The following is a 230,686-nucleotide window of genomic DNA, read 5'->3' on the forward strand; positions in this document are numbered from 1 at the left end:
GCGAAGCATTTCAGCCGACAACTCTGCTGGTTCGGAATCCGAAAACAGAACCGTCATCACGGCACGATCCTTTGAAACACGTAGTTCCTTGGGAGGTTTCATCCGCCACCACCTTTCGGATGTAGACCTATTCGCCTTTGGTCCAACTGAAAAGCCCTGCCCTGCAATTGCCCGGACGATTGCACCAATGCTAGCCTGCAGCGCTTGACCAGCGAACCTTGTGTCACGACATAACAGAGTACCAACCCGATGAAGAATGCCAGCGGAAGCGAGCCCATGACGCAGAGCACCATGATCGATCCTTTCGGGCGCGCGATTGACTATCTGCGTGTTTCGGTGACCGACCGCTGCGATTTTCGTTGTGTTTATTGCATGGCGGAGGACATGACATTTCTCCCCAAACGGGATTTGCTCAGCCTCGAGGAACTGGACCGACTCTGCACCGTCTTCATCGAAAAGGGCGTTCGACGCCTGCGTCTGACCGGCGGAGAACCGCTGGTACGCAAGAACATCATGCATCTGGTGCGCCAGATTTCGCGACATTTGAAGTCCGGTGCGCTCGACGAGCTTACCTTGACAAGCAACGGCTCTCAGCTCGAGCGCTTTGCCGGTGAGCTGGCCGACTGCGGAGTGAAGCGCATCAACGTTTCGATCGACACGCTGGACCCGGACAAATTTCATGCAATCACCCGGTGGGGTAGGCTGGAAAAGGTCATGCGCGGCATTGACGCAGCAGAGGAAGCCGGCCTGAAGATCAAGCTCAACACCGTGGCACTCAAGGGGTTCAACGAAGATGAAATTCCCGCCATGTTGCGCTGGGCGCATGGTCGCGGAATGGATATGACCGTGATCGAAACGATGCCCATGGGCGAGATCGACGGTGACCGCACGGACCAGTATCTTCCGCTGTCCCTCCTTCGGGCTCAACTGGAGCGGCAATTCACACTGAAAGACATTCCCTTCAAAACAGGTGGCCCGGCGCGCTATGTCGAAGTCGCTGAAACCGGCGGAAAGCTCGGCTTCATCACACCGATGACGCACAATTTCTGCGAAAGCTGCAACCGCGTGCGCATCACGTGCACTGGCATGCTTTATATGTGCCTTGGCCAGGACGATTCAGCCGATTTGCGCGCCGCTCTCAGAGCATCGGAAGGCAACGACCTTCTGGCAACAGCCATCGACAGCGCCATCGCCCGCAAGCCCAAAGGGCATGATTTCATCATTGACCGGCGTACCAACCGCCCGTCGGTCTCACGGCATATGAGCGTCACCGGCGGCTAGATCGCAGCCTCCGGTTTTTCAGCCATGAACCGATTGCCAATTCCATAAGGTATACTTAGCATCGGATCCCGTAGTGGAGGTGGGATTCGTTTTTCCCGAAGACCATAGGAACTCATTCCAGGTGGGCACAGTGCGTTGAAAACCGCCGCGTGTTCGCCACTGTGCATCGCGAGGTGGTCGTGTCGTTTTCGCCAAATGCGCGCGGTGCGCTTTTCATGTCCATTGCCATGGCTGGTTTCACCGTCAATGACGGCCTGACAAAGCTCGTGGCCGAAAACATGAACATGGCGCAGGTCATGCTGGTACGCGGGGTCATGGCCACACTGGTGATGCTTCTGCTGGCCTGGCACTGGAAGGCACTGAAGGCGCCGCGTGCGATCTTCCACCCCATGGTGGCATTGCGCGTCGCCGGAGAGACCGGCGCGACCATATGTTTCCTTTCGGCCCTTGCCAATATGCCGATTGCAAACCTTTCAGCCGTCATGCAGGCGCTTCCTCTGGCGGTCACACTCGGCGCAGCCTTCTTTCTGGGCGAGCCCGTCGGCTGGCGCCGCTGGAGCGCGATTCTGGTGGGGTTCATCGGCATCCTGATCATCATCCGCCCTGGCTTTGGTGCCTTCAACGCCTATTCGCTTTACGGCGTCGCAGCGGTCGCCTTTGCCACGATGCGTGATCTCACCACCCGAAAGATCCCACCCGATATTCCCTCGCCCCTGATTTCGGCGGCAACCGCCGCTTCGGTGACGAGCGCCGGCGCGGTTTTACTCGTACCCTACGGGGGCTGGGCCCCGATGAGCGGAACAGATTTCGCTGTTCTCGTGGGCGCCACATTGTGCATCGTTTGCGGCTACCATTTCATCGTGCTGTCGCTGCGTGTTGGCGAGCTCTCCTTCATAGCCCCGTTCCGCTACACAGCACTCCTGTGGGCTATCGGCCTTGGCATCGTATTTTTTGCCGACTGGCCCGATCGCGTAATGATTGGAGGCGCGTTGTTGGTCGTATGTTCGGGTCTCTACACGCTTTACCGCGAACAGATCGTCAACCGGACAAAACCAGCCGCTAAAAGCACCAGTCCTGGAATGGCCACTGAAGGCACATGACGTGCTTCAGCAAATCGCCCAACTTCGCCGGCCAAAGTGAGCATCTCCCGACAAGGCCGGCAACACTCGGCCAAAGTTCTCAGGCCGATGAACATGCAAGGTTCGCAAGACGTTATGGAAAAAATCTTATCCCGCTCCGCAACACCACCTCACATCGTGACACTCGTGATCGCGACCGCAACGGCGGCCGTTTCCATGAACGTTTTTCTGCCATCCCTTCCCGGCATGGCAGAGTATTTCCAGGCGGACTACAGCATCGTTCAACTGGCGGTCTCGCTTTACCTTGCGGCCACAGCCGTCCTCCAGCTGGGGATCGGCCCCGCTTCGGACCATTTCGGTCGCCGTCCGGTCATGCTCACCTGCTTCGCAATATTCATTCTGGCAACCATCGCGGCATTGATGGCGCCCAACATCACCATTTTCCTGATCTGCCGGGTGATGCAGGCCTTCGCGGCCGCCGGCATGGTTCTCTCAAGGGCAATCGTGCGCGACACCGTTGGCGCGGACGAAGCGGCCAGCCGCATTGGTTACATCACCATGGGCATGACGCTCGCCCCCATGCTCGGTCCCCTGATCGGAGGATTTCTGGATGAGCTTTACGGATGGAAAGCAACGTTCTACCTGATCCTCGGCTTCGGGATCATCTCGTTCCTCGTGGTGTATCTCGACCTGGGCGAGACAAACCGTAACCCATCCGCCAGCATGACCGCACAGGTAAGGAATTATCCGGAGCTCTTCCGGGCGAGGCGCTTCTGGGGCTACACGGCAACGGCTGCCATGGCATCCGGCGCTTTTTTTGCCTTTCTTGGGGGTGGACCCTACGTCGCCACCGAAATCCTTGATCTGACGCCATCGCAATACGGGATGTATTTCATCCTGATCTCGGTTGGTTACATGATCGGAAACTTCCTTTCAGGCCGTTTTTCAAGGCGCATCGGCATCAATCCCATGATGCTAGCGGGCAATATTCTTGCCTCTCTCGGCCTCGTTCTTTCACTGGTGCTGTTTGCAGCAGGGCTTTTTCATCCGATGTCGCTTTTCGGCCCATCGTTTTTCGTCGGTATCGGCAACGGCATGACCATGCCAAATGCCAATGCCGGCATTGTCAGCGTCCGGCCGCATCTTGCCGGTTCGGCCTCCGGCCTCGGCGGAGCGCTGCAGATCGGCGGCGGAGCGGCGCTCTCAGTGATAGCCGGAGCTGTTCTTTCTCCGGAAACCGGGCCATTCCCGCTAATATGGGTGATGCTTGCATCTTCCACGCTCGCCATCGTCGCATCGCTCTACGTGATCTATGTGGCCCGCCAGGCAGGAAACATCTGAGGGAGACGATGGGCTTGGGCGTTGCTGGAGTAATCCTTGCCGGCGGAACGGCACAGCGCATGGGTGGCGGCGACAAGGGATTGCTGCGTCTCAACGCGTCAACGATCATTGAGACGGTGATGGAGAGGCTCGCGCCTCAGGTTGACCGCATGGTGCTCAACGCCAATGGCGACCCGCACAGGTTCGCCCCGCTTGGGCTTGAGGTGGTTCCCGATCCCCTCCCCGAACCCATGGGTCCGTTGGGCGGCGTTCTCGCCGGCCTTGAATGGGCAAAAACCAGCACTCCCAGACCATCACATATCGTGACAGCGGCAGCAGACACGCCTTTTCTTCCCGGAAACCTTGTTACGCGCCTTATGGAGGCCACCCGTGTTTCCGGCGGACCGGCAATCGCACGCAGCAACGGCGCACTTCATCCGGTCTTTGCTCTCTGGCCTGTACACCTTGCCGATGACCTCGCCCGCCATCTTGCCAGCGGCGGAACCCGCCGGATCCGCGCCTACGCCTGCGATCAACACAACGCGGCTCTGGTGGACTTTGCTTGCCATCCCGAGGCCGATCCGTTCTTCAACATCAACACGCCCGAAGATCTCCAGACAGCGCGTGAAAGGCACCGAAGGGAAGCGACGTGAAACAGGCGGTTTTTGGCATTGTAGGCTGGAAGAATTCCGGAAAAACCACTCTGACGGCGGCACTTGTGAGGGAGTTGACGAAACGCGGTTTTCGGATCGCCACGCTGAAACACGCACACCATGCGTTCGACATAGATCATGAAGGCACAGATTCTCACCGGCATCGAAGCGCCGGGGCTTCGGAGGTGGCGATCGTCTCCGCAAAACGCTGGGCGATCATTCACGAACTGGAGGGTGCACAAGAGCCGACCCTGACCGAAATGCTCGCGCGCCTTTCACCGTGCGACCTCGTCCTGATCGAAGGTTTCAAACGCGAAAATCATCCCAAGCTGGAATGCAGGCGGCGTGAAGCGCGCGATCAGACCTGCCTGGCAGTGGCAGACCCGACCATCGTCGCTGTTGCCGGAGATTACGAGACTGAGACTGGGGATCTGCCGCGGTTTGATCTCGGAGATGTGGAGCGGATTGCCGACTTTGTCATCAGCCACACCGGCATCGGCGAGCAGGCGCGTTAGGGTCACGATCCGTCCATTCATTGCATGGGACCAGTCACCTTTAAGGTTGCAATTTGAATAGGATCGGTGGGAATATCCGGCTTCATGTTCCGCCCGGCAGGAGGCCGGAAGCGGTAGATAATTAGATGAGAGGAACCAGAATGCATATTTCAAGGCGTATCGCGCTTGCACTGCCTGCGGCAGCTTTGGCTCTGGTAGTGGGCTCGGCTCATGCCCAGGACATGATGAAGCTCAAGATCGGCACCGAAGGCGCCTATCCTCCCTTCAACAACCTGACCGCAGACGGCTCCCTTGAAGGGTTCGACATCGATATCGCCAAAGCGCTTTGCGACGAGATGAAGGCTGAATGCGAGTTCGTCACGCAGGACTGGGACGGTATTATTCCCGCGTTGCAAGCGGGCAAGTTCGACGCAATCGTCGCGTCCATGTCGATCACGGAAGAGCGCAAGAAGCAGGTCGACTTCACCAACAAGTATTACAACACGCCGCCAGCTCTGGTCGTGCCTAAGGAATCAGATATTGCCGGCACCTCACCGGAGGATCTGGCCGGCAAGGTTATCGGCGCGCAGGGTTCGACCACCCACGCGAATTTCGCCGAAACCACCTTCACCGACAGCGATGTGAAGGTCTATCCGACCGCTGAGGAATACAAACTCGACATGGTCAATGGGCGACTTGATGCGGTCATAGATGACATCATCGTTCTCCAGGAATTCCTGGACAGCGACGACGGCGCCTGCTGCAAGGTTCTGGGTACACTCACCCCGCGTGAGGACATCTATGGCCCCGGCATCGGCATCGCTGTGCGGCAGGGTGAGGACGAGCTTCGCGAAAAGCTGAATGCCGCCATTACAGCCATTCGTGAAAATGGAAAATACAAGGAAATCAACGACAAGTATTTCACGTTCGACGCTTACGGCGACTGAGCGTCGTTGCGATGTCCTGATTTAATGTCACAGGCGGCCGCCTCCGGGAGTTCGGCCGCCTGAATTGCATGCGGCTCTGGTGACAGAGCTCGAACAAGAAAAATCGCCAATTCGCATCTAGATGCCGGGTCAGGCGGTTCGGACAGGGGTGTTGGGAGATGGAAAGGGTCTGGACCCTTTTGAGTTTTGGGCCGGAAGGCTGGGGCGATGATATCGCCAAGGGCGTGCTTCTGACGGTTTCTCTGGCACTGGCAACGTTACCGCTTGGACTGGCGATCGGTTTTTTCGTCGCGTTGGGAAAACGTTCCAGCGACAAGACCTTACGTCTCGCGGCCAACATCTATACGACGATCTTTCGCGGTCTGCCGGAGCTTTTGACGCTCTTTCTGGTCTTCTACGGCGCGCAGATTGGCCTGCAGCAAATCGTGCGGCTGTTCAATCCGGACGCTAGTATAGAGATCAACGCTTTTGTAGCAGGCATGGTCGCGCTCGGCGCCGTGTTCTCCTCCTACGCCAGCGAAGTGTTTCTGGCCGCCTTCCGGGCCATCCCACAGGGTCAGTATGAGGGCGGTCAAGCGATCGGGCTTTCTAACCCGCAGACCATGCGCCTCATCATCCTGCCTCAGCTCCTGAGACTGGCGCTGCCTGGCCTTTCCAATCTCTGGCTCATCCTCCTGAAAGATACCGCGCTCGTTTCGGTGATCGGCCTCGCCGATATCCTGCGTCAGACCGGCATCGCCGCACGCGTCACCAAGGAAGCATTCTTGTTCTTCGGGATCGCATGCCTCCTCTATCTCGTATTGGCCATGTTGTCCTCAATCGTCCTGGGCATGATCGAGAGCTGGACCAAACGCCACGGAGTCCAGCGATGAGTGCTGAGACACAAGCCGCAGTCGAGCGCCCGCCCGTCATCAAAGAGGGCTGGACGCGTGCCCGCACAATCGGCGTGGTCCTGCTGACGATCTGGGCCGCGCTCGGCCTTGCTGTTCTGGGCTTCATGATCAACGCCTGGGATCCGGATATTTTCACGCGCTACGCACCGCGCTATCTCTCGGGCCTGTGGATCACCGTCCAGCTTGTCGTTGTTTCGGTTTTTCTCGGCGCAATCCTCTCCGTGCCCATCGCCCTTGGACGCACTTCAAAGAACAAGCTGATAGGCGCCCTCGCCTATGCATACGTCTATTTTTTCCGTGGGACCCCGCTGCTCGCCCAGACCTTCCTGGTCTACTACGGACTTGGCTCTTTCAGACCTGAACTTCAGGCTGTCGGATTGTGGACGTTCTTCCGGGAAGCCTGGTACTGTGCCGTCTTCGCCTTCACGCTCAACACTGCCGCCTATCAGGCGGAAATTCTGCGCGGTGCCATCGAGAGTGTCGGCAAGGGACAATGGGAAGCTGCCGCCGCACTCGGCCTGTCGAGGTTCCAGACCGCGCGCAAGATCATTCTCCCCCAGGCGCTCATTGTCGCGCTCAGGCCCTATGGCAATGAGATCATATTGATGATCAAGGGGTCCGCCATCGTCGCCATCATCACGGTCTATGACCTGATGGGCGAGACACGTCGCGCCTACGCACGCACGTTCGACTTCCAGACTTACATATGGGCTGCCATCATCTATCTTGGTCTCGTCGAGGTCCTCCGCAACGCCGTTGATTGGATCGAGCGTCGAATTACCAAGCATTTGAAGCGCTGACGCGCGCAACACAGCATACAAGGAGAAGTTTTCGAAATGGCGGACGTCGCATTCATCGGGCTCGGGGTCATGGGATATCCGATGGCCGCACATCTTCACAACAAGGGGGGGCATACGGTTACGGTGTACAATCGCACCGCAGCGAAGGCACAGAGCTGGGTCAACGAGCATGGAGGCGCGCACGCGCCGACGCCCCGGGACGCTGCAATCGACAAGGATTTCGTCTTCGCCTGCGTGGGCAATGACGACGATCTTCGCTCGGTGACACTCGGCCAGGATGGGGCTTTCCATGGCATGAAAAAGGGCGCGGTTTTTATCGACAACACCACCGCGTCTGCCGAAGTTGCGCGTGAGCTCGCCGAAGAGGCTGAGAAGCGTGGCTTCGGTTTCATCGACGCACCAGTCTCAGGCGGACAGGCCGGCGCGGAAAACGGTGTTTTAACGGTCATGTGCGGAGGCGAACAAGCAGTCTTCGAAAAAGCAAAACCGGTGATCGAATCCTTCGCCCGTATGGTTGGCTTGATGGGGCCGGCGGGGGCCGGACAGCTAACGAAAATGATCAACCAGATCTGCATCGCAGGGCTGGTGCAAGGGCTGGCTGAAGGCATTCATTTCGGCCAGAAAGCCGGGCTCGATATTGAGAAAGTCGTCGACGTCATCTCCAAGGGAGCAGCCGGTTCCTGGCAGATGGAAAATCGTCACAAGACGATGAACCAAGGCAAGTACGACTTCGGTTTCGCGGTCGACTGGATGCGCAAGGATCTGGGCATTTGCCTGGCCGAGGCCGATCGCAACGGCGCGAGCCTGCCCGTCACCGCTCTCGTGGATCAATTCTACAAGGACGTCCAGAAGATGGGGGGCAATCGCTGGGATACATCCTCCCTGCTTGCCCGACTCGCGAAGTAGGGGCCAACAATGACCAGCCGGTGCGCGGCATATCTTGCAACATTGCTCACAGCTTTGCCCGCATCGGCCTGTATCGCTTCAATGGCTACCGGTTCCGAAATCCCGGAGCAACCGGAAGGTGTTCGGCCCGTCACCTGGGCAGATCTTGCCTCGTCCGCTCCGGATGAGAAAAAGAGGGCTCACCTGACCGATTTCAGCGGGCAGACGGTCAGCCTCTCCGGCTACCTTCTGCCCGCTGACCTGGAAGGCGAGCTTGTCTATTCCTTCATCCTGGTGGCACGCCCCGGTGCCTGCAGCCACATGCAGCAACCATCCCCCAGTCAGGTCATTCGGGTCGTGCCATCGACCCCCTACCGCTTAAGTTCCAACTACGAACCGGTGACCGTAACCGGGGCTCTGCAGCCCGTTCTTGAAAAAACTCAGCTTTTCATTCTGGACGGCGCAGCGATCATAGAGTCGGGCTTCACGATGCGACGCGCCGCGGTTAACCCAAACAGCAGCCCGCCGGCATGGCAAGCGCCCTCGCCCGGCAATCCCTGGCGCAGTGTTGTCAAAGGCGGGAATTAGCCAGCTCAGCCACCATTGCCTCCGCCTGAATCCTTGTCCAGGACAAGATAGTCGAGCGGAAGCTCGGTCGTATATTTGATCTGCTCCATCGCGAATGTGGATGAAACGTCGCGGATCTCGATCTTCGCGATCAGCTTCTTGTAGAATGCGTCATAAGCGGCGATGTCCGGCACCACGACACGAAGCAGATAATCCACCTCGCCGCTCATTCGGTAAAACTCCACTACCTCGGGGAATTGCTGGATCACCTCGGAAAATCGCTTCAGCCATTCGTGGCTGTGCATGTTGGTTCGGATCGACACGAACACATTTACCCGGGCATTGACCTTTTCCGGATCAAGCACCGCCACGCGCCGACGAATAACCCCTTCTTCCTCCAGCTTCTGGATACGCCGCCAGCATGGTGTGGTGGAAAGCCCGACCTTTTTTGCGACATCGGCTACGGCAAGGGTTGAATTTTCCTGCAACAAACGCAGGATCTTGCGATCAAGGCGGTCCATGAGGAACTCCGGAGAAAATGATTTCCTAAAATGGCAAGAGATTATCAAGGTAACAAGAAATTTTTTGCCTTCAAAGCGAGTTTTGCGATCAGATATTCCTCATTTCCGTGGAAGAAGCCGATGAATTTCCTCACGCAGGACGGGCAACAATTCACGTTCAAACCAGGGATTCGTTTTTAACCATCCTGTATTGCGCCATGAAGGATGAGGCAGCGGCAACACGCGGGGGCACAGGTCGAGCGCCAGCAGTCGACGCCAGTCATGCACCGTCTCGGTAAGGGTTCTGGATTTTTCGGCCCCAAGGTGCCAAGCCTGGGCATACTGGCCGATAACAAGAACAAGTTCGATCTGAGGCATTGCCGACATCAACTGCGCCCGCCAGGCCGGTGCGCACTCCCGGCGTGGTGGCAGATCGCCGCCTTTGGCGTCAAGTCCGGGAAAACAAAATCCCATCGGGGCAATGGCAAAGCAGGCGGGATCATAAAATTCAGATCGATCCACCTGAAGCCAGTCACGCAATCGATCACCGGACCGGTCGTCGAACGGCAAACCCGAGGCATGGACCCGCGTCCCCGGTGCCTGCCCGGCAATGAGGATACGAGCCGTGTTCGACCCCACCACAACTGGCCGCGGCTCATGCGGCAGAGGGGCGCCAAGCGGTTGTTCCACGCAAATCCGGCAACTGCGAATTCGCGCCAGCAATGGCTCGAGAGGCGGCGTCTGCACGTTTGAACTCTCAGGCTTTCGCGCTCGGGCGCCCGGCAACCGTGTGATACCAGCGCATCAGATGATCGAGCCCGTCCGGAACTGAAATGCGCGCAAGCTTCATAAAGTCAATGCTGACGAGCCCGGTAATATCGGCAATCGAATACTCATCACCCGCGATGAATGGGCGATCGGCCAGGGCCTCATCGAGATAGGTAAGAAACTGCAGGGCCTTGGGTTTGTTTGCTTCCCCCCATTCCGCAACCTGCGGCACCTCCCAGTCCTTCATGGCCGGATGCAGGTGCCGGAAGGCTTGCGCAATGGGATAAAACAGATGCATCTCAACACGGCGCTGCCACATTTCGACTGTGGCGACGCCCAGCGCACCCGTGCCGAAAAGCGCGGGTTCAGGCTGGAGCCCCTCGAAATAGCGGCATATGGCAACGGTTTCGGTCAAAACCGTCCCGTCATCAAGTTCCAGTACGGGCAAGCGCTGCAGCGGGTTGAGACGCGTCAGCGCTTCAGACTTGTGCTCCATGGCTCCCATGTCCACCGGCTCGATGGGCACGTCGATCGCCTTTTCCGCCAGAAATATCCGCACACGCCTAGGGTTGGGCGCCCGGTTACCATCATAGAGCTTCATGTTTCGATTACTCCTCACCTGAAAACCATCTCACGAGTCGCCCCCAAAGGCGCCTCAACAGATCGCCGTCACCAGGGCGCGGCTCTCCATGATGCTCCTCGCGCCAGTCGCGTGGCGCTTCGAATCCGCCCCCCCATATGCCGCGCTGTGCCCGGCGTGCCTCCGCTTCGACCGCGTCATAATCGCCATAGGCGAGCGCCCATCCCGCCGCAACGAGCGCTTCGCCAATATCCGTCTCATTCACCTTACAGCGCGCCAGAAGGCGATCATAGCGATCACGCTGAAAGCCTTCGCAGACTACCTCCGCCCCGCCGACCAACCGACGCAAAGCCCGAAGCGCCTCACGCCCGCATGCATATTCCTTGCCCCCTAGGGTGCAGCGTTGCTGGAATTCGGGCGCGTCGATGCCTTCAAGGCGAATGCGCTCGCCTGCGACCGTCAGCGTATCGCCGTCATGAACGATCACGACACCTGTCAGTGTCTGGCCCCCAAAGCGCTGCAATCTATCGACCAAGAGCGCTACTCCGCCCAAAAACAGGAGCGTCAGCACCACATCCACGATGCGGATTGACCTGCGGCCGCGGCTCCGTCTGTTTCGGCGGCCTCTCATGTTTTGAAGGGTCTCTTAATCATTCACGAATAAGTTGAGCGGTGAATAGCGGGAATTCAAAAACGGGTCATGGTGGCGGAAGCGTCAAAATCGGCTGACAAGTTCGCCGACAAGTTCATTGTGGACCGCACCAAGCCGCATCGCAACAGCAATGTGGGGCTTGCCGTGCGCCGTACGCGTGACCGGCTGTCTCAAAGCCTCGGCCCCCCCGACTTCAATCGCGACATGCTGAAACTGCACGCGCGCGACATTCTTTCAAACATCATCAAGCCGACTTTGCTCATCCTGGCGATTAGCCTTGGCGGAATTTATCTCGGGCTTGATCCCCAAGCCACGTCTCTGTGGGCCCTAAGCTGTCTTGCCGGTTATGTACCACTCATTTTTCTCGCACGTCGTCTGGAGCGGATGCCGGAGAATGAGATTGAAGTCACACGCATGCGGCAATGGCTTTTCTCCGCCCATTTCACGAGCGGCCTTGGATGGGCGTATTTCGCATTTCTGCCTCTACCCCATGGCCCACTCTCCGAACCACAGATAATGCAGGGTGCGGTTCTGCTTCTCGTGATCGCGGGAGCCGCCATCGTCACGGCGAACCTTAGCGGTGCGCTGGTGGCCGCATTTGCGCTGCCGGTCTGTCTGTTCGCCTTTAAGGTCAGCAGTGATCCGACAACGGGTTCGATGATGATGTGTCTGGTTCTGGCCGCCTCGCTCCCCTTCCTCGCCTATGTTGCGCACCATCGAAACCGTGCGGCGTTGACGCTTCTTTCTTTCCAGAGCGAAAAGAATGCGCTGGTGGGGGAGCTGGAAACGGCCAAATCCATGTCGGACGAAGCCCGCCGCCGCGCAGAAGAAGCCAACCTGGCAAAATCGCGTTTTCTCGCTTCCATGAGCCATGAGCTTCGAACGCCGCTCAATGCCATTCTCGGTTTCTCAGAAGTTATGGCCAACCAGGTTCTGGGACCACTCGAGAACTCGACCTATCGCGATTACGCTAATGACATACACAGTTCCGGGAGGCATTTGCTCAGTCTCATCAACGAGATACTCGATCTTTCGCGCATAGAGGCCGGACGCTACCGGCTCAACGAGGAACCGATCTCCCTCGGCGCTATTGTGGAGGATTGCTGCCGCCTGATGGAAATGAAGGCGCGTGGCAAGGACATTTCCTTCCGGACCGACGTCGAGCCTACGCTACTGAAACTATTCGCCGATGAACGCGCAGTGCGCCAGATCACCCTCAATCTTCTATCCAACGCGATCAAGTTCAGTCCGACGGGCAATTCCGTCCACATCAGGGTCGGCTGGACAGCAGGTGGCGGTCAGTACATCGCCATAAAGGATAATGGTCCCGGCATCCCGGAAGACGAACTGGCGGTGGTACTCTCTGCATTTGGACAGGGGTCCATAGCCATCAAGAGCGCGGAACAGGGTACCGGGCTCGGTTTGCCCATCGTGCAGGGCCTGGCAGCCCTGCACAATGGAGTTTTCGAACTCAACTCAAGACTTCGCTCAGGCACCGACGCTATCGTCGCCTTCCCCCGCTCGCGCGTGATGGAGGAACTCCCGGCTGTTCCAACCGAACGCAGGCGCGCATCAAGCGGGAGCGCTTGAGCCCCCCGGCGGGAGTGTTTCGCTTAGCCCAGACGCCGGGCAACCTCTGCAACCCCACCGGCAAGCGCAGCAGCTGACTTGACAAGACCAGCAGCCACAGCGCCGGCACATCCCGCCTCCCTTGCAATCCGCAGTTCAAGCAGCGGCTGAAGCTCGACTTGCTGGGCCGCCCATTTCTCAAATGGACTGTGGCAATCTGCGAGAATGCAATGACAAATCGCATGCGGCGCCAACTTGTAGAGAACCGCAGCCGCTGCCAGAGCCGGCAAACCGTCAAGAATAACAGGGATGTTTTGTGCCCGGGCTGCGAGGATGGCGCCCGTCAGCGCGGCCATATCCCGTCCCCCCAGCCGCCGGAGCACTTCAAGTGGATCCGTCAGGTGATCGGCGTGAAAGGAGAGCGCCTGGGAAACAACGTCCCGATCAGGCTCGTTTAGTTGTCCCACCTCTCCTTTCAGAAGGGCGAGAAGCATCGCGCTTGCGACAACCGTGGCCTGCGAGCCCAATGCCCCGACACAGAGTAAATCGACCCCTTCGGCCGTGGCTTCCATACCGAACGCGATCGTTGCAGCACATGCCCGTTCGTCCAATGAGGCATCCCTGCGCATGTCGCTGGACGGCAAATCAAGCGCCAGATCAAAAACATTGAGAGAAAGATCATTGGCCACGCACAAATGCGATACCGCAGCAGCCCCGGCTGCGACCGCATCAACCCGCGCCCGCTGCTCGGATTGGTCCTTCTCTGCAAAGCCATGTGTCGCGGCGTAGAGTGCAACACCGGATTTGCCGATCAAGGGCGGCACCGCGCCACGTGTGCGAGAGAGCCAGACGCCGATCTCGTGCAACCGTCCCAGTTCTTCCCCGGTGTAACCTGCCCGGGCGAACGCCCTTGCCATCGCTTCGGCTGTTTTGCTGTCAGGCACGTTCAGTTGGGAAAGCAGAGAGCGGACGTCATCGAAAGGCATTCCGGAAATGGGCATAAATCTGGTTCCCGTTTGGTGTCGGAAACGAGATAGCCACCAACAGCGTCAAGCGCAATGGTAGACAGACCGCGCTGATAGCTTGCGTCAATGGACACGATGCCCCATGTCTTGTTGAAACGATGGAAAGATGATGGTCGACATCAGATCCCCCTGCATCCTTGTCTGCTCGATCGATGTGAAATCCGGGTTTTGTTTTGGTTGCGGGCGCACGCGCGCCGAGATTGCCAGTTGGCTCTCACTGACTTCGCAGGAGCGCGATACAATCATGGCTGAACTTCCGAGACGTTTGGAAACGGTGGAACGCAGACCACGCCGCGAAACCCGACGTGCCCGCATCGCTCGCCAGCGACGGGAGGGCCAATAGCCATGCGCCTGTTCTGGATATCCATGGCGCTGCTTGGAGGCGGTTTGATCCTTCTGATCGCCAACCATGATTCAGGCCGGGTATTGGGCCTGGAAAGCTCGGCATTCGCAGCCACCCTGTATCTCGGTCTCTGGGCAGCCGTCCTTCTCGCAGGTTTTTTGGGGTCGGGTATGCGGATCGGGGAAGTTGCAAGAACCCTCGCCTTCTGGGCCTTTTTGCTTTTAACGCTGGTCGCGGCCTATCAGTACCGCTACGAGCTTCAGGATATTGCAAGCCGCGTAACGGCTGGCCTGATACCCGGCAGCCCTGTGTCCACGGTGGGCAAAGACGGCCAGATAAACGTGATTGTCGAGCGTTCTGCCAGTGGGCACTTCGAGGTTATCGCAAATGTGAATGGTACCGATCTGCGCATGCTGATCGACACGGGCGCGAGCAGTATCGTACTGGCGGATGCGGATGCACGCGCGGCAGGTTTCGAGCCGGAGGGATTGCGTTTCCAGACACCAGTCGCAACTGCCAACGGCACCACTTTGGTAGCCCGCGCCCGTGCTGAAACGATCAGTATAGGAGCCATCTCGCGAAGCGATATGCCGATTTACATCGCACAACCGGGACGCCTCGAGCAGAGCCTGCTCGGCATGAGCTTCATAAACACACTGGATGGTTTCGATCTGCGCGGCGACCGCATCGTCCTTCGCGATTAAAAGTGACATGGGAAGCAGAATGTGAACACCCGGATACTGTTTCCGGGTGTTCACCAGAGTCTATCTATAGACAGCGTTTCTCGCGGGCCTCGAGCCGCGGGGGGCCTCGGTTTGCACACGCGTTTCGATATCCAGTTGATAGCGCCGACCGACATCACGCCATTCGTTTGCAACCAGTCTGCGCAGCGCATTGATACGCCTCTTTGCAAGTCGTCTCCCTTCTCCGCCTTCCGCATAAACAAGACGCAGAACTGAAGGTTCGTGATCCAGAAGATCGATAAGCTGGGAAACATGGCCCCGCCACTCGGTCATCAGGTGGTGGGTCCCTGGCACAAAGGCAGCATCCGACAAATCAAGTCGCACCACGCGCCCGATGGAAGCGCCGAACATAAACTCCGATGCCTTACCTGCGGTGAGGCGAACAACGCGTGGATTTTCCGTCGTAAGACGATAGCCGGACGGAAGCGAGCGCGGATCAAGCTTCATGATGTAGTTCGTGCCTATCCGCTGATCGGGCAGATCCGCGCAAGCCACATGAAAACGCCCGTGATCATCTGCCGTCAACAACAATCCTTTGACCGTCGCGATCCGGACACCGGGCAGACCCGGCTCTCCGGCATCCTGGTATCCATTGCGGTTTCTGTCGTCGAACACCTTTCCGATAATATCACCACAATCAAAAAACGCTTCAACCATCACCTCGACGGTTGCTGCAGCAATCCGGGACAGGGTCGCGCCGGACAGATCCTCGACCCAAGACTGGTTAACATACTCGCCGGGCTTGGCTGCCGACGTCACGCCCAGTTCGAGATCAATCGACACCTCTCCTCCCGCGGGCAGCGTCACATTCTCGAATGTCAGCTTTCGCCCTTCCGCTTTGGGAGTGACAGAACTGCCGTCCAGCATGGCCGATCCGCGCACATAGGTCAGACCGGATGGGGTCATGTCGATGATATTGACAGTGCTTTCCCCTGGAAGCCCCAGGGACTTCACGCGGATAGTGTATGGCACACGGCCGCCGCGGGCTACTTCTGCCATAGGCGTCACCTTGCTGATCGAATAACCTGGCAGGTCAACGACAGCGTCATCCTCGGGCGAGTCTACGTCCTGCCCCGAAGGATCGTTGCCTGTTGCGGTCGCCGTGTTCTTTACTCCACCTTCGATACCCTGAGCGGCGTCGATATCATCTTGTGTCACCGTATACGTCGCCGTGAACGTCTCACTCTCCCCTGCCCCCAGTTCACTGCTGGACGGTGAGAATGATGACAATTCACCACTGCCGGGCTGTCCATTGAACCGGGGCCCGGCATCGGATGGCACGACATCCGTAACCGTTACATTGCCGTCATTGGTAACCTCAAACATGTAGAGGATAGTATCGCCCGGTTCAGCAAACTGTCCGTCCGCCCCCTGGAACCCGCCGGATTTCTCCAGCGCCAGGGAGGCTATTTGCGGCAACGGCGTTGGGGTGGGATCGTCGGGCTCCCCGTCACTTTCGACATCCAGATCAGCGGCTTCGTCCGGGTCGTCAGATATGTCGGAGACGGGTGTGTTGTTGGGTCCGGTCGCCTCTGCGTTGGCCGTTGCAACAATCCCGCCGGCATCTATATCGGCCTGGGTTAGCGTATACGTGGTTGTGAATGTCGTCCTGTCCTCACTACCGGGCAAAAAACCCGACAGGCTACCGCCCGGAACAGGCGCTGAGGATGGAGATGTGGATGTACTCGAACCGATCAGCAATGATGAGAATGCAACGTTGTCGAGTGTTACATTCCCGGTGTTGCGCACCACAAACGTGTAGCTTACCGGCTCACCCGGATCGGGGTACCCGTTTCCGTTTGCGTCGGTCCATTCGTCAATCAGGTCCACTTCGAGGCCGGGATTTGCCTGGAAAGTGATCACCGTCGGGTCACCGGAAACGCCCTCAATCGCCCTGGATAGCCGCTCAATGTCCAAGCCCTGTGGATCCTTGGCATTTGCCGTTCCCAGATTCTCGACGAATCCGTTGTCGATGTCCTGCTGCTCAATCGCATAGACACCGGCCAAATCTGACCGCTTCTCCCCCGGGAGCAGCGAATCGATCGGACTATTGGAGACTGCGACCTTGTTATCCGACACGACGATATCCGTGAGCGTCACGTTACCCGTATTCTCTATGCTGAACGTGTAGTTGATCAGCTCCCCGGCATCCGCCTGACCATTGCCGTTGGAATCTTCCAGTTCCCCTTGCTTCACAAAGTCATAGTCGGGGCCTGGGGGGATCGACACAGTTGTGGGATTCTCGTCAACCCCTGCCGTATCGCTGGAAATATCGTTGAAAAGGTTTCCGCTCTCGTCGGTTCCTTCCGCAGTCGCCTGATTAAACAGTCCGCCGGCGTCGATATCTTCCTGCGTCAACGTGTAGGTTAGCGTGTAAGTGGCTGTTTCCCCCTCAACCAGCGTCCCCTCGGACGAGCCGGATGTAGCGGACACGAATGTCGGACCGCTGTCGGGTGTCAACGGCGTGCCATCAGCCCGCACCAGATTGTCTTCGCTGATCGAAACGCCGGTCAAAGGGCCAATACCCTGGTTCTCCACCGTCATCGTGAACGTCAAAACATCGCCTGGCTTATCGCCTTCCGAAACCGTTTTGATGATCTCGATGACTTCCGCCCCCAACGCGAAGCTGATCAGGCAGTTGGAAGACCCGTCCGCGGCAACTTCGAGCGTCTGGGAACTCGACACCGCAGTAAAAGCAAACACGGCCTGCCCCCAGGCAGTCGTATCTGGAAACAGAATCGTTTCATCCGTGCCGCTCGTTGTTAGCTTGAGCCCTTCACAGGCGTTTGGACGCGAACCGGCGGTCGATCCTCGCCCGATCGCATAGAACGGAATTCGGTATGTCCGACCTGGCACGAGCCCGTTCATGGTGGTGCGAATGGATTCCTGCCAGTCCGGCCCACCAATCATGGAGGTAAAGGTAGTATCCCCTGTCGGTACGACAGGAAGTGGCGCACTATTCCAGGCATATGAGCCGGCCCATTCGGCTCGCGTTGAACAATCTGGGGTACCTTGCCCGTTCGACCACCCAGGCGGTGTTTGACCGAGCCCTGGCGTACAGGGTGACGTGGGAGGGATTTCCTGTGCTTTCGCTGGCCCCTCGCCGAGTGCCAGCAATCCTAAGGCAAAAATGAGCGCGAGCAGCATCGTGCGGATCGCGGCTTGCGCCTTCCCGCTAATCTGCTGCCTGCTGCAGTGTGTAAAGTTGGAACGCCGCTGCAGCTGAGGCAATTTCTTTATCCCTCGCTGGCCTGTCAAAAGACCGCCTACGGCCCCGGCAAAGCTTTGAAAGGATCTGGATGCGCTTGCCGCACCCTGCGGCTCGAGCGACGTCGTCTGGAGCTTCTTGAACATGACAAGCCTCGTCATACTATCGTCCACGGTTCGGTTTCTGATTGGGCCTTCTTGGCCAGACGCGGGAACGAGAGACTGAAACAGCGTTCGCAAATCGAAGTGTCGGAGCACTAGGAGAGATGAACGCGATACGTCAGTTACAGAGAGGTAGTATTACAGTTGGTGGTGCTAGCATGGTGTGCACCACCAACATTGAGGGGCTACCTGCGATCGAATGCCTTTTGCCGGTCACCGCGTTGAGTGGCTTTGGTTCCCAGCCTCGTTTCGATCTCGAGACGGTACCCGCGGCCGGTCTTGCGCCACTCAGAAGCGATCTGCCTGCGAATTTCCCGAAGGCGCCTGAGCCCCGCCCGCTGGCTTCCATGAGAGTCCGAATACACCAACCGCAAAACAGACGGCTCCTGGTCGAGGAGCACAATCATCTGCTTGATGCGCTCACGCCATTCGGGTTTAAGCTCCTGAGAGGTGCCAACAAATGCGGCGTCACTCAGATCAAGTCGCACAACCCTACCGATCGACGCTCCGAACAGAAATTCCGATGCCTTGCCGGCCGTCAGCCTTACAACACGCGGGTTTTCCGTCGTGAGCCGGTATCCGGAAGGCAACGAACGCTGATCGAGCTTCATCATGTAGTTCGTGCCGATCTTTTGGTCCGGTAGATCCGCACAGGCCACATGAAACCGCCCGTGGTCATCCGCCGTAAGCAACAGTCCCTTCAACGTCGCGACACGCACCCCCGGCAGACCGGGCTCGCCCTTGTCCTGGTAACCATTGCGGTTTTTATCGTCAAAAACCTTTCCGATAATGTCGCCGCAGTCAAAGAGGGCCTCCACCACAACTTCCACCGCTACCGTAGCAACACGAGAGACCATGACACCAGCCGAGGTCTCGACCCAGGCTCGGTTTACATATTCCCCGGGTTTGGCAGCACCAGTCACGGAGAGTTGGAGCTCGATGATCATCTCGCCCTCAGCGGGCAACACGACATTCTCAAATACTAGCCTCCGCCCTTCGGTTTTTGGTTCCACCGCAGCGCCATCCAGCTTTGCGGATCCGCGTACAAAGGTCAGCCCGGGTGGGGTCATATCAACGATGTTGACTGCAGCATCGCCCACAGAACCGAGCATCTTCACATTGATTGTGTAAGGGACCCGATCACCCCGCCGAACTTCAGCCAAAGAAGTCATTTTGCTGATTGCGTATCCAGGCAGGTCTACAGCTGCTTCCGCAACAGGCGAAGGTACAGATTGCCCGTTGGGGTCAATACCAGACACCGTCGCCGAATTCTGAATACCGTCTCTGAGCCCTTGGGCCGCACTGATGTCGCTTTGCGTCACGGCATATTTGGCGGTGAAGGCCACGCTCCCACCCGCACCGAGATCGGCACTCGGCGGGGAGAACGATGTCATCGTTCCGGTCCCAGGGACCCCACCAAACAGTGGTCCGGAATCTTGAGGCGAGACATTGTAAACAGTTACGTTGCCTTCATTGGTTGCAGTCAACGTGTAGAGAATGGTGTCGCCTGGTTTCGCGAGCCGGCCAGAAGCTCCCTGAAAAACCCCGGTCTTCTCAAGTCCGAGAGCTGCAACTTGTGGCAGAGGGGTGGGTGTCGGATCATCCGGCTCACCATCATCTTCAATGTCAATATTGCCGATCTCGGCTGGGTCGTCGGATGCATCCACCACTGGGGTTCCATTGAGAGCCTGCCCGCCAATGCTTGCTGTCGCAATAATCCTACCAGCATCAATGTCTGCCTGTGTCAAAGGATAGGAAACTGTAGGTAGGGAAACATCCTCACTACCGGGCGCAAGCCCCATGAGCACACCGGTAGGAGGAGGAACGGATATAGGTGGTGTTGCACCACCCTCAGGCACCACATTAAGTGAAGCAATTGCAAGATCCTTCAGCGTCACATTGCCAGTGTTTCGAACCACGAAAGAATAGGTGACTGGCTCTCCAGGATCAGGAAAACCATTTCCATTTGTGTCGTTCCATGAACTCTGCAAATCCAGTTCAACCGAAGGGTTGGTGGCGAAAGGTATGATGGTCGCTTCGCCAGGCTGACCATCCGGCGGACGTGCCTCTTTCGGCACATCCTCACCTTGCGGGTTCTTACCGACGGCGGTTGCTACATTCTCGAAGGAACCACCATCGATATCGTCCTGTGTGATCACATGTGTACCAGTCACGCTGGTATCGACTACACCCGGTGCAAGCGTGGCAATTGGACTGCCTGTGATTTCCGCCTTGTCGTCTGTGACCACAACGTCCGTTAATGTGACATTGCCGGTATTGATTGTCGTAAACTTATAGTTGATCAACTCACCCGCATCAGCAAACCCGTTACCATTGGCATCGTCCAGCACCGCTTCCTTGACAAAATCGTAGTCAGAAACCGTAGCAATACCTCCAGGCGGCTGGGTTGGACTACCCTCTTCGCCATCAGGCGGACGAGACTGTTTGGGGACTTCGGTGCCGTTCGGGAGCTTTGCATTTGATGAAGCGACATTATCGAGATCACCTGCATCAATATCCGCTTGAACAACGGTGTAGACGCCCGTAACGCTCGTGCTGTCCACTGCTCCCGGTGCCAGTGGTCCTTCAAGCGGACTGCCCGAAATTGTTGCCCGCGAATCCGTTACGACCACATTGGTAAGCGAGACATTGCCGGTGTTTTCAACGGTAAACTTGTAGTTGAGCACTTCGCCGGCATCAATCAGGTTGTTACCGTTGGCATCCACATGCTCCACTTCCTTCACAAAATCATAGTCTCCCTCAGTGGGCGTCTCAATGTTCGTTGTGTCACCTTCCGTGCCATTTGGCGGGCGTGATTGCTTGGGGATGTCATTGCCCTTGGGGTTTTGGGCTATGGCCGATGCAACATTGTCAACACTGCCCGACGCAAGATCTGCCTCGGTGATCGTATAAACGCCGGTTACGGAGTTCGTATCGATCTCGCCCGGTGCAAGCGATGGGATCGGGCTACCGGAGATCGTCGCCTTAGAATCGGTCACAACCACATCGGTCAGTGTTACATTGCCGGTATTCTCCACTTTGAACGTGTAGTTGACCACTTCTCCAACATCCGCCCGCCCATTCCCGTTCGCGTCGTCATGCGCGGCTTCCTTGACAAAATCATAGTCTGAGACCGGGTCATGATCGCCAGGCGGCCTGGTCGGATCGCCCTCACTACCACCAGGCGGACGAGACTGTTTGCCGATTTCGCTTCCATTCGGGAGTTTTGCTGTCGATGAGGCAACATTGTCGAGGTCTCCTGCATCGATATCCGCCTGCGTGACGGTGTAAGTGCCCGTGACGCTTGTGGTGTCGATTGCCCCCGGCGCCAGCGGGCCGCCCAGCGGACTACCTGAAACCGTTGCTCGCGAATCCGTCACGACCACATTGGTCAGTGAGACATTACCCGTGTTTTCGACTGTGAACTTGTAGTTAAGCACCTCCCCCGCATCGATACGCCCGTTGCTGTTTGTATCTGCATGTACCGCTTCCTTGACGAAATCATACTCGCCCTCCAGCGGCGTTTCGATGCTCGTCGAATCTCCCACCTCGCCATCGAGTGGACGCGACGGCTTCGAGAGTTCATCGCCATCCGGATCTTTCGCGGTCAATAAGGCAACATTTTCAATGCTCCCGGAGACTAGGTCAGCTTCCGCAATTGTGTAGGTACCAGTCACTGAGGTGGTATCGATCGCACCGGGAGCCAATGTTGGAATTGGGCTACCGGAAATCGTTGCCTTGGAATCCGTTACAACCACATCGGTCAGGGGCACGTCACCGGTGTTCTCAACCGTAAAATTGTAGTTGATAGTCTCGCCGACGTCGGCCCGCCCGTTTCCATTGGCATCGTCGTGTACCGCATCCTTGATAAGAGACATCGAGGCTTCGCGATCGACATCGGAATCGTTGTTGTCCGGCGGGGTAGTGTCTATGATCGTGTCGGGAAGTCTCAACGTTGCCACGTTGGTGAGGTCACCGGAAAAGTCCGAAGGCACAGGGATCGTAAAGTTGTAGGTAACCGAGCCGCCTACAGGAAGACTGACCGTTTGATTGTCAAGCGCGCCAGTGCCACTCGTGGCATCGCAGACACCGCCACCAGAGCCGGCGCATGTCCAGCTTGCCGACGTGATACCCGCCGGCAAAGGATCGTCTATTCCGATATCTGTAGCACCGAATGGCCCGTTGTTCCTTACTGTTATCTGATATGTCACGTCGTCGCCGGGCGTATAGGCTTCCTGCCCATCGGTCTTTGAGATGCTTATATCCGCCTGAAAGCTGAGTTTTGTGGTAGCGCATTTCAGACCGTCGTTGACTGACGAACCCGGTGCGCTCGAAATGCGGGTCGCCCGTCCGGTTTCGAGATCGAACTCGAAGAAGCCCTCTCCATCGTTGCCCGAGCCATACACGGCGTTCGGCGCGCCGAACATGGCTCCAAAATTACTAGAGGTGGAAAGACCCGTATTGCCGACATTGGTGACAGCCCCCGTGACTGGGTTGATAGAAATGAGCTGAGATGAGTTGCCTTCCTTGGAATAAAGGAGGCCATTCGACCACGCCATATCGGAAAGAAAAACACTCCTACTTAACGTAATCCTGGTAGCTGACCTTGTAGATATATTTACTTTATATATATATCTATCGTGCGTTCTTCCATAAACGTAATAAGAACCATCATCTGATATCTCCCCCGTGTTAACTTTTAATGTGGATGGAACCCCTGATATTGAACCAAGGCTCTGCACGGCACCGTTGGAACCAACTCTATAAAGAATTGGTGAGTTATTATTTACCGCATAGCCATAATTATCTATTGGATTGAAGGCGGTTCCATTGTATGCGAACGTTACCCCTCCTTGATTCACAAAAGTGAACGGGTTGGTGGTTGTATTGATTGCATTAAGGCGGGTCTGATTTCCCTGCGACAGCCACATTCGGGAATCGCATGTTCCGAAATCAGGTGGAGTTTGAGCATCTGCACCGCCGCCTAACAGTCCTAAAATGACTACTAGAAAGAGGCCCTCCTTAAACAAGGCAGGAAAGAGAGCGCCAAAGAATCCAAATCTTGATGAATAAATAAGTTCTTTCATAATATATTTCCCGTCATTCCGGGAAAACGCTATTTGTTAATAAATTGATACAAAAGTAACACCTCATTGCACCGTTCAGTTCTGGACAGCTATCGCCGGGCATCGAAAATCTCTTTCGAAAGTAATGTCGAAAGAGCCATGAGATCGTGGTCAGAAATTTTGATATTTCCCCAACCGCTCAGCTCCTTGTATCGATGACTTAAGGGGGAAGGCAGGTCGGTTGAGCACCGTTCCTGCCCGCCACTCGCACAACCCGGCTTGACTTTCCGCGCGTACCCTTTATGTGTCCGCCAGACTCTTTAAGCGCTGGTGGAGAGATTCTGCTTTTGCGCGACCGACAAACCACCAGAAACGGACGACAGATATGGCGAAGGCCACGACCATCAAGATCAAGCTCCAGTCGACGGCGGACACGGGCTTCTTCTACGTCACGAAGAAGAATAGCCGCACGATGACAGACAAGATGACCAAGCGGAAATACGACCCCATCGCCAAGAAGCATGTGGAGTTTAAGGAAACCAAGATCAAATAGATCCGGTTTCACCGTATTGCATTGAAACGCCACCTTCGGGTGGCGTTTTCTTTTTGAGAAATCAGCATCCCGCGAGACCCGAAGACTGCGCGTTGCAGAAAACCTTCCGAGAACCCCGGAAGCCGAAGATCATGATTTGAAGAAACTGGGGGCCGGTCGGCAAACTGGCAGCGGTACGAGGAGGCCACTATCAACCAGCGCCGGCCGGCCGACCCCACGGACCCAGGAGATGCGGCGGACCTGAGCATCATGGGGTATCCCGAGACGGCTGCCCGGCAACGCCGAGACGTAAACCCGCCCCTTTCGGCCGAGAGATTTGCGCAGGGCGGTCAGAAAATCAATACTTACTTAACCATTCCCGCCAACTCACTGGCGTTAGGGTTAAATATGGGGCGCATGTGGCGTTCCGTCAGCCCCCAAATTGGTGGAATGCATCATCACTCTTTCGTGCTGCAGCGTACCCGCAATGCGCAAGGGAATGACGCTCCCTCCAAAACCTGAAGGCAGGGCTATCAACTACCACCGGACCTGTGGTGGCTTTCTCTGTGGCGGGCTTCAGGCGGCAGAAGCCACCACGCGATTGCGACCTTTGCTCTTCGCATCATAGAGCGCAATGTCCGCGCGCTTTATCAGATCAGCCGGATCATCATTGCCATCTGCGCAACCGACAACCCCCACGCTCGTGGTAACGGCAATCGCATTTTTGCCTCCGTCGACCGTGAAGGGTTCGCTGGCAATGGCAACCCGCAGGCGCTCCGCCACCATCTCTGCCACGTCATGCTCGGTATCCGGCATCACCACAACGAACTCTTCGCCGCCGAACCGGCAAATCAGGTCAATACCGCGGATATTCTGGCGTAACCGGTCGGCGAACTCGCGCAACACATCATCACCACTGGGATGACCCCAGCGATCGTTGATTGCCTTGAACCGATCTATATCGGCCATCATCACCGACAAAGGCCGTCGCCGCGCGACGGCGCGCGCCAGGAGCTTCGGCAAGTGTGTTTCGAGATAACGGCGATTGTGAAGGCCCGTCAGTGGATCGGTGACGGCCATACGAAAACTCTGACTGACGCTCGAGCGCAAACGATCATTGTAGCGCTTGCGCCTCAGCTGTGTCCGCAGACGCGCCTGCAGTTCCTGCTCGTCAACCGGGCGGACAATATAGTCGTTCACTCCCAGTTCCAGCGCCCGCGCAATCATCGCCTCCTCTTCCCTTTCGACCACCAGCATCACCGGAAGAAGCCGGGTGCGATCCAGCGCCCGCAGCTGGGCACAAAGCCGCAGCGGATCATAGGTCGTGTAGTTGGAGGTCACCAGAACGCATTCATAACCGCCTTCGGCAGCACGAAACAATCCGGCCTGCGGATCGTCCTCCACATCCAGAGAGAAACGTCCCTGCAGCATGGCAGAAACCGCGGAAGAAGAGCGGATATCCTCATCGATCAACAGAATGGGAGGCACGCCGCGCCGGTCGTCCTCCATACCCGGTTCAAAACCCACATTGTCGATCGTCTCGGTGCGCAGCCGCAACTCGTCCGTGAGCATTTTCAGACGAACCAGGCTTTTTACTCGCGTCACCAGCTGGAGGTCGTCCACCGGCTTTGAAAGGAAGTCGTCAGCGCCGGCCTCCAGCCCTCGTACCCGATCCGATGTTTCGCCAAGTGTTGTCACCATCACGACCGGGATGTGCTGCGTGGCATCGTCCGATTTGAGCCTGCGGCAGACCTCAAAGCCATCCATTTCCGGCATCATGACGTCCAACAGGACGACATCCACCGTCCCACCGGAGCAGATTTTAAGCGCCTCTGCCCCGCTATGGGCGCAGACAACCTCGAAATACTCGGCCAGGAGCCGGCTTTCGAGCAGCTTCACATTGGACGGGACGTCGTCGACAACCAGAATGCGCGCGGTCATGGCCGGCTCCTCACGAATGTCTTCGGGAAGCCAACCGTAGGCATCAGGCATCCCCCAGATAGGATTTGATCGTTTCGATGAAATTCGGCACGGAAATCGGCTTCGAGATATAGGCTTCGCATCCGCCCTGCCGGATGCGCTCCTCATCGCCTTTCATTGCGAAGGCCGTCACTGCAATAACGGGGATCGCATGGAGGTCATCATCCTGCTTGAGCCATTTCGTGACCTCAAGCCCAGAAACCTCCGGCAACTGGATATCCATCAGAATAAGGTCCGGGCGGTGCTCGCGTGCAAGGTCGAGCGCATGCAGCCCGTCACGGGTCCGCACAGTGTCATAGCCGCTTGCCTCGATAAGATCGCGAAAGAGCTTCATGTTGAGCTCGTTGTCTTCGACGATCATGACTTTCTTCGGCATCTCACCCCGTCCCACTCAACCCCGCGTCGCCGCTTGTCACCAGCCCTCGCCGACACCACTTCAAACCGCGTCAAACCGCGAAATTTCCGGCCCCACCCTTGCACGATTTGATTTATGAATCGGTAATGGGCGCCTGCGAATCGTAGCTTTACAGCATAGCGCCCCAGGATCGGCGCGCAATTCGTCTGATCGACAGGCCACAATGGCTTTTCATGTCCAATGAAGAGGTTCTACCATGCAACGAGAGGACGCCGAGACCATCGCCGTTTCCGCCCTTGCTTTTATTGCGGCAGACGATCAGCTCCTCCCCCGGTTTCTCTCACTTACCGGTATCGAGGCAAACCAGATCCGCGTGGTGGCAGCCGAACCAGGTTTTTTGGCGGGGGTCTTGCAATTCGTCCTCGCGCACGAACCGACTCTGCTGCGTTTTTCCGAGGAAAGCGGCATCGCTCCGGAGATCGTTGCGCGAGCACCATCCTTCCTGCCGCATGGCAACACATTCTACGACATCCAGCCTTAATACCACTTTGGACAAAAACACATGACGATTGATCCTGAAACCGCCAGGCAGATTGACGAACTATCCCTAAGCAACGACCCTCTCCTTGTGCTGGACGTTGACGACGTGATCCTGGAGTTCATCAGACCGTTTCCGGAATACCTGCGCACCCGCGGCTTCGAACTGAAGCTAGAAAGTTTCGGCTTGAACGGAAACGTCGTCGACCTGTCCTCTGGTAAGCGCGCCAACGACGAAACGGTTGCACAGCTCGTCGATTCCTTCTTCGAGGTTCAGCACGACTGGCAGAAACTCGCCGAAGATGCGTCAGAAACCATCGCGCGCCTTTCCACTTCGAGCCAGGTTGTGCTCCTGACCGCCATGCCACACCGGTATAGGCAGACGCGGCGCACCTTGCTCGATCAACTTGAAATGCACTATCCGCTGCTGACGACTGAACGCGCCAAGGGTCCTGCGATCAAGCGCTTGCGTGGAGAGCATCCCCGCCCCGTCGCCTTCGTGGATGACATGTATTACAACCTCGTTTCCGTGCGCGACACGGTCGAGGATGCTCATCTTTTTCATCTCATGGCCGACAATTCCGTCCGCGCGCTCATGCCGCCAATCCCCGAGGGGATCACGGTGGTGGAGCACTGGAAGGAGGCCGGTGAAAAGATCGCCCGCTCGCTCGCGCTGTAGCCAAGAAGCTTTCTCACATGGTCATTCGCGGTCGGAAGCGCTTCGTGCGCCGCCGGAATCTGTTTCGGGCGCGACCTGATGGTACAGCCAGGACGGCTACGGAGATTGCAGTGTCAGCCGCATGAGAGGGCGGCCTGCCTTGCGCTCCACAACCGTCTTGAAACCTGCCTTTTCAAAGACCCGTGTCGCCCCGACGAACAGACCGATGGAGCGCGAATCCTTGGAGTGGGATATCGGACAGGCTTCCAGAATACGGGCTCCTTCAAGTCGGGCATGCTTGATCCCCGCAGCAACGAGCTGATGTGACAGCCCCTTTCGTCGCACAGACGGTCTCAGGAAAAAACAGGATATCGCCCAGACTTCGGGATCTCCGGCATCGCCATCCTCCACCGGTGCTGAAACCCGGCCCCTGTTGTTCCATTCCGGAACGTCACCGCGAGGGCCGATCTGCATCCAGCCATCGGCACGGCCGTTCTCAATCAGTAGCAGTCCGGGTGGCGGACCAGCTTCGATCCGCGCCTTGATGTGATCCTTGTTGCGCTCGCGATTGTTCTCGCGCCGCACCGCCGGCGGCAGCCGGAAATGCGTACACCAGCACCCGTAGCAGGCCCCCTGTTTGCCAAACAGTTCCTCAAATACCGGTCATCTCTCCGGTGACAGAGGCGCGACTTCATAGACCACCCGGCCCTCCTCCACGCCGCAACTTGTGCTGCGCCGGCGTTTCCAGTAATATGCATGTTCACTTTATGTTCACATGGTCCGCCATGCCTGTCAACGCCCTTCCGCACGGCCTTTGTCGTGATTGCCTGAGCCCGGCGCAGACTGCGTCCAGGCGTTGCCGGTCATGCGGCAGTCCGCGCATACTCGACCATGTGGAACTGGAAAATCTTTTCCTGGCCCATATCGATTGCGATGCCTTTTACGCTGCAGTCGAAAAGCGTGACAATCCGGCGCTGCGCGACAGGCCCGTTATCATCGGTGGCGGGAAACGGGGGGTCGTGTCGACAGCCTGCTACATTGCCAGGATCAACGGCGTACGCTCTGCGATGCCCATGTTCAAAGCTCTTGAAGCTTGCCCGGAAGCCATCGTCATCAAGCCCGACATGGAAAAATATGCGCGCGTCGGCCGCCAGGTACGCTCGATGATGGAAGCGCTCACCCCGATGGTCGAGCCCATTTCCATCGACGAAGCCTTTCTTGACCTTTCCGGTACCGAGAAACTGCACGGCGCTCCACCGGCACTGGTGCTCGCCCGCTTTGCTCGCCAGGTGGAAGAAGATGTCGGCATCACTGTTTCGGTCGGGCTTTCCTATTGCAAATTCCTGGCCAAGGTCGCCTCCGATCTGGACAAGCCGAGAGGCTTCTCGGTCATCGGCAAAGCAGAAGCTTTCTCCTTTCTCTCACAAAAGCCTGTAACCCTGATCTGGGGTGTGGGAAAGGCTTTTGCCGCAACGCTGGCGCGGGACGGACTGAACACCATTGGGCAATTGCAGACCATGGAGCGCGGCGACCTCATGCGCCGCTATGGAACCATGGGAGATCGTCTTTATCACCTGTCGCGCGGACTGGACGACCGTAGCGTAAAGCCACGCAGTGAGGCGAAAAGCGTTTCTTCGGAAACCACGTTCAATATCGACCTGTCGACTGCGGAGGATCTGGTTCCGGTGCTGCGTGCGCTTTCGGAGCGGGTTTCAGCGCGCCTCAAGAAAGCGGATATTGCAGGCCGTACGATTGTCCTAAAACTCAAAACCGCCGACTTCCGTATCCGTACGCGCAACCGACAACTGGGAGACCCGACCCGGTTGGCCGACCGGATTTTTCATACCGGGCTCGAACTGCTGAAGCGCGAAATCGACGGCACTCGCTTTCGCCTGCTCGGCATTGGGGTGAGTGATCTTACGGATGCAGCCAAGGCCGATCCGCCCGATCTTGTAGACCGCCTTTCCCACAAACGTGCCCTCGCAGAGGGTGCAATGGACAGTCTGCGCGAGAAATTCGGCAAACAGGCCGTTGAGACCGGCTACACTTTCCGACAGGGAAAGGCTGGCCGGCCGCAGCGTGATGAAGAGGATTGAAAGCCAGGCAGATTGCCGGCTTTTCCTTCTGCGCTCCGCCCGGCTCGGCGGCAATCAGACCTTAAACAAGTTCTACCTCGACGACACCCGGCACAGCCCGCATCGCAGCAGCAATCTGTGGCGATATGCGGTACCGGTTGGGCAGACCGACCTCGATTTCCCCCTGGCCGCCATCCTTGATCACCACCAGGCTCACCTGCGCGTCGCCACGCTGCGTGAGTTGCGAGGAGATCGCCGGAAGGGGCCTGGGATCACGAAGATAGATCCGCAACGCCTTCTGCATCCGGCAGGCTTCCTCTTCGAGAGACTGCACGGCCTGTATACGCAGATTGACACCTTCAGGTCTGTTCTCGGCCCCCACCATGATGACCACGGAAGAGCCCGCCTCCAACAGATCCCGGTACTGCGCCAAAGCTTCGGAAAACAGCACCGCCTCATATTGGCCGGTGGCATCGGAGAGCTGAATGATCCCCATTTTGTTACCGGTACGCGTGCGCCGTTCCTGCTTGGACGTAACGGTGCCGGCAAGCCGGCCGGCCGTCGCGCCGCGTTTTACCGCGGCCTGGAAATCGGCCCAGTTCTGCACCCGCATCTTCTCAAGGATTTCGGCATATTCATCGAGCGGATGTGCCGAGAGATAGCAGCCGACAACCTGGAATTCCCGGTGGAGCTTGTCGGCGGCCGACCATGGCTCGACCGCCGGCAGGTGAATTTTCTGCGGCTCACCGCCCCCTGACATGCCGAAAATATCGCCCTGCCCCATCGCCGCATCTTCGGCAGCGCGCGCCGCCATCCCCATCAAGCGGTCTATCCCACCAAAAAGGGCGGCCCGGTCATGCCCGAAACAGTCGAAGGCCCCAGCCTGAATAAGGCTTTCGAAGACCCGCTTGCCGACGATCTTGGGATCGATGCGGGCACAGAAATCCTCAAGGCTTTCGAACTGCTTTTCATTGCGTTTTTCAACGATGTGCTCGACCGCCGCATCGCCCACGCCCTTGATCGCGGCTAACGCGTAGTAAATCTTGTTCTCGCCCACTTCGAAGGGCCGATGCGACGTCAGCACCGAGGGAGAAACGACCTCAATCCCAAGCCGCATGGCATCGCGCCGGAAATCGTTGAGCTTGTCTGTGTTGGCCATGTCATAGGTCATGGACGCGGCCAGGAACTCGACCGGGTAATGCGCCTTCAGATAGGCCGTCTGATAGGAGACGATGGCGTAGGCGGCGGCGTGCGACTTGTTGAAGCCATAGTCGGCGAATTTGGCCAGAAGATCGAAGATGAAATCGGCCTGCGGTTTGGAAACGCCCCGCTCGGTAGCGCCCTTCACGAAGATGCCGCGCTGCTTTTCCATCTCGGCGCGGATCTTCTTGCCCATGGCTCGGCGCAGAAGGTCAGCCTGTCCGAGCGTGTAGCCGGCCAGCTCCTGCGCGATCTGCATCACCTGCTCCTGGTAGACGATAACGCCCTGCGTCTCCTTCACCAGATGGTCGATCTTGGGGTGGATCGAAGCGATTTCCTCTTCGCCATGCTTGCGCGCATTGTAGGTCGGGATGTTCTCCATCGGACCCGGACGATAGAGCGCCACAAGCGCGATAATGTCCTCGATCCGGTCAGGCTTCATACCGATCAGCGCCTTGCGCATGCCCGCCGATTCCACCTGGAACACACCGACCGTCTCACCGCGTGAGAGCATGGCGTAAGTGTCCGGGTCGTCCAGCGGAATGCGCGACAGATCGATCTCGATCCCGCGCCGGCGGATGAGCTTTACCGCTGTTTCCAGAACCGTCAGTGTCTTGAGCCCGAGAAAGTCGAACTTGACCAGTCCCGCCTGCTCGACCCACTTCATGTTGAACTGGGTGACCGGCATGTCGGAGCGCGGGTCGCGATACATCGGAACCAGTTCCGATAGCGGTCGATCACCGATCACGATGCCGGCAGCGTGCGTGGAGGCGTGGCGGTAGAGCCCTTCCAGCTTCTGCGCATAGTCGAGAAGCGTGCCGACAATCGGCTCCTTCTCCACTTCCTCGGCAAAACGCGGTTCGTCCTCGATGGCCTTTGGCAAGGGCGTCGGGTTGGCCGGATTGGACGGCACCATCTTGCACAGCCGGTCCACCTGCCCATAAGGCATCTGCAGCACGCGCCCCACATCACGCAGTACGGCGCGGGCCTGCAGCGTACCGAAGGTAATGATCTGGCCCACCTGATCACGGCCGTACTTCTCCTGCACGTAGCGGATCACCTCTTCACGACGATCCTGGCAGAAATCGATGTCGAAGTCGGGCATGGACACGCGGTCGGGATTGAGGAAGCGCTCAAACAGAAGCGAGAAGCGCAGGGGATCCACGTCCGTGATCGTAAGCGCATAGGCGACAAGCGAGCCCGCACCCGACCCACGCCCCGGCCCCACCGGAATATCCTGCGCCTTGGCCCATTTGATAAAGTCCGAAACGATCAGGAAGTATCCGGGGAACTTCATGCGTTCGATGATGCCAAGCTCATAGTCGAGCCGCTCGACGTAAGTCTCGCGCGTGTAGCCCTCCGCCAGCCCCTGCGTTTCGATTCGCCGCTCCAGCCCCTCATGGGCCTGCCGACGCAGCTCATCCGCTTCAGCCTGTAGGGCGGCTTCCGCATCGACGGCATCCGCGCCCGTAAAGCGCGGCAGGATCGGCGGATGCGTCTGCGTGAAATAGGAACAGCGCCGGGCGATCTCGATCGTGTTGTCGATGGCCTCGGGCAAATCGGAAAAGAGCCTGGCCATCTCCGCCTGGCTCTTGAGGTAATTGTCAGGCGTGAGTTGCCGGCGGTCATCCATGGCGATAACAGCCCCCTCCGCAATGGCAATCAGCGCATCATGGGCTTCATAATCGTCACGGGCAGGGAAAAACGCCTCATTGGTGGCAACCAGCGGCAATTCATGCCTGTAGGCAAGGTCGACAGTAGCCGCCTCCAGCGCCCGGTCGTAGCCCTCAAACCGCTCCAGTTCCACATAGAGCCGGTTGCCGAAACACTCTTTGAGGAAAAGCAGTCGCTGCTCGGCCACCTCCTGCCGGTCAGCCTTCAGCGCCGCTCCGATGGGTCCGCGCGGTCCTCCGGTCAGGCAGATAATCCCCTCAGCAAGTTCGGACAGCCATTCCGTGGTTATGTGGGTGGCTTCGCCGGGCTCGTTTTCCAGATAGGCCCGGCTCACCAGGCGCACGAGGTTGGAGTACCCCTCCCTGGTAGCCGCGATCAGGACCAGGGGCTCATACTGCGCGCCCCCGCCTTTACGACCATTGCCGCGGCGGGCCTCCGTCAGCGCATCCTCAAACGCGGTATCAAGCTGACAACCGACGATGGGCTGCAACCCTTCCTTTGAGGCCTTTTGTGAGAATTCGAGCGCACCGAAGAGATTGTTCGTGTCGGTAATTGCGATCGCCGGCGCTTCGTCTTTCAGCGCATGGCCGATGATCTTTCCAAGCGGCAGCGCTCCTTCAAGAAGCGAATAGGCCGAATGCACACGCAGATGTATGAATGGCCGTTCGGGCCTGTTTTTCACACGCTCTGCTGCCGCGAAAATCGGATCGCGCAAACGTCGGTCGCTCGCCATGAATCGATGCCGTCTCTTTCCTGAAGACTCAGATCGACATTGTTCCGTATTGAGCATCGAGCGTAAAGGCCGACGCTCGGCCGCCAACGACTTATTCAGGGGTCAGATCGCCGGTGCAGGTACCAGAACCCGATCGATCGCAGAGGTAAGCTGCGAAAGCCGCTCCACAACAGCCACTGCACCAGCCTCTTCGAGTTCAGCCCTGTCACCGAACCCCCACAATACGCCGATGGTCGGAACGCCGTTGGCATTGCCACCGGCGACATCATGAAGCCGGTCTCCGATCATGACGACGTTTGACGGATCGATGGGTTCGGTCGCCAGAATATGCCGGATCAGGTCCGCCTTGTTTGAGTTACTCCCATCGGGCGCGGAACCATGAATGGCATGAAAATATTCCGAGAGGCCGAAATGGGCGATGATGTCTTTGCTGTAACGCTCCAGCTTCGATGTCGCCACCGACAGAAAATACCCCGCCTCAACGCAATGGGCGAGCACATCCTTGATGCCGGGGATCAGTTCGTTTTCGAACTTACCGATCCGCTGATAGCGTTCACGATAGTGCCCGACCGCCTCCCATATGCGCGCGTTGTCATCCGTTTCCAGAAAGTCGGCGAATGTTACCTGCAAGGGCGGTCCGATGTGAGATCGGATCGCATCATCATCCGGAGCCCTGCATCCCATCTTCTCCATCGCATGGCGGATACAGTTCGATATTCCTGCGAACGGGTTGGTCAACGTGCCATCGAGATCGAACAGCACCGCTGCCCGCATGGTTCCTTCCGCCATTCAGAAAAAGCTCCTATTCGAATTCCATGATGACCGCGTCCACGGCGAGACTGTCACCCGGCGCAGCGTTGATCTTCGATACCGTGGCATCACGCTCCGCACGCAGCACGTTTTCCATCTTCATCGCTTCCACAACCGCCAGTGTCTCACCGGCTTTGACCTCCTGCCCCTCGCTCACCGCGATGGATACCACGAGCCCCGGCATCGGGCAGAGCAGCATCTTCGATGTATCCGGCGCTTCACGCACCGGCATCAACCGATCGAGTTCAGCAATTCTTGGCAACATGACGCGAGCGTCGGCAGAGACACCCTGCCACGCGAGCTTCACACCATTCAGAATAGGCCGCACCTGAACGGCAACGGCACGGCCATTGACCTCCCCTTCCCAGACCGGCTCTCCAGGTCGCCAACTGGAGCGCACCGTCAGTGGATCAGCACCGTCGATTTGAATGTCCATTTCCAGCGGGATCGAAATCATGCCTTCGACAACACTGACGGAAAGGTAATCGTCGTCCAGTCGCACCACCCAATCCCGCTTCAACTCGCCCGAGTGAGGCGCCAGCCGGTCAGCCAGTCGGTCCAGCCGGTCACGCCGCAGAAGTTCCACGGCGAGCGCCACTGCGGCGAGGACCACCCGCTCCCCTGCCATGGGACGAGGTGGCGAGAATCCCTCAGAGAACTCCTCGGCGATAAAGCCCGTCGACAGGCGTCCCTCACGCCAGCGTGGATGGCTCATCAGCGCGGCAAGAAAAGGAATGTTGTGTTCGATACCGTCGATGACAAAACGATCCAGCGCTTCACTCATCGCGTTGATCGCGTCCAGGCGTTCGGGTGCCCAGGTGCACAGCTTGGCGATCATCGGGTCGTAGAACATGGAGATTTCCGAGCCCTCGGTGACACCAGTGTCGTTACGCAGCACTGCGTCCCCAAAGCGCCCTTCCCGTGGTGGGCGATACCGTGTCAACCGGCCGATGGAAGGCAGAAAGTTGCGCACCGGATCCTCGGCATAGATACGGCTTTCAATGGCCCAGCCATTGAGCTTTACATCCGCCTGTCCAAAGGACAGCGCCTCTCCCGCCGCCACCCGCAGCATCTGCTCCACCAGATCGATGCCGGTGACAAGCTCTGTCACGGGATGTTCCACCTGAAGGCGTGTGTTCATTTCCAGAAAATAGAAATTCCGGTTCTTGTCGACGATGAACTCGACCGTGCCAGCACTCTGATAATCAACGGCTTTTGCGAGCGCCACCGATTGTGCACCCATGGCAGCGCGGGTCTCCGCATCGAGAAATGGGGACGGCGCTTCCTCCACCACTTTCTGATTGCGGCGCTGAATGGAGCATTCGCGCTCACCGAGGTAAAGGCAGTTGCCATGCGCGTCGGCCAACACCTGAATTTCAATGTGCCGCGGCTCTTCGACAAACTTTTCGATGAAAATGCGGTCATCGCCGAAAGACGATGCTGCCTCTGATTTCGAGCGTTCAAAACCTTCACGCGCTTCCGCATCGTTCCACGCGATCCGCATGCCCTTGCCGCCACCGCCCGCCGATGCCTTGATCATCACCGGATAACCGATTTCACCGGCGATCTTCACCGCATGTTCGGCGTCTTCGATCAGGCCCATGAAACCCGGAACCGTTGACACCCCGGCCTCTGCGGCAATCTTCTTGGACGTGATCTTGTCGCCCATGGCCTGAATGGCCTTCGGTTTGGGTCCGATGAAAACAATCCCCTCCGCCTCAAGCTTCTCGCAGAAGGCGGCATTTTCGGACAGAAACCCGTAACCCGGATGAACGGCTTCAGCGCCGGTTTGCTTGCATGCGGCAATGATCCGTTCACCCAACAGATAGCTCTGATTGGCGGCGGCCGGGCCGATATGCACCGCCTCGTCTGCCATCTCCACATGTACGGCGTCCGCATCGGCATCGGAATAGACTGCAACGGTCGCTATGCCCATGCGCTTTGCTGTCTTCATCACCCGGCAGGCGATTTCACCGCGGTTGGCAACGAGGATCTTCTTGAACATGAACGGTGTTTCCCCCCAGCGAACAGCTTTGTCACTGTTCTATGGCCTTGCATGCTCGTGCTCAAGCGTTTCCCGAGCTTCTCGCACGAGAAGCGGGTTTGTCTCTTTGCGAGAACCTGCTGCCCGATCGGGCTTGCGGTCCAAAACGATTCCTGAAACTTTCGTTGTAGATTCCGGACTTGCAGGAGAAGTGTCCATGAAATCCCGTGCCGCTGTTGCCGTTCAGGCAGGAAAACCACTTGAAGTCATGGAAGTGGACCTCGATGGTCCTCGCCACGGCGAAGTGTTGATCGAGGTGAAGGCAACCGGCATCTGCCATACGGATGAATTCACTCTGTCGGGCGCCGATCCCGAAGGCATTTTCCCGGCGATTCTGGGCCATGAAGGTGCTGGCATTGTCGTCGATGTAGGCCCTGGCGTGACAAGCCTCAAAAAGGGCGATCACGTCATCCCGCTCTACACGCCCGAGTGCCGTGAATGCCCGTCCTGCCTGTCGCAGAAAACCAATCTTTGCACCGCTATCCGCTCCACCCAGGGCCAGGGGCTGATGCCGGATGGCACGAGCCGATTCTCCATCAACGGCGAGAAATTGCATCACTATATGGGCTGCTCGACATTCTCGAACTTCACTGTGCTGCCCGAGATCGCGGTGGCGAAGGTCAATCCCGACGCCCCCTTTGACAAGATCTGCTATATCGGCTGCGGCGTGACCACGGGTGTCGGCGCCGTCATCAACACGGCCAGGGTGGAAATCGGCGCGACCGCCATCGTGTTCGGCCTCGGCGGCATCGGCCTCAATGTCATTCAGGGCCTGCGGCTTGCCGGAGCCGACATGATCATTGGCGTCGACCTCAACAATGACAAGAAGCCGTGGGGCGAAAAATTCGGCATGACGCATTTCGTCAATCCGAAGGAAGTCGGCGAAGACCTCGTTCCATATCTCGTCAACCTGACCAGGCGCGGCGCGGATCAGATCGGCGGCGCGGACTACACGTTCGATTGCACGGGCAATGTCCATGTCATGCGTCAGGCGCTGGAAAGCGCGCATCGCGGCTGGGGCGAGTCCATCATCATCGGCGTGGCCGGCGCGGGTCAGGAAATCTCCACCCGTCCCTTTCAGCTCGTCACCGGTCGCACCTGGAAAGGCACTGCCTTCGGTGGCGCGCGCGGCCGCACCGACGTGCCCAAGATCGTCGACTGGTACATGGAGGGCAAGATCGACATCGACCCGATGATCACGCACACGCTTTCGCTCGACGAGATCAACAAGGGCTTCGATCTCATGCATGCGGGCGAATCCATCCGCTCCGTGGTGGTCTACTGAGGCCATCACCTTGACCACCATCTATGTGGATGCAGATGCCTGTCCGGTGAAGCCGGAAGCAGCCCGTGTCGCCGAGCGGCACGGGCTTGTCATCGTCTATGTCTCGAATGGCGGGCTGCGCCCTTCACGCGATCCCATGGTGCGGCATGTGGTGGTGCCCGGCACCGCCGACGCCGCCGACGACTGGATCGCGGAGAATGCCGTTAAGGGCGACATCGCCATCACGGCCGATGTGCCGCTGGCCGCCCGCCTCGTTCAAAGGGACGTGCATGTGCTTGGCCCCACCGGCCGGCCGTTCACGCCAGAAACCATCGGCATGGCGGTTGCCATGCGCAACCTCAAGCAGGATCTCCGCGAATCCGGAGAGATCAAGGGATACAACCCCGGTTTCACCGCCCGCGACCGCTCCGATTTTCTGCAGGCGCTCGACCGCACCGTGCGGCGCGCCGTGAAAGAACAAAGGGACTGAACCTATGAAAACCGTCTCCACCGCCCGCTCGCACGGCGGGGTTCAGGGCGTTTACAGCCATGCATCTAAGACCTGCCAGTGCGACATGACCTTCGCCGTCTTCATGCCTCCTCAGTCCGCTGATGGTCCCCGCCCCGTTCTGTGGTATCTGTCCGGCCTCACCTGCACGCATGCGAATGTCATGGACAAGGGCGAATACCGGCGCATGGCGGCAGAGCACGGCCTGATCATCGTCTGCCCGGACACGAGCCCGCGCGGCGATCACGTGCCGGACGAGGCGGACAACTGGCAATTCGGCGAAGGTGCCGGGTTCTACGTGGACGCCACACAGGAGCCTTTCGCCCAGAACTACCGCATGTATTCCTACATCACAGAGGAACTGCCGGCGCTGATCGCAAAGAAATTCCCGGCTGATATGAGCCACCAGGGCATTTTCGGCCACTCCATGGGCGGGCACGGCGCGCTGACCATCGCGCTTAAAAACCCCGACCGGTTCAAAAGCTGCTCTGCCTTCGCTCCCATCGTCGAACCCTCGACAGCAGACTGGTCGAAACCGGCTCTTGAAAAATATCTCGGAGAGGACCCGGCGGTTTGGCGCCAATACGACGCCTGCGCACTTGTGGCCGATGGCGCACGCTTTCCCGAACTCCTCATCGATCAGGGTTCGGCAGACGGTTTCCTTGACGAGGGTCTGCGGCCATGGCTGTTCGAAAAGGCATGCGCGAAGGCGGGCATTCCGCTCACGCTCAACATGCGCGAGGGCTATGACCACTCCTATTTGTTTATCTCGACCTTCATGAATGACCACCTCGACTGGCACGCCAGGCGCCTTGCTGGCGATTGAGCTGATTCAACGCATGAAACCCATGAATCATCCTCTTACCTTTTTTACCTAAATCACTGTCACAAAAAGCGTTTTAGCCTCACGACAAGCGGCGCGGCGACACAAACTTGTGCCGGCGCGTCGCTTCCGGCATGCTTCCTCGCGAAATCCCGCCATCAGGCGGGGGCATCCAGCCAACGATGTTCGTTTAAAAATCGGAGGTGCCGACTGGTGCAGGACACCGCACACATCTATGCAGAGTCACCCGACCGGGACACGATGGGGGGGCGTCTTTCCAGGGCTCGCGACGCCATGGGCCTCTCGGTTTCAGAGCTTGCCCGTCGCCTCGGCGTCAAGGCCGCGACGATCCAGGCGTGGGAAAGCGATCGATCTCAGCCCCGTGCCAACCGTCTGGCCATGCTCGCAGGCGTTCTGAATGTAAGCCTTTCCTGGCTCCTGCACGGCGTCGGCGTCTCGCCTGTTGACGAAAGCCGCTCGGAACTCGTGAACGCGGTTTCAGCCAATCTGAAACGCATCCGCAAGCTCCAGGAAGAAACCAATCGTATCATCGCCCGGATCGAGACGGATCTTGCCCGTGCGCAAGGCGCCGGCTGACCCAGGAATGCAGGTCGGTGAGGCATTGTGCACAGAAAGCGTGATGCCAAAACAACAGTCAGCGTTATGGCAGGTGACAAACACCGCGGCCTGCGCTAGTTTCCAGCCGTCGAGGGCAGAAGCCCTGCCTGTCTGCGGGAGAGAGCCAAACCGGCATGTGCCGGAGCGGACGCCGAAGGGGAAATCGCCCGAAATCTCTCAGGCAAAAGAACCGTAGGCGGGCCAAGACACTCTGGAAAGTCGGGGAGCGATCCCCGCGCCGAAGGTGTAAGCGTGGTCGACAGGGTTCCGGCTGCGCGAGTCTCTCAGGCTTCCGACAGAGGGGCACGAACATGTCGCTGATCGCGGCATGCGTGCGATTCTGGAGGAATGATGAGCGACACGAAACCTCAGAAACATCTGCCGCTGGAAGCGTTGCATGAAGAGGCAAACGCCCGGTTCGGCACGTTTGCCGGCTGGCGCATGCCGCTGACCTATCCTGCCGGCGTGATGAAAGAGCATCTTCACACGCGCGAAAGCGCGGGGCTCTTCGACATTTCCCACATGCAGCTTTTCGAGGTTGAAGGCTCAGATGCTGGCGAATTCCTGTCGCGCGCCTGCCCCCTCGACGCAGCCGCCCTGAAGGAAGGCCAGTCGAAATACACCGTTCTTCTCAACGAGAACGCCGGCATCATTGACGATCTGATTGTCACCCGCCTTGGCGAAAACCGCTTTATGGTGGTTGCCAATGCCGGCAATGCGGACAAGGACGAAGCGCATTTCCGCGCCATTGCTACCGAGTTCGAGGTTTCGTTCACCCCGCTTGAACGTGTGCTCCTGGCGCTACAGGGGCCCGAAGCCGAGGCCGTCATGATTGCAGCCGGGCTCGATCTGAGCGACCTCACCTTCATGACCGGCACAGAACCCCGCGAGGGCTGGTTCGCAGCCCGCTCGGGCTATACCGGTGAAGACGGTTTCGAGGTCGCCCTGCCCCTCGATGAAGCCGAGCGCTTCGCCCGCACGCTGCTCGACGATGAACGCGTCCATTGGGTCGGTCTTGCCGCCCGCGACAGCCTGCGCCTGGAAGCAGGCCTGTGCCTGCATGGTCAGGATCTTGACGAAAACACCGATCCGGCAAGTGCAGCCATCCTCTGGGCCGTCCCGAAGGCACTGCGAGAAGAAGGCAAATTCATCGGCGCGCAGGCATTGCAGAAAATCATCGCGGACGGCGCAGTGGAAAAGCGCGTCGGTCTGAAGCCGGAAGGGCGTCAGCCGGTCCGTGCCGGTGCACTGTTGATCAGCGACGCGGGCGAGACGGTCGGTCGCGTCACATCCGGCGGGTTTGGCCCATCGGCTGGGCATCCGGTGGCCATGGGCTATGTGGCCAGATCGCTCTCTGAACCCGGCACCCGTCTTTTTACCGAAGTGCGCGGCAACCGCATCGCACTCGATGTTCATCCCCTTCCCTTCACGCCGCAGCGCTACAAAAAAGGATAACAGCCAGATGAGCCAGACCTACTTCACCGAAGACCACGAGTGGATCAAAGTCGAGAACGGCGTCGCAACCGTCGGCATCACCGACTATGCGCAGGAACAACTCGGCGATCTGGTTTTCGTGGAACTGCCCGAAACCGGCGCGACGCTTTCAAAGGGCGACACAGCCGTTGTGGTGGAATCCGTGAAAGCTGCATCCGACGTGTACGCGCCCGCCGACGGCGAGATTTCCGAGGTGAACGATGCTCTTGCGAGCGACCCCGCGCTTATCAACTCCGCCCCAACCGGCGATGGCTGGCTTTGGAAGATGAAGCTCTCCGACGAAAGCCAGCTTGAAGGCCTGATGGACGAAGCCGCCTACAAGGCGTCGATTGCCTGAGGAAACACCATGCCCGCCAAATCGCTCCCTTTTGCCGCCCGCCATATCGGCCCGCGCGGTGAGGAAACCAAGGCCATGCTGGCCACGCTTGGTGTTCCCTCACTGGAAACGCTGATCACGCAGGCGGTGCCAAATTCCATCCGCTTCGACCGCCCGCTCGACCTGCCGCAGGCAGCCAGCGAAACCGAAGCCCTCAACGAGCTCGGCGCCGCCATGCGCCAGAACAAGGTGCTGAAGAGCTTTATCGGGACCGGCTATCACGGCGTGAAGGTGCCGCCGGTCATACAGCGCAATCTGTTCGAAAATCCGGCCTGGTATACGGCGTACACGCCCTATCAGTCGGAAATCAGCCAGGGCCGCCTGGAGCTTTTGTTCCACTTCCAGACACTGGTGACGGAACTGACTGGCCTGCCTGTCGCCTCGGCGTCACTTCTGGATGAGGGATCGGCAGTGGCTGAGGCCGTGGGCATTGCCTGGCGGCACCATCGCTCCAGACGCAACAGGCTGGCACTCGCCGGTGAACTCCATCCGCAAACGCATGATGTGGTCGTCACCCGCGCCGAACCATTGGGCATCGAGGTCGACGGCAACACGATCGACGAAGACACATTCGCCCTTATCGTGCCTTGGGCGGATACATATGGCGTCTATGGCGACCACGGCGCACTCATCGCCGAAGCCAAAGACAAGGGCGCCATTGTCATCATGGTGGCTGATCCTCTTGGCCTCCTTCTCAGCGAAACGCCGGCATCGCTCGATGCAGACATCGCGGTGGGCTCGATGCAGCGTTTCGGCGTCCCCATGGGTTTCGGCGGACCGCACGCAGCTTACTGCGCCGTTTCCGACAAGCTCACGCGCCTGATGCCGGGTCGCCTTGTCGGCCAATCCGTCGATGCACATGGCCGTCCGGGCTACCGCCTCGCACTGCAGACCCGCGAGCAGCACATTCGCCGCGACAAGGCGACCTCCAACATCTGCACTGCGCAAGCCCTGCTTGCCAATATGGCAGCAGCCTTTGCCATATGGCACGGACCGGAAGGGCTCGTTGCCATTGCCGAAGGCATCCACGCGCGTGCGTCACGTCTTCATGCAGCGCTGAAAGCCGCAGGCATCGGGCTTGCGGGCGACACGATCTTCGATACGGTGACCGCCATCGTTCCGGGCAAGGCCGAGGAAATCGCCCAGAAAGCCGAGGCTGGCGGCCGTCTCCTTCGCGTAATCGACGCGGATCGGATCGGGATCAATATCGACGAGACCACCGACGAAGATGATCTTGCAGCCCTTGCCGCCCTGTTCGGCGCGAAACTGCCGGATGATGCACCGCGGCTCGCGCCGTCAAAAGCGCGCGACGAAGGCTTTCTCACCCAGCCCGACTTCCATGCCCACCGCTCGGAAACGGAAATGATGCGCTTCCTGCGCCGGCTCGCCGACAAGGATCTGGCACTGGACCGCGCCATGATCCCGCTCGGCTCCTGCACCATGAAGCTCAACGCTGCAGCCGAGATGATGCCCGTGAGCTGGCCGGAAGTGGCAGGCCTGCATCCGTTTGCTCCGACCGAGCACACGGCAGGCTATCGCCGGATGATCGATGATCTCGACCGCTGGCTGTCGGAAATCACGGGCTTCGATGCGGTCTCGCTTCAGCCCAATGCCGGCAGCCAGGGCGAATATGCCGGGCTTCTGGCGATCCGCCGCTATCATGCCGAGCGCGGCGAGGCCGATCGCGATATCTGCCTCATCCCCTCCTCCGCCCATGGCACCAATCCTGCGTCTGCCTCCATGGCGGGTATGCGGGTGGTGGTCGTGCGCTGCACCGACGATGGCAATATCGACCAGGACGATCTGAAGGCGAAGGCGGCGGAACATTCAGACAGGCTTGCCGCTCTCATGCTCACCTACCCGTCAACCCACGGCGTGTTCGAGGAGGGCGTGCGCGACATGTGCGCGGTCATCCACGAGCATGGCGGCCAGGTCTATTTCGACGGCGCCAACCTCAACGCCATGGTCGGTCTTGCCCGTCCGGGCGATCTGGGCGCGGATGTCTGCCATCTGAACCTGCACAAAACCTTCTGTATTCCCCACGGCGGCGGAGGGCCGGGTGTCGGACCCATCGGCGTCAAGGCACATCTGAAGCCGTTCGTGCCGGGCCATGTGGCTCTGGGCAGCGGCCAGGCGGTGGCGGCCGCGCCCTATGGCAGCGCGTCGATCCTGCCGATCACGTGGATGTATATCCGCATGATGGGTGGAGACGGACTCAAACGGGCGACGGAAATGGCAATCCTCAACGCCAACTACATCGCTCACAGGCTGAAGGAGCACTACCCCGTGCTCTATAAGGGCCGCAATGACCGGGTCGCGCATGAGTGCATTCTCGACACGCGCGTTTTCAAGGATCGTGCCGGCATCACCGTCGACGACATCGCCAAGCGGCTCATCGACTATGGCTTCCACGCCCCCACCATGAGCTTTCCCGTTGCGGGAACACTGATGGTGGAGCCGACGGAATCGGAGCCGAAGAGCGAGGTTGATCGCTTCTGCCAGGCGATGATCTCCATCGCCAGGGAAGCAACGAAAGTGGAAAAGGGCGAGTGGCCCAGGGACGACAATCCGCTGGTCAACGCTCCGCACACCGCCATGGAGCTGATGGGCGACGAGTGGACACACCCCTACAGCCGCAGTGAAGCCGCCTTCCCCGAAGGTTCGCTCGCTTCCGCTTCCAAATACTGGCCGCCAGTATCACGGGTGGACAATGTCGGTGGCGACCGCAATCTGGTCTGCGCCTGCCCGCCCATCGAAGCGCTGGCAAGCTGACGCTTGCCCCACAGATCATCTCCCCGCGATGGGGAGATGATCGCTCATTTTGCCTACGGCTCTTGGCTGGGCCCCGCGCTTTCTGTTAAAGCGTCGTCTACACACTCCGAACGGAACCGGAACAGGCTTCGCTTTGCCTTGGAAACCATGGCAAACTGCGATGTGATTCGCGGACAGGACACCACACGCTTCATGGACGACAACAACGACCTCTTCGCCGGAATGCCCGCAAATGTGGAACGTGCGAAAGCACCGGAGCCGGCAGCACCGGCGCGCAAGGCCGCATCGCGGCCCGCGCCTTCTGCCTCATCCGTGAGCTCCAGCGAGGGTTATAGCGCCGCAGACATCGAGGTTCTGGAAGGACTTGAGCCCGTTCGCCGACGTCCCGGCATGTATATCGGCGGCACCGACGACAAGGCGTTGCATCACCTCTTCGCCGAAGTCATCGACAACTCGATGGACGAGGCGGTGGCCGGTCATGCCACCTTCATCGAAGTGGAGCTTGACGCGGAAGGCTTTCTCTCCGTCACCGACAACGGCCGCGGCATCCCGGTCGACCCGCACCCGAAGTTCAGGGACAAATCGGCGCTCGAAGTCATCATGACCACGCTGCACGCTGGCGGAAAATTCGATTCCAAGGTCTACGAGACCTCCGGCGGTCTGCATGGCGTCGGCGTTTCTGTCGTGAATGCACTCTCCGAACTCCTCGAAGTCGAAGTGGCGCGCAATCGCCAGCTCTTCCGTCAGACCTTTTCGCGCGGCCTGCCGCAGGGCGGGCTCGAAAAGCTCGGCGACGTTCACAACCGTCGCGGCACGAAGGTGCGCTTCAAGCCGGATGAGCAGATCTTCGGCAAGGGCGCCAGGTTCGAACCTGCGCGCCTCTACCGCATGGCACGGTCCAAGGCGTATCTTTTCGGTGGTGTCGAGATCCGCTGGGTCTGTGCACCCGAACTGATCGGTGAAAAGGACCAGACACCGGACAAGGCCACCTTCCACTTCCCCGGCGGTCTGAAGGACTATCTGATCGCCTCGCTTGACGGGCAGTTTCAGGTCACGAAGGAAGTCTTTTCCGGCCGTAGCGAGAAAACCTCAGGACATGGCGCAGTCGAATGGGCCATCACCTGGTATGGCGGCGACGCCATGCTCAATTCCTATTGTAACACGGTGCCCACGCCCGAAGGCGGAACCCACGAAACCGGCTTCCGCAACGCGCTCCTGCGCGGTCTTCGCGGCTATGCCGAGCTCACCGGCAACAAGCGCGCTTCCATCATCACCTCCGAAGACGTGATGATCTCGGCCGCCGGCATGCTCTCCGTCTTCGTGCGCGAGCCGGAGTTCGTTGGCCAGACCAAGGACAAGCTCGCAACGGCTGCCGCCATGCGCATCGTTGAAAACGCCGTGCGCGATCCGTTCGATCACTGGTTGGCCGAAAACCCGCAGGAAGCCTCGAAGCTTCTCGACTGGGTTGTCGCGCGCGCCGACGAGCGACTTCGCCGCCGTCAGGAGCGGGAGGTCAGCCGCAAGAGTGCGGTGCGCAAGCTGCGCCTTCCCGGAAAGCTCGCCGACTGCACCATGGGAGCTGCAGCGGGCGCTGAAATCTTCATCGTTGAGGGCGACTCGGCCGGCGGCTCCGCCAAGCAGGCTCGCAACCGCGCCAGTCAGGCCGTTCTGCCACTACGCGGCAAGATTTTGAACGTGGCAAGTGCGGGCACGGGAAAGCTCGCCGCCAACCAGCAAATCTCCGACATCGTTCAGGCGCTCGGCTGTGGCACCAGGTCGAAATACCGAGAAGACGATCTGCGCTACGATCGCGTGATCATCATGACGGACGCCGATGTCGACGGCGCGCATATCGCCTCTCTGCTGATCACCTTCTTTTACCAGGAGATGCCGCAGCTTATCGAGAACGGGCATCTCTACATGGCCGTACCCCCGCTCTACCGCATCAGCCAGGGCGGCAAGACCATGTATGCGCGCGATGATGCGCATAAGGACGAGCTTCTGGAAACGGAATTCACGGGACGCGGCAAAGTCGAGATCGGGCGCTTCAAGGGTCTTGGCGAGATGATGGCGAGCCAACTCAAGGAAACGACCATGGATCCGGCCAAACGCACATTGCTGCGCGTGTCGGTTCTCGATGGCGAGGAAGCGACAAAGAGCGCCATCGATTCCCTGATGGGCACCAAACCGGAAGCGCGTTTCCGCTTTATTCAGGAAAACGCAGAGTTCGCCGACGAGCTGGATATCTAATCCGCCCGATTCTTCAGGCCGCTGCTATCGCCTGCGCCTGAATGCGCGCATTTTCGCGCAGGGCATCGAGATGAATGGACCGCAAGAGACCGGCCAGTTCTGCAGCATCTGCTGCAGGGCCGCCCTGTCCCGGCGTTGCACCGATGCTCTCAAGCATCAGCCAGGAAACTTCCTGGGCGCCCGCTACCCTTTTGCCCAGCGCAACCTCACGCCACACGGCCAAGGCTCGAGTGATCGGTGCATGAACAGGCTTTGCGAGACCTGCTTTCTTAAAAAGCGCGGCCAACGGTAAATCCCGTCCGTTCACCAGAAGCCCCCCGATCCGTGCCAGAGACTCCCCTGTCAACGTTGCGAGTACATGACCGAAAAAGTCGATCTTCCCATGGGCAACAAGTCGGACGATGAAGCTGGTTGTCAGCTCCCCCTGAATGCGGAGGTGCTCGACCATTGCCCCATGCTCTTCAGCCTCAATGGTCTCGATCAGCGTAAGCGAAGCACGGATACATGCATCCCGGGTGAGCTTTTCCGCCCGCGCCGCGCCCACCAGCGCTCGCACGAAAGGAGCGTCACGCAAGGTTTCACCCAGCTGTCGCAAGAGCACGTGACGGCAATCCGATGGCAAACGAGGGTCCGCAGCCAGTTTTTCGCGCAGGCGCGCGTCGTGTCCATGGCGTTCGATCATGCGGCGGAAACTCACGGCCGCGATGTCCGCGCTCGAATTTTCCGCCAGTGCCAGACAAGCCTCGAGCGCCCCAACCTCCGCAATGGCGGCCGAAACACTCATACTCAGATGTGCACGGCGCGCTATAAGGCATTGGGTGGCCTCTCTCTCGTCCGCGACCCGATCGATGAGATCGGTGTCGGACAAAACCGGCGAGCGCGCCAGGATCGGCGCGGCAACGTCGGGCTGATCGGAGGCAAGAGCCGCCACGACCTGTACGGGTGCGTGCCGGCTCATGGAAAGCGCCTCTGCGAGCGCGAATCGCACCTTGGAAGATGGATCGTCGAGCAAAGCCGTTAGCGCGGCTTCGGCCGCGTAGCGATCATCGAACGGCAGTTCTCCATCGAGATAAGCTCTGGCGAGGGCCGCCGCCGCGCCCGCTCGTTCGGCCACTTTTGCCGTCTGCGTCCATTTGAGAAAATGCTGAACCACCTGCACGAAGTCACACTCCCGCCCTGACTAAGTCAAACCTAGCGTGAATTCGTATAGGAAACGTTTACCATAAGTGCCGACTTGCGGCCTGCGCCCGCCCCCCCTATCAAGAGACAGATCATGCTTTGGACGGGAGGAGCCCAATGGCGGGCCTTTATCTTGAGGAATTCCAGCCAGGACAGGTGTTTCAACACACACTGCGCAAAAGCGTCACCGAAAGCGACAACGTGCTGTTTTCAACCATGACGCTGAACCCTCAGCCCTTGCACATCGATTTTGATTTTGCACAGAAAACTGAATGGGGCAAACCTCTGGTCAACTCACTCTTCACCCTCGGTCTGATGATCGGAATCTCGGTCCACGACACCACGCTCGGCACAACGATAGCCAACCTTGGAATGACCGACACCAGTTTTCCGAACCCGGTGTTCCACGGCGACACCATCCGCGTCGAGACGGAGGTGAAGTCGGTGCGTGAATCGAAATCAAAACCCGATCGGGGCATCGTGGAGTTTGAGCATCGCGCCTTCAATCAGGACGACAAGCTCGTGGCCCGCTGTCTGCGCCAGGCGATGATCCTCAAGAAGAATGCTTGAACATGCGCTCTCTGCTCTTTGTTCCAGGGGATTCTGATCGCAAGCTTGAAAAGGCTCTGCACACGTCGTGCGACGTTCTGATCGCTGATCTGGAAGATTCTGTAGGTCTAGACAAGAAGGAAGAAGCTCGTCGCGTCACCGCGGTATTTCTGGAACACGCGCGAGCGCACACAAAAGCCCGGCTCTTTGTGCGCGTGAATGACCTGACCTCCGGATTGATCAATGATGATCTCGCAGGCGTCATGAAAGCCAAACCGGATGGCATCATGCTGCCCAAGGCCGAAGGCGGCGGCGACGTGGCGCGTCTTGCAACGGCGCTGCGCGTTCACGAGGCGGAAATCGGGGTTGCAGACGGACAAACACGCATTCTGCCGATTATCACGGAAACGGCGCTGGGTGTTCTGAGTGCAGCCAGCTATCGCAACTCCAGTCCACGCCTTTGCGGGCTCACCTGGGGAGCCGAAGATCTCTCCGCACATATCGGCGCGCTTACCGCTCGCCATGAAGACGGCAGCTATACACCACTATTCCAGCTCGCACGCAGCATAACGCTTCTGGCTGCGGCGGCAGCGGGAGTTCCGGCCATTGACACCGTGTTTCCCAATTTCTCCGACACAGAAGCATTTGAGAGAGAATGCCGCACAGCCGCACGCGATGGTTTCGTCGCCAAGATGGCTATTCATCCAGCCCAGATCGAGCCCATCAACGACATCTTCACCCCCTCCGCTCGAGAGGTAGAGGAAGCGCGCGCGGTGGTGGAGGCATTTTCGGCCGCAGGCAATGCAGGCGTGGTCAACATCGGTGGACGCATGTACGACCGCCCGCACCTCGCCCTTGCCAAACGCGTGCTTGAACGTGCCGCGCAGGTTTCAACGGTTTGATCGAGGAAGTTCAGTCACCCTTCCATTGAGGCCGTGTCATCTCGAAAGTCTCGGTGACAGCCGCATAATCGCGATAGCCCAGACGCGCCAGATTGCTTGCGGCGACGGCATCGAACTGGCCATTCTTCAGCACGGCCTCGCTGATATGCACTCCCACCACCTCACCGGTAACCACAATCACGCCTGCCGGAGATCCGTCGAGACCCAGCGGGCGTCGGATCTCGGTTACCCTGCATTCAAGCGCCGCATGACATTCAGCCACGCGCGGCGGCCTTACAAGCTTTGAAGGAGCTTCTGTGAGCCCCGCATAGGCAAATTCATTGACACCGCGTGGTGCATCGACCGAGCTGGCGTTCAGTTGCTCCGCAAGATGTCGGCTGGCGAGATTGACGACGAACTCACCATTCTCCTCGGCGTGCGTCGCGCTATCTTTCGCTCCTTCGGAGGAAAAAAACACCAGATGCGGATTGGACGAGATCGCGTTGAAGAAGGAATAGGGAGCGAGATTGGCTATCCCCTCCTGCGACAGCGTGGAAATCCAGCCAATGGGGCGCGGCGATACAATAGCCTTGAACGGGTCGTGGGGAAGCCCATGCCCCTTGGACGGTTCGTAAAACATCATGCCTCCCACGGTCCGGTATACTCGGAGACAATATCAACAAGGTCCGGACGCGGGCGCTCCTGAAGTTCCCCCTCATAGGAGCCAATATGCACAAAGCCAACCACGCGCTCCTGCGGCGCAAGCCCCAGTATGCGGCGTCCTTCGGCATCATCCGAATACCAGTTCGTGATGAGATTGGTCCCATAACCCAGCGCGTTGGCGGCAATCATCAGGTTCATTGCAGCCATGCCGCCGGAGAGGAACATCTCCCATTCGGGAATTGTCGGGCTGTCCTTCGGGACACAAATCACGCCAATGACCAGCGGGGCCCGCGAAAAGCGGGTCCGCTCCTGCTCGATTCGTGCCTCTGGCAAGTCCGGTTCCCGCTCCATCGCGCGAGCCGCCAAAGCCTCACCCACCTGATTTCTGACATCGCCCCGGTAAAGGATGAAACGCCAGGGTGTTAACCGACCATGATCGGGCACCCGCGAGGCCACCTTCAATATGGTCTCGATTTCCTTGTCGGACGGAGCCGGTTCCGCAAGATCCTTCACCGGCGTCGAGCGGCGCGCAAGCATGAAATCAAGCACGGATGGGTGCAATTTTCTGTCTCCTGTAGGATATGATGGCCTGAATCAGGCAGAGTGTTCTGCGAGAGCTTTCGTTTCGTGGAATTCAGATCGCACAATCGCCTTGAAATTGCCACCGCCTTGGGCTTCATGTCAGACATGCGCAGTCCTTTAAGATCGATACTTTCCTGTTTTGCCCTGTGTGCTTCTCCGCTGATGGCGTTTTCCGCTCATGCACAGGAAGACGCGGCAGAAAAAGTCGACGGTCTTCTACGCCTGCCCGGCCTCAATAACTATGCACCGGCCTCAGTGGACGACGCCCTCGCCACTGCGGAGACCGGTGAGGTAACACTTGTCGCACATCTGCAAGAAGGTGGTGATGAGATCCCGAATGGTCTCGTGTGGCGCATTTTTGGCACGCAACCAGGAGCCGATGAGAAGCTTCCGCTTGTGGCAACCGCACGTGGCGGCAACACTGTTTTCCAGCTCGCCCCCGGGAGCTATCTGGTTCATGCAGCCTACGGCCGAGCCGGTGTCACAAAGAGGATAACGGTCGGACGTGAGCCGATGCGTGAGGATCTGTTCCTCGATGCGGGTGGCCTAAAGCTGAACGCAATCCTCCCCGGCGGCGTAAGAATTCCCCAGAATCAACTCCGCTTCTCAATCTATGAAGCAGGCGAGGACAATATCGGGGACGGCACCCTGATCCTGCCAGACGTTGAGCCTGGCAGCATCGTGCGTCTCAATGCAGGCACATATCATGTGGTCGCGAAATACGGCGCCATGAACGCCGTCATCCGCTCCGATATTCGTGTCGAAGCCGGAAAACTCACGGAGGCAACGGTCGAGCACCGCGCTGCCGATCTCACGATGAAGCTCGTGCGCGAACGCGGCGGCGAAGCCATTGCCGACACCGCTTGGTCGGTGCTTACCGACACGGGTGAGATCGTCTACGAAACCGTCAGCGCCTATGCGTCCATGGTACTCGCCGAGGGTGATTACACCATTGTCGCCAAGAACCGTGACAGAATCTATCAACGAGATTTTTCTGTCATCCCCGGCCGTAACCAGGACGTGGAACTCCTTCCCACAGACCTGCTGGACACGCGCAACCAGTTTCCGGATTGATCCGGCTTTCACTGCATATGAAAAAAGCCGCGCAGTGTGGCACGGCTTTTCCGGAATGACGCGCTGAATGGCCTCAGGCAGCCGCCACCTTCGCAGCCTTGCGCTTGAGGTCAGGCGGTGTTGCCTCATCCGCCAGCATCGCTGTCACATCAGCCAGCGACATGGATGCCTGGTCGCGGCTGCCAAGACGGCGGATATTGACCGTGCCTTCTTCCGCCTCACGCTTGCCACAGACGAGGATGACCGGGACCTTGGCCAACGAATGTTCGCGGACCTTGTAGTTGATCTTCTCGTTGCGCAGATCCGCTTCCGCAAGCAGCCCTGCTTCCTTCAGCGTCTCCGTCACTTTGAGCGCATACTCATCGGCATCGGAGGTGATCGTTGCCACAACCACCTGCACAGGCGCGAACCACAGCGGGAAATGTCCTGCATAGTTTTCGATCAAAATGCCAAGGAAGCGCTCCATCGACCCGCAGATCGCCCGGTGAACCATCACCGGTTGCTTCTTCTCCGAATCCTGATCGATATAGAACGCGCCAAAGCGCTCCGGCAGGTTGAAGTCGATCTGTGTTGTGCCGCACTGCCACTGGCGGCCAATGGCGTCCTTCAGCACATAATCGAACTTCGGACCATAAAACGCTCCGTCGCCAGGATTGATCGCCGTCTTGATCCGTCCGCCCGACTGCTCGGCGATCTGCACCAAAACCTTGCTCATTATTTCCTCGGCGTGATCCCATAGCGCATCGGAACCGACACGTTTCTCAGGCCGCGTGGAAAAATAGACCGTGATCTCCTCAAAGCCGAAATCGGCATAGGTGGACAGAATCAGATCGTTGATCTTGAGGCACTCGGCGGCGAGCTGCTCTTCCGTGCAGAAGATGTGGGCATCGTCCTGCGTGAAGCCGCGCACGCGCATCAGCCCGTGTAGCGCGCCGGACGGCTCATAGCGATGCACATTGCCGAATTCAGCCAGACGAATGGGCAGGTCGCGATAGGATTTTAGGCCATGCTTGAAGATCTGCACGTGACCGGGGCAGTTCATCGGCTTCAGCGCGAACGTACGGGTGTCTTCCGCCTCGTCGTCCGCGCACTCGACCTTGAACATGTTTTCCTTGTACCAGCCCCAGTGGCCAGACGTCTCCCAGAGGCTCTTGTCGAGCACCTGCGGCGCATTCACCTCGTCATAGCCATCGGTCGCGAGCCTGCGGCGCATATAGCTGACAAGGTTCTGGAACATGCGCCAGCCCTTGGAATGCCAGAAGACAACGCCCGGACCCTCTTCCTGGAAATGGAAAAGGTCCATCTCGCGTCCGAGACGACGGTGATCGCGTTTTTCGGCCTCTTCCAGCATATGAAGATACTGGTCGAGCTCCTCCTGGGTTTGCCAGGCCGTACCATAGATGCGGGTCAGCATCGGATTGTTGGCATCGCCGCGCCAATAGGCGCCGGCCACCTTCATCAGCTTGAATGCCTTGCCGATCTGGCCAGTCGAGACCATGTGCGGACCGCGGCAAAGGTCGAACCAGTCGCCCTGCGCATAGATCTTGACATCCTGATCCTCGGGGATCGCATCAATTAGTTCGACCTTGTAGCTCTCGCCCTTCTCGGAAAACACCTTCTTTGCCTTTTCACGCGACCAGACTTCCTTTGTGAAAGGCTTGTTGCGCGCAATGATCTCCGCCATCTTCTTCTCGATAACCGGCAGGTCCTCGGGCGTGAAAGGCTCATTGCGGGCGAAATCGTAATAAAAACCGTTCTCGATCACCGGGCCGATGGTGACCTGCGTGCCGGGCCACAATTCCTGTACGGCTTCTGCAAGCACATGGGCTGCATCATGCCGGATGAGCTCCAGCGCGCGTGGATCGTCACGAGTGATGATCTCGATGTCGCCGGACTTGCCGACGGGATCGGACAGGTCGCGAACGGTTCCGTTCAGCGCATAGGCGACGGACTTCTTGGCAAGCGATTTGGAAATGCCGCCGGCAATATCGGCACCGGTCGTTGCCGCGTCATAGTCGCGAACGGATCCATCGGGAAATTTCAGGGAAACGGCTTCGGCCATCAGAGACTTCTCCTTATCCAGTCCCGCCAACGAGCGCGGGTGGTCTTGGTGTATGTAAGCAAGGGGCGTTTAGCGCCATCAGCCCGGGGCGTAAACCCCTTTTCGGGTCGTTTAAAGCCGCCAGTAGCGCCACGGTGTCCACCATTTCAGGCGGTTCCCTAGACGATCCGGCACCGGATCGACACCGTGGGTACCGCCCGGCCCGCAGCGCAAGAGGCGAAAAAGCCCCATCCAGCCGCCAGCCCACAGACCATGGCGCGCAATCGCCTCATAAGCATATTCGGAACAGGTGGGGAAATGCCGGCAGGAATTGCCGATGAAACCCGACAGAGTGAGCTGGTAGAACCGCACCAGCGCCGTGCCCACCACACGCCCCGGGGTTTTGGGCCAGGGACCCTGCCAGTTTCGGCTTCGCGCGGCGTCTGACATACTGTCAGGCGGCAGCGCCCGCGCGCGCCTTCTCGATCTGGTCGATCGCATCCACCACCGCATCGAACGTCAGCAGCGTGGACGCATGACGTGCCTTGTAGCCACGCACCGGCTCCAGATATTTCAGGTCTTCAAAACGACCGGATGGCGGTGCACCCTCTTCCTTGAGCATGGCGTACATTTGTTCACGGACCTGCCGCAACTCGCCGAAACTCGCTCCCAGCACATGAGCAGCCATAATTGACGATGAAGCCTGTCCAAGAGCGCAGGCTTTTACTTCATGTGCGAAATCGACCACCGTGTCATCTTCAACCCTGAGGTCGACCACAACAGTCGAACCACAAAGCTTGGAATGCGCCTTCGCAGAAGCATCCGGCGCTTCCAGCCGCCCGATGCGCTGAATATTGCCGGCAAAACCAAGAATCTTCGCGTTGTAGACGTCATCGAGCATGGAATTTCCGTTCTGCCGCAACCGAAACACATCAAAGTCGCTTCGGCACCTTCCCTTCTGCCTCAAGCCACTTATATAATGAACGCTGTGGGCCCACGACAAGGCATGATGCCGTTGTGGGTGCCAGTTTCGCGCACGCCGCTGTCGGGCCGGGCTGAGATTTTTCTCCATTACCCGCTGGATAAGGCCGTGAACCGTTCAACTCGTCCCTGCCGAGACAGGGACTACGGGAGACGCCTTCTATGGACGCTGTTATCAAGAATTTTCCGCCTCATGCCGAGAAGGGTGAGAAAATCGCGGAGACAAAATCTTACATGGACAAGCCGGCTACTGATCGTCCATCTCAAGAAGAGGTGGAAAACGCTGTGCGCACCCTTTTGCGCTGGACCGGTGACGACATCGCCCGTGAGGGCCTTGTCGAAACGCCCAAGCGCGTGGCCAAGGCCTACCGCGAGATGTTCTCCGGTTACGATCAGTGCCCCGCCGAGGAACTGGGGCGAACCTTTGAAGAGGTGCAGGGCTACAACGACATGGTCCTTATCAAGGACATCTCGTTCCACTCGCACTGCGAACATCATATGGTGCCGATCATCGGCAAGGCGCACGTAGCCTATTTGCCGGATGGGAAGGTGGTCGGCCTGTCCAAGATCGCCCGCGTCGTCGACATCTTCGCGCGCCGCCTGCAGACGCAGGAAGCCATGACCGCGCAGATTGCCCATGTGATCCAGGATGTTCTGAAACCACGCGGCGTGGCCGTTCTGGTTGAGGCCGAGCACATGTGCATGGCCATGCGCGGTATCCGCAAGCAGGGCTCCGTCACGCTCACCACCACGTTTACGGGCGCATATCGAGAAGATCTTCAGGAGCAGGCGCGCTTCATGACCATGCTGCGCGACAATCACCGCTGATGACGACATTGAGCTTTCCTCCGGCCCCATCCGACAAGGCCGCGCTTGAAGAAGGCGCGGCTTTTTCGCCGCGCTTTGACGCCAACGGCCTTCTTACGGCGGTGGTAACGGATGCCGAAACCAACGCAATCCTGATGGTTGCACACATGAATGCCGAGGCATTGGCGATGACACTACAGACCGGCATTGCCCATTACTGGTCGCGCTCGCGAGGTCAGCTCTGGAAGAAGGGCGAGACCTCCGGCAACGTCCAGCACATTGTCTCCATCGCCACGGACTGCGATCAGGATGCGGTGCATTTGAGCGTGAAGGTTGCCGGCGATGGCGCAACCTGCCACACCGGCCGGCGTTCCTGTTTCTACAGAAACGTCTCCGTGCGTGATGGCAAGGCGGTTCTGATCGACCTCGGCATGAAGCCTTTGGATCACAAAGACGGACACGCTTGACCAAAAGTCGGTCTCGATTTCTTGATCGCCTGCGGCGTAGACTTTCTTCTCGGGAACGCACATCTAGAGTCTGGCATATCCGCCAGGTTCCCCGGTGAGGCAGCGTTGAACCGTTCGGTTCGCCAAAGCGACGCATATTCACCAATTTGATACAGTTCCCGGGCATGATGCCAAGGGGACGAGGAGATGATCATGCTCGATTGGGCATCTCTACGCAGGAAGCAAGACAGCAGGCAGGGCGACTTGGGTTCGCCTGAACCACCCGTGGCCGAGCGGGTGCCTGCACCAAATCCTCGCAACGGTATCGCCCTTGCCCTCGGCGGCGGCGCTGCACGCGGCTGGGCCCATATCGGTGTACTGCGCGCGCTCGACGAAGCGAACATCCCCATTGGCATGATTGCCGGCACCTCCATCGGCGCGCTGGTGGGTGGCTGTTATCTGGCGGGAAAGCTGGATGAACTGGAAGATTTTGCCCGCTCCCTGACCAAGCGGCGTATCTTCGGATTGCTCGATATCAATTTCGGCGGCAGCGGTCTGTTTGGCGGCATGAAGCTCACGGCGCGCATGGAAGAGCATCTACGGGGCGTGACCTTTGACGATCTCTCAAAGCCGTTTGTCTGCGTCGCAGCGGAAATTCGCACCGGCCACGAGATCTGGCTATCGAGCGGGTCGCTGATCACCGCGATGCGAGCCTCCTACGCCTTGCCTGGCGTTTTCGAACCAGTCACTTGCAACGGTCGAGTGCTTGTTGACGGTGCACTCGTCAACCCGGTCCCTGTTTCTGCCTGCCGAACCTACGAGCAGCCTCTCGTCATGGCCGTCAACCTCCATTACGATCTGTTTGGACGCGCGGCAGTCATCAAGCATGCAGCAGATATGCCCCGGGAAACGGAGCAAGGCGACAAAGCTCCGCTTGTGGTGGAAAAGGGCCCGCATCAGCGCGATCAGCGGCTCGGCATTACCGGTGTGATGGTCGAAGCCTTCAACATCATTCAGGATCGAATTTCGCGCGCCCGTATGGCGGGCGACCCGCCGGACCTGTCGCTCCAGCCCAAGCTCGGCCACATCGGCCTTACGGAGTTCCACCGTGCCGATGAAGCCATTGCGATCGGCTACGAGACCACCCAGGCCCGCCTCTCAGAGCTCGACCGGATCATCACCGTCCTGGGGTGACCCGCGCTTTCATGCGCTGGCCGCATCCTGAAGCCGCATCTGGATGCGCTTCGTTCCATTCCAGTGATTGGCCGCCAGCGTCCCCGCAACGTGGATCGTCGCGCCGCGGTTGGCGAAAAGGAAATTGCCGAGGTCAGTTTCGGCGGCCCGGAAGGCAATGGCCTCCATACGCGCACCTGTCTGGGAGCGCAGATCAACACGCACATGACCGTTGCCCACGATGCGCGCATCGGCCAGGCGGTGGCGCGGCAGCGCCAGAACCGGTGTCGAGTGACCAGAACCAAATGGCCCAGCGGTCTCCAACGCATCGAGCAGCGCAAAATTCGCCCCATCGGCAGAGAGTGCAGCATCGATCTTCAGGCTTTCGGCATCCCTCAGCTTCTTCACCGCGCTAGCGGCTCGCTCCTCGAAATACGCCCGAAGCGGCCCGAGCTTATCGCGCTCGATGGTAATCCCGGCAGCCATGGCATGGCCGCCGCCTTTGACCAGCAGCCCTTCGGAGACGGCTTCACGAACAATTTTGCCCAGATCGAAACCCGGAATCGAGCGCCCGGAGCCTGTGCCCTTGCCGCTCGGATCGAAAGCGATCGCAAAGGTCGGTCGCCTTGCATGGTCCTTGAGACGAGACGCCAGAAGACCGACGATGCCCGGATGCCAGCGATCGCTCGCGGTAACAAGCACGGCGGGCCCCTCACCGGCCATCAACTCCGCGTCCGCCTCGGCCTTCGCCTCCGCGAGCATCACCGTTTCCATGTCCTGACGCTCGGTGTTCAGCCGGTCGAGTGTCTCTGCGATTTTCGCGGCTTCGGCCGGATCGTCGCTGGCGAGCAGATTGCTGCCCAGAGCCGCGTTGCCTATACGGCCACCGGCATTGATGCGCGGCCCGATCATGAAGCCGAGATGGTAAGGGTTGAGTGGTTCGCCGATGCGCGACACGCGTGCCAGCGCTGCCAGTCCCGGCGTTTTCATCTGACGCGCGGCCAAGAGCCCCTTCACCACGAAGGCGCGGTTGACACCCACGAGCGGCACCACATCGCACACCGTTCCAAGCGCCACGAGATCAAGAAGCCCCAGCAGATCCGGCGCTGCCTTGGGCGCCCTCTCCTGGCGAAGACGTTTAACCGTTTGCACCAAAGCCAGGAACACAACCCCGGCGGCACACAAGAAGCCCTGCCCCGATAGATCATCTTCCCGGTTCGGGTTCACCACCGCGACCGCCTCCGGCAACTCGCCGCCTACCTGGTGATGATCGAGAACCACCACGTCGGCGCCCGCCTCAGTCGCCGCTGCGATGGCGGCGGCGCTGTTGACCCCGCAGTCGACGGTGACAATCAGGCTCGCCCTGCCAGCGAGCTCTCTCATCGCCTCGGGATTTGGTCCATAGCCCTCGAAAATCCTGTCCGGAATGTAGATTTCGGATGCAATGCCGTAGTGCGCCAGAAAGCGCTTCATCATGGCCGAGGAAACAGCGCCATCGACATCGTAGTCGCCGAAGATCGCGACCCTCTCGCCGTGCTGAACAGCGCGAGCCAGCCTTTCGGCGGCTTTCTCCATGTCGGTCAGGCTCGCTGGATCGGGCAGGAGATCACGAATTGTGGGGTCGAGAAACCGCTTGGCCTCGTCCATCTCCACCCCGCGGCCAGCCAGAACGCGCGCAACGATTTCGGGAATACCATGGGTCTGCGCCATCGCCAGCGCGACATTCTCGCCGCGCAGGTCCAGCCGATGTTCCCACGCAAGGCCGCGTGCAGAGTGCCGTACATCCAGGAAGTATCGCTTGTCGCCAGTCATCGCCGACTAGGTTTCACAGAGGACGAACAATGGCAAGCGGCCTTGAGGTTCTCAGAACTTGTCCAGGTCCTGATGACGGGCGATGATCTCGCGCACCGTCTGAGAGGAGGAACGCATGACAATGGTGTGCGTGGATATCTGGTCCCGGCCGAACTTGACGCCGGAAAGCAGGTTGCCATCCGTCACACCGGTTGCGGCAAACAACACATCTCCCTTAGCCATCTCATCCATGCGATAGACCTTGTTTGGGTCTGAAATGCCCATCTTCGCCGCGCGCGCGATCTTTTCCTCGGTATTGAGTTGCAGGCGTCCCTGCATCTGCCCCCCGATACAGCGCAATGCGGCTGCCGCCAGAACACCCTCAGGCGCACCGCCGATGCCAAGATAAATATCGATCCCGGTTTCATCCGGATCGGTCGTATGAATCACGCCGGCCACGTCACCGTCGCCGATCAGCCGGATCGCAGCACCCGTTCCGCGCACTTCCTCGATCAGACGCGCATGGCGGGGCCGGTCGAGAATGCAGGCAGTGATCTCGTTGACTGGCACACCCTTGGCCTTTGCCAGCGCCTCGATATTTTCCACGGCGGGAGCATCGAGATCGACGACGCCTTCGGGATAACCGGGACCGACAGCGATTTTTTCCATGTAGACGTCGGGCGCGTAAAGCAGGCTGCCTCGCTCGGCGATGGCGATTACCGCCAGAGAGTTGGGCAGGTTCTTGGCGCAGATCGTGGTGCCCTCAAGCGGATCGAGCGCGATATCGACCTCAGGACCTTCGCCCACACCCACTTCTTCTCCGATATAGAGCATCGGCGCTTCATCGCGCTCGCCTTCGCCAATCACCACAGTGCCCTTGATCGGCAGGCGGTTGAGCTCCGAGCGCATCGCATCTACGGCAACCTGATCGGCCGCTTTTTCGTCGCCACGGCCACGCAGCCTTGCCGCAGCCACAGCCGCGCGCTCCGTCACACGAACGAGTTCCAGTGTGAGTATGCGGTCGAGACCCGCCTGCGTGGCTTTCAACATGTATCCAGATCCTGATGTTCACCGCCTTCCATGGGCGGCGGCTTCTTGTGGCAAAGACGGCGCGGCACGGCAAGACCCCGGTCGCCCCGTCAAAAACATGAATCGATTGAATAAATGTGACAGGCTCGAAATGTGCGTCAGGCTGCCCGCTCGATGCGGATAACTTGCGGCTTGTCCACGAGATGACCGTCCTTCATCACACCGTCAACCGCTTTGCGAACGGCCGCTTCCGTTGTCTCATGAGTGACGAGAATCACGTTCTTCTGCTCGTCCGGCAGGCCGCCATCGGCATGCTGGACGATCGATTCGAGCGAAATCTCGTTATCGGCCATGCGCTTGGCAATGGCCGCGAACACACCGGCGCGGTCATGCACCGTCATACGGATGAAGTACCCTCCCTCGTGCGAGCGCATTCGCGCCCGCTTGTAGGGTTTCAGCTTGGCCGCCGGACGCCCGAAGACCGGACCGTGCTGAAAACCCGGGCGGCTCTTCGCAATGTCGGCCATATCGCCGATGACCGCAGAGGCTGTAGCATTTCCGCCTGCGCCAGGTCCTGAAAGCAGAAGCTCGCCAAGCACATCGGTTTCGATCGCCACGGCATTGGTCACGCCATGCACCTGCGCGATCACCGAGTGCGTGGGAACCATCGTCGGATGGACCCGTTGCTCGATCCCGCTCTCGGTCTTGACGGCGACGCCCAGCAACTTGATGCGATAGCCAAGTTCGCTCGCAGCCCGGATATCTGCCTGGCTGATATTGGAGATGCCCTCCATGTAGATGTCGTCAGCAGAGATCTGACAGCCGAAAGCGAGACTCGTAAGGATCGAGAGTTTATGTGCCGTGTCGTGTCCCTCGATATCGAAGGTGGGATCGGCTTCGGCATATCCAAGGCGCTGCGCTTCTGAGAGACAGTCTTCAAAGGAGAGCCCTTCTTCCTCCATGCGTGTCAGAATGTAGTTCGCCGTGCCGTTCATGATGCCGAACACACGGCTCACTTCATTCCCGGCGAGCGCTTCACGCATGGTCTTGATAACGGGGATGCCGCCGGCCACTGCGGCTTCGTAGTTGAGAAGAACGCCCTTCTCCTCCGCGATCGCCGCCAGCGCGACACCGTGTTTGGACAGCAATGCCTTGTTCGCCGTCACCACGTGACGCCCCGCCTCCAATGCCGTCTTCACGGAATCATAGGCAGCACCGCTGTCGCCACCGATCAGTTCGACGAACACGTCGATCTCGGCGGATCCGGCCAGCTCGACCGGGTCGTCAAACCATTGCGCATTGCCCAGTTCGATGCCGCGGTCGCGATTGCGGTCACGTGCAGAAACTGCAGTCAGGGCCATTGTGCGTCCGCATTGCCTGGTCAGTTCCGCTTCCTTGTCCGTCATGCAACGCACGACGGAAGCGCCTACGGTTCCCAAACCCGCAATTCCAATACGCAACGCTTCGGCCATGATGCGGCGTGCTCCTTCTCGATAGTTCAGTGATTAAGACTCAGCGTCGGGCGCCGAGCGGGATGACGTTGTCAGTGTTTTCCGGTGCGGTTGCAAGGAAGCGCTTGATGCTGCGAGCAGCCTGCCGGATCCGGTGCTCGTTTTCCACCAGCGCGATACGCACATACTGGTCCCCGAACTCACCAAAACCGATGCCAGGTGCAACCGCCACCTCGGCCTTTTCCACCAGAAGCTTGGAAAACTCCAAAGAGCCAAGTTCACTGTAGGCATCCGGGATCGGCACCCACGCAAACATGGTAGCTGGCGGAGGCGGCACGTCCCAGCCGGCGCGGCCAAACGATTCCACTAGCACATCTCGGCGGCGACGATAGACTTCGCGGACCTCTTCAATCTCCGTGCCATCGGAATTCAAAGCAGCCGCAGCCGCCACCTGAATCGGTGTGAACGCCCCATAATCCAGATAGGATTTGACGCGCGACAACGCAGCGATCAGCCGCTCATTGCCGACCGCAAACCCCATGCGCCAGCCCGGCATGGAAAAAGTCTTGGACATGGAGGTGAACTCCACCGTGACGTCCATCGCGCCGGGCACTTCCAGAACGGAAGGCGGCGGATTACCCTCGAAATAGATCTCCGAATAGGCAAGATCAGAAAGGATGATCAGATCGTTTCTGCGCGCAAACGCGACCACATCCTTGTAAAAATCCAGCGACGCCATGCAGGCTGTCGGATTCGACGGGTAATTGAGGATGAGCGCGATAGGCTTCGGCGTCGAATAGCGCACGGCACGTTCGAGCGCCGGAATGAAATTCGTGTCAGGTTCGGCGGGGATGGCACGCACAACGCCACCCGACATAATGAAACCGAAAGCGTGAATTGGGTAAGTCGGATTGGGACACAGGACCACATCGCCCGGCGCAGTGATCGCCTGGGCCATATTCGCAAACCCCTCCTTCGACCCCAGGGTCGCGACCACCTGGGTTTCAGGGTTGAGCTTTACGCCGAACCGACGCTCGTAATAGGCCGCTTGCGCCCGCCGAAGACCGGGAATGCCGCGCGAAGAAGAATAGCGATGTGTACGCGGATCGCGCACGACGTCACACAGTTTGTCAACAATGGCCTGAGGGGTTGGAAGATCGGGATTTCCCATGCCGAGATCGATGATGTCGGCACCGCGCGAACGCGCACTCGCCTTGAGGCGATTCACCTGCTCGAAAACATAGGGCGGGAGCCGACGGATTTTATGAAATTCTTCCATCATCATACCTCGATGCAGGTGACGCGAGACCGGTGACCGGTCCTCATATACCCATTCCCTCGACTGGTCGAGGGGAAGGAGAGCAGAGGTTATTCGCTCTTTTCGATTTCCTCGAGCTGCCGCTCGGCATGCGTTTTGGCAAGTCGGCGCAGACGTGCCGCCTCGGCTTCGGCGTTGTTGCCTGGAGCGCGGACAGCCAGACGTTCCCGCACAGCGGAGAGATCGCGCGTGAGCGCGTCCTTCTCGGTGGCATCAATCGGCGTCGCTGCCGATTCCGGCGGGATGTTGAGATCGGGATAAGCGCCGGTATTGCGCACAGCAGGGGCGGACGTTACCTCTGGCGCGGGCTGCGACCCAGGCCTCGGCAAGGGTGTTGGCGTCCTGATCGCCGCGGATGGCACAGCGTCTTCCAGACTTGCGCTGACACATCCACCGAGCGTCAGCGAGAGGGAAACCGCCAGGCCAAGTACTTCGGTGATGCGAAAAAAACCGCGGTGAGCTCTGATTTTCATATTCTCTTCCGATTCAAGCCACTACCATGCATGATGGTCGCGGGGGAGCCTCCCGTGAGATTACGTTAACACCGCGCCGCTTGAAAGGCGCGTTCAGGTTGCAGGCGCAAATTATGGCTCAGGAAAAGCAGACCAACGGCGCAGGAAACCACGCAGACTCAACGCTCCAGCAGTATTTCGCAAAAGATCCCGAACGTCTGGCGCAAAATTTGGCGCGCGCGCTTGAGGAACTCGGCAAGGCTGCGGCCTCCTGGACGCAAGCGAGAGAAAAGGGCGAGACGAGCGACATAACGGCCGCGCCGATTGCCGACATGATCAGGACATTCTCGCGGGTTAGTGAATATTGGCTGGGCGACCCCACTCGTGCGCTGGAAGCTCAGACACGTCTCTTCGCCGAATTCATGGGCATCTGGGCAAATGCCATCCGCCGGCTGAGCGAAGAGAACGTCGGTGACTACGTTCCGACCCCAGCCACCGACAAGCGTTTCCAGGACCCCGAATGGGCGCGCAACGCCTTTTTCAGTTTTCTCAAGCAGGCCTATCTCGTAACCGCACGTTGGGCCGCCGAGCTGGTGGATGGCGCTGATGAGCTCGATGACATAACGCGCCACAAGGCGCGGTTCTACGTCGAGCAGATGAGTCAGGCCCTGTCACCGTCGAATTTTCTCCTGACGAATCCCGAGCTCTATCGCGAGACAATGGCGAGCGATGGGGAAAACCTCGTGCGCGGCATGCGCATGCTTGCCGAAGACATTGCCGCTGGAAAAGGCGATCTCAAACTCCGCCAGTCCGACAGTTCCAAATTCGAGATCGGCGAGAATCTGGCTACGACGCCGGGCAAAGTCGTTGCCCGCAACGATCTGGTCGAAGTCCTCCAATACGCCCCTGCGACGAAGAATGTATTGAAGCGGCCACTCCTCATCGTCCCCCCCTGGATCAACAAATTCTACATCCTCGACCTCAATCCCAGACGTTCCTTCATTCGCTGGGCGGTTGAGCAGGGACATACGGTTTTTGTCATTTCCTGGATCAATCCTGACGAACGCCACGCACGTTACGACTGGGCAGATTATATCGACCGGGGCATAAAGTTTGCCCTCGACACCATCCAAGCCGCGACAGGAGAAAAACAGGTCAATGCCATGGGGTATTGCGTCGGCGGAACGCTGCTGGCAGCCTGCCTTGCCCTGATGGCCAACGAGGGCGATGACCGCATTGCCAGCGCCACCTTTCTAACCACACAGGTGGATTTCACCTTTGCAGGAGACCTAAAGGTCTTCGTCGACGAAGAGCAGATCCAGGCGCTGGACTCGGCAATGCGCGAACGGGGGTACCTGGACGCGACACGCATGGCTACCGCATTCAACATGCTACGCGCCGGCGATCTGATCTGGCCCTATGTCGTCAACAATTACTTGCGCGGCCAGGCTCCGCTGCCCTTCGACCTCCTTTACTGGAATTCCGATTCCACCCGGCTTGCAGCCGCCAACCACTCCTACTACCTGCGCAACTGCTATCTTGAGAACAACCTTTCGCGCGGCCGCGCTGTCCTGCGCGGCAAAACCCTTCGTCTCGAAGATATAAAAATCCCGATTTTCAACCTTGCCACGCGTGAGGATCATATAGCGCCTGCGAAATCCGTCTTCCTTGGCAGCCGGTTTTTCGGAGGGCCGGTCGAGTTCGTTCTTGCAGGTTCAGGGCACATAGCAGGCGTCATCAATCCGCCCGAAATGAAAAAGTACCAGTTCTGGACCGGCCGGGAGCCCCGTGGCGAATTTGATGAATGGATGGCAGATGCCCGGGAGCATGGCGGCTCCTGGTGGCCCCAATGGCAACGCTGGATGATGTCGCAGGACAGCCGACAGGTGAAAGCCCGTAACCCTGCGAAGAACAAGAAGACGCTTGGCGATGCCCCCGGAGAATACGTGCGCATCCGCGCGTAATCACACAAAATGACAGCATGAAACAATGCTTTTAGGGGCCTTGAATGAACTTTGACGTAGTCTCGTGATGAAACATGTTCTTGCCTCAATTGTTTTCTAACGCCTATATGGTTCTTCATCGGGCTGGGATTCGCAGGCAAGACAAGCACTTGCTACAGATTTGCGATCCGAATTCGGTTCACCGTTGCGTGCTTAATACAACCAATTGAGGGGCATATTTCTGTTGTTGGGGGACGAGAGCGGAAAACGCTGTATGACGGTGTTGGGCCATGGTCGGATCAGTCTGACAGGTGTAATTTGCGCGCTGTTTCTGGCCTCCTGCTCCACCACGTCTGACCCCGTAACCCAACTTGGCCTCGCGCCGACTGCGCTGCAGAGCGGCGACAGCGGGCCTGATCTGTCAACCAGCGATGGCGTCCTGTTTGCAGCCGCCGACGGCGCTGACGGATCGGAAACCTCGGGTTCGGTACCTCTCCCCTCCGAACGTCCTGGCCAAAAAGAAGAGGTGGCGTCCACCGAAGAGGTTTCGGCAGAGACAGCAGCGGCTGCGCAGGAGGAATCTGTCTCGGCAACCGAGACTGCCGCCGCCGGGAGCCCGTCAGAGGAAACCGCCTCTCCGACCGAGAGTGCCCCTACACAGACGGCAACCGCCTCTCCTGTTCCGGAAGACACTTCCGATGAGGTCTCAGCAGCCGATGCAACACCGCCGCCCGAAAGCGAATCAGCGTCCAAGCGACAGAGTTTCCTTTCAGCCTTCTTCTCTGCCAAGGAACCGAAAGCCGCAAAAGCAGCGGAGAAAGCCACTCGCCCCCTGATCGACACGAGCAAAGCCAAGCCCGCGGAGACGTCGAAGGTTATGCTCGCCTCGGCTTCACCCGACACGAAGCCCGTGCAGGCATCGGTCAATATGGGCTCAGCGCTCCCTGGGGTACGGCAGGGCGAAAGCCTGTTCGAGTTCTCAAGCAAGACAGGCAGCGGTGATGCCGACGCAGATATTTACGAGGAGGAGCCAGCTTACCAGGTCGCCTCGGCTGCCGGTATGGCGAGACTTGCTCCCAATGGTCTCCTCAAACAGCGTGAAAGCGTTGATACCGCCTGTCTGAAACCTGCCCTGGTCGGCATGCTCAAGGCGATCGAACGGCATTACGGCAAACGAATCGTCGTCACATCGGGTTATCGCAGCCCCAGTTACAATCGCCGTGTACGCGGCGCCCGTAAGTCTCTCCACATGTATTGCGCCGCCGCCGACATCCAGATTGATGGCGTCAGCAAGTGGGAACTGGCCAAATATGTCCGCTCTATGCCCGGTCGTGGTGGCGTGGGCACCTATTGTCATACAAAATCGGTGCATGTGGACGTCGGCCCGGAGCGCGACTGGAACTGGCGCTGCCGTCGCAGAAAATAAATCACAAAAAAAGCATGGAACCATCACAAGACGGGTTGCCCCCGGCAACGAAGCTCACTATAAGCCGGATCGTCTTGAGCGCGCCCATCGTCTAGCGGTCTAGGACGCCGCCCTTTCACGGCGGAAACACGGGTTCGAGTCCCGTTGGGCGTGCCAGTTTTACCTCCTGACATCGTAGATCGGCCAATGGAATTCCTTGGCGTTTGACCCGACCTGCCAGCCCGCGTACTTCTCGCTCATGGTTTGTTGAGCGATGGTGGCGTAACGGTTTCACCGGCATGAGCAGGAAGGCAGTGAAATGCAGGGCCCGTTGATTGTTGCCGAAAAGGCGCTTGGTTTTGCCGCCTCGCGCGCCCGGTTCTTCCTCATCGCAGGGCTATTGGTCGGCACCGCCTCGCCGGCAGCTGCGCACGCGGCAAAACCCTGGATCGCCGAAATGATTGCAGCTTTGCTCTTTCTGGCAGCCCTGAGGGTGGGACCGAAGGCCCTTGTCGGTGCGCTCGGTGAGCTGCGCCACTCGCTTGCTGCCACCCTCGCCTTTCAATTGTTTTTACCCATCAGCTTCGCGCTGGTGTTCCTGGCGACCGGCTGGGAAGGCGTCCTGCCTACGGCGCTGGTGTTGATGGCAGCTGCTGCTCCGGTTTCCGGGAGCCCGCATCTGGCGATCATGACCGGCAATGATCCTGCCCCAGCCATGCGGGTTATGACGCTTGGAACCGCACTCTTGCCGCTGACGGTTCTGCCCGTCTTCTGGCTCACACCCGCGCTTGGCAGCGCAGACGTGATTTTGGCGGCCGCCGGCCGGCTTCTGGCTGTCATCGTGCTTGCCGTGTCCGCAGCTTTTATTCTTCGCCGTTTCGCATTCGCAAACCCGACGCCGGTTGCGATCCGGTCGATTGACGGTCTTTCTGCCATTCTCATGAGTGTTGTGGTGATCGGTCTCATGTCGGCGGTCGGTGAGACGATTTTTGTTGATCCGGCACGGGTAGGCCTCAATCTCGCGATTGCCTTTGCGGCCAATTTCCTGTTGCAGATCGGCGTAACGGTCCTGCTCGAACGTTTTGGCTGGAAGACAATTGCAGCGCCATTGGGGATTGCTGCTGGTAACCGCAATATTGGCCTCTTCTTGACCGCCCTCCCCGCCGGCGTGACCGATTCGCTTCTGCTGTTCATCGGTTGCTACCAGATACCCATGTATCTGACGCCACTGGTCCTCGGCCCATACTATCGAAAACGCGCTGCCGCGCTGTCCCGGCATCCGGCGCGCAACTGATCAACCTGCAAAGACACCGCAATCCCAAGCAGATACGCATCGAAAGGCCCTCATGGAATTTTCAGCACCGCTGATCGAGGCACGCCTGGTCCGCCGCTACAAGCGCTTCCTGGCAGATGTCATGCTCATGGACGGCACTGAGCTCACGGTCTCGGTACCGAACACCGGTTCCATGCTCGGGCTGACGGCCAGGGGATCGCGCGTCTATCTCTCCCACTCCGATGATCCGAAGCGCAAATATCGCCACCGTCTGGAGATCGTGGAGGCTGACGGCACCCTGGTCGGGATAAACACGGGACTGCCCAATAGACTTGCCGAGGAAGCAATCCATGCAGGCCTGGTCTCCGACCTTGCCACATACGACACTTTAAAGCGCGAACAGCGCTACGGGGAACGCTCCCGCATCGACATGCTTCTGGAAGATCCTCGGCGTCCCCGCGCCTATGTGGAGGTGAAGAATGTGCATTTCATGCGCGAAGAAGGTCTCGCGGAATTCCCCGATACAGTGACGGAGCGCGGAGCACGGCATCTGCACGAACTTGCCGCTATGCGCCAGGCAGGCCATCGGGCGGTCATGATCTATCTGGTACAAAGAGGCGACTGCCAGCGCTTTCGTTTGTGCGGCGATCTCGATCCTGCTTACGCAAAGGCTTTTGCACTCGCTGACAAGGCCGGGGTTGAAGCTTACGCCATCAAGTGCCAAATCACCCCTGAAGCAATCAAGCCCGATCGTCTGATAGACATCGTGCAATAAAAACAGCAAAATCCGGCAACCATATCCAATCGAAGTGCAAGCGATTCAAACCTCATGGTCACCTACCTCGAAGCAGACTCCGCCCCGATGCGAAACACTGGCCAGATTCGCCTGTACGGCGAGGAAGGCTTCGAAGGCATGCGCCGGGCATCGAACCTGACCGCACGCTGCCTGGACGAGCTTGCAGGCCGGGTTGCACCAGGTGTGACCACCAATGAGATTGACAGGTTTGTTTTTGAATTCGGTATGGATCACGGAGCGATCCCCGCGACGTTGAACTATCGCGGTTACACAAAATCCACCTGCACCTCCATCAATCACGTGGTTTGCCATGGGATTCCGGATGATAAACCGCTGCGCGATGGCGATATCGTCAACATCGATGTCACCTATATCCTCGACGGTTGGCATGGAGATTCGAGCCGCATGTATCCCGTCGGCACGATCAAGCGCGCCGCCGAACGGCTCCTCGAGGTCACCCATGAGTGCCTTATGCGCGGCATCGCCGCAGTAAAGCCCGGTGCACGCACGGGCGCGATCGGAGCGGCCATCCAGTCTTATGCGGAGGGAGAACGCTGTTCGGTTGTGCGCGACTTTTGCGGCCACGGGGTCGGTCAGTTGTTCCATGACGCACCCAACATCCTGCATTATGGCAGTGTGAACGAAGGTGTCGAAATGCGTCCCGGCATGATCTTCACCATTGAACCGATGATCAATCTCGGTCGCCCGCACGTGAAGGTTTTGTCTGATGGCTGGACTGCGGTGACCCGCGATCGTTCACTGTCAGCCCAGTACGAGCACTCGATCGGTGTCACAGAGACCGGCTGCGAAATTTTCACGCTTTCGCCCGCGGGGCTCGACCGGCCCGGTCTCCCGGCCTAGACTGCCATCAGGACGTGCGTCATCGGCAAACCGCACGTTCCCATGGAACAGTGGCGGGGACATTTCATGGAAGAGGACGACGACCACGGTTTTCTGGCCGAACGGCCGCTTGTACCCACTCGAAAATCCGGCATGAAGCCGCATTATCATGGACATCGGGACCGCTTGAGGCAGCGCTTCGCAGAAGCTGGCAGCACGGCGCTTTCCGATTATGAGTTACTGGAACTCTTTTTGTTCCGCTCGATACCGCGTGCAGATACGAAAGGTCCGGCAAAAGCCTTGCTGGAACGCTTCGGCTCGCTTCCCGAGATTTTCGGCGCCCCGGAGCGCCTGCTGCAGGAAGTCGACGGTATAGGAGAGGCCGCCGCCCGCGATATCAAGGTGGCCGCTGCCCTGGCTCAGCGGATGCTTAAGGCAGACTTGCGCGACCGCCAGCTCCTGACCTCATGGTCACAGGTGATTGAATATTGCACCGCGGTAATGGCCCATGAGAGCCGAGAGCAATTCCGCGTCCTTTTCCTCGACAAGAAGAACCAGCTTATTGCCGACGAGGTTCAGCAGACCGGCACCGTTGATCATACGCCGGTCTATCCGCGAGAGCTGGTTCGTCGCGCCCTGGAGCTCGCCGCCACGGCGGTCATTCTCGTTCACAACCACCCTTCAGGCGACCCGACGCCCTCCCGCGCCGATATCGACATGACGAAAACCATCGTCGACACCGCCAAACCATTGGGCATCACGGTTCACGATCACATCATCATTGGCAAAAAGGGACATGCGAGTTTCAAGGGGCTTCGTCTTATCTGATCGTGCCGCAAGAGAATATCCCTCAAAGGTAAAAGGCCGCTCATGGAGCGGCCTTTTCTGATCGTCCGATTAAAGAAGAAGGATTACTCGCCTTCTTCCTTCTTCTTGGCCGCAGCCTTCTTCGGAGCGGCTTTCTTCTTCGGAGCAGCCTTCTCCTTTTTTGCCGGCTTTGCCTCGGCCTCGTCTTCGTCGTCCGCCATCAATTCGTCGCGCGAAACCTTTTCGTCAGTGACGGAGATTTCACCGAGCAGATGGTCTATAACCTTCTCCTCGAACAGCGGCGCACGGATGTTGGCCATCGCCTGCGGGTTCTGACGATAGAACTCGTAGATTTCCTGCTGCTGATGCGGCGGGTAGCGGCGGATCGATTCGATGAGTGCACGCTGCATCTCTTCATCGCTGACCTTTACCTCGGCCTTCTCGCCAATCTCCGAAAGTACGAGCCCCAGACGCACGCGACGTTCGGCCAGGCGCTGATACTCTTCGCGCGCCTCGTCCTCGGTCGTGTCCTCGTCTTCGAAGGTCCGGCCGGCGGCCTCGAGATCGCGGGTCACCTGGTTCCAGATGTTCTCGAACTCGGCTTCCACCAGCTTGGACGGTGCTTCGAACTTGTAGGCGTCATCCAGTGCATCGAGAATCTGCCGCTTAGCCTTCTGGCGCGTCACCTGGCCGAACTGGTTCTCGAGCTGCCCGCGAACGATCTCACGAAGCTTGTCGGCAGATTCCAGCCCCAGCTGCTTTGCGGTCTCGTCATTGATCTCCAGCTCGTTCGGTTTGGAGATCTCTTTGACCTTGATATCGAATTCGGCTTCCTTACCGGCCAGATGCGCAGCCGCATATTCTTCCGGGAAGGTTACCTTGATCGTGGTCTCATCGCCGGCCTTGAGCCCAACAAGCTGCTCTTCGAAACCAGCGATGAACTGGTTCATGCCGATAACGACTTCGGAATCCTCGGCGGCGCCGCCATCGAAAGGCTCACCATCGATTTTTCCGAGATAGTCGAGCTTGACCTTGTCGCCTTCGGCCGCCTTGCCCTTCTTCACCTCATAGGTGCGGGCAGAATCGGCAACGCGTCGGACCTGCTCCTCGACTTCTTCGTCCGTCACGTCATAAACCTGACGTGTGATCTTGATATCGGAGAAGCTCTTGAGTTCGATCGGCGGGATAACTTCGTAAGACATCGAGAATTCGAAGTCGGCGTTCCCGGACAGAACCTTTTCGGCTTCCTTCTCGTCCTCGGTCATTGAGATTTCCGGCTGAATGGCCGGCTTCTCGCCGCGGTCCGACAGGATGCTCTGCGTGTCCGCAAGTATCTCGTTCACGACCTCAGCCATGAAGGATTTGCCATAGACGCGGCGCAGGTGCTGTGCGGGCACTTTGCCGGGGCGGAACCCCTTGAGGTTGACCTTGCCCTTAGCGTCATCGAGACGCTGGCTAAGGCGCGCCTCCATGTCCTTTGCAGGAACGACGACCTTAAGTTCGCGCTTGAGCCCTGAGTTGAGAGTTTCGGTTACCTGCATCCATCATACCTTTGTATTCGCTTTTGCCGCCGCTTTCACGGCGCCCACCGCTCTTCCTGTCGGGGAATCTTACCGGGAATGGCCCTTCTGGTGCGGGTGGAGGGACTTGAACCCCCACGGCTTGCGCCACAGGAACCTAAATCCTGCGTGTCTACCAATTCCACCACACCCGCTTCGAAAAACCCAAGGAGCGCCCTAAGCTTCCGAAAGCGCGGGTTCTATATCACCTGCACCTAGTCTATCAAAGCAAAATTGGCAAGATTCAGGGCTTTTTTATGCCTTTCTCCGATCGGCCGGACATGAACAGGGCGCGCGCTTTTCCGCACTCATTTATAAACCGATTATATCCCGGCCGAACATCGGCCACAACGCAGCCGCAAAAGCGCCATGCTGCATTGCACAAATCGCATTGCTGTCATGCAACATTGGCACTTCAAAGCTGAGCGGTAAGGGACTATCTCAGGCTCAACAAACGAACACGGAATTCAAACGAAGCGAGCACTGAGATGAACATCATCCGCAATTACCGCAACTGGCGCCGTTACCGTCAGACCGTCACCGAGCTGAGCCGCCTCTCCAATCGTGAGCTGAACGATCTGGGCATCTCCCGCGGCGACATCCCCTTCGTGGCGCGCAAGTCCCTCTAAGGGCATTCGAGATTTCGAGTTTCGCCAGGGTCACCTCCTCCCGATCCTGACGAATATGACCGACAACCTCCTCCTCCCAATTGTCGGTCACCCAAAACAACACCTGCCGGATCTCCTCCCCCGGCAGGTGTTGAAACGGGCGGCAGAGCCGGAAACGGCTCGCCACACAGAGTTTTAGAGTTTCCTTTGGGGTTATCCTCCTCCCAATCCCGAAGGAACCGACCGGCAACCTCCTCCTCCCAATTGCCGGTCATCCCAAAACGACACCCGCCGAACCTCCTCCCTCGGCGGGTGTTGTTTCCGGGCAGAAGCCTCCTATATGGGGCCTGTCAGGATTTGAGTTTCATAGATTTCGCTTGGGTTACCTCCTCCCAACCCTGGCGAATAGACCGGCAACCTCCTCCTCCCAAAATTGCCGGTCATCCCATAACGACATCCGCCGAACCTCCTCCCTCGGCGGGTGTCGTTTTTTTTTCGTCCCTCAGCGTTCCCCGCGCACACCGCGTTTTTTCCATTCGGTCAGTCTCATGATGTCCGGCGTGCCTCCGGCCGGCTCAAACCAGCTATCCACCGCCCAATCCTCACCGCTCTTCGTTCGAAGCACGGCTGTCGCATGCGGGTAACGCACGTCGAGGAAGAATCCGCGCGCGGAGTTTCGCCGGACTGTGTGATGACGAAGAAGCCCATGCCGCTCCAGATAGCGCAGGAGCGTATGCGTGTTTCGCGACTCGTCGATGCAATCCATCTGGCCATAGACATGAGCACCGCCGGGTGCCGATTTCGGATCGTCCCTCACTCCGATAACCCGCGTTGCCAAAGTTTCGAAATAGCGCACCGCCTTTGCCACGGCTGCCCGTTCAGCTCTCGCAGACGCTTTGCCTGATGCCATGATGGCAATCAGTCTCCGCCTGACCCCGGCGTCGATCGTCATGCTTTTCTTGTAAAAGCAGCCATAACCGCTGCACACATACAGTCGCTCCGCCTTCGCTCCGCCTGCCCAGAGGAGTGCCAACGCAACGCAAACCGATACAACACGTAAAATTTCAAGCCCCATGCACGTAGTTTAAGCTGCGTTTATTCACGAGGGAAGCGCTCCCGACGGCACGCTGCATATTTGGTTAGCGCTCCTCGTCCTATGGCGTTGCATTCCCCGGCATGGCAGCTTATCTCCTCCCCATGAAACCGATACACATCATTGGCGGCGGTCTTGCCGGTTCAGAAGCTGCCTGGCAGATCGCACAGGCGGGAATTCCCGCAATTTTGCATGAGATGCGACCGGTGCGCGGCACCGATGCTCACAAGACCGACAGCTTGGCCGAGCTGGTCTGTTCCAATTCCTTCCGTTCCGATGACGCAGAGACCAATGCGGTCGGCCTGCTCCACGCGGAAATGCGATTGGCGGGTTCGCTCATCATGCGTTCGGGCGACGCCAATCAGGTGCCGGCCGGCGGTGCGCTTGCAGTGGATCGTGACGGCTTCTCACAAGCCGTTACGGCAGAGCTTGAGGCCCACCCGTTGATCACCATCGAACGCGAAGAGATCACCGGCCTACCGCCCGAGGACTGGGACCTGGCAATTATTGCCACGGGTCCCTTGACCGCACCGGCACTTGCAGAAGCGATCTCGCAGGCTACCGGCGCCGAATCTCTCGCATTCTTTGACGCCATCGCCCCCATCGTTCATTTCGATTCCATCGATCTGAACGTGGCATGGTTCCAGTCTCGCTATGACAAGGTCGGCCCCGGCGGTACGGGCAAGGACTACATCAACTGTCCCATGGACAGGGCGCAGTACGAAGCATTCATTCAAGCTTTGCTCGATGGCGGCAAGACCGAATTCAAGGAGTGGGAAGGCACGCCCTATTTCGACGGCTGCCTCCCGATCGAGGTAATGGCGGAGCGAGGCCCCGAAACGCTCCGTCATGGTCCGATGAAACCTATGGGGCTGACCAATGCGCATATGCCCGATCAGAAGCCCTACGCGGTGGTCCAACTGCGGCAGGACAATGCGCTGGGCACGCTCTACAATATGGTCGGATTTCAGACGAAGCTGAAGTATGGTGAGCAAACTCGCATTTTCCGTATGATCCCTGGTCTGGAAAACGCCGAGTTCGCCCGCCTCGGTGGGCTGCATCGCAACACTTATCTGAATTCTCCGACCCTTCTGGACGGCACTTTGCAGCTGAAGAGCCGTCCAGGACTTCGTTTTGCCGGCCAGATCACCGGCTGCGAAGGCTACGTGGAAAGCGCGTCCATGGGATTGATCGCTGGTCGCTTTGCTGCTGCCGAACGCTTGGGCCGCCCTATTCCCGTGCCACCAGCGACCACCGCTTTCGGTGCCCTGCTCAACCACATCACCGGCGGACACATTCTTTCGGATGACGAACCCGGCAAGCGATCATTCCAGCCGATGAACGTCAATTTCGGCCTTTTCCCTCCCGTCGAAGTTCCCAAGCCGGAAGGCAAGCGACTTCGCGGCAAGGAAAAATCAGTAGCAAAGAAGAAGGCACTCACAGCGCGCGCACTGGTGGACTTCAAGGCATGGCTTGATGGGCTTCCCGCAGCTGAGGCAGCCGAATAGTTCGGTCCAGAGAAATCTCTGATGTGCAGGTTATTAGGGGTGCGGTTCGCGCACCCCTTCTTCTTTCCGGGGCATTGCAACAGTCCGCTAAACCCTACTCCCAGTCTCTGCTTCGCAACAGAATCGCGCCTGAGAAATTCTCCAGCACTGTTTCGGGATATGAACGGGCGTAAAGATACGTGGGGATCAGCACGATCTGTCTGCCTTCCGCCTCGAGGCGCAATACAGCCGATTGATCGACTTTCGAGGACAGCTCGACGATTCTCGCTGCATCGATCCTGAAGAGAATGGGAGCGCCGGCTTCCGGCGCCAGCGATACGGCGTTGGGTTTCAGCACCGGCCTGAGACGGGTTCCGCCTGGTAGGGACAATGAGACGCTCGCTGTATCTTCCTTGTAGAGCTGTACGTTCTGAACAAGTACATCGAACCCATCCAGGGCAACGGTGACTGCTGTACCGCTGTTATAGGAAAACCCCTGGCGCCCACGCTGAACGGCATTGTCCGGATCCAGATTCCACGCATGGGCAATCTGCCGATAGAGGCTTTCCTCTCCAGACGGCGCGAACCCTTCGGGAGCCACGCCAAGCTCGGCATTCTCTCCACCGAGATAGCGCAGAACGGCAAGCGCTTCCGCCTTCGTTTGAAGGTCCTCAGGCTCGCCACGGACGATATGAAGAAAGCGCGCCTGTTGCGAACTGATGGACCAGTTTACAGCCCCCTGAGGCCCGAAACTGCCAATGAGAAGCGCGATGACTGGCAGGCCTGCGACCACTCGAATATCGCCGCGCAGAGGTCGGACCGTCTGCAGGATGACCAGAGCGAGCATCACAACGCCGAAAAGCCCCAGGAAATAGCGTTCCACAGTCCATCCGAAAGCGCTCACGCGCAACCACAGAGCGTAAAAAAGAAGGCCAAGCGGGACCAGAAGGATCAACGGCCAGAATCGCACGAAAAATCGGGTCGGCGCGCGTGCCGTATCGAGAAACGGTTTGGTCAAAAGCAGAACCGCAACGGTACAGACACCATAGGTAAGCACCAACCAGCCGATCTGCCCCTGCGGTACCTCTCCGGTTACAACGATCTTTGCCGTGTAGAGATGCAGGATTACCGCATAGATGATGAGAAGCGGAACAGCGGCAAAGTCGCCAAGCGCCCGCATTCCATGTTGCATCATGTCATGTTCGCGCCCGCCGGGCTCCTCATTGAACACAAAGGGGGTCTGACCAAGACCGAACAGCGGAGCAACGAAGAGCCCAATGGACACCCAGATGTGCCCGTAGAGATCGTTGGGTATGTCTATACCGAAGAGGTGTGTGAGGCTCGCCAGTATTGCAGAAACACCACCCCCGAAGAGGACGAATGCTAGGATCGCGAGCGCAGCCGCAAAAGCCAGGCGTGCCGTGAACATCCAGAAGGCGGCGCCTGTCCCTCTGCCAGCAAAGGGCGCGACGGGTACGAATGTCGCCAGAGAGAGAAGAAAAGCCCACTCTACGGTTCGCGCACTTATGGGTGGCCACATCACGGTGAAGGCTGCCAATCCGGCGAGAACGGGCAGGATGTAACAGGGCCACACCGAGAGGCGCCTGGATTGGGCAAACAGCGTTGCGGCAAATGACGCAAGCACCGCCGCAATCAACGCAAAGACCTGATTTTCCTGAGGCACAACGCCGAAGAGCCGGGATGAAAACAGAGTGTTGTCGGCAACGATGGCATTCGCCTGGGCCGCCGTGAGAAGCAGAAAGCCGACAGTAACCGGAAAGCGTGAGACAGCTTCTCCCATCGCGGAAACGGCTTCCTGCAGTGACGCCAGCCAGCCGATGCCCGCATGGGTTCTATTCAGTTTTTCTGACAAGAGATTTCCTCAATCGGGACCGCGGGGCGAACACGAACATGTGAGAACGGCGCAAATGGGGCAGCAGCTTATCGCCAGCCTCTCGCAGCGCGTTTCAATATGAGCCAGTGACGCCGCCATAAAGCAAGAGAGACAATTTCATCAAGAACGGCCTCTCCCCTGGCCTCGAGACGATCAAGGTAAGCGCCTGAAAGCCCTGCAGGCAAAAACGCCGGGCGCAGGCTGGCTGGAAGATCTTTCGCCCCTTGTTCAAACCTGGTCGCATGGTGTCTGCCGAGCGCAATCATCGCGGCAAGCGCGCGCGCCGATCCCGCCTTGTCCTCTCCGTTCAACAGCGCCTCGCGCGTGGTTCCCGCAGCCGCGAGCAAATCCCCTGGAACATAGCACTGCCCGCGCCTGCGGTGGATAGGTAGCATACGCAGGAGCCCGGCGATGGCCTGCGCACAGCCAGCATGCCCGGCAACCGCCGAAAACCGCATTGCAGCAGGCGTGTCAAGCACCAGACCGGCAAGCTGGATCAGCGCAGATGCAGTTTCACCGCAATAGCCTTCCAGGTCGTTCCGGCTCGGCATCGGATCGTCATAAAGATCGAAGGTGCGCGCTTCCAGGAGGTCCAGCAGCGGCTGGACCGGAAGCTGATGAGAACGAACGGCGTTGAGCAGTGCTACCGCAAGCGGCGAGCCTTCCGCACTTTCCGATGCTGTCTGTGCCGTCAGAACATCACGCCAGAACTGCAGCCGCACCTCGCCTGGCAGGGCTTCGCTCACGCGGTCCCGTATTCCTGCCACCTCAGCGTTGAACGCGTAAAGTGCAAAAAGGGCTGAGCGCTTTTCTGCTGGAGCATAAAGGACCGAAAGATAGCGATCCGGGTCAGCCTCCCGCACCAGAGAAACGACGTATTGATGCCCGTCAGCCATCTTAATCGACAGCGATCAGCGCTGCAGCCACAGTCCGGTCCTCGGCCAGAAGCACATTGTAAGTCCGCACCGCCGCGCCGGTGGCCATTGTTTCTACCGCCACACCGGCCTCGCGAAACCGCTTGCGGAGCTCAGCCGGCATCGGAATAAGCTGCTCCCCCGTACCAACAAGCAGGATGTCGAATTCACCGGCTTCATCGAACATGCGGGCAAGATCCGCCTCCTCCAGATCGCGGAAACCTCTGACATCCCACCCGTGTATGCCCGAAGGGAGACACAGGATCGAGCCACGGTGGGACATGTCGGCAAAGCGGAAACCGCCATTGCCATAGGCATCAATCGGAGCACGGCCCGGAAAGTGGGCCGCGCGGATTTCGATACCGCCCGCCATCACTTGGCCGGCAGCTGTCCGGCCGTCTCCGAGCCGGCTGCTTCATCGTCAGCCTGCTCCGCCCCCAGCGCACCAGTGGAGCGCATGCGGAACAGGATCAGCAACGGCCCTGCGATGAAGATCGATGAATAAGTGCCGATCACCACGCCGAAGATCATCGCCGCCGTAAAGGAGCGAATAACCTCGCCGCCGAAGACAAACAGAGCCGCAAGCGCGAGTAGCGTCGTCACCGACGTCATGATGGTACGCGAGAGCGTCTGGTTCATCGACAGGTTCAGAAGCTCCGGCAGCGGCATCTTCTTGAACCGTCTGAGATTCTCGCGAACACGGTCATAGACGACCACGGTATCGTTCAGCGAGTAGCCGACAATTGTCAGAATTGCCGCAATACTCGAAAGGTTGAATTCGATCCCGGTAATCACGAAGAACCCGACCGTCATGATCACATCGTGCAGCGTCGCCAGGATCGCACCCACGGCAAATTGCCACTCGAACCGCAACCAGATGTAGATCAGGATCGCCATCAGCGATACGAGCACCGCTATGGTGCCGGCGCGTGCGAGTTCACCAGAGACTGTCGGCCCGACCACTTCGACACGGCGGAATTCATAAGCGTCTTCAAGCTCACCGCGAATCTTGGTGATCACGGTCTGCTCCGCATTCTCACCGCCATCCTGCGCCTGAACCCGGATCAGCACCTCGCGCGGATCGCCGAATTCCTGAACCTGGATTTCGCCAAGGTTGAGATCGGAAAGACGGGCTCGAATATCGCTTAGATCCGCCGGGCCTTCGCGAGACTGGACCTCGATCGAAGAACCGCCCTTGAAGTCAATGCCGTAGTTCATGTTCACGGTCATGAACAACGCCACCGCCGCGATCGAAGCAATGGCCGAGAGCGTAAAGGTGAGGCGCCGCAACTTCATGAAGCTGACGCTGGTATTGTCCGGTACAAAACGCAGCGGTGTGCGCGGCAGTTCCTTCGGACGGCGACGGCGCACCCAGTCGGCCACGATCCAGCGTGTCAGCGTATAGGCTGTGAACACGGTCGTGGCGATACCGATGGCAAGCGTGACAGCGAAGCCGCGGATCGGTCCGGATCCGAGATAGAAAAGGATGATGGCGGCGATCAGTGTCGTCACATTGGCATCCACAATCGTCGCCAGAGCCTTGGAGAAACCGGTGTCTACTGCCTGGATCAATGAGCGCCCGCCGGACCGCTCCTCGCGTATTCGCTCGAAGATAAGCACACTGGAATCGACCGCCATGCCAATCGTCAGAACGATACCGGCAATGCCGGGAAGCGTAAGGGTTGCCCCGAGCGCCGAAAGGATCGCGATGATCATGGTCACGTTCGCCGCGAGCGCCACGACGGCGAACACACCGAGCAGCCCATAGGCTGCGATCATGAACAGGACGACGAGTGCAGCACCGATGACCGAAGCGATCTTGCCTGCGTCGATCGAGTCCTGCCCAAGGCCCGGACCCACCGTACGCTCTTCAATGATTGTCAGCGTTGCCGGCAGCGCGCCCGCGCGCAGCAGAACTGCCAGGTCATTGGCCGACTGAACGTCGAAACTTCCCGATATCTGCCCTGTGCCGCCCAGAATGGGCTCGCGAATTTGCGGGGCAGAGATGACCTGATCGTCAAGAATGATGGCGAACAACCGCCCGACATTCTCCTGCGTCGCCTGGCCAAAACGGGTCGCGCCCTTGGTGTCGAAGCGAAAGCTCACCACAGGCTCGTTGGTTCGCTGATCGAATGTCGCCTGCGCATCCACGAGGTTTTCACCCGAGACGATGACCCGATCCTCGATCAGATAGGGAACCGGTGGATCATCCACCGAATACTTGATCGTCGTACCAATTGGCGGGCGTCCGTTGATCGCCTCTTGCACCGGCACCGACTGGTCCACCATCTGGAACGTAAGCTTGGCCGTCTGACCGAGAATGTCCTTCAGGCGCTGAGGATCCTGAAGACCCGGCACCTGAACCAGAATACGGTCTTCACCCTGACGTTGAATGATCGGCTCGGTCGTACCGAGTTCGTTGACACGACGCCCCACCACCTCGATGGACTGCGACAGGGCAGAGGAAACCCGGTAGTTGATCCCCTCCTCCGTCAATGAGTAACGCAGAAGCCCCGGCTCCGGCTCCGTCAGTTGGAGTTCGGTGACGGTGCCCCCGCCGAACAGGCCCGAGTTAACCGGCTGGGTCAGATCGCGAAGTGCCTCCCTGGCCTCCGCCACCTGACCGGCATCGCGAATGCGCACCTGCACGGATTGGCCTGATCCCGTCAGCCCGGTATAGCCGATCCGCTTCTCGCGCAGCAGCCTTCGGATATCGTCACGTGTTGTGACAATGCGCTCTTCGATCAGTTCCTGCTTTTCGATCTGCAGAAGAATATGCGAACCGCCCTGAAGGTCGAGACCCAACGTCATCGGCCGTGAAGGCGCCCAGCTTGGCATCGAGGACAAGTATGATGGCGGTATGATGTTCGGCGCCGCATAGGCGACGCCAAGCGCCACGGCCAGCCATATGAGGATCGTTTGCCAGCGCGAGAAATGTAGCATGGGGCCTCGTCGGTTCGGTTTGGAAGGGCCGTTTTGCCGGCCCTTTCCGGCAATCACGTCATATTGCGGTTATTTCTTGGCGGCCTGGCTGTTGTCAGCCACCGGTTCGCCCTTCACGCGCACCTCGGCAAGCATCGAGCGCATGGCCGTCACCTTGTTTCCGCCGCCGAGATCGATTTCAAGCTCGGCATCGTTGATGACCTTCGTCACCTTTCCGACAAGGCCGCCACCCGTAACCACCGTGTCGCCGCGGCGAACAGCGGCCAGCATTTCGGTACGTTTCTTCATTTGCTGCCGCTGTGGGCGGATTATGAGGAAATACATGATCACAAAGATCAGGACGAAAGGCAGGATGCTGACAAAGATGTCAGGCGCTCCACCTGCGCCAGCCTGTGCGTATGCCGGGGTGATGAACATCGAAAACTCCTGATATGCGCCGGACATCCGGCTGGTCATAAATGTGGCCGGAATATAGACTTTCGCCTATCCATTGCAACTGTTCACCGTCTCTGCGCACGGACTTCTGAGGGCTTGTGCACTCCCGCTCCGCACTCAGTACCGCAATGCCCCCTTCCCGGCTTGCAAATACCGCGCCCCTATGAAAGAACCGTACCGTACGGTACGCAATTCATGACAGCATGCTCCTTCGTGAGGGAATCATGTCCGACAAGACCATCGAAGTGTTGAGTGAGAAGCTGGACAGGTTAATCGCTACGATCCAGAATCTCGGTCCCGCACCTGCTGTGCCTCCCCGGTTCGACGCTGCCGACTGTTTCGTCTGGCAGGCAGAGCGAAAAGCCCTGGAACCCGTAGAAAACGTCAATCGGGTAGAGTTGGGTCTCATTCGCGGCGTCGACCGCGTTCGCGATATTCTCGCCGACAACACTGACCGGTTCGCCAAAAGCCTTCCGGCCAACAACGTCCTCTTGTGGGGTGCCCGGGGCATGGGAAAGTCGTCCCTCGTCAAAGCGGTCCATGCGGAGGTCAACCGCACTGCCGCCAGCGGACAGCCACCTTTGAAACTGGTGGAGATCCACCGGGAGGATATCGAAACACTTCCTCAGCTTATGGCGTTTCTGAAGGTCGCCCCTTTCCGCTTCATCCTGTTCTGCGACGATCTGTCCTTCGATCAGAACGACACATCTTACAAATCGCTGAAGGCGGCGCTGGAAGGCGGTGTCGAGGGCCGGCCGGCCAACGTTATTCTCTACGCCACATCCAACCGGCGTCACCTTCTTCCGCGCGACATGATAGAGAACGAGCGCTCCACGGCAATCAATCCGTCGGAAGCCGTGGAGGAGAAGGTCTCACTGTCGGATCGTTTCGGGCTGTGGCTCGGCTTTCACAAATGTTCGCAGGACGATTATCTCGAAATGGTCCGCGGCTATGTTGCTCATTTTGGCTTGGATATAGCTCCGGAAGCGCTCCGCGCTGAAGCGCTTGAATGGGCAACCACGCGCGGCAGCCGGTCTGGTCGCGTGGCCTGGCAGTTCATCCAGGACCTTGCCGGTCGTCTCGGCAAACGTTTGGACACGTGAACAAAAACCCGCCCTTCCGGGCGGGTCAAAGAGGCGGCCTGACCGGAGGTCTGGCAGGCCGCAGCTTTTTTCGTTATCCAGGGAACGCTTATTCCAGATAGCCGCTCGGATTGACGGGTGTCGCATCCTTACGCACTTCAAAGTGCAGTTTGGGACGATCGGCGCTGCCGCTCATGCCCGACAGCGCGATTTCCTGACCGCGCCGCACCTTCTCGCCACGTTTGACCCGAAGCGCACTGGCATGTCCGTAGACCGTCACCATGCCATCGTCGTGCCGCACCAGAACCGTGTTTCCGAACTCCTTGAGGCCGTCGCCGGCATAAATCACAACGCCGTTTTCCGCAGCCTTGACGGGTGTGCCTGCCGGGACGGCGATGTCGATGCCGTCATTGCGGGCCGAACCGGACGTACTGCCGAAATCCGAGATGATCCGTCCACGAACGGGCCAGCGCAGCTTGCCGATTCCCGTGGAATCCGGCGCGACATCATTGCTCTGCGTTGCAACTGCCGCAACCTGGGTCTGTGTGGTAGAGGTTGCCTGCGGCGCGGAGGCTTTCACCGCCGGCGCGGGTTCGCGTGTCGTGGCACTCGTCGTTGTTCTGTCGACATTCTGCTGGGACACACTTGCCACCTGGGTCTGTTGGCCGCCATTGCCGGAAGGAATGGCCAGCGTTTGCCCCACCCGCAGATATCCATCCGACAGACCGTTTGCCGCCTTGATAGCGCCGACACTCGCGCCGGTTTTGCGGGCGATGCCATAAAGCGTATCGCCTGAAACAACCGTATAGGAGCCCCCCTCACCCAAAGTGGCAGGCGAAGCACCCATGTTGCCACCTGTGTTCTGGGTATTGGCTGCCGTATTGTTGGTTTCAGCACCTTGCGGTCGCGGTTTTGGCCGCGGCGTTTCACGCAGCACCGCAAGGCGTTCCTGTGGCTCGCGTTGCGGCGCCGGTTCGTTCGGGATCGGCTGACGTGCAGCCTGCTGCTGCGCGCGCGCATCACTGTCCGGTGCAGAGACCGGCGCTCGGCGCGAATAAACATAAGTGGGGATGACGATCTTGCGCCCGGCCTTCAGATCGGACGCGCTCGAAAGATTGTTGGCACTTAGGATTGCCCCCACGGGAACGCCAAAACGCCGTGACAGATTGTAAGCCGTTTCGCCCTCGCGCACGGTGATGGTGGTCCCTCCCACATCGCTCCAGCCGCTATCGCTGCTGTTGCCACTGCGGGCTGGGGCCTGCGCCGACTGACGCGCTATGGATCCGGTCGGAGTACGGTCAAGCTGCGGCTGCGGAGCAGCAGCCACCACCGGTGCCGACTGCGTCGGTGCCGCGATAGGCTGACGCTGCACACTGCCGCTGGCAATACTGGGTGAAGTCAGGTCGACTGGCCGGGTCGCAGCGCGAGCCGCCGTATTGGCGGGCGCCGGCAAAGGCTGCTGCATCGCGCCTCCCACAGAGGCAGACGGTCGGGGTCCCCCGCTCTGCCTGCTGATCGATCCTGTGTAGGTAGTGTCAAGGCCGCTCGCCATATCGCCGGGATAAGGCTGGCTGGCTGGCGCCATCGCCACACTGCGATTCGTCGATCGCGCATCAGCAAAGTCGCTGGACTTGAAGCGCGAGAGGTCTGAGCTGCATCCTGCCGCCACACCGCCGATCAAGATGACGGCGGCTCCGCGCAAAAGCGCGCGATCGAAATTCCGTGCAATACAACGCATTTGACTACCCGCGTACCCAATACCTGAACACGAGCAATTAAATCGCGTTAATGTTACTCAGCGGTTAAGCCGCGCGCGGAAATTGTCTAATGGGGTAGCTTCTCGCGGTTTCAGATCGCTGACGAAACACCCTTCAGAAGAGGCTGGAGGCGGGTTTCCGCAATATCCGTCCGCTCAAACCTGCTGCCAACTTTCTCCAGTTTGGCAACGCTTTGAACATCGTTTCCAGGGCCGATCGGCGCAATCATGATCCCGCCCGTCGAGAGCTGATCCACGAATCGTCGCGGCAATTCGTCGAAAGCGGCCCAGGAAACGATTCGGTCGAAGGGCCCGTCAGCGGACGCCCCATCCGCTCCATCGGCATGGCGGGCAACCACATTGGTGATGCCCAGATGGTCCCAGCGCAACTGCGCCTCCGCTCCCAGCGTCCGGTAGCGGTCGAGTGTGAGGACCCTCCCTGCCAGACGTCCCATCACGGCTGCCGTGAACCCGGACCCTGTGCCGATCTCGAGCACCCGATGCCCGGAAGACAGCCCCAGCGCATCAATCACCTGAGCCTGAAAGTCGCAACCTTCGATGGCCTCGCCGCAGGCAATCGGCACCATTCGGTCGGTCCAGGCAAGCGCGTACCACTCCGATGGGAGAAAGCTGCCGCGCGGCGTCGCTTCCATCGCGGCGAAGAGCTCTTTGCTGCCGACACCGCTGGCGCGCATGCGCAGCATGAAGGCGGCAAAGCTCTCTCGCTCCTGCCACGGTTCGTTCATGCCAGTGCCTTGGCCAGCTGATCGCGCACCTCATGCGCCGTCAGATCAAGATGCAGCGGCGTGACCGAAACATAACCGTCGCGCACCGCCGCCTGATCACTGCCCTGGCGAATGTCGGCCTGTTTGCGCCCGAAGCGCAGCCAGTAATAGGGATAATTGCGTCCGTCACGACGTTCTTCCACGTTGAGACCATGGACCATCTTGCCTTGCACGGTCACGAGTGTGCCCTTGGCTTCCTCAGGCGTGCAATTGGGGAAGTTGATGTTGACCAGAACGCCTTCAGGCATCGGGCGTTCGATCAGCTTCTTGAGGATCGGCGGCGCAAGCGCCTCTGCCGTCGCAAAGGGAATGTAGCGGCTTTCGTCGGTGAAATCGTAGGCCTGGCTCAATGCAAAGGACGGGATGCCAAGAAGCGTTCCTTCCATCGCACCGGCAACAGTCCCCGAATAGGTCACGTCGTCGGCAATGTTGGTGCCATTGTTGACGCCGGAAAGGATCAGGTCCGGCGGCGTATCCATCACGTGCCGCACACCCATGATCACGCAATCGGTGGGCGTGCCGCGCAGGGCAAAATGCCGGTCGTCGATCTTGCGCATCCTGAGCGGCTCGGACAATGACAGCGAGTGGGCAAAGCCCGACTGGTCGGTCTCGGGCGCCACCACCCACACATCGTCGCTCAGCGTGCGGGCAATCCGCTCCAGCGTCGCCAGCCCTTCCGCGTGAATGCCATCATCATTGGTCAACAGAATGCGCAAAGTCTCAATCCTTCAATGCTTCGATTTTCTCCAGGCCGCCCATATAGGGTTTCAGCGCTGACGGTATCGTGACACTGCCATCCTCGTTCTGGTAATTCTCCAGAACCGCGATCAGCGCCCGGCCAACAGCCGTTCCCGAACCGTTGAGCGTGTGCACGAAGCGCGTCTGCTTCTCGCCTGCAACCCGGTAGCGCGCATTCATGCGCCGCCCCTGAAAATCGCCGCAGACCGAGCAGGACGAAATCTCACGATAGGCGTTCTGCCCCGGAAGCCATACTTCCAGATCATAGGTCTTGCGTGCGCCAAAGCCCATGTCACCGGTGCACAGCACCATGGTGCGGAACGGAAGATCGAGCTTTTTGAGCACGGTTTCGGCACAGGCCGTCATGCGCTCATGCTCGTCAATCGCGCTTTCGGCATCGGTGATCGAGACAAGCTCCACCTTGTAGAACTGATGCTGGCGCAGCATGCCGCGCGTGTCGCGTCCGGCCGACCCGGCTTCCGATCGGAAGCATGGCGTCAGCGCGGTGAAGCGCAGGGGCAGCTTTTCGCCATCGAGAATTTCCTCGCGCACCAGATTGGTGAGCGAGACTTCTGCCGTCGGGATCAGCCACTTTCTATCTCCCCGAACAGCCTCAATCTTTAAAGCATCCCATTCCAAGCCCATAGCGGCGAGCTTGGCTCCCGTGCCTTCAGACTCAGCAAGTAAATTCAATTCCAACAAGTCTCGATTGAAATTTCCTTCACCGAGACCACTCTCTGACTGCCTTGAAACATCAGCTATGTGAGACCAGTTCTCCGCAAGCACTTTCATTGCCTCCTGTCTGATTCTCAATGCGGACGCTTCATTAGCTATCTCAAACAAATCCTCGCTGAACTTCGGCAACTGCCCGGTGCCGAACATCGCATCGTCGCGCACCAGAAGCGGCGGCTGGACTTCCGTATAACCATGCTCCTGCGTGTGCAGGTCGAGCATGAACTGCCCCAACGCACGCTCAAGCCGCGCAAGCTGCCCGGAAAGCACCGTGAAGCGCGAGCCCGAGAGCTTCGCCGCGCGTTCGAAATCCATCTGGCCGAGCGCCTCACCGATTTCGAAATGCTCCCTGGCCCAGTTGGCGCGCTTCGGCTCGCCATGTTTGCGCACCTCCACATTGTCGTTCTCGTCAGCGCCGACAGGCACATCGTCGAGCGGAACATTGGGAATACGCGCCAGCGCGTCGTTCAGCGCGGCGTCATGGCGCCGCTCCTCGGCTTCGCCATCCTGCACAAAACTCTTCAGCTCCGACACCTCGGCCTTCAGCTTCTCGGCAAGCTCCCTGTCGCCGGAGGCCATGGCCTTGCCGATTTCCCTGGAGGCGGCATTGCGGCGCTCCTGCGCTTCCTGCAGCTGTGTAAGGTGCTGGCGGCGCGCTTCGTCGAGCGCGATAAGCTTCGCGCTTTCAGGGTCCGCGCCGCGCTTTTTCAGCGCTTCGTCCAGCGCCTGCGGGTTCTCGCGAATCCATTTGATGTCGAGCATGTCAGATTTCCAATCGCGGAGAGATTGCGGTGAACCGCCTCGAACGCGACAGGAAAGCCTGCAAATCTAGGCGGTCGGCTGGTCCGCATCGTCGGTCTCGTCCTGCGCGGTCTTTTCCTTCTCGCGCTGGCGCTCGACCATACGGGCGGCCCAGATGGCAATTTCGTAGAGAAGGATGGTCGGAAGCGCAAGACCGATCTGGCTCACCGGGTCCGGTGGCGTCAGGATCGCCGCCGCCACAAAGGCCGCCACGATCGCATATTTGCGCTTGTCGGCGAGCCCAGTCGAGGTCAGAAGCCCCACCCGCGCCATCAGCGTCGTCACCACCGGGAGCTGGAACACCAGGCCGAAGGACAGGATCAGCGTCATGATCAGCCCGAGATATTCGGAAACCTTGGGCAGGAGCGAAATCTGCACCGTATTGTCCGGCCCCACCTGCTGCATCGACAGGAAGAACCACATCACCATCGGCGTGAAGAAGAAGTAGACGAGCGCTGCACCGATCAGAAACAGGATCGGCGAAGCAATCAGGAACGGCATGAAGGCCCGCCGCTCATTGCGGTAAAGACCGGGCGCGACAAACTTGTAGACCTGCATGGCGATCACCGGAAAAGCGAGCACCAGTCCGCCGAACATGGCAAGCTTGATCTGGGTGAAGAAAAATTCCTGCGGCGCGGTGTAGATCAGGTCCACCTTGTCCGCGTCCAGCCCCGCCCACTGGGTAGCCCACTGGAACGGGATGACAAGCAAATTGAAAATCTGCTTGGCAAAGAAAAAGCAGACGAGGAACGCCACGAAAAACCCGGCAAGCGCCCACATCAGACGCGATCTGAGCTCGATCAGGTGGTCGATCAGCGGCGCGGAAGACTGATCGATATCGTCGTCACGTTCGGCGTTCACGACTTGGCTCCGCTAGTCTTTTTTGCCGGAGCGCGCTTGGTCGCGCCCGCCGTTTTGGTTTTGCTCGTCGCCTTGGTTTTGCTGCCTGCCTTTGGCCTGGCCGTCGTCGCGGGCTTTGTTGCCGGTGCTTTGGCCGCCCCTGGCTTTGCTGCCGTTTTCCGTGCAGTTCCCGTCTTGCTCGCCGCTGTAGCCTTGGGCTTTGCCTCACCCGGCATGCGGGTCGCGCCCGCCTTTGCCGGCGCCGCCGCTTGCGGCTCCTTGGACGCCGGCGTGCCCGATTTCGCCGCCTGCGGCTTCATCGCCGCATCAAGTCCGGAGCGGATCTCCTGCCCCACCTTCTCGATCGGGTTGAGATGTTTCTTGATCTCGTTGCGCGGATCGAGCTTGCGTGCGTCGTCCACGAGGGATTTGACGTCATCAAGCTCCGCCTCCTGCAGCGCCTCATCGAACTGCTTGCGGAAATCGCCCGCCATAGTCCGCAATTTGGACGTCGTGCGCCCGAAGGTGCGCAGCATACGCGGCAAGTCCTTCGGCCCGACCACGACGATCAGGACGATGGCGATCACCATGATTTCGGGCCAGCCAAGATCAAACATAGGTCACCGGAAACGGATAGCAGGAAGTGGAAACGCTGCGCGGAACGCGGCGAATCAGCCGGACTTCTTCTTGCTCGGCTTGGTCGCTTCCTTCACCGGCTCATCGGCCTGATGTTCGACCGTCTTGGTCGTGTCCTCATCATCGTCGGACATGCCCTTCTTGAAGCTCTTGATGCCCTTGGCCATGTCGCCCATCAGCTCGGGGATCTTGCCGCGTCCGAAAAGAAGCAGCACCACGACGAGCACAATAAGCCAGTGCCAGATTGAAAAGGAACCCATGATCAGTCTCTTTCACCAATTGCCATTGATTTGATTTATGCGCTTTCGCGCGATGTTTCAAACGATTGTCTCGCGAATACGAGAACATCGCTCTCGATCACGTTCAGCCAGATGTCTCGCACGCCCGGCTGCAACTGTCCGCAGCGCACACGCGCCCGCACGTGATGGTCAGCCCCGGGTATCGCAAGTTCGAGGAACTCCACCACGCCGAGGAAGCGGCGCGAAACGATGCGTGCCGGTACGGAGCCCCGTTCCTGATCCACCTGAAAGCCGGAAAGGCGTACAGCCACCGTGGCGTCCGTCCCCTCTTCCAGACCACCTGCCGGAAAACGCCCCAGAGGCGTTTCCACGCCGCCTCCATGTACCTGCCCCTCAAACTCGTTGATCTCCGAAAAGAAGCTGGCGACGAAGACGTCGGCCGGACGTCGATACAGTTCTTCGGCGGTCCCCACCTGGACAAGCTTACCATCCTTGAGCAGCGCAATCCGGTCCCCCATGCGCATCGCTTCCTCTGCGTCATGCGTCACCACAACGGCGGTCGCACGGCTTTGCCGCAGAATGGAGAGCGTTTCCGCGCGCACACTGTCCTTCAAACGGGAATCGAGCCCTGAGAATGGCTCATCCATCAAAAGCACAGCCGGCCGTGGCGCCAGCGCACGTGCAAGGGCAACACGCTGCTGCTCACCGCCCGACAACACGTGCGGATAGGCACCGGCGTAACCTTCAAGCCCGACGCGCTCAAGCGCGATCATTGCCTCTTTCTGGGCTTCCTCACCCGAAAGCGCGGTCAGTCCAAAACGCACATTGTCGAGAATCGTCAGATGCGGAAACAGCGCAAAATCCTGAAACACCAGACCTATCGAGCGCTTTTCAGGCGGCAGGAAAACACTGGGTCCGGCAATTTCCCGCTCGTTCAGAAACACCTGGCCGGAGCGTTGCGCCTCGATGCCGGCGGCAATCCTGAGCAGGGTCGTCTTGCCGGACCCCGATGGGCCGAGAAGACAAAGCACCTCACCCGGCTCTGCGCAGAGAGAGACATCCCTGAGCGTCTGCGCTCCCGAAGCATAGGCATGACTGATATTCTGGAAAGAAAGACGCGCCGCGAAGCTGACGCCGGCCGTTCCACGCGCCGAACTTTGCTTCTTAATGTCCATGCACCGGTATCCCTGGATGGATCGCAGGCGGCCCCTGTCCCGCAGGACTTCCGTCAATCATCCTCAGCGAGCGGTGTCAACAGACCAAGTTCTTCCAGGTCGATATCCGTCAGCGGATCTTCATCTTCTGTGAGTTCGTCCGGATCGCTCATTGGCTGCGGCACCGAGAAATTGGCCGGCATTCTGGCAGAAAGCAGCCCGGCCCCTTTCAGCTCATCGATGCCCGGTAGATCGCGCAGTTCCGTCAGCCCAAAGTGATCCAGAAATTCCGTGCTGGTTCCGTAGGTTACCGGGCGTCCGGGTGTGCGGCGGCGACCGCGCATCTTGACCCAGCCCGTTTCAAGCAGAATGTCGAGCGTGCCCTTGGATGTCTCGACACCGCGAATTTCCTCAATCTCGGCGCGTGTCACCGGCTGGTGATAGGCGATGACCGCGAGCATTTCGAGCGCGGCACGCGACAATTTGCGCTGCTGAACAGCGTTCCTGTTCATTAGAAACGACAGATCGCTTGCCGTTCGAAAGGCCCAGCTGTTTTCAACGCGAACCAGGTTTACCCCGCGCTTTTCATAGTCTTTCTGGAGTTCGGCAAGAGCTTGAGCAACATCGGTTCCATCGGGCAGACGCTCAGCCAGCGCATTTTCGGCCACCGGTTCCGCGCTTGCGAAGATAATGGCCTCCACCATCCGTTTGACCTCGACGAGATGCGGCGAACGCGCCTGAGAGGTGTCGTTTTCCTGCTCGCCCTCGTTGGCGACAAAGGGAACCACATTGCTGTTGTCAGTCATCGGCGTTCTCAAAAAGGCTGGCTGGCGCCTTCTTGCCCGTCCGCATATAGACGGGGGCGAAAGGCTCCTGCTGGCGAATTTCGAGCGCTCCTTCCCGCACCAGTTCAAGAGAGGCGGCGAAAGAGCTTGCAGTTGCTGTCGCCCGGTCCTCCGCATTGGTCATGTAGCGGATGAGAAAATGATCGAGCGCAGTCCAGTCGCCGAATTCGCCGATCATTCGAACAAGGATTTCACGCGCCTGCTTGAGCGACCAGACACCCCGCTTGGCAATGCGCACATTGGTAACCGCACGGCGCTGACGCTGCGAGGCATAAGCGGTGAGAAGGTCGTAGAGCGAGGCCGCAAAAGCGCTTTCCTTCTGAACGATCACCGGTTCCGGCATTCCACGGGCAAACACGTCCCGGCCCAGGCGATTGCGATTAACGAGTCGGGCCGCTGCATCTCGCATCGCTTCCAGGCGTTTCAGCCGAAACTGCAAAAGTGCTGCCATTTCCTCACCGGTCGGCTCTTCGTCCTCCGGTTTTTTGGGGATCAGCAGGCGGGATTTCAGATAGGCGAGCCAGGCCGCCATCACCAGGTAGTCGGCGGCCAGCTCCAGCCGCATCTTGTGGACCTTTTCGACGAAAGCGATGTATTGCTCGGCCAGGGCCAGCACGGAAATCCGCGCCAGATCCACCTTCTGCGTCCGCGCCAGATGGAGAAGCAGGTCGAGCGGACCTTCAAAACCGTCGACGTCAACCGTCAGCGCAGGCTCGGAGACACCACGCTCCTTTGCCTGATCGTCCCACAGCTTGTCCATGGGTGCCGGTTTGACGGCCGTCTTTTCAGCGTTCTGCGCCAAGCGTCATTGACCCTTATCGTCAAGCGACCGCCGCGAAGCACTCCTCGAATTCCGCGCGCGCGGCCAATTCTTCCGTATCGTCCCCCGGATTGAGGCAAGCCAGTGCACGATTGGCCCGCTCCAGGCTCTTGCCCGACAATTCAGGCGCCTTTTCGGCGACAGCCTGCATTTCCGGCATAATGCCGTGACAGTGAAGGACGAGATCGCAGCCCGCCGCAAGGATTGCTTCGGCCCGTTCTGAGAAATCCCCAGAAAGTGCGTGCATGGACACGTCGTCGCTCATGAGGAGTCCGTCGAAGCCGATCTCCCCACGGATGATGTCGCGCACCACCTTCCCGGATGTGGTTGCCGGGCGTTCGGGATCTACCGCATGGAAGACAATATGCGCGGTCATCGCCATCGGCAGGTCAGCCAGCGCCTTGAAAGGCACGAAATCGTGTGTGCGCAGTTCCTCCAGTGACGCCGTCACCTCGGGCAGTGCCTTGTGGCTGTCCGCAAAGGCCCGCCCATGACCCGGTATATGCTTCATCACGGGAAGAACGCCCCCCGCCATCAGCCCGTCACTCGCCGCCTGTCCGAGTGCGATCACCGTCTGCGGGTCATGAGCGTAGGCGCGGTCCCCGATCACGTCATGCGCACCTGAAATGGGGACGTCGAGCACCGGAAGACAGTCCGCAGTGATCCCGTAACGCCTGAGATCCATTGCATGAAGACGCGACATCAGCCAGGCCGCACGCACCCCCAGTGCCGGGTCCCTTGCAAAAACCCGGCCCAGTTCACGCGCTGTGGGGTAATTCGCCGCCAGCGGAGGACGCATGCGCTGCACCCTGCCCCCCTCCTGATCGATGAAAACCGGTGCATCCGGTCTCCCGACACTTTCACGCATGGATGCGACAAGATCGCTTACCTGTGAGGGTTCGCCAATATTTCGCGCGAACAGGATAAACCCCCATGGGCGCTCATCGCGATAGAAGGCGATTTCATCTGCAGTCAGTGTTTTCCCGGTCGCGCCGAGGATCATGGATTTTGATTCGCTCATGACATCAGGATAGCCGGGCAGAGGAATCTGGAAAAGAAAACAAAAAACCGCCGCACAATGGCGGCGGTTCTGGATCGTCGTGGTTCGACGTCACTTCGAAACGAAGCAGCTTCCGCCGGCCGATTTGAGCTGCGAGCAAAGGCGGATTGCGTCGTCCTTCGAGGATGAAGGAATGCGGACGCGGTAGTATGTTCCCCTTCCCGCGATATCAGCCTTGACGATGTTGACCCCTTTTCCTGTCAATAGGCTTCCATAACGCTGCGCCATATCCTGGTAGGATTTTTGCGCCGCTTCCACGGTTGGCTGTGACGAAATTTGTACAGACCAGCCATCCGCACTGGAGGTCACAGGTGCCGGTGCCTGCGCGACGGGTTGCGCTGGCTGGCTGGGCGCCGCCGCCACCTGAGCGGGCTGAGTTGTTTCAACGGACCGCTGCGGCTGCGACGGAGGCGCTGCTGGGCGGGAGGGTGGGACGGGCGCGGTGTCGGGGACGCTAGCCGCCGGAGCATTTGTCTCCACGGCTGGTTCACTTAGCGGATCTGCACTTGCCAGCCGTGCATCCGCGGGTGTCTCCTGACCAGACTGCTGCCGTGCATCCGCAGCCGGAACCGGCTGACCAACAACGGCGTCATTGCCGGTTGCCACGGCAGTTTCGGTGTCCTGCGCCGGCGCCTCCGGCTCACGAGGAACGATAGTCCCGTCCGGGCGAACCACCATGGTGCGCACGCGGCGCGGCGTCATTGCCGTCACCGGCTCGCTTGTCGGAGTGACCGTATCACCGGCGCCCGGCGTCAGCCGCTCCTCCGACTTTGGCGTGGCTTGCGGCACATCAACCGGTTCCTCTGCCGTCGAAACAAGCCGCTCCTGTACCGGGTCTCCGCCTGCCTCGGCGCCAGATACCCTCTGATAGACCTGATTATCCTGATTGGGGACCTGTTCTCCGCCAGGATTTTCCGGCTTTACCTTGATGGGCTCGTCATCGGCCCGGACCACCACCGGCGCGGAATTGTCTTCGCCACCGCCGCTGAAGGCGAAAAAACCGACAAGCGCAAGAATGGCAACGCCACCCGCCACCCCAAGCATTGCAAGGTTGCGACGGCTCGCGAGTAGCCCGGGACGCGCTGCCACGCCGGCTGCGGTCTCTGGAGCAAAAGAACCGTGTCCCCGCTCGAATTCTCCCGAAGCCTCTCCCCAGGAGTTCATATCCGAAACCACGAAGGCGTCCGAGGCGTCCGATTGTGTATTGTCGCTCGCGCCCTCTTCGTCGCGCTTTGCAAAGCTCTCCGGCTCGGAAAAACTGTCTGCAAAGGCAGTTTCAAAGCCGAAATCTTCCTCGTCCCGGGCTTGCTCTCCCGGTTGCAGGGCAGCAGCGGTATATGCGTCGTCGGGCACGGTTGCAAAAGGCTCGTCGCTCACATCCCTGGGTGCTGCGGCGGGGAGACTTTCGCTGTCTCCAAAGGCTCGTGCCAAAGCTAGCTCCAGATCGTCCGATTCCGCCTCGGGCATGCGCTCGGGTTCGCTTACGAACTCAGGAATATGAGCAGCGTCCTCTACCTGCACCCGTTCATTTCCCGGCACATCGACAGTGTCGATATGCGGCACGGATGGTTCGGTTGCCGGGGACCGGGTGCCAGGAGAATGCTCCGGCTGCTGCCAGAAAGGCGCAGACAGAGTGGCATCCACTGGATCATCCTCGACCGGCAGTTCTGAATTCGGCTCAACGGCCTCGAATACATCCCACGCGCTCTCGCCCTGCAGGCTCTCGTCCGCCTGCGGTTGCATGGCCGGCTCCACAGGCAACATTTCATCGGCAGCCCCTGCCGAAAGCTGCTCTTCAAGACTCGCGGTAAAATCGTGGTCTTCGTACGCGACATCTCCGGCGACCGCACTGGTCCGCTCGGTTCCCTGAGCGATCGAGGAGGCGAAAGCCTGTGGCGAAAGAAACGGGTCTGCACTGGCGGTTGAGTCTGCAGCCGGATCGAAACTCACCGGAACTTCAGATTGCCCGGTGTCTTCCATATCATCGAACTCCGCAGGGTAATCAGTTGCAGCACTCTGCGGCTCAAAAAAATCCTCGGGTTCGGGTGTTTCCTGTTTCTCGTCAATCGCCGCATCGTCGGATTGATGCGCAAAAGAAGCCTCGGCATCCGTGGTTTCGAGGGTCTGATCTGCGACCTCGTTCTCTGAACGGAACCAATCCTCATTGGCAAGGGAGGCTTCGAGCTCATTGTCTAGTTGAGCGAAGTCCTGATCGCTGAAGGCCAGGTCATCACCCTCCGCTGCCCCTTCCACCCGCTCTTCACGGGCCAACCCTGTTTCGGCAACAGGGGCACTGGAATCGGTCATATCCAGATCAAAGCCGGAGAAGTGCGGCTCCGCCGCTTCAGATTCAAAGCGCTGCTCATCAAGGCTTTCTGAGGGCTCAGAAGATCTGATATCTTCTTCCTCCAGGGTCGAAGCCGCCGACAGGTCGTCAGCAGGTTCCAGACGCATTTCGCTTTCAAAACTGGCAGCAAAACTCTCGTCGAGTTCGTCGGCCATATCGGCCGCAATATCAACTGCAGGCTCGTCAGGAGCCTGCGCCGCCTCATCAGCATCGAAACGCCAGTCGCTCGATGGCTGAGGCTGCCAGTCGTCGTGGGGAACTGCTTCCTCATGAACCTCGTCGGAAAACTCTGCCAGATCGCCAAGCAATTCGTTCTCGAGCTCAAGCGCGAGGTCATCGCCCTCCTGCTCGGCCTCATTGCCGGACGCCTCGGCGCGCCGTGGATCGTGGCCCATAATGCGGGTCAGTTCCGCAAATGGGTCGTCCTCAGAAAAAACGGCGCTATCCGCGCGTTGGTTCGAGCTATGATCTGCCATGCTTTTTTCCGCACTCACACTCGGTAGACGCCCGCGACGTCGTACAATTGTCGGGTACCAGCGCAATGTGGGCAAAAGGTGACAGACTACCGCACCCCTTTCGGGATGGGGTCAGCGCATCTCAGAAGGCGCCTCGGCCCCGATCAACGCAAGCCCGGATGTCAACACATCGCGAACTGCCTGCACCAGACCCAGTCTGGCATAGGTCAATTCTGGATCGTTAACCTTAACAAAACGTAAGTCGGCTGTCTCGCTGCCCTTGTTCCACTGCGCATGGAACAGGCTTGCCAGATCATAGAGATAGAATGCCAACCTGTGCGGTTCCATCACCTGGGCGGCGCTTTCGACAAGTCGGGGGTACTCCGCCAGCTTGCGTACCAAGGCCATTTCACCTTCATCGGTAAGCTTGCCAAGCTGGGCCTTCATCTCGGAACGGCTGAACTCCTTCACGCCGAGTTGCTCGCTTGCCTGCCTGAATGCCGAGTGGCTTCGCGCGGACGCGTACTGCACATAAAAGACAGGATTGTCCTTGGACTGTTCCGTCACTTTTTCAAAGTCGAAATCGAGCGAGGCGTCGTTCTTGCGATACAGCATCATGAAGCGGATCGGATCACGCCCCACCTCGTCCACCGCCTCCCGAAGCGTGACGAACTCCCCTGCCCTCTTGGACATGCGCACAGGCTCGCCGCCACGAAACAGCTTCACCAGCTGGCAAAGAAGCACCGTCAGGTCCACCTTGTCCCTGGCCAGGGCCCGGGCAACGGCCTGCAACCGTTTCACATAGCCGCTATGGTCGGCGCCAAGCACATAGATCAGGTGCTCAAAGCCCCGGTCCAGCTTGTCCTTCATATAGGCCACGTCAGCCGCGAAATAGGTGAAGCTGCCATCCGATTTCATCAATGGGCGATCAATATCGTCGCCTACTTCAGTTGATCGGAAAAGCGTTTGTTCGCGATCCTCCCACTCATCAGGCTTCTGCCCCTTGGGTGGCGGCAATTTACCCTTGTAGACATGCCCCTTCATGGTCAGGTCATTGATCGCCGACCGGATCATCCCGCCATTACCTGCATGCAGCGAGCGCTCAGAGAAAAACACGTCATGGCGAATGTTCAGTGCGGCGAGATCGTCCCGGATCATTGCCATCATGCTTTCGACAGCCCTGTCCTTGACGATCGTCATCGCTTCGGCGGAGGGCATTTCCAGAAGTTTCGTGCCGAATTCCCCGGCAAGCTCCTGGCCCAGCGGTTTGAGATAATCTCCCGGGTAAAGACCCGCGGGAATTTCGTCGATCTTCTCACCCAGCGCCTCGCGGTAGCGCAACATCACCGACTGTCCAAGCACGTCGATCTGCACGCCCGCATCGTTGATGTAATACTCCCGCGCCACGTCATAGCCTGCGAACGACAGGAGATTGGCAAGCGCATCGCCCACCACCGCGCCACGGCAATGTCCTACATGCATGGGGCCGGTCGGGTTTGCCGAAACATACTCGACATTCACCTTCTCGCCCCGTCCCATCTGCGAGCGGCCATAATCGGTGCCAAGATCCAGAATTTCGCCGAGCCGCGCCTGCCAGAAACCGTCGCTCAGCTTCAGGTTCACAAAACCTGGTCCCGCCACCGTGGCCGCGGCCACGTCGGGATCGGCCTCGAATGCTTTGGCGATCTTCTCACCCAGTGCCCGCGGATTCTCACCGACGGCCTTTGCCAGCACCATGGCCGCATTGGTTGCCACATCGCCATGGCTTGCATCACGCGGTGGTTCGACGGCCACGCGCGAAAGGTCAAGCGCCTCACCGCTGCTTGTACGCAGATTGAGAGCTTCAATGGTCTTGGCGACCCGATCTGTGAAATCGGCGAAAATGTTCATGGACGATGTCCTGAAAAAAAGATCTTTGTCGTCCGCACCGCGGCGGAATTGCGGTTGGCACTAGCTCAATTCAGGAGTCTGGTCAAACAGGCGCTGGTGCTCTTTCACCGCGTAGGTGTCTGTCATGCCGGAGAGAAAATCGGCCACCAGCCGGGCCTTTTCGGCATCCTCTGCCATATCAAGGCCATCTCGCCACCCCTCGGGCATCTCACGCGGATTGTCGAAATAGGCGTCGAACAGGTCCTTTACGATCCGGTCTGCATGCGCACGGACCGCCACAACCGCCTCATGGCGATATAGATTGGCATAGAGAAATCGCTTCAGTTCCTTTTCTTCCGCCGCCATGTGATCCGAGAATGCAACAATCGTGAAACCTGCATCGTGCACAGCGTCCGTATTGGCAGGTTTCAGAACCTCGAGCCGCTGTCGCGAAGCCACGATCACATCCTCCACCATCGCCGTTATCTGCCTGCGCATGAGCTCGTGCCCACGGCGCACCGGATCAAGGCCGGGATATCGGCGTTCGACCTCTCCAAGAATCTGTCCCGGCAGACCGACCGCTTCCAGCATTTCAAGCGTCAGGAGCCCGGAACGCAAACCATCATCGATATCATGCGCGTTGTAGGCAATGTCATCCGCAATCGCCGCGCACTGCGCTTCGATCCCGGCAAAACGGGCCAGTTCCAGGTCGTGGCGGGCGACATAGTCGAGAATGGATTGCGGAACAGGACCATCGAGCCCTTCGCCCTCACCATTCGTGAGCGGGCCATTGTGCTTGACCAGCCCCTCCAGGGTTTCCCACGACAGATTGAGACCATCGAACTCTGCATAGCGGCTTTCAAGTTCGGTCACGATCCGCAAAGACTGCGCGTTATGGTCGAAACCACCCCACCGTGCCATGCGTTCGTCGAGCGCGTCCTCTCCCGTGTGCCCAAAGGGCGTGTGGCCGAAGTCATGCACCAGAGCGATGGCCTCGGCGAGATCCTCATCGCAACAAAGCGCGCGCGCAAGAGCACGCGCGATCTGCGCCACTTCAATGGAGTGGGTCAGGCGCGTGCGGTAGTGGTCGCCCTCGTGAGCGATAAAGACCTGCGTCTTGTGCTTAAGGCGACGAAACGCCGTAGAATGGATGATCCGGTCCCGGTCGCGCTGAAAAGGTGTTCGTGTCGGGCTCTCGGGCTCCATCACAAGCCGGCCGCGCGAGGCCGCCGGGTCTGTCGCGTATGCGGCGCGCGGACGATAGCCGAAACCGATATTTTTCAAACCCTGTTCCGTTCCCATGCTCCGCAACATCCTTTCGGGCAGCCCGCCCCGGCCTGCCTTTGTCCTCGCCTGAAATCCGACCGCGTCGCTCAGGTTGACTTGCCGCCTTCGGCTTCATACCTATTCAATGAATACGAACGCAAGGTGACCGTCAGGACAACCATCATGGGCATGGACGCGGGAACGGAAATGAAGAGCGTTGAACTAACGGAAGCTGCGGCAAAGCGCATCGCAACGATTCTGAAGGACGAGCCGGGCAAGATTGCTCTGCGCGTCTCGGTGGAAGGTGGCGGCTGCTCTGGCTTTTCCTATGCTTTTGATCTCACGGACCAGCGCAATGAAGACGATCACGCCATCGAGCGGGATGGAGCAACCGTCCTCATTGACGATCTGTCGCTCGTTTATATGGGTGGATCGGTGATCGACTTTGTCGATGACTTGATCGGTCAGTCCTTCCAGATCAGGAATCCCAACGCCGTTGCATCCTGTGGGTGCGGAACCAGCTTCTCGATCTGAGCTTTCTTCCCAAACCACCGTTTTTCCGGGATAGCGCCGCGTATTTTTCCGCGGCGCTTTTCGTCTAACGGGTCAGTTGCGGTTCAGCTATTCCGTTCCGCACCGGCGTGCTGTGGCAGGATAAGGTTCAAGACAATTGCCAGGAAGGCAGCCGGCAAGAGGCCGGAAGTCATGAGTATCTGCGCGGTCTTCGGAAGATGCTGCAACGCCCCCGGTTCGAGCTGCAACCCCAGCCCCACAGAGAGTGAAACGGCAAAGATCACCATGTTTCGGCGATTCCAGTGTACGTCCGACAGCATATTGATACCGGCCGCCGCGACCATGCCGAACATCACGATGACGCCTCCGCCGAGCACCATGATCGGCACTGTCGAAATCACCGCTCCAACCTTCGGCATGAGCCCGCACAGGATCAGGAAAATCGCACCATAGGTCACCACATGCCGGCTCATCACACCCGTCATGGAGATAAGACCGACATTCTGGCTGAACGAGGTGTTTGGCAGACCACCAAATACACCGGCTATGGCCGTACCGAGCCCATCCGCGTAGGTAGCGCCGGAGATTTCTTTCTCCGTCGCCTCGCGGCCGGCTCCCCCCTTGGTGATCCCTGACACATCGCCGACCGTCTCTATGGCTGAGATGACGGCCATGAAACACATGCCGATAATGGCCGGCAGAGCCAGCTCGAAGCCCCATTTGAAGGGGACGGGAATCGCCACCCAGGATGCGTTGCCCACATTGGAGAAGCTCACCATGCCCATGGCCAGGGCCACAATATAGCCCGCGACCAGACCGAGGAGCACAGCGGCAATCGACCACATGCCACGCGTGAAGAACTTCAGGAGCAATGTGACCACGACCACAACCAGCGCAACGCTCCAGTTCTGCAGACTGCCATATTCAGGCTTTCCGATCAGAGGTACACCGCCAGCAGAATATTGAATCCCCACTTTAATGAGCGACAGACCGATCATCAGAACGATCAGCCCCGTCACCATCGGCGGCAGCGCAAACCGAAGGCGCCCCACGAAACTGCCGAGGAAGAAATGAAAGATACCGCCCACGACGACCCCTCCCATCAGAGCCCCCATGGCAGCCACGCCCTGCCCCGCGACAATGGGGATCATCACCGGCAGGAACGCGAAGCTTGTGCCTTGAACGATAGGCAGGCGTCCGCCCACCGGCCCCATACCAATGGTCTGGAACAGTGTCGCGATCCCGGCAAAGAGCATCGACATCTGAATCATGTAGATGAGATTGGGAAAATCCGGTGAGTTCGACCCGAAACCGAAACCGGCTGCACCTGCCACGATGATGGCCGGCGTCACGTTGGAGACGAACATTGCCAGCACGTGTTGAATCCCAAGTGGCACCGCCTGAATAAGCGGAGGTGTATACTCGGGATTGCTCAAGTCCGCGCGCGACACTGCATCGCCGTCGCTCATCGTCGTTTGTGTCATGTCGTTCCCCGGTTGCTTCAGATCTTCTGAAATCTTTTTGGCGAAGCATCGGGCACAAACGCGCGCGCATCTATCTATATTTTTTTGAAAGACAGCCAGATTTCAAGCACAAATTGCAACACGAAGCCAGACATCTACCGAAGGGAATTCTTCAACATTTTCTGCTTGGATCGCGCCTGTTTCGGCTTGAGGCAACAAGCCGGAGCTCGATGTTCCTCAGCCGCCCACACTGATCGAAAGACGCCAGACCCCTGATGCCCTCTCTTCAAGCTCTCAAAAGGTCTGCCCGATACGAGCTGATCCGCGCCGGCTTGGAGGGTACGGCCCTGGCTCTGCACCTGGGGTTGCCTCTGGCCAACCCAAAACGTGGTGTCATATTTGCCCTCCACCATGTGGATTCTGAAAGCCCCGCTAGCTGGGTGCCAAATGCCTGGTTGAGCATAACGCCCGCCTTCCTTGAAGAGGCCATCCAGGTCTGCCGGGAAGAGGGCCTGATACCCATTGCACTCGAAGATTTGCCTGAGCGGCTTGCCGACCCCCGGGACACAAGCCGGTATGTCTGCTTCACTCTGGATGACGGCTATCGGGACAATGCACGCTTCGCCGCGCCTGTTTTCCGGAGGCAGGCTGTCCCTTACACGGTCTTCATCACATCCGGCTTCGTCGAGCGAAGTAGGTCTATCTGGTGGAAGACCGCTCAGGAACTCGTCATGAACACGAACGATGTCGATCTTTCAGCGTTCGGAATTGATGCGCGCGTGCGCATTGAACACCGTGCCGAACGGGTCGCGCTGTTCGATCGTTTGGCAAACGCCATAAGTGAAGCGCAAGACGAAGACGCTGCGATTGACCGGCTCGACGCTCTGGCATTCGCTCATGGCATAGACCCGCTGGCAATCACCGAGCGTTTGACGATGGACGCCAGCGAACTTGCCGGGCTCGCCGCAGATTCGCTTGCCCGCTTCGGCGCGCACACACTCACGCACGCCAATCTGACCAAGGTGGATGCCAGGCGCCTGAAAACGGAAATGGATGATTCAGCGTCGAAGGTTTGCGACTATGTGGGCACGCGACCGACAACCTTTGCTTACCCCTACGGCTATCCGTCCGCTGTCGGTCCACGCGAGATCGCAGCCGCACGGCAATCAGGTTTTGCCGCCGCAGTCACCACGAGGCCGGGCCTCCTGTCCCGGACATCCGCCAGCGCTATGACAGCGCTGCCGCGCGTGTCACTCAACGGCTTCTATCAGCGCAAACGCTATGTGCGCGCCCTCCTGTCAGGTCTGCCGTTTCGCTTCCGGAAAGGCTGAAGCCTGATTGGAGCGTCGCTCGGCACAGTCTGTCAGTATCCTGCACAAGGCGGTTGCGGCGCATTCCCGACCCACCTAAGAAAGAGTTGAGTTGTGGAAGGGCCCCATGAAGATCGCTACCTGGAACATCAACGGCGTCAAGGCGCGCATCGACAATCTTCTGCACTGGCTTGAAGAGTCCAGTCCGGACATCGCCTGTCTTCAGGAAATCAAATCCGTCGACGAGCTCTTTCCACGCGAGCCGATCGAAGCGCTCGGCTACCATGTGGAGACCCACGGCCAGAAAGGCTTCAACGGTGTGGCGCTCCTCTCGAAACTGCGCTTCGACGAGGTCAATCGCGGTCTGCCGGGTGACGACAGTGACGAGCAGGCCCGCTTTATCGAGGGCGTGTTTTCCACCGATAGAGGAGTTCTCAGGGTCGTTTCGCTGTACCTGCCGAATGGCAATCCCGTCGACAGCGAGAAGTTTCCCTACAAACTCGGCTGGATGGAGCGTCTTGAAAAGTGGAGTGCCGAGCGCCTCAAGCTGGAAGAACCCCTCGTTCTGGCTGGTGATTACAACGTCATCCCCGAACCAGAAGATGCAAAGAACCCCGAGGCATGGGTGGGCGACGCCCTTTTTCGTCCCGAGAGCCGGCAGGCCTTCCGGCGGCTGGGCGCTCTGGGTTTCACCGACGCATTGCGCGCAGTCAATCAGGATGATGGCGTCTACACGTTCTGGGACTATCAGGCAGGAGCCTGGCAGAAGAACAATGGCATCCGCATCGATCATCTGATGCTTTCACCCGAAGCCGCCGATTACATAGGTGCCGTCACGGTTGAAAAGCACACGCGCGGCTGGGAAAAGCCATCCGACCACGTCCCTGTCGTTCTTGATCTGAAATTGCGCCCAGCCTGAACGCCCCGGGCCGAATTAACCCGGGTCAATGGCCACGTGCCGCGCCCGGTGTTAACATGATCCTGTTATGCCCACGTTGCGGTACCTAGGGATCGCCGCTCTGGCGGTCACGCTTTCCCTGCCAGTCGCAGGCTCCTCTGCGGCCGATTGCCAGTGCCGCGCCAATGGAGCGGCTTTTCGTCAGGGAGAAACAGCCTGCCTCACACTGCCGGACGGACCGCGCCTGGCTCGGTGCGAGATGGTTCTCAACAATTCATCCTGGAAAATTCTCGATCAGGCCTGCTTCCAGACGTCGAAGCTTCTGGAAAACGCCGTCCCAATGACAGTGGCGCGTTATCGCGCACAGTCTGGCGGGCACTAGGCGCCCGCCGTGTTGCCGATCAATCGAAGCCGTTTTCGCGCAGATCATGCGCCAGCGCGATTGCAGTGCGCCGGTCTGATTCTCCAGCCAGAGCAAAAGCCTGTTCCTGCATGGCCCTGATCCAGCCAACATCGTTCGGCGCGGCACGGTCCAGCGCCGCTGTCATCATCGCCAGACCTTTTACCACGCGGCCACTTTCGAACAGGATATGCCCGAGCATGGCCTGTGCGCCCGAGTGCCCCTTCTCGGCAGCGAGCTGGAACCAGCGTGCAGCCTGCTGCACGCTCTGGGCCACGCCCTCACCGTCCAGAAACATTCGGCCAACCTGGTACTGAGCCTCCGGATTCCGGTAGGTCGCAGCCGCCCGCATGAAATGCTCCTGCGCGGCAAGAGGATTGGCGCGGATCGGGCTATCGGGAATGCCCGTTTTCAGATATTTGCCCAACGCCACAAGCGCGTCCGAAACATAGGTCTCGTCCGGACTGCCCGGTCGCACATCCTGTTGAGCCACCGCAGAAAAAAACTTGAACGCTTCCCGATCGTTGCGGGCGACACCGTCACCTTCGGCATACATGCGGGCCAGTTTCCAGCGCGCACCAACCTGACCGTTCTCGGCGGCATAGCGATAGGCTTCAAGGGCCTCTTCCTTGTCGCCCCGCTTGTAAGCAGAGAAAGCGAAGCGGAACACGGCCCAGGGGCTACGCTTTTCCTGCTCCTGAATAACAGTGTTCTCGTCCAGTGCATAAGCGGTGCCCGGCAGCGCCGCAAAGGACGCCACCAGACCGGCAAGAACAGCTGTTTTCCCTGCTTCAAATATCCGCATAACAGTGCGTTTCTTTCTTTGCCCCCGGATGGGTGACAGCTCCATCACGGGCCGGTCCAACCGTCTGGGCATATTTCCAGATCGCGCCGGACTGATAGTCCGTCTCGCGCGGTTTCCATTCCTTTGCGCGCTCTGCGAGTTCTTTATCGCTGAGCGCCACGTCAATCGTGCCGGCCTCGGCATCGATGGTGATGACATCGCCATCCTTCAAGAGGCCGATTGGCCCGCATGCTGCCGCTTCCGGCCCAACATGACCGATGCAGAACCCGCGGGTCGCGCCCGAGAACCGGCCATCGGTGATGAGCGCAACCTTGTCGCCCATTCCCTGACCGTAGAGGGCTGCCGTGGTTGCGAGCATCTCGCGCATCCCCGGTCCGCCCTTCGGGCCTTCGTAGCGAATGACCAGTACTTCGCCTTCCTTGTACTTCCGCTCGGTCACGGCAGCGAAACACTCTTCCTCGGAATCGAAGCAACGCGCCGGACCCGAAAATGTGAGGTTCTTCATGCCTGCGACCTTAACGATCGCGCCTTCAGGCGCCAGATTGCCCTTAAGGCCAACCACACCGCCGGTCTTCGTGATCGGATTGTTCGCCGGACGAACCACATCCTGATCTGCATTCCACGGAACATGCTCCATGTTTTCGGCAATTGTGCGGCCAGTCACGGTCATGCAGTCGCCGTGCAGATATCCGTGTTCCAGCAGCGTCTTCATGAGGAGCGGGATACCGCCGGCTTCAAACATGTCCTTTGCAACATATTTCCCGCCCGGCTTCAGGTCGGCAATATAAGGCGTCTTCTTGAAGATCTCCGCCACATCGAACAGTGTGAATTCGATACCCGCTTCATGCGCAATCGCTGGCAAGTGCAGCGCGGCGTTGGTCGAACCGCCCGAGGCTGCAACAACGGCCGCCGCGTTTTCCAGAGCCTTGCGGGTCACGATATCGCGCGGACGAATCTGCTTGGCGATGAGCTCCATCACCTTTTCACCCGATGCATAATTGAACCGGTCACGCATCTCATAAGGAGCAGGCGCGCCGCAGGAATAGGGCAGAGCCAGGCCAATCGCCTCGGCAACCGTTGCCATCGTGTTGGCCGTGAACTGCGCACCGCAGGAACCGGCCGAAGGGCATGCTGCCTGCTCGATCTCGCTCAGATCCTCGTCGGAGATCGATCCCACGGAGTGCTGGCCGACGGCCTCGAACACATCCTGAACCGTGATCTGCCGGCCGCGGTAGGTGCCGGGCAGGATCGAACCGCCATAAATGAACACGGATGGCACGTTGAGCCGCACCATCGCCATCATCATGCCGGGAAGCGACTTGTCGCAGCCTGCCAGGCCGACCAGAGCATCGTAGCAGTGACCGCGCATGGTGAGCTCGACGGAATCGGCAATGACGTCACGCGACACGAGTGACGACTTCATGCCCTGGTGTCCCATGGCGATGCCGTCCGTCACCGTTATGGTAGTGAATTCGCGCGGTGTGCCGTGAGCAGCCGCCACCCCCTTCTTGACGACCTGCGCCTGACGCATCAGCGAAATGTTGCAGGGCGCAGCCTCGTTCCAGCAGGTTGCAACACCCACCAGCGGCTGGGCGATCTCTTCTTCCGAAAGCCCCATGGCATAGAGATACGAGCGATGCGGTGCCCTTGCCGGCCCAACAGTGACGTATCGGCTTGGAAGTTTGTCTTTCGAAATTGCTTTTGCGTCCATAATTACCCCAGCCGCAGCGCGCGGCACTTCTCCTGAACAGTCGGTTGTGACCCGTGCGCCATCGAGCATTTTCGATGCGCCGGGTTTATGGCGGGAAATTGGCGTTTCGTCCCACCCCATTCTTAACCGAATGCTTATTGAGAAACTGTTGCCAAATGAACACATTGCCCTGTGCACAACAGTCAGGGGCTGTCAGCAGTGGAAACAGGGCGCACAAAGCGCCCTGCCCGTCATGGCAGATTCACGACTGCATTCCCTGTTCCTCACGCTTTCGCGCGATGATCGAGGCGACGATCGAGCCTCCGATCAGAAGCACCGTGACAGAGAGAGCCAGCGGTGAGGGAATCTTGATCCAGTGCGCAACCAGCATTTTGAGGCCAATGAACATCAAAACCAGAGAGAGTCCGGTTTTGAGGTGCTTGAAGGTTCGCATCATGCCGGAGAGAACGAAGAACATCGCGCGCAATCCCATCACCGCGAACACGTTGGACGAAAAGACGATGAAGGGATCGTTGGAGATGGCGAGAACGGCCGGAATGGAATCGACCGCAAAGATCAGATCCGTGAATTCCACTGTCACCAGAACGACGAAAAGCGGCGTCATGAAAAGAACGCCGTTGCGCTTTGTCAGAAAGCGGGAGCCTTCATATTCCTGTGTGACACGCCCGGTTTTCATCAAGAGCTTCACGATCCGGCTTTCCCCCGGGTCGATCATCTCTTCGTCGGACGTCATCATCTTGAAGCCGGAGAAGACGAGAAGCGCCCCCAGCGCCATACCGATGACCATAAACTGATCAACCAGCTTCACGCCCGGAACGATCAGCGAAAGACGCATCACGATCGCGCCCAGGATGCCGTAGAAGAGCACGCGATACTGCGCCTCGGAAGGTACCTTGAAATAAGTGAATATGAGCGCGATGACGAAGATGTTGTCGAGGGAAAGCGCCTGTTCGATCAGATATCCGGTCAGAAACTCCGCGCCCCGGTCCTTGCCACCGAAGTAAAACACGCCCATGGCGAAAATCATGGCAAGTGCGACGTAACCGGCGACTGTCTTCATCGCTTCACGCGTCGTTATGACGTGATCGCGCCGATGGAGAACGAAGAGATCGAAAAAGAGGACTACGGCCACGAAGGCCAGAAAACCGGGCCAAAGCCAGTCATGCATTGTCATGGAGAGATACGAGGTTTGCGCCGCGTTTGCGCGTTGTCGTTCGATCCGACATCACAGGCAACGCCTTGCCTGCCAGAGGGGCCCGGATCGGGTGACTGCTCTTATGTGCGGCAAAACCCGTCACAATACAAGTCTTGTCACCCGCCGCCGCCTGCCCGCTCATCCCGCTGGAAGACCGCTTCTCCTTCCCGAGACCAAAAGACCCGGCCGAAGCCGGGTCTTGGGGGAAATGGGATCAATCCCTCGATATCGATAAATGGGGCCTACCATTTGACCTTGTAGTTGGCCGATATGATGCCGGCCCAACCTGAATCCACGGCATTGCCGATTTCGATCCCCTTCGTGGCCTCGGCGCTGGCCAGATAAGATACAGCACCGCCCAGGCGGAGTTCCCCACCAAGAGAATCCTTCATGCTGACACCGGCGGCCAAAAGCCATTTGTCGGTGCGGAAATCATAGCCGGTCGAGACGCCACGGTCCCACTGAAGGCTGACGAGGCCCGACACATTATCTGTAAACGCGTGGCCAATACCACCGGTGACGGTCCAGCCATCCCGCCAGTAATACTGGTTCTGGCTGGTGCCGACGCCGGTCACATTGAGGTTCAGCGTTTCATTAACAGACCAGTCAGTCCAACGGACAGAACCAAAGGCAAGCCAGCCAGGTGCGATGCCGGATTGAACTTTCAATTCCACACTTTGCGGAAGTTCACCATTTCCCGCAGCCGGTACCGGGACGATTACACCCGGTCCCATCATCAGATTGCCGCTGCCGGTGGCATCATGCGTCGTGCCCGAACGATACATAAGCTCGGTGCGAAACGCGATGTCCGGTATTTCGTAAGCGACACCGGCCCGCCACCCCACGGCACTGCTCGTGAGATCTACGTCAAGAGCACCCGCGCCACCGAGGAAGTCATAGTTGAACTTTTCAAGAAACGCCCCGCCCAGGACGGCAAGTCGCCCCTTCCCCATGTTCATGAACACGGCACAGGTCGCCCCGAATTCGGTAACCGTAAATTTCTCTGACAGCTTGCCCGCCGGACCGAAGGGCGAAGCGTATGTCGAGGCAGCACCATAGACATCCGTATAGGTGCCAGCGCATGAGAGATTGTCTGAAACCTTAAACTTCACAGCACCGGAAGGAATGGCATAGGTGTCCAGATAATCCGTACCCACAAGAGCCGGATTCGTCGACTTGGAAAACTTCTGCGTCGGAACGACGATGATCGCACCTGCACGCATGTTAAAGTTACCATCCTCATAAAGGATGTCGGTGTCAGCAGTACCACGCGAAAAACCGCCCGCCTGAGCTGAACCAATAGCCGCAGCCAGAACGGTCGAAGCCGATAGAATGCGAACCAAACGCATGAGATCCCCTCTCCTCCAATTGCTCATTCAAGAATAGCAGCGCCATCCCGAACCTCAATTGTTACTGTACAGCTTGTCGCACCTCACGCTTACGTGAACGTAATACGCCTATCGGATATTGGCGTGACAACCTGCTCGCCTTGGCTCAGCAAAGCCGCGATGGCCTTAAAATTCCCCTGAAATCGACACATTTTGCTCCAACGAATTCGCAAATTCGACACCAGTTGCACAATAGCAACACCCGCCGGAGATTTCGCGAAACCGTCACAAACCGGTCGCGCGGAACGTCTCCGACACGCGTCTTCGCCACCCGATCACGAATCATACGGCGCAATGAGAAAGCCGCGCTCACCGCACAGGGCGAACGCGGCTTGGGAGCCTATGTCAAACGCAGGAATAGTGGTCGATCAGCCCGCTTCGTTCACGCGGGCAAGCGCCACTTCCAGCCGCGCCTTCGCATCGGCGAATTCAGCCAGTTTCTCGCGCTCGGCCGCAACGATTTCCTGCGGCGCATTCGTAACGAACTTCTCGTTGCCAAGCTTCTTTTCCAGTCGCTGCATTTCCGCCGCGGTCTTGGCGATCTCCTTTTCAAGCCGGGCAGCTTCCGCCGACAGGTCGATCAGGTCACCGAGCGGCAGGCAGAACGTGGTGTCGCCGAGCACGATCTGCGCCGATCCCTTCGGCGCCTCACCGGCAAAACCAAGCTCTCCCACGCGTGCAAGCCGCCGAATTGCCGGATCGTGCCGTGCAATGCGCGCGCGCGTTGCCTCATCGGCATCGACTGCCACTAGCGGTGCAGTGGCGGAAGGCGGCACATTCATCTCGGCGCGCACCGAACGGATGCCGGACACCAGGTCCACAAGCCAGTTGATGTCAGCTGCCGCATCCTCGTCCTCAAAGTCGGGTGCCGGCCAACGGGTCAGCGCCAGAACGCTCTCCCGGCCAGCGTCCCCTCCCGTATGTGCCCAGAGTTCCTCTGTCATGAACGGCATCATCGGATGAAGAAGCTTGTAGGTTTCTTCAAGCACGTAGGCCGCGCAGGCCCGGGCCTCGGCCTTGGCGGCCTCGTCATCCCCTGCGAAAACAGGTTTCAGAAGCTCCAGATACCAGTCACAGAACAGGCTCCAGACAAACCGGTAGGCTGTCCCCGCCGCTTCGTTGAAGCGGTAGGCCTCGATGCTCTCGGTAATTCCCCTGGCGGCCCGCGTCAGCTCGGTCAGGATCCAGCGATTGATGGCAAGCTTCGCATTGCCAGGGCGGAAGTTCTCGTCACGCTTGACACCGTTCATCTCGGCAAAACGCGTCGCATTCCAAAGCTTGGTGCCGAAATTGCGATAACCAGCCACACGCGCAGGGTCCAGCTTCACGTCACGACCTTGCGCTGCCATGATTGCAAGCGTGAAGCGCAACGCATCGGCGCCATACTCGTCAATCAGCTCGAGCGGATCGATGACATTGCCCTTCGACTTCGACATCTTGGCGCCGTTCTTATCCCGCACCAGCGCGTGGACATAGACCGTGTGGAACGGCTCCTCCTCCATGAAGTGCATGCCCATCATCATCATCCGGGCGACCCAGAAGAAGATGATGTCGAAGCCTGTCACCAGAACCGAGGTCGGGTAGTATCGTGCCAGCTCAGGCGTCTTGTCCGGCCAGCCCAGCGTGGAAAAAGGCCACAGAGCAGATGAGAACCAGGTGTCGAGCACATCCTCGTCACGGGTGAGAATTTCGCCGGGCTTGAAATTCTCCAGCTTCTCCTCAACCCAGGCCTTCCAGGGCCCTTCATGCGAGATATAGTGCTGGATTGCAGCTTCAAGCGCGGTTTCTTCGTCCTTCTCGACGAAGACCTGCCCATCCGGTCCATACCACGCGGGAATCTGATGGCCCCACCAGAGCTGGCGGGAAACGCACCATGGCTGGATATTCTCCATCCACTCGAAATAGGTCTTCTCCCAGGTCTTTGGCACGAATTTGGTACGGCCCTCGCGAACGGAAGCAATGGCCGTTTTCGCCAGGGTCTTCGCGTCCACATACCACTGATCGGTGAGGAATGGTTCGATCGGCACTCCGCCGCGGTCGCCGTGTGGCACCGTATGCTTGTGGGGCTCGACCTTCTCCAGAAGCCCCGCCTCCTCCATCATTGCGACAATCTTCTCGCGCGCCTCGAAGCGATCGATACCATCCAGTTCGGCGATCGTGCGCGCGAGCGGCGCGTCCGCACCTTCCAGCCCTTCGAGAAAAGCTTCATTGCCTTTAAGGGTGAGCGTGGCGTCGGTCGCCATGATGTTGATCTGTGCCAGATCATGGCGCTTGCCTACCTCGAAGTCGTTGAAATCGTGCGCAGGCGTCATTTTCACCGCGCCGGTGCCCGCTTCCGGATCCGGATAGTCGTCGGCGACGATCGGGATGCGCCGTCCAACCAGTGGCAACAGCACATTCTTTCCCACCAGTTCCCTGTAGCGTGGATCCTCAGGATGCACCGCAACACCGGAATCGCCCAGCATGGTTTCCGGGCGGGTCGTGGCAACCACCACATAGTCCCGCGTCTCATAGCCATCCGGCTGGCCGTCGGAGGGCCGCCAGGTGACCCGGTTGCCTTCATCGTCCAGCTTGTAGGGATGTTCATAGGTCAGCCCATCAGCCAGCGGATAGCGGAAATGCCAAAGGTTGCCGTTGGTCTCGACCTGCTCGACCTCGAGATCCGAAATCGCCGTCAGGAGTTTCGGGTCCCAGTTTACGAGACGTTTGTCCTTATAGATGAGTTCCTGCTTGTAGAGTGAAACGAAGACCTCGACCACGGCCTTTGAAAGTCCCTCGTCCATGGTGAAGCGTTCACGCGACCAGTCGCAGGAGGCCCCCAGCCGCTTGAGCTGGTTCATGATTGCGCCGCCGGACTCAGCCTTCCATTCCCAGACTTTGTCGACGAATTTTTCCCGCCCCATGTCGCGGCGGTGCTGCTGCTTTTCCATGAGCTGACGCTCAACCACCATCTGCGTGGCGATGCCCGCATGGTCCATGCCTGGCTGCCATAGAACGTCCTTGCCGCGCATGCGTTCGAAACGCACCATGATGTCCTGCAACGTGTTGTTGAGAGCATGGCCCATATGCAGCGAGCCGGTCACATTCGGTGGCGGAATGACAATGGTGAAGGATTCCGCACCCGCTTCCGCGCCGGCTCCGGCCTTGAAGGCATCGGCCTCTTCCCAGCGAGCGGCGATTTTCGGCTCGACGCTTGCCGCGTCGTAAGTCTTCTCAAGCATAAGGGTTTCCGCGCTAGAGCAATCCCGGAAACATGGAAAAGGCCCCTCCGGAACTGCGTGGAATCAACAAACGATCACCTCGCCACCCATCAAAAGACAGCAAAGCGACAGACCAGCAATCTGGTCTCTTCACAGAACGGTGTAAAGCCGAAGGGTCAGGTCAAGTCAACCGGCAGGCGGTGCGGTCTATCCGCCACGCGCAATCCGCTCGATCTCCTCGCGCACGAGACGTTCGACAATGGTCGGCAGATTGTTGTCGAGCCAGTCCTGCAACATCGGTCTCAGCATTTCTTCGGCCATCTGGTCGAAATTGCGCCGGCGGCTGGCTTCAAAGGCTTCGTTCAACTCTCCGAACGCCGCAGCGACCTTGCGGCCGGTATATTCTGAGAGAATGCCTTGCTTCGCTTCATCAGCCCGCTCGGCAGCAGCCGGCAGGCGCGGTTCATTCTCATGCGCTTTATTCTCGACGCGACCAGCGCTCTCAACGGAAGCTGGCGCATTCGGTACAGCGTCAACCTCGGCGATCCGCTGCATCAGCCCGCGATCGACTGTCGAGGCATACGATGAGGATGAACCTGCGACATGCGCTCCCGGGGCCTCGGCATCAGAGGCTGCCTCCGAAACTGACGTCTCCCGCAGCTCCGACTTGAAGGTTTCAACGTCACCCGACGTGTCAGCGCTCGGCGCTTCGTCATGCCTGACCGGCTGGACGGGCGAAGCTTCTTCGCGATCCGGGCTCGGCTGCCGGCTCGGTGCATCGCCCCGGCCATGGGCCTCGTTCCGCTGTGTCAAAGCTTCGCTCGCAGCAACAGGCTCGGGAACCGCTTTTTCGGAAGATTTTGCTGAGGGAGCGTCATTATCCTCGATAATGCGCCGAATCGAGGCGAGTATCTCCTCCATGGAGGGCTCACGTTGACTCCCGTTGGAAGTCAGCGCCTCGACTGCAGCTTCCATCTTCTGCGCCCCAAAACCCTGTGACATCGTAAAACTTGCCGCCTCCAACTGCGTCCGCCTCACCTGCCTGCCCGGAACGAAGATTTCAGATCTATCCGGGCGCCGGAACAGACGGTCGAATCATATGGACCAGCGTAACGCACGGTCAGCCCCATGAGAATCCCCGTCCCCATGCAGTTTCGGGTTGCACACAAGAATGCCGGGCTCAACGGAGACCGGCATTCCATCAAGGCTCAATTTTTGAAAGAGGTGAGCAACACCCGAGGCGTAACAGGCAGCTCTCAGCGACCATCTGGGGTACGCAGGCCGTACCATTTGTCCTTGACTGCCTGGTAGTGCTCTTCGGGGCGATACTCGCTGACCTGAAGCCCGAGCCGGCTGGCGGAAAGCCGGCCGGTCGCCGACAGAATCGCAAAGCTGGCAACCACGATGTCGCGCTCCGCGTTCACTTGATTGATCTTTGCATCAATCACATCCGCCTGCGCGTTCAAGACATCGAGCGTGGTACGCTGCCCCACATTGCGCTCTTCGATCACGCCATTGAGTGCCAATTGTGCGGCCTGCACCAGTTCACGATTGGCCGCGAGCGATTCCCGCGCCGCCTGATACTGGCTCCATGCCGACACGACGGCCGCGCGAACCTGGTCGCGACTGACATCAAGATTGATGCGCGCCTGGCCAAGCGTTTCCTTGTTTTTGCGTACTTGAGCAGAGGCCTGACCGCCCTGGTAAATCGGCACAGTCAGGTTCAGCCCGATGCGTGCACTGTCGCTCGATCCATCGCTCGAGAGGCCTGGCGAGGTATCCCGATAACTGTGTGACAGCCCAACCGAGCCGGAAAGCTGTGGAAGGAAAGCACCTTCGGAAGATTTTACACGGAAAGATGCGGTGTCGATCTGGTGTTGACGCGCCTTGATGACCGGGTGCTCTGCGAGGCCAAGCGCAAGCGCGCTGTCCAAATTCTTCGGCAGCAAATTCGTCAGAGGTCCGGCCGCTTTCAGGTCCTTGGGCGCATCGCCGATAAGCTGGCGATAAACAGCCGAACTGGATGTGACCGCCGCACGTGCCGCACTGAGCTGAGCCAGAGCGGCCTGCCGCCGGGCCTGGGCCTGTGCAACGTCGGTCCGGGTCCCCTCACCCACGTCGAAGCGCGAGCGGGCCGAACGGACCTGCTCTTCCAGAAATTCGAGATTCTGCGCCCTTAACGCCGCGATCTGGCGATCACGAATCACATCCATATAGGCGCTGGCAGCGTTGAAAAGCGTGTCGAGTTCCTGATTTCTCAAGGCCTCATTGGCCGCCCGCACGGACGCCTCGGCAGCTTCCACATTGTTGCGCGTCTGAAAACCATCGAAAATCGGCTGCGTAAGCGAGATACCGAATTCGCCGGTGCGAATGTCGGTGCCGTCATTGTGGGTCAGAGCGAGCGAAGCCGTACCCTGGACACGCGGCCGCATGCCGGATTTCGCGATGGCGACATCTTCATCCGTGATTCGAACGCCTGCACGTTCCGCATTGAGGGTGGAGTTGTTTTCGTAAGCCTTTGCCAGAGCACCCAGAATGGTCTCGGCGGAAACGGTGACTGGCGTCGCAATCAACGCGGATGAGGCCACAAGGGGGATAAGGAAACGACGATAAAAAGGCACGATCTGTCAACCTCGGACTGTTATCGGCAGCCGCGTCTTTCAGGACACCACCACCCCGACTTATGTGTTCCGGTCTTTCGACCGGTGTCCACGCCCGGGAGACACCGATAACAGCAAGTCCCCCACCCCCAAATCAGGCGCTCTTTAAATAGATGTTACATCAATCCCTTGATCAATTCCGTTGCAGGAAAGCAACAAGTCTCACCTCAAAAAATGAATGCCGGCTCCTCCTGGAACCCGGGCAGCGGCCTGATTGCGAGATTGAAGGCCGGACGGCTCGAAACGATGCCGTCGTCCTTCACGAAAAGATGCGCCTGCGCCGCGTTTCCTTCACCGATCACTGCAACGAGACGTCCCCCATCGCGCAATTGATCCAGAAGGCTCTGCGGAACACGGTCAACGGCCCCTCCTATGACGATCACGTCATAGGGTGCATCGTCTGCATATCCACCCTGCAAGGCACCGCCCACGACGGCAACATTGACGCATCCGAGATCGCTGAGCGCCTCGGTCGCCATCCCCGCGAGCGCCTCGTCGCTTTCCAGCGCGACAACAAAGCTCGCGAGGCGCGATAGCACGGCTGCAGAATAGCCCGTGCCCGAGCCGACATCGAGAACCACGTCGCTGGACTGCACGTCAGCAAGCTGAACAAGCTTGCCGAAAGCCGCAGGCTCCATCAGATAACGGGCGCCGTTCCCCTCGGCAGCCGAAGCGATTTCGATATCCTCGTCAATATAGGCGAGTGCTTTCTTGCGTCCCGGCACAAAGGCCTCACGCGGAATCTCACCCATCGCTGTCAAAAGTGCGTTGCTCGTCACATCGGACGTCCGCAACTGCCCTTCCACCATATTGGCGCGCTGCTGGGAGAAATCGATTGTCATGCGTCAGATCCCGAAGCCTGTTCTCGCGCGATGTGCAGGAGAGGTTTCCCGCTTCGGCGAAAACAACGATTTGAAGGGTTTGCTAACGGCTGCCGCCGCCCCTGTCAATCGCTCTGCGGCAGCCAGTCGTGGACCACTGACACCTGCCGAAAGAGCTTCCGGCGCAAGCGGAAAGGTCTGGCCATGTTGCAAGGGACCGCAGGCATGCGACGCTTCACCGCTCAGCCGGGCAGCGCAACGAATTCCTGGTCGTCTCCGTGTGGCAGGTCGAAAAGCCCCGCGCCCCAGTCTGCCCTGCGCCAGTCGTCCTTGGCCGCTTCTATGCGCTCTTGTGAGGAGGCGACGAAATTCCACCAGATGTATCGCGGTCCGCTCATTGTGGCACCACCAAGCACCATCAGACGCGCGCCTTTCGCTCCTGCCCCCACCGTAATGGGATCACCTGGCCGGAAAACCATCATGCGTCCTGCTTCAAAAACCTGCCCCGCCACAGAGATTTCCCCCTCGATGACGTAAACGCCCCGATCCTCATGATCGTCCGGCAGTGGGAAACGCGCGCCGGCGTCCAGTTTTACATCGGCATAGAACGTGTCGGTATAGACCGTCGCGGGTGCCGTCTGGCCATAGGCGCTCCCCAGAATGAGCCTCAGACGCACGCCATCGTCGTCGATTTGGGGAAGCGCCTTCTTCCCGTGGTGTTCGAAAACAGGCTCTGCATCCTCCATTGCCTCCGGCAACGCCACCCAAGTCTGAATGCCAAATAGGCTGTGTGGCCCCTGCCGTGAAGCGGCACTAGTGCGTTCCGAGTGAGAAACGCCCCGCCCGGCCACCATCCAGTTTAACGCGCCGGGATGAATGATCTGATCTGAGCCGATGCTATCGCGATGATGGAAATCGCCACGAAAGAGATAGGTCACGGTTGCCAGCCCGATATGAGGATGGGGCCGGACATCGATCCCCTGACCGGTCAGAAACTCCGCCGGGCCCGCCTGATCGAAGAAGATGAACGGTCCCACCATCTGCCGCTTCGGTGCAGGCAGCGCCCGACGCACCTCGAAGCCGCCAATGTCACGCGCCCGCGGAACGATCAGCGTTTCGATGGAATCGGCCTCGATATCATTCGGACAGCCCGGCGTGAGAGCGGGATTCCAGCTCATGACAACATCCTTCGTGGCAAACATCTGATTTTGAGAAAGTCTATCATCATGGTCCGTGGCCGGGAACGTCAGCCATATTGACAGTCTGTCTCCATCCGCAGGCCTGAGCGTTCCGCAGGTTGGACCGCGCGTTCATCTCCTGCCTGGAGCTTCTTCCTGCTGGCTGATCGCGTTCCGGCCAAAATCTGCATTCTGTCGACAGTCCTGTGCTGGAGCGCTTGCGCCCCGGCGCATCGCGCAGATGAGGAAGCCGCCCATTTATCCGGCAGGGGTATCCCGGTAAGTCGAATTCATGAATTGCGTTCGCAGCGATATCCGGCACCGTTTTCCCTTGCAGAGCAAGGCTTGGGCAGAACGAGATGAAAGCATACCTGTCTTTTGCAATTTTGTTTCAGCTGATGCTGATCGCGCCGGTTACCGCCCTTGACCTTGAGGTTTGCAATTCGGGCGAACAGACGGTTTTCGTCGCTCACGCGGAATCGTCCCTCAATTCGCCTTACAGGGCTGTCGGCGGATGGACGCAGCTGACATCGCGCAAATGCTGGAAGCGCGAAGCTCCGAAAATGGACAGAATGTCGGTTCTGGTGGCCTATATAGACAAGAAGGGGCGCCTTGGTGCCGTTCCGTTCAATCCCGATTTCCGGGCCGGCGGGCAATATCCGCTTTCTCGAGGCCCCTACTCATACTGCGTCCATCCCAGGGATCGTTTTTTCCGTCCCCAGGCTCAACCGGGTGGCAGGCACTGCCCGCGCGCCATGGTTCCCGTCAAGTTCCCTTTCTACATTGCGGGGCGACGGGCGTCAGGCAGCCTCGCCAAACTGCATGTGTCTGTTGAGCCTGGCACGCTCCACGAAGATCACGCCGTCATCCCCTGGGAGCCTGCGAAAGCCCCTCCCGACCCGCAGGAAGAGCGCTACGCGGATGCGGGCAGGATAGATCTGTTGCGCGGCCCGAGCGCACGGCAGATCGAAGCGGCCGAATACCGAAATCTTCAGTTTCGCCTGCAGCTAGCCAATGCCTTGATTCTAAAAGATGCGAAGCTGAAGATCCACGCGCTCGATCTGGACAGATGTCTGTCGACCAAGAACGGACCGTTCTATTGCCGATACAGGCTTGACGCCCGGATCGAAGCCTCGAAGGAGGTGCGTCCGATGGCCCAACTTCTGAACCTCGGCTTTCTCTTCAAGGGATACTACTGGTCGTCCTTCACGGTAAGCCGTGGCCGCTGGGTGATCGAGAAGCAATATGAGGGCTGCAGACTTTCGGATGTGCAGATCAGATGCTGGAGCCGCAAATAGGCCGAGAATGCCTCATCCCCGCGTCACGGAAAAGCGCGGTTCGTCGCCGTCCAACGTGCTGAGAATACTGGATGGAAAGAAGAATTGGAGGCCTCGCCCGGAATCGAACCGGGGTGCAAGGATTTGCAGTCCTCTGCGTAACCACTCCGCCACGAGGCCATGCCGCAAGCGGCACCGGGCTGTTCAATAGGTTGCGTCCAATTCCTCGTCAAGCGGGCAAATGTGATTGCCACGAAAATAACCGGGGAGACAGCTCGTTTCCACTGTCGCAATCCGGTCACCCGCCACGCGAGCGCTGCCTTCCTTCTCTCCGCCTGTTCCACCACACGGTGGCTTTGCGCCTTTGGCGGCGTACCGATGCGATGTCATAGGATAGTATGAGCAGGCCAAGGGGAATCATCCAGAAGCCAAGCACTGGCAGAAATCCGAACAGCCCGAGCACCACCAGCATGCAGCCTCCCCCGATTCGGGCGAGCCGTGACCGGGGGATGGGAATCCGCTTGCCCATGAGAGAGACCGAAGGGCGTCCGTTCTTCCCCGCCGCCGTATCTGTGTTTCGCTGCACCATGCGTCGTACCATCGCCCCTTGGCGGCCCACCAATATCTTCCATGCCAATGCCGGACCTTCCATATGCGTTGCGAAATCCCTCAATGGGAGGGGCGACCTGAAAAAAACCGCGAAAATCACAATTGGCGCTTTGCAAAGCTGAATTTGGTTTGCTATAGGCACGCTCACTCGCACGAGCACAGGCATTCCCCGGTAGCTCAGTGGTAGAGCAACCGGCTGTTAACCGGTTGGTCGCTGGTTCGAATCCGGCCCGGGGAGCCATTCTTTATCAAGAGCCGTCCGATATTGTGCCAGCCGCCTTTCGGCCGGACTGCGTTCGCTGGCGGTTTGCCGCCTTTGCGTGCTAATTGTCACCACCTGATCCTTGCAACTCCTCACGAAACCCGGGCCAGCGCGAATGGTTTGCGCCGCAAGAACGTTTCATCCTGTATGGATCCGGTCTAGTATAAACCGTAGCCGAGCGTGCTCGCACTGCGGAATTTGCGGGGATCTTTCTTGCCAGAAATCGAGTTGAAGCTTTTGCTGGAGAAACAGCAAGTGCCCGACACTCTCGCGCGCATCGAGCGACTACCTACCGCAACACGCAGGATACGCGGCACACGGCATCTGCACAGCCTCTATTTCGACACGTCGGAAGGTGCTCTGCGCGAAAATGGAATTACGCTGCGTCTTCGGTGCACGGGCACGCAATGGCTGCAAACGATCAAGCTCGACGGCTCCATCAAAGGCGGTCTGTCCAGGGTCACCGAAATCGAGCGGATGGTTCCTGCGGGCGTGGTTTCCATCGATGCAATCGAAAACGAGGAAGTCCGGGATCGCATCACACGGCTCGTTAAGAACACCCAACTCCAAACGGTTGCTGAAACCCGCATACGCCGCACGCAGGTCGACCTTCATCTCGACGACGGTACAAAAGCCGAAATCGCTTTAGACAGCGGCGCCGTGAAGGCAGCAGGACGCAGCGCCCCTCTCCATGAGCTCGAGATCGAGTTGATCGAGGGACACCCAACCGGCCTCTACAGAGGCGCACGCATGATACTGCCGGATGGCGCCCTGAGGTTTTCCCGCTTCTCCAAGGCGGCACGCAGTGTTCTCCTGGCCAAACACGGTTACATTGAGCCCCCTGCCGTGCCCCGCAAGGCAGTTCGCGTGCCGATTACCCGAAAGAGCAGCATTGGCGAAGCAGCCGAGGACATGCTGCAGGAATGTCTGGCGCAGATTTCAGCAAACATCGAGGCTGTCCGGAAAACCGAGGATATGGAAGGCCCACATCAATTGCGCATTGGCCTTCGGAGGCTGCGCAGCGCGCTTTCCCTGTTCAACAGGGTGATCGAACCCTCCATTGTTATCCAGTTTGCAAATGAGGCACGCTGGTTGGGCCACGAGGTCGGGCGCTTGCGCGATCTTGACGTCGTCCTCAACGATGTCGCCCGCCCTTTCTATGCCAGAATTCACCGGGAACCCGGCGCAAACCTCGTTTTGAGCACACTTGAGCGGCACGCCCGTAAGGTTCGTGCCGATCTCCGGCATACGCTGTCTACAGAGCGCGTGAACGTCTTTTTGCTTGGTCTCTCCGAATTGATCCAGACAGGTCTTCGCACACCGGCAAAACCCAACCGAAAACTCAAAGATCTGGCAGATGAGAAACTGGAAAAACGGTGGAACCACCTCCTCACCCGGGCTGAAGGGATCGAGAGCTTCGCCACGGATCAGAAACACGCGTTGCGCAAGGCGCTGAAAAAGCTCCGCTATGCGATAGAGTTCCTCGGCCCCCTCTACGCGCCTGCCGATGTGAAGCGATTATCGAGCCGGCTGAAAACGCTGCAAACGATGTTTGGCAGTCTGAACGACGCAGCCGTGACCCAGTTGATTCTCTGCAGGCCGCCACTCTCCTCCATCAACGACCCGTCCGCGCAACGCGCCATCGGCCGCCTGTTGGGAGCCTGTGAAACACGCAGCGTCTATGATTGGCCCGCCACGATCGAAGACTGGAAGCGATTGCAGGCGTTCCGCCCGTTCTGGCAGCATTCCCAGCCGTAGGTCGGCGCTCTTGCTGAATGCTGTCCCTCGAACACGCCCGTCCCTGTGCACGACCCGAACACGGATGCGTGAGCTGCCTGAGATCGACGGAACGTTTTTAAACCGCACCGATTGTATGTGAACACACCAGATTCGGGCGGGAACCATGAAACAGCAACCTGACACACGGCCTCATACCTCGCTGGCCACTTTATCGCGCGCGCTTCCAAACGACATCGTTGCGGCCCTCGACCGCTTCAGCGCCATGGAGGGCGCCGGGATGACCCGTGAGCAGGCGCTCCTCACAGCACTCAGAACATGGGCTCTTTCGAAGGGGCTTCTAAAGACGCAGGAAGGTGGCCGTGAGGGCTTGCGCCCCGAACAACTCAACGCCACAAACGATGATTGATCCTCATGTGCATGGGAGAGTGCATGGTCCCCGATGATGAGCGTCCGGTGCTGCTCCTGTTCCGGCATGATTTGCGCCTCAGCGATAATCTTGCCCTTTGCGCCGCCGCGGGAACAGGGCGTCCGGTTGTCGCCGCCTTTGTTCTCGAGGAGACAAGCAAAGGCGCTCGAACACTCGGCGGCGCGCGCCGCTGGTGGCTTCACCACAGTCTTGCGGCGTTGAGGGAAGAGCTCGGAAAGCTTGGCCTGCACCTGGTTCTGCGTGCCGGCCCCATGGTCGAGATCGCCATTTCGCTGGCCGAGGAAACCCATGCAGGCGCCGTTTACTGGAATCGGCGTTACGACCCCGCAGGCATGGCAACCGACACTCTGTTGAAAGCCACTCTCAAAGAGCGCGGGATCGAAACGGACAGTTTCTCCGGGCACCTGCTTCACGAGCCCTGGCGTTTGAAGACCGGATCTGGAGGCCCCTACCGGGTCTTCACGCCTTTCTGGCGTTCCATGATGGAATCCATACACCCGCGCCCACCGGCCGACGCACCCGAAATGATCACGCCCTACAGGGATGATTTGCCGGGCGACGCACTTGAAGACTGGAACCTTCTTCCAAAGAAGCCCGATTGGTCGAAAGGCCTGCAGGAAAGCTGGACGCCAGGCGAGGCTGGCGCGCGCGAAAGACTGGCGGACTTCATCAACGGCACCGGCGAGAACTACAGATCCCGTCGCGACCTCATGGCCGAAACTGGCACCTCCGGTCTCTCACCGCATCTTGCGCATGGTGAGATCACCCCATTTCAGATCTGGCAGGCATTGGAAGGTGAAAGCGAGATCGGCGAGGAGGATCTGCAGACGTTTCGCAGGGAGATCGGCTGGCGCGAATTCTGCTGGCACCTCCTGTTCCACAACCCGAAATTTGCCACAGAAAACTTCAACCGTAATTTCGACGCCTTTCCCTGGCGAGACGACCAGAATGCGCTGCAAAGCTGGCAGCGCGGCGAAACGGGTTACCCCGTTGTCGATGCGGCCATGCGCCAGCTTTGGCAGACCGGCTGGATGCACAACCGGGCGAGGATGGTTGTCGCTTCATTCCTCGTAAAACATCTGGGCATCCATTGGCGCAAAGGCGAGGAATGGTTCTGGGACACACTTGTTGATGCCGACCCCGCCTCCAACCCGGCCAACTGGCAGTGGGTGGCAGGGTCCGGTGCCGATGCTGCACCGTTCTTCCGCATCTTCAATCCCGTTCTGCAGGGAGAAAAATTCGACCCGGTGGGAAAATTCGCGCGCCGATACGTGCCCGAACTCGCCGCCCTCCCCGACAAACATTTGCATCAGCCATGGAAAGCTCCTCAAAGCGCTCTTGAGAAGGCTGAGATAGAACTCGGCAAAACCTACCCACGCCCGATAGTCGACCACAGGGCAGCCCGCGAACGCGCGCTCCTCGCGTATAAATCAGTCAGGAATGCAGGCTGAGCACCCCTGTCAGCCGGACTTTCTGGAAACGAAATCCGCCGCGACGCGCATCTCCCGAAGAGGCCGCACTTTTGCAGTGCATGCCTGGTAGGTCGGATGAGCCTTGTAAGCGGCGAGCGCTGCTTCGTCGCGGAATTCCGCGTAAACAATGACATCCACCTCGGTGCCGATCTGATCGACCTTGCGGTTGAGACCGACTTCAAAAAAATCCGAATGCGGAATGTCGGCCAGCATACCAAGCCCCTCCGCAATGCGGCCCACATCCGCCTCATCTTTGGCACTGAAGAAAACGATGTGTCGAATCACGGGCCTGCCTCCTGAAATCGTGTCCGCAAATCGCGCTGCAGGGCCCGAATGTCAATGCATCGTCACGCCGCAGGAGTGGATTCAAATTCTCAAAGTCATCGAGCAAAGGGCTGTTCCGGAAAGAAAAAAGGCCGAGCGCAAAGCCCGGCCTTTCAGGAACTCCATTGCCTAGAGCGTAATGCGATAGAGGGCAAAACCCTCCTGCCCTTCGCCGGCGGATTCAATTGCTACACCTTTGATGCTCGAAACGAACTCCGCTCCCTTGGGCCCTGTCTCGAACAGGACTGATGTGTGCGGTAGTTGTTTGAAGGCCCAGTTGGCATCAGCCGTCGGGTTGATCGTCCCCTGCTCCACGATATAGCGCACAATCACATCACGGTTCGTGTCAGGGGCAGCAAAGACCACCTTGTCAGGGCCGATACCGGGGAAGTTGCCGCCACCGCCTGCACGATAATTGTTAGTCGCTACGATGAATTTCTGAGCCGGGTCGATCGCCTCGCCATTGAACTGCAAGTCCACGATACGGCTCGCATCCGCGTTCAGGAGCTCTCCCTTGGATGAGTATTTCGGCGGCTGCGACAGGTCGATCCGATAGGTCATGCCATCGATCACGTCGAAATTGTAGGAAGGGAAAGATGGATCGAGCAGAGGCTGGTCTGCCTTGCCAGGTTCCACCTGGTTGAAAATTCCGGCGGACATCTCCAGCCATTCCTTCACATCCGCACCCGACACCAGAACCGCCTGCACCGTGTTGGGATAAAGATAAAGATCGGCGACGTTCTTGATCGCCACATCGCCAGCCGGCACGTCCGTGTAATAATCCGGGCCGCCGCGACCGCCGGCCTTGAAGGGCGCTGCTGCCGACAACACGGGCAAATCCCTGTATTCACCGTCCTTCAGCATGTCGGTGATGTACCAGATCTGCGCCTGGCTCACGATCTGCACGGATGGGTCGTCGGCCACCAGCGCGAAGTAGGAATGCAGGGGCGCGGATGTCTTGCCGACAGCCGTACGCACATACTTCAGCGTCGCTTCGTGGTCTTCACGCACAGCCACTTCAACTTCCGCTTTGCTTTCGACAAGAGGCTCGGTCTGGCGTTCCACCCGCTTGAAGATCGGGCGCGCTTCGGAAGTCGCATTCACCACCACCCAGCTCTGCCCGTCCCGCTCCAGAAGCAGGTCAATGAGCCCCAGATGCGAACCCCAGAAGCCACCCATCACGGCCGGTTTGCCGCCGATCGTGCCCCTGGCATTGTCCACGCCTTCGATCCCCTCAAACTTCGGACCGGGAAAGTCGAGATGGCTATGGCCGGTCACGATGGCGTCGATACCCTCAACGCCGGCAAGAAGCAGCGAGGCGTTCTCGAGGTTTTCCGCATACTGTGCCGGGCCGACACCGGAATGCGACAGCGCCACCACGATATCGGCGCCCTCCTCGCGCATCTGCGGCACCCAGGCTTCCGCCGCTCGCACAATGTCCCGCGTCATCGCCTTGCCGGTCAGATGTTTGGAATCCCAGCTCATGATCTGCGGAGGCACAAAGCCGATCAGGCCGACACGAATGGGGAGTTCCTTTCCGCTACCATCCTTCACCATCCGGTCAAGGATCACGTAAGGTTTCAGGAACAGGTCATCGTCGCGTCCGTTTGCCGCGAGGTCCCCTTTGGTCAAATTGGCGCAGACGAAGGGAAAATTGGCCCCCGCAAGCACCTTGAACATGAAATCGAGCCCGTAATTGAATTCGTGATTGCCCAGCGTCGAACAATCGTAGCCCAGCGTGTTCATGCCCTTGATCACCGGGTGAACGTCACCTTCACGCATGCCGCGCTCATAGGCGATATAGTCCCCCATGGGATTGCCCTGGAGGAAATCGCCATTGTCGACGAGTATGGAATTCGTGGCCTCCGCCCGGATCGCATCGATGATGGAGGCCGTGCGGGCGAGCCCCATCGTGTCATTGGGCTTGTCGGCATAGTAATCGTAAGGAAGGACGTGGACGTGCAGATCCGTGGTTTCCATGATGCGCAAATGCGCCTGGTTCACCGAAGCCCTGGCCGAAAAAGGGTGCATCAGCACCAGAGAACCTGCGGCAGCAGAGCCTGCCAAGAACGAACGGCGGGACATGGATGCGGATGCGGACATCATGATCGTCTCTCCTGGGCCTTTGAAAAGAACCGGCGAAGGAGCATGATTGCGCCGTCGCGTTGAGAGTTCCAGCAAAATCTGATGACGCCCGCGTGACACACGACCCGTACCGTTCGACGAGGCCCTCCCGTCGTATTCTGAACAGCATCCTGGCAGAAGCTGCTGCAGCTTCATCGCAGCCGCCCCGATAATCACCGAGGAGAAATGCCGATGAGCGATGAAGCGGACAAAAGCAGCAAACCCTATGCGTCTCCACCCTGCTTCATGCACGAACTGGCAGACGGGGCCGATACATCACATGAAGAAGCCTGGCCCGAGGTCCGCCGATGGCGCCGGGCCACGCGCGACCGCCTGATCGCCGAGCGCCTCGCAGTCCCGGTCGCCGAGCGCATCCGCCTTGCGGACATCGTCGCGCGAAAGCTCGACACTCTGATCGGTGATCCATCAGGCCGCGTGGTCGGGCTTTACTGGCCGTTTCGGGGCGAACCGGACCTGCGCCCATGGCTTGCCACTCTCCATGATCGCGGTGCCACGACAGCCCTGCCGGTCGTCATCCAGAAAGCCGCTCCCCTCGTCTTTCGCCCCTATTGTCCGGGAGACCGGCTTGAACGCGGGGTCTGGAACATACCTGTTCCGGTAGTCGACGAGGAGAACATTCCCGACATCATAGTCTCGCCGCTGGTCGGTTTCGATGCAGCCGGTTACCGACTGGGCTATGGCGGCGGATTTTATGATCGGACCATCGCCGCTCTGCCAAAAAGACCGCTTCTCATCGGCATCGGATATGACTTCGCAGAATTGTCCACGATCTACCCGCAGCCGCATGACATCCCGATGGATCATATCGTCACTGCCGGCTGAACCCGCCCCAGCGTCACGCCATCTGCGGTTTCAGCCCGACCCCGGTTCGGTCGACAATTTCGCGCAGCGCAAACGCGGAGTTGATCTTGATCACGTGGGGCATGCCTGTAAGCCACTCCTTGTGAACCCGCTCATAATCCTGCAGGTCACGCGCCGCGATCCGCAGAATATAGTCGTACTCGCCGGACATGAGATGACAGGACACCACATTCGGGCATCGCTGCACCGCCGCCTCGAATTCGCTGAGTGTGCGTTCAAATTGACCGGAAAGCGAAATATGGACGATGACCGTGACACCATGGCCAAGGGCTGCATTTGAAAGCCGGGCATGGTATCCCCTGATGACGCCGCTCTTTTCCAGATTATCGAGGCGGCGCGAACAGGCCGATTGCGAAAGCCCCACCTTCTCCGCGAGCGCGGAATTGGAAATTCGTCCGTCCTTCTGCAGGACCTCAAGAATGGCGATATCAATCCTATCCAAGGCCATTATTCGAATTTCCTCCCGGAACTTTGTAATTTTGCGCAAAAAATAGCGAAAAATCCAGAAAAACGCAAACAACTTCGCAAAGACGTTCCGTGGTTTTTGTGGTCTCATTCAATGAGCCAGGAAAATCGCCACAATGCCCGGAGGAACGCCAATGCGCGTCGGCTGCCCGAAAGAGATCAAGAATCACGAATATCGCGTCGGCCTGACGCCAGGTTCGGTGCGTGAATATGTGGCGCACGGGCACGATGTGCTCGTGGAAACCGGCGCGGGTGCGGGCATCGGCGCTGACGACAATGCCTATCGCGCAGCAGGCGCCACCATCGCCCGGTCGGCGGAGGAGGTCTTTTCCAGATCGGATATGATCGTCAAAGTCAAGGAACCGCAGCCCTCCGAATGGGTGCAGCTGCGTGAAGACCAGATCCTCTACACATATCTCCATCTGGCTCCGGATCCCGATCAGACCCGCGGCCTGATCGATTCCGGCGTCACCGCGATTGCCTACGAAACCGTGACCGATACGCGCGGCGGCCTCCCTCTTCTTGCTCCCATGTCAGAAGTCGCAGGCCGTCTTGCCATACAGGCCGGCGCGACAGCGCTGCAGAAGGCCAATGGTGGACGCGGCGTGCTGCTTGGCGGTGTTCCCGGTGTCCTTCCCGGCAAGGTCGCCATTATCGGTGGCGGCGTTGTCGGCCTCAATGCGGCAAAGATGGCAGTTGGTCTGGGCGCAGATGTCACGATCATCGACCGCTCCATCCCCCGCCTGCGCGAACTGGATGACATCTTCAACGGCCGTGTCCATACGCGATACTCCACTGTTGAGGCCCTTGAGGAGGAGTGCTTCTCTTCCGATGTCATTGTCGGTGCCGTCCTCATTCCGGGCGCTGCAGCGCCCAAGCTTGTCACCCGCGAAATGCTGTCCGGCATGAAGAAGGGCGCCGTGCTGGTCGACGTCGCCATCGATCAGGGCGGCTGCTTTGAAACCTCCCATGCCACCACGCATTCCGATCCGACCTATGAGGTCGACGGCATCATCCACTATTGCGTGGCCAACATGCCGGGTGCCGTTCCCGTCACCTCTGCGCACGCGCTGAACAACGCCACTCTGCATTATGGCCTTCAGCTTGCCGACAAGGGGCTCAAGGCTCTGATCGACGATCAGAACCTGCGCAACGGCCTCAACGTCCATAAGGGCCGCATCACCAACCAGGCGGTTGCCGAAGCGCTCGGCTACGAAATGGCAGAGCCGAAATCCGCCCTTGCCGCCTGAACGCGAGTACCTTGCCTCCAGCGCGGCCCGCCGGAAACGGCGGGCCTTTTTTCTCGGCATCCGAAATACTTGGCGTCAGGCTCGATCGATCCGCACCTGATAGCAGTTGTATTGCGCCGAGCGCATGTGCAGATAGGCAATATCCTCGCGTTTCAGAAGATCGTGCGCTCGCGTGCAGATATCCTGTTTTGGCGTTATCGCGCCCGTTCCGTAGACAATCCGATCATCATGGCCGTAGCCGCGGAGCAGCCACTCAGTGCGGGCGCGGAACAGATCGGGCATCACATCGCTGTCGGGAGCCCGTTCACACTCTTCCGCGCAAAGAAATATCGGCCCTGTCTCGGCAAAGGGCTGGGTCCGCGGAAAGGGTCTGTAAGCAAGGGTGAGGTAGGGCTTTCCCTCGGCCACGGAACGCAGGCAGTGCCGACACGGTATGCCGTTTCCGCCCGAGATCCCCCTTTCCGGCTTCATCCCGTAGGCATCGGGCGCGCCATTGCGAAAAGCCTTGGCCTCATCGCTATCCATGGCCACGAATTTGATCAATCCCATGACTGGTCTCCCTCAAAATGACGGAGACCAGTTTGTTTCAAAGACTGGAGGTTTCCACCCGATTCCAGTCAAGCCGGAGGGACCGACCGACGGAACAGATAGGTCTGTCAGCGCAGGAAATCGTCGACCCGCCGCAGCGTCACGCGCCGGTTGCGCCAGTTCTCGTTGGGCGTTGGAACCAGAAGAAACTCTTCGCCGTATCCGACCGTCTCCAGCATGCGCGCGGGCACACCGAACTCGCGCACCAATACGCGGCGCAGGGAGGCAGCACGGCGCTCGGAGAGTTGCTGGTTGTAACCGAACGACCCGACCGCATCCGTGTGCCCTTCCAAAAGCACAATCGTTCCCGGCCGCCGGCGGCGCAACCGATGCAGGGCGTCGGCAATCTCTTCGACCTTGCGGAACTGCGAATATGGGATATCGGCCGAATCGAAGCCGAAATTGATCGCCTGAATATCAATGGAAGGCGCACGGCGGCGCAGATCGGGCCGGCGCTTCAGTTCGCGCACCGTGACCCGGTCCTGCGGACGTACGCGCTGAGCCGGAGCGGCCTCCAGACTGCGCTGGATGCGGGATGCCGATGGCATGGAGGATTGCGCCATGGCCGCCCCCGGCAACAGGGTTGCCGCAATGACAGTCCCAAGCATCTGACGGCGATTCAACATGGAAAGCTCCTTTCAGGAAACAGGTTCGTCCGTTCTGGCAATCATTGTTCAAGACTGCTGAATTCAGGATGAACGTGTTGTTGCCTGTCTTTCAGCCTTCTTTCCCGGTCACGACGGGAGTGTCTTCACGACTACCCCACTCACTCCAGGAACCGTCATAAAGTCGGTTGTTCGTGTGTCCCAGCGTTTCCAGCGCCAGCGTAATCACCGCAGCCGTCACGCCGGAGCCGCATGATGTCACCACAGGTCGATCGAGATCGATGCCTGCCTGCTCGAACAGCCCCCGCAATTCTTGAGGCGCGAGAAGCCTGCCATCCCGTGAAAGAGCGGAAGCAGGCACGTTGCGTGCCCCTGGCATGTGGCCGGAGCGCATGCCAGGTCGCGGCTCTGGATCTTCGCCCGTAAATCGCCCCGACGGTCGCGCGTCGGCGATCTGCGCCGATCTGCCTTCAACGATCGTCCGCACGGCATCGATATCGGCGACACGCGTTTCATCCAGTGCGGCGTTGAAAACGGACGGAGCGATCTTGGTTGGCTCGTTGGTAAGCACACGCCCCTCGGCGCGCCAGCCGTCCAGCCCTCCATCGAGAACCCGCACGTCCTGTGCGCCCATGACCCGGAACATCCACCACACACGCGGCGCCGAAAAGAGACCCGGCCCGTCGTAGACAACGATGGTGTCCGTTTTGGAGATACCCATGGCGCTCACATGCCGCTGAAAGGTTGCGGCATCCGGCAGCGTATGTGGTAGATCAGAATCGGCAGCCACCACCGCGTCCTGATCGAAGAACACGGCTCCCGGGATGTGCCCGGCCTCATATTCCGCTTTCGCATTTCTCCCCTGTGCCGGCAAATACCAGGAGGCATCGACGATGGAGAGCCCGGGTTCATCAAGACGTTCCTCCAGCCAGGCGGATGAAACGGTAAAACGGCTTGTTTCACTCATGTGATCCTCGCAATCTCAGTTCGCCGGCAGAGAGCCGAAACGAATGCGGAAGCGGCGGTTCTCCCGCCCCTTCTTTTCAATCTTTCCTATATGGATCTCCCCCACTTCGGCGGTGTTCGCAACATGCGTCCCACCGCATGGCTGGCTGTCGATGCTCGCCTCATTGCCGATGCAGACGAGCCTGATGCGGCCGGTCCCCCGCGGCGGCCGAACATTTTTCGATTTCACGAGGTTGGGATTGGCCTCCAGATCCTCCTCGCTGATCCAGCGTGTGAAGACAGGGTGCTCCCCGTTCACCAGATCCATCAACCTGGCGCTGACCTCCTCCTTGGCGACACTCGCATCGGGGAGATCGAAATCCACACGCGAATCCGCTTCGTTCACCGAAGCCCCCGTGATTGGAAAGGGGCAGATCACGCTCAGGAGATGACAGGCCGTATGCATACGCATCAACTTGAAACGTCGTTCCCAGTCGATCGCAAGCTGCAATGTCTCGCCCATCTCGGGTAAAACCTGCTCCGCCGCAGGGACGTGGATGATCTCATCCTTTGTCTCCCCCGTCACCGTTGCAGCGATCTGGATAATCGAGCCATCCTCACGGATAAAGCGTCCGGTATCGCCCGGTTGCCCCCCAGACGTGGCGTAAAACATCGTCCTGTCCAGGAGAATTCCGCCGCGATCGTTGATACCGATGACGCGCGCCGCGCCCTCGCGCATATAGGCATCGTCTCGGAAAAGCGCCTCCGTCTGCGCCATCAGGCAACCTCCTCGAACGGAACGTCGATCTCCGGAGATCGATCCATCCAGTCAGGTACGGGCAGCCCCTTTTCACGCAGGAATGACGGATTGAAGAGCTTGGACTGGTAGCGCGTTCCGTAATCGCAGAGAATAGTCACAATGCGATGCCCCGGCCCCAGTTCGCGCGCAAGCCGGATGGCGCCGGCAATATTGATCCCGGTCGACCCGCCAAGGCACAGCCCCTCCTCCTGTACCAGGTCAAAAACGATCGGCAGCGCCTCGCCGTCCGGGATCTGGAAAGAGAAATCGGGCGCAAATCCATCCAGATTCGCCGTGATTCTCCCTTGGCCTATGCCTTCGGTGATCGAAGTGCCTTCGGATTTCAATTCTCCAGCAGTGTAGTAGCTGAAGAGCGCCGCTCCCATCGGATCGGCCAATGCCACCTTCACAACCCTGCTTTTGCTGCGCAGGCCTTCTGCCACTCCGGCAAGGGTTCCACCGGTTCCGACGGCCGAAACGAAACCGTCGATCTTCCCGCCCGTCTGCTCCCAGATTTCTGCGGCGGTTGTACGCACATGGCCTTCGCGATTGGCCACATTGTCGAACTGATTTGCCCAGATGGCACCGTTCGGCTCCGATTTCGCGATCTGTTCTGCAAGGCGGCCCGAAACCTTCACATAATTGTTCGGGTTCTTGTAAGGGACCGCGGGAACTTCGATCAGCTCCGCCCCCAGCACCCGCAATGCATCTTTCTTCTCCTGGCTCTGGGTTTCAGGGATGACAATCACCGTGCGATAGCCCAACGCCTTGGCCACCACGGTCAGGCCAATGCCGGTGTTGCCCGCAGTACCTTCCACGATGACACCGCCCGGCTTAAGAAGCCCGCGTTTCTCGGCATCGCGGATGATGAAGAGCCCTGCCCGGTCCTTGACCGACTGGCCAGGATTCATGAACTCGGCTTTGCCGAAAATCTCGCAGCCCGTTTCCTCCGAGGCACGCTTAAGGCGGATCAGCGGAGTATTGCCTATGGCATCCACAACCGAGTTTTTCATGGCATCCTCTTTCGATTTTTGCGGAGGTTAGAAAGCCCGCGGCAGCGTTGCAAGGTGGGATTTTGCGCAACGGGCCAAAAGCGCGCAAAGCTGTCGCTTGTTCCATGGTTCCGAAAACGATTTCAGTGTGTACTCTCCACAAGGCGCTTTTCAACATGCGTACCGCCCGATAAACCTGCCCCAGAATTGGAGGGGATTGGGATGGCGCTTTACCGGGCCAATCCAAAGGATGGAGTGGTGTGGATCACCGGTGCGAGCACCGGGATCGGACGCGCGCTCGCAGTGCGCCTTGCAGGCAGGGGGTACACGGTCGCGGCCACTGCGCGCGCCGAAGACGGCCTTTCCTCCATCACTCGTGAAGCAGAACATCTTGAGGGGCGGATATTCGTTTTTCCCTGCGACGTGATGAACGAGGCGGGAATGGAACGCACCGTTGCGCAGATCGAGAAAAACCTCGGCCCAATAACACTGGCAGTCTTCAACGCGGGAACCTATCTGCCCGTGCGGGGAGATCGGCTGGAAACCACCAATTTCGTGCGCAGCTACCAGATCAATGTTTTTGGTACACTGAATGGCTTGATCCCGGTCTCCGACCGTATGCGTGACCGTGGCTTCGGACACATCGCCGTCATGGGATCGGTCACGTCATTCTTCGGCATGCCGTCAGCCGCCGCTTACGGATCGACAAAGGCGGCCCTCAACAATCTCGTCGAAGGTTTGCGCTACGATTTCGAGAAGCTCAACATCCGGACCCAGATCATCAATCCGGGTTTTGTCGCCACGCCGCTCACCAAAAAGACCAATTTTTCGATGCCGGCGCTTTTGACCGCATCGGAGGCCGCCCGCCGCATCGACAGGGGGATACATCAGGGTGGTTACGAAGTCGCCTTCCCAAAGCGGCTGGTCTGGCCGTTGAAACTGCTTCGCCTCTTTCCAGCCTCTTTCATCTTTTTCGTCATGTATCGCCTGACGGGCTGGAACAAGCGCGCCCTCGGCCCGCGCAAGAAGACAGGCAAACGCACCCGAGCCAGAACCTGACCTCAGCCGTTGTGCGCCCTTTCCAGCTCGGGCGGCGCGTCTTTGCAAGCCAGGTAAACCGCCAGGGAAAGCGCGATCAGGGCCGCATAGAAAATGAACAGGGTCTGATACGCTGCAACCGGGTTGCCCGGCACGGTGGATGCCGACACGACGCCACCGGTGAGGAACTGCATCACTCCGGCGCCCCCCACCGAAAAGAAATTCAAAAGTGTCACCCCGCGCCCCGTCAGATGAGCTGGCACAAACGCCCGGCCATGCGCCATCAACAGGCCATAGCTCGCGCCGCAAAGGCCAATGACCACGAAAACGGTCGTCGTCGTGGCAATGGAAGACACCGGTGTGATGGCTAGAAAAGCAATCGCGGCAAGACCAATGAAGTTTCCGCCCACGGCGACCCATTTGCGTGTGCGAAAAAAAACATCCAGCGGTCCGTAAACAAGACCACCAGCCGACATTGCAAGCGCCATGAAAAGCGTTGCCTGCCCGATCATCAGCGCGTCTGCGTTATAGACATCGGAGAGATAAGGCCCAGCCCAAAGCCCACGAATGCCCGCCGCCGGCGCATAGTTCAGAGCGGTAAGGGGCAGGATTGGCCAGAGCACACGAAGACTGAGCAGTTCGCGATACCCCCTGAACCCCAGCCCGGTTGCCCGCTCGACGCCATCTGCCGGCTCAGGATCCCGGACGAGCAAATGAATCGCGATACCGGTTAGAATCGTGAAGAATGCCAGCGCACCCATGACGCTCCGCCAGCCAAAAGCCTCTGCCGCGGCCGCCATGGGCGCGGACCCCACCACATTGCCGAGCGTCCCGAAGGCGACCAGCCAGGAGATAAGTATGGTGAGCCGTCCCGCCGAAAAGGACTTTGCAAAGATGAACACGGAGGCCATCAGAACGGCGGAGCACCCTGCCCCGTTGAGCGCCATGGCAAGAATGATCGTGCCGGGCGTCGGCGCGAGCGCAAACATCAGCGCACCGCCCCCGCCACAAACCGTCAACAGAAAAGCTGCCGTGCGACGCGGACCATAACGATCGAGCGACACACCGACCACGAACTGCATCAGGGCGAAAACGACGAACCAGGCACCTGACGCCATGGATAGCTCGGCCTTGGTCGCGCCAAGCTCGGCTGTCAAAGCCGGCGTCAGGACTGCCAGAAACGACCGGTAGAATTGCGACAGGACATACCCGATCGCCAAAGCCGCAAGACCGATCATCGTTTCGCCATTCCCTCCCGCGCGAGCCAGAAACCCGGACAGTCCTGACCTAGCCGAACAGACCATCGGCGACAATTGGGCCAGACCGGCCTATCGGCCGATCAGCTCGGATCGTGCATATGGAAACGAGAGCTAAGCGGCGCGCGCGCCAGGCCGCCTGTTGCGGTTTCTGCGCCGCCTGCGTACGGGCTTCTCGCCCTCGTTCTGCCCTTGTTCGGCGCGTTGCTGCGGTTTCGCGGCGGCTCGCTGCGGCCTGCGATTTTCGCCACCCTTCGACGGTTTCGGCGCAGTCCGGCGCTCACCGGCGTTGTTGGCGGGAGGCTGGCGCACCGGATCAGGCTCCGACGTGTAATCCGCCTTCAATGGCAGTCGCATCCGGATAATCTTCTCCACGGCCTTCAGCTTGTCAGCCTCGGCGGGATCGCACAGCGTCACCGCCTCGCCGGAAGCGCCATTGCGGCCTGTGCGCCCGATGCGATGCACATAACTTTCCGGCTGGTCGGGCAGATCGAAATTCACCACATGGCTGATGCCCGGAACGTCAATCCCGCGCGCCGCGATATCGGTCGCCACAAGAATGCGCACCGATCCGTCCCGAAACCCGTTCAGCGCGCGCTGACGCGCATTCTGAGATTTGTTGCCGTGAATAACGGCAGCCTCGAAGCCATCGCGCTCCAGATCACGTGTCACGCGGTCGGCCCCATGCTTGGTACGCGCAAAGACGATCACCGAACGCATGGCTTCATCAGCCAGCATGTCGGAGAGAATCTTGCGCTTCTGCTTCGTCCGCGCCATCACGAGATGCTGCTTGATCTCACCGGCCGTAGTCGACTGCTTTGCAATCTCAACGCGCAGGGGATCATTGAGCAGGCTCTTTGCGAGCCCTTCGATTTCATTGGGCATGGTCGCCGAGAACAGAGCTGTCTGGCGGGCCGGATGTGTTGCTCGCGCAATGCGCCGCACATCATTGATGAAGCCCATATCCAGCATGCGATCGGCCTCGTCGAGCACCAGCCACCGCGTTTCGGCCAGCGACAGTTCGCCCGACCGCACGATGTCAGTCAGCCGGCCAGGTGTCGCCACCAGAATGTCGACGCCCTGGGCGAGCCGTTTCACCTGGCTGTTGCGGGAAACCCCGCCCAGCACCAGCGCTGTCGCCAGATGCGCGTGCCTGGAAAGTTCGCGTATCACTTCGTCGATCTGGACTGCCAGTTCCCTTGTCGGACAAAGGATCAGCGCCCGCGCGGTTTTGCGAACGCGTTTGGAGCCAAGTGCGATAATCTGCGAGAGAATGGGCAGCGAGAAGGCTGCTGTCTTGCCGGATCCGGTCTGCGCGATACCCAGCACGTCGCGCTTTGCGAGCATTGCGGGAATGGCCTTCTCCTGGATCGGCTTGGGGGTCACAAACCCCACATCTTCAGCCGCCTTCAACAGTGAGCCTGAAATTCCCAGTTCCGCGAAACCGATCTGTTTCGCATTGTTGTCATTGGTCAATTTACAATCTTTCCCATGCTGACGCCCGGAAGCGTCGCAAATGATATGTGGCAGGGCGCAACCTGCCGAATAAATGTTTGAATGAACGACGAGACGACGGGGATGCCCCGTGCGGCTGCGCTGTCGCGCCGGCAGTGCCGGCTTAAGCTCCCGCCCACGGGCGGTGGCTTCAGACGCAACCAGTCTTTTTAGAAAGCCGACAGCGCCAGCCCATGCGTCTTGGCGTCATATGGGCTATCCGCAGCCAAAGTGCAATCGTTAATTTGTGCTTTGCAACCAGATCGCCCTCACGGAGCCGGGTCCGAGCGGCACGGAATGATCTGCCCCTTTGCCGTCAGTCTCAGATGATCAGACCCGCGATCGTATCGTTGTCGGTAATGTCCTGATAAGCCCAGCCAGCGGCGTCGAAGCGCCCGGTTAGGACATCAAAATTGGCGCGATTCCGGGTCTCGATGCCGATCAGGACTGAACCGAAATTGCGCGCCGATTTTTTGAGATACTCAAACCGCGTGATGTCGTCTTCCGGCCCCAGGAGATCAAGGAAATCGCGCAGTGCGCCGGGTCGCTGCGGGAAGCGAAAGATGAAGTACTTTTTCAGACCGTCGAAGCGGAGCGCCCGTTCCTTCACGTCCGGCAGACGCTCGAAATCAAAATTTCCGCCCGACACCACCGCAATCACGGTACGCCCGGCAAGTTCCTGCGGCGCGAAATCCTTCAGCGTATCGATCGCAAGTGCTCCCGCCGGCTCCAGCACCACACCCTCGATGTTCAGCATTTCAACCATCGTCGCACACAGTCGGTTCTCCGGCACCAGATGCACGGCATCGGCATCAAATACCTTGAGATGCGAAAACGGTGTCATGCCGATTTCGGCGACTGCAGCCCCGTCGACAAAATTGTCCACCTTGTCGAGCCGCACCGGCCGGTCCTGCACCAGCGCCTGCTGCAGGCTCGCCGCGCCTTCCGGTTCAGCGAAAGCAAAAGACCCCGCCTCCCCGCACGCGGTGAGATAACGCGTCACTCCGGAGGCCAGTCCGCCACCACCGACGGGCAGGATCACCAGGCTGTCGCCCATATTCGCCCCGTCGAACGACTGGATCTGCTCGGCGATCTCTCGTCCGACTGTCGCCTGCCCCTCAATGATGTCCGGGTGATCGAATGGCGGCACCATCGCCCCGCCGCTTTCCTGTGCAAACGCGAGCGCAGCGCGGTAACAATCATCGAAAAAATCGCCAATCAGCCGGATTTCAACAAATTCTCCGCCAAAAATGCGCGTTTTGTCGATTTTCTGCTGAGGCGTCGTAACCGGCATGAAAACCACGCCCTTGCAACCGAAATGACGGCACACATAGGCAAATCCCTGAGCATGATTGCCCGCCGAAGCACAGACGAACATTCGCTCCTGGCCCCCGCGGGCCATTGCCTTGCGAAAAAAGTTGAACGCACCGCGTATTTTGTAGGATCGAACCGGCGTCAGATCCTCACGCTTCAGGAAAACCCGGGCGCCGGTTTTCTTGGAGAGATAGTCGTTCTCCTGAAGCGGTGTCTCGGCAAAAAGCGAGCGCAGCGCGTCCGCCGCCTCCGCGACCGCATTCACGAACTCGTCCTCTCTCGCTGCTGCACTCATGCTCTCTTGCCTATCCCGTGCTTGTGTCCTACGGGCTATTGCATATCGGGGCGCGGGACGCCACTCTCGCGCCAGGGAGGGGGATCGCTTCCCGAACAACAGACGCTTTGATGAGCAGCCTGAGGTTCAGTCCTTGCAGTATCTCGCCATACGCGCCGCACTCCACATCGCGGCGGTCTTTGCTATATATCTTTCGGCCGCCATGCTCATCCCGGCCGCCGTCGACCTTTACTATGGCAATGACGACTGGCGGGTTTTTGCGTTTTCCGCACTTTTCACCGGCGGGCTTGCCATTGGTGTGTCGCTTGCCACTCAGGGCCGTGCCCCGGCCATTTCCTCCCGCTTCGGGTTTCTCGTCGTCAATCTTTTGTGGATGACGGCCTGCATCGCCGGAGCCGTGCCGATGCTGGCCTCTTCGGTGGAGTTCAGTGTCGCCGATGCATTCTTCGAATCCGTGTCAGGCGTGACCGCGACAGGTGCCACGGTTATCGTCGGGCTCGACAGCATGCCGCCCGGGCTGTTGATCTGGCGCTCCATCCTGCAATGGATCGGCGGCCTCGGCGTTATCGCACTGGGCCTGTTCGTGCTGCCGTTCCTCAATGTGGGTGGCGTTTCGTATTTCCGCATCGAATCCTCCGATATCGAAGACCGGCCTTTCGACCGGTTTTCGACATTCGGGCTGGGGCTTATCAGCATCTATTCGCTGCTCACACTCGCCTGCGCCATTGCTTATGCGGCGGCAGGCATGCGGGCGTTCGATGCCGTGAACCACGCGCTGACAACCATCGCCACGGCAGGCTTCTCCACCCATGACGCATCCATGGGCTATTACGCCGACAATCCGGCGGTCCTTTGGATCAGCACCCTCTTCATGTTCATTTCGGCGCTGCCCTTCTCGATCCTGATCCTTTTTGCTGTTCGTGGCAGGCTTGATGCGCTGCGCGATCCGCAGATCCGCGTCTTCGCCGGTTACGTGATTGTATTTGTCCTTGCCGTCGCCATCTATCTGCGCCTTGTCCACGACCACACATTCTTCGACGCCCTCACCCATTCGGCGTTCAATTTCGTCTCGATTATCACCACCACGGGCTATGCCAGCGACGACTACTCGCAATGGGGGGCCTTTGCCGTCGCGGCTGCTTTCGTCGCCATGTTCCTCGGCGGCTGCTCCGGTTCGACCACCGGAGGCATCAAGGCCTATCGGTTCCTGATCCTGTTCAAGCTTCTGGCCAACGGTCTGCGCCGCTTCGTCTATCCAAACACGATCGTCACCGTCCGATATGGCGACCGGCCCGTGGATGACGATCTGCAACGCGCGGTCGTGCTGTTCATGTCGGCGTTCCTGGTGATCTGGGCCGTCATCATCCTTCTCCTGGCAGCAACAGGGCTGGACTTCGTTACCGCCATTTCTGCCGCCCTCACAGGGCTTACCAATGTCGGCCCTGGCCTCGGCCAGGTCGTCGGCCCTGCCGGCAGCTTCGCTCCGGTTCCCGATCTGGCCAAATGGATCATTGCCTTTGCCATGCTCATGGGCCGGCTTGAAATTTTGGCGGTTCTGGTCATTTTCACGCCGGTTTTCTGGGAGAGATAGTCTTTCATCCAAAGCCTCTTTCCTCTTAAACAGACCTGGGGCCAGACACCTGTGGTCCCCGAAGCTCGAGCAGGGTTGTTGTTGTATGCTGTTCCGCAAATTCCAGTGCCTGTTCGTTTTTCTGTCGCTCTCCCTGATCGCGGGCTGTGCCAATCCGCACACCTCCCGCCTGATCGCTGAAACGATCGCACCGGCACGCGCTGATCAGATTGCCGGGAACCATGGCATCTTCATCGCCACCAATCGGATGCGAACCGAGAAGTCGGGCGAGATTTTTGCCGGCGGACGCGCACCGGAACCGACCTTTGCAAAAGTTGAGATCACGGTTCCCGCCATTCATGAAACCGGCAAGATGGAACTCGCTCCAAATCCCCGCGTTGCTGATCCAGCTCGATATTTTGCCGCTCAGCGCGCGATACTCTTCGCGGGGGAAAGCGATTTCGAGAAAGCGCTCAGGGACGATATCGCCGCGCATAGCGGTCGCGCGCTAGTGTTCATCCACGGCTACAACACCGGCTTTGACGAAGCCGTCTATCGCGCCGCCCAGATCTTTCACGATTCAGAATATGCCGGCACGCCGATCCTGTTTTCGTGGCCATCAGCCGGCCGGACGATCGATTATGTCTACGACAGCAACAGCGCCACATCGGCCCGCGACGCTCTGGAAGAGACTTTGCGAACCCTGGCGCGCGCCGGCGCCGGGCGCATCGACGTCGTGGCCCACTCCATGGGCAGTTGGGTGACCATGGAGGCGCTGCGCCAGCTAGCCCTTTCCGGGGATCGCGATCTCGGCGGGCGGCTCGCCGACGTTATCCTCGCCTCTCCCGACATTGACATCGATGTATTCAAGGGACAGATGCGGCGCTACGGTGTGCCGAAGCGGCCCTTTGCGGTTCTGACCTCCCAGAACGACCGGGCGCTCACACTGTCCGGCTTCATCGCCGGCAATCAGCCCCGGCTCGGCGATTACCGCAACGCAGAAGACCTGACCTCTCTGGGCGTGACGGTCATCGACGTCACCAATGTTTCGTCCGGCGACTGGCTCAACCACACCAAGTTTGCCGAGAACCCGGTGCTCGTTCGCCTGCTGGGAGAGCGTTTGTCCAGCGAGGGAGAGTTGAACGAAGGGAATGAGGATGTCGTCGTCGGCCAGATGGAAAGACTGGTGCGCGGTCTTGGGCAGACCTTCGGTTCTGCAGCTGACATTGTCATCACCACCCCCCTGTCCGTGATCGAACTCGCCACCGGTCAGGGCCGACGACGCTGACCGGAGAGTTCACAGAAAGAGGTCAACCTTCCGGAAATTCGATACGTCGATAATCCCTGTATCGGAGATCCGGAGTTCCGGGATCACCACCAGCGCCAGAAGCGAATGCTGCATATAGGCGTTGTTGAGCGTGCAGCCCATCTCGCGCATGACCCGTGTAAGTTTCGCGGCTTTCTGCGCCACCACCTCGGCGCGCTCGTCCGACATCAGCCCGGCAATCGGCATCTCGACCAGAGCAAGCTCGCGCCCCTTTGAGAAGAGCACCACACCACCACCGACTTCACCCAGCCTGTTGGCCGCCTTCGCCATGTCTTCCTTGTTGGTGCCCACCACGAGCATGTGGTGCGAATCATGCGCAACTGTCGACGCCATGGCGCAATCTTCCATGTAGCCGAACCCCGAAACGAACCCGTTCGTCACCTGCCCTGTGCCACGATGCCGCTCCACCAGAGCGATCTGGCAGACATCATTGCGCCGATCCATGGCGACAACGCCGTCCTCGACATTGAGTTCGGCTTCGAGCGCCCGCGTCGGCGCCTGGTTCTCGATTACACCGATCACCCGCGCCCGCACATGGTTCGCGCCTTCGGGCGCGGCAATGTTAAAGTCCTGTGCCGCGAGCTTCTTGCCCAGCCGTACCGTGTTTTTCGCCTTTTCGGGATAATCATGGGCCGGGATATCCGCCTCCAGCCGGCCACCCCGCGCCAGCCGCGCTCCACGCGCGAAGACATCGTCGATGACAAGTTCTGCCAGGTCCGAAACGATGAGAAAATCCGCCCGCCGTCCCGGTGCAATGGAACCCAGCTCGCGTTCAAGACGAAAATGCTCGGCCGTGTTGATCGTAGCCATCTGGATCGCCGTAACCGGCTTCAGCCCCTGGGCAATGGCGTGCCGCACCACACGGTCCATATGCCCGTCATTGACCAGGGTGCCGGAGTGACTGTCATCGGTACACAGAATGAAATTGCGTGGATCGAGCCCCTGCTCCGTCACCGCCTTGATCTGGCTTGCCACGTCATACCAGGCAGAACCCAGCCGCAGCATGGCCTTCATCCCCTGCCGCACGCGCGCAATCGCATCCTCGGCACGTGTGCCCTCATGGTCGTCCTCCGGCCCGCCGGCCACATAGCCGTGGAACGGCAGACCCAGGTCCGGCGAGGCATAATGCCCGCCAACCGTCTTGCCGGCCTTCACGGTCGCAGCGATCGCCCCCGTCATCGTCGCATCATTCGCCGCTACGCCGGGAAAGTTCATCACCTCGCCAAGGCCAATGATGTTCGACCATTCCATGGCTTCCGCCACATCATCAGCGGTGAGTTCTGCTCCGGCATTTTCAAGCCCCGGAGCGGAAGGCACGCAGGACGGCATCTGCACAAACACGTTTATCGCCTGCGCCATGGCCTCGTCATGCATCAGACGTACACCGTCGAGGCCAAGAACATTGGCTATTTCATGCGGATCGATAAACATGGAGGTCGTACCATGTGGAATCACGGCGCGGCAAAACTCCGTCACCGTCACCATGCCGCTCTCCACGTGCATATGAGCGTCGCACAGCCCCGGCACGAGATAGCGCCCCATGGCATCTACCACCTTGGTTTTCTTGCCAATCGCGTGGCTTGCATCCGGTCCGCAATAGGCAAAGCGCCCTGCGACAATTGCAATATCCGTGGCCGGAATCACCTCACCCGAGTGCACATTGACCCAGCGACCATTGCGCACCACCAGGTCAGCCGGGCGACGCCCCATGGCCACATCCACCAGAAGCGGCGCTACCGCATGCCATGGTTTGAGTTCAGTGGATGGCACGGGGTTGGTGTCGGGCATGGTATCCTCCTGATGAGGATGCACTTTGACAAACCCGTGTCTTCTGCGCCAGCCCTCAAATCATACCGTTAAAAGGAAGAAGAATGCGCATATGCTAACGCGTGATGGCGTCCCAGGCCGCAATCGCGCTGTCCACCACCCGTTCCAGCGCGGCACAGGAGGCGCCGTCACGCGCCTGGATTGAAAGCCCGTGTAGCACAGTGACGTAGAAGGCCGCGACCCGCGCCGGATCGGCACTTTCAGGTACATCGCCATCGTTGATTCCACGTTCCACGCGGCGGCGGAAACACGCCTCATTCTCTCGTCGACTCTCGGCGAGGAAACGGCACACCGGGCTGTTCTCCGGAGCGCCCGCCAGCGCGGCTGTCACGACCATGCAACCACGGGGATTGTCCGGGGCGCTGTAGCAACGGGCATTGAGGCGCAATGCGCGTTCGATGGCCCCACGCGCTGTATCGCCACCTTCCAGCGCCTCGCTCACCGGTGCGCCCTGCTCGCGTCCATAAAGCTCGATCGCTTCGCGAAACAGCGTCTCCTTACACCCAAACGCCGCATAAAGGCTGGGCTTGTTGATGCCCATGGCCTGCGCCAGCTCATTCATCGACGCGCCTTCATAGCCGCACGACCAGAACACCCGCATCGCCTGATGCAGGGCTTCATTCCTGTCAAATGCTCTGGGCCTGCCGCGTCCTGCCATCTCGAATACCTTTTGTACCAAGCCGTAAATAATTCCCTTGACCCGAATTCTCAAGCCTGACTATTTTTATAACGATCGGTACATAAAAAGGAGAAGACCATGACCAAAACAGAATACGGCCAGGATTTGCTTGGCAAGGCAGCGCTCGTCACAGGAGGAAGCAGAGGCATTGGAGCCGCCATAGCCAGGCGTCTTGCAGCCCGCGGCGCCGACGTCGCAATAACCTACGCGACAAGCGTTGCCAGGGCTGAGGGCGTAGTGGCCGAGATCAATGCCGCCGGTCGTCGCGGCCTCGCCATCCAGGCCGACAGCGCTGATCCCCATGCGATCACCGCTGCGGTGAACAGCGCTGCAGGAACGTTCGGCCGTCTCGATATTCTTGTGAACAACGCCGGAATCTTCCCCTACGGCCCACCTGAAGACGTGACGATGGAAGATATCGACCGCACGATCGGCATTCATGTAAAAGGCGTTTTCGTGGCTTCCCAGGCTGCCCTGTCACATATGGGTGAAGGTGGTCGCATCATTTCGATAGGCTCCTGCTTCGCCCAGCGCGTTCCACACGGCGGTGTCACGCTCTATTCCATGAGCAAATCCGCTCTGATCGGCTTCACCAAGGGGCTCGCCCGCGATGTCGGCACTCGCGGCATCACAGTGAATGTGGTCGATCCGGGGTCAACAGATACCGACATGAATCCGGCTGATGGACCAGGTGCCGACGGACAGCGTGCGTTAAACGCAGTGGGTCGTTACGGCGCACCGGACGATATTGCTGCTATGGTCGCCCATCTTGCCAGCCCCCAGGGGCAATACATCACCGGCGCATCACTCGCTGTGGATGGTGGCAGCAACGCGTAAGCAGGTCTTTGCTGGCCTCAGCCGCGCAAACCGAACGGTGCGGTGATGCCGCACCTCTCACCGCCTCTCCCGTCTGCAGCGCCGGGCGAAACCTGTTATGAGAGGATAATCACCCGATTCTCCCGACAGGCCTGCCGTGACCGCTGACCCCACGCACATCCTCAAGACCGTCTACGGATATGAGGCCTTTCGAGGTCGCCAGGCGGAAATCGTCAGCCATGTTGTCTCCGGCAACAACGCCTTCGTCCTGATGCCCACAGGTGGCGGCAAATCGCTCTGCTATCAGATCCCCGCACTCTGCCGCCCGGGCCTCGGCCTTGTTGTCTCGCCGCTCATCGCGCTCATGGCCGATCAGGTCGCGGCATTGAAACAGGCGGGCGTGCAGGCCGCCGCACTGAACTCCAACCTGCCCCTCGAAGCCCGACAGGCCATTTGGAAAGCAATCGGCAAAGGCGCTCTCGACCTTCTTTATGTTTCGCCCGAAACCCTTTTGCGACCAGCTGTGGTGGATCGGCTCAAGCAGGTTCCCCTGTCGCTCATCGCCATCGATGAAGCGCATTGTCTCTCCCAGTGGGGGCACGATTTTCGCCCCCATTATCGCCAACTCGATGCACTGGTGCAGGAGTTCCCCGACACGCCGCGCATGGCGCTGACGGCGACGGCCGATGCCCCCACCCGCGCGGAGATCATTGCGCATCTGGGCATCGCCGAGCGCGATAGTTTTATCGCCGGTTTCGACCGCCCCAACATACATTATGCCATCGAGGAAAAGGACAATCCGCGCCGTCAACTCCAGCGGTTTCTTGAAAAACACAGGAATGAGAGCGGCATCGTCTATTGCCTCTCCAAGCGCAAGACCGACGAGACCGCCGCCTGGCTCCAGTCGGAAGGCTGGAACGCCCTTGCCTATCATGCGGGTATGGACCGTGGGATGCGCGAAGCCAATCAGACACGTTTCCAGCGCGAAGAAGCAGTCGTCATGGTCGCCACCATCGCGTTCGGCATGGGCATCGACAAACCCGACGTCCGCTTCGTCGCCCATCTCGATCTGCCAGGAAGTATTGAAGCCTATTATCAGGAGACCGGCCGTGCCGGCCGCGATGGCCTGCCATCGGAAGCTTTGATGCTTTACGGTTTCGACGATATCGCTCTGCGACGCCGCTTCATCGAGGAGTCCGACGCGCCGGATCAGCGCAAGCGAATGGAGATGCAGAAGCTCGACACCCTGCTCGGACTTGCCGAAACCGCTCAGTGCCGCCGTCAGGTGCTGCTCAACTATTTCGGTGACCATTGTGAGCCCTGCGGCAATTGCGATACCTGCAGTAGTCCTCCGGAGCGCTTCGATGGCTCCGTCGCCGTGCAAAAGGCGCTCTCCTGCATCTACCGTACGGGCGAACGTTTCGGGCAGGCCTACGTCGTCTCCGTGCTTCTTGGGGCAGAAGACGAGCGCATCGCCCGTTTCGGCCACGATCAGATTTCAACCTTCGGCATCGGCAAGGAACACGATCAACGCACCTGGCGCTCCATCCTTCGCCAGATGGTGGCGCACGGTTTCGTCGATGTGGACTTCAGCGGCCATGGCGGCCTCTCGATTTCCGAGCGCGGCGCGCAATTTCTGCGTGAAAAGCCAACGCTGATGCTGCGCGTTCCCCGCCCTCCGGCCAAAGGCAGGAGCCGCCGCACTACCGGAAGCGATGCCGCCAGCGCGCTGGCTCCGGCAGATGCCGAGCTTTTCAAGGCACTGCGCGAGAAGCGCATCGAAATCGCCCGGGCGCAGAATCTGCCGCCCTATGTCATCTTCCACGATCGCACACTGATCGAAATGGCGGCCGTCCGCCCTGCATCGCGCCAGGCCATGGCCGGTATTTCCGGTATTGGCGAATCCAAACTCGACCGGTATGGCGAAGCCTTTCTCGATGTAATCGCCAGTCACGGCTGATAGATCGTTTCTGGATGAAAACGCAAAGCGAGAGACAATTGTCCAGATGAGTATTTGTATCCCCAATTAGATCTCGTTAATCTTTGTAAATTATCGGTATCTGAGACACGGACATCAAAGGACTGCTCGGCATAACTGCAACAAACCATTACTTCGCACCATAAAGCGGCCTCCGCAGGAGCCTGAAAATTCGGGAGGGATGTCGGGCAGGAACAGGAATGCTGCGTCGTGATGCCGGTGGTTTGAGGGGGGCATATGCATTACCGCACGTTCAACGGCCGGTTGACCGCAGTGTTACTGTCGGGAAGCGCGCTGGGAAGTCTCATGGCATGGCCGGTTTCCACGGCCCACGCCGCCTGCACTCTGGTTCCCACGGCCGGCAACGACGTATTCGTCTGCGATAGCGGTACGCACACCGGCAATGTCGTGGACCTTTCCGGCGACAATACCTTGATATTGCCTGACGGTGGTTCCGGCGTCATCAACGGCAATGTCACGTTTGGTCCCGGCGTAGACACGGTTGAGGTGCATTCAGGCGAGATTAACGGTCAGTTGCAGCAGGGCGACGGCGTCGACGATTTCAGGATGACTGGCGGCCAGATTGACAGCCTGAACCAGGGCGGACATTTCGATACGTTCTTCATGTCCGGAGGCCACATCGTCAACCATTTCGACGACGGCGACGAAGCGGTCATGACCGGAGGGCGCATCGGCCGCGTCGACATGAAACTCGCCAACAACATCTTCGATATGTCTGGCGGCACCATTGATGGTAATCTGGTGGCCGGGTTCGGGCATGACACAATCATCCTTTCCGCGGGGTCGATCGGTGGCAATATCAGCGTCAGCGGAGGCACTGACCGCGTCACGATCACCGGTGGCTCTGTGGGCGGCGACGTCCGGCTGAGCGTGGGAACCGATACACTTTTGTGGGATGGCGGCGGAACAATTGGCGGCAATGTGGATATGGGCGGTGACGACGATACCGCCACGCTACGCAACCTGAACGCCTCCAATCTTGGTGGTCTGAATGCGTTTCTCGGCGGCCTGGGCACAGACGAGCTGACGCTTGAAGGCGTGGTGGCCGACACCCCCGACCGTTTCCAGACGCTTGAAACCATCAATGTGAATGCAGGATCTGCCCTGACCTTCTCGGGTAGCGAGACGCTTACCCTCGGCGACAGCGGCACCGGCACCGGATCCATGAACATCGACGCGACCAGCGCTCTCTTAGGCGGCTCGGCGACTGGCGGCATCAATGCGTTCGGCATCGGCCAACGCGCAAATGTAAGCAATGCCGGAACCATCGACCTGACCAATGGCGCCAACAGCACCACCGACACGTTCACGATCACCGGCGATTATTTCGGAGATGGCGGAAATCTGTACCTGAACACGGTTCTGGGCGACGATGCCTCGCCTTCGGACAAGCTCGTCATCGCGGAGGGAACCGCCACTGGTTCCACCGGCATCTTCATCGTCAATCTGGGCGGCAGCGGCGGCGCCACTGTTCAGGACGGGATTATGGTGGTCGAGGCAACAGGAGGCGGAACCACTGCCTCCGGCGCGTTCTCCCTCAACGACCGCGTCGCGGTCGGAGCTTTCGAATATTATCTGTATAGAGGCGGGATTTCCGCCGGGACGCAGGAAAACTGGTATCTGCGCTCAACCATCGTCAATCCACCGACACCCACGCCCTCTGTACCGGAGCCCGCTCCTGCGCCCGGTGCAGGCCCCGCTCCGATCCTGCCTCCGGATCCGGCCGCGCCGCCGGTGGCCCCGCCCACTCCAGGTGCAACCCGGGTGACAGGCGGAACAGTTCCGCTCTACCGTCCGGAGGTCGCAACCTATTCCGCGGTTCCGCCTGTACTTCAGCATTTGGCAACGTCCACGCTTGGCACATTTCATGAAAGACGCGGTGTGCAACCTTTTCTTCGGGATGGAGAAGCGGTTCTGCCCGCAAGCTGGAGCCGGCTCTTCGGACAGACTGTCGAAAGCAAATGGGACGGCACTGTCGCTCCCGGGTTCGACGGGAATTTATTGGGCTTTCAGCTTGGCCAGGACCTGATCGGACGCGAAAGCGATAGCGGGCATATCGACCGGGCGGGTATCTTTGTCAGTCATGCCCGCATGAACGGTGACGTTACCGGTCAGGCTATCGGCTGGAACGACCTGGCGGTAGGCGAACTCGATGTCCATGGCACCAGCCTGGGCGGCTACTGGACACATGTCGCGCCCAATGGCTGGTATCTGGATGGTATCGTGATGGGCACATGGTTTGGTGGAGAGGCGCTCTCCAGTGCCGGCGAGGCAATCGAGGTTGACGGGACCGGTGTCACGGCCTCTGTTGAGACGGGTTATCCGATCGCCATCAACGATCGCTGGAACCTGGAACCGCAGGCCCAGTTGATCTGGCAGCATCTTGCTCTCGACGACCAGAGCGACCGTTTTTCATCCATAACCTTTGAAACGGACGACGTCGTGACCGGACGGTTGGGAATACGTTTTCAGGGAGATTTTCAGACCGAAGATGGTCGCAGCCTGAAACCATATTTAAAGGCCAATCTCTGGCATGCATTCTCGGCAGATCAGAGCCTGCGTTTCGGCGGAGATGCGGTTACAACCGGGCTCGGAGGCACATCACTCGAACTTGGTGCGGGTCTTGTCGCGAATCTCACCGGACAGATCGGCCTTTTTGCGACTGCCGATTACACGACCAGTATCGGCGGCGAGCACAAGGAAATATTTGAGGGCAACCTGGGCCTGAGCATCACCTGGTAGGCAGCGCCGGCATTCTTCGCCTCATGCTGCCCTGCGTCTCTGGTGCGGACGGCGGGGGTCGAACCCGCAAGCCCGAAGGCGGCAAATTTTAAGTCTGCTGCGTCTACCAGTTTCGCCACGTCCGCACACATCAACGACTAGCGGTAGAAACCCGTGTGATCAAGCGGGATACGCATGTTCTTCAGAGAATACGCTTGTTCATAACCACAAAGGGAAAGGACCGCCCATGGCGGCCCTCCCCGCATGGAACCTGGTGATCCATCAGGCTGCTAGCCTTGCAGTAATCTCGGCCAGCCGTTTGCCCTGGAATTTCGCGCCTTCAAGCTCCTGCTCGGAAGGCATGCGCGAGCCGTCGCCATTCGTGGTGGTGGTCATGCCATAGGGCGCGCCTCCGCGCACCTTGTCGTTGCCCATCTGGTCCTGATACGCGTAGGACAGCGGTACAATCAGCATTCCATGATGCTGAAGGGCAAGCTGTGTCGAGGCCAGTGCCATCTCGGCGCCACCATGCTGCGTTGCTGTCGAAGACATGACGGTCGCAGGTTTGTCGATCAGCTTGCCTTCCGCCCAGAGCGGCCCGGTCTGATCCAGAAAGTTCTTGATCTGTGAAGCCATCATTCCGTAGCGCGTCGAAATGCCGAAAATGAACCCGTCATAATCGGCCAGTTCCATTGGCTCCGCGATTGGCGCTTCCTGGTCGAGCTTGTAATGCGCCTTCTTTGCCACCTCGTCCGGAACCAGTTCAGGCACACGCTTGATTGTCACGTCAGCACCCGCTTCCCGCGCTCCATCGGCGGCGGCTTTGGCCATCGCTTCCATGTGCCCCCAGCTCGAATAATAAAGAACCAGAATTTTGGTCATTGTCTGCTCCGCTTCGCTAGAATTTCGGTTTCGGTCGTCTACCGCGACGCTGCGGTTTCAACGGATGTAACCCCTGACTGGTTCACTAAAAACCGTACTGAAGCCGACACACTGTTCACCGTTTCAGACCCATTGCCCTTACTACGGCACAGGTCTATCTCTTCTCCACACAACAGGGATCCCACGAGAATGAGTGAGCTTGTAACGGCCGCAATGGTGGTCATCGGCGACGAAATCCTGTCGGGCCGGACCAAAGACAGGAACATCGGCCACCTGGCCGACATGCTGACGGCAGTCGGCATAGATCTGAAAGAAGTTCGGATTGTCTCTGACGACGAGGCGGCCATCGTCGAAGCGGTGAATACGCTGCGGGCCCGGAATACCTATGTGTTCACCACCGGCGGCATTGGTCCGACTCATGACGATATCACTGCAGATTCCATCGCCCGCGCATTTGACCGGCCATGCGGTTACGACGAAAAGGCTTATCGCCTTCTTGAAGCTCATTACGCCAGTCGAGGGATAGAGTTTTCTCAGGCTCGCAAGCGCATGGCACGCATGCCTGAGGGCGCCGAACTCATCGAAAACCCGATCTCGGTTGCGCCAGGCTTCCGCGTCGAAAACGTTTATGTGATGGCAGGTGTACCGGCGATCTTCCAGGCCATGCTCGACAATGTGATACCGACGTTGAGGACGGGCGCAAAGCTCATTTCCGAGACAATCCCCTCCCCGCTGCCCGAAGGCGCGATCGGCGGTCCGTTGGGTGAAATCCAGGCCGCGCATTCCGAAACCATCATCGGGTCCTATCCGAAATATCAGGACGGCAGCTTCTGGACCGAGATCGTCGTTCGCTCCCGCTCCACCGCAGCGCTTTCAGCCGCCGTGGAAGCAGTCCGCGTCATGCTCGCGTCGATTCCGGACAGGCAGGTGGCAAAAGGTTGATCTGGCGCAAAACTTTCTGGCCGGCAAAGCGTTATGAGTAGAGAAGGCACTCCATCGCAGCTCCAAGGAGGCTGACATGAGCTACAAGACCATTCTCGCCATTCTTCAAAGCGAAGCTGACGCGCCCCGCGTCCTGGATCTCGCCCTGCCTCTTGCGGCCCGTCACCGCAGCCACGTGATCGGGCTTCACGCCGAAGCGCTGCCGATGGTCATGGCCTCTCCCATGGGTGGTCCGGTGGTCGACCTTAGTGTTGACATGCACGAGGAGGCAGGTCGCCGTCACGCTGTTATCCGCAATCTGTTTAACGAGCGTGCGCGAAAAGAAGGCGTCGGCAATGAGTGGCGCGGCTTCGACAGCGTCTCGGGCGATTCCGCTATCTCGGGCATTGAAAGTGCCCGTAGCGCCGACATTGTCATTGCCCAGCAGACAGACCCGGATGCAGCGGGCGCCATGGAAGCCAATGTCGAGGCTCTCCTTTTCGAAAGCGGTCGCCCTGTCCTTTTCGTTCCCTATATTCACAAGGCGCGCGAAGCTGAGTTCAAGAAAATCCTCCTTGCGTGGAACGGCAGCCGGCAGGCCGCAAGGGCCGCATTCGATGCACTGCCCTTCATGAAGGAGGCAGACAGCGTCGAAGTGTTCTGTATCGACCCGCAGGACACGCCCCGTCGCGATGCCTCCATGGCTGGCACGGCCATAGCCACCGCTTTGGCCCGCCACGAGATCGAGGTCACGGTCAAGGTGGAGCAGTCCGGCGGCGTTTCTCATGGAGAGATTCTCGACAACCGGGTCTCCGATACCGGTGCCGACCTTCTTGTCATGGGAGCGTTCGGCCGCTCCAGATTGCGGGAGTTCGTTTTTGGCGGCGCCACCCGCACCATCCTGCAGAGCATGACGGTGCCAACGTTCATGGCGCATTGAGCGCCGTCCAATTCGTGCCCACCCTGACGAGCAGCGGAAAATCCATCTTCCACGGGCGTCGGGCTTGCGCTCGACATCCCTTTCCGGCTAATTCACCGCGCATTCCGACCCGCCGTCCCGATGCGCCCATGGAGTGCGATGCCGATGTCTCTTCCAGAAAAAGCCTTCCCCGTCTCGTGGGACCAGTTTCACCGTGATGCGCGCGCCCTAGCATGGCGGCTCGCCGGCGCGAATGGCAGCTGGAAAGCCATTGTGTGCATCACGCGCGGTGGCCTGGTGCCAGCTGCCGTCATTTCGCGAGAACTGGGCATCCGTCTCATCGAAACGGTTTGTGTCGCCTCCTATCACGACTACACCGAGCAGGGTGATCTTCAGGTCCTGAAGGAGATCAATCCGGAGCTTCTGAAGGAAGACGGCGAAAACGTCCTTATCGTCGATGATCTGACCGACACAGGGAAGACGGCAGCGATTGTACGCGCCATGATGCCCAAGGCGCATTTTGCAACGGTCTACGCCAAGCCAAAGGGTCGCCCCCTCATCGATACCTTCGTCACGGAGGTCTCGCAGGATACCTGGATCTATTTCCCCTGGGACATGGGTTTCTCGTACCAGAAACCGATCGCGGAAGACCAGCGCGGCTGAACTGCCTGGCTGGGCTGTCTGAAGGAAAGGTCCCATGTCGCGCCAAGAAGACAGCTCCGCCACTGTGGGTGTTCTGACAGCAGGCGAGGCGTTCGATCCCGCTGATCGGGCGGCTGTTTATCGCGCCATCGCGACGCGACGCGACGTGCGCGGCGAATTTCTTCCTGATCCGATCTGTGAAGACTGTCTCTTATACACATCTAGATGTGTATAAGAGACAGGTCCCATGTCGCGCCAAGAAGACAGCTCCGCCACTGTGGGTGTTCTGACAGCAGGCGAGGCGTTCGATCCCGCTGATCGGGCGGCTGTTTATCGCGCCATCGCGACGCGACGCGACGTGCGCGGCGAATTTCTTCCTGATCCGATCTGTGAAGATGCGCTTTCTCGCATTCTTGCGGCCGCCCATCAGGCCCCATCCGTCGGCCTCTCTCAGCCTTGGGATTTCATCCTGGTACGCGACAGGAAAACACGCGCTCGGGTGGCCGAAATCTTTGCCGAGGCGAATGAGGAAGCCGCAGGCCGTTTTCCCGCCGAAAGGCAGGCACAATACCGTTCTCTCAAATTGCAGGGGATCCTGTCTGCGCCCCTGAACATCTGCGTCACAAGTGATCCCACGCGGGGCGGTCCCGTTGTTCTGGGTGCCACCCACATGGCCGACACCGATCTTTTCAGCACGGTGTGTGCCATTCAAAACCTTTGGCTGGCGGCACGCGCCGAAGGAATTGGTGTCGGCTGGGTCAGCATACTGCACGAAAACCGTGTTAAAGCGGTGCTCGGCATACCCGCGCATCTACGGCTGGTGGGCTATCTTTGTGTCGGACACGTGCGTGGTTTTCATGACCGGCCCGAACTCGAAAAGCGCGGCTGGCGAGAGCGAGATGATCTTGCAATGCATGTCCATAATGAGAGATGGACCGCAACGGGAGCCGGCATACGGTAACGGTTCGACATGCGACCAAAACGCCAAACCCTTGATTTTTGTCACGAATTCACTATGTCTGCCGACAGACCTTCTGCGTTCCACGATTCGAGCGCACAAGCGGTTCAGCGGTTTGATCCGCTCAGCGCGTAAATTAAGCGTAGAAACAGTTACTTGTAGAAAAGAGACGAATCCCGGCGCAATGTGTTCGGGCAAAGGAGAAGTACGATTTTCACTCACGGCACACGTCTGCGGTTGACCGAAACGGTCCGGCGTCTGTTCGGCGGCAATCCCCGCCGTGTGCAGGCTGCGGCCCTGCCGTGGCGCGTGACTGCAGACGGCAACGGCATCGAGATCATGCTTGTGACAAGTCGTGGTACTGGTCGTTGGGTCTTGCCCAAGGGGTGGCCGGAGGGTTCAGAAACCCTTGCCATGGCAGCCCAGCGTGAAGCGCGGGAGGAAGCCGGGGTACGTGGCTGCGCCAGTGAAAATGAAATCGGACGCTTCTACTACCACAAGCTTGACGGCACCGGCGTCGAATGGCCCTGCGAGGTCGCTGTCATCCCGCTCGAAGTCACGGAAGAGCGTTCCAAATGGCCGGAGCGCAAGCAGCGAACCCGCCAATGGTTCACACCGCAGGACGCAGCCACCGCTGTCCAGGAGCCGGACCTGGGTGAGCTTCTTGTCCGGTTCGCGCACAATCCACGGGAAATCGCGGCCTGAGCCCCCTTTTTTGCCGTCAACTCTTGCCGTAAGGAACATAGTTTCCTAACCGGTGGCGGAGTTCTTCGCCGAACGCTCGGCCCGCGGCGTCGCATTGGCAGAAACTGGAAAACGCATGAGCGAAACCGCCACCAATCCGCGCAAACAGACCCTCGACAAGGACCTGGACAAACTGGTTCACGTAGAGGAAGCCACGACAACCGTCGCGCGCGGACTGGTCGCACCGGGTCTTGGCCTGCTTTTTCTGGCACTCACCGCCATTTTCGCCGCCACCTACACCTTCGGAGAACCGCGCGCGGTCATAATCATTGCTGCGGCTGCCATCGGCGCATACATGGCGCTGAACATCGGCGCCAATGATGTTGCCAACAATGTTGGCCCCGCTGTCGGTGCCAAGGCCATGACTCTCGGCGGCGCCTTGCTTATTGCTGCCGTGTTCGAAAGCGCCGGCGCCCTTATTGCCGGCGGCGATGTCGTTGACACAATTTCAAAAGGCATCATCGACCCGGCCGCGGTCGGAACACCCGAGGCGTTTGTTCGGGCCATGATGGCCGCTCTCATCTCTTCGGCACTTTGGATCAACCTTGCCACCTGGATCGGCGCTCCGGTTTCGACCACGCATTCGGTTGTAGGCGGTGTCATGGGCGCTGGTATCGCGGCTGCAGGTTTTTCTTCGGTCGACTGGTCGACAATGATGCAGATCGCCGCGAGCTGGGTGGTCTCTCCCGTGGTCGGCGGCGTTATCGCCGCCCTGTTCCTCGCCTTCATCAAAACCGCCATCATTTATCAGGACGACAAGATTTCGGCGGCGCGGCGCTGGTTGCCGCTACTGATTGCCATCATGGCCGGAGCTTTCGCCGCCTACCTCACTCTCAAAGGGCTGAAGAAGGTTTTTCCCGTCAGCGGCATGGGTGCCGGCGTCATCGGGCTTGCCTTCTTCGCGGTCACCTGGTTCCTGGCCCATCTGTTCGTACATGCCCAGTCTGAAGGTCTCGAGAACCGCAACCAGTCTCTGCGCAGCCTCTTCAAGGTTCCCCTGGTCATCTCCGCCGCCCTCCTCTCGTTTGCCCATGGCGCGAACGACGTTGCAAATGCTGTCGGTCCCCTTGCCGCCATTGTTTTCACGGTTCACGAAAGCTCCGTAAACACCACCGTCACCATCCCCCTGTGGGTGATGATCATCGGCGCCGCCGGCATTTCGATCGGCCTTGTCCTTTTCGGGCCCAAACTCATTCGCATGGTGGGCGAGCAAATTACGAAGCTCAATCCGATGCGGGCGTTCTGCGTCGCCCTGTCGGCCGCCATCACCGTTATCATCGCCTCCGGTCTCGGCCTGCCCATCAGTTCCACTCACACTGCCGTTGGCGCGGTGTTCGGCGTCGGCTTTTTCCGTGAGTGGTACACGGCCCATTCCAAGCGCCGCCGTGCCTATCTCGAACGCAAGGGCGTTCGTCTCAAAGCAGACAATGGCACCAGCTATGACGACGATCTGGAAATCGAGTTGCAAAAAACATCTCGCGAGGAGATCGCTCGGCGCAAACTCGTGCGCCGTGCCCATGTCCGCACCATCGTTGCTGCATGGGTGACAACGGTTCCGGCCGCAGCGCTACTTTCAGCCGGCATTTTCCTGGTGCTGGACTTCATCAGCTGACATCAGCATTTTTCTTCCGACGGATCGGCTCACGGCTTCCCCGCTGCCCGAACCCGGCGCACCCGTCCGCAATGCAGCGGGAACGGTGGGTTTCGCAAACCGCAACAGCGGCTGAGTGACTTCCCCATTATTCACACATGTGACACACAACATCTTGCGGTCATAAATGATCCAAACTCGACTCCTTGACGTCCGGGTACGAGTCGCTTTTTATGGGTTTCGCGCCTGCGTTCGTAAGGTGCGATTGGTCGGCGAGAAATCCGGTCGATTTTCCAATTTTGTATTGAGTTTCCGAGACCTGCCCGAACAGCTTTTGGGCGGAACGGTGTCGTTTGCGCCGTGGAAAAATGCAAGCGGGGGTGCAGGTTCCGATCTGGTATAAAGAAGCTGTTAACACTATATTTAGTGTCTTCAGATATTCTACGCACCAGATAATGTGAATGTTATGTGACGTTAGCGTTGCATCGGCGTCAGGTTGGGGGCGGTTTCGCTCAGGGTGAGACAACGCTTTGATTGGGTCATCTTCCCGGCCCGTTAAGAAGCACCAACCTTCGATCAAGGAGAGTCATCCGCTGCGGTGGATGGCAGTCGGCGGACACAGCGTCTGCACGGTAAAAATGTGATGAGGCATTGACCGTTGCAGGCACTATATTTGGATTAGGGGCAAAGAGGACAAAATGCGCATCGAACGCCGGTTCACAAGGCAGGGCCAGAGCCCATACGCGGAGATTTCCTTCCGCAAGGCCACGAGCGAAATCAAGAACCCGGATGGCTCCGTTGTCTTCCGGCTGGAGAATATCGACGTTCCGGCGCAGTTCTCCCAGGTGGCCAGCGACATTCTGGCCCAGAAATATTTCCGCAAGGCCGGCGTGCCCGCGCGCCTGAAAAAGGTTGAGGAGAACGATGTTCCCTCCTTCCTTTGGCGTTCGGTGGCCGACGAGGAAGCCCTGAAGGGTCTCCCTGAAGAAGAGCGCTATGGTTCTGAAACCAGCGCCGCTCAGGTCTTCAATCGTCTTGCGGGCACCTGGACCTACTGGGGCTGGAAGGGCGGCTATTTCGATGGTGAGGAAGACGCCCAGACCTTCATGGACGAGCTGTGCTACATGCTCGCCACCCAGCGCGTTGCCCCCAACTCCCCGCAGTGGTTCAACACTGGCCTGCACTGGGCCTATGGCATCGATGGCCCCGGCCAGGGCCACTATTATGTCGACCCCTTCACCGGCAAGCTGACAAAGTCCAAATCGGCATACGAGCACCCGCAGCCCCACGCCTGCTTCATCCAGTCCGTTGGCGACGATCTGGTGAATGAAGGCGGCATCATGGATCTGTGGGTCCGCGAGGCGCGCCTGTTCAAATATGGTTCGGGCACCGGCTCCAACTTCTCGCATCTCAGAGGCGAAGGTGAAAAGCTGTCCGGCGGCGGCAAGTCGTCGGGCCTCATGTCCTTCCTGAAAATCGGCGATCGCGCCGCCGGCGCCATCAAGTCGGGCGGCACCACGCGTCGCGCGGCCAAGATGGTGGTGGTCGATGTCGACCATCCCGATATTGAATCCTATATCGACTGGAAGGTGAAGGAAGAGCAGAAGGTTGCGGCCCTCGTCACCGGTTCCAAGATCGCCAGGAAACATCTCGACGCCATCATGAAGGCCTGCATCAATTGCGAAGGCGCCAATGATGATTGCTTTGACCCGTCCAAGAACCCGGCGCTGAAGCGCGAGATCAAGGCCGCCAAGCGCAATGCCGTGCCGGAGAACTACATCCAGCGCGTCATCCAGTTTGCGCGCCAGGGCTATACCGATCTCGGCTTCAAGACCTATGACACGGATTGGGATTCGGAAGCCTACCTCACCGTTTCCGGCCAGAACTCAAACAATTCCGTTTCCTTGAAGGACGACTTCCTGCGCGCTGTCGAGGCTGATGGCGAGTGGAACCTGATCAATCGCATCGACGGCAAGGTCGCCAAGACCGTGAAGGCCCGCGACCTGTGGGAGAAGATCGGTTATGCCGCATGGGCATCGGCTGATCCGGGCCTGCACTACAACACCACCATGAATGACTGGCACACCTCGCCGGCCGCGGGTCCGATCCGCGCCTCGAATCCGTGCTCGGAATACATGTTCCTTGACGACACGGCCTGCAATCTCGCCTCGATGAACCTCCTGCAATATCGCAACAAGGACGGTTCCATCGACATCGCGGCCTATGAGCACACGGTGCGCCTGTGGACCATGGTGCTGGAAATCTCAGTGATGATGGCCCAGTTCCCGTCCAGGGAGATTGCAAAGCTTTCCTACGAATACCGCACGCTCGGTCTCGGTTACGCCAACATTGGTGGCCTTCTGATGACCTCCGGCATCCCCTATGATTCGCCTGAAGGCCGCGCCATCTGCGGTGCGCTGACCGCTATCATGACCGGTGTGGCCTATGCCACGTCTGCCGAAATGGCCGGCGAGCTCGGCCCCTTCCCCGATTATGAGCGCAATGCCCAGAGCATGCTGCGCGTCATTCGCAACCATCGCCGCGCCGCCCATGGCGAGAGCGACGGTTATGAGGGCCTTTCCGTCAATCCGGTGCCCCTCAAGGCGGAAGAATGCCCGCATGCCGATCTGATCGAGCATGCCCGCGCTGCCTGGGACCGCGCATTGGAGCTCGGCGAGAAGCACGGCTACCGCAATGCGCAGGCCACCGTCATCGCGCCCACCGGCACGATCGGCCTCGTCATGGATTGCGACACGACCGGCATTGAGCCCGACTTCGCGTTGGTGAAATTCAAGAAGCTGGCCGGTGGCGGCTACTTCAAGATCATCAACCGCGCTGTGCCGGAGGCGCTCCGTACGCTCGGCTATTCCGAGGCCCAGATCGCCGAGATCGAGGCCTATGCCGTCGGCCATGGCAATTTCGACCAGGCGCCTTCCATCAACCCGACGAGCCTCAAGGCCAAGGGTTTCGACGACGAGAAGATCGCCGCCGTCAATGCCGCGCTCAAATCGGCCTTCGACATCAAGTTCGCTTTCAACAAGTGGACGCTCGGTGAGGATTTCTGCCGGGAAAAGCTCGGCTTCACCGATGAGCAGCTCGACGATTTCTCCTTCGACATGCTGGCCGCCCTCGGCTTCTCGAAGAAGGAGATCGAGGCCGCCAACATCCACATTTGTGGTGCCATGACGCTTGAAGGCGCTCCGCATCTGAAGGATGAGCACCTGCCCGTCTTCGACTGCGCCAATCCCTGCGGCAAGATCGGCAAGCGCTATCTCTCGGTCGAGAGCCACATCCGCATGATGGCCGCTGCCCAGCCCTTCATCTCGGGCGCCATCTCCAAGACCATCAACATGCCCAATGAGGCGACGGTTGAGGACTGCAAAGCGGCCTATCTCCTTTCCTGGAAGCTGGCGCTCAAGGCCAATGCGCTTTACCGCGATGGTTCCAAGCTCTCGCAGCCGCTCAATTCCTCGCTCATCGCCGACGATGAAGAGGATGCCGACGATCTGGTCGAGGAACTGGCCGCAGCGCCGACAGCTGCCCAGGCCGCGACGATCTCGGAAAAGATCATCGAGCGCGTGGTCGAGAAAGTGGTGCGCGAGCGCGAGAAGCTGCCCAACCGCCGCAAGGGCTATACCCAGAAGGCTGTGATCGGCGGGCACAAAGTCTACCTGCGCACCGGCGAATTCGACGATGGCCGCCTCGGCGAGATCTTCATTGACATGCACAAGGAAGGCGCTGCCTTCCGCGCAATGATGAACAATTTCGCCATCGCCATCTCGCTCGGTCTGCAATATGGCGTGCCGCTCGACGAATATGTGGAGGCCTTCACCTTCACCAAGTTCGAGCCGGCCGGTATGGTCATCGGCAATGATGCCATCAAGAACGCCACGTCGATCCTCGACTATGTGTTCCGCGAACTGGCCGTTTCCTATCTCGACCGGTCCGACCTTGCCCATGTGGACACGTCCGACTTCACCAATACCGCGCTTGGCCGCGGCATCAATGAAGGCAAGGCCCTGCCCTATTCAAAGGGCCTGACCCGCGGCGCACCGCTCAAGGTTGTCTCCGGCAAGTCCGGCGAACCAAAGGGCTCCTCCGGCAGCACGGTGCGTGCTGTTTCCTCCGGTGCGACAGTGCATGCGCTGAAGCCGGCGGTTGCCGGCCTCCAGGAAGAGGCCACGGCTTTCCGCCGCGACTATGAGGAACGAGCGAAGGAACTGGCCGAAGAGGTGGCGCAGGAAGGTGATATCAACGACGTCTTCACCGAAGCCGCTGCAACCGAGGCCGCCGACGCCAAGAAGGTCGAGACCCACCGCCGTCAGCAGGCGATCATGCAGGGTTACACGGGCAACATGTGCTCGGAATGCCAGAACTTCACCATGGTGAGAAACGGCACCTGCGAGAAATGCGACACCTGCGGCGCAACGAGCGGATGTAGCTGAGGCTCTCACTCTTTGACGATTAAAACCCGCGCTGCTCAGGCGCGGGTTTTTTCTTGGGCAGTGCTTTGACCGTCAACACTTCGACGGCCGTTATGGCATGGATCGATCTTCCATTGTCGCGACCAGCGCTTTAGAGCGTTTCAGTTTTTGACGGAAGCGTATCCAGCGTTTTCGAGATAGTTTCTGCATTCGGTTGGTTGGATCGTCGCGATGAGATGGCCGATGTGTCGCCATGTATCCTCGATGGTGCGCTTCTGGGCCTGTCGCATCCAGTGCTTGATCTTGGCGAAGGCCTGCTCGATGGGGTTCAGGTCGGGGGAATAGGGTGGTAGGAACCAGAGCCTTGCTCCAGCGGCCTTGATGGCCTGACGGATGGCCGCAGCTTTATGCGATCCGAGATTGTCCATGATGACGATGTCACCAGGTCTGAGCACAGGCACGAGCTGCTGTTCGACATAGGCGCGGAAGCACTGCCCGTTAATCGGTCCATCGAAGACGCAAGGCGCCGTCAGCTGGTCGCAGCGCAGCGCGCCGAGGAAGGTCAGCGTGCGCCAGTGGCCGTGCGGGGCGAAGCCGCGCAGGCGCTTGCCCTTCTGTCCCCAGCCGCGCAGCGGGGCCATGTTGGTCTTGATCCACGTTTCATCGATGAACACCAGCTTGTGTGGATCGAGATCCGCCTGAAAGGATCGCCAGCGCCGCCGCCTGCGGGCAGTGTCGGCGCGGGCCTGCTCAAGGGCGAACAGTGTTTTTTTTGAACCGAAGCCCCTCACGGCGCAGGAAGTTCCACACCGTGTCGTGCGACACCTTCACCCCGCGCGCCGCCAGTTCATCCTTCAGCCCGTGCAGCGTCAGATGCGATGTCTGGTTGATACGCTCGACGATGAATGTCCGATGCGGTTCCAGAACGCGCTTGCGATGCCCACCCATCTTGCCGGGCGCCACCGAGCCGGTAGCCCGGTAGCGTTGATGCCACTTCACGACCGAGGAAACAGAAACCCCGAAACGGGCCGCGACAGACCGGCAGCTCTCGCCGCCTTCGAGCGCTCCGACAACGCGCTCACGAAGATCATTGGATAGAGGTGCTGTCATCAGATGCTGGCCTCCTTCCCAGCCAGCATCTTGAATCACAAAATCAGCAATCCGGGAATCCCTACCGATTCAGTAAAGCTCTGAACCGCTCTAGCGATCTCTTCCGCTGAATGGTGTCACGAACATCAAAATGCTCCTCATACCAGACAAGCCGCGTTACCGCTTAGCGGCGCGTAAAACCAGCGCCCTTCCCGTCCTTGTGCTCGACAATCCGGCGTCCAAGATCGTTCGTCACGCCGATATAGATCGTGCCGCGCTTCTGGCTGGCGAGCATATAGACGTAACCGGTCATAGCCTGAAGCTTGGCGCCAGGAACCTGTCCGGCCAATCGACCGTCAAAGCCGCCCTGCGCTCGCAAGGAGAGCCCGCCGCTACCCAGCCTTCGTAAACTCCAGCGCCGGCACCGTGCGCTTCGGGTCGATCTCATAGGTCTCCACGCTCACCACGCCATGCTCCACGAAGGGATCGGCGGCAATGCGTGCATCATGGGCTTCACGGCTCTCCCCATGGGCAATCACCGCTCCGCCGCCCAACTCCAGAGAGCCGACACTCAGGAAAACACCATCGGCAAACCCCTTGGCGATCCATTCATTGTGGCCAGCCATGAATTCCCCAGCGGCGCTTCGGTTCTCGGCAAACTTCAAAAGAGTAACAAACATGCAAATCCAGTCCCTATTGTGAAAGTGAAACAATCCGGTCGTCGAGCCAGCAGGTAATGTCCGCCACTTCCCGGCGGATGAACGCTTCGTCCTTGAACGCGGTGGCGAGCGAAGCCACCCCCTGCGACCAGGCCAGCACATGCAGCGCCCATTCCCGCGCCGTCTCATCTGCGCCCAGCGCCCTGAACTGCTTTTCAAGCCAACGCGCAAACAGGCCGAAAATCTCCGCCGCCCGTTCCCTGTGGACATGATCGAGCTTGGCAAGCTCGGCGCACAGCGTGCCAACCGGGCATCCATAGGCCATGATCGGAGCACGGTTGGCGATCAGAAGCTCGATAAAGGCGACGATCCGCTCGCGCGGTTCCGGAGCCTGCGATTCCCATCCGTCCAGCATTGCCGAGGTGCGCTGAAGCCGCCGGTCAATGACAGCATCCAGAATCTCGTCCTTGGTCTTGAAATAATAATAGAAATTACCCCGCGAGATGCCGATATCGGCGGCGATATCCGCAAATGACGTCGCCTCGAACCCGCCCCGATAGAACAGATCATCAGCGATTTCGACAATCTGCTCACGGGTGGAAACGGCAGCCATGAAGACCTCATTGCGAATGATCTACGTCATTAGGACAATTGTCCAAATCATGCAAGCCACCGCCACTCCCTCACCGCTGCGCCGAAACCAGAAGCATCATCGGCCGCTCCAGTTCTTCGGCCAGTTCCGGCATCTGCGCAATCTGCGCCTCGGTCGGTGCGAACTCCCTGATTTCGCGCAGCGCAAATCCGGCTCCGATCAGCGCGTTCAGCGTCGTCGCCATCGTGCGGTGATATTTGACCACGCCCTTGGCGAACCAGTCGGTCCGCCGCTCCCCCTCAAGCGCATAGCAATTGACCGGCCAGGTCTTGTGCCCGTCTTCGTCCGGCAGCCAGCGCGGCCGCATGGCCGCCATGAAAACCGGATGTTCGATGGTGAACACGAAATGCGCGCCTGGTGTCAGCGCTCCGTGGATCGTCCGCACCAGCCGATCGAAATCACGGATGTAATGAAAGGTCAGCGCGCTGAACGCGAAGTCGAATCCCCCTTCCGCCAGGTCCAGCGTCTCCAGATCCGCAATCCGATAGTCGATTGCCGCATCGTCGGTATCGGCGCGCGCCCGCGCAATCATGTTCTGCGAAATGTCGAGCCCGAGAACGCTCTGCGCCCCCGCCTCGCGCAGATAGCGCGATACCCAGCCGAAGCCGCATCCGAGGTCAACAGCCCGACGCCCCGTCACATCAGGCAGCATGGCCGCAATGGTTGGCCATTCCGGCGCGCCCGCCAGTCCGTGTACCTGCCGTGGAAGCTGGCTGTAGCCTTTGAAAAAATCGGAATTGTCGTAAATGTTCTGCGCCATTGATGGTCTCCATTTTTCAAAAATGGACAGGGTACAGATTTACGCACAAAACCCCGTCCGCGTCGCGGCGAGGTTGCCGGAGTGTGATCCGCGTCTATCTCTCAGCGTGGTTCAGGCTCCGGCATCTCGCCCTGGAAGATGCCGGTCGGCCGGGAAACGATATGAGTGTCCTGCTCGATCATGTCCTTTCCTATCCTTCTCCCTACCAGCACTGTCAAGAGACGCGATCCGGACAGCGGCCCATTCATGCCTTTCCGCTCACACGCCTCGCAACGCAGCTCCCCCCTGACTCAGCAGATTCACTCAGCCGATTCACTCAGCCGATTCACTCAGCCGACGCGGAATTTGGATCAGGCATCCATACAGCCTCTGGCATACCTTGGTCGACAGGCTGTCCTCACCCTCACGCGTTCACGACAGCGCAAAACTCGGCGCCTGTAAATCGGGAGGGCAAGCCCGACGCAGGACAGGACACATTCGTTAAAATTCGCGTATCCACCAAAACCCTGTCTTCATTCAACCCTGCTCCACTGTCCTCGGGGAGCAGGAAATGGCACGCTATTTCGATCTTTCTTCCAGATCAGGCAGAAGCGGCAGCGCCCGGCGCGCCGCTCCAGGACACGCGAGCAGGCGCAAGAGATGGCACCGGAGCTCACTCCAGGCGCTTAAGGACGGCTTCGGGCTCATCACACTCGCCCTTGTCGCCGGCTGGGCAGCAGCGCATTATTCCATCATCCCCACCGACACAATCTCAGGCCTCTTTGGCACCCCCCAATCGCAGAACCAGCCACATATTATGCGGTACTTCCCGATCTGTGGAAGCGGTAAGCGGGTAAACTGCATCGTGGATGGCGACACGCTCTATGTGAATGGCGAGAAGATCAGGGTGACAGGCTTCAACACGCCAGAACTGTTCTCGCCCGAATGCGCATACGAGAAGAAACTGGCCCGCCGCGCGCAGCGCCGTTTTCAGCAACTGGTCAATTCAGGTCCGTTCGATCTGCGGCGCACGAGCATGCGCGACGAAGACGTTTACGGCCGCAAGCTCAGAAGCCTCTACCGGGACGGCAAGCCGATCGGCGATCAGCTCATTGCCGAGGGCCTTGCCCATCGCTGGCGCGGTTTCAGGGAATCCTGGTGTTCCTGACGGAACGCCCTTTTGCCAGGGGATCAGCCGGCCACCTTGCCAAGCCAGCGCCACCAGGCGCTTTCGTCTCCGTGGAAGACGTTGAGGTCGATCCTGCCGTTCACGCCCTGGCTCAAGCCCGATCCTGAGTACTGCCAAAACACCCAGTCACGTCCCGGATAGACTTTTGAGGGATGCTCGGCCACGGCGCGCAGCCAGAACGGGTGGTTCGGAAACGCCCCCTTCAGATTGTCCTCGTAGAAATCGGGCGCGGTATAAATGATTGGCCGCTGTCCATAATGACGCTCGAGCCGATCCAGAAAAACCTGCATTTTTTCAATGACTTCCGCGCGCGATGGCTTCCACTTGCAGCTTGACTGGTGGTTCCATTCCACGTCCAGAACCGGCGGCAGCGCGCCTTTCACTTTCGGAACGTTGCGTATGAACCATTCCGCCTGGTCGGAGGCCCTGCGGCACCAGAAAAAGAAATGATAGGCGCCACGTCGAATGCCGGCCTTGGCTGCGCCATTCCAGTTTTTCTTGAACATCGGGTCGATATGGTCGACCCCGTCCGTCGCCTTGATATAGGCGAAATTGGCGCCACGCTCACGCAGCCTCTCCCAGTCGATGTCGCCCTGCCAGCGCGAAACATCGACACCGTGCACCGCGTGATGCTTTGGAGTGATCTTCCCGAAGTTGATGGGATGCGCATCGCCGAACTGGCTTCGATAGACCTTGCCGCGTGCAACGCTCTTGGGGCGCAGCGTCGGTTTTGGCGGCGTGATCATGGCCACCTGCTCAAGTGCGGGTGTCGAGACTCGGTCGGGCTCGGCAATGGCCGTCATGCCCGCCTCGCTCATATGACTGGCCTCGCTTTCAGCGATTGTGGCGTCCGGCAGTCCCACATCCGGCCTCACAATCGAGCTCGTAACCTCGCGTGAGGGCGGATCGATCTTGAGCGCGGCGTCAATGCTGGGTCCGCCAGTGCAGCCGGTCAGCACAAGCGTCAAAAGGACAGGTCGAAGGAATGCAGGAACACGCATAGACGATCTGCAGGAGTTCGAGGAATTTGGAAGCCCGGTGCCCGTTCCACCGGTTGAAAGGGCATTGTTATTGCAAACTTACCAATAAAGTTTGAATCGAGCTGTTAACCACGTTGTAAGGATGAAAAGGCGTGCGGCCCGTGTTTGCTTCCGGTAACCGGCAAATCGCGCCGCACCCGGTCCGTGTCACGCCAGTGCAATGGGCCCCTGAGAGCCGCGAACGGCATCGGGCCAGCCCTCACGAGACGCAGACTGTGGGAAAAATGCCGCACTGCATGGGCGGATTTCGGCTCACGGACGCTATTCGCGCGACATTCGGGCACAGGTCCGGTCTTTGCCACAATTTTTCGAGAACCGCATGCCAAGCGCCACCCAACGCTTCCACGCATCCGCGCCAAAGAAGCGAGCCACACCACATGAAATCCGGAATCCCATACGTAAGGAGAGTGTCCTTGTTCCACATCAAAGTTGCACGCGCAGCCCCACGCGTTGCGCGGCTCGTCATGTTGCTGCTCCTGCCTGCATTCGCTGCCGCCTGCACCACCACAGGCCGCAGCACCATCCCCGCGGCAGACGTCCCCGGTCCCATGCTCTCCTACTATCAGGAGATGTACCGCGAGATCGATGACAACGGCATCGTCATTCCGGCAATCGATGTCACCAGGATGGATCGCAAATATCTGCGCCAGATGGTCGATTATCCGACCAGCGAGCCGGTGGGCACGATTGTTGTCGATCCCGAAAACCGCTTCCTCTACCTGGTGATGGAGAACGGAAAAGCCATGCGCTACGGCATCGGCGTTGCCAAGGCGGGGCTCGAATATGAGGGCGACGGCATCATTGGCCGGAAGGCCGAGTGGCCCAACTGGGCCCCGACTCTTGCAATGATCAACCGCGAACCGGAACGCTATCGCCCGCTTGCAGCCGGCATGCAGGGCGGGATCGACAATCCACTCGGCGCGCGCGCGCTCTATCTATACAAGGACGGAAAGGACACGCTCTATCGCATCCACGGCACCACGGAGCCCTGGTCGATCGGCAGGTCGGTGTCTTCAGGCTGCATACGCTTGCTGAACCACGATATTATCGATCTCTACAAACGCGTCCCGCGCGGTGCCCGCATGGTAGTGCTTGGCAGCGGACAACCTGGCCCTGACATGGTCTGACCCACAAGCATGAATACCCTTGCCGGCTCTCGACCGGCAAGGGACGTTCTCCCGCAAAGCGCCTACTTGCGCATCAGGTCATCCGCTGTCCACGGCGCATTGACCTGGTCATCGTTCAGGAACGGCAACACGGTTTCGGCCAGCCTGGGCGAGACACCAATGTCGTAGTGCGTAAGATTCGGCAGGATCGCCAGGCGGTTCTGAGACATGTTCTCACGCTGCCAGCCAGCATCCTTCAGCCCGCCACCGAGCAATTGGTAAAATGCCACAATATGCTCAGGCCGATACATATCCGAATCCCCGAACACCAGCATCACAGGCATGCCCAATGTCTTCACATCCTCGGCGAAATTATAGGGCTTGCGCATGAAGGCGCCCATGCGGTCGAGCAGGTTCGGGAAGAGAGAGGGATCCGGCGCCACGGCGGCATAGGACTGATACATGGGCGTATCCTTCATCATCTCGGCCATGCCGGCCCCCACCTGAGCCTGCATCGGGAGCATTTCCGGATAGAAGCCGTCCTGCGCAAAACCCGTCGAGACAAGCGCTATGCGCCGCACCTTCTCCGGGTGCTGCACGGCAAGACGCAGCACGACGCCGCCACCCATGGAATAGCCCATGGCATCCACGCGGTCATAACCCAGTTGATCGAGAATAGAGGCCATATCATCGCCCATGGCCTCCAGGCTGATCGGACGATCACCGAGTTCACTGCGCCCATGCCCCTGCATGTCGACGGCAATGACCTCCCGTTCAGCCGCCAGCATGGACAACACCGGCCCGAACATCTCAATCAGTCCCAGCCCGCCATGCATGACGAGGAGCGGCTCCCCCTCCCCGTGAACCTGATAGTGATATCGAATGCCGCCAGCTTCCACCTCTCCGCTCCTGAGCGGTTTGGATATCCCCGCTTCCGCGCGCGCAGGCGTGCCAGCGAGTGATGTGAGGAAAAGAGCCGTACAAGCGGCAGCAAAGGCAGTTTTGAACATCGCGCTCTCCTGTCAAATCGGCCGTCGCTGCGACGCACCGTCATTGCGATGTCCGAAGGACGCAAACGGCCAGGCCGATCCGACAAGGAGACGCTTTTTTTGTGATGCAAAGGGCGATACCGCCGACAGGCATCGCCCGCAGCCTTCTCAGGGGCTCGGATTACCGATCCGCTGATGCAGATCGTCAACTGCCGTCTGCATCTCGTCTGTCCAGCGCACCTCGAGCGCATCGAGCGCCTCTTCGAGATGAGCCATCGTGGTCGCACCAATGATGTTGGAGGTCATGAAGGGCCGCGAGTTGACAAACGCATGCGCGAAGGTAGCCGGCGCTAGCCCGAATTCCCGCGCCATGACGTTGTAGGCTTTTGCAGCCTCCGGCCCACCCGGCTTTTCATACCGTTGAAGACGATCAAACAGAACCTTGCGCGACCCTTCCGGCATCGCGCCATCATCGTATTTCCCCGTCAGATAGCCCTGGGCCAGCGGCGAATAGGCAAGCAGGCCAATCTCTTCACGCTGACAGGTCTCCGCAAGGTTCACTTCAAAAGTGCGGTTCATGAGATTGTAGGCGTTCTGCAGGGAGACGACCCGGGGCCCAACACCTTTGTCGGCCTCGGCTATGAAGCGCATGACACCCCAGGAACTCTCATTGGAAAGACCGAAGTGACGAATTTTTCCAGCTTTCACCAGATCATCGAACACCGCCAGCGTTTCCGCAATGGGCGTTTCATCAGCCAGCGGCTCCGACATCGCCGTGACGCGTGTCGGGTTGGAGCCAAATGGATTTTCACGGTCTGGCCAGTGAATCTGGTAAAGGTCAATATAGTCCGTCTGCAGCCGGGCAAGCGATTTTTCGATGGCATCCATAATGTCGGCGCGCACCAGCTTCGATGGCCTGTTGCCCCGGAACCATTCATTGGCCGTGCGGCCGATCACCTTGGACGCTATGATGACCTGATCGCGATTACCCCGCGCTTTCATCCAGGTTCCGACAATGCGTTCCGTACGTCCCTGCGTCTCCGCCTTCGGCGGGATCGGGTATAGTTCGGCCATATCGAGAAAATTGACGCCGCGCTCCACCGCGCGGTCCATCTGCTGGTGGCCTTCCGCCTCGGTGTTCTGCTCGCCATAAGTCATGGTGCCCAGGCAAATCTGAGAAACAAGGAGGTCGCTGCGTCCAAGACGGCGCTTTTCCATCAAAACTCTCCGGGTGCTGAAAACAGGCGCGAACGCGCCAATCGACACATCATAAGCCGGTTGCCGTGACACGCAAGCTCTCATGAGTTGATGGCACGACACCAACCGATGCGCCATAAAATGGTACAGGATTGTTCATACAACCGGTGTTTTCAGATCGAACAGGGCGGGTCGACTAGGACAGATTGAGGACAACCATGTTCGTTTCATGCCGCACCTTACTCAAAAGCATTGCCCTTGCTGCCAGTGTTGTCACCGGCACAGATGCGCTGGCCCAGGAAGCGGAGAAGGATATGCTGACCATTTCCGGTGAACTCACTTATCTCGTGCGTATGGCGTTGCCGTCGGACAGTATGGCAATTGTTGAACTCCGTGATGCCATGGCCTCCGAGGATGTACCTCCTGTCGCGGAAACAAAAATCGCACTCAACGGAAAACAGGTGCCTATCCCCTTTAGCCTCTCGGTTCAAAAAGCCCGGTTTCAGCCAGAAGAAACGTACCAACTCTACGGCGCCATTCATGATGGCCAAAAGCTGCGCTGGACCTCGGGAGCGATCCTGATAGATCCCGAACAGTCAGAAATCGATCTCGGCACATTGTTGCTCGTGCCTGTCGGGACCGTACCACGCCTCATCCCTGTCGCCATGGACGCAATCATCGATATCGTGTGGATCGTAGAGGATATCGATAGCCGCGGCATCATCGACAGCTCGCGCGTATCGCTCAGCTTTGCCGGAAACGGCCGCGTCAGCGGCCGTGCCTCCTGTAACAGCTACTCGGCAAGCTGGACCGAGGAGAACGGCAAACTGGCGGTGGGTCCGGCTGCCACCACCAGAATGGCATGTGCGGAATCATTGATGGACCAGGAGCAACAATTCCTCTCCATCCTGCGCGATCTGAAATTCTACGCCACCACGCCAGAGGGCGCACTCGTACTCCAGACGATCGACGGTCGAAAGCTTCGCGCGTTTCCCGAAGGCTGATTTCAGGCAAAAGCGTCGGGCATCGATTCTTTTCGCCGGGCTATAAAATCAAGAAGCCCCTCTTCTATGCCCGGATCGAGTGGCGGGGCCTGATACGTGTCGAGCCAGCTCCGGGCGAGCTGGTTGGCGCGTTGCGCAGCAGTCTTCTCACCCTCTCCCGCCCATTGCTCGTAGGAATTGTTGTCGGCAATGGACGAGCGGTAGAACGCGGTCTGGAAATTGGCCTGCGTGTGGGCACAGCCCAGATAATGGCTTCCAGGCCCCACTTCGCGGATCGCGTCCATCGCCTGACCGTTCTCCGACATGTCCAGCGGCTCGCACAGGCGCTGTTGCATGCCGAGCTGATCGACATCCATCATGAATTTCTCATAGGAGGACACCAGCCCGCCCTCCAGCCATCCGGCAGCGTGGAGCACGAAATTGGTTCCCGCGAGAACGGTCGAGTTCAGTGTATTCGCGCTTTCATAGGCTGCCTGGGCATCGGGAATCTTGGAGCCTGTGAGCGAACCACCGGTCCGGAAGGGAAGCCCCAGACGTCGCGCAAGTTGCGCAGCCCCGTAGGAAACCAGCGACGGTTCCGGCGTACCGAAGGTGGGCGCGCCCGACTGCATGGAAATGGATGAAGCGAACGTGCCGAAAAGAACCGGCGCACCCGGACGAACCAGCTGTGTGAACGCTGCACCTGCCAGAACTTCAGCCAGAACCTGCGTCAACGTGCCGATGACCGTCACCGGGCTCATGGCCCCGGCGAGAATGAACGGTGTGACAATGCACGCCTGGTTGGCCCGCGCGTAAACCTTCGCCGCTCCCAGCATGGTTTCGTCGAAAACCATGGGTGAGTTGGCGTTGATCAGATTAATGACCACTGTGTTCTGATCGACAAAATCCTCGCCAAACAGAATTTTCGCCATGGCGATCGTGTCTTCGGCGCGGTCCGGCGCCGTGACAGAGCCCATGAAGGGCTTGTCGGAATAGCGCATATGCGCAAACACCATGTCGAGATGGCGCTTGTTGACCGGCACATCCACAGGCTCACACACGGTGCCGCCTGAATGATGGATCGATGGAGCCATATAGGCGAGTTTTACGAAATTACGGAAGTCCTCAATAGTCGCATAGCGGCGCGTTCCATCGAGATCCCGCACAAAGGGTGGACCATAGACCGGCGCAAAGACCGTGGAGTTGCCACCGATCTCCACAGAACGCTCCCGATTGCGCGCGTACTGCGTGAAGGTTGAAGGTGCCGTCTTCAGAAGCCCCCGGCACAATCCCCTGGGAAAGTGCACCCGGTCGCCTCTCACATCCGCCCCCGCCTCCTTCCAGAGAGATAGGGCCTCCGGATCGTCCCGAAACTCTATGCCAATCTCCTCGAGGATCGTATCTGCGTTCGCCTCCACGAGCGAGAGCGCTTCCTCATCGAGCACCTCATACGGGGGGAGCGACCGGCGAATATACGTGAGCTGTTGTCCTGGCCCTCCGCCGGCGCGTGCCGCCCGGCGGGCTGCTGCGCCACCGCGTTCGCCGCGTCCAGAGCGGCTCCGGCGCGGCAGATCCTGCGTTCCCTCGTCACCAGCCATCATCGTCATCGCGCAAACTCCACGCCAGGATCATCATGTGACTCACTCTGAGAGCCTAGCGTTTGCAGCCGCAATCTCCGTTCCGCGAGCGGCAGATGGTGTCGCAACTGGTGCGCGGAAGGGATCAGCACCGAAGCCGAAGTGTATAGCGAGCCGGCGCCTCATTCAGGAAGGCAGGACCAGCCGAACCCGGTCATTGGCGATAGGCAATGAATTTTCCGCAGATCTGCGCTTTCATTCCCACGCCCTTGCCGGGAAAAGGAGCACTCTCGGTGCAAATTCGCACGCGACGTTCACGCGCTCCGTTGAAGTTCACCACAACCAGCACCGATCGTGAAGCACCGGCACCGAGTGAGAAGTCCGGGGGCGATATGCGTGCGTCGATCGGCCTGAAATCCGCATCATATGCGCGAATGCTCACATCTATGCGATGTTTGTAGGGGTTGCGTGGCTGAACCCGCACGGCAAAACTGTCAGTGAAGCTGCGGATTTCTCCTCGCATGGGCGACATGGATTGCGACAAGGCCGGAGCTGTTCCGCACCAAGTCGCAATCAGAACTGCCAAAAACGGCCTGTACATGGTGCCTCTACTCACAGGTCACTGTGACAAAGGCTTTATACTCGCCTTTCTGAAAGATCGCATTGTTGGCTACCGCACGCAGATCGACCGAGACACTGCTCGCCCCCACTTCCAGTGGCGTCGTGGTCGAGCCAGCCACTTTCGGAGTGGTTGTCGCCCCCGTCGAACTATAGGTTGTAGTAAACGTGACCCCGCCCGTACCGACCGGTGCTGATAAAAAGGCTTCAGGCGTATCCAGCGACGTCTGAAACCCTGGACCTGTCGTATAGATCGTGGCCACACCCGCCCGACCACCTGCAGCCGCAGAATCCAGAACATCCAGGCCATCCCGAACGAGCAGACCATCGGACTGCAGCTCGATGGTGCAGCTCTCCTCAAGATTGGCACTAAAAGGAATATCCAGCTGCGTTCCGTACGAGGAGACGGTACCCATAAACAATAGTGCGCAGGAAAGAACATACTTCATAACAAAACCCTAGGTTGAAAATCAAGGGCGCCATGTAGTAGCAGAATATCACTCCGTCAACCAAAAACAGAGCATGCAAAGTAACTGTTATGAAAGTGAACAGGCGCGGTTAGCGCCTGCCCTTGTTGGACCACGCAGCGTCGTTTGCCCAGTTTCCGTCGGGGTTGGAGCGCATGCGCGGATCAAGTCCCTGCCGCATGAGTTCAACCTCAAGTTCCAGACGCTGCAATTCAAGCTGATAGAGCTTGTCGCAATCCAGCCGCCGGGGTTTTCGCCCCAGGGGCACAACCAGCCGCCCATAGGCGGAGATGCGCTGCGAGCTGTTATCTCCAATGACGCCCGAGTCCAGATAAGCACCGGAATTCGCCATGGACGCACGGCAGGTGGTCCCGTCCGCCGCCCTGATCTCGTCAAAGCCGTTGGGCATCACAACCCCCGGCAGCGTAACACCGGTCTGGTTCTGATTGACGATATACTGGTCGCTGTCCCCGTACACGGTGGATGCGCTCAGAAACAGGAGCGCTAAGGCCCCTGTCAATCGATACGATAAGCTATGAAACGTCCGCATACTTGAGCCTTAATGTTGGTGCCGCGGCCAGGAAACGGCACGCTTTCGGCACAGATCCTGACACGTCTGACCCGCTGGTCGTTGAACCCTATCGAGACAAGGACAGCGCGCGATGCTTTTCCTCCGACCATCGTCTCTGCAGGAGAAACCTGCGCGGCGACTGGCCGAAAGTCCTGATCGTAGACTTTCACCGCCATGCGAATTCTGTGCGGATAGGGATTGTATGGAAAAACCCGCACCGAGAACGTGTCGTCGAAACTCGATATCTTGCCGCGCATCGGCGTCATCGACTGCGCTGCGCTTGTGCCGCAGCCAGCCGCGAAAACCGCGGCCAGCACGACATGTTTCCAGACGTGACTATTCACAGGTCAGCGTCACCTCGGCCGTGTAGTTTCCGGCAGGAAAAACACCGACCGACTTTGTTGCGGACAGGTCGACATCGACATTGGTCAAGCCAAGCCCGAGCGGAGACGTCACCGAGCCCACCACATCGAGAAGCGTGGTAACCCCTGATGCGCTGTAATGGCTGGCGAACGTCACATCGTCATAGCCGCCAGCAGGCGCAAGAACAAAGGACGATGGCGCGGAAGTCGAAAGGTTGTACCCTGCTCCCGTGGTCACAACGGTAGCCGTACCTGAAACACCCCCCGCTTCGGTCGATGAAAGGACGTTCATTGCGACATTGGTGCTCAGGACACCTGGCGTTCCTACAGTAATCAGACATGTTGAAATGACGTTGCCGTTGAAAATGACCTTGTCGGTAACGGCGGCAGCGGGCGCGGTAAAAATGGCGGTAAGCAAAACTGCGGATAGAGAGGTTCTGAACATGACCCTGCTCCTTACAAACAAGCAGACAAGCCCCCTCTTGCAGAATGGATGAAACCGCACTCCGCTTAACATTCCACTAACATTCAACCTTAGATTTATAATTCATAATAATACAACCATATCCTCCCCGACCTTCTTTGCAGGAGCGGGCCTTTGGTATGCCGTCGCTTTCCTGACGGCTCAAGTCGCAAATCAGCTATATATTCAGCAGTTTCGCACCGTATTCTGGTGGCATCGCGCAATCGCGGCCAAACCGTGAGCGCGGCCAACCATGAGCGCGGCTCAAAGTTCAGCACCCGCGCGACATGACCAGCAGGAGGCAGAGCATGTCCGGCGACGAAATCATCCTCTCGGAGCTTCCCGACGACGAACTCGTGCAGCAGATGCACGACGATCTTTATGACGGGCTCAGGGAGGAGATCGAGGAAGGAACGCACATTCTTCTGAGCCGCGGCTGGCAACCCTATGAAGTGCTTACGGATGCTCTGGTTGAGGGCATGCGGATCGTCGGTGAGGATTTCCGCGATGGAATTCTGTTCGTCCCTGAGGTCCTCCTTTCAGCCAATGCGATGAAGGCCGGCATGGCCATACTGCGTCCGCTTCTTGCCGAGACCGGCGCCCCAAAACAGGGCAAGATGGTAATCGGCACAGTGAAGGGAGATATCCACGACATTGGCAAGAACCTGGTGGGGATGATGATGGAAGGCGCCGGGTTCGACGTGATTGACATCGGCATCAACAACCCGGTTGAGAACTACCTCAGTGCAATCGAGGAGCATCAGCCCGATATTGTCGGCATGTCAGCACTGCTGACGACCACCATGCCCTATATGAAGGTTGTGATCGACACGATGAAGGAAAAAGGCATACGGGAAAACTACATTGTCCTCGTCGGCGGCGCGCCGCTCAACGAAGAGTTCGGCAAGGCTGTGGGCGCCGACGCCTATTGCCGCGACGCGGCGGTAACCGTCGAAATGGCCAAGGAACTGATCAAGCGCAAGCACAACGTGTCGGCCGGCGCCTGATCCTGGCCAGGCTCGCCAAGCGGCGAAGCGTTAGTATGTGGAGCGCGATATGTCGCGTCCCGCGCTCTGGGTCGCATCGACCGCGCTGGCGGCATCCTTGCCGACCCCGCGAATTGTGTTGGCACAGCCAGCAGCGGATCCGGCGACGAGAATGAGAATGGCCAGCCGGGAAAGAACAGACAATTTCATGATTTGTCTCCATCGCAGATAGACCGCCCGAACAAACGGGACAGTTACAATGCAGGAACGCACGAAACCGCAAAAAGTTCTCGGCCCCGAAAAGGTTCTCGTCATTGCCTGTGGCATGATCGCGCGGGAGGTTCTGGCGGTGCGGGACATCCTTGGCTTCACGCATCTGGAGCTGACCTGCCTTCCCGCCGAATTCCACTATCGTCCCAAGCGCATCGCCCCCGCGATGGATGCGGCAATCATGAAGGCCCGGGCCGACGGCTATCGCAATGTCTTCGTTGGATACGCGGATTGCGGCACCGGCGGAGCGCTTGACCGTGTTTGTGAGAAACATGGTGTCTCGCGCATCGACGGCCCGCACTGCTTCGCATTTTACCAAGGGCTCTCGGCCTTCGAAGGCATTGCCGAAGACGATATGCTTTCCTTTTACATGACCGACTTTCTGTGTCGCCAGTTCGACGCCTTCTTCATGAAACCACTCGGTCTCGATCGGCATCCCGAATTGATCGAGGACTTTTTCGGCAACTATGAAAAGCTCGTCTACCTCGCGCAAACAGATGATCCACGGCTCGAATGCGTCGCACAGAACGCAGCACAGCTTCTCGGGCTGACATATGAAAAACGCAGAACGGGCTATGGCGACTTGGCAGGTGCGCTCGCTTCTGCGGCACAAAGCGCTTGATGTGTCGCGCGCGGTGCCATCAAATGGTTACATTGGCGATGCACTGCCCGAGGATACTGCGCGATTTTCAGGAGAGATTTTCATGCATCGCATTTTCCTCCCCCTTCTGGCGCTTGGCCTGAGCACGTTCCCGGTAACCGCACAGTCGCTGGTTCAGGAAAAGCTCGACATGGAACGGGCAGGCTTCGAAAAGGACACAGTGATGCAGCAGATCACCTACCGTGATGCTGCGCGTCTCGATGCCTATGAACGGATCCGCGCCGATGCCTTGAAGCAGGCCAGAACCAGCCCGACAGCAACTGATATTGCGCTTTTGGAAGAGATCGATCAGCGGGAGCAGCGGACCTTCGAGGGGTTCGACCTGTCAGGCGATTGGGAGTGCCGCACCATAAAGGCCGGTGGTCTGGTTCCGCTCGTGGTCTATGACTGGTTCCGTTGCAGGGTCAGTGACGATGGAGCCGGCTGGGCGCTTGAAAAACTGACCGGGTCGCAGCGCACCAGGGGACGATTTTTCACGCACAGCGATACCCGGCTGATCTATCTCGGCAGCTATTTCGTGTCGTCCGACCGCCCACCTTCCTACGGCGCAGGCCGCGCCAGCGATCAGGTAGCCTATGTTTTCCGCGACCGCGAGGATGGCTGGCGCATGGAATTTCCTGCTCCGGAGCGAGAATCAGAGCTCGATATTCTCGAGTTCCGCCACGCCCGATAAACTTTAACCAGCCGAACGATGCTTGCGGCTTCTGTCATGAAGGCTTAACGGCATCCAGACAAAACTGTACGTCATCCTGGTCGGGATTCGAACGGCTGGCTGCAAGAGTGGAATGAAGGCGGAGGGAATGGATTTGGATATGGTGTCGGGCGCACCGCCGGCTCACCTTCCGCCGCGCCGGCTATCGCGCATTTTTCGCGACCTCGCCAAGCACGCTGAAGACAGGGTCACCATCGGCGAAATCCGCCAGGCGCTCGGCGACCGCAGCTTCGCCACCCTTCTCGTCTTTTTTGCCAGCCTCAACCTCCTGCCCTTCCCCCCCGGCAGCACCCTCGTGCTTGGGCCGCCGCTGGTCCTGGTCGCCCTGCAGATGGTGATGGGCAATCGCACCGTCTGGCTGCCGCGGTTCCTGCTAAACAAGGCGATCGGCGCCGACAAATTTCGCCACATGAGCGAACGGCTCATCCCGCGCCTGATCTGGCTGGAGCGCCTGATCAAGCCCCGCTATTGGCCGTTTGCACGCGATCACGCCGACAGGATCATCGGCCTTGCCGCACTGATCCTGTCGATTGCCGTGACACTCCCTATTCCACTCGGCAACTGGTTTCCCGCCTTCTCCTGCGCGCTGATCGGGCTCGCCCTTTCCGAGCGCGATGGCGTCCTTCTCGGTATTGCCATTACATGTGGCGTCCTCTCCCTCATGGTGATTGCCGGGGTGGTGGTCGGTGCCAGCATGATGGCCGGTGCGGTGATGCACTAACCCGCCGCTACTCTTTCCTTTCACGTCGCATTTGAATGCACGCGCGTCGCCTTGCAGCAAGCGGGCGCGCGGCAATGCGGCAATTCTGAAAATCAAGGAAGGAACAGGCGCCTATGGCCCAGCTGATCATTGTATATTGGCGCGACATCCCCGCTCAGGTGATTGTCAGAAAGGGGCGTCAGGCTGCCAAACGCGAACTGCCCCCGCGCTTTGCCGAGGCCATCGACATGTGCGCCATGCGCGTCGGGGCCCGGGACACGGATGCCTATCTGGCCGAGTGGCGGCGCGGGGAACCGGTCACCGTCAGCGATGATCTGGATACCGAGGCAGACCAGGCATTGCGCGCGATCGACAGTGATTTTGACAGGGATCGCCTTCTGGCGCTCGTCGAGGCAGGTGGCCATGCCGATCGATAGCGCCACAAAGCAAACGTCCATCACCCAGGCAACACTGGTAAAAAAGGCGCGTGAGAATCTCGCCTACAGACCAGCCGATGTTTCACCACAGCGCCGCGTCCAGCGACGCTACACCATGCGGCGTTGGTCGGTGCGCCATGCGCGCTTTCTTGAATGGGTCTACGCCCGCTTTTCGCATTTCTTTCTTCTGCTTCACCCGTTCTGGAACGCCGTGGGCTATGCACGCGCTGAAACGCCGGTGAAATTCGTAGAGCGCCATTTGAAGGGATTGATGTTCGATTGCCGCATGTGCGGCCAGTGCATCCTGTCATCCACCGGCATGTCATGCCCCATGAACTGCCCCAAGCAATTGCGCAACGGCCCCTGCGGGGGGGTGCGGAGCAACGGGAACTGCGAGGTGGAACCTGAGATGCCATGCGTCTGGGTGAAGGCATGGGAAGGTGCCCAGGCCATGCGCGGCGGCGAAGCGATTTTCCACGTACAGCACCCTGTCGATCAGTCCTTGAGAGAAAGCTCCGCCTGGTTGAGGATCACGGCACAAGCGGCGCGCGCTCGGGAAACCGGACGGAGCGATGCTACATGATGTCCCGCCCGCCGCAGATCGACGAAAACCCGGATGGCGTCGACCTGCCGCTGGAGCCCCTGCCCGGCCATTCTTCGCGTGGCCGACTGGAACGCGTGCTTCGGCGTGGTGAATTCGCGGTGACGGCAGAACTAAACCCACCCGACAGCGCCAATGCGCAGGATGTCTATGAGCGGGCGGCAATCTTCGACGGATGGGTCGATGGCATCAATGCCGTGGATGCCTCCGGTGCCAATTGCCACATGTCCTCCATGGGCATCTGCGCACTGCTCACCCGCATGGGCTACGCCACGATCATGCAGATCGCATGTCGCGACAGGAACCGCATCGCCATACAGGGCGACGTTTTGGGAGCCGCCGCCATGGGCGTAGGCAATATCATGTGCCTGACGGGCGATGGCGTGCAGGCAGGCGACCAGCCGGGAGCAAAACCCGTTTTCGACCTCGACTGCATGTCGCTTCTGGAGACCGTGCGGACCATGCGCGATGAGGAAAAGTTTCTTTCCGGTCGCACCCTCACAACGCCACCCGCCGTTTTTCTCGGCGCGGCCATCAACCCGTTTGCCCCGCCGTTCGACTTTCGGCCGCACCGGCTTGCCAAGAAGATCGCTGCCGGGGCGCAGTTCGTGCAGAGCCAGTATTGCTACGACGTTCCGATGCTGAAGAACTACATGAAGCGGGTGCGCGATATGGGGCTCGACGAGAAATGCTTCATTCTGGTCGGTGTCGGTCCGCTCGCCTCAGCGAAAACCGCCCGCTGGATCCGCTCGAACGTTCCAGGAGTCCACATTCCCGACGCGGTGATCGCGCGGCTTGAAGGTGCTCAAAAGCAGAAGGAAGAAGGCAAGCGCCTGTGCATCGACATCATCAACGAGGTGAAGGAGATCACGGGCGTTTCCGGCATTCACGTCATGGCCTACCGGCAAGAGGAATTCGTCGCGGAGATCGTGCACGATTCCGGGGTCCTGAAAGGCCGCAAACCATGGCAGCGTGAGCCGGGCCTCGACGATGCGATGGTGGCCGAGCGGCTCGATCACATTCTGCACGACAGTCCGAGCGAAACACCCGTCGACATGGTGAAGGATGCAAGCGAGGCGTCCGGTGAATGACAGAACCCGTAGGCATCAACGATCATCTGCATGGAAGCCCGCCATGCCCTCAGGAGGATGTTAAATGACCCGAACCATCGTCGCCTCTGCGAGCCGCGAAGTCGTGATCGACTTCGACCAGCCATTCTGCGTGATCGGTGAGCGCATCAACCCGACAGGGCGCAGGAAGCTCGCTGCGGAAATGGTGGCGGGCAACTTCGACACGGTCAAAAGCGATGCACTGGCTCAGGTCGCAGCCGGCGCCACGATGCTCGACGTGAATGCCGGCGTCACGGCAGTCGACCCCAACGCCACGGAACCCGGCCTGCTCGTTCAGACCCTTGAGATCGTGCAGGACTTGGTCGATGTCCCGCTTTCCATCGATTCCTCGGTGTCTGCCGCCATTGAGGCAGCGCTGAAGGTTGCCAGAGGCAGACCCCTGGTCAATTCGGTCACCGGCGAGGAAGAAAAGCTCGAAGCCATCCTGCCGCTGATCAGGAAGTACGACGTGCCTGTGGTCGCGATCTCCAATGACGAAACCGGGATTTCCGAAGACCCCGATATACGCTTCGAGGTTGCGAAAAAAATCGTCCAGCGCGCCGCCGACCATGGCATTCCTGCCCACGACATCGTCGTGGACCCTCTGGTCATGCCCATCGGTGCCATGGGCACGGCGGGGCAGCAGGTCTTTCGTCTCCTGCGCCGCCTGCGCGAGGAATTGAAGGTCAACACCACCTGCGGCCTGTCAAACATCTCCTTTGGCCTTCCGCACCGGCACGGCATCAATGCGGGCTTCATCCCCATGGTGATCGGGGCCGGCATGACCAGCGCCATCATGAACCCCTGCCGTCCACAGGAGATGGAAATGGTGCGCGCGGCCAATGTGCTGAACGGAACGGATCCCAACTGTCAGAACTGGATCATGACCTATCGCGATCACCAGCCCGCCGCATCCGGCGAGGCGGTAGCGGCCGCTGCAGCCCCCGCTTCCTCCGGCGGGCGGCGGCGCGGCGGTCGCGATGCACGTCGAGCTCGGGGGTGAGAGAGTGTTGATTGCGTCTACGAACCGCCCTGCGCCTGCCGGCATCTCCTGCCTGACAAACAGGCCTCGCCATGAATGACGATCCCCTCGTCCTCTTCATGCCGTCTGGCAAACGCGGGCGATTCCCAAGAGGCACGACCGTGCTCGACGCCGCGCGGCAGCTCGGTGTCTATGTGGAGAGCGTATGCGGCGGACGTGCCACCTGCGGGCGGTGCCAGATAGAGGTGCAGGAAGGTCATTTCGCCAAGCACAAGATCTCTTCATCCCCGGACCACGTCTCCCCGCTCGGCGCCAAGGAAGTCCGATACGCTGAAAAGCGCGTGCTGCCGCCGGGCCGCCGCCTTTCCTGCTCCGCCACCATCGAGGGCGATCTGGTGGTGGATGTGCCGCAGGACGCCGTGATCAATGCGCAGATTGTGCGCAAGGATGCGGATACCCGGGTCATCGAGCGGCGCCCGGCCGTGCACCTTTGCTATGTCGAGGTTGAAGAACCCGACATGCACAGGCCGCTCGGCGACCTCGACAGGCTGAAAACCGCTCTGCAGAGAGACTGGAGCTTTGACCGCATTGAGGTGGACGCGCATCTCCTGCCACAGTTGCAGGCGATATTGCGCCAGGGAGCATGGGCTGTGACAGCAGCCCTGCATCAGGGCGCTGATAACGGCATTGCCCGGCTCATTGCCCTGTGGCCAGGCCTGAAGAATGAAGCCTACGGCCTTGCCTGCGACATCGGCTCCACCACCATCGCCATGCATCTCGTGTCGCTTCTGTCAGGCCGCATCGTCGCCTCGGCCGGCGCATCGAACCCGCAGATCCGCTTTGGCGAAGACCTTATGAGTCGGGTCTCCTACGTGATGATGAATCCGGATGGACGCGAGGCAATGACCCGCGCCGTGCGCCAGGAAATCTCGAAACTCGTGCAGAAGGTCGCCGATGATGGCAGCATCGAGCGAAGCGATATTCTGGACGCCGTCTTTGTCGCCAACCCGATCATGCACCATCTGTTTCTGGGCATCGACCCGACGGAACTTGGTGGTGCGCCCTTCGCGCTGGCCGTTTCCGGTGCGGTCAGACTCAAAGGCGACGACTTGAAGCTCAACCTAAATCCGGGCGCACGAACCTATCTCCTGCCCTGCATTGCCGGCCATGTGGGAGCCGACGCGGCTGCCGTCACCCTTTCGGAAGGCCCGCATCGGCAGGATGAAATGATGCTGATCGTCGATGTGGGGACCAATGCCGAGATCGTCCTTGGCAACAGGAACCGTGTGGTCGCCGCATCCTCCCCCACCGGCCCGGCCTTCGAGGGTGCGGAAATCTCCTCAGGCCAGCGCGCTGCCCCTGGTGCCATCGAACGTGTGCGCATCGACCGTCATACGCTCACCCCGCGTTTCCGCGTGATCGGCAGCGAACTCTGGTCGGACGAACCGGGTTTTCCCGCTTCGCTCGGCCAGACCGGCGTCACCGGCATCTGCGGCTCGGGCATTATCGAAGTGGTCGCGGAGATGTATCTCGCCGGCATCATTTCCGAAGATGGCGTAGTGAATGGTGCGCTGGCGGACCGCAGCTCACGCATCGTCGCCGAGGGACGCACATTTTCCTACGTGCTTTGCGAAACCGGACCGCGCATCACTGTCACCCAGAATGATGTGCGGGCCATCCAGCTTGCCAAGGCCGCGCTCTATGCCGGCATCAGACTTCTGATGGAAAAGCAGGGTGTGAAGACCGTCGACACGATTCGCTTTGCCGGCGCCTTCGGCTCCTTCATCGATCCGCAATACGCCATGGTTCTGGGTCTCATTCCCGATTGCGATCTCGCGCGGGTCTCAGCAGTGGGAAACGCTGCCGGAACAGGTGCACGCATGGCGTTGCTCAACCGCAATCACCGCCGCGAAATTGAAGAGACAGTCGGGCGGATCGAAAAAATCGAAACGGCCCTGGAGCCGAAATTTCAGGAGCATTTCGTCCACGCAATGGCGCTTCCCAACAAGGTCGACCCGTTTCCGAAACTGGCCGAACAGGTGCAGCTCCCTCCCCGCTTGATGTCAGACGCCACAACCGACGAAACAGGTCACGCGCGTCCTCGCCGTCGCTCCCGTGAGGAGCGGGCGGCACGAAGGCGGCAGCGTTAGTAAGACGCGCCAACGGATGCGAAACGCCACGGACCATTAAGATAGGTCCTGCACCCGGGCCACGGCTTTCAGCATGTTATCGGTGATAGACTGGCGCCAGCCGGCGCTTTCCGCCCAGGGATCCGCAGCCGTCAACCGCTCGGCCATAGAGGCCAGCTTGAACGCATTGGACGAAGCAATGGTCTGAAGCTCGCGCCAGGAGACAGGCGTTGCCACCGGCGCTCCGGGCTTTGCCCGCGTCGAGTATGGTGCGATGGCCGTGGCGGAGCGCTCGTTGCGCAGCCAGTCGACAAAGACCCGCCCCTCCCGCTTGGCTTTCGATGCTTCCGCCAGAAACCGCTCAGGCTCGTCTTCGGAGAGACGCTTCGCAAACCCTCTGGCGAAATCCTTGACATCAGGCCACTCCCGGCGTCGCTCCAGCGGCGCGATGACATGGATACCCTTGCCTCCTGTCAGAAGAGGCACCGTGCGCAGGCCGAGATCGGCCAGCCGATCACGCACCGAAAATGCGGCGCTTCGAACCGCATTGAAATCGAGTTCCTGGTCCGGATCCAGGTCGAAGACCAGTCGATCGGGGGACTCAAGACGGTCAACACGCGAACCCCAGATATGGAATTCAAGCGTGCTCATCTGCACCGCAGAGATCACGCCGCTCATATCGTCGATGTAAAGATACTCATCCTTCTCGCCGCTTTTCTCGGCGATCATCAGGCGCCGTACCGTTTCGGGAAATCCTTTCGCGCCATGGCGTTGGAAGAAGCAGGGATTGTCCCGCCCGTCCGGGCAACGCACGAGACTGACAAGGCGCTTTTTGATATGCGGAAGCATGCGCGTTCCTGCATGCTCGTAGTAGCGCGCCAGATCACTTTTGGTCGTGCCAACCTCTTCGAACAGGACTTTATCCGGGCTCGACAGAGATACACCGCCGATCTGCAACCGATTGTCCGAACTCATCTGCACCGGCCTCCAGCTTGTTTAGGCCCCGACCGCGCGCGTTTCGTTCAAAACCGACCGGATTCGCTGAAAATGTCGAAAGTCGAGCGAATATGGTCGGCCGCAGCCCGCACCGGCGCCGAGGCATCAGGAGCAACGACCATGCCGATGTGATAGTTGCATAACTTGGGCAACCCGTCTTTCGGGCCAAGTTCCACGAGATCGTCCCGCAGGAAGGATTTGGGCAGCGGGGCGATGGCGAGATCCGACAGGATCGCAGCCCGCTGGCCGGCCGTGTGAGCGCTCATGTAGGCGATACGGTAATCGCGGCCATCATTTTCCATGGCGGAAAGCGCGCCGGCGCGCCAGGCGCATCCTTCCTCCCAGAGGGACAGCGGCAGCGGTTCACGCAGATGAGCGCAACCACCCTTGGCGCCAGCCCAGACGATGGGTTCGGTGAAGACGATCTGAACACTGCTGTCTTCAGATCCTTCAGTGCAGGTGAGAAGTGTAAGGTCGAGCTGCCGGTTGGCCATGCGCTTGCGCAGGTTCGCGCTCTGGTCGATGACCACATCAACGGCAATGGAAGGGTGGGTTTCTGCAAAGCGTTTGAGAACGCGGGGTAAGATGCGCTCGCCATAATCGTCTGGCGATCCTAATCGAACGATGCCGCTGATATCGGGCATGACGAACTTGGAAACCGCTTCCCGGTTCAGGGCCAGCAATCTCCTTGCATAGTTCAATAATAACTCACCATCTGCTGTGAGTGACACCGATCGCGCATCGCGCTGGAATACCGAGCGTCCTAACATTTCCTCGAGCTTCTTGATCTGCATGGAAACGGCTGAGGGCGTCCGGAAAACCGCGTTGGATGCTGCGGTGAAGCTGCCGGTCTCGGCGATCGCGACAAAGGTGCGCAGAACGTCGAGCTCCAATAAGGGCATCGGATGATTGAGGGGGGCGTTCATGCCGTTCTCCATTCAATAACTTTGAACAAAAGGATCATTCGATTGTGTTTGATTGAACATCAACCTTGCGGCATAGTCAACCTTGTCAGGCGATGACGTCTGGCAAGCAGCCAGACAGAGGAGAAGGACAATGTCTGTATTCACACGCATGAACCAGTATGTCCGCCACTACCGGACAGCTTTGAACCGTCGGCGGACCGAGCGTCTGATCGACACGCTTCCTGCAGAAATCCGCAAGGATATCGGTTGGCCCGCACACTATACCGGCATCCAGTCCGACGGACAGGACAACCGCAGCATATCCCGTTTCTGAAGGCACGTCCTGGCAAGGAGGAGTGTGGAATGACATTGCTGACAAAGGCCCTGAAGGCCGTGCGCGATTTCGCGATCGAATTCGATGCAATGACCCATCACGCGAAATATGGCACTCACCCCACGGAGAAGCCCAGGCCATCTGGCCGGTGCTCACACTGATATGAGAGCAAAAGCCACGCGCTTACGCGCAGCCCATCATAAATCAGGCTGACCCCGACCCGCATGTCGGGGTCTTTTTTTTTTGCAAACCTGGCGCTGCAGACCACGTGGATGTCGCTTTTTCTAACGTGCACTTCGCATTTTCCATCTCCCCGACGGCCCGCAAGCGATAACTTACCGCTATCGAACGAGCGACCCCACTCCATCATACATGAGAAGGCGCTTGGTGAGAGCCGATTGTCTTTCGATAAACGTGTCTTTGGAGCGCAGAATGAAGCTTTTTGCCCGCTTTATACGCCGTCAACGAGGCTCGAACCCGAACACGGTGTTCGCCCGTCAGCGGTTCGGCAAGACGATGCCGGGTGAGACCGGCGCACTCGCCGCTTCTCGGTTCGGTTTTCTCGTCAACTGACCGATCGATCCATCTCAGGCCTTGGTGAACGACCACCGTGCCACACCGGCGCGGTGGAGAAGAGCGTTTACGCACTCGGCACGTCGGCAACAATCGCAAGTGCCAGTAAAACGCGCCCAGCGCGACCTCCCGGATTGACAGAAAACCCGTTTCCTGATGACGCTTGGATGACAGCGACCTGACCCGGGAAGCGGGCGTCATGTGCGATCGGGAGGCACCATGCCGGGCGAGAACCATCATAAACGGTCAATCGTTTTCTTTCTCATCCCCGACTTCACCATGATGGCTTTCTCGGCGGCCCTGGAACCTTTGCGAACTGCCAACCGCATGGCCGGCCATGAAGCCTATACGTGGCGACTGGCAAGCAGCGACGGAGCCCCCGTACGAGCATCGAACGGCGTGGAGGTGGCCGTCGGGTCTTCTCTCGCAGCCGAACGGCAGAAGATGGTCGGGCATGAGCGGCCCTCGATGGTCATCGTCTGCGGCGGCCTCAATATCGAGGATTACAACAACAAGACCGTATTTGCCTGGTTGCGTGAGGAGTACAATCGCGGCGTCGCCATTGGTGGGCTGTGCACGGCGGCCTATGTCCTGGCCGGAGCCGGCCTACTCACGGACCGGCGTTGCGCGATCCACTGGGAAAACCTGCCAGGTTTCGCCGAACGATACCCCCGCGCCAACGTGTTCGCCGACCTTTTCGAGACAGAGGCGAATATCTACACCTGCGCCGGTGGCACAGCGGCAATGGACATGATGCTGAAACTGATCGGCGAGGATTTCGACGAGAGCCTGATCAACCGTGTCTGCGAACAATTGTTGACGGATCGCGTCCGTAGCCCCTCCGACCGTCAGCGCCTGCCGCTCAGAGCCCGGCTTGGCGTTCAGAACTCCAAGGTGCTGACCATCATCGAATTGATGGAGGCCAACCTGGCCGAACCGCTTTCACTGGTACAGATCGCGGAGAATGTCGGCCTCTCGCGCCGCCAGATCGAGCGGCTGTTCCGGCAGGAGATGGGACGTTCTCCTGCACGCTACTATCTGGAAATCCGGCTCGACCGGGCCCGCCACCTCCTGATCCAGTCCTCCTTGCCCGTGGTGGAAGTTGCCGTCGCCTGCGGCTTCGTCTCGGCTTCACATTTCTCCAAATGCTACCGCGAACTCTACGCCCGCTCCCCCCAGCAGGAACGCGCTGACCGCAAGCAGCTTCTCGTCGCTTGACCAAAAAATGGATCGCTCGTGTCGGAGCGGAGGCGCGCCATTCGTCCTCGCAGCATAGACAACCAATGGGAAGCACCACAATGACCACGACAATCGACGTCACACCGTCCGCCGAAAACGAACTGGTTCTTGCGCGCATCATCGACGCGCCGCGCGAGAAAATCTTCCGTGCCTGGACCGAGCCGGAGATCCTCAGGCAATGGTTCGTGCCAAAGCCCTGGACCATCTCGAAGGTGGAGATGGATGTCCGCCCGGGTGGCTCCAGTCTTGTCGTCATGAGGGACCCCGATGGCAACGAGTATCCCAATCCCGGCGTGTTTCTTGAGGTGATCGAGAACGAGAAGATCGTAACGACCGATGCGTTCACCGAGGCCTGGAAGCCCTCACAAAAGCCCTTCATGACCATGATACTTACCCTGGAAGATGCAGGCGAAGGCAAAACACGCTACATCGCCAGGGCGCGGCACTGGAACGCGGACGATGTCGAAGCCCACGAGAAGATGGGCTTCCATGAGGGATGGGGCCAATGCGCCGAGCAGCTTGAGGAAATCGCCTCCAGACTGTAAGCGCCGTCAGGGGTCGCGCCACATCCAGGAGCGATCCCGCCACATCTTTTCACCGACAAGACAGTCGTAGGCACTGTGAAACTGGGCAAGCACCACCTGCGGTTCGTGCTTTTTCGCGTCGGCCAGTTCCAGTACCAGTTTGCGCCGAATGGCTTCGGGAAACTGTGACCACTCATTGACCGGGACGACAAAAGCGCCCGGCCCTCCGATCACGCAGTTTCGATAATAGGTATCGAGATCCTTGACGTCGAAACTGGTGGTCAGCCCCCCATTGGTCATCAGGGGCAGACCGTTGATGGTGATGCCCATATCCACCAGCCGGTCGCGTGCCGGTACCACCGGGCCGCCCTGGTTGTTGGGACCATCACCGGAAACATCCACCACACGGCGCAGCCCCCGGAACCCGCTTTCAGCCAACAGATCACCCGCAAAATTGAGCGCGCCCGAAATGGAAGTCCGCCGCGCACTGCTAGGGGGATTGGCCGACAATTGGTCGGCCACCCTCCGGGCATCGTCGGCAGAGGCAATCCGCGTCCAGGGTATGATGATCCGCTGGGAAAAGTGGCCTGCCCATTCAAAATAGGTCACGGCAATCTTTCCGTGCAGCCCGCTTAAAATGGCATTGACGACATCGTCGTGAACAAGGGCTTCTGCATAACCGCGGCGCTGTATCTCCAGTTCGCCTGACGACATGGACAGCGAGACATCGACAGCCAGAACGAGCTGGACATCAACGATTTCCTGAGCCGTCGCTGGCGGTGGGTCAGCAAAAAAAGCGCCAAGAACCCCCGCGAAAGCAGCAATCATGCCGCTTCTATAAAATCGCCGAGCCTTTGTTGACCTGCGCATGGCTCAGTGTAGCGCATGATCACTCGCGCACAAATCCCGCAATTTGGCGTAATCGCCCAGCGTCTGGCTCCCCTGAAGAAGTGCAAAGCACGACTTGCAATTCGCTAGCCGTCAGTGCGCAAGGCGGTGTTCTCCGGGTCGAACGGGCTTTCTCCGATCACCTTTGCCGGATGGAGCTTGCCCAGAATCCTGATTTCCAGCTCAGTCCCTGGCGCGGCATGCGCGGGGCGCACCATGGCGAGCGCCAGGCTTTTGCCCACCCGCCATCCATAGCTGCCGTGGGTGGCGCGCCCGACCAGTTCTCCTGCCTTGTAGATGGCCTCATTGCCGCGTGCGTCTGCATCAACCACACCACCCACCTCAAGGGTGACGTAGTTCCAGTTGAGGCCTTTCTCGCGCTGTTTGAGAAGTGCCTCACGACCGATGAAATCCCCCTTGTCGGTATGGACGAAACGGTCGAGCCCGCTCTCCCACGCCGTGTATTCGATGGAGAGTTCGCGCGGAATGAGACGATAACTCTTTTCGATGGCCATTGCCGTCATGGCGCGAATGCCGAAGGGCTTGATGCCGAATTCCGTGCCTGCCTCCATGACAAGATCGAAGATCAGGTTCTGCTGCTCGATGGGATGGTGCAACTCCCAGCCAAGCTCACCGACAAAATTCACGCGCAGCGCATGGGCGCTCGCCCGCCCGATGGAGACCTCCTTCCCCGAAAGCCAGGGGAACGCCGCGTTGGAGAGGTCCGCGCGGGTGAGCCTGCGCAACACGTCCCGGCTTTTCGGCCCGGCCAGAACGAACACACCATATTGCTGCGTCATTGGCCGCAGAGCAACGGACCCGTCCTCGGGAGCAAGCTTGAAAAGAACATCATGGTCATGCGTCTCATAGGCGCCGGCGGACACCAGATAGAACCGGCCCGGCTTCCATTCATAAACGGTAAACTCCGAGCGCACCCCGCCATTCTTCGTGAGCAGATGGCACAGCGCCACACGTCCCCGTTTCTTCGGGATACGATTGGCGAAAATACTGTCGAGCCAGGCCCTTGCGCCGGGTCCCGAAACCTCGATCTTGGCGAAGGCCGACATGTCGAGAAGCCCGGCATTCTCGTGGACGTTCCTGACCTCATCACCGACATGTTCAAAATAGTTGGAGCGCCGGAACGACCATTTCTCTACGACACGGCCATCCGCAAGCGCCGGCGCGTGATTGTGCTTCAAAAGCACGTCCGCACCAACCCCAAGTTCGCTTTCCGGCACCGCATAGCCTGCCGGCGCAAACCAGTTGGGCCGCTCCCACCCGTAAACGGAACCGAACACCGCACCGAGCCGCTTCATCCGCTCATAGGCAGGCGTGGTTTTCAGCGGCCGCGCGGCCGGGCGCTCCTCATCCGGGTAATGCACGGTGAAGACGTTGGCATAGGCCTCCTCGTTCTTCTCGCGCAGATAGCCCTCGGTGGCATAGGGGCCGAAACGGCGCGGGTCGACGCCCATCATGTCGATTGACGGTTCGCCCTCCACGATCCATTCGGCAAGCTGCCAGCCGGCACCACCAGCTGCCGTGACCCCGAATGAATGCCCCTCGTTGAGCCAGAAATTTTTCAGGCCCGGCGCCGGACCGATGATCGGCGAACCGTCGGGCGTATAGGCGATGGCACCGTTGTAGATCTTCTTGATCCCCACCTCGCCAAAGGCCGGAACACGCGCAATCGCCGTTTCCACATAAGGCATGAGACGTTCCAGATCCTCCTGAAACAGCTCGTATTCGCTGTCATCGGTCGGCCCGTCCACATAGCAGCAAGGCGCGCCAACCTCATAGGGACCGAGCAGGAGACCGCCATTCTCCTCACGCATATACCAGGAGGAATCGCTCTCGCGCAGGACGCCCATCTCCGGCAGCCCCGCTTTCCTGCGCGCGACAATGGCCGGGTGCGGCTCGGTGACGATATACTGATGCTCGACCGGGATCACCGGCACGTCGAGCCCGACCATGGCGCCCGTCCTGCGGGCGAAATTGCCGGTGCATGAGATAACATGCTCGCAGGCAATCCCGCCCTTGTCGGTGGTCACCGTCCACGATCCATCTGCCTCCTGTGTGATCGCCGTCACCGCGGTGTGCCGGTAAATCGTGGCGCCAAGATCGCGCGCGCCCTTAGCCAGCGCCTGCGTCAGATCCGCAGGCTGGATATACCCGTCGTCGGGATGCTGGATCGCACCGAGCAGCCCGTCCGTCTCGCAAAGCGGCCAGATCTCCTTCACCTGATCGGGCGTGAGAACATTGACGGGAATGCCGATGGTTTCTGCAATGCCGGCATAATACATATACTCGTCCCAGCGGTCCTTCGTGCGCGCCAGACGAATATTGGAGCATCGCGTGAAACCGACATTCATGCCGGTTTCCTCCTGAAGCTCCTGATAGAATTTCACCGAGTATTTGTGGATCTGTCCGACCGAGTAGCTCATGTTGAACAGTGGCAACAGGCCGGCGGCATGCCAGGTGGAGCCCGATGTCAGTTCCTTGCGCTCGATCAGAACCGCATCCGACCAGCCCTTTTTGGCCAGGTGATAGAGCGTGGAAACGCCCACCACACCGCCACCGATGACAACCGCGCGCGCCTGCGTTTTCATACTGCCACTCCCTCGTCGCTCCGGCCCGATCACGCAGGCAGGATGTCGCCCCTGATCCGAAACGATCCTAGTCTGCCGAAGACTGGCGTTCTTTGCCTGAATGCGACATCGCCGAAACGGCCCGCGCCATTAAGCAAAACGCTTGTTTTGCCCGGTCGATTAACTTCTTTTCACCGCCTGTCCGGTAAAACCGGCCTCAACGGCAGGATGTTTGTTTGCGGGGACACACATGACAATGGCGGTCGAACACACATCAACGGTGAAGCGGCGCGGATGGCTGACGAGCCCGGTGTCAGTTCTCGCCATGGTGGCGTTCGTCATGGTGGTGTTTCTCGCCCTGCCCGTTAATGTACCAATCGGCCCCATGTACTGGGACCTCTTTATTTACTTCGACGCTGCCAACAGGCTCTTCTCCGGTCAGGTTCCGGCCACGGATTTCTTCGCGCCGGTAGGGCCGCTCGGTTATTATCTGTTCGCTGGCGGCGTGAAACTCTTTGCCAGCGCGCAGCCGCTGCTTCTTGTCCACTGGTCTCTCTTTGTAGTCACCGCCCCGCTGATGGCGGTGGCGCTCTGGCAGGTGGATCAAAAATCGCGCGCGAAGGCGTTAGCGCTGCTCCTGCCATTTCTTGTCTTCGCGATCCTGCCTTTCAACACACGGGAGTTCTACTCATTCCCCGGTTCGGACGGGTTCGGCATTTACAACAGGCAGGTCTGCCAGCTTCTCTACGTGCTCATCGTGGCTCTCATCTATCTGCGCGACCAGCGTCTCCTGCTCATCTCCATCGTGGCCGGCATGTCCGGGCTTTTCCTGACAAAGATCACCGGTTTCGTGTCAGGCGGTTTGCTTTGCGCCTTTGCCTTTGCTGCAGGTCGACTGTCGCTGCGAACCGCTGTCACCTCCGCCGTCCTGTTCCTTGGCATACTCGGCATCCTGGAAATCTCGAGCGGTTTCACGCTCAACTATTTCGCCGATATCCTGGCACTGGTGGTGATGAACGAGGGAAGCCTTCTGCCGCGTTTCCTTCAGGCTGCGTCCCACACATTCGGCATTGTCGCTCCGGCAGGTCTTCTCGCGCTCGCTCTGCTCTTCCACGATCGCGCCCACCTCCTGGAAAAGCTTCGCTCGGGAAGCTTCCCGGGCATTGCTCGCGTCATCGACCATGAAGCGTTCTGGATCGTGGCGGTGCTCATCGCCGGCATTTTCTTCGAGACCCAGAACACAGGAAGCCAGGCGCTCATCTTCATATGGCCCGCAGTTCTGCCCGCCCTCACCCGGCTCTGGCAGACCGAAACGGCGCGCGGCCCGGCCTTTCTCGCCGCCGCCGCCCTTGCCGCTGCCGCAGCACTCCCGCCATTGGTCAACACGATGGAGCGCGCGGCCCGCACATATATCGGCGCGATCAAGAACGTGGAGCTGCCAAACCGCAATCTGAAAACGCTGGGTCGCGTCAACATGCGCCCCGAGGTCCTTCGCCGCTCCGAAAAGATGCTCGATTTTTACGTCCGGCACCGCGAGACCTATGCCGACTTCATTCGCATTCAGGAACTGCCGGCCTATATGTACTATTCGGAATTCGATTTTCAGGCAGCGCATCTTCTCGCCATTGACGGGGCCATGGACGCAATCCGTGAACTGGAAGCCGAACAGGGCATCAGGTTCGAAACCATCCTCAACCTCAATTTCGTCAACCCCTTCCCCTGGCTTCTCGACCGTCAGGCGCCCCTGCATGTGGCCATCGGCGCCGATCCGACACGCGCCGTCCCCCCGCCGGACACCGACGCGCTGGAAGCCGTCCGCCAGACGGATCTGATCCTGCACCCCACCTGCCCGCTGACCACGGCCAATGCGGATCTTCTGAAGATCTACGCACCTGCCATGCAGGAGCACGAGCGTATCACCCTGAACCAGTGCTTCGACGCCTATCTCAGCCCAGAGATGGCAGACCGGATCGAATAGGCGCGGCAGCTCTTTCAAAGCCGGGCGCACGCCCCTCATTCGCCTGCCTGCACCATCGCAGGCAAAAAAGAAGGCCGGGACAAGCCCGGCCAGTTGTCGCGCGAGAGGCGCTATTCTTAAACTTTTCAGAGCCTTGAAAGGCGATCCGGACTCATTCTCTCAAAAGCCGGCGCTCACTTCACCTGGCTTTTGACGAAATCCTTCACGATGGAAACCACGCCGCGCCCAAGCAGCGCGTCCAGCGAATCCACCAGCTTGTCCACATGCTGGGGCTGCATGATCAGCGGCGGCAGCAGACGAATGACATTGCGGTTGTATTCGGTGAAGGCCACCAGCACATCATAATCCCGCAGGAGCAGCGCGCCCACAAAGCCCGAAAGCGAGCCCTTGAGCTTGTCATCCAGCATGCCGACCACCGGGCGCAGAACCGCCGGGAGCGTCTGTGAGAAATCGTGGAATTCGAGTCCGACCATGCAGCCACGGCCGCGAATGTCTTTGATGATGCGCGGATATTTGTCCTTCAGCGCGTTGAGCCGCGCCACCAGATAGGCGCCCGTGCTTTCGGCATTCTCCATCAGCGCTTCGTCATAAAGCACATTGGTACCCTCGATGGCCGTGGCACAGGCTTCGCCGATGCCGCCAAACGTCGCCATGGCGTGGATCATGGCGGTCTTCGGGGTGCCATAGGCCTTCATGTAGATCTCGCGCCTGGCGATCATCGCGGCCATGGCAGCCTTGCCGGCACCCAGCGACTTGGCGAGTGCCGTGATGTCCGGCACCACGTCATAATGCTCGAACGCGTAGAATCGACCCGTGCGCCCATAGCCGCACTGAACCTCGTCTGCCACCCAGATGACGCCATACTGGTCGCAGAGCTGGCGCAGCTTCTGCCAGAATTCACGCGGCGCCTCGTTGATGCCGCCGCCGCCCTGCACGGTTTCAAGAACGATCGAGCCGATCTCGGGATCGGTACGGAAAGCCGTCTCGATGGCGTCGATATCGCCGAAGGGCACACGCACCGTATTGTCCGTCAGGCGAAACTCGGCGCGGTAGAGATTGCCATCGGTAATGGTGAGAACGCCCTTTGTCTTGCCGTGGAACGAATTCTCCGCATAAACGACCTTCGGCCGCTTGGGACCGGCAGCGCGTTCAGCAAGCTTGATCGCAGATTCCATCGCCTCTGAGCCGGAAGAACCGAGGAAAACCATGTCGAGTTCGCCCGGCGAGCAGGCGGCCAGATTGGCGGCCAGAGCCGTCGCATACTGCGACATGAAGGCGATGGCGATCTCGTGGCGCTTCTCATCCTGGAATTTCTTGCGCGCCTCGAGAATACGCGGATGATTGTGGCCGAAGGCCAGCGAACCGAAACCGCCGAAGAAGTCGAGGATCTTTCGACCGTTTTGGTCGATGTAATACATCCCCTCCGCGCTCTCGATCTTGATCTTGTGGAAGCCCAGCAGCTTCATGAAATGAAGCTGGCCGGGGTTCAGATGCGCCTTGAACAGATCGGTCATCCGCTCGACGCTCAATCCCTTGGCATCGTCCACCGTCAGGAGGTCGGGCTTCACGATTGTCCTGGGCGCGAGTTCGGGTGCATCCATCACGGGCCTTGCCCCTTTCGTCTCAGTCTTTGTCACGACGGTCATGGCGACCTCCTATTCGGCCGGAACCTGGCTGGCGCCAACGGCCTGCCCGGATTTCTTGGCACGATATTCATCATAGGCGGCGATCAGCATGTCGCCGTCATTATATTGCGGCACCCAGCCGAGATCGCGCTCGCCCTTGGAAACGTCGAGCACGCACATCTCGTCGGCGATCAGATATTGTTCGGGATCCATCAGCGGCATGTTCATCCAGTCCAGAAGATCCAGAGTGCGCTTCACGGCCCAGCCCGGCGTGGGCAGAAGCAGGGATTTCGAACCCGCGTGCTTGACGAGATCGCCAAGCAGCTTGCGCACCGGCGGCGGGTTGAGCGAGCCGAGATTATAGGCCTCGTTCGGCACGCCTGCCTTCCACGCAAGGCGCGCGGCTTCCGCGCAGTCGAACACGGAGATGAACTGGTAGGGGTTCTTGCCTGCACCGATCATCGGCACCGGCAGGTTCATGTCCACCAGCTTGAACAGCTTTTCCAGAATGCCCAGACGTCCCGGCCCGATGATGAGGCGCGGGCGGAACAGCGAGATGTTCATACCGCGCTTGCGCCATTCTGCCGCCAGCACTTCGGTGTCGAGCTTGGACTGGCCGTATTCGCCGAGCGGCGAAACCGGGTGATCCTCGGTCATCGGATAGGTCACGGTGTGGCCGTAGATCATGTCGGTTGTGAAGTGGACGAGGTTTTTGGCCCCCGCCTTGTCCATCGCCTCGATGAGGTTGACCGTGCCGTGATAATTCACCGGATAGAAGAAATCATGCCGCTTGGCGCGCACCTGGATTGGCGAAAGCATCTTGGCCGAAAGATTGTAGACCATGTCGCCGGCCTTCATACCCACCGCCTTGATCGCCGAAGGGTCGGTCACATCGCAATGGACAAACTCCACCTTGCGGTAGTGCGGCAGGTCGCTCTTCACAATGTCGGCAACGATGACCTCTTCGCCATCGGCCACGAGCTTGGGAGCCAGGTGCCGGCCGACGAAGCCGTCACCGCCAAAAATGATATGTCTCATTGGATCATCGACCTTTCGGACTGAAGTTTGTCTTTTGCGAGCGCCGCCTGTTCTTCAGGCATTTCGCGGCCGCTCTGCGCGATCAGTACGGTGCCGACGCAGATCAGCGCGATGCCGGCGATGCGGTAGGCATTCAGGTCTTCCTTGAAGAGGAAGTAGGCGAACACCGCCACCGCCACATAGGCAAGGCTCAGAAACGGATAGGCGAAGGACAGCTCGACCTTGGAAAGCACATAGAGGTGCGAGGCCATGGAAATAACGAAGACGCACAGGCCCGCAAATATCCATGGGCTGAAGACGATCTGAAGGATCTTCAGGACCGGGTTGGTACCGGCAAAGCTCAAATCGCCGAGCGTCATCATGCCGTGTTTCAGCATGAGCTGCGCTGCCGCGTTGGTCATCACCGTGAAGAGTATGAAGGGTATGTATTTCATCGTGTCCCGCCCCTGTCCGTCATAGCGCCCGCTTGCAAACAAAGCGTGAAGCGCCGGAGAAAAATTGCATCCATTGCGTGAGTTTCCGGTGCCTGGCCGGAGCTGGCCATTCATTCAGCGGCATGACGCCCCCGATCTGCCTGCGCCGGCAATTGCAGCGCCGTGCGCCGCCAGAAGTCGGAAAGAAACGCTGGATCGCGCATAACCTCGAGCTCACGCCAATGCGCAAAAGAAGCCTCGAACAGGGCCGCTCCCATACGCGCATCCTTGTAGGGGTTGACCGCTCCGCCCGCCTCGACGGTCATGCGATCGAGCTGCTCGAACAGGGCGTATGTGGCCGAGCCGGCATTGGAGAAGTCGAGCGTCAGCGTATAGCCAGGCCTTGGAAACGAAAGAACGCCTGGCGAAACAACATCGCCGAAACGCTTGAGCACGGTGAGAAACGAAGCCTGCCCGGCCTCGCGCGCCGCCGCCAGCATGGCCGGGATTGTCTCGCGCGCGGCCTCGAACGGCACCACGCTTTGATGTTGCAAGAGACCGCGCGGACCATAAAGCCGGTTCCAGTGACGCACGGCATCAAGCGGAAAGAAATAGCTTTGATATGAAGAACGCCGGACGCCCTCCGCCCTTGCCTTGCTCCATGCGAACGCACGGTTAAACAGGGTGAGTGACCATCGGTTCAGGAGGTTCAGCGGCGGCCGGAATGGAACTGCAAGACGGCGTTTGGAAGGCGAAGCATAGACCTCGCCATCCTCCGCATGGTTTGCCGTTAGCAGGAAGCCCCTGCCCGCGTTCACGCCTGAAGCCAGTTGATCGAGCCAGGCCACGGCATATTCGTTGTTTGCATCAGCCTCTTCGGCAAGGTCAAAATACTCGCCGAGCCCCGAAAAGCCGCGCACATGCTCGTTCACATCGACGGAAGCGACCCTCATCAGCCGGATTGTCGCCTCGAGGATGACGCCGGTCAGCCCCATGCCGCCAATCGTTGCGCGAAAGAGCTCCACGTTCTCCTGCGCGCTGCAATGCCGCGTCTCGCCATCCGAGCGCAGCAGCGTGAACGAGACCACATGGCATCCGAACGTGCCGCGCCGATGATGGTTCTTGCCATGAACGTCATTGGCAATCGCGCCGCCCAGGGTGACGAACTGTGTGCCCGGCACCACGGCGGGAAACCAGCCTTTTGGACCGACATGAGCAATGAGGTCCGACAGCATGAGCCCGGCCTCAGCCGTCAGAATCCCGCTCTCTGCATCAAATGAGAGAATGCGCTTCATGGAGCGCATGTCGATCAGCGCGCCGGCATCGTTCAGGCATGTGTCACCGTAGGAGCGCCCATTGCCATAGGGCAGAACTGTCTCCGGCAGTCCCCGGCCCGCTCGCAGCCGCTCGATCGCGTCTTCAGCGCCGATCGCCTGAGCTGCGCCTTTTCGAACCAGTCCGAATGCCCCGAATTCAGCCATGCCTCAGAGCCCCGCCGTGAACAGGAGAAGCGCACCGAGCAAACCAAAGAGCTGGCTGCGCCAGTCACTGATGATGAAGACGATGGGATCGTCGTGCATTTCGTCGCGCCGCGCCAGGATCCACATGCGGATCGTGATGTAGAGGACGATTGGGCAAAGCGGCCAGATCAGCCACGGCATCTGGTAGAGATCACGCACAGCGCTGCTTTGAATATAGAGCGCCAGAACCATCGCCGAGGAAAAAGCGGAGGCCATACCCGCCTGCGCAATCACTTCCTGATCCTCTGCGCGATACCCTCTCCCCGCAATGCGCTCGCCGGCCGGGAGCTCCGTGGAACGGAGCTCAACATACCGCTTGACCAGCGCAAGCGAGAGAAAGAAGAACACGGAGAAAGCCAGAAGCCAGAATGAGACACCAATCATGGTCGCCGCGCTGCCGGCAAGAATGCGCACCGTGTAAAGGCCCGCCAGGGTCAACACGTCGATCAGCAACATCCGCTTGATGGAAAGGGAATATGCAGTGGTCGCAACCAGATAGGCAACGAGCACGAGGCCGAAAAGCGGCGGCAGGAGAAGCGCCGTTGCGCCACTGATCGCCAGCAGCGCGAGCATCGAAGCAAACCCGAAAGGAATCGAAAGCACGCCGCTTGCAAAAGGCCTGTTCCGCTTGGTGGGATGCCGGCGATCAAGTCCGAGATCGAAAAAGTCGTTCAGGATGTAGATTGCCGAGGCCGCCGTGCTGAACGAGATGAAGGCCAGGACACAGAGGACGAGCAAAGGAACATTGAAATATTCGTGGCTGAGGATCAACGGCACGAAAATCAGACTGTTCTTCAGCCATTGATGGACCCGGAGCATTTTCACGTAGGTCCTGAACGTTGGCCGGGGTGCTGCCAGCAACTCGCCACCATTGGCCGCATGCCAGCGCGCGGCCGCACGATCAGGGGCAACCACAACGGCACTGCGCGCGGCATCGAAGACAGCAACATCGGCCCGGCTATTGCCCGCATAGTCGAACCCGCCGTCGCCAAATGCCTTGACCAGCGCATCACGCTTCATGCCTGACGCCATGTTGCACCCGGGTTCGGTGGAGATGACTTCGTCAAAGACCCCGAGGTGCTCTGCGATCGCATCCGCGAATTTCTTCGGTGAAGCCGTTGCCAGAACAATGTGTCGCCCGTCTGCCTTGTCTTTGCGTAGCTGCGCGAGCAGATCCTGACGATACGGCAGCCCTGGCGCGTCCAGCTCTACACGCGCGGCGATTTCGCATTTGAGGCGCGCTTTGCCGCCCAGCAGCCAAAACGGAAGGAGAAACAGACACAGCGGTTTCCGGCGCAGGAGAAGAAAAAGGCTCTCCCACAGAAGATCGGTCGCAATCAGCGTGCCGTCGAGATCGACAGCCAAAGGCACTGCGTTGCGTTCAGATCGCGCGTCCATAAAAGCCCCCGACGAGATGACCGTTCTTCAAACGGCCTTACGCCAAAGGAGCTTCCAAAGTCTGAAACCATCGACGACGCGGGCAAATACAAAAGCAGAATTCAAAAACAGGCTTAAGGCTTCCCTAAGGGCACGTTGCAAAAGCCGGATGCGGGCATAAAAAAACTCCGGCAGGGCCTGCCGGAGTTTGCCGGAGTTTGCCGGAGTTTATTGACCAGGGCGTTCGACGCCCTGCAGATGATGCAGTCAGCGCACGCGTCCACGGCCCTCGGAAATCTCGACCGTTTCGGAACCAGTCAGCACCTCGCGATCGCCATTGGGCATGGTTACAAAGCAGCCGGCCGCGCAGAATTCGATGGTTTCGCCTGCACCCACCACGATCTCGGATTGCGAGCCGCCTTCAGTCACCAGAATGGTCTGTGGTTCGCTGTCGCGGTTGACCACACTGGCCGCAAAGGCCGAACCGCCTGCGAAAATTAACGTGGCGGTCGCCAGTACAAATGTCTTCATGGTCTTCATCGGTGCTTCACCACCCCTGTAACAGCGGGCCATACAGCCCTTTGGCCTCGTTTATAGAGATTTCAACCTGAACGGCAACTGAACGGCGCTTTCAGCCCTTGCCACTATTCCGGATCGACTTTGCGCCGGCGCCGGCGTTTGCCTGCCGGCAAATCATCCTGCTCTTCCATAGTGTCCTCCGCCGGCTCTTCATCGTTCGGCGTCTTATCCGGCTCCTGTTGCCCGAACAGCCCGGAGCGCACGTGGATATCGCGTTGCGGAAACGGAATTTCGATCCCCTCCGCCTCAAATGCATCGACGATGGCAAAACGGATATCGTTCTGCACGTTGAGTTGCATGAGGATGTCCGAAAGATAGACACGTATTTCGAAATCGAGAGAAGAGTCGCCAAAGCCGGCAAACAGTACGAATGGTTCCGGGTTCTTGAGAACAAGCGGATGTGACCTGGCGATTTCAAGAAGAATTTCGTGCACGCGTCGCACATCGGATCCATAGGCGACACCGATGGGTATCTCCATCCGTCCAAGCTTGTTGCGGTGGGTCCAGTTGCCGACGGCCGCGTTGATCAGTTCGGAATTCGGCAGGATCACCGACTGGCGCTGGAACGTTTCGATCTCCGTTGCGCGCACGGAAATTTTCTTCACCGTGCCGGACACCCCCCCGGCGACGATCCAGTCACCCGCCTTGAACGGACGCTCGGCGAGCAGGATCAGACCCGAGACGAAGTTCGAGACGATATTCTGAAGGCCGAAGCCAATCCCGAGAGAAAGCGCACCCGCGACGAGGGCGAGATTGGACAGATTGATGCCGGCCGCCGAGATACCGATCAGCGCCGCTATCACCAGCCCGACATAGCCAATACCGGTGCGAATGGAATTGCGCACGCCGGAATCCATCCGGCTGCGGGCCATCACCTTCCCGTCGAGCCAGCTCTGAAACCAGCGCGTGAGGAAATAGCCGATCACGAAGACAAGAATGCCGGTGAGGATTCCCACGATGGAGAACGAGAGGGAACCGACCTGAATCTTGCCGGCGATCCGATAGCTCCACGCCGTCAGATCGGCCCAGCGGAACCCCCACTGCAGAAGGATGAGCGGCACGCCGATCAGGACCACGATCATGTTGATCAGCATGCCGGTGACGAGGCCGAGCTGGTCGAGCGCGGTTTCATCGAAAGCCGTGTAACGCTCCAGCCGCCGTGCCAGCCAGGAATTGGCGAACGCGCCCTCCGACGTAATCGCCCCCGCTGTCAGGAAGCCGATATACATCGTGGCGATGATCGCGCCCGTGACCACCGCCTGCTGGGAAAGGAACCGTGCGAAGCCGATATAGCCAAGCATCGCCGCGATAATGATTGCGGCACCGAGAGCAAACAGGAGATAGCGGAACTTGAGCGGCCAGGGTTTCGGATTACCCTCGTCGTCATCCAGAGGGCTGACACCGCCAATCGCCATGATGAGCAGACCTACGATAACGGTGGCCACAAGGCTGGTGGCCACCGTCAGCGAGAGCTGAGAGCCGAACAGCAGATAGACCTGGTCCATGAAATAATCAAACCCGGTCGCGATTGCGGTGACCACGGCCAGAACAAGCAGCCATTGAGCCGCCTGTGAGCGCACCGGCAAAAGCCGCCAGTTGGGCCGCCTGGGCGCAAGAATGGCGCGCGCCAGACGGTAGACGAAATAAACCAGGATAACGACGGAAAAAAGCGACCAGAGAAGTGGTTGAATATCGCTGCGCAGAAGGCTGAAATAGTCAAGGAAGTAGTAGGTCGAAGCCAGAAAAACGCCAATCGACAGCGACGGTATCAAGGTGGAGAAGAGCGCCTGCGAAAGGCGGCTGAGATAGGTGGGCTCTGTCTCGGCAGGGTCAGGCTCCATGAAATCGCCGAAAAGCCGCCGCCCCCCGAAAAGTAGGGTAAGGGCGGCGATCGTCGCCAGCGCTGTGGCGAGCAGGAGGGATTTGAGGCGGTATTTGAAAACGAAGGTCAGCCAGGCGGAGACCCGCTGATAAACGCGCCCGACCTCCTGTGTAAACTCCCCGGCGACATCCGCACTCAAGGCGGCGGTAACGTCGTAGCGGCGGGAAAGCGTCCGCGTGAAGAGATCACGCCGAAGTTCGGCGATGCCGTCGACGACACTGTTGATGCGAACTGAAAGTCTTTCGGCATCGCCGATCAGCACATTGAAACTCGCCTTCTCGTCGAGCAGGCGGGTACGTTCCCGCGTCACCTCCTCCGGCTCGGCCGGTTCGCCCTCCTTGCGCGGTTCGCCCAATTGTTCGAGGCGCGTGTTGATCTCCGAAAGTCTCGGACGAAATGCCAGGCTTGCGTCGAAAACCTCCCGAGCTAGCTTCTCCAGCTCAACACGGACCGAGACGAGTTCACCATCGTCTGTGGCCTGATCGTCAATCTCGCTTTCCAGGCTGACGACGGTGGATTCGATTTCTGACAGTTTCTCGCGTTGCGTCTGCAGGAAGCTTTCCGGCCCCTGAGCCACCGCCGGCGCTAGGATGGCCAACTGGAAAACGAGACACAGGAAAACCGGCAAGGCGCGAAATTTCAGCAACATGTCTAGCAGTCTTCTCACAGAATCACATGCAATCGGAGATAGGCTTCAGTCAAAGGACATTGCCTGAGCCATGCCTGCGCAGCAAGCGTATCGCCGTGCCGGGGTCGGGTCTGTAAAAAGCCATGGCGCATTATTTGCCTCCGGCGTCCCGGGTGTCCTATAGCTTTAGTCTGGGTTCTGGCAAAAAGAATGGCGGCGCATGGCGGAATATTCAGCTCTTTCGCTTTTTAAGAATGCCTTTTCCGGCAATCGTGATTGGAAGCCGGCCTGGCGCAAGCCCGATCCCAAGCCTAGCTACGATGTCATCATCATCGGTGGCGGCGGCCATGGTCTGGCAACCGCCTATTATCTGGCGGCCGAACACGGCATCACCAACGTCGCCGTTCTGGAGAAGGGCTGGCTCGGCTCCGGCAATATAGGCCGCAACACCACCATTGTGCGCTCCAACTATCTTTTACCAGAATCCGTCCGTTTCTACGAGTTCTCGATGAAACTCTGGGAAAACCTCTCCCATGAGCTCAACTACAACGTGATGTTCTCCCAGCGCGGTGTTCTGAACCTCGCCCACAGCCCGGGCCAGGCCGACGCCTTCATTCGCCGTGGCAATGCCATGCGCCATGGCGGCGTCGATGCCGAATGGCTGACCCCGCAGCAGATCGCACGCAAGGTACCGGGCCTCGACACGTCAAAGTCGGCGCGCTTTCCGGTCGTCGGGGGGCTTTTGCAGCCGCGCGCGGGCACCGCACGCCATGATGCGGTTGCGTGGGGCTATGCGCGGGCTGCCGACCGGCGCGGCGTCGACCTGATCGAGAACTGCGAGGTGACGGGCTTCCTCCGCGAGGGCGATCAGATCACTGGCGTTTCCACCGCAAGAGGCGACATCCGTGCAAAGAAGGTGGCGCTGGCCGTTGCCGGCAGCACCAGCCACGTGCTGCAGCGTGCTGGCATCGAGCGCCTGCCCATTGAAAGCCATGTCCTTCAGGCCTTCGTTTCCGAGGCCATCAAGCCCTTTGTGGACTGCGTTGTGACCTTCGGTGCCGGTCATCTCTACATGTCGCAATCCGACAAGGGTGGGCTGGTTTTCGGCGGCAGCCTCGATTTCTACAATTCCTATGCCCAGCGTGGAAACCTGCCCACGGTCGAAGATGTGATGAGCGAAATTTGCGCCATGTTCCCATCGGTGGCACGGCTGAGGCTCCTACGCTCCTGGGGTGGTGTAATGGACATGTCGATGGACGGGTCCCCCATCATCACCAAGGGTCCCCTGCCCGGTCTCTATCTCAATTGCGGCTGGTGTTATGGCGGGTTCAAGGCGACACCCGCTTCCGGCTATTCCTTTGCATGGACCATCGCCAGGGACGAACCCCACGCCATCAACGCGCCATTCACGCTCAGCCGCTTCGAGCGCGGCGCGGTGATCGACGAAACGGGTCACGGCCCGACACCCAAACTGCATTGAGGGACACGCCATGCTCATCGACTGCCCGCATTGCGGCTCCCGCGATCTTGCAGAATTCTCCTATCAGGGGGATGCGACACGCGCCCGCCCTGACCTCGCCTCCACGGACACGAAGGCCTGGCTCGACTATGTCTACAATCGGCCAAACCCGGCCGGACGACACCGCGAATTCTGGCAGCACGCAGGCGGGTGCCGCGCGCATCTGGTGGTGGAACGCGACACGCTTACCCATGAAATTCTCACGGTCGCTTTCGCCCGAGACGCCGCTGGCGGAGATGCGGCATGAGCCCGCGCCGAACCAGTGCCGGCGGGCTGATCGACCGCACCCGAACCATCCGCTTCACCTTCGACGGCGAGAGCCTGACCGGCCATGCAGGCGACACGCTGGCCTCGGCCCTGCTTGCCAGCGGCATTTCGCTCATGGGCCGCTCCTTCAAGTACCACCGTCCCCGCGGCGTCTTCACTGCCGGGATCGATGAACCGAACGCCCTTGTAACTCTCTTGCGTGAAGGCGTCCGTGAACCCAATATTCCCGCCACCCAGATCCAGATCTACGACGGTCTGCGCGCCGAAAGCCAAAACCGCTTTCCATCCCTCGCCTGGGATATTGGAGCGGTAAATCAGCTCGGCGGCCGGCTACTTGGAGCGGGATTCTACTACAAGACCTTCATGGGTCCGGTGATGGGCCCGCTGAAGGGCACGCGCTTCTGGATGATGTGTGAGCATTTCATCCGCAGAGCCGCTGGCCTTGGCCGGGCCGACTTTGAGCCCGACCCGTCACACTACGAACAGACCAATGCCTTCTGCGACGTTTTGATCGTCGGCGGTGGTATTGCCGGCCTCATGGCGGCAGAAGCGGCGGCGAAGGCCGGAAAACGTGTGATCCTTGCCGAACAAGAGCCCATAACAGGCGGCTTTGCCCGCTGGTCCGGCGAAACCATTGAGGGAAAGCCGGCCCACGAATGGGTTTCAAACCTGACAGCACGGCTTGCCAGCCTCGACCATGTGCGCCTTTTAACGCGCACTGCGGTCTGGGGCTATTACGACGGCAACACACTCGCAGCGCTCGAACGCGTCAACGACCATGTCGCCCGCCCGCCGAAAGGGCACCCCCGCCAGCGGCACTGGACGATCCGCGCTACGGATGTTGTGCTTGCAACGGGCGCGCTCGAACGCCCGATCGTCTTTCCGGGCAATGATCGTCCGGGGATCATGCTCGCTGGCGCCATGCGCCGCTATGCTGAAGAATTCGGTGTCTTGCCCGGAAGCAGAACGATCTTCTTCACCAACAATGACAGTGCCTACGAGGCGGCAGCCAACTTGAGACGCGCCGGCGGCCACGTGGCGGCCATTGTGGATGTGCGTGCGAAGATCAGCAGTGCCGCCAGCGAACTTGCCACCGCGGCGGGCGTGTCGCCGCTCATCGGACACGCCATCGTCGGCAGCAGGGGCGGCAAGGCGCTTTCACGTGTTTTTGTTCAGGCCTTCGATGCAGCATCGGGAACGCTGTCAGGAGATGCCAGGCAGCTCGAGTGCGACAGTCTTGCCGTTTCGGGTGGTTGGCAGCCAGTTCTCCACCTGGCAAGCCAGGCCGGTGCAAAACCTGTCTGGGATGGGGAAAAGCAGGCCTTCCTTCCGCCTCCGCCAACACAGCGCTGGACTGGCGCTGGTGCATTCCTTGGAAAGTTCGGCACAACCGATGCCCTTGCGAGCGGCCGTGATGCTGGCCTCAAATGCGCCGGCAAGCGAGCCTCACGCGGCCAACTTCCCGCCATTGCGCCTGAAGCCCTCGACCTGACGCCAGCCCCGGTTCTCGAGATCCGGGCCAGGGGCAGGGCGTTCGTCGATTTCCAGCACGATGTGACCGCCGACGATGTGCGGCTTGCCCATCGCGAAGGCTTTGTCAGCGTCGAGCACCTGAAGCGCTACACCACGCTCGGCATGGCGACCGATCAGGGAAAGACGTCGAATGTTCCCGGCCTCGCCATCATGGCCACGGCGCGCGGCATCACGATCCCCGAGGTCGGCACAACGCGGTTTCGACCGCCCTATTCACCGGTGGCCATCGGCGCGCTGGCAGCGGAACGTTATGGCGATCTCAAACCCGAGCGCTATACGCCCATGCATGACTGGCATGTGGAACGCGGCGCCGAGATGACCCCGGCAGGGCTCTGGAACCGCCCGCTGATCTATGCCGCTGCCGGCGAAACGGTCGAGCAGGCCTATATCCGCGAGGCGGCAGCAGTACGGCGCTCCGTGGGCATTGTCGATGTTTCCACACTGGGCAAGATCGCGGTCAAGGGACCCGACGCCGCCACCTTCCTTGATCGGGTCTACACCAACACCTTCTCCACGCTGAAAGTAGGCAAGGCGCGCTATGGCCTGATGCTGCGCGAAGACGGGATCGCCTTTGACGACGGCACCACCTGGCGGCTCGGCGAAACCAACTTCCTCGTGACCACCACCACCGCCAATGCGGGCGCGGTGATGCAGCATCTGGAATATTGCCTCGACATTCTCTGGCCCGAACTGAAAGTCCACCTCACCTCGGTGACGGACCAATGGGCCGGCGCGGCCATTGCCGGCCCAAAGGCCCGCGCCGTGCTGGAGGGCTGCGTCACCGGAACGAAGGTCGACAATGAAACGCTGCCCTTCATGGGCATCGTGCATGGCCAGATTGATCGCGCGCCAGTCATGATATGCCGCCTCTCCTTTTCCGGCGAGCTTGCTTATGAGGTCTATAGCGGTGCCGGCCACGGCACACATGTCTGGGAAACCTTGATGGAGGCGGGCGAACCGTTCGACATCACTCCCTACGGTATGGAAGCCCTCGGCGCGCTGCGCATCGAAAAAGGCCATGTCACCGGCGCCGAGATCGACGGACGAACCACCGCCCGTGATCTCTATCTCGACTGGATGCTGTCAAAGAAAAAGCCGTTCATCGGTTCGGGCCTGATGGACCGCCCGGCCCTGATCGACAAAAACCGGCTGAGGCTTGTCGGCGTCATCTCTCTCGATGGACAGAAGCTTGGCGGGGGCGCACATCTGGTTGAGCGCGGCAGCGCTGATGAGCCGGGCGAGAGCATCGGCCATGTGACAGCCTTCTGCTACTCGCCCACACTACAGAACTATATCGGTCTCGCCCTCGTCAGAGGCGGCAAGCTGCGCCATGGCACCAGGGCTTATCTCTCGGACCCGTTGCGCGGGCGTTTCGGTCAGGTCGAGATCGTCAGCCATCATTTCTTCGATCCGGATGGAGAACGCATGCATGGTTGAACGCGCATCACCGCTGGGCAGCGATTTCCGCCCCGGCTTCCATGGCGACTTCGCTGAAGGGACCGGCGTCACGATCTTGGAAGCCATAAAGGGATCGATCGTCGAGGCCAACGCCTGGCCTGGCGAGGAAAAGACGCTGACGGAAAATCTTTCCGCCATCTGCCGTCTAAAACTTTCGGCTGCACCGGGAAGCGGCGCTGCCAACCGTGAAGGCACGTGCGCCTTCAACATCGGCCCCGGCCGATTTCTCCTGAGTGGGCAGGATGAAGCTCTGGCCGGCGATCTCATTGCGGCCATTGATGAGACCACGGGAACCGTAACGGATCTTTCCCACGGGCGCACGGTTTTCGCCATAGAAGGCTCTCAGGTGGAATGGGTTCTGGCGAAGCTTTTCGCGCTCGATTTCAGTCTCTCTGCCTTTCCCGTCCACACCGGACGGGCCACAGCGCATCACGACCTGTTTGTGCAAATCCAGCGCCGGGGCGAAAAGCGCTTCGAGCTTTATGTCTTCCGCTCATTTGCGCGAGCCTTCGCGAAGACGCTCCGCCGCGCGTCGGAGGATGTGGGCTACACGATAAGATAGGCCCGGCGCGGCGACACCGGACCTATCAACCGATCCGCGGAGCCCCCACGAACCGGTTTGATCATCCGCAAGGCGCCATCGGCGCCTCCCGGCATGCCTCATCAGCCATTGTCGCCATCAGGCGCCATTTCCGCCGGCGGATTGCCCGAACGCATTTTATCGCGCATCTCACCGTGCGGGCCGCCTCTGTGGTCACGCTTGTGGTGCATCATCTTTCCGTGACGTCCGCCACGTTCACCTGCCATCTGGCGGAAGCCACGGCGCATTTCGCGCTGGTCGACTTTGCCGTCATCATTGGCGTCCATCAGCGCAAAGCGCTTTGCCTGCTGGCTTTCAATCTCCGCGATCGTGACGGTGCCGTCACCGTCAACGTCGAGACGCTGTGCAGCGCGCTTCGCCCGGCGCTCGGCCATGCGCTTCGTTGCCATATCCTGAAGTTCGGCTTCAGAAAGCACCCCGTCACCATCGGCATCGGCGGCCTTCAAACGCTCGATATGAGCGGAGGAAAACTCTTCGATGGTGAGGTTCCCATCGCCGTCGGAATCGATGCGGGCAAAACCCCGCATCATCTTGCCGTCTTTCATTCTCTCGCCTGCGGCCGGCGGTGCGGCCTGGTCGGATGAAGCTTCCTGGGCGATCGCAGCGGAACCGGCGATCAGGCTCAGGGCCATGGCCGACAACAGAATCTTGTTTTTCATGTCAGTCTCCTCGTAAGGGGGGCGCCGCATGGAGGTTGCGGCAGGGAACGAGGAGATAGTCGCCCATCGCACATTACGACGACCTTGCCGGGAAATTACAATTTCGTAAGCAACAATTGGCAGGGCGGAAGGCCGTTTCAGCGAACGAAGGAGACAAATTCCTCGAGCGGCGCCCGTTCACTGCGCAGGGCATTCTCCGGTTTTGAGGCATCCTCGTAGCCAAGCGCCATGCCGCATACGACGATTTCCTCATCGGGAATGCCGAGGATCGGGCGGATCTGCTTGTGATACGGCGCAAACGCAGCCTGCGGGCAGGTATGGAGATCACGCCCGCGTGCTGCAATCATCACCGATTGCACAAACATGCCGAGATCGATCCATGACCCTTTGTTCAACCGACGGTCGATTGTGAAGATCAGGCCCACGGGTGCATCGAAGAAGGTGAAATTGCGGTCATGCTGGGCACGCATGCGATCCACTTCACGCCGTCCGATGCCCAAAAGACTATAGAGCGCATAGCCGACCGCACGGCGGCGCGACAGATAGGGCTCGAAAAACTTGTCGGGATAGTATTTGTATTCGTCCCACTCGATCTTTTCCGGGCGTACACCGGAAGAAAGAATAGCGTCGGAAAGCGCCTGTTTGCGCTCGCCCGACACCACATAGACCTTCCAGGGCTGCATGTTGGTGCCCGAAGGCGCGCGCGCGGCAACGCGAAGAATATCCCTGATCGTCTCGTCATCGACAGGATCTGGCAAAAAAGCCCGCACAGAGCGCCGCGTCAGCATCGCCTGATCGACAATGTCGGTAATGGACAGTTCGTTCTTCTTGTCAGGGGCCAACATGCCGCTATCCTTCCTGGCGGTCCATTGAGATGCGCGACAATGCCCCCTGCATCAATATCGCGATCCATTCAGGACCAAATGCATTCACTCACTACGCTGTTCTCACGCCGGTCGATTTGCTAAAAGGCCGACCAATGCGCCGGTCCTCGTAGTCGAAGGGCCTGTTTTTTTCAAGTCGAATGCCAAGTTCGCCTCTGGAGCTCCCCATGCCAAAGCCCTCATCCCGCATTTCAGGCATCGTCCCGTCCGGCAAGAATGGCTGGGAAATTCATTTCGCCGCCATGGCCCGCAAACAGGCTGGCGACAAGGTCATCATGCTCTCTGTCGGCGATCATGACTTTGACACCCCGGAAGGAACGGTCGAGGCCTGCGTGGATGCCGTGCGGGGTGGGCATCATCACTATACCCAGCTTCCTGGCCTGCCCCGGCTGCGAAGCGCGTTGGCGAAACTATCCGCGGAATGCACGGGCACCGAGACAGGTGCCGACGAGATCATGGTCACGATTGGCGGCCAGGGCGCACTCTACGCAGCCTTCCAGGGAGTGCTCGATCCGGGTGCCCATGCCGTGATCGTCTCACCGTATTACGCCACCTACCCCGGCACGGTCCGCGCCGCCGGAGGGCGTTACACGGAAATTGAAACCCATGCGGAAAACGACTTCGAGCCGAGCCTTGAAGAAATCGAACAGGCACTCGAAGCCGACACGCGCGCAATCCTGATCAACTCCCCGAACAACCCGACCGGCGCCGTCTACTCTCGCGCGACCATCGAGCGTATTGCGGAGATCTGCCGCGAACGTGATCTGTGGCTCCTTTCCGACGAAGTCTACTGGACCATCCGGTCCGAGAAGGAGCACATCTCGCCCCGCGCGCTGCCCGGGATGAAGGAGCGCACGCTGGTGATCAATTCACTGTCGAAGAGCCACGGCATGACCGGGTGGCGTGTCGGGTGGCTCACCGGCCCGGCCGAAATGATCTCCGTGTTGACCAATCTCAATCTCGTCGCCACCTATGGCCTGCCCGATTTCACCTCTCACGCTGCCATTGCTGCCGCCGAGAACGGTTTCGGCCTTCGTGAGATCGCGGAACTCTACACGAGAAGGCGCGAAGCGTTTCTTGAGGCGGTACGCGGCTTGAACGGCCTGATCGTACGCGGCTCTCAGGGTGGCATGTATGTGATGCTCGACATCCGGGCGATCGAAGAGGATTGCGAGAAATTTGCCTGGGACTTCCTCAACCAGGAAGATGTTGCGGTCTTACCGGGCGCCAGCTTCGGCGAAGCAGCCAAAGGACACATCCGAATTTCAATGTGCCAGAACGAAGAAACGCTGCGCGAGGCGGCCAGACGGTTGCAGCGCTTCATCGCGGCCCGATTCGACAAGCCAGGGAAAAAAGCCGCAGCGGGCTGAACCGGAAATGGGCGCATTCGGAGGCGCGCCCTACTCCTTCCGGTCTGGCAGCCCCTTGCGGTCGGTTTCCGCCAACTCCTCGAGTTCTGCTTCGCTCATCGATTCGTACATTTCTTTCGATGCGCCCTGAAGCTGGGATTTGGGCGTTTCGCCGCGCTTGGCTGCAAGAGCCGCGCCGGCGGCCTTTTGCTGCGCCTTGGATTTTGCCGGCATCTTTGCCTCCTGTTTGAGATATCAACTCAGGGAGAAGACTCCGAACACGGCTAGGTTCCCGAAATCAATCAGTTTGCAGGCAATTTCCGCCAGTGCGGGTCTGGTTTGAAGCGGTCGCCGTGTTGCGCCTGCAAGCGTTCAAGCGCGCCAACAATCTCCTCCACACCGCGTGTACGCGCATATCTCAGGGGCCCGCCCCGAAACGGAGCAAACCCCGTGGCAAAGATCATCGCCCCCTCCAGCGTCTTTTCGTCACCCACAACGCCTTCGCGCAGGCAGGTCACGCAGGTGTTGAGCATGGGGAGGATCAGGCGATCCGTGATGGCCGAATGCGGCTCGGGATACTTTGTGCTTTTTCTCGGCTCGCCATTGCGATCATAGGTATAAAGTCCACGCCCCGCCTTCCGGCCGGTGCGCCCTTCCGCCACCATGGATTCCAGCCAGCCCGGCACGTCCGGTAATGCGATGTCGAGGCCGGATTGCATCGTGCGCGCCACCTCGAGACAAATGTCCAGACCAACGCGGTCGGCAAGTTCGATCGGTCCCATCGGCATGCCGAACGAAACGGCAGCCTGATCGATGGTTTCTTTCTGGACGCCTTCGTCGAGCATCACGAACGCCTCGGTGAGGTAAGGCGTAAGGACGCGGTTGATGAGAAAGCCCGGCGAACTCTTCACCAGCGCGGGAAGCCTGTCTATGGAACCACAGAAAGCGGCCAGCCGCGCCAGCGCCGCATCCGAAACCCGGTCATGTGAAACGACTTCGACGAGTTCCATGCGCGCCACTGGATTGAAGAAGTGAAGCCCCAGCAGCCTTTCAGGAAACGGAACAGCCGTTCGCAGTTCTTTCAGGGGAATGCTGGACGTGTTGGTCGCCAGAATCGCGTCCTTCTTCATCAAAGGCGCGATCATCCCGAAAACCTTGCGCTTGACTTCGGCCTTTTCCGCCACCGCCTCGATCACCAGATCAGCCTGCTTGACACCGTCACCCGCGAAATCCGGTGTCAGCCGATCTGACGCATCGCGTCTGGCGACACCGCTATGCAGACGTTTGTCAAAAAGCTTCCCTGCCCTTCCGATTGCCGCCGCAAGAGCCTGTTCATTAAGATCGGACAGCGTGACCCTGAGACCTCGCGCCGCGCACCATGCGGCAATATCCCCGCCCATTGTTCCGGCACCGATGACGTGCACATGCGCGATGCCGCTCGCCCCCTTGCCCCCGGCCTTAAGGGATTCACGCAGGAAGAAGACATGAATGAGGTTCTGCGCCGTCTCCCCGGTCAAAAGACGCGCGAAGGAGTGGATTTCCTCCTTCTGCATCACCTCTTTCTTCCCGGCACCGTGGTGCTCCCACAGATCGATCAATCGATGAGGAGCAGGATAATGCTCTTCCGGCGCACGCTTTGCAGCCATGGAACGCATCCTGCGCGCGGCGAAACCGCGGTAAAACGAGAAGCGGCTCAACCCCGCGCCGCGCTTTGTCGGCTTCAGCTCTCCCGAGATGGCCGCCTTGACCGCGTTCACTACATGTCGCTCCTCGACCACGGCGTCGACCAGGCCGAGCCTCCGCGCCTTTGCCGTGTGCACGGATTTTCCAGTCAGCATCATCTTCATTGCTTCGAGCGGTTCTATCAGCGCCGGCAGCCGAAACGTCCCTCCCAGTCCCGGATGAAGGCCGAGAAGCACTTCGGGAAACCCGAAAACCGCTCCCTCGACGGCAATCCTGTTCCTGCAGGCAAGTGCAAGCTCAAGCCCGCCGCCAAGACAATGGCCGTGGACGACGGCAACGCTCGGCATCGGTAAGGCTGCGAGACGATCAACGAGTGCATGTGCCTGCGTCATGCGGCCTTCCACCACGTCCCTCTGAGAAACTCCTGCAAAGTCACGTATATCGGCGCCTGCGATAAAACCTCCGGGTTTGCCCGAGCGTAGAACCAGCCCCTTAGGCTGCAACGCTTCCACCTGCCCCAACAGGGTCTCCAACTCGGTCATCACCGGTTCGGACAGCGTGTTTGTGCTCTCTCCTGCACGGTCGAGCACCAGCCAGGCAATCGCGTCCGCGTCCCTGAGCAGTGACCAGTGCGTGGTTTTCGCGATCTCCTGCGCATCGGGGCCGAGCGTAAGCCGGTTTCGATTGAGATGCTTGCCAGCGGGTATCCTTCCAACAGCCATCAAACCACCTCCACCAGCATCGCGCCGCCAAGTCCGCCACCGATACATTCGGTTGCAACGCCGCGTCTGAGGCCACCTCTGCGCAGGGCGTTCACGAGATGAAGTACGATCCGGTTGCCGCTGGTTCCCACCGGGTGCCCGAGGCTGATTGCTCCCCCATCCACATTAAGGCGATTGTGGTCGATGCGGCCGAACGGAGCTTCGAGCCCGAGAACATGGCGGCAATAGTCGTCATCCTCCCACGCCGCGAGGCATGCAAGAACCTGCGCCGCAAAAGCCTCATTCAGCTCCCACAGTTCGATATCCTCACGGGTCAGACGACGCCGTTCGAGGAGCGCTGTCGAACACAGTGTCGGCCCCAGTCCCATGATCGACGGATCCAGGCCAGACCACTCACTGTCCACAATCCGGGCAAGCGGTGTGAGACCATGTTTCTTGAGCGCCGTTTCGGAAGCGAGGATGACCCAGGAGGCGCCATCGGTAATCTGCGAGGAATTGCCCGGGGTCACGCTGCCATAAGGCTTTTCAAAAGCCGGCTTAAGCTTGGCAAGCCGCTCCATCGAGGTGTCCGGACGAACGCCGTCATCGTGATCGTAAAGCATCCCCTCGCGCGTCACCGCGGGAACCACTTCCCCTTTGAGAGCACCGCTTTTCTGCGCCCGGGCCAGACGCTGGTGACTTTCGAGCGCGTATGCATCCGCCGCTTCTCGCGATATGTTGAAGATATGGCCGATTTTCTCGGCCGTCTGCCCCATATTGAGCTGGGTGACAGGGTCGGTCAGTCCACGCTCAAGTCCGATGACCGGTTTGAGCATGCGCGGTCGCAAAGCGCCCAGGGCAGAAAGCCTCTCAAGAAGCGATCTGGCAAAAGCGAAACGGCCGAACCACGCCGCTCCTTCCTGCGGCCACACCAGCGGAGCGTGGGAAAGTGCTTCCGTTCCTCCTGCCAGGATGAGATCCGCCTTTCCTGCTTCTATCGTGCGGAATGCGGTGTCTATCGACTGCATCCCCGAACCACAATTGATCTGAACGGTGAAGGCCGGCATCGCATCGCCCATGCCCAGACGCAGCGCCGCTACCCTTGCCGGGTTCATCTCGTCGGCAAGCACGTTGACACAGCCGAGGATAACCTTGTCGAAACTAGCGGGAGAAAAATTCTGCCTGGCCAGCAGGGGCCGCCCGCATTGCACGGCAAGGTCCACTGGCGTAAACGGCCCGGGCTTGCCCCTGGCTCTCAGAAACGGGGTCCGCGCGCCATCCACAATGAAGACGGGCCTGTCTTTGCTCTCAAGATTATTCGACTGACGGGCAGAGGACGCCCGTTTCGAACGCGTGGGCGGTTTCCGGTTAACGCGCTCCTGCTTTCGGGGCAATTGTGCCATGCCACACGCACCTTTCCTGAAAAAAACCTGACGACCGGCGATGGTTTGGTCCAGTCGACCCAGTTGAGCATCTTTGTTGACAGGCACACAACCTTTCAGGGCGTTCCAGGTTCCGATCTCGCTTCCTTCCCAATAACGCCGGCTTTAAGCCACAATTGTCTGGCCTGACCCGATAAGCCGCATTGGCCACAAAAGCGGTTTGTGATTTAACCGCACTGTTTTGCAGCATACGGGCCACAGGCGTTAACGTCACTGCAAGGTTGGTGACCGACACTTCGGCTTGAGAATGGGAGACGGGTTTGAGTGGAATCGACGCGAGACCGTCGATGGGTCGGCGTTTGCACGGGCCGTTGCTGCTCGCGCTTATGCTCGCCTTTTCGCCGCCCTCTGCCAATGCTTTCGAGCTCTTCGGCTTAAAACTGTTTGGCAAGGACAAGACTGCCGAGGAGCCGGACACGATCGGCGAACCGTGGAACTACACGGTGGAGTTTGTCCTCCCCTATGGTGCAGACGAGACTGAAAAGAAACTCAAGGGCGCCTCGTCTCTATGGGCAGACCGGGAGAAACCCGCCTCCGGCGCAGCCGGGCTCATCGTCAAGGCACGCGGCGACTATCGCCGCCTTCTGAATACGCTCTACGGCTCAGCGCTTTATGGCGGTTCCATCAGCATCACCATTGACGGACAAGAGGTTTCCGACCTTCCGATTGACGCTGAGATAGCCAATCCGGCCAGCGTTCGGGTCGCCGTCGACCCAGGCTCCGTCTTTCATTTCGGCCAGGCGCGCATCGTCAACCAGGCGCCGCCGCCACTCAACCGCAATGATCGCGTCGAAGATCCCGCAAAAGAAGGTTTCCAGTCAGGAGAAGTCGCCGCCTCCGGAACCATCCTGAGAGCCGGACGCCTCGCAGTCGAGGCCTGGCGTCATCAAGGGCATGCAAAGGCCGCGATAGCGGAGAGGCGCGTCACCGCTGCTCATGAAACCGGGACGGTGGACGCAGTGCTGACCATCGAGCCCGGTCGCCGCGCGGCATATGGCACCGTTACCGTCAGCGGGACAGAACGGATGGACCCCGACTTCGTGGCGCGCCAGACCGGCCTCATCCCAGGTCGTGAATACGATCCGGACGATCTCGATCGTGCCCGCGAGCGCCTGTCGAAGCTTGATGTTTTTCGCTCAGCCCGGATCGAGGAAGCAGACGAGATCGGCGCAGACGGCATCTTGCCGCTTGCCGTCATCGTCCAGGAGCGCCTGCCTCGCCGGTTCGGTGTCGGCGGCACCTATTCAACGCTGGACGGACTAGGAGTCCAGGCCTACTGGATGCACCGAAACCTCTTTGGCCGTGCTGAACGGCTGCGCTTTGAAGGGCAGGTTTCCGGCATCGGCAACACTTTCAAGCCTGAAGATCTGACCTACCGCGTTGGCGCCACTTTCATCAAGCCCGGTGTCTATACGCCCGATACCGATTTCCAGGCCTCGATATTCGGCGACCGCGAAGTATTGGAACGCTATACACGCACGGCAGTCAGCGCCGAGCTTGGCTTCCGGCACGAGTTTACTGAAGCCCTGTCGGGCAGCCTGTTCGCCAATGCCGGCCGCGCCCGCTTCGAAGATGACTTCGGAACGCGGGATTTCACCACGATCGGGCTCTCGGGCACACTCACCTATGACAGCCGGGACAACCCCGCCGACGCGACCGAAGGCTATTTCGCCGAATTGTCGCTCGAACCATTCTACGAAATGGAATATCGCAACCTGGCCGCACGCATGCTTCTGGAAGGCCGCGCCTACTATGATTTCGGGAGCGATGGCCGCTTCGTTCTGGCTGGACGCGCCAAGATCGGCGCCCTGGTCGGAGCTCCGATTGATGAAACACCACCCGACAAGCTGTTCTTTGCTGGCGGTGGCGGTTCGGTTCGTGGTTATGCCTATCGGAATATCGGCGTCGAGATGGAGGACGGTATCGCGGGCGGCCGCTCGCTGATGGAAGCCTCGGCCGAGCTGCGCGCGCGCGTCACCAGTTCCATCGGCGTGGTCGGCTTCATCGACGCCGGAACCGTGGGTGCGGAATCTTTCCCCGATTTCTCGGAGGATGTACGGATCGGCGTTGGCGCCGGTCTGCGCTATCTTACCCCGTTGGGTCCCGTGCGTCTCGACGTCGCCGTGCCGCTTGATCGACGCGACGGCGACCCGGGCGTCGCCTTTTACGTCGGAATAGGACAAGCGTTTTGATCCGCTTTTTCGCAGCTCTGCTCCTGCTTTTCATTCTGCTGCCAGCCATGGCGCAGGATACCCCCAGCGAGCGCACGCCCGATGAGGAGCGCTCATTCTTCACACGGCTTCTGGAGGACCAGCTCTCCACGCCGAACCGGCAGATTCGCATTTCCGGCATTTCCGGTGCCCTGTCTTCGCAGGCCACCATCAGTGAAATCACCATTGCCGACCGAGAGGGCATCTGGCTGCGCATCAGCAACGCATCAATCGACTGGAGTCGCTCCACGCTCCTGCTGCGCCAGCGTCTTGAAGTGCAAATGCTTGCCGCCGAAAGTATCGAGGTCACGCGCCGCCCGTTGCCAGACGAAGGTTTGCCTTCACCGGAATCGCGTTCTTTCCAGGTCCCCGAACTGCCGCTTGCCGTCAACCTTGAACAGCTCGAGGTGAAACAGGCATCCTTCGGACAGAACGTTTTCGGCCTTGCCGCCGACCTCGCTCTGACCGGCGCTCTCAAAATCGACAGTGGAACCCTCGAGAGCAGTTTCGAAGTGCAACGTCTGGACGGTCCCGGTGGCCAGTTTGCGCTCGAAGCGGCTTACTCCAACGAAACCGAGATACTGGATCTCGATCTGGTCCTTGATGAACCCGCAGATGGCGTGGTTGCGAACCTTCTCAACGTCCAGGGCCGCCCGCCCCTCAAGCTCACCCTCGCCGGCAGCGGTCCGCTGAGCATGCTCGATATCAAGCTGGCTCTTGAGGCAGACGGCATACCCGCTTTTGGCGGCACGGCAAGGCTCCGCGAACGTGAAGAGGGCCTGGGCTTTTCCGCCCGCCTCGCTGGTTCCATTAAAAGGCTCGTGCCGGCTCAGTTTCAGGATTTCTTCGGCGCAGGAACCCGCATCAACGTCAATGGCGTATCGAAGGATGGCGGCGGAATCCTGCTTGAAAATTTTCAGGTCACCAGCGCCTCCATGCGCATCGAGGCCGTTGCAGAGACAAGCAGCGACAATTTTCTCACCGCTCTCTCCCTTGGCGCTTCGGTGGCCAACCCCAAGGGCGACCGCGTACTGCTGCCCGTTTCAGGCGGACAGACCTCTCTTCAATCGGCAAAACTCGACATCACCTTCGGCGAGGCAGGTTCGGAGCGCTGGAACGGAAAACTCGAGCTGGATGGACTTCAAACCGCAGAACTGTCCGCCGGGCGCACGGTCGTTACGATGGGCGGGCTGGCGCAAAACCTGAATGATCCGCTTTCCCGTCGGATAAGCTTCGAGATCGACGGAGAGCTTTCCGAGATCACCGCCAGGCAAGCCAAGATCGCCAGGGCACTCGGCGATACCCTTGATGTCTTGGCGCGCGGGGACTGGCAGGCAGGCAATCCGGTTTCGCTTGAAAACGTCAGCATCTCCGGGAACGGGCTGGAAACCGCCCTCACCGGCCAGATCGACGACTTCGCGTTCACCGGCGACATCAAACTGAAGGCAGCCGACATTGCTCCCTTCTCCGGCCTTGCAGATCAGGCGCTGGGCGGCTCGGTCAATCTCGTCGCAAATGGCACGCTGCGCCCCATCAGCGGCGCCTTCGACCTCAACCTCGACGGAACGGCAACCGATCTGCGTATCGAAAACGAAATTGCCGGGAACCTGCTTGCTGGAACCACTCGCATAGAGGGCGGTGTGGCGCGCGGACCCGAAGGATTGACCGCGCGCACATTGTCCCTGACAAACAATCAGTTCAACATACAGGCCGACGGCAACTTTGCGACCGGAGCAGCAAACTTCCGCTTCGATGCCACGTTGGAGGACATGGCCCTCCTCGCGGAAACTGCGTCGGGCCGTCTGACAGCCACAGGCCGCGCCGAAGGGGCTGAGGGACGCATCAATCTCACGGTGAAAGCCGATGCACCGCGCGGCAGACTTTCCGGCCGCGATCTCAGCGAGGCCACTCTCGGTTTTGATGGCCAGCTCGAGGATGAGATCCTGACGGGGGCCGTTGACGGCACCGCATTTCTGGCCGGAGAGCGCGTGGACCTTTCAGGCCAGCTGGTCCTTTCGCCGGATCAACGGCGGCTGACTGAATTTGCCTTCCGCGCAGGAGGTGCGACTGCCACCGGCAACCTCGTCCAGAATGTGCGCAAAAACCTGATCGATGGTCGGATCAGCATCGACGCCGCCGACGTCTCCACCGCCGCCGCGCTGCTGCTGCGTGAGGCAACCGGCAGTGTGAAGGCCGACCTCTCCCTCTCAAACGTCGACGAGCGCCAGATTGCCGATATCAACGCCACCATCCGCGATCTGAATGTCGATCAGACGCGCATTTCAAATGCTGCGCTCGCTGCCACAATCGAAGATTTGTTCGGGGTACCCTCCGCCGTCGGCTCGATCAATGCCAAGGGGATCAGTGCAGGCGGCCTGAATGTTACATTGGTCGAAGCCACCGCGCGCCAGAACGAAGGCGCCACGGATTTCGAGGGCAAAGCCCTCCTTGAACAGGGCACCGAGATTGAGACCCAGGGCGCACTGGCATCTGAAGGCGATGGCTATCGCGTACGGCTCAACGAGCTCCGCCTGGAACAGGGCGCCGTAAAGGCCCGTCTTGTGGAACCCGCTTCCCTTCTTGTGGAAGGCAGCGCCTTCACACTCGATCCGCTGGCGATCGATGTCGCGGGCGGTCGCATCACGGCCGGAGGTCGCTTCGCCAATGCTCTCGATCTTGTGGTCAATCTTCAAAGTGTCCCGCTTTCCATCGCCAACACGATCAAGCCCGAGCTCGGTCTTGGCGGCACACTCGACGGCAGGGCGCAGATCAGGGGCACCCGCGACAGACCCCTTGTGAACTTCGACATCGACGGACGCGAGATCACCTCCCCGGTTCTGGCGCAAGCGGGTCTCGGGACGCTGACGATCAATGCTGCTGGAACCAGCGAAGGCGAACGGCTGAACGTCGACACCAGCATCACCAGCCCGGAAGGTTTGAACGCCACCGCACGTGGCGCGGTCCCCTTCGATGACGGGCAGCTTTCCCTGGATGTTGCTCTCAACGCTTTCCCTCTGGCCGCCCTGAATCGTGTCGTGCGCGGTCAGGATCTTGCTGGGCAGTTGACAGGCAGCGCCCGGGTGACCGGCAGGCTCACGGAGCCGCAGGCAAATTTCGACATGCGCGCCACCGGCCTACGGGCCGCACCCTTGTCCAGTGCAGGCCTGGGGCCGCTTCAGCTCGCCGCCAGCGGCCGTTATGCAGACAATGCAGTACAGCTTGTCCGGCTGACGGCTGACGGTCCGTCCGGGCTGGGCATTGAAGCGAGCGGCACGGTTCCGCTTTCCGGGTCCGGCCTTGGGCTGAATGTTGCAGGCACCGCGCCGCTTTCTATCGCCAATCGCGTTCTCGCTGATCGTGGAACCCAGCTTTCGGGAACGGCATCCGCCAATATCCGCGTCTCCGGCGCGTTGGCCGATCCCGTCATCAACGGCACAATCTCGACTGCCAACGCATCCGCAGTCGATCCCCTCACAAATCTGCGCATTGGCGATGTGCGCCTCGCCGCTGCCGTTAATGGCGATCGGGTTTCGATCACGGAAGGGTCGGCGGCCCTGGCGGCAGGCGGCAGGGTTTCCGTTTCCGGCACGATATCGACCAATGCGCAGGCGGGCTTTCCCGCCGATCTCAGGATCGGTCTCAACAATGCCAGACACACCGATGGAGAAATGGTGACGGCAACCGTGAACGGTGCCCTGACCATGACAGGTCCCCTCACCCGCGATCCGCTGCTTGCTGGCGAGGTGAATGTGGAGCGTGCCGAAATCCTTGTGCCTGAAAGCATCGGTGGCGGCGCTGCACAGATCAACGTGCGCCATCTCAATCCGCCTCCCGCTGTGCAGCGCACCCTTGAGCGCGCGCGCGCAGATGACGGCACGCCCATGCCCTCGGCACGTCCGAGCGTCATGCGGCTGAATGTCAATGTGACGGCGCCGGCCCGCATTTTCGTGCGTGGACGCGGCCTCGATGCCGAACTCGGCGGCTCGGTGAGGTTGACCGGCCCGGTAACGAACATTCAGCCGGTCGGAGGTTTCAAGCTCATTCGCGGCCGACTGTCCATCATCGGTCAGCGCATAACCTTCGACGAAGGAGAAGTCACCCTGGTGGGCGATCTTGATCCGCAACTCGACTTCATCGCCCGCTCGCGCGGCAACGATATCATCGTATTCATCAATGTGAACGGCCGCGTCTCCGACCTCAACATCACGTTCTCTTCTCAACCCGAACTGCCCGAGGATGAAGTGCTTGCGCGCCTCGTCTTCAACCGCGGCATCGACGAGCTGTCCGCCGTCCAGATCGCACAGCTTGCGGCAGCCGCCGCCGAACTTGCAGGTGGGTCCAACACCTCCCTCCTGGGGTCCTTGCGCAATGCGACGGGGCTCGACGATCTGGACGTCGTCACCGATAGTGAGGGCAACGCGGCGGTGCGCGCGGGTCGCTACATTCAGGACAATATCTATCTCGGGGTGGAGGCCGGCGCGAAAGGAACGACACGCGGCACGATCAATCTCGACATTACCGAAGACCTCAAGGCCCGTGGCGCAGTTGGATCCGACGGCAATTCAAGCCTCGGCATCTTCTTCGAAAAAGACTATTGATCTGAACAGAAGAAAGCCGGCCAGAAGACTGGCCGGCAAACGGCGCGCGGGGTTCGGGTCGGGGGGATGGTGGGTGCGCGCCTTGTCTGAAAACACCGCCAGGCAACAAAGGTTCCGCAAAAATTTCGTCTCTGCGTTTCCCGCGACCGGGCACTCATGGGAGACGATGTTTCAGCGCTGCCAGCCCTGGGCGCCTATCAGAGGAACGAAGGACACCGTCGCCAGGACCTCAGTGCGGAAGGCACTCTCCCCTTCACGCACGACGCAATTGAGCTGCTGGGCTCCATGAGCAGAACCGACCGGCATGACGAGCCGTCCGTTGAGAGCGAGCTGCGCCTGCAGCGCCTCAGGGATACGCGGTCCTGCCGCGGCGACGATAATGGCATCGAACGGCCCTTCCTCCGGCAGCCCCAGCGTGCCGTCACCAACAACAATGCTCACATTGTCCAGGTAGCCCGCGTCTGCCAGGCGCCGGCGCGCCGCGATGGCGAGCGAATCGTGCCGTTCAATCGAAAAAACATGTCCTGCGATCCGCGACAGGATGGCCGTGGAATACCCCGACCCCGTACCCACCTCGAGAACGCGGCTTTGCGGCTTGAGATCGGCGGCCTCGGTCATCAGCGAAACGATATAGGGCTGCGATATGGTCTGCCCGTCGCCAATGGGCAGCGCCCCATCCTCATAAGCGAGCTCGGCAAGATGCTTCGGCACAAACAGTTCGCGCGGCACTTCGGCCATAGCGTTGAGCACTCTTTCGGAGACTATGCCACGCCGTCTCAACACCGCCAGCATCGCGCGGCGGCGATCTTCGTTCTGATCGATATGTTGCTTGCTGTTCAAACCTGCCAGCTTCGGTCATGAAGAAAAACTCGAGCCCCTATAATGCCGCCAAATGGTTCTGACCGTCCATCCTTGCGGCCATGAACTTATGCATGGCAACGCAGGCAGCGCGCATAGCTCGCCAAGCCTAGGCCCAGACATTTCTTCTGAAATCTGCTTAAAAAGGTTTATTGGTGGGTGATACAGGGCTCGAACCTGTGACCCGCTGATTAAGAGTCAGCTGCTCTACCAACTGAGCTAATCACCCGACCATTTCGGGCGGCGATCAGGTCGCCGTCAACCGAATGACCGGCTCCTTAAACGGTTTCGGCCACGCATGCAAGACACTCTGACACGAGTTTGTCACTTATTGCTCAAATCAACAGTTTCCCTTCCGCCACGCGCACCGCATGACCGCCGATGCGGGCAGAAGCGATCGCTCCGTGGTGGACGTCGACCTCCAGGCGGATGCTGGAAGGCCGTCCCATTTCAATGCCTTGCTCGATCAGGAACCCATGCGCTCCATCGACGAGCGCATCATGCTTCATGATGGCGCCGGCAAAGGCAGCCGCCGCCGAACCCGTCGCCGGATCCTCGGGAATCCCGTCATCAGGGGCAAACATGCGGACATGAAATGCGTGATCGTGATTGACCGTCTCCCGGCAGTAAACATAGGGAGCCGCAGACGGTCCATCCATCTGCGGAAGAAGCGAACGCCACAGACCAGCATCGACCCGCGCACGGCGTGCCACCCCCAGATCGGCCACCGGCACGCAGACATAAGGCACGCCCGCACTCCAGGTGCTGATCGTATGGTTCTCGAACCCGATCTCATGATGGCCGAGGCCGAGCGCCGCGGCCACCGCTTCCGGCTCTATCGGAAACGGAACCGACACTGGAAGCCTGGGCAGGTCGAATTCTGCATAAGCCGCCCCCTTCCCCGCCGTCACGGCGCAGCGCACTGGCCCCACCGTCTCCTCCAGCATCAGGATCGAAGTCTGGGAACTTCCATCACCCGTTCCCGCCAGCTCGGCAAGTGCGATCGCGGCTCCGACCGTCGGATGACCGGCGAAGGGCAGCTCCGTACGCGGCGTGAAGATGCGGAGACGTGCTGAATGGTTCTCGCTCTCCGCCTGTTTGACGAAAACGGTCTCCGAGAGATTGAATTCGCCCGCGATCCGCTGCATCGCCGCGTCGTCCATCCCGTCCGCATCAAACACCACCGCCAATGGGTTTCCCGAAAGCGGCTCATCGGAAAAAACGTCATAAATATAATAGTTTCTACCAGTCATCTCGCCTCTCACAGAAAAAGTACCCGTCATTGCGGCAATGCGACGGTGCAGGCACTGCTTTGCCATCTTTTGCCCACTTTCCTCATACCACGTCATTGCCAAAAGGGGGCGCCGCAAACGACAGGCGACCACGCAAATGACCAACCATGAAGTCGACGGGTCCAAAACCGCCTCAGATCAGGGCCCCGGCACCAGCCCCCTCCGAAAGCGCCGTCGCTGGCCGTTGCTGCTCGCGGTCGCCGCGGTTCTGGCGGCAGGCATATGGGTGTTTTCCGGCGCTCGATCAGGCCAGACAGGCCCTGCATATACGATCCAGCCCGTCGAGCGGGGCAATCTCGTCGCGCAGGTGGCAACAACAGCAGTGTTGCATCCGCGAACCCAGATCGACATCTCGAGCGAACTGAAAGGCACGGTGCAGTCGGTTCCCGTAAGGCAAAGCCAGCGCATCCGCCGTGGCGAGGTCCTCGCGACACTCGATTCCACGGTTTTCGAATACGCCGTGGAACGTGCAGAAGCGCTTGTGGCCACGGCAAGGGCGAGCCTCTCAGACGCTGAGATTTCCTTGCGCGAAGCCGAACGCAAGCTCGAACGGGCCCAGGCTCTGAAAGCCAGAAACGCACTCAGCGAACAGAAGCTCGAGGAGATGCAGGCCGAGCGCGACCGTGCAGAAAACCGGGTCATCACGGCAACAGCCGATCTTGCGGCCAATCAGGCCGAGCTCAAGTTGAAGCGCTTCGATCTCAGCCGGACGACAATCCGCTCACCGATCGATGGGGTGGTGTTGGCGCGCAAGGCCGAGCCCGGCAAAACCATGTTCGCCTCCTCCGACGACGGTGTGCTGTTTGTTCTCGCCGAGAATCTGGAGCAGATGGAACTGGTCGCAAAGATCAACGAGGCCGATATTGGCGCGGTGCAGCGTGGGCAACAGGCGAGTTTTACCGTCGAAGCCTACCCCGACCAGACCTTTGGCGCGACAATCCGGGATGTCTCCTTTGCCCATAAGACCGAAAACGATCTGGTGACTTATGAGGCAAATCTCGATGTACGCAACGCCGATCTGAAGCTGCGTCCTGGCATGACAGCCTCTGTTTCGATCAAGACAAACGAAACGCAGAACGCCCTCCTCATTCCCACCAGCGCATTGCGATATCGGCCACGCACCTTTGAAGACGTATCCCCCTCGATCCCGTCAGAAGCTTCCAGCGATCTGGCACTTGTCCACGTGCTTGAGAACAACGAGCCAAAAGCGGTTCGGGTTAAGCTTGGCGTGCGCAACTGGGAGAAAGCCGAGGTCCTGTCCGGCCTGTTGGCTGGACAGAATGTGATCACCGGAGAACAGATCGGTGGACTGACCCAATGAACGCGCCGGTCCGCTCCACGCCGCTCCTCGTCTTCTCCAGGGTCTGGCGCAGTTATGGCGAAGGCGACACGCAGATCCATGCCCTCTCGGATGTCAGCTTCGAGATCGAACAGGGTGCCTTCGTGGCCGTCACCGGCCCCTCAGGTTCGGGAAAGTCCACTGCAATGAACATTCTGGGCTCGCTCGATATACCCTCCCGTGGCGCTTACTGCTTCATGGGCAACGACGCTGGCAGGATGGACAGGGTGGCCCGCGCCGAGCTGCGCAACAGGCATATCGGCTTCGTGTTTCAGGGTTACAATCTCCTGCCACGAACCAAGGCACTCGAAAACGTGGAACTGCCTCTCGTCTATCGCGGTCTTTCGGCGCACCGACGTCGCGCCCTTGCCGGAAAAGCGCTGGCACAGGTCGGGCTGGAGGGTCGTGAGCATCACAGGCCGGGCGCCCTGTCCGGGGGTCAGCAGCAGCGGGTTGCGATTGCCCGCGCCCTGGTGTCGGAACCGACCCTGCTCGTGGCCGACGAACCGACCGGAAATCTGGATACCGAACGCAGCCACGAAATCATGGCGCTTCTCACAGAACTCAACCGACAACAGGGCTTGACCATTGTGATGGTCACTCACGAAGCCGATATGGCAGCCTTCGCCGGCCGGCAGATCGGCTTTCGTGACGGGAAGATCGCCTTTGACACCGATCATGAGGCGGCACGCTGATGCTGCTGGAATCGGTTCACCTGGCGCTTCTCTCCATCGCCCGCAACAAGATGCGCTCCCTGCTCACACTGCTTGGGGTGATTATCGGCGTGGCTGCAGTGATCGCGCTGCTCACGATAGGCGGTGGTGCGCGGGAAAAAATTCGCGCCGAAATGGCCGGTTTTGGAAGCCGTCTGATCTTTGTCTTCGCCGGTATGCCCCCTGATCCGTCTGCTCCGGCTATGGCCAGGGCACGGGCGCTCACAAACACACATCTGATCAACATGGAAAAAGCCATCAGCCGATACGCCACCGTGGCAGCGAATGCAGAAACCCGGCTTCGCGTTTCCTATGGCGCGCGTGGTCTCTCCGCGCAGCTTCGCGGCGTCAGCAAGTCCTATTTCGCCCTGCGCGACTGGCCCCTGACCCGCGGCCGCCTGCCCACGGCCCCCGAACTGGCCAGCAATGCCAGCATCTGCGTTGTGGGAAGCAGGGTGTCGGAAGCGCTTTTCGGCATGGAGAACCCGGTCGGTGCCCGCATACGGATTGGCCAGACCCACTGTCGTGTTATCGGACAGCTTTCCGACAGGGGCGCTTCATTTTCCGGAGATCAGGACATACTCGTAATGATGCCGCTCGGGCTGTTTCAAACCCGGATCAGCGGCAAAAACGAAATCGAGCAGATATTGATCAATGCGCCCAGCGAGGCATCGATCCCCCTTCTCAAAACGAAAGTCAGGGAGGAGATGCGCCGTCTGCGCCGGATTGCGCCAGGACGCAGCGATGATTTTCAGGTCGAGGACATGGCCGAGTATATGCGCCAGGCAAGCAGCATCATTGGCAATGTGACGGCGATACTCGGCGCAATCGCCGCCATCAGCCTTCTGGTCGGCGGTATCGGTATCATGAACATCATGCTGGTATCGGTAACCGAGCGCACCCGCGAGATCGGCATCCGCATGGCCATCGGCGCGCGCCAGCGCGATATTCTACTCCAGTTCCTGACAGAAGCCTCGGTGCTCTCGCTGCTCGGCGGGCTGATCGGCATCGGCTTCGGCCTTGCCATTGCATGGGCCGGAACCACCCTCATGAATGTGGACTTCGTGCCCAGTCTTGCCGCGATTGCGGCAATCGCGGCAGTTTCTGCGATCATCGGGATCGTGTTCGGCTTTTTTCCAGCGCTACGTGGCGCCCGTCTCGATCCTATCGAAGCCCTTCGACACGAGTGATCGCTTCTGCTCTCCGGCCGGTCAGGTTATGTCGAGTTGAACCACCACCGGACAATGGTCTGAGGCTTTTGGTCTGTCCCAGCCCACACGCGGGAACCGGGACACCTCCTGTTCCGGCGGAAAAACCGTGCGCCAGGGCTGTCCGGATCGGATGATTTCGGGGATCGCACGCGGATTGCGTTCGGCGAGCGCTTTCGAAGCCAGGAGGTAATCGAGCTGGCAGAGATGCCGCTCTTCCGGCCCTCTGGTGTGATAAAGCGTCCAGCGATCCATCTCGGGTCGGCGCTCTACGAGGTTCTCGCAAAATCCGCCGGCGGTCAGCGTGTTGATGCTGGAAAGCGTCTCCTGCACAGGCTCGAACCGATAACCTTCATGCGCTTCACCGGTAATGACCAGGCGCTCGCGATAGTCGTTCAAATCGCCACAGATGACCCAGCGCTTCGCAGACGCCCGGTCAGCACCGCCGAAACGTTCCTCGATGATACGTCGAACAGCAGCTGCCTCGGCCATTCGCACGGGCATGGAGGCGGACCGCCCGTCCATGCCGTTGCGCGGCGGACTCATCGCCTTGAAATGCACGACATAGAGCGTCATGGGACGGCCGCCGACCTTGATGTCGAGTTCCAGACAATCCCTGCGGAACAAGCGATCCTGCGGTTCGATACCAAGCTCCGCCAGAGCGTCGTTGTGCAGGTCCAGATCAGAGAAGGTCAGGTGGGCATGACTGGTCATGCGCTCGAATTCGATTGGCTGTCCATGCGTAGTCGCCGGCCGCATCATGACCGCCACGTCGATGCCGCGTGAATCATTGCCCGAAGCAGAATACTTCTCGCGATAACCGTTGCCGATCATCTTGAAGAGATAGCCATACTCGAACGCCTTGAGCGCGGCCAGATTGTCGACTTCCTGAAGGCACAGGATATCTGCTCGCGTCGCTGCGATGGCAAGTGCAGTCAACTGCCTCGCATCATCCGTCAACGCTACGGCCCGCGCCTGTTCGAGCGCGCGATAATGCGCTTCATCCTTGATCTCATAGAGCGACAGCGCGCGGTCACGATGGAGATCGTTGCGGAAACCGGAGAAATCGAACCGGTTCATCAGATTTTCAACGTTGAAGGTGGCGAGCCGGAGCGACATGCAAGAACGTTTAAACGGTGCAGCACGGATTACAAGCCTCGGTTCGGCCCAAAACCGGCAACGTTTCCATTCATCACACGTTCATGGAGATTGTGCTTGCTTCTGATACTATAAGCATCTCTGACATTGCTTGATTGAAGGGATGTGGGGGCTTTTTCGGGGGTCTGGAAACCAGGAGACCACTATGAAACACGGACTGACAAAAATCGCCTGTTCGGGCCTGATCGCCCTCGGGTTTGTTTTCGTCGGAGCGCCTGCAAACGCCAACGCGCTTGGTATCGCCGGTAGCGCGGCTTCCGGGGCGGTAGAGCGTTCGGCAGCGGAAACACCTGTGACAAAGGTAGACCACCGCCACCATAGGAAGTGGCGCCACCACCACGAACGCCGCAAGTGGCGCCGACATCGTCCGCGCGCTGGCTTCTACTTGGAATTCGGCCGGCCCGCTCCCTACTATTACCCGCCCTACCACGTGCGCCCGCGGCCCGCGCGCCCTTATTATGGTCAGCCCGTCAGGCTGTCGCGCGCGCATGTGCGCTGGTGCTATAACCGGTATCGTTCCTACCGGGCTTCCGACAACACCTTCCAGCCCTACCACGGCCCACGCCGGCCCTGCCGTTCACCGTATTACTGATCGGCAACGGGACTGATTTCTGACAATGGCGCGGGATCGTCCGCGCCATTTTCTTTATGCAGTTTTTCCTGTCGCACGGACTTGAGACGATTTTAGCGACAATTTCGCTTTTTCAACCTTCCCGGCGCGATTAAAAATCCGGATTTCTATCTGGAGTTGTGTACGATGCGTTGTTTGAAACTGATTCTGGTTGTCGCACTTTGTCTTGTCGGCACACAAATTGCGACTGCCGGTCGGCTTTTATCAGCAACCAGCAGCCGCATATGCCTGGACGGCTGGAACGAGCGTCGCGCGATGCGGCACCTCTTTCCCGGCCGAATGCAGTTGACACTGGGCGACATGCATCGTCGCCATTGGCTCGAGCGTTGCCGCACTGACTATCGCTTGCACCACCGTCCGATTCCCTCATGGTCGCCCTGGCACGATCCGCATGGCCGCTTTGCAGGCTATTTTTACGGTTTCAACGATGTGTACGGTCCCGGCCGCCGGCCATTGTTAAGGCCGCGCCACGGTGCACGGTCGTTCTACTGGCGCTATCGGCCTGCGCAGCGCACAGGGGTGGCGCGCGCTTATCCCGGCCATGCTGCTCGAGCAGCACATCTTGCCTGGTGCGACAGTAAATATCGTTCGTTTCGAGCGTCCGATAACACGTTTCAGCCCTATCGCGGCCCACGCAAACACTGTGTTTCACCCTATGGCCGGTAGGGCGACCTTTCGCAAAACGGAAGATGCGCTCAACCGTGAAACCGCGCCCGATAAGCTCTGGGCGTCATGCCGCGCAGTGCCTTGAACTGCCGGTTGAAATTGGCCAATGAGCGATAGCCGACTGCAGCAGCCACATGGCCGATTGGCTGCTCACTCGAGGAAAGCCGCATGCACGCTTCGCCAATGCGCAGCCGCATTACGTAGTCTGAAATGCTGGTCCGCGTGTGTCGGCGAAACAGTCGATGCAGGCCGGAGGGACTGAGCGCCGCGATCTCGGCCAGCTCTCCGTTGGTAACCCCATCAGCGTAGTGTTTGTGAATATGCGCCAGCACGCGATCTATCCGTTCGCGGTCAGCCCGGTCGAGATCGCGCGCCGCCACCGTGCTTGCAAGAGGCTCCGCCTCCGCATCCTCCGCCAGAAGCAGCAGAACCCGTACCAGCGCCAGAAATCGCTCGCCCGGACCCGCCTCGAAAAGGTCCTCGATCAGGGGCCGTACCCGCTCGGAAATCTGCGGCGAAAAGGCAAGCCCGGTTTCCGCCCTGGCCAGGAGCCCTGCGATGGGACGTAACTCCGCAAAGCCCTCCCCCAAAGCCGCTGCCCATTCGTGACGAAACCACATGACCAGCGCCACATGGGGGTGCGATGGGTTCCGCCGTGCGCGCGAAGCCCATGTATGTGGCAGGTTAGCGCCCACCAGCACCAGATCGCCGTCGTCATACTCCCCCACATGATCGCCGACGAAGCGCTGCCCCGTGGAATTGAGCGTCAGCGTCAGCTCGTATTCGGGATGATGATGCCATTCAAAGGGAATGCCATCCTCGAGCCGGCGATTGAGCATGCTCCAGGAGGCACCCGGCACGGTCGGCAAGGTCTCCAGAAACGGCCTCATCCAGCGCTCCACAACTATTAAACGCCATAATCGTATCAATATTGGCCAGCTGAGTACAACACCGCTCCGTTGGTCGCGGTATTCTGAGGCCTGCAATCGAGGATATCCGGGAGGAAACCATGCAGGAAGCCGTCATCAAGCGCGATGCGCACCCCTCGACCAGCAAGGTCGGCACGCAGCTCAAGGACATCGTAAAGACACTTCCGCTGCGCGTTCTCTCTGAAAACGACTGGCAACACTGGGTTACCAGAGGCTACGTCATCGTGCGTCAGGCCGTGCCGAGCGAGAATGTCGAGCGTCTCGTCGACCTGCTATGGGCGTTTGACGAAAAAGACCCCAACGACCCTTCGACCTGGTATGCCCCGCAGCGCCGCGAGCACAGGATGAAGGAGCTCAACAACACCGGCATGCTGGAGATTTATAATCACCAGTATCTGTGGGACAATCGCATGGAACAGCGTATCTACGATGCCTTCGTTGACATCTGGGACCGTGAAGACCTCTGGGTCACCATCGACCGTGCCAATCTGAACGCGCCAAAGAAAAACCCCGGCAATCCGAACGGTTTCATCCACTGGGATGCAGACACTTCGCTCCGCCCCCTGCCCATCGGTGTTCAGGGTGTGTTGAGCCTGAAGAAGCAGGACGGCGATGTCGGAGGTTTCCAGTGCATTCCCGAGCTCTTCGAGCATTTCGACGAGTGGGTCGAAACCCAGCCCGCCGATCGTGACCCGATGCATCCAGACACGACCGGCTTCAAGATCACCAATATCGACATGGAGGCAGGCGATCTCCTGATCTTCAACTCGCTTCTGGCGCATGGTGTCCGGCCCAACCATTCGAAGGACCGGGTCCGGATGGCGCAATACATCTCCATGCACCCGGCCGAGTTCGAGAATGAGGAAGAACGCCTCGAACGCATCCGCCTCTGGCGCGAACTCGACCACCCCAAACGCGACGCCTTCCCCGGCGACCCACGCGAATGGGAAAAGAAGCACGCGAAAACGGCAGAGCTTACGGAGCTGGGAGAGAGGCTGCTGGGATTGAAGCGCTGGCCACTCGGGACCTGACAACGCAAGCCAATGACTTGCGCATGGCTTCACTCTCCTGTCAGCGCTCGCGCTCCTGGCAGGAGAGGACTTATATCCAGCCCTTTCGACAACCTCACAACGTCCGTCTCTGCGTCGACAAGGCAGACAAAGACCGGCCGATAGGCATCCGACAAGCTGGGGCCAGCCACCACCGCCACGTCATAGCCTGGCAAACCACCAGCGTCCGGCAAGACAATAGGATCCGGCCAAATCTCACGGGCCGCCTCAAAACAACGCGAAGTCACCTCCATCTGCCTTTCGAATTGAATGGAAGCGTCATCAGCCGAAGCTGTTGAAGAATATAAAATTAAACACTGCAAAAAATATATATTAAATAACCGCATGATATAACCAACAACTCAAAAGAAAAGGAACATAATCACAAATATCTCTACGGAAAAGTAAGATTTTTTATTTATTTAAAAAAAGCGGGTGAGAACGATAATTTTGGGAGGCCGCCTGAGGCTCACCGAAAAGCCACGCCGATCTCCGTCAGGCTGCGCCAGCGGATCACAGCCATGCGGACACGGTCGCTGCCCTCAATCTCGACGTAGAACTCATCGGGCACCGCACAGATGTCGCCGAAGCGGATGCGGGCGCCGCTTTCGCTCAGATCGCGCACCATCCCCAGAAGCATGCAGGTGCCGTTGTTCCAGAAGAGCCGGGCGTGCCGCTCCAGGGGATCGCGCGGTTCGTTGCGTCGCTCGGTGGAAGCCGGGCGCCCCGAAGATAATCGTCTTTCCGCATCCGAAATCATCACCGTCTCCTCGGATTTGCCCTCTCCTGGAGAGCCGCGCTGCGAAAGTCGTGCCAGCAGTCCGTTTCATGGTGGGACAGGCATATGAAGGAGCGGTAAAGAAAAAGGCCGCGGACGGTGCCGCGACCTCTCTTTCTGGAATGTGGAAAAAGATCAGTTCTTTTCCTTGTCCACCAGCTTGTTCTTGGAGATCCACGGCATCATGCCGCGCAGCTTCTCGCCAACTTCCTCGATCGGATGCTCGTCGTTCAGGCGGCGGGTCGCCTTGAAGCGGGCTGCCCCTGCGTGCCACTCCTGCATCCACTCAGTGGTGAAGCGGCCGGACTGGATGTCCTGAAGGACACGCTTCATCTCCGCCTTGGTCTCTGCCGTGATGATGCGCGGACCGGTCACATACTCGCCCCACTCGGCCGTGTTGGAGATCGAGTAGTTCATGTTGGCGATACCGCCCTCATAGATGAGGTCGACGATCAGCTTCACTTCATGCAGACACTCGAAATAGGCCATTTCAGGCGCGTAGCCGCCTTCGACCAGCGTCTCGAAGCCGGCACGGATGAGCTCGACCAGACCACCGCACAGAACGACCTGCTCACCGAAGAGATCCGTCTCGCACTCTTCGCGGAACGTGGTCTCGATGATGCCCGAGCGGCCACCACCCACACCGCAGGCATAGGAGAGGCCAAGGTCGAGCGCATTGCCAGACGCATCCTGATGAACCGCCACGAGGCACGGCACGCCGCCGCCCTTCTCATATTCGCCGCGCACCGTGTGACCGGGCCCCTTCGGCGCAACCATCAGCACGTCAACGGTCTTCTTCGGTTCGATCAGGCCGAAATGCACGTTAAGGCCGTGCGCGAAGGCAATGGCAGCGCCGTCACGGATGTTCGGCGCGATTTCGGAATTGTAGATGCCGGCCTGCAGCTCGTCGGGCGTTGCCATCATCATCAGATCGGCCCATGCGGCAGCCTCGGCCACCGACATCACCTTGAGGCCATCGGCCTCCACTTTCTTGGCGGTCGCGGAACCCGGACGCAGCGCAACGGCAATGTCCTTGGCGCCCGAATCCTTCAGGTTCAGCGCGTGCGCGCGACCCTGACTGCCATAACCGATAATGGCGACCTTCTTGCTCTTGATGAGATTGAGATCGGCATCGCGATCGTAATACACCCGCATACTCAGTTCCTTTCCTGATCCAACTTGATGTTGTTCGTTTCCGACTGCCTAGACCCTGTCCCGGCCTGCCGTCTCTCCTTTTCGCACTCCGAAGAGCACGAAAAACTGATCTACCGCCTCCTCTGCAAGCGCAGCATGATTTTCCGGTCGGCGGACGCCGGCCTCGCCCAGAAGCATGCGCACATGAAGGTCGCGCACGATCAGGCCGTAAAACGTGTGATAGGCAGCATCCCGGTCATGATAGGCGATGAGCCCGCGCTGCCGGCCCGCCTCCAGCAGCGCGCCTGCGCGCTTGTCGATGCCATGTCGCCCCCGCTCGATGAGCAGCGCCCCCAGCCGGCTGCCCTCACGGCTCGCCTGCCCGATCGCCAGCCGATTGAGCGCCAGCGAAACGTCCCCGCTCAAAACCTGCAGAAGATCATTGGCGAAATCCACCAGATGCGCACGAAAGCGGCCATGGTCGAGCTTTTCGCCACTGTCGATCCGGGCGCGTACCTTGCTCGCCTGATGGGCGATCATCGCAGCCAGAAGCCCGTCGCGGTCGCCGAACCATTTGTACAGGCTTTCCTTGGAGCAATTGGCCGCCCGCGCAAGTCCTGCGGTCGTCAGCGCGCGTTCACCGCCCTCCACCAGAAGCCCGAGCGCCTTGTCCAGAACCGCGCGCTGGCGCGGTGTATATTCGTCCTGCATTTCCGGCATGTGGCGCACGAAGGTTTCTGTTCCCGCTTCTCTATCGTACCGTACGGTACGGTTCTGTCACACCAGCCACCGGATTGCAAGCCGGATCGCGAGCAACAGCTCCGACTTTCGGGAAAGCATCGAGAAGAGGCGAAAATCC

202 protein-coding genes, 6 tRNA genes, 1 pseudogene and 1 riboswitch (1 of these 210 only partly in view) are annotated in these 230,686 nt (G+C 59.5%); of the genes and pseudogenes, 96 read left to right on the forward strand and 113 right to left on the reverse strand.

Annotated features, from left to right (window positions below):
- Nucleotides 1–102: the beginning of a DUF971 domain-containing protein gene (locus HF949_RS13285; RefSeq protein ID WP_292895976.1), read on the reverse strand. Its footprint begins 252 nt before the window's first position; 102 of the gene's 354 nt are visible here — the first part of the coding sequence; the start codon lies at nt 100–102; its stop codon lies beyond the left edge, outside the window.
- Between the two features lie 174 nt (nt 103–276).
- Between HF949_RS13285 and moaA the strand changes: the two genes are divergently transcribed.
- The 10 genes from moaA to HF949_RS13335 all read left to right on the forward strand — a co-directional run bounded on the left by moaA (nt 277) and on the right by HF949_RS13335 (nt 8,940).
- Entirely contained in the window at nt 277–1,281 is a 1,005-nt protein-coding gene (moaA, locus tag HF949_RS13290; RefSeq protein WP_292895978.1) for a GTP 3',8-cyclase MoaA, read from the forward strand.
- A 149-nt stretch (nt 1,282–1,430) separates the two neighbouring features.
- Nucleotides 1,431–2,381, forward strand: coding sequence for a DMT family transporter (locus HF949_RS13295; protein WP_366931267.1), 951 nt, complete (start codon nt 1,431–1,433; stop codon nt 2,379–2,381).
- A 114-nt stretch (nt 2,382–2,495) separates the two neighbouring features.
- Nucleotides 2,496–3,701, forward strand: a complete 1,206-nt coding sequence (locus HF949_RS13300) for a multidrug effflux MFS transporter (RefSeq protein WP_292895980.1) — start codon at nt 2,496–2,498, stop codon at nt 3,699–3,701.
- Between the two features lie 8 nt (nt 3,702–3,709).
- A complete protein-coding gene (gene mobA / locus HF949_RS13305) occupies nt 3,710–4,333 on the forward strand; it encodes a molybdenum cofactor guanylyltransferase MobA (RefSeq protein ID WP_292895982.1) in 624 nt (207 codons plus the stop codon).
- Entirely contained in the window at nt 4,330–4,848 is a 519-nt protein-coding gene (mobB, locus tag HF949_RS13310; RefSeq protein WP_292895984.1) for a molybdopterin-guanine dinucleotide biosynthesis protein B, read from the forward strand. Before mobA ends, mobB begins: the two co-directional genes overlap by 4 nt.
- Before the next feature lie 140 nt (nt 4,849–4,988).
- Nucleotides 4,989–5,774, forward strand: coding sequence for an ABC transporter substrate-binding protein (locus HF949_RS13315; protein ID WP_292895986.1), 786 nt, complete (start codon nt 4,989–4,991; stop codon nt 5,772–5,774).
- A gap of 158 nt (nt 5,775–5,932) precedes the next feature.
- Nucleotides 5,933–6,646, forward strand: coding sequence for an ABC transporter permease (locus HF949_RS13320; protein ID WP_292895988.1), 714 nt, complete (start codon nt 5,933–5,935; stop codon nt 6,644–6,646).
- Nucleotides 6,643–7,467 carry an ABC transporter permease gene (locus tag HF949_RS13325; protein WP_292895990.1) on the forward strand — a complete coding sequence of 275 codons (825 nt, stop codon included), beginning with the start codon at nt 6,643–6,645 and terminating at the stop codon, nt 7,465–7,467. The genes HF949_RS13320 and HF949_RS13325 overlap by 4 nt, the downstream gene beginning before the upstream one ends.
- Before the next feature lie 36 nt (nt 7,468–7,503).
- Nucleotides 7,504–8,373, forward strand: a complete 870-nt coding sequence (locus tag HF949_RS13330; protein WP_292895992.1) for an NAD(P)-dependent oxidoreductase — start codon at nt 7,504–7,506, stop codon at nt 8,371–8,373.
- Between the two features lie 9 nt (nt 8,374–8,382).
- The gene (locus tag HF949_RS13335; protein WP_292895994.1) at nt 8,383–8,940 is read left to right on the forward strand and encodes a DUF3299 domain-containing protein; all 558 of its coding nucleotides are present in this window, start codon (nt 8,383–8,385) and stop codon (nt 8,938–8,940) included.
- Nucleotides 8,941–8,945: 5 nt separating this feature from the next.
- Here the strand turns inward: HF949_RS13335 and HF949_RS13340 are convergent, their stop codons facing one another.
- From HF949_RS13340 to HF949_RS13355, 4 genes are all read right to left on the reverse strand, one after another.
- Nucleotides 8,946–9,440, reverse strand: coding sequence for an Lrp/AsnC family transcriptional regulator (locus HF949_RS13340; protein ID WP_229449103.1), 495 nt, complete (start codon nt 9,438–9,440; stop codon nt 8,946–8,948).
- Between the two features lie 99 nt (nt 9,441–9,539).
- Nucleotides 9,540–10,166: a uracil-DNA glycosylase family protein gene (locus HF949_RS13345; protein WP_292895998.1), complete on the reverse strand. Its 627-nt coding sequence runs from the start codon at nt 10,164–10,166 to the stop codon at nt 9,540–9,542.
- 10 nt (nt 10,167–10,176) lie between these two features.
- Nucleotides 10,177–10,788 (reverse strand): glutathione S-transferase, encoded by a 612-nt coding sequence (locus tag HF949_RS13350; protein WP_292896000.1) that lies wholly within the window; start codon nt 10,786–10,788, stop codon nt 10,177–10,179.
- Nucleotides 10,789–10,795: 7 nt separating this feature from the next.
- Nucleotides 10,796–11,398 carry a thermonuclease family protein gene (locus HF949_RS13355; RefSeq protein WP_292896002.1) on the reverse strand — a complete coding sequence of 201 codons (603 nt, stop codon included), beginning with the start codon at nt 11,396–11,398 and terminating at the stop codon, nt 10,796–10,798.
- 69 nt (nt 11,399–11,467) lie between these two features.
- On the opposite strand from HF949_RS13355, the gene HF949_RS13360 reads away from it, so the two are divergent.
- Nucleotides 11,468–13,009 (forward strand): sensor histidine kinase, encoded by a 1,542-nt coding sequence (locus tag HF949_RS13360; protein WP_292896004.1) that lies wholly within the window; start codon nt 11,468–11,470, stop codon nt 13,007–13,009.
- 23 nt (nt 13,010–13,032) lie between these two features.
- Here the strand turns inward: HF949_RS13360 and HF949_RS13365 are convergent, their stop codons facing one another.
- Entirely contained in the window at nt 13,033–13,989 is a 957-nt protein-coding gene (locus tag HF949_RS13365) for a nicotinate-nucleotide--dimethylbenzimidazole phosphoribosyltransferase (RefSeq protein ID WP_292896006.1), read from the reverse strand.
- Nucleotides 13,990–14,122: 133 nt separating this feature from the next.
- On the opposite strand from HF949_RS13365, the gene HF949_RS13370 reads away from it, so the two are divergent.
- Both HF949_RS13370 and HF949_RS13375 read left to right on the forward strand, forming a co-directional pair.
- Nucleotides 14,123–14,356 carry a DUF1289 domain-containing protein gene (locus tag HF949_RS13370; protein WP_292900186.1) on the forward strand — a complete coding sequence of 78 codons (234 nt, stop codon included), beginning with the start codon at nt 14,123–14,125 and terminating at the stop codon, nt 14,354–14,356.
- 2 nt (nt 14,357–14,358) lie between these two features.
- Nucleotides 14,359–15,060 (forward strand): retropepsin-like aspartic protease family protein, encoded by a 702-nt coding sequence (locus tag HF949_RS13375; RefSeq protein WP_292896008.1) that lies wholly within the window; start codon nt 14,359–14,361, stop codon nt 15,058–15,060.
- A 60-nt stretch (nt 15,061–15,120) separates the two neighbouring features.
- Here the strand turns inward: HF949_RS13375 and HF949_RS13380 are convergent, their stop codons facing one another.
- Both HF949_RS13380 and HF949_RS13385 read right to left on the reverse strand, forming a co-directional pair.
- A complete protein-coding gene (locus HF949_RS13380) occupies nt 15,121–18,453 on the reverse strand; it encodes a DUF7507 domain-containing protein (RefSeq protein WP_292896010.1) in 3,333 nt (1,110 codons plus the stop codon).
- 200 nt (nt 18,454–18,653) lie between these two features.
- On the reverse strand, nt 18,654–23,555 hold the full coding sequence (locus tag HF949_RS13385; protein ID WP_292896011.1) for a DUF11 domain-containing protein: 4,902 nt from the start codon (nt 23,553–23,555) through the stop codon (nt 18,654–18,656).
- 364 nt (nt 23,556–23,919) lie between these two features.
- Between HF949_RS13385 and rpmG the strand changes: the two genes are divergently transcribed.
- On the forward strand, nt 23,920–24,087 hold the full coding sequence (gene rpmG / locus HF949_RS13390; protein ID WP_007008183.1) for a 50S ribosomal protein L33: 168 nt from the start codon (nt 23,920–23,922) through the stop codon (nt 24,085–24,087).
- Between the two features lie 555 nt (nt 24,088–24,642).
- Here the strand turns inward: rpmG and HF949_RS13395 are convergent.
- Together HF949_RS13395 and HF949_RS13400 are read right to left on the reverse strand one after the other, a co-directional pair.
- Nucleotides 24,643–26,007, reverse strand: coding sequence for a PleD family two-component system response regulator (locus HF949_RS13395; RefSeq protein ID WP_292896018.1), 1,365 nt, complete (start codon nt 26,005–26,007; stop codon nt 24,643–24,645).
- 43 nt (nt 26,008–26,050) lie between these two features.
- Nucleotides 26,051–26,422, reverse strand: a complete 372-nt coding sequence (locus HF949_RS13400) for a response regulator (protein ID WP_292896020.1) — start codon at nt 26,420–26,422, stop codon at nt 26,051–26,053.
- 235 nt (nt 26,423–26,657) lie between these two features.
- Between HF949_RS13400 and HF949_RS13405 the strand changes: the two genes are divergently transcribed.
- Together HF949_RS13405 and HF949_RS13410 are read left to right on the forward strand one after the other, a co-directional pair.
- A complete protein-coding gene (locus HF949_RS13405) occupies nt 26,658–26,942 on the forward strand; it encodes a DUF3572 domain-containing protein (protein ID WP_292896022.1) in 285 nt (94 codons plus the stop codon).
- A gap of 21 nt (nt 26,943–26,963) precedes the next feature.
- Nucleotides 26,964–27,617 carry a hypothetical protein gene (locus tag HF949_RS13410; RefSeq protein ID WP_292896024.1) on the forward strand — a complete coding sequence of 218 codons (654 nt, stop codon included), beginning with the start codon at nt 26,964–26,966 and terminating at the stop codon, nt 27,615–27,617.
- A gap of 96 nt (nt 27,618–27,713) precedes the next feature.
- Here the strand turns inward: HF949_RS13410 and HF949_RS13415 are convergent, their stop codons facing one another.
- Nucleotides 27,714–28,244 carry a GNAT family N-acetyltransferase gene (locus HF949_RS13415; protein ID WP_292900188.1) on the reverse strand — a complete coding sequence of 177 codons (531 nt, stop codon included), beginning with the start codon at nt 28,242–28,244 and terminating at the stop codon, nt 27,714–27,716.
- 119 nt (nt 28,245–28,363) lie between these two features.
- Between HF949_RS13415 and HF949_RS13420 the strand changes: the two genes are divergently transcribed.
- Nucleotides 28,364–29,692 carry a DNA polymerase IV gene (locus tag HF949_RS13420; protein WP_292896026.1) on the forward strand — a complete coding sequence of 443 codons (1,329 nt, stop codon included), beginning with the start codon at nt 28,364–28,366 and terminating at the stop codon, nt 29,690–29,692.
- 61 nt (nt 29,693–29,753) lie between these two features.
- On the opposite strand, the gene dnaE is transcribed toward HF949_RS13420, so the two are convergent.
- The 3 genes from dnaE to HF949_RS13435 form a co-directional block, all read right to left on the reverse strand.
- Nucleotides 29,754–33,278: a DNA polymerase III subunit alpha gene (gene dnaE, locus HF949_RS13425; RefSeq protein WP_292896028.1), complete on the reverse strand. Its 3,525-nt coding sequence runs from the start codon at nt 33,276–33,278 to the stop codon at nt 29,754–29,756.
- Between the two features lie 102 nt (nt 33,279–33,380).
- Nucleotides 33,381–34,067 carry an HAD hydrolase-like protein gene (locus HF949_RS13430; protein ID WP_292896030.1) on the reverse strand — a complete coding sequence of 229 codons (687 nt, stop codon included), beginning with the start codon at nt 34,065–34,067 and terminating at the stop codon, nt 33,381–33,383.
- Nucleotides 34,068–34,080: 13 nt separating this feature from the next.
- On the reverse strand, nt 34,081–36,093 hold the full coding sequence (locus HF949_RS13435) for an acetyl-CoA carboxylase biotin carboxylase subunit (RefSeq protein WP_292896032.1): 2,013 nt from the start codon (nt 36,091–36,093) through the stop codon (nt 34,081–34,083).
- 196 nt (nt 36,094–36,289) lie between these two features.
- On the opposite strand from HF949_RS13435, the gene HF949_RS13440 reads away from it, so the two are divergent.
- The 8 genes from HF949_RS13440 to parE all read left to right on the forward strand — a co-directional run bounded on the left by HF949_RS13440 (nt 36,290) and on the right by parE (nt 46,237).
- Entirely contained in the window at nt 36,290–37,417 is a 1,128-nt protein-coding gene (locus HF949_RS13440) for an S-(hydroxymethyl)glutathione dehydrogenase/class III alcohol dehydrogenase (RefSeq protein ID WP_292896034.1), read from the forward strand.
- Nucleotides 37,418–37,421: 4 nt separating this feature from the next.
- Complete coding sequence (locus HF949_RS13445) at nt 37,422–37,886, forward strand: YaiI/YqxD family protein (protein ID WP_292900190.1); 465 nt, start codon at nt 37,422–37,424, stop codon at nt 37,884–37,886.
- A gap of 4 nt (nt 37,887–37,890) precedes the next feature.
- Nucleotides 37,891–38,730 (forward strand): S-formylglutathione hydrolase, encoded by an 840-nt coding sequence (fghA, locus tag HF949_RS13450; protein ID WP_292896036.1) that lies wholly within the window; start codon nt 37,891–37,893, stop codon nt 38,728–38,730.
- A 210-nt stretch (nt 38,731–38,940) separates the two neighbouring features.
- Nucleotides 38,941–39,324 carry a helix-turn-helix domain-containing protein gene (locus HF949_RS13455; RefSeq protein ID WP_292896038.1) on the forward strand — a complete coding sequence of 128 codons (384 nt, stop codon included), beginning with the start codon at nt 38,941–38,943 and terminating at the stop codon, nt 39,322–39,324.
- A gap of 125 nt (nt 39,325–39,449) precedes the next feature.
- Nucleotides 39,450–39,548: riboswitch (glycine riboswitch) on the forward strand.
- A gap of 148 nt (nt 39,549–39,696) precedes the next feature.
- Nucleotides 39,697–40,800: a glycine cleavage system aminomethyltransferase GcvT gene (gcvT, locus tag HF949_RS13460; protein ID WP_292896040.1), complete on the forward strand. Its 1,104-nt coding sequence runs from the start codon at nt 39,697–39,699 to the stop codon at nt 40,798–40,800.
- A gap of 7 nt (nt 40,801–40,807) precedes the next feature.
- Complete coding sequence (gene gcvH / locus HF949_RS13465) at nt 40,808–41,176, forward strand: glycine cleavage system protein GcvH (protein WP_292896042.1); 369 nt, start codon at nt 40,808–40,810, stop codon at nt 41,174–41,176.
- 9 nt (nt 41,177–41,185) lie between these two features.
- Nucleotides 41,186–43,987: an aminomethyl-transferring glycine dehydrogenase gene (gene gcvP / locus HF949_RS13470; protein WP_292896044.1), complete on the forward strand. Its 2,802-nt coding sequence runs from the start codon at nt 41,186–41,188 to the stop codon at nt 43,985–43,987.
- Between the two features lie 192 nt (nt 43,988–44,179).
- Nucleotides 44,180–46,237, forward strand: a complete 2,058-nt coding sequence (parE, locus tag HF949_RS13475) for a DNA topoisomerase IV subunit B (protein WP_292900192.1) — start codon at nt 44,180–44,182, stop codon at nt 46,235–46,237.
- Between the two features lie 13 nt (nt 46,238–46,250).
- Here the strand turns inward: parE and HF949_RS13480 are convergent, their stop codons facing one another.
- The gene (locus HF949_RS13480) at nt 46,251–47,396 is read right to left on the reverse strand and encodes a DUF2336 domain-containing protein (RefSeq protein WP_292896046.1); all 1,146 of its coding nucleotides are present in this window, start codon (nt 47,394–47,396) and stop codon (nt 46,251–46,253) included.
- Nucleotides 47,397–47,533: 137 nt separating this feature from the next.
- On the opposite strand from HF949_RS13480, the gene HF949_RS13485 reads away from it, so the two are divergent.
- On the forward strand, nt 47,534–47,986 hold the full coding sequence (locus HF949_RS13485; RefSeq protein ID WP_292896048.1) for a MaoC family dehydratase: 453 nt from the start codon (nt 47,534–47,536) through the stop codon (nt 47,984–47,986).
- Nucleotides 47,987–47,988: 2 nt separating this feature from the next.
- The gene (locus tag HF949_RS13490; RefSeq protein ID WP_292900194.1) at nt 47,989–48,867 is read left to right on the forward strand and encodes an HpcH/HpaI aldolase/citrate lyase family protein; all 879 of its coding nucleotides are present in this window, start codon (nt 47,989–47,991) and stop codon (nt 48,865–48,867) included.
- 10 nt (nt 48,868–48,877) lie between these two features.
- On the opposite strand, the gene HF949_RS13495 is transcribed toward HF949_RS13490, so the two are convergent.
- Both HF949_RS13495 and HF949_RS13500 read right to left on the reverse strand, forming a co-directional pair.
- Nucleotides 48,878–49,486 carry a flavin reductase family protein gene (locus HF949_RS13495; RefSeq protein WP_292900196.1) on the reverse strand — a complete coding sequence of 203 codons (609 nt, stop codon included), beginning with the start codon at nt 49,484–49,486 and terminating at the stop codon, nt 48,878–48,880.
- The gene (locus HF949_RS13500) at nt 49,486–50,046 is read right to left on the reverse strand and encodes a nitroreductase family protein (protein ID WP_441338409.1); all 561 of its coding nucleotides are present in this window, start codon (nt 50,044–50,046) and stop codon (nt 49,486–49,488) included. The genes HF949_RS13495 and HF949_RS13500 overlap by 1 nt, the downstream gene beginning before the upstream one ends.
- A 207-nt stretch (nt 50,047–50,253) precedes the next feature.
- Between HF949_RS13500 and HF949_RS13505 the strand changes: the two genes are divergently transcribed.
- A complete protein-coding gene (locus tag HF949_RS13505; protein ID WP_292896052.1) occupies nt 50,254–51,165 on the forward strand; it encodes a hypothetical protein in 912 nt (303 codons plus the stop codon).
- A gap of 73 nt (nt 51,166–51,238) precedes the next feature.
- On the opposite strand, the gene thrS is transcribed toward HF949_RS13505, so the two are convergent.
- The 3 genes from thrS to HF949_RS13520 form a co-directional block, all read right to left on the reverse strand.
- Nucleotides 51,239–53,227, reverse strand: a complete 1,989-nt coding sequence (gene thrS, locus HF949_RS13510; RefSeq protein WP_292896054.1) for a threonine--tRNA ligase — start codon at nt 53,225–53,227, stop codon at nt 51,239–51,241.
- Nucleotides 53,228–53,338: 111 nt separating this feature from the next.
- Entirely contained in the window at nt 53,339–53,656 is a 318-nt protein-coding gene (gene yidD, locus HF949_RS13515) for a membrane protein insertion efficiency factor YidD (protein ID WP_292896056.1), read from the reverse strand.
- A 4-nt stretch (nt 53,657–53,660) separates the two neighbouring features.
- Nucleotides 53,661–54,107: an iron-sulfur cluster assembly scaffold protein gene (locus tag HF949_RS13520; RefSeq protein ID WP_292896058.1), complete on the reverse strand. Its 447-nt coding sequence runs from the start codon at nt 54,105–54,107 to the stop codon at nt 53,661–53,663.
- 242 nt (nt 54,108–54,349) lie between these two features.
- On the opposite strand from HF949_RS13520, the gene folE reads away from it, so the two are divergent.
- From folE to HF949_RS13535, 3 genes are all read left to right on the forward strand, one after another.
- Nucleotides 54,350–55,015, forward strand: coding sequence for a GTP cyclohydrolase I FolE (gene folE / locus HF949_RS13525; RefSeq protein ID WP_292896060.1), 666 nt, complete (start codon nt 54,350–54,352; stop codon nt 55,013–55,015).
- Nucleotides 55,015–55,461, forward strand: a complete 447-nt coding sequence (gene hisI, locus HF949_RS13530; protein WP_292896062.1) for a phosphoribosyl-AMP cyclohydrolase — start codon at nt 55,015–55,017, stop codon at nt 55,459–55,461. Before folE ends, hisI begins: the two co-directional genes overlap by 1 nt.
- A 192-nt stretch (nt 55,462–55,653) precedes the next feature.
- Nucleotides 55,654–56,634, forward strand: coding sequence for a patatin family protein (locus HF949_RS13535; protein ID WP_229449068.1), 981 nt, complete (start codon nt 55,654–55,656; stop codon nt 56,632–56,634).
- Between the two features lie 9 nt (nt 56,635–56,643).
- Here HF949_RS13535 and recJ read toward each other — a convergent pair whose 3' ends face one another.
- The 5 genes from recJ to HF949_RS13560 all read right to left on the reverse strand — a co-directional run bounded on the left by recJ (nt 56,644) and on the right by HF949_RS13560 (nt 62,675).
- Nucleotides 56,644–58,425, reverse strand: coding sequence for a single-stranded-DNA-specific exonuclease RecJ (gene recJ, locus HF949_RS13540; RefSeq protein WP_292896064.1), 1,782 nt, complete (start codon nt 58,423–58,425; stop codon nt 56,644–56,646).
- A 51-nt stretch (nt 58,426–58,476) separates the two neighbouring features.
- Nucleotides 58,477–59,454 carry a class II fructose-bisphosphatase gene (gene glpX, locus HF949_RS13545; RefSeq protein ID WP_292896066.1) on the reverse strand — a complete coding sequence of 326 codons (978 nt, stop codon included), beginning with the start codon at nt 59,452–59,454 and terminating at the stop codon, nt 58,477–58,479.
- Between the two features lie 137 nt (nt 59,455–59,591).
- The gene (locus tag HF949_RS13550) at nt 59,592–60,905 is read right to left on the reverse strand and encodes a homoserine dehydrogenase (protein ID WP_292896068.1); all 1,314 of its coding nucleotides are present in this window, start codon (nt 60,903–60,905) and stop codon (nt 59,592–59,594) included.
- A 40-nt stretch (nt 60,906–60,945) separates the two neighbouring features.
- Nucleotides 60,946–62,166 (reverse strand): LL-diaminopimelate aminotransferase, encoded by a 1,221-nt coding sequence (locus HF949_RS13555; RefSeq protein ID WP_292900198.1) that lies wholly within the window; start codon nt 62,164–62,166, stop codon nt 60,946–60,948.
- 86 nt (nt 62,167–62,252) lie between these two features.
- The gene (locus HF949_RS13560) at nt 62,253–62,675 is read right to left on the reverse strand and encodes a hypothetical protein (protein ID WP_292896070.1); all 423 of its coding nucleotides are present in this window, start codon (nt 62,673–62,675) and stop codon (nt 62,253–62,255) included.
- Between the two features lie 113 nt (nt 62,676–62,788).
- Between HF949_RS13560 and HF949_RS13565 the strand changes: the two genes are divergently transcribed.
- The 7 genes from HF949_RS13565 to radC all read left to right on the forward strand — a co-directional run bounded on the left by HF949_RS13565 (nt 62,789) and on the right by radC (nt 69,739).
- Nucleotides 62,789–64,618 carry a PHA/PHB synthase family protein gene (locus tag HF949_RS13565; protein WP_292896072.1) on the forward strand — a complete coding sequence of 610 codons (1,830 nt, stop codon included), beginning with the start codon at nt 62,789–62,791 and terminating at the stop codon, nt 64,616–64,618.
- Between the two features lie 253 nt (nt 64,619–64,871).
- Entirely contained in the window at nt 64,872–66,023 is a 1,152-nt protein-coding gene (locus tag HF949_RS13570) for a D-Ala-D-Ala carboxypeptidase family metallohydrolase (RefSeq protein ID WP_292896074.1), read from the forward strand.
- 80 nt (nt 66,024–66,103) lie between these two features.
- A tRNA-Glu gene (locus HF949_RS13575) sits at nt 66,104–66,179 on the forward strand.
- A 142-nt stretch (nt 66,180–66,321) separates the two neighbouring features.
- Nucleotides 66,322–67,296 (forward strand): hypothetical protein, encoded by a 975-nt coding sequence (locus HF949_RS13580; RefSeq protein ID WP_292896076.1) that lies wholly within the window; start codon nt 66,322–66,324, stop codon nt 67,294–67,296.
- A 52-nt stretch (nt 67,297–67,348) separates the two neighbouring features.
- On the forward strand, nt 67,349–68,050 hold the full coding sequence (gene sfsA / locus HF949_RS13585) for a DNA/RNA nuclease SfsA (RefSeq protein ID WP_292896078.1): 702 nt from the start codon (nt 67,349–67,351) through the stop codon (nt 68,048–68,050).
- A gap of 54 nt (nt 68,051–68,104) precedes the next feature.
- The gene (map, locus tag HF949_RS13590; protein ID WP_292896080.1) at nt 68,105–68,932 is read left to right on the forward strand and encodes a type I methionyl aminopeptidase; all 828 of its coding nucleotides are present in this window, start codon (nt 68,105–68,107) and stop codon (nt 68,930–68,932) included.
- 66 nt (nt 68,933–68,998) lie between these two features.
- Nucleotides 68,999–69,739 (forward strand): RadC family protein, encoded by a 741-nt coding sequence (gene radC / locus HF949_RS13595; RefSeq protein ID WP_292896082.1) that lies wholly within the window; start codon nt 68,999–69,001, stop codon nt 69,737–69,739.
- An 83-nt stretch (nt 69,740–69,822) separates the two neighbouring features.
- Here radC and tig read toward each other — a convergent pair whose 3' ends face one another.
- Complete coding sequence (gene tig, locus HF949_RS13600) at nt 69,823–71,259, reverse strand: trigger factor (protein ID WP_292896084.1); 1,437 nt, start codon at nt 71,257–71,259, stop codon at nt 69,823–69,825.
- A gap of 88 nt (nt 71,260–71,347) precedes the next feature.
- A tRNA-Leu gene (locus HF949_RS13605) sits at nt 71,348–71,432 on the reverse strand.
- Nucleotides 71,433–71,765: 333 nt separating this feature from the next.
- Here HF949_RS13605 and HF949_RS13610 point away from each other — a divergent pair.
- Nucleotides 71,766–71,906, forward strand: a complete 141-nt coding sequence (locus HF949_RS13610; protein WP_007008226.1) for a DUF1127 domain-containing protein — start codon at nt 71,766–71,768, stop codon at nt 71,904–71,906.
- A 481-nt stretch (nt 71,907–72,387) separates the two neighbouring features.
- Here the strand turns inward: HF949_RS13610 and HF949_RS13615 are convergent, their stop codons facing one another.
- Nucleotides 72,388–72,837: a hypothetical protein gene (locus HF949_RS13615; RefSeq protein WP_292896089.1), complete on the reverse strand. Its 450-nt coding sequence runs from the start codon at nt 72,835–72,837 to the stop codon at nt 72,388–72,390.
- A 224-nt stretch (nt 72,838–73,061) separates the two neighbouring features.
- On the opposite strand from HF949_RS13615, the gene trmFO reads away from it, so the two are divergent.
- Nucleotides 73,062–74,486 carry a methylenetetrahydrofolate--tRNA-(uracil(54)-C(5))-methyltransferase (FADH(2)-oxidizing) TrmFO gene (gene trmFO / locus HF949_RS13620; RefSeq protein ID WP_292896091.1) on the forward strand — a complete coding sequence of 475 codons (1,425 nt, stop codon included), beginning with the start codon at nt 73,062–73,064 and terminating at the stop codon, nt 74,484–74,486.
- Nucleotides 74,487–74,580: 94 nt separating this feature from the next.
- On the opposite strand, the gene HF949_RS13625 is transcribed toward trmFO, so the two are convergent.
- The 5 genes from HF949_RS13625 to yajC form a co-directional block, all read right to left on the reverse strand.
- Nucleotides 74,581–76,338 (reverse strand): DUF4153 domain-containing protein, encoded by a 1,758-nt coding sequence (locus tag HF949_RS13625; protein ID WP_292896093.1) that lies wholly within the window; start codon nt 76,336–76,338, stop codon nt 74,581–74,583.
- 68 nt (nt 76,339–76,406) lie between these two features.
- On the reverse strand, nt 76,407–77,255 hold the full coding sequence (locus tag HF949_RS13630; RefSeq protein WP_292896095.1) for a phytoene/squalene synthase family protein: 849 nt from the start codon (nt 77,253–77,255) through the stop codon (nt 76,407–76,409).
- A gap of 1 nt (nt 77,256) precedes the next feature.
- Nucleotides 77,257–77,646 (reverse strand): Mth938-like domain-containing protein, encoded by a 390-nt coding sequence (locus HF949_RS13635; protein WP_292896097.1) that lies wholly within the window; start codon nt 77,644–77,646, stop codon nt 77,257–77,259.
- The gene (secDF, locus tag HF949_RS13640; protein ID WP_292896099.1) at nt 77,646–80,216 is read right to left on the reverse strand and encodes a protein translocase subunit SecDF; all 2,571 of its coding nucleotides are present in this window, start codon (nt 80,214–80,216) and stop codon (nt 77,646–77,648) included. The genes HF949_RS13635 and secDF overlap by 1 nt, the downstream gene beginning before the upstream one ends.
- 69 nt (nt 80,217–80,285) lie before the next feature.
- A complete protein-coding gene (gene yajC, locus HF949_RS13645; protein ID WP_292896101.1) occupies nt 80,286–80,633 on the reverse strand; it encodes a preprotein translocase subunit YajC in 348 nt (115 codons plus the stop codon).
- Between the two features lie 242 nt (nt 80,634–80,875).
- Here yajC and HF949_RS13650 point away from each other — a divergent pair, with 242 nt between their 5' ends.
- Nucleotides 80,876–81,754, forward strand: coding sequence for an ATP-binding protein (locus HF949_RS13650; RefSeq protein WP_292896103.1), 879 nt, complete (start codon nt 80,876–80,878; stop codon nt 81,752–81,754).
- 88 nt (nt 81,755–81,842) lie between these two features.
- Here HF949_RS13650 and HF949_RS13655 read toward each other — a convergent pair whose 3' ends face one another.
- The 14 genes from HF949_RS13655 to HF949_RS13720 all read right to left on the reverse strand — a co-directional run bounded on the left by HF949_RS13655 (nt 81,843) and on the right by HF949_RS13720 (nt 98,112).
- Nucleotides 81,843–83,198: a peptidoglycan DD-metalloendopeptidase family protein gene (locus HF949_RS13655; RefSeq protein ID WP_366931269.1), complete on the reverse strand. Its 1,356-nt coding sequence runs from the start codon at nt 83,196–83,198 to the stop codon at nt 81,843–81,845.
- A 383-nt stretch (nt 83,199–83,581) separates the two neighbouring features.
- Nucleotides 83,582–84,235: a protein-L-isoaspartate(D-aspartate) O-methyltransferase gene (locus HF949_RS13660; protein WP_292896107.1), complete on the reverse strand. Its 654-nt coding sequence runs from the start codon at nt 84,233–84,235 to the stop codon at nt 83,582–83,584.
- Nucleotides 84,232–84,990: a 5'/3'-nucleotidase SurE gene (gene surE / locus HF949_RS13665; RefSeq protein WP_007008238.1), complete on the reverse strand. Its 759-nt coding sequence runs from the start codon at nt 84,988–84,990 to the stop codon at nt 84,232–84,234. Before surE ends, HF949_RS13660 begins: the two co-directional genes overlap by 4 nt.
- 4 nt (nt 84,991–84,994) lie before the next feature.
- Nucleotides 84,995–86,506, reverse strand: coding sequence for a serine--tRNA ligase (gene serS, locus HF949_RS13670; protein ID WP_292896111.1), 1,512 nt, complete (start codon nt 86,504–86,506; stop codon nt 84,995–84,997).
- 66 nt (nt 86,507–86,572) lie between these two features.
- Nucleotides 86,573–87,406 carry a twin-arginine translocase subunit TatC gene (gene tatC, locus HF949_RS13675; protein ID WP_292896113.1) on the reverse strand — a complete coding sequence of 278 codons (834 nt, stop codon included), beginning with the start codon at nt 87,404–87,406 and terminating at the stop codon, nt 86,573–86,575.
- Nucleotides 87,403–88,002: a Sec-independent protein translocase protein TatB gene (gene tatB / locus HF949_RS13680; protein ID WP_292896115.1), complete on the reverse strand. Its 600-nt coding sequence runs from the start codon at nt 88,000–88,002 to the stop codon at nt 87,403–87,405. The genes tatC and tatB overlap by 4 nt, the downstream gene beginning before the upstream one ends.
- Nucleotides 88,003–88,056: 54 nt before the next feature.
- Nucleotides 88,057–88,281 (reverse strand): twin-arginine translocase TatA/TatE family subunit, encoded by a 225-nt coding sequence (locus HF949_RS13685; RefSeq protein ID WP_292896117.1) that lies wholly within the window; start codon nt 88,279–88,281, stop codon nt 88,057–88,059.
- Nucleotides 88,282–88,316: 35 nt separating this feature from the next.
- Nucleotides 88,317–89,435, reverse strand: a complete 1,119-nt coding sequence (locus tag HF949_RS13690; RefSeq protein ID WP_292896119.1) for an ABC transporter ATP-binding protein — start codon at nt 89,433–89,435, stop codon at nt 88,317–88,319.
- Nucleotides 89,436–89,488: 53 nt separating this feature from the next.
- Complete coding sequence (scpB, locus tag HF949_RS13695) at nt 89,489–90,220, reverse strand: SMC-Scp complex subunit ScpB (RefSeq protein ID WP_292896121.1); 732 nt, start codon at nt 90,218–90,220, stop codon at nt 89,489–89,491.
- A complete protein-coding gene (locus HF949_RS13700) occupies nt 90,213–91,019 on the reverse strand; it encodes a segregation and condensation protein A (protein ID WP_292900200.1) in 807 nt (268 codons plus the stop codon). The genes scpB and HF949_RS13700 overlap by 8 nt, the downstream gene beginning before the upstream one ends.
- 61 nt (nt 91,020–91,080) lie before the next feature.
- Nucleotides 91,081–92,100: a beta-N-acetylhexosaminidase gene (gene nagZ, locus HF949_RS13705; protein ID WP_292896123.1), complete on the reverse strand. Its 1,020-nt coding sequence runs from the start codon at nt 92,098–92,100 to the stop codon at nt 91,081–91,083.
- Between the two features lie 90 nt (nt 92,101–92,190).
- Nucleotides 92,191–94,962 carry an SPOR domain-containing protein gene (locus HF949_RS13710; RefSeq protein WP_292896125.1) on the reverse strand — a complete coding sequence of 924 codons (2,772 nt, stop codon included), beginning with the start codon at nt 94,960–94,962 and terminating at the stop codon, nt 92,191–92,193.
- Between the two features lie 111 nt (nt 94,963–95,073).
- Nucleotides 95,074–96,831, reverse strand: coding sequence for an arginine--tRNA ligase (argS, locus tag HF949_RS13715; RefSeq protein WP_292896126.1), 1,758 nt, complete (start codon nt 96,829–96,831; stop codon nt 95,074–95,076).
- Between the two features lie 60 nt (nt 96,832–96,891).
- Nucleotides 96,892–98,112, reverse strand: a complete 1,221-nt coding sequence (locus HF949_RS13720) for a deoxyguanosinetriphosphate triphosphohydrolase (protein WP_292896128.1) — start codon at nt 98,110–98,112, stop codon at nt 96,892–96,894.
- 147 nt (nt 98,113–98,259) lie between these two features.
- On the opposite strand from HF949_RS13720, the gene erpA reads away from it, so the two are divergent.
- On the forward strand, nt 98,260–98,610 hold the full coding sequence (gene erpA, locus HF949_RS13725) for an iron-sulfur cluster insertion protein ErpA (protein ID WP_292896130.1): 351 nt from the start codon (nt 98,260–98,262) through the stop codon (nt 98,608–98,610).
- Between the two features lie 83 nt (nt 98,611–98,693).
- Here the strand turns inward: erpA and HF949_RS13730 are convergent, their stop codons facing one another.
- A complete protein-coding gene (locus HF949_RS13730; RefSeq protein ID WP_292896132.1) occupies nt 98,694–100,073 on the reverse strand; it encodes a nucleobase:cation symporter-2 family protein in 1,380 nt (459 codons plus the stop codon).
- A 434-nt stretch (nt 100,074–100,507) separates the two neighbouring features.
- On the opposite strand from HF949_RS13730, the gene HF949_RS13735 reads away from it, so the two are divergent.
- From HF949_RS13735 to HF949_RS13745, 3 genes are all read left to right on the forward strand, one after another.
- Entirely contained in the window at nt 100,508–101,383 is an 876-nt protein-coding gene (locus HF949_RS13735; RefSeq protein ID WP_292896134.1) for a polysaccharide deacetylase family protein, read from the forward strand.
- Between the two features lie 106 nt (nt 101,384–101,489).
- Nucleotides 101,490–102,281, forward strand: coding sequence for an exodeoxyribonuclease III (gene xth / locus HF949_RS13740; RefSeq protein ID WP_292896136.1), 792 nt, complete (start codon nt 101,490–101,492; stop codon nt 102,279–102,281).
- A gap of 67 nt (nt 102,282–102,348) precedes the next feature.
- On the forward strand, nt 102,349–102,642 hold the full coding sequence (locus tag HF949_RS13745) for a hypothetical protein (RefSeq protein WP_292896138.1): 294 nt from the start codon (nt 102,349–102,351) through the stop codon (nt 102,640–102,642).
- A gap of 19 nt (nt 102,643–102,661) precedes the next feature.
- Here HF949_RS13745 and HF949_RS13750 read toward each other — a convergent pair whose 3' ends face one another.
- From HF949_RS13750 to HF949_RS13790, 9 genes are all read right to left on the reverse strand, one after another.
- A complete protein-coding gene (locus HF949_RS13750; RefSeq protein ID WP_292896140.1) occupies nt 102,662–103,465 on the reverse strand; it encodes a tetratricopeptide repeat protein in 804 nt (267 codons plus the stop codon).
- Complete coding sequence (ilvD, locus tag HF949_RS13755) at nt 103,452–105,176, reverse strand: dihydroxy-acid dehydratase (protein WP_292896142.1); 1,725 nt, start codon at nt 105,174–105,176, stop codon at nt 103,452–103,454. The genes HF949_RS13750 and ilvD overlap by 14 nt, the downstream gene beginning before the upstream one ends.
- A 241-nt stretch (nt 105,177–105,417) precedes the next feature.
- Complete coding sequence (locus HF949_RS13760) at nt 105,418–106,350, reverse strand: TerC family protein (RefSeq protein ID WP_292896144.1); 933 nt, start codon at nt 106,348–106,350, stop codon at nt 105,418–105,420.
- Nucleotides 106,351–106,613: 263 nt separating this feature from the next.
- The gene (locus tag HF949_RS13765; RefSeq protein ID WP_292896146.1) at nt 106,614–107,720 is read right to left on the reverse strand and encodes an outer membrane protein transport protein; all 1,107 of its coding nucleotides are present in this window, start codon (nt 107,718–107,720) and stop codon (nt 106,614–106,616) included.
- Nucleotides 107,721–108,127: 407 nt separating this feature from the next.
- On the reverse strand, nt 108,128–110,980 hold the full coding sequence (locus HF949_RS13770) for a valine--tRNA ligase (RefSeq protein WP_292896148.1): 2,853 nt from the start codon (nt 110,978–110,980) through the stop codon (nt 108,128–108,130).
- Nucleotides 110,981–111,166: 186 nt separating this feature from the next.
- Nucleotides 111,167–111,961: a PopZ family protein gene (locus HF949_RS13775; RefSeq protein ID WP_292896150.1), complete on the reverse strand. Its 795-nt coding sequence runs from the start codon at nt 111,959–111,961 to the stop codon at nt 111,167–111,169.
- Nucleotides 111,962–112,215: 254 nt separating this feature from the next.
- The gene (locus tag HF949_RS13780) at nt 112,216–113,580 is read right to left on the reverse strand and encodes a TolC family outer membrane protein (protein WP_292896152.1); all 1,365 of its coding nucleotides are present in this window, start codon (nt 113,578–113,580) and stop codon (nt 112,216–112,218) included.
- Nucleotides 113,581–113,786: 206 nt separating this feature from the next.
- Nucleotides 113,787–114,461, reverse strand: coding sequence for a protein-L-isoaspartate O-methyltransferase family protein (locus HF949_RS13785; RefSeq protein ID WP_292896154.1), 675 nt, complete (start codon nt 114,459–114,461; stop codon nt 113,787–113,789).
- A gap of 221 nt (nt 114,462–114,682) precedes the next feature.
- On the reverse strand, nt 114,683–115,618 hold the full coding sequence (locus tag HF949_RS13790) for a pirin family protein (RefSeq protein WP_292896156.1): 936 nt from the start codon (nt 115,616–115,618) through the stop codon (nt 114,683–114,685).
- 359 nt (nt 115,619–115,977) lie between these two features.
- Here HF949_RS13790 and HF949_RS13795 point away from each other — a divergent pair, with 359 nt between their 5' ends.
- Nucleotides 115,978–116,916, forward strand: coding sequence for a hypothetical protein (locus HF949_RS13795; RefSeq protein WP_292896158.1), 939 nt, complete (start codon nt 115,978–115,980; stop codon nt 116,914–116,916).
- Nucleotides 116,917–117,001: 85 nt separating this feature from the next.
- On the opposite strand, the gene HF949_RS13800 is transcribed toward HF949_RS13795, so the two are convergent.
- Together HF949_RS13800 and HF949_RS13805 are read right to left on the reverse strand one after the other, a co-directional pair.
- Nucleotides 117,002–117,075 (reverse strand) — tRNA-Cys (locus tag HF949_RS13800).
- Between the two features lie 118 nt (nt 117,076–117,193).
- Nucleotides 117,194–117,424: a hypothetical protein gene (locus HF949_RS13805; RefSeq protein ID WP_404934951.1), complete on the reverse strand. Its 231-nt coding sequence runs from the start codon at nt 117,422–117,424 to the stop codon at nt 117,194–117,196.
- A gap of 246 nt (nt 117,425–117,670) precedes the next feature.
- Between HF949_RS13805 and HF949_RS13810 the strand changes: the two genes are divergently transcribed.
- The 4 genes from HF949_RS13810 to HF949_RS13825 all read left to right on the forward strand — a co-directional run bounded on the left by HF949_RS13810 (nt 117,671) and on the right by HF949_RS13825 (nt 121,384).
- Nucleotides 117,671–117,745: transfer RNA gene (locus HF949_RS13810), tRNA-Asn, on the forward strand.
- Nucleotides 117,746–117,946: 201 nt separating this feature from the next.
- A complete protein-coding gene (locus HF949_RS13815; RefSeq protein WP_292896162.1) occupies nt 117,947–119,524 on the forward strand; it encodes a CYTH and CHAD domain-containing protein in 1,578 nt (525 codons plus the stop codon).
- Between the two features lie 145 nt (nt 119,525–119,669).
- A complete protein-coding gene (locus HF949_RS13820) occupies nt 119,670–119,912 on the forward strand; it encodes a hypothetical protein (RefSeq protein WP_292896164.1) in 243 nt (80 codons plus the stop codon).
- Between the two features lie 23 nt (nt 119,913–119,935).
- Nucleotides 119,936–121,384 carry a cryptochrome/photolyase family protein gene (locus HF949_RS13825; protein WP_292896166.1) on the forward strand — a complete coding sequence of 483 codons (1,449 nt, stop codon included), beginning with the start codon at nt 119,936–119,938 and terminating at the stop codon, nt 121,382–121,384.
- 9 nt (nt 121,385–121,393) lie between these two features.
- Here HF949_RS13825 and HF949_RS13830 read toward each other — a convergent pair whose 3' ends face one another.
- Both HF949_RS13830 and HF949_RS13835 read right to left on the reverse strand, forming a co-directional pair.
- Nucleotides 121,394–121,690 carry a Dabb family protein gene (locus HF949_RS13830; RefSeq protein WP_292896167.1) on the reverse strand — a complete coding sequence of 99 codons (297 nt, stop codon included), beginning with the start codon at nt 121,688–121,690 and terminating at the stop codon, nt 121,394–121,396.
- A gap of 168 nt (nt 121,691–121,858) precedes the next feature.
- Nucleotides 121,859–123,832, reverse strand: a complete 1,974-nt coding sequence (locus HF949_RS13835; protein ID WP_441338410.1) for a bifunctional 2',3'-cyclic-nucleotide 2'-phosphodiesterase/3'-nucleotidase — start codon at nt 123,830–123,832, stop codon at nt 121,859–121,861.
- Between the two features lie 213 nt (nt 123,833–124,045).
- On the opposite strand from HF949_RS13835, the gene HF949_RS13840 reads away from it, so the two are divergent.
- On the forward strand, nt 124,046–124,696 hold the full coding sequence (locus HF949_RS13840) for a 5-formyltetrahydrofolate cyclo-ligase (RefSeq protein WP_292896171.1): 651 nt from the start codon (nt 124,046–124,048) through the stop codon (nt 124,694–124,696).
- Nucleotides 124,697–124,709: 13 nt separating this feature from the next.
- Here HF949_RS13840 and HF949_RS13845 read toward each other — a convergent pair whose 3' ends face one another.
- Nucleotides 124,710–125,183, reverse strand: coding sequence for an Lrp/AsnC family transcriptional regulator (locus HF949_RS13845; protein WP_292896173.1), 474 nt, complete (start codon nt 125,181–125,183; stop codon nt 124,710–124,712).
- 151 nt (nt 125,184–125,334) lie between these two features.
- Here HF949_RS13845 and ald point away from each other — a divergent pair, with 151 nt between their 5' ends.
- Nucleotides 125,335–126,450 carry an alanine dehydrogenase gene (ald, locus tag HF949_RS13850; RefSeq protein ID WP_292896175.1) on the forward strand — a complete coding sequence of 372 codons (1,116 nt, stop codon included), beginning with the start codon at nt 125,335–125,337 and terminating at the stop codon, nt 126,448–126,450.
- 75 nt (nt 126,451–126,525) lie between these two features.
- Here the strand turns inward: ald and HF949_RS13855 are convergent, their stop codons facing one another.
- The 5 genes from HF949_RS13855 to HF949_RS13875 all read right to left on the reverse strand — a co-directional run bounded on the left by HF949_RS13855 (nt 126,526) and on the right by HF949_RS13875 (nt 130,400).
- Nucleotides 126,526–126,999, reverse strand: a complete 474-nt coding sequence (locus HF949_RS13855) for a DUF1203 domain-containing protein (protein ID WP_292896177.1) — start codon at nt 126,997–126,999, stop codon at nt 126,526–126,528.
- A 107-nt stretch (nt 127,000–127,106) separates the two neighbouring features.
- Nucleotides 127,107–127,664: an OmpA family protein gene (locus tag HF949_RS13860; RefSeq protein ID WP_292896179.1), complete on the reverse strand. Its 558-nt coding sequence runs from the start codon at nt 127,662–127,664 to the stop codon at nt 127,107–127,109.
- A gap of 91 nt (nt 127,665–127,755) precedes the next feature.
- Complete coding sequence (gene sseA, locus HF949_RS13865; RefSeq protein WP_292896181.1) at nt 127,756–128,610, reverse strand: 3-mercaptopyruvate sulfurtransferase; 855 nt, start codon at nt 128,608–128,610, stop codon at nt 127,756–127,758.
- 15 nt (nt 128,611–128,625) lie between these two features.
- On the reverse strand, nt 128,626–129,366 hold the full coding sequence (locus tag HF949_RS13870; RefSeq protein ID WP_441338375.1) for an alanyl-tRNA editing protein: 741 nt from the start codon (nt 129,364–129,366) through the stop codon (nt 128,626–128,628).
- The gene (locus HF949_RS13875; RefSeq protein WP_292896183.1) at nt 129,366–130,400 is read right to left on the reverse strand and encodes a cysteine synthase A; all 1,035 of its coding nucleotides are present in this window, start codon (nt 130,398–130,400) and stop codon (nt 129,366–129,368) included. The genes HF949_RS13870 and HF949_RS13875 overlap by 1 nt, the downstream gene beginning before the upstream one ends.
- 201 nt (nt 130,401–130,601) lie before the next feature.
- On the opposite strand from HF949_RS13875, the gene HF949_RS13880 reads away from it, so the two are divergent.
- Nucleotides 130,602–131,438: an SDR family NAD(P)-dependent oxidoreductase gene (locus tag HF949_RS13880; protein WP_292896185.1), complete on the forward strand. Its 837-nt coding sequence runs from the start codon at nt 130,602–130,604 to the stop codon at nt 131,436–131,438.
- Between the two features lie 2 nt (nt 131,439–131,440).
- On the opposite strand, the gene HF949_RS13885 is transcribed toward HF949_RS13880, so the two are convergent.
- The 3 genes from HF949_RS13885 to ilvA all read right to left on the reverse strand — a co-directional run bounded on the left by HF949_RS13885 (nt 131,441) and on the right by ilvA (nt 135,776).
- A complete protein-coding gene (locus HF949_RS13885; RefSeq protein ID WP_292896187.1) occupies nt 131,441–132,655 on the reverse strand; it encodes an MFS transporter in 1,215 nt (404 codons plus the stop codon).
- Between the two features lie 132 nt (nt 132,656–132,787).
- The gene (locus HF949_RS13890; protein ID WP_292896189.1) at nt 132,788–134,149 is read right to left on the reverse strand and encodes a DEAD/DEAH box helicase; all 1,362 of its coding nucleotides are present in this window, start codon (nt 134,147–134,149) and stop codon (nt 132,788–132,790) included.
- 340 nt (nt 134,150–134,489) lie between these two features.
- A complete protein-coding gene (gene ilvA / locus HF949_RS13895; protein ID WP_292896191.1) occupies nt 134,490–135,776 on the reverse strand; it encodes a threonine ammonia-lyase IlvA in 1,287 nt (428 codons plus the stop codon).
- Nucleotides 135,777–135,909: 133 nt separating this feature from the next.
- Here ilvA and HF949_RS13900 point away from each other — a divergent pair, with 133 nt between their 5' ends.
- Both HF949_RS13900 and HF949_RS13905 read left to right on the forward strand, forming a co-directional pair.
- On the forward strand, nt 135,910–137,367 hold the full coding sequence (locus HF949_RS13900; protein WP_292896193.1) for a TrkH family potassium uptake protein: 1,458 nt from the start codon (nt 135,910–135,912) through the stop codon (nt 137,365–137,367).
- An 85-nt stretch (nt 137,368–137,452) separates the two neighbouring features.
- On the forward strand, nt 137,453–138,634 hold the full coding sequence (locus tag HF949_RS13905) for an alpha/beta hydrolase (protein ID WP_292896195.1): 1,182 nt from the start codon (nt 137,453–137,455) through the stop codon (nt 138,632–138,634).
- A 9-nt stretch (nt 138,635–138,643) separates the two neighbouring features.
- Here the strand turns inward: HF949_RS13905 and ade are convergent, their stop codons facing one another.
- Together ade and HF949_RS13915 are read right to left on the reverse strand one after the other, a co-directional pair.
- On the reverse strand, nt 138,644–140,461 hold the full coding sequence (ade, locus tag HF949_RS13910; protein WP_292896197.1) for an adenine deaminase: 1,818 nt from the start codon (nt 140,459–140,461) through the stop codon (nt 138,644–138,646).
- A gap of 94 nt (nt 140,462–140,555) precedes the next feature.
- Nucleotides 140,556–141,158, reverse strand: coding sequence for a TetR/AcrR family transcriptional regulator (locus HF949_RS13915; protein ID WP_292896199.1), 603 nt, complete (start codon nt 141,156–141,158; stop codon nt 140,556–140,558).
- 99 nt (nt 141,159–141,257) lie between these two features.
- Between HF949_RS13915 and HF949_RS13920 the strand changes: the two genes are divergently transcribed.
- The 3 genes from HF949_RS13920 to HF949_RS13930 all read left to right on the forward strand — a co-directional run bounded on the left by HF949_RS13920 (nt 141,258) and on the right by HF949_RS13930 (nt 146,736).
- Nucleotides 141,258–142,016 carry an SDR family oxidoreductase gene (locus HF949_RS13920; protein ID WP_292896201.1) on the forward strand — a complete coding sequence of 253 codons (759 nt, stop codon included), beginning with the start codon at nt 141,258–141,260 and terminating at the stop codon, nt 142,014–142,016.
- Between the two features lie 136 nt (nt 142,017–142,152).
- On the forward strand, nt 142,153–143,955 hold the full coding sequence (recQ, locus tag HF949_RS13925) for a DNA helicase RecQ (protein WP_292896203.1): 1,803 nt from the start codon (nt 142,153–142,155) through the stop codon (nt 143,953–143,955).
- 255 nt (nt 143,956–144,210) lie between these two features.
- Nucleotides 144,211–146,736, forward strand: a complete 2,526-nt coding sequence (locus HF949_RS13930; protein WP_292896205.1) for an autotransporter family protein — start codon at nt 144,211–144,213, stop codon at nt 146,734–146,736.
- A gap of 40 nt (nt 146,737–146,776) precedes the next feature.
- Here HF949_RS13930 and HF949_RS13935 read toward each other — a convergent pair.
- Both HF949_RS13935 and wrbA read right to left on the reverse strand, forming a co-directional pair.
- Nucleotides 146,777–146,861, reverse strand: a tRNA-Leu gene (locus HF949_RS13935).
- 136 nt (nt 146,862–146,997) lie between these two features.
- Nucleotides 146,998–147,597 carry an NAD(P)H:quinone oxidoreductase gene (gene wrbA, locus HF949_RS13940; RefSeq protein WP_292896207.1) on the reverse strand — a complete coding sequence of 200 codons (600 nt, stop codon included), beginning with the start codon at nt 147,595–147,597 and terminating at the stop codon, nt 146,998–147,000.
- Between the two features lie 189 nt (nt 147,598–147,786).
- Between wrbA and HF949_RS13945 the strand changes: the two genes are divergently transcribed.
- The 8 genes and pseudogenes from HF949_RS13945 (at nt 147,787) to HF949_RS13980 (ending at nt 157,817) form a co-directional block, all read left to right on the forward strand.
- Nucleotides 147,787–148,539 carry a competence/damage-inducible protein A gene (locus tag HF949_RS13945; RefSeq protein ID WP_292896209.1) on the forward strand — a complete coding sequence of 251 codons (753 nt, stop codon included), beginning with the start codon at nt 147,787–147,789 and terminating at the stop codon, nt 148,537–148,539.
- 76 nt (nt 148,540–148,615) lie between these two features.
- Complete coding sequence (locus HF949_RS13950; RefSeq protein WP_292896211.1) at nt 148,616–149,458, forward strand: universal stress protein; 843 nt, start codon at nt 148,616–148,618, stop codon at nt 149,456–149,458.
- A gap of 144 nt (nt 149,459–149,602) precedes the next feature.
- Nucleotides 149,603–150,100 (forward strand): xanthine phosphoribosyltransferase, encoded by a 498-nt coding sequence (gene gpt / locus HF949_RS13955; RefSeq protein ID WP_292896213.1) that lies wholly within the window; start codon nt 149,603–149,605, stop codon nt 150,098–150,100.
- Between the two features lie 34 nt (nt 150,101–150,134).
- A pseudogene (locus HF949_RS13960) lies at nt 150,135–150,290 on the forward strand (5,6-dimethylbenzimidazole synthase); the annotation flags it as partial.
- 36 nt (nt 150,291–150,326) lie between these two features.
- Complete coding sequence (gene bluB, locus HF949_RS13965; protein ID WP_292896215.1) at nt 150,327–151,040, forward strand: 5,6-dimethylbenzimidazole synthase; 714 nt, start codon at nt 150,327–150,329, stop codon at nt 151,038–151,040.
- Nucleotides 151,041–151,274: 234 nt separating this feature from the next.
- Nucleotides 151,275–151,742, forward strand: a complete 468-nt coding sequence (locus HF949_RS13970; protein WP_292896217.1) for an NUDIX hydrolase — start codon at nt 151,275–151,277, stop codon at nt 151,740–151,742.
- Between the two features lie 115 nt (nt 151,743–151,857).
- Entirely contained in the window at nt 151,858–153,393 is a 1,536-nt protein-coding gene (locus tag HF949_RS13975; RefSeq protein ID WP_292896219.1) for an inorganic phosphate transporter, read from the forward strand.
- A gap of 677 nt (nt 153,394–154,070) precedes the next feature.
- Nucleotides 154,071–157,817, forward strand: a complete 3,747-nt coding sequence (locus HF949_RS13980; RefSeq protein ID WP_292896221.1) for a vitamin B12-dependent ribonucleotide reductase — start codon at nt 154,071–154,073, stop codon at nt 157,815–157,817.
- Between the two features lie 140 nt (nt 157,818–157,957).
- Here the strand turns inward: HF949_RS13980 and HF949_RS13985 are convergent.
- From HF949_RS13985 to HF949_RS14005, 5 genes are all read right to left on the reverse strand, one after another.
- A protein-coding gene (locus HF949_RS13985) for an IS630 family transposase (protein WP_292894608.1) occupies nt 157,958–158,906 on the reverse strand; the annotation gives its coding sequence in 2 pieces (ribosomal slippage) (nt 157,958–158,569 and nt 158,571–158,906; 948 coding nt in all).
- A 163-nt stretch (nt 158,907–159,069) separates the two neighbouring features.
- Entirely contained in the window at nt 159,070–159,264 is a 195-nt protein-coding gene (locus tag HF949_RS13990) for a GIY-YIG nuclease family protein (RefSeq protein WP_292896223.1), read from the reverse strand.
- Nucleotides 159,265–159,277: 13 nt separating this feature from the next.
- Nucleotides 159,278–159,565, reverse strand: a complete 288-nt coding sequence (locus tag HF949_RS13995) for a YciI family protein (RefSeq protein WP_292896225.1) — start codon at nt 159,563–159,565, stop codon at nt 159,278–159,280.
- A gap of 13 nt (nt 159,566–159,578) precedes the next feature.
- Complete coding sequence (locus HF949_RS14000; protein WP_292896227.1) at nt 159,579–160,157, reverse strand: TetR/AcrR family transcriptional regulator; 579 nt, start codon at nt 160,155–160,157, stop codon at nt 159,579–159,581.
- Nucleotides 160,158–160,227: 70 nt separating this feature from the next.
- The gene (locus HF949_RS14005) at nt 160,228–160,956 is read right to left on the reverse strand and encodes a class I SAM-dependent methyltransferase (RefSeq protein WP_292896229.1); all 729 of its coding nucleotides are present in this window, start codon (nt 160,954–160,956) and stop codon (nt 160,228–160,230) included.
- 550 nt (nt 160,957–161,506) lie between these two features.
- Between HF949_RS14005 and HF949_RS14010 the strand changes: the two genes are divergently transcribed.
- Nucleotides 161,507–162,103 carry a thermonuclease family protein gene (locus HF949_RS14010; RefSeq protein ID WP_292896231.1) on the forward strand — a complete coding sequence of 199 codons (597 nt, stop codon included), beginning with the start codon at nt 161,507–161,509 and terminating at the stop codon, nt 162,101–162,103.
- 23 nt (nt 162,104–162,126) lie between these two features.
- Here HF949_RS14010 and HF949_RS14015 read toward each other — a convergent pair whose 3' ends face one another.
- A complete protein-coding gene (locus HF949_RS14015) occupies nt 162,127–163,125 on the reverse strand; it encodes a glycoside hydrolase family 25 protein (protein WP_292896233.1) in 999 nt (332 codons plus the stop codon).
- A gap of 503 nt (nt 163,126–163,628) precedes the next feature.
- On the opposite strand from HF949_RS14015, the gene HF949_RS14020 reads away from it, so the two are divergent.
- Nucleotides 163,629–164,291 (forward strand): L,D-transpeptidase, encoded by a 663-nt coding sequence (locus HF949_RS14020; protein WP_441338411.1) that lies wholly within the window; start codon nt 163,629–163,631, stop codon nt 164,289–164,291.
- Nucleotides 164,292–164,353: 62 nt separating this feature from the next.
- Here HF949_RS14020 and HF949_RS14025 read toward each other — a convergent pair whose 3' ends face one another.
- Both HF949_RS14025 and HF949_RS14030 read right to left on the reverse strand, forming a co-directional pair.
- Complete coding sequence (locus tag HF949_RS14025) at nt 164,354–165,280, reverse strand: alpha/beta fold hydrolase (protein ID WP_292896236.1); 927 nt, start codon at nt 165,278–165,280, stop codon at nt 164,354–164,356.
- 147 nt (nt 165,281–165,427) lie between these two features.
- Nucleotides 165,428–166,477 carry an aldo/keto reductase gene (locus HF949_RS14030; RefSeq protein WP_292896238.1) on the reverse strand — a complete coding sequence of 350 codons (1,050 nt, stop codon included), beginning with the start codon at nt 166,475–166,477 and terminating at the stop codon, nt 165,428–165,430.
- A gap of 197 nt (nt 166,478–166,674) precedes the next feature.
- On the opposite strand from HF949_RS14030, the gene HF949_RS14035 reads away from it, so the two are divergent.
- Complete coding sequence (locus tag HF949_RS14035; RefSeq protein WP_292896240.1) at nt 166,675–167,460, forward strand: META domain-containing protein; 786 nt, start codon at nt 166,675–166,677, stop codon at nt 167,458–167,460.
- A 2-nt stretch (nt 167,461–167,462) separates the two neighbouring features.
- Here HF949_RS14035 and HF949_RS14040 read toward each other — a convergent pair whose 3' ends face one another.
- The 6 genes from HF949_RS14040 to HF949_RS14065 form a co-directional block, all read right to left on the reverse strand.
- Nucleotides 167,463–169,037, reverse strand: a complete 1,575-nt coding sequence (locus HF949_RS14040; RefSeq protein ID WP_292900204.1) for a trimethylamine methyltransferase family protein — start codon at nt 169,035–169,037, stop codon at nt 167,463–167,465.
- A 193-nt stretch (nt 169,038–169,230) separates the two neighbouring features.
- Nucleotides 169,231–169,617: a hypothetical protein gene (locus tag HF949_RS14045; protein ID WP_292896242.1), complete on the reverse strand. Its 387-nt coding sequence runs from the start codon at nt 169,615–169,617 to the stop codon at nt 169,231–169,233.
- Between the two features lie 7 nt (nt 169,618–169,624).
- The gene (locus HF949_RS14050; protein ID WP_292896244.1) at nt 169,625–170,083 is read right to left on the reverse strand and encodes a hypothetical protein; all 459 of its coding nucleotides are present in this window, start codon (nt 170,081–170,083) and stop codon (nt 169,625–169,627) included.
- Nucleotides 170,084–170,192: 109 nt separating this feature from the next.
- Complete coding sequence (locus tag HF949_RS14055) at nt 170,193–170,579, reverse strand: hypothetical protein (protein WP_292896246.1); 387 nt, start codon at nt 170,577–170,579, stop codon at nt 170,193–170,195.
- Nucleotides 170,580–170,617: 38 nt separating this feature from the next.
- Nucleotides 170,618–170,989, reverse strand: a complete 372-nt coding sequence (locus HF949_RS14060) for a hypothetical protein (RefSeq protein WP_366931270.1) — start codon at nt 170,987–170,989, stop codon at nt 170,618–170,620.
- A 19-nt stretch (nt 170,990–171,008) separates the two neighbouring features.
- Nucleotides 171,009–171,479 (reverse strand): hypothetical protein, encoded by a 471-nt coding sequence (locus HF949_RS14065; protein ID WP_292896248.1) that lies wholly within the window; start codon nt 171,477–171,479, stop codon nt 171,009–171,011.
- A 326-nt stretch (nt 171,480–171,805) separates the two neighbouring features.
- Between HF949_RS14065 and HF949_RS14070 the strand changes: the two genes are divergently transcribed.
- Nucleotides 171,806–172,504, forward strand: coding sequence for a corrinoid protein (locus tag HF949_RS14070; RefSeq protein ID WP_292896250.1), 699 nt, complete (start codon nt 171,806–171,808; stop codon nt 172,502–172,504).
- Between the two features lie 30 nt (nt 172,505–172,534).
- On the opposite strand, the gene HF949_RS14075 is transcribed toward HF949_RS14070, so the two are convergent.
- Entirely contained in the window at nt 172,535–172,693 is a 159-nt protein-coding gene (locus HF949_RS14075) for an entericidin (RefSeq protein ID WP_292896252.1), read from the reverse strand.
- 49 nt (nt 172,694–172,742) lie between these two features.
- Between HF949_RS14075 and HF949_RS14080 the strand changes: the two genes are divergently transcribed.
- The 8 genes from HF949_RS14080 to HF949_RS14115 all read left to right on the forward strand — a co-directional run bounded on the left by HF949_RS14080 (nt 172,743) and on the right by HF949_RS14115 (nt 180,105).
- Entirely contained in the window at nt 172,743–173,375 is a 633-nt protein-coding gene (locus HF949_RS14080) for a DUF1638 domain-containing protein (RefSeq protein WP_292896254.1), read from the forward strand.
- A gap of 82 nt (nt 173,376–173,457) precedes the next feature.
- Nucleotides 173,458–174,087 carry a DUF4893 domain-containing protein gene (locus HF949_RS14085; protein ID WP_292896256.1) on the forward strand — a complete coding sequence of 210 codons (630 nt, stop codon included), beginning with the start codon at nt 173,458–173,460 and terminating at the stop codon, nt 174,085–174,087.
- 127 nt (nt 174,088–174,214) lie between these two features.
- Nucleotides 174,215–174,847, forward strand: a complete 633-nt coding sequence (locus tag HF949_RS14090; RefSeq protein ID WP_292896258.1) for an exopolysaccharide biosynthesis protein — start codon at nt 174,215–174,217, stop codon at nt 174,845–174,847.
- Between the two features lie 113 nt (nt 174,848–174,960).
- Nucleotides 174,961–175,263: a virulence factor gene (locus HF949_RS14095; protein ID WP_292896260.1), complete on the forward strand. Its 303-nt coding sequence runs from the start codon at nt 174,961–174,963 to the stop codon at nt 175,261–175,263.
- The gene (locus HF949_RS14100) at nt 175,250–175,846 is read left to right on the forward strand and encodes a methylenetetrahydrofolate reductase C-terminal domain-containing protein (RefSeq protein ID WP_292896262.1); all 597 of its coding nucleotides are present in this window, start codon (nt 175,250–175,252) and stop codon (nt 175,844–175,846) included. The genes HF949_RS14095 and HF949_RS14100 overlap by 14 nt, the downstream gene beginning before the upstream one ends.
- Nucleotides 175,843–176,955: a methylenetetrahydrofolate reductase gene (locus tag HF949_RS14105; RefSeq protein ID WP_292896264.1), complete on the forward strand. Its 1,113-nt coding sequence runs from the start codon at nt 175,843–175,845 to the stop codon at nt 176,953–176,955. Before HF949_RS14100 ends, HF949_RS14105 begins: the two co-directional genes overlap by 4 nt.
- Nucleotides 176,956–177,019: 64 nt before the next feature.
- On the forward strand, nt 177,020–177,976 hold the full coding sequence (locus HF949_RS14110) for a methyltetrahydrofolate cobalamin methyltransferase (RefSeq protein WP_292896266.1): 957 nt from the start codon (nt 177,020–177,022) through the stop codon (nt 177,974–177,976).
- Between the two features lie 71 nt (nt 177,977–178,047).
- Entirely contained in the window at nt 178,048–180,105 is a 2,058-nt protein-coding gene (locus HF949_RS14115) for an ASKHA domain-containing protein (protein ID WP_292896268.1), read from the forward strand.
- A 36-nt stretch (nt 180,106–180,141) separates the two neighbouring features.
- Here HF949_RS14115 and ligD read toward each other — a convergent pair whose 3' ends face one another.
- Nucleotides 180,142–181,059: a non-homologous end-joining DNA ligase gene (gene ligD, locus HF949_RS14120; protein WP_292896270.1), complete on the reverse strand. Its 918-nt coding sequence runs from the start codon at nt 181,057–181,059 to the stop codon at nt 180,142–180,144.
- Between the two features lie 47 nt (nt 181,060–181,106).
- Nucleotides 181,107–182,006, reverse strand: a complete 900-nt coding sequence (locus HF949_RS14125) for a LysR substrate-binding domain-containing protein (protein WP_292896272.1) — start codon at nt 182,004–182,006, stop codon at nt 181,107–181,109.
- 130 nt (nt 182,007–182,136) lie between these two features.
- Here HF949_RS14125 and HF949_RS14130 point away from each other — a divergent pair, with 130 nt between their 5' ends.
- The 4 genes from HF949_RS14130 to HF949_RS14145 all read left to right on the forward strand — a co-directional run bounded on the left by HF949_RS14130 (nt 182,137) and on the right by HF949_RS14145 (nt 184,676).
- On the forward strand, nt 182,137–182,319 hold the full coding sequence (locus HF949_RS14130; RefSeq protein WP_292896274.1) for a hypothetical protein: 183 nt from the start codon (nt 182,137–182,139) through the stop codon (nt 182,317–182,319).
- A 432-nt stretch (nt 182,320–182,751) separates the two neighbouring features.
- Nucleotides 182,752–182,892, forward strand: a complete 141-nt coding sequence (locus HF949_RS14135; RefSeq protein WP_292896276.1) for a hypothetical protein — start codon at nt 182,752–182,754, stop codon at nt 182,890–182,892.
- Nucleotides 182,893–183,111: 219 nt separating this feature from the next.
- On the forward strand, nt 183,112–184,110 hold the full coding sequence (locus HF949_RS14140) for a GlxA family transcriptional regulator (protein ID WP_292896278.1): 999 nt from the start codon (nt 183,112–183,114) through the stop codon (nt 184,108–184,110).
- 80 nt (nt 184,111–184,190) lie between these two features.
- A complete protein-coding gene (locus tag HF949_RS14145; RefSeq protein WP_292896280.1) occupies nt 184,191–184,676 on the forward strand; it encodes an SRPBCC family protein in 486 nt (161 codons plus the stop codon).
- A gap of 6 nt (nt 184,677–184,682) precedes the next feature.
- Here the strand turns inward: HF949_RS14145 and HF949_RS14150 are convergent, their stop codons facing one another.
- Together HF949_RS14150 and HF949_RS14155 are read right to left on the reverse strand one after the other, a co-directional pair.
- A complete protein-coding gene (locus HF949_RS14150) occupies nt 184,683–185,483 on the reverse strand; it encodes a DUF1194 domain-containing protein (RefSeq protein ID WP_292896282.1) in 801 nt (266 codons plus the stop codon).
- A gap of 146 nt (nt 185,484–185,629) precedes the next feature.
- Complete coding sequence (locus HF949_RS14155) at nt 185,630–188,149, reverse strand: GcvT family protein (RefSeq protein WP_292896284.1); 2,520 nt, start codon at nt 188,147–188,149, stop codon at nt 185,630–185,632.
- A gap of 229 nt (nt 188,150–188,378) precedes the next feature.
- Between HF949_RS14155 and HF949_RS14160 the strand changes: the two genes are divergently transcribed.
- Nucleotides 188,379–190,106 (forward strand): hypothetical protein, encoded by a 1,728-nt coding sequence (locus HF949_RS14160; protein WP_292896286.1) that lies wholly within the window; start codon nt 188,379–188,381, stop codon nt 190,104–190,106.
- Nucleotides 190,107–190,279: 173 nt separating this feature from the next.
- Here the strand turns inward: HF949_RS14160 and HF949_RS14165 are convergent, their stop codons facing one another.
- From HF949_RS14165 to HF949_RS14195, 7 genes are all read right to left on the reverse strand, one after another.
- On the reverse strand, nt 190,280–191,707 hold the full coding sequence (locus HF949_RS14165; RefSeq protein ID WP_292900208.1) for an aspartate aminotransferase family protein: 1,428 nt from the start codon (nt 191,705–191,707) through the stop codon (nt 190,280–190,282).
- Nucleotides 191,708–191,761: 54 nt separating this feature from the next.
- Complete coding sequence (locus HF949_RS14170; RefSeq protein ID WP_292896288.1) at nt 191,762–192,769, reverse strand: NAD-dependent epimerase/dehydratase family protein; 1,008 nt, start codon at nt 192,767–192,769, stop codon at nt 191,762–191,764.
- A complete protein-coding gene (locus HF949_RS14175) occupies nt 192,766–193,203 on the reverse strand; it encodes an EamA family transporter (protein ID WP_292896290.1) in 438 nt (145 codons plus the stop codon). Before HF949_RS14175 ends, HF949_RS14170 begins: the two co-directional genes overlap by 4 nt.
- 110 nt (nt 193,204–193,313) lie before the next feature.
- Nucleotides 193,314–194,663 (reverse strand): FAD-binding oxidoreductase, encoded by a 1,350-nt coding sequence (locus tag HF949_RS14180; protein ID WP_292896292.1) that lies wholly within the window; start codon nt 194,661–194,663, stop codon nt 193,314–193,316.
- Nucleotides 194,664–194,666: 3 nt separating this feature from the next.
- On the reverse strand, nt 194,667–196,100 hold the full coding sequence (locus HF949_RS14185) for a UbiA family prenyltransferase (RefSeq protein ID WP_292896294.1): 1,434 nt from the start codon (nt 196,098–196,100) through the stop codon (nt 194,667–194,669).
- A 246-nt stretch (nt 196,101–196,346) separates the two neighbouring features.
- Nucleotides 196,347–196,619, reverse strand: a complete 273-nt coding sequence (locus HF949_RS14190; protein ID WP_292896296.1) for a hypothetical protein — start codon at nt 196,617–196,619, stop codon at nt 196,347–196,349.
- Nucleotides 196,620–196,723: 104 nt separating this feature from the next.
- Nucleotides 196,724–199,189: a mechanosensitive ion channel family protein gene (locus HF949_RS14195; protein ID WP_292896298.1), complete on the reverse strand. Its 2,466-nt coding sequence runs from the start codon at nt 199,187–199,189 to the stop codon at nt 196,724–196,726.
- A 199-nt stretch (nt 199,190–199,388) separates the two neighbouring features.
- Between HF949_RS14195 and HF949_RS14200 the strand changes: the two genes are divergently transcribed.
- The 4 genes from HF949_RS14200 to HF949_RS14215 are packed head-to-tail and all read left to right on the forward strand — an operon-like array spanning nt 199,389 to nt 204,507.
- A complete protein-coding gene (locus tag HF949_RS14200) occupies nt 199,389–200,648 on the forward strand; it encodes a sarcosine oxidase subunit beta family protein (protein ID WP_292896300.1) in 1,260 nt (419 codons plus the stop codon).
- A 10-nt stretch (nt 200,649–200,658) separates the two neighbouring features.
- Nucleotides 200,659–200,934, forward strand: a complete 276-nt coding sequence (locus HF949_RS14205) for a sarcosine oxidase subunit delta (protein ID WP_292896302.1) — start codon at nt 200,659–200,661, stop codon at nt 200,932–200,934.
- A complete protein-coding gene (locus HF949_RS14210; protein ID WP_292896304.1) occupies nt 200,931–203,924 on the forward strand; it encodes a sarcosine oxidase subunit alpha family protein in 2,994 nt (997 codons plus the stop codon). Before HF949_RS14205 ends, HF949_RS14210 begins: the two co-directional genes overlap by 4 nt.
- Complete coding sequence (locus tag HF949_RS14215) at nt 203,917–204,507, forward strand: sarcosine oxidase subunit gamma (protein ID WP_292896306.1); 591 nt, start codon at nt 203,917–203,919, stop codon at nt 204,505–204,507. Before HF949_RS14210 ends, HF949_RS14215 begins: the two co-directional genes overlap by 8 nt.
- 101 nt (nt 204,508–204,608) lie before the next feature.
- On the opposite strand, the gene HF949_RS14220 is transcribed toward HF949_RS14215, so the two are convergent.
- Together HF949_RS14220 and HF949_RS14225 are read right to left on the reverse strand one after the other, a co-directional pair.
- Nucleotides 204,609–205,205, reverse strand: coding sequence for an EF-hand domain-containing protein (locus HF949_RS14220; RefSeq protein WP_292896308.1), 597 nt, complete (start codon nt 205,203–205,205; stop codon nt 204,609–204,611).
- Between the two features lie 137 nt (nt 205,206–205,342).
- A complete protein-coding gene (locus HF949_RS14225) occupies nt 205,343–206,050 on the reverse strand; it encodes a nitroreductase (RefSeq protein WP_292896310.1) in 708 nt (235 codons plus the stop codon).
- A 206-nt stretch (nt 206,051–206,256) separates the two neighbouring features.
- Between HF949_RS14225 and HF949_RS14230 the strand changes: the two genes are divergently transcribed.
- Complete coding sequence (locus HF949_RS14230) at nt 206,257–207,459, forward strand: pyridoxal phosphate-dependent aminotransferase (protein WP_292896312.1); 1,203 nt, start codon at nt 206,257–206,259, stop codon at nt 207,457–207,459.
- A gap of 30 nt (nt 207,460–207,489) precedes the next feature.
- On the opposite strand, the gene HF949_RS14235 is transcribed toward HF949_RS14230, so the two are convergent.
- The 3 genes from HF949_RS14235 to HF949_RS14245 all read right to left on the reverse strand — a co-directional run bounded on the left by HF949_RS14235 (nt 207,490) and on the right by HF949_RS14245 (nt 211,225).
- On the reverse strand, nt 207,490–207,672 hold the full coding sequence (locus HF949_RS14235; RefSeq protein WP_292896314.1) for a DUF3008 family protein: 183 nt from the start codon (nt 207,670–207,672) through the stop codon (nt 207,490–207,492).
- A 68-nt stretch (nt 207,673–207,740) separates the two neighbouring features.
- Nucleotides 207,741–209,843 (reverse strand): 3-hydroxyacyl-CoA dehydrogenase NAD-binding domain-containing protein, encoded by a 2,103-nt coding sequence (locus HF949_RS14240; RefSeq protein WP_292896316.1) that lies wholly within the window; start codon nt 209,841–209,843, stop codon nt 207,741–207,743.
- Complete coding sequence (locus tag HF949_RS14245) at nt 209,843–211,225, reverse strand: acetyl-CoA C-acetyltransferase (RefSeq protein ID WP_292896318.1); 1,383 nt, start codon at nt 211,223–211,225, stop codon at nt 209,843–209,845. The genes HF949_RS14240 and HF949_RS14245 overlap by 1 nt, the downstream gene beginning before the upstream one ends.
- A 326-nt stretch (nt 211,226–211,551) precedes the next feature.
- Between HF949_RS14245 and HF949_RS14250 the strand changes: the two genes are divergently transcribed.
- Nucleotides 211,552–213,456 (forward strand): autotransporter assembly complex protein TamA, encoded by a 1,905-nt coding sequence (locus tag HF949_RS14250; protein WP_292900210.1) that lies wholly within the window; start codon nt 211,552–211,554, stop codon nt 213,454–213,456.
- Nucleotides 213,453–218,072, forward strand: coding sequence for a translocation/assembly module TamB domain-containing protein (locus tag HF949_RS14255; RefSeq protein ID WP_292896320.1), 4,620 nt, complete (start codon nt 213,453–213,455; stop codon nt 218,070–218,072). The genes HF949_RS14250 and HF949_RS14255 overlap by 4 nt, the downstream gene beginning before the upstream one ends.
- A gap of 171 nt (nt 218,073–218,243) precedes the next feature.
- On the opposite strand, the gene HF949_RS14260 is transcribed toward HF949_RS14255, so the two are convergent.
- The 3 genes from HF949_RS14260 to HF949_RS14270 all read right to left on the reverse strand — a co-directional run bounded on the left by HF949_RS14260 (nt 218,244) and on the right by HF949_RS14270 (nt 220,183).
- The gene (locus tag HF949_RS14260; RefSeq protein ID WP_292896322.1) at nt 218,244–218,912 is read right to left on the reverse strand and encodes a protein-L-isoaspartate(D-aspartate) O-methyltransferase; all 669 of its coding nucleotides are present in this window, start codon (nt 218,910–218,912) and stop codon (nt 218,244–218,246) included.
- Nucleotides 218,913–219,083: 171 nt separating this feature from the next.
- Nucleotides 219,084–219,159, reverse strand: a tRNA-Lys gene (locus tag HF949_RS14265).
- A gap of 106 nt (nt 219,160–219,265) precedes the next feature.
- Nucleotides 219,266–220,183 carry a PhzF family phenazine biosynthesis protein gene (locus HF949_RS14270; RefSeq protein WP_292896324.1) on the reverse strand — a complete coding sequence of 306 codons (918 nt, stop codon included), beginning with the start codon at nt 220,181–220,183 and terminating at the stop codon, nt 219,266–219,268.
- Between the two features lie 136 nt (nt 220,184–220,319).
- Here HF949_RS14270 and HF949_RS14275 point away from each other — a divergent pair, with 136 nt between their 5' ends.
- The 3 genes from HF949_RS14275 to HF949_RS14285 are packed head-to-tail and all read left to right on the forward strand — an operon-like array spanning nt 220,320 to nt 223,464.
- On the forward strand, nt 220,320–221,543 hold the full coding sequence (locus HF949_RS14275; RefSeq protein WP_292896326.1) for an efflux RND transporter periplasmic adaptor subunit: 1,224 nt from the start codon (nt 220,320–220,322) through the stop codon (nt 221,541–221,543).
- On the forward strand, nt 221,540–222,256 hold the full coding sequence (locus tag HF949_RS14280) for an ABC transporter ATP-binding protein (protein WP_292896328.1): 717 nt from the start codon (nt 221,540–221,542) through the stop codon (nt 222,254–222,256). The genes HF949_RS14275 and HF949_RS14280 overlap by 4 nt, the downstream gene beginning before the upstream one ends.
- Nucleotides 222,256–223,464: an ABC transporter permease gene (locus tag HF949_RS14285; RefSeq protein WP_292896330.1), complete on the forward strand. Its 1,209-nt coding sequence runs from the start codon at nt 222,256–222,258 to the stop codon at nt 223,462–223,464. Before HF949_RS14280 ends, HF949_RS14285 begins: the two co-directional genes overlap by 1 nt.
- Before the next feature lie 21 nt (nt 223,465–223,485).
- Here HF949_RS14285 and HF949_RS14290 read toward each other — a convergent pair whose 3' ends face one another.
- Nucleotides 223,486–224,601, reverse strand: coding sequence for an endonuclease/exonuclease/phosphatase family protein (locus tag HF949_RS14290; RefSeq protein ID WP_292896332.1), 1,116 nt, complete (start codon nt 224,599–224,601; stop codon nt 223,486–223,488).
- Nucleotides 224,602–224,785: 184 nt separating this feature from the next.
- Between HF949_RS14290 and HF949_RS14295 the strand changes: the two genes are divergently transcribed.
- Both HF949_RS14295 and HF949_RS14300 read left to right on the forward strand, forming a co-directional pair.
- Nucleotides 224,786–225,232: a BA14K family protein gene (locus tag HF949_RS14295; protein WP_292896334.1), complete on the forward strand. Its 447-nt coding sequence runs from the start codon at nt 224,786–224,788 to the stop codon at nt 225,230–225,232.
- 165 nt (nt 225,233–225,397) lie between these two features.
- Complete coding sequence (locus HF949_RS14300) at nt 225,398–225,937, forward strand: BA14K family protein (RefSeq protein WP_292896336.1); 540 nt, start codon at nt 225,398–225,400, stop codon at nt 225,935–225,937.
- Nucleotides 225,938–225,966: 29 nt separating this feature from the next.
- Here HF949_RS14300 and HF949_RS14305 read toward each other — a convergent pair whose 3' ends face one another.
- Nucleotides 225,967–226,827 (reverse strand): AraC family transcriptional regulator, encoded by an 861-nt coding sequence (locus HF949_RS14305; protein WP_292896338.1) that lies wholly within the window; start codon nt 226,825–226,827, stop codon nt 225,967–225,969.
- A gap of 119 nt (nt 226,828–226,946) precedes the next feature.
- Between HF949_RS14305 and HF949_RS14310 the strand changes: the two genes are divergently transcribed.
- Nucleotides 226,947–227,897, forward strand: a complete 951-nt coding sequence (locus HF949_RS14310; RefSeq protein WP_292896340.1) for a phytanoyl-CoA dioxygenase family protein — start codon at nt 226,947–226,949, stop codon at nt 227,895–227,897.
- A gap of 487 nt (nt 227,898–228,384) precedes the next feature.
- Here the strand turns inward: HF949_RS14310 and HF949_RS14315 are convergent, their stop codons facing one another.
- The 3 genes from HF949_RS14315 to HF949_RS14325 form a co-directional block, all read right to left on the reverse strand.
- The gene (locus HF949_RS14315) at nt 228,385–228,675 is read right to left on the reverse strand and encodes a PilZ domain-containing protein (RefSeq protein WP_292896341.1); all 291 of its coding nucleotides are present in this window, start codon (nt 228,673–228,675) and stop codon (nt 228,385–228,387) included.
- Nucleotides 228,676–228,828: 153 nt separating this feature from the next.
- The gene (gene ilvC, locus HF949_RS14320) at nt 228,829–229,848 is read right to left on the reverse strand and encodes a ketol-acid reductoisomerase (protein WP_223021030.1); all 1,020 of its coding nucleotides are present in this window, start codon (nt 229,846–229,848) and stop codon (nt 228,829–228,831) included.
- A 48-nt stretch (nt 229,849–229,896) separates the two neighbouring features.
- A complete protein-coding gene (locus HF949_RS14325) occupies nt 229,897–230,547 on the reverse strand; it encodes a TetR/AcrR family transcriptional regulator (RefSeq protein ID WP_292900212.1) in 651 nt (216 codons plus the stop codon).
- Nucleotides 230,548–230,686: the final 139 nt, after the last annotated feature.

It is taken from the genome of Nitratireductor sp. (genome assembly GCF_017794765.1).
Classification (GTDB): domain Bacteria; phylum Pseudomonadota; class Alphaproteobacteria; order Rhizobiales; family Rhizobiaceae; genus Nitratireductor.

Excerpts from the sequence above, each read along its gene's own strand:
- HF949_RS14225 (WP_292896310.1), bottom strand. The coding sequence starts at position 206,050 with ATGTTGGCCCCTGACAAGAAGAACGAACTGTCCATTACCGACATTGTC.
- ligD (WP_292896270.1), bottom strand. The coding sequence starts at position 181,059 with ATGAGTTCGGACAATCGGTTGCAGATCGGCGGTGTATCTCTGTCGAGC.
- HF949_RS13500 (WP_441338409.1), bottom strand. The coding sequence starts at position 50,046 with ATGCTTGCGCGCCGCTCGACGCCGGTGAAGGATCTTGCGGAACCGGCT.
- yajC (WP_292896101.1), bottom strand. The coding sequence starts at position 80,633 with ATGTTCATCACCCCGGCATACGCACAGGCTGGCGCAGGTGGAGCGCCT.
- HF949_RS14190 (WP_292896296.1), bottom strand. The coding sequence starts at position 196,619 with ATGAAGACCATGAAGACATTTGTACTGGCGACCGCCACGTTAATTTTC.
- mobA (WP_292895982.1), top strand. The coding sequence starts at position 3,710 with ATGGGCTTGGGCGTTGCTGGAGTAATCCTTGCCGGCGGAACGGCACAG.
- HF949_RS14155 (WP_292896284.1), bottom strand. The coding sequence starts at position 188,149 with ATGAAAACGCAGGCGCGCGCGGTTGTCATCGGTGGCGGTGTGGTGGGC.
- HF949_RS14095 (WP_292896260.1), top strand. The coding sequence starts at position 174,961 with ATGGCCCAGCTGATCATTGTATATTGGCGCGACATCCCCGCTCAGGTG.
- gcvP (WP_292896044.1), top strand. The coding sequence starts at position 41,186 with ATGCCCGCCAAATCGCTCCCTTTTGCCGCCCGCCATATCGGCCCGCGC.
- HF949_RS13700 (WP_292900200.1), bottom strand. The coding sequence starts at position 91,019 with ATGGACAAGCTGTGGGACGATCAGGCAAAGGAGCGTGGTGTCTCCGAG.
- HF949_RS14180 (WP_292896292.1), bottom strand. The coding sequence starts at position 194,663 with ATGGCTGAATTCGGGGCATTCGGACTGGTTCGAAAAGGCGCAGCTCAG.
- HF949_RS14065 (WP_292896248.1), bottom strand. The coding sequence starts at position 171,479 with ATGTTCAGAACCTCTCTATCCGCAGTTTTGCTTACCGCCATTTTTACC.
- tig (WP_292896084.1), bottom strand. The coding sequence starts at position 71,259 with ATGCAGGTAACCGAAACTCTCAACTCAGGGCTCAAGCGCGAACTTAAG.
- HF949_RS13770 (WP_292896148.1), bottom strand. The coding sequence starts at position 110,980 with ATGCTTGAGAAGACTTACGACGCGGCAAGCGTCGAGCCGAAAATCGCC.
- moaA (WP_292895978.1), top strand. The coding sequence starts at position 277 with ATGACGCAGAGCACCATGATCGATCCTTTCGGGCGCGCGATTGACTAT.
- HF949_RS13885 (WP_292896187.1), bottom strand. The coding sequence starts at position 132,655 with ATGATCGGTCTTGCGGCTTTGGCGATCGGGTATGTCCTGTCGCAATTC.
- HF949_RS14025 (WP_292896236.1), bottom strand. The coding sequence starts at position 165,280 with ATGTTCAAAACTGCCTTTGCTGCCGCTTGTACGGCTCTTTTCCTCACA.
- HF949_RS14100 (WP_292896262.1), top strand. The coding sequence starts at position 175,250 with ATGCCGATCGATAGCGCCACAAAGCAAACGTCCATCACCCAGGCAACA.
- HF949_RS14000 (WP_292896227.1), bottom strand. The coding sequence starts at position 160,157 with ATGGCTGCCGTTTCCACCCGTGAGCAGATTGTCGAAATCGCTGATGAT.
- HF949_RS13380 (WP_292896010.1), bottom strand. The coding sequence starts at position 18,453 with ATGTTCAAGAAGCTCCAGACGACGTCGCTCGAGCCGCAGGGTGCGGCA.
- rpmG (WP_007008183.1), top strand. The coding sequence starts at position 23,920 with ATGGCGAAGGCCACGACCATCAAGATCAAGCTCCAGTCGACGGCGGAC.
- sfsA (WP_292896078.1), top strand. The coding sequence starts at position 67,349 with ATGGAATTTTCAGCACCGCTGATCGAGGCACGCCTGGTCCGCCGCTAC.
- HF949_RS14150 (WP_292896282.1), bottom strand. The coding sequence starts at position 185,483 with ATGATTGCTGCTTTCGCGGGGGTTCTTGGCGCTTTTTTTGCTGACCCA.
- HF949_RS14215 (WP_292896306.1), top strand. The coding sequence starts at position 203,917 with ATGGTTGAACGCGCATCACCGCTGGGCAGCGATTTCCGCCCCGGCTTC.
- HF949_RS14050 (WP_292896244.1), bottom strand. The coding sequence starts at position 170,083 with ATGAAGTATGTTCTTTCCTGCGCACTATTGTTTATGGGTACCGTCTCC.
- HF949_RS14015 (WP_292896233.1), bottom strand. The coding sequence starts at position 163,125 with ATGCGTGTTCCTGCATTCCTTCGACCTGTCCTTTTGACGCTTGTGCTG.
- HF949_RS13660 (WP_292896107.1), bottom strand. The coding sequence starts at position 84,235 with ATGAACGAACCGTGGCAGGAGCGAGAGAGCTTTGCCGCCTTCATGCTG.
- HF949_RS13325 (WP_292895990.1), top strand. The coding sequence starts at position 6,643 with ATGAGTGCTGAGACACAAGCCGCAGTCGAGCGCCCGCCCGTCATCAAA.
- HF949_RS13580 (WP_292896076.1), top strand. The coding sequence starts at position 66,322 with ATGCAGGGCCCGTTGATTGTTGCCGAAAAGGCGCTTGGTTTTGCCGCC.
- HF949_RS14200 (WP_292896300.1), top strand. The coding sequence starts at position 199,389 with ATGGCGGAATATTCAGCTCTTTCGCTTTTTAAGAATGCCTTTTCCGGC.
- HF949_RS14010 (WP_292896231.1), top strand. The coding sequence starts at position 161,507 with ATGGCACGCTATTTCGATCTTTCTTCCAGATCAGGCAGAAGCGGCAGC.
- HF949_RS14130 (WP_292896274.1), top strand. The coding sequence starts at position 182,137 with ATGTCTGTATTCACACGCATGAACCAGTATGTCCGCCACTACCGGACA.
- HF949_RS14220 (WP_292896308.1), bottom strand. The coding sequence starts at position 205,205 with ATGAAAAACAAGATTCTGTTGTCGGCCATGGCCCTGAGCCTGATCGCC.
- xth (WP_292896136.1), top strand. The coding sequence starts at position 101,490 with ATGAAGATCGCTACCTGGAACATCAACGGCGTCAAGGCGCGCATCGAC.
- HF949_RS14045 (WP_292896242.1), bottom strand. The coding sequence starts at position 169,617 with ATGTACAGGCCGTTTTTGGCAGTTCTGATTGCGACTTGGTGCGGAACA.
- HF949_RS13350 (WP_292896000.1), bottom strand. The coding sequence starts at position 10,788 with ATGAAGCTCTATGATGGTAACCGGGCGCCCAACCCTAGGCGTGTGCGG.
- HF949_RS13615 (WP_292896089.1), bottom strand. The coding sequence starts at position 72,837 with ATGACGATCGACGCCGGGGTCAGGCGGAGACTGATTGCCATCATGGCA.
- HF949_RS13550 (WP_292896068.1), bottom strand. The coding sequence starts at position 60,905 with ATGGCCGAAGCGTTGCGTATTGGAATTGCGGGTTTGGGAACCGTAGGC.
- HF949_RS13975 (WP_292896219.1), top strand. The coding sequence starts at position 151,858 with ATGAGCGAAACCGCCACCAATCCGCGCAAACAGACCCTCGACAAGGAC.
- scpB (WP_292896121.1), bottom strand. The coding sequence starts at position 90,220 with ATGACTGACAACAGCAATGTGGTTCCCTTTGTCGCCAACGAGGGCGAG.
- ilvD (WP_292896142.1), bottom strand. The coding sequence starts at position 105,176 with ATGGACGCAAAAGCAATTTCGAAAGACAAACTTCCAAGCCGATACGTC.
- HF949_RS13375 (WP_292896008.1), top strand. The coding sequence starts at position 14,359 with ATGCGCCTGTTCTGGATATCCATGGCGCTGCTTGGAGGCGGTTTGATC.
- dnaE (WP_292896028.1), bottom strand. The coding sequence starts at position 33,278 with ATGGCGAGCGACCGACGTTTGCGCGATCCGATTTTCGCGGCAGCAGAG.
- HF949_RS13650 (WP_292896103.1), top strand. The coding sequence starts at position 80,876 with ATGTCCGACAAGACCATCGAAGTGTTGAGTGAGAAGCTGGACAGGTTA.
- bluB (WP_292896215.1), top strand. The coding sequence starts at position 150,327 with ATGTCGCGCCAAGAAGACAGCTCCGCCACTGTGGGTGTTCTGACAGCA.
- HF949_RS13880 (WP_292896185.1), top strand. The coding sequence starts at position 130,602 with ATGGCGCTTTACCGGGCCAATCCAAAGGATGGAGTGGTGTGGATCACC.
- HF949_RS13855 (WP_292896177.1), bottom strand. The coding sequence starts at position 126,999 with ATGGGATTGATCAAATTCGTGGCCATGGATAGCGATGAGGCCAAGGCT.
- HF949_RS14280 (WP_292896328.1), top strand. The coding sequence starts at position 221,540 with ATGAACGCGCCGGTCCGCTCCACGCCGCTCCTCGTCTTCTCCAGGGTC.
- HF949_RS13520 (WP_292896058.1), bottom strand. The coding sequence starts at position 54,107 with ATGCTCGATGACGTCTACAACGCGAAGATTCTTGGTTTTGCCGGCAAT.
- ald (WP_292896175.1), top strand. The coding sequence starts at position 125,335 with ATGCGCGTCGGCTGCCCGAAAGAGATCAAGAATCACGAATATCGCGTC.
- HF949_RS14035 (WP_292896240.1), top strand. The coding sequence starts at position 166,675 with ATGTTCGTTTCATGCCGCACCTTACTCAAAAGCATTGCCCTTGCTGCC.
- parE (WP_292900192.1), top strand. The coding sequence starts at position 44,180 with ATGGACGACAACAACGACCTCTTCGCCGGAATGCCCGCAAATGTGGAA.
- nagZ (WP_292896123.1), bottom strand. The coding sequence starts at position 92,100 with ATGAGCGAATCAAAATCCATGATCCTCGGCGCGACCGGGAAAACACTG.
- HF949_RS14030 (WP_292896238.1), bottom strand. The coding sequence starts at position 166,477 with ATGGAAAAGCGCCGTCTTGGACGCAGCGACCTCCTTGTTTCTCAGATT.
- HF949_RS13710 (WP_292896125.1), bottom strand. The coding sequence starts at position 94,962 with ATGGCAGATCATAGCTCGAACCAACGCGCGGATAGCGCCGTTTTTTCT.
- HF949_RS14080 (WP_292896254.1), top strand. The coding sequence starts at position 172,743 with ATGCAGGAACGCACGAAACCGCAAAAAGTTCTCGGCCCCGAAAAGGTT.
- HF949_RS14285 (WP_292896330.1), top strand. The coding sequence starts at position 222,256 with ATGCTGCTGGAATCGGTTCACCTGGCGCTTCTCTCCATCGCCCGCAAC.
- HF949_RS14040 (WP_292900204.1), bottom strand. The coding sequence starts at position 169,037 with ATGGCTGGTGACGAGGGAACGCAGGATCTGCCGCGCCGGAGCCGCTCT.
- trmFO (WP_292896091.1), top strand. The coding sequence starts at position 73,062 with ATGGCAGCTTATCTCCTCCCCATGAAACCGATACACATCATTGGCGGC.
- glpX (WP_292896066.1), bottom strand. The coding sequence starts at position 59,454 with ATGTTGAAAGCCACGCAGGCGGGTCTCGACCGCATACTCACACTGGAA.
- wrbA (WP_292896207.1), bottom strand. The coding sequence starts at position 147,597 with ATGACCAAAATTCTGGTTCTTTATTATTCGAGCTGGGGGCACATGGAA.
- HF949_RS13420 (WP_292896026.1), top strand. The coding sequence starts at position 28,364 with ATGTTCACATGGTCCGCCATGCCTGTCAACGCCCTTCCGCACGGCCTT.
- HF949_RS14305 (WP_292896338.1), bottom strand. The coding sequence starts at position 226,827 with ATGAGGCCGTTTCTGGAGACCTTGCCGACCGTGCCGGGTGCCTCCTGG.
- HF949_RS13930 (WP_292896205.1), top strand. The coding sequence starts at position 144,211 with ATGCATTACCGCACGTTCAACGGCCGGTTGACCGCAGTGTTACTGTCG.
- fghA (WP_292896036.1), top strand. The coding sequence starts at position 37,891 with ATGAAAACCGTCTCCACCGCCCGCTCGCACGGCGGGGTTCAGGGCGTT.
- HF949_RS13980 (WP_292896221.1), top strand. The coding sequence starts at position 154,071 with ATGCGCATCGAACGCCGGTTCACAAGGCAGGGCCAGAGCCCATACGCG.
- HF949_RS13440 (WP_292896034.1), top strand. The coding sequence starts at position 36,290 with ATGAAATCCCGTGCCGCTGTTGCCGTTCAGGCAGGAAAACCACTTGAA.
- HF949_RS13785 (WP_292896154.1), bottom strand. The coding sequence starts at position 114,461 with ATGACAATCGATTTCTCCCAGCAGCGCGCCAATATGGTGGAAGGGCAG.
- HF949_RS13405 (WP_292896022.1), top strand. The coding sequence starts at position 26,658 with ATGCAACGAGAGGACGCCGAGACCATCGCCGTTTCCGCCCTTGCTTTT.
- HF949_RS13760 (WP_292896144.1), bottom strand. The coding sequence starts at position 106,350 with ATGACAATGCATGACTGGCTTTGGCCCGGTTTTCTGGCCTTCGTGGCC.
- HF949_RS13995 (WP_292896225.1), bottom strand. The coding sequence starts at position 159,565 with ATGTTTGTTACTCTTTTGAAGTTTGCCGAGAACCGAAGCGCCGCTGGG.
- HF949_RS13845 (WP_292896173.1), bottom strand. The coding sequence starts at position 125,183 with ATGGCCTTGGATAGGATTGATATCGCCATTCTTGAGGTCCTGCAGAAG.
- HF949_RS13870 (WP_441338375.1), bottom strand. The coding sequence starts at position 129,366 with ATGGCGCAGACGGAGGCGCTTTTCCGAGACGATGCCTATATGCGCGAG.
- HF949_RS14230 (WP_292896312.1), top strand. The coding sequence starts at position 206,257 with ATGCCAAAGCCCTCATCCCGCATTTCAGGCATCGTCCCGTCCGGCAAG.
- HF949_RS13915 (WP_292896199.1), bottom strand. The coding sequence starts at position 141,158 with ATGGCAGGACGCGGCAGGCCCAGAGCATTTGACAGGAATGAAGCCCTG.
- HF949_RS13720 (WP_292896128.1), bottom strand. The coding sequence starts at position 98,112 with ATGGGAACGGAACAGGGTTTGAAAAATATCGGTTTCGGCTATCGTCCG.
- HF949_RS14315 (WP_292896341.1), bottom strand. The coding sequence starts at position 228,675 with ATGATTTCGGATGCGGAAAGACGATTATCTTCGGGGCGCCCGGCTTCC.
- gcvH (WP_292896042.1), top strand. The coding sequence starts at position 40,808 with ATGAGCCAGACCTACTTCACCGAAGACCACGAGTGGATCAAAGTCGAG.
- serS (WP_292896111.1), bottom strand. The coding sequence starts at position 86,506 with ATGCTCGACATCAAATGGATTCGCGAGAACCCGCAGGCGCTGGACGAA.
- ilvC (WP_223021030.1), bottom strand. The coding sequence starts at position 229,848 with ATGCGGGTGTATTACGATCGCGATGCCGATCTCAATCTCATCAAGAGC.
- HF949_RS14290 (WP_292896332.1), bottom strand. The coding sequence starts at position 224,601 with ATGTCGCTCCGGCTCGCCACCTTCAACGTTGAAAATCTGATGAACCGG.
- map (WP_292896080.1), top strand. The coding sequence starts at position 68,105 with ATGGTCACCTACCTCGAAGCAGACTCCGCCCCGATGCGAAACACTGGC.
- HF949_RS13565 (WP_292896072.1), top strand. The coding sequence starts at position 62,789 with ATGGCTCAGGAAAAGCAGACCAACGGCGCAGGAAACCACGCAGACTCA.
- HF949_RS14250 (WP_292900210.1), top strand. The coding sequence starts at position 211,552 with ATGGGTCGGCGTTTGCACGGGCCGTTGCTGCTCGCGCTTATGCTCGCC.
- HF949_RS13805 (WP_404934951.1), bottom strand. The coding sequence starts at position 117,424 with ATGGGCAAGCGGATTCCCATCCCCCGGTCACGGCTCGCCCGAATCGGG.
- recJ (WP_292896064.1), bottom strand. The coding sequence starts at position 58,425 with ATGACTGGCGACAAGCGATACTTCCTGGATGTACGGCACTCTGCACGC.
- HF949_RS14105 (WP_292896264.1), top strand. The coding sequence starts at position 175,843 with ATGATGTCCCGCCCGCCGCAGATCGACGAAAACCCGGATGGCGTCGAC.
- thrS (WP_292896054.1), bottom strand. The coding sequence starts at position 53,227 with ATGGCCGAAGCCGTTTCCCTGAAATTTCCCGATGGATCCGTTCGCGAC.
- HF949_RS13370 (WP_292900186.1), top strand. The coding sequence starts at position 14,123 with ATGGTCGACATCAGATCCCCCTGCATCCTTGTCTGCTCGATCGATGTG.
- HF949_RS14165 (WP_292900208.1), bottom strand. The coding sequence starts at position 191,707 with ATGGATGCACCCGAACTCGCGCCCAGGACAATCGTGAAGCCCGACCTC.
- HF949_RS14270 (WP_292896324.1), bottom strand. The coding sequence starts at position 220,183 with ATGACTGGTAGAAACTATTATATTTATGACGTTTTTTCCGATGAGCCG.
- HF949_RS14175 (WP_292896290.1), bottom strand. The coding sequence starts at position 193,203 with ATGAAATACATACCCTTCATACTCTTCACGGTGATGACCAACGCGGCA.
- HF949_RS14075 (WP_292896252.1), bottom strand. The coding sequence starts at position 172,693 with ATGAAATTGTCTGTTCTTTCCCGGCTGGCCATTCTCATTCTCGTCGCC.
- HF949_RS13795 (WP_292896158.1), top strand. The coding sequence starts at position 115,978 with ATGAAAGCATACCTGTCTTTTGCAATTTTGTTTCAGCTGATGCTGATC.
- HF949_RS13655 (WP_366931269.1), bottom strand. The coding sequence starts at position 83,198 with ATGCAGCAGCCTTTGCCGGCGCCCGCCAATACGGCGGCTCGCGCTGCG.
- HF949_RS13610 (WP_007008226.1), top strand. The coding sequence starts at position 71,766 with ATGAACATCATCCGCAATTACCGCAACTGGCGCCGTTACCGTCAGACC.
- HF949_RS13320 (WP_292895988.1), top strand. The coding sequence starts at position 5,933 with ATGGAAAGGGTCTGGACCCTTTTGAGTTTTGGGCCGGAAGGCTGGGGC.
- HF949_RS14300 (WP_292896336.1), top strand. The coding sequence starts at position 225,398 with ATGCGTTGTTTGAAACTGATTCTGGTTGTCGCACTTTGTCTTGTCGGC.
- HF949_RS13860 (WP_292896179.1), bottom strand. The coding sequence starts at position 127,664 with ATGTTGAATCGCCGTCAGATGCTTGGGACTGTCATTGCGGCAACCCTG.
- HF949_RS13570 (WP_292896074.1), top strand. The coding sequence starts at position 64,872 with ATGACGGTGTTGGGCCATGGTCGGATCAGTCTGACAGGTGTAATTTGC.
- HF949_RS13395 (WP_292896018.1), bottom strand. The coding sequence starts at position 26,007 with ATGACCGCGCGCATTCTGGTTGTCGACGACGTCCCGTCCAATGTGAAG.
- HF949_RS14125 (WP_292896272.1), bottom strand. The coding sequence starts at position 182,006 with ATGAACGCCCCCCTCAATCATCCGATGCCCTTATTGGAGCTCGACGTT.
- HF949_RS13820 (WP_292896164.1), top strand. The coding sequence starts at position 119,670 with ATGAAACAGCAACCTGACACACGGCCTCATACCTCGCTGGCCACTTTA.
- HF949_RS13825 (WP_292896166.1), top strand. The coding sequence starts at position 119,936 with ATGGTCCCCGATGATGAGCGTCCGGTGCTGCTCCTGTTCCGGCATGAT.
- tatB (WP_292896115.1), bottom strand. The coding sequence starts at position 88,002 with ATGTTTGATCTTGGCTGGCCCGAAATCATGGTGATCGCCATCGTCCTG.
- HF949_RS13535 (WP_229449068.1), top strand. The coding sequence starts at position 55,654 with ATGCTCGATTGGGCATCTCTACGCAGGAAGCAAGACAGCAGGCAGGGC.
- HF949_RS14070 (WP_292896250.1), top strand. The coding sequence starts at position 171,806 with ATGTCCGGCGACGAAATCATCCTCTCGGAGCTTCCCGACGACGAACTC.
- HF949_RS14170 (WP_292896288.1), bottom strand. The coding sequence starts at position 192,769 with ATGAGACATATCATTTTTGGCGGTGACGGCTTCGTCGGCCGGCACCTG.
- HF949_RS14235 (WP_292896314.1), bottom strand. The coding sequence starts at position 207,672 with ATGCCGGCAAAATCCAAGGCGCAGCAAAAGGCCGCCGGCGCGGCTCTT.
- HF949_RS14115 (WP_292896268.1), top strand. The coding sequence starts at position 178,048 with ATGAATGACGATCCCCTCGTCCTCTTCATGCCGTCTGGCAAACGCGGG.
- HF949_RS14110 (WP_292896266.1), top strand. The coding sequence starts at position 177,020 with ATGACCCGAACCATCGTCGCCTCTGCGAGCCGCGAAGTCGTGATCGAC.
- HF949_RS13385 (WP_292896011.1), bottom strand. The coding sequence starts at position 23,555 with ATGAAAGAACTTATTTATTCATCAAGATTTGGATTCTTTGGCGCTCTC.
- HF949_RS13875 (WP_292896183.1), bottom strand. The coding sequence starts at position 130,400 with ATGAAAAACTCGGTTGTGGATGCCATAGGCAATACTCCGCTGATCCGC.
- HF949_RS13490 (WP_292900194.1), top strand. The coding sequence starts at position 47,989 with ATGCGCTCTCTGCTCTTTGTTCCAGGGGATTCTGATCGCAAGCTTGAA.
- HF949_RS13300 (WP_292895980.1), top strand. The coding sequence starts at position 2,496 with ATGGAAAAAATCTTATCCCGCTCCGCAACACCACCTCACATCGTGACA.
- HF949_RS13790 (WP_292896156.1), bottom strand. The coding sequence starts at position 115,618 with ATGAGCTGGAATCCCGCTCTCACGCCGGGCTGTCCGAATGATATCGAG.
- radC (WP_292896082.1), top strand. The coding sequence starts at position 68,999 with ATGGAAGAGGACGACGACCACGGTTTTCTGGCCGAACGGCCGCTTGTA.
- HF949_RS13750 (WP_292896140.1), bottom strand. The coding sequence starts at position 103,465 with ATGCGGATATTTGAAGCAGGGAAAACAGCTGTTCTTGCCGGTCTGGTG.
- HF949_RS13360 (WP_292896004.1), top strand. The coding sequence starts at position 11,468 with ATGGTGGCGGAAGCGTCAAAATCGGCTGACAAGTTCGCCGACAAGTTC.
- HF949_RS14160 (WP_292896286.1), top strand. The coding sequence starts at position 188,379 with ATGACAATGGCGGTCGAACACACATCAACGGTGAAGCGGCGCGGATGG.
- yidD (WP_292896056.1), bottom strand. The coding sequence starts at position 53,656 with ATGTCAGACGCCGCGCGAAGCCGAAACTGGCAGGGTCCCTGGCCCAAA.
- HF949_RS14085 (WP_292896256.1), top strand. The coding sequence starts at position 173,458 with ATGCATCGCATTTTCCTCCCCCTTCTGGCGCTTGGCCTGAGCACGTTC.
- HF949_RS14275 (WP_292896326.1), top strand. The coding sequence starts at position 220,320 with ATGACCAACCATGAAGTCGACGGGTCCAAAACCGCCTCAGATCAGGGC.
- HF949_RS14310 (WP_292896340.1), top strand. The coding sequence starts at position 226,947 with ATGCAGGAAGCCGTCATCAAGCGCGATGCGCACCCCTCGACCAGCAAG.
- HF949_RS14205 (WP_292896302.1), top strand. The coding sequence starts at position 200,659 with ATGCTCATCGACTGCCCGCATTGCGGCTCCCGCGATCTTGCAGAATTC.
- HF949_RS13730 (WP_292896132.1), bottom strand. The coding sequence starts at position 100,073 with ATGACACAAACGACGATGAGCGACGGCGATGCAGTGTCGCGCGCGGAC.
- HF949_RS13745 (WP_292896138.1), top strand. The coding sequence starts at position 102,349 with ATGCCCACGTTGCGGTACCTAGGGATCGCCGCTCTGGCGGTCACGCTT.
- HF949_RS14020 (WP_441338411.1), top strand. The coding sequence starts at position 163,629 with ATGTTGCTGCTCCTGCCTGCATTCGCTGCCGCCTGCACCACCACAGGC.
- HF949_RS13355 (WP_292896002.1), bottom strand. The coding sequence starts at position 11,398 with ATGAGAGGCCGCCGAAACAGACGGAGCCGCGGCCGCAGGTCAATCCGC.
- HF949_RS13495 (WP_292900196.1), bottom strand. The coding sequence starts at position 49,486 with ATGTTTTACGAACCGTCCAAGGGGCATGGGCTTCCCCACGACCCGTTC.
- HF949_RS13560 (WP_292896070.1), bottom strand. The coding sequence starts at position 62,675 with ATGAAAATCAGAGCTCACCGCGGTTTTTTTCGCATCACCGAAGTACTT.
- HF949_RS13635 (WP_292896097.1), bottom strand. The coding sequence starts at position 77,646 with ATGGCGGGCGGTATCGAAATCCGCGCGGCCCACTTTCCGGGCCGTGCT.
- HF949_RS13400 (WP_292896020.1), bottom strand. The coding sequence starts at position 26,422 with ATGCCGAAGAAAGTCATGATCGTCGAAGACAACGAGCTCAACATGAAG.
- HF949_RS14185 (WP_292896294.1), bottom strand. The coding sequence starts at position 196,100 with ATGGACGCGCGATCTGAACGCAACGCAGTGCCTTTGGCTGTCGATCTC.
- HF949_RS13340 (WP_229449103.1), bottom strand. The coding sequence starts at position 9,440 with ATGGACCGCCTTGATCGCAAGATCCTGCGTTTGTTGCAGGAAAATTCA.
- HF949_RS13505 (WP_292896052.1), top strand. The coding sequence starts at position 50,254 with ATGGCGTTTTCCGCTCATGCACAGGAAGACGCGGCAGAAAAAGTCGAC.
- HF949_RS14295 (WP_292896334.1), top strand. The coding sequence starts at position 224,786 with ATGAAACACGGACTGACAAAAATCGCCTGTTCGGGCCTGATCGCCCTC.
- HF949_RS14005 (WP_292896229.1), bottom strand. The coding sequence starts at position 160,956 with ATGGCGCAGAACATTTACGACAATTCCGATTTTTTCAAAGGCTACAGC.
- HF949_RS13905 (WP_292896195.1), top strand. The coding sequence starts at position 137,453 with ATGCTGTTCCGCAAATTCCAGTGCCTGTTCGTTTTTCTGTCGCTCTCC.
- HF949_RS13485 (WP_292896048.1), top strand. The coding sequence starts at position 47,534 with ATGGCGGGCCTTTATCTTGAGGAATTCCAGCCAGGACAGGTGTTTCAA.
- HF949_RS13365 (WP_292896006.1), bottom strand. The coding sequence starts at position 13,989 with ATGCCCATTTCCGGAATGCCTTTCGATGACGTCCGCTCTCTGCTTTCC.
- argS (WP_292896126.1), bottom strand. The coding sequence starts at position 96,831 with ATGAACATTTTCGCCGATTTCACAGATCGGGTCGCCAAGACCATTGAA.
- sseA (WP_292896181.1), bottom strand. The coding sequence starts at position 128,610 with ATGAGTGAAACAAGCCGTTTTACCGTTTCATCCGCCTGGCTGGAGGAA.
- HF949_RS13775 (WP_292896150.1), bottom strand. The coding sequence starts at position 111,961 with ATGTCACAGGGTTTTGGGGCGCAGAAGATGGAAGCTGCAGTCGAGGCG.
- folE (WP_292896060.1), top strand. The coding sequence starts at position 54,350 with ATGGACGCTGTTATCAAGAATTTTCCGCCTCATGCCGAGAAGGGTGAG.
- HF949_RS13335 (WP_292895994.1), top strand. The coding sequence starts at position 8,383 with ATGACCAGCCGGTGCGCGGCATATCTTGCAACATTGCTCACAGCTTTG.
- HF949_RS13555 (WP_292900198.1), bottom strand. The coding sequence starts at position 62,166 with ATGATGGAAGAATTTCATAAAATCCGTCGGCTCCCGCCCTATGTTTTC.
- HF949_RS14325 (WP_292900212.1), bottom strand. The coding sequence starts at position 230,547 with ATGCCGGAAATGCAGGACGAATATACACCGCGCCAGCGCGCGGTTCTG.
- HF949_RS14245 (WP_292896318.1), bottom strand. The coding sequence starts at position 211,225 with ATGGCACAATTGCCCCGAAAGCAGGAGCGCGTTAACCGGAAACCGCCC.
- HF949_RS14240 (WP_292896316.1), bottom strand. The coding sequence starts at position 209,843 with ATGGCTGTTGGAAGGATACCCGCTGGCAAGCATCTCAATCGAAACCGG.
- HF949_RS14195 (WP_292896298.1), bottom strand. The coding sequence starts at position 199,189 with ATGTTGCTGAAATTTCGCGCCTTGCCGGTTTTCCTGTGTCTCGTTTTC.
- gpt (WP_292896213.1), top strand. The coding sequence starts at position 149,603 with ATGTCTCTTCCAGAAAAAGCCTTCCCCGTCTCGTGGGACCAGTTTCAC.
- HF949_RS13685 (WP_292896117.1), bottom strand. The coding sequence starts at position 88,281 with ATGGGTTCCTTTTCAATCTGGCACTGGCTTATTGTGCTCGTCGTGGTG.
- HF949_RS14140 (WP_292896278.1), top strand. The coding sequence starts at position 183,112 with ATGCCGGGCGAGAACCATCATAAACGGTCAATCGTTTTCTTTCTCATC.
- HF949_RS14135 (WP_292896276.1), top strand. The coding sequence starts at position 182,752 with ATGAAGCTTTTTGCCCGCTTTATACGCCGTCAACGAGGCTCGAACCCG.
- HF949_RS14090 (WP_292896258.1), top strand. The coding sequence starts at position 174,215 with ATGGATTTGGATATGGTGTCGGGCGCACCGCCGGCTCACCTTCCGCCG.
- HF949_RS13765 (WP_292896146.1), bottom strand. The coding sequence starts at position 107,720 with ATGCGTTTGGTTCGCATTCTATCGGCTTCGACCGTTCTGGCTGCGGCT.
- ilvA (WP_292896191.1), bottom strand. The coding sequence starts at position 135,776 with ATGAGTGCAGCAGCGAGAGAGGACGAGTTCGTGAATGCGGTCGCGGAG.
- secDF (WP_292896099.1), bottom strand. The coding sequence starts at position 80,216 with ATGCTACATTTCTCGCGCTGGCAAACGATCCTCATATGGCTGGCCGTG.
- HF949_RS14145 (WP_292896280.1), top strand. The coding sequence starts at position 184,191 with ATGACCACGACAATCGACGTCACACCGTCCGCCGAAAACGAACTGGTT.
- erpA (WP_292896130.1), top strand. The coding sequence starts at position 98,260 with ATGGGCATGGACGCGGGAACGGAAATGAAGAGCGTTGAACTAACGGAA.
- HF949_RS13330 (WP_292895992.1), top strand. The coding sequence starts at position 7,504 with ATGGCGGACGTCGCATTCATCGGGCTCGGGGTCATGGGATATCCGATG.
- HF949_RS13945 (WP_292896209.1), top strand. The coding sequence starts at position 147,787 with ATGAGTGAGCTTGTAACGGCCGCAATGGTGGTCATCGGCGACGAAATC.
- HF949_RS13920 (WP_292896201.1), top strand. The coding sequence starts at position 141,258 with ATGACCAAAACAGAATACGGCCAGGATTTGCTTGGCAAGGCAGCGCTC.
- hisI (WP_292896062.1), top strand. The coding sequence starts at position 55,015 with ATGACGACATTGAGCTTTCCTCCGGCCCCATCCGACAAGGCCGCGCTT.
- HF949_RS13690 (WP_292896119.1), bottom strand. The coding sequence starts at position 89,435 with ATGGACATTAAGAAGCAAAGTTCGGCGCGTGGAACGGCCGGCGTCAGC.
- gcvT (WP_292896040.1), top strand. The coding sequence starts at position 39,697 with ATGAGCGACACGAAACCTCAGAAACATCTGCCGCTGGAAGCGTTGCAT.
- HF949_RS13430 (WP_292896030.1), bottom strand. The coding sequence starts at position 34,067 with ATGGCGGAAGGAACCATGCGGGCAGCGGTGCTGTTCGATCTCGATGGC.
- HF949_RS13950 (WP_292896211.1), top strand. The coding sequence starts at position 148,616 with ATGAGCTACAAGACCATTCTCGCCATTCTTCAAAGCGAAGCTGACGCG.
- HF949_RS13630 (WP_292896095.1), bottom strand. The coding sequence starts at position 77,255 with ATGGCTGACGGGCATCAATACGTCGTTTCTCTGGTGCGGGAGGCTGAC.
- HF949_RS14210 (WP_292896304.1), top strand. The coding sequence starts at position 200,931 with ATGAGCCCGCGCCGAACCAGTGCCGGCGGGCTGATCGACCGCACCCGA.
- HF949_RS13315 (WP_292895986.1), top strand. The coding sequence starts at position 4,989 with ATGCATATTTCAAGGCGTATCGCGCTTGCACTGCCTGCGGCAGCTTTG.
- HF949_RS13835 (WP_441338410.1), bottom strand. The coding sequence starts at position 123,832 with ATGTCCGCATCCGCATCCATGTCCCGCCGTTCGTTCTTGGCAGGCTCT.
- HF949_RS13435 (WP_292896032.1), bottom strand. The coding sequence starts at position 36,093 with ATGTTCAAGAAGATCCTCGTTGCCAACCGCGGTGAAATCGCCTGCCGG.
- ade (WP_292896197.1), bottom strand. The coding sequence starts at position 140,461 with ATGCCCGACACCAACCCCGTGCCATCCACTGAACTCAAACCATGGCAT.
- HF949_RS13840 (WP_292896171.1), top strand. The coding sequence starts at position 124,046 with ATGAGCGATGAAGCGGACAAAAGCAGCAAACCCTATGCGTCTCCACCC.
- HF949_RS13410 (WP_292896024.1), top strand. The coding sequence starts at position 26,964 with ATGACGATTGATCCTGAAACCGCCAGGCAGATTGACGAACTATCCCTA.